Source organism: Nostoc sp. DSM 114167, assembly GCF_052692655.1.
Genome location: NZ_CP195116.1, coordinates 461,374 through 692,059, shown reverse-complemented (window position 1 = coordinate 692,059; position 230,686 = coordinate 461,374). Strand labels below are relative to the sequence as shown.

The 230,686-nt window shown below is 42.7% G+C and carries 176 protein-coding genes, 1 tRNA gene and 5 pseudogenes (2 of these 182 running past the window's edge); 101 read left to right on the top strand and 81 right to left on the bottom strand.

The features are described from left to right. Positions 1-4,944 carry the 5' portion of a beta-ketoacyl synthase N-terminal-like domain-containing protein gene (locus NSTC731_RS02875; protein ID WP_445629542.1) on the bottom strand. 1,629 nt of this gene lie to the left of the window's left edge, so the window shows 4,944 of its 6,573 coding nt (coding positions 1-4,944); its start codon is at positions 4,942-4,944; its stop codon lies off the left edge, out of view. A gap of 707 nt (positions 4,945-5,651) precedes the next feature. Between NSTC731_RS02875 and NSTC731_RS02870 the strand changes: the two genes are divergently transcribed. From NSTC731_RS02870 to NSTC731_RS02850, 5 genes are all read left to right on the top strand, one after another. Continuing rightward, entirely contained in the window at positions 5,652-7,112 is a 1,461-nt protein-coding gene (locus NSTC731_RS02870; protein WP_445629541.1) for a PP2C family protein-serine/threonine phosphatase, read from the top strand. A gap of 36 nt (positions 7,113-7,148) precedes the next feature. Further along, complete coding sequence (locus NSTC731_RS02865; RefSeq protein WP_445629540.1) at positions 7,149-7,580, top strand: ATP-binding protein; 432 nt, start codon at positions 7,149-7,151, stop codon at positions 7,578-7,580. A 514-nt stretch (positions 7,581-8,094) separates the two neighbouring features. Next, a complete protein-coding gene (locus NSTC731_RS02860; protein WP_445629539.1) occupies positions 8,095-19,221 on the top strand; it encodes an SDR family NAD(P)-dependent oxidoreductase in 11,127 nt (3,708 codons plus the stop codon). Beyond that, positions 19,218-24,059, top strand: coding sequence for a thioester reductase domain-containing protein (locus NSTC731_RS02855; protein ID WP_445629538.1), 4,842 nt, complete (start codon positions 19,218-19,220; stop codon positions 24,057-24,059). Before NSTC731_RS02860 ends, NSTC731_RS02855 begins: the two co-directional genes overlap by 4 nt. Before the next feature lie 814 nt (positions 24,060-24,873). Continuing rightward, entirely contained in the window at positions 24,874-26,232 is a 1,359-nt protein-coding gene (locus tag NSTC731_RS02850; RefSeq protein WP_445629537.1) for a glycosyltransferase family A protein, read from the top strand. A gap of 187 nt (positions 26,233-26,419) precedes the next feature. On the opposite strand, the gene NSTC731_RS02845 is transcribed toward NSTC731_RS02850, so the two are convergent. The 6 genes from NSTC731_RS02845 to NSTC731_RS02820 form a co-directional block, all read right to left on the bottom strand. Beyond that, the gene (locus tag NSTC731_RS02845; RefSeq protein ID WP_445629536.1) at positions 26,420-27,010 is read right to left on the bottom strand and encodes an SAM-dependent methyltransferase; all 591 of its coding nucleotides are present in this window, start codon (positions 27,008-27,010) and stop codon (positions 26,420-26,422) included. Next, positions 27,007-27,756: a PIG-L deacetylase family protein gene (locus tag NSTC731_RS02840; RefSeq protein ID WP_445629535.1), complete on the bottom strand. Its 750-nt coding sequence runs from the start codon at positions 27,754-27,756 to the stop codon at positions 27,007-27,009. Before NSTC731_RS02840 ends, NSTC731_RS02845 begins: the two co-directional genes overlap by 4 nt. After that, entirely contained in the window at positions 27,746-28,870 is a 1,125-nt protein-coding gene (locus NSTC731_RS02835) for an acyl-CoA dehydrogenase family protein (protein ID WP_445632262.1), read from the bottom strand. The genes NSTC731_RS02840 and NSTC731_RS02835 overlap by 11 nt, the downstream gene beginning before the upstream one ends. Before the next feature lie 601 nt (positions 28,871-29,471). After that, positions 29,472-31,751 carry a CHASE2 domain-containing protein gene (locus NSTC731_RS02830; protein ID WP_445629534.1) on the bottom strand — a complete coding sequence of 760 codons (2,280 nt, stop codon included), beginning with the start codon at positions 31,749-31,751 and terminating at the stop codon, positions 29,472-29,474. 23 nt (positions 31,752-31,774) lie between these two features. Continuing rightward, positions 31,775-32,512, bottom strand: coding sequence for a DUF928 domain-containing protein (locus NSTC731_RS02825; RefSeq protein WP_445629533.1), 738 nt, complete (start codon positions 32,510-32,512; stop codon positions 31,775-31,777). Between the two features lie 452 nt (positions 32,513-32,964). After that, positions 32,965-37,950: a CHAT domain-containing protein gene (locus NSTC731_RS02820; RefSeq protein ID WP_445629532.1), complete on the bottom strand. Its 4,986-nt coding sequence runs from the start codon at positions 37,948-37,950 to the stop codon at positions 32,965-32,967. Between the two features lie 566 nt (positions 37,951-38,516). Here NSTC731_RS02820 and NSTC731_RS02815 point away from each other — a divergent pair. Beyond that, positions 38,517-38,690 (top strand): hypothetical protein, encoded by a 174-nt coding sequence (locus NSTC731_RS02815; protein ID WP_445629531.1) that lies wholly within the window; start codon positions 38,517-38,519, stop codon positions 38,688-38,690. A gap of 295 nt (positions 38,691-38,985) precedes the next feature. Here the strand turns inward: NSTC731_RS02815 and NSTC731_RS02810 are convergent, their stop codons facing one another. Further along, the gene (locus NSTC731_RS02810) at positions 38,986-39,327 is read right to left on the bottom strand and encodes an anti-sigma factor antagonist (RefSeq protein WP_445629530.1); all 342 of its coding nucleotides are present in this window, start codon (positions 39,325-39,327) and stop codon (positions 38,986-38,988) included. 235 nt (positions 39,328-39,562) lie between these two features. Further along, on the bottom strand, positions 39,563-41,785 hold the full coding sequence (locus tag NSTC731_RS02805; protein ID WP_445629529.1) for a sensor histidine kinase: 2,223 nt from the start codon (positions 41,783-41,785) through the stop codon (positions 39,563-39,565). 662 nt (positions 41,786-42,447) lie between these two features. Here NSTC731_RS02805 and NSTC731_RS02800 point away from each other — a divergent pair. The 4 genes and pseudogenes from NSTC731_RS02800 to NSTC731_RS02785 all read left to right on the top strand — a co-directional run. Next, positions 42,448-43,188: a DUF3865 domain-containing protein gene (locus tag NSTC731_RS02800; RefSeq protein ID WP_445629528.1), complete on the top strand. Its 741-nt coding sequence runs from the start codon at positions 42,448-42,450 to the stop codon at positions 43,186-43,188. Between the two features lie 25 nt (positions 43,189-43,213). Continuing rightward, positions 43,214-43,831 carry an aromatic ring-hydroxylating oxygenase subunit alpha gene (locus NSTC731_RS02795; protein WP_445629527.1) on the top strand — a complete coding sequence of 206 codons (618 nt, stop codon included), beginning with the start codon at positions 43,214-43,216 and terminating at the stop codon, positions 43,829-43,831. A 200-nt stretch (positions 43,832-44,031) separates the two neighbouring features. Beyond that, positions 44,032-45,102, top strand: a pseudogene (locus tag NSTC731_RS02790) (transposase); the annotation flags it as partial. Positions 45,103-45,162: 60 nt separating this feature from the next. Next, a pseudogene (locus NSTC731_RS02785) lies at positions 45,163-45,675 on the top strand (RHO alpha subunit C-terminal catalytic domain-containing protein); the annotation flags it as partial. A gap of 379 nt (positions 45,676-46,054) precedes the next feature. On the opposite strand, the gene NSTC731_RS02780 reads toward NSTC731_RS02785, so the two are convergent. The 4 genes from NSTC731_RS02780 to NSTC731_RS02765 all read right to left on the bottom strand — a co-directional run bounded on the left by NSTC731_RS02780 (position 46,055) and on the right by NSTC731_RS02765 (position 50,095). Next, positions 46,055-46,693: a histidine phosphatase family protein gene (locus tag NSTC731_RS02780; protein WP_445629526.1), complete on the bottom strand. Its 639-nt coding sequence runs from the start codon at positions 46,691-46,693 to the stop codon at positions 46,055-46,057. A 331-nt stretch (positions 46,694-47,024) separates the two neighbouring features. Then, a complete protein-coding gene (locus NSTC731_RS02775) occupies positions 47,025-47,888 on the bottom strand; it encodes a fructosamine kinase family protein (protein ID WP_445629525.1) in 864 nt (287 codons plus the stop codon). Between the two features lie 159 nt (positions 47,889-48,047). Beyond that, a complete protein-coding gene (locus tag NSTC731_RS02770; RefSeq protein WP_445629524.1) occupies positions 48,048-49,346 on the bottom strand; it encodes a M16 family metallopeptidase in 1,299 nt (432 codons plus the stop codon). Between the two features lie 359 nt (positions 49,347-49,705). Beyond that, on the bottom strand, positions 49,706-50,095 hold the full coding sequence (locus NSTC731_RS02765) for a DUF3011 domain-containing protein (RefSeq protein WP_445629523.1): 390 nt from the start codon (positions 50,093-50,095) through the stop codon (positions 49,706-49,708). Positions 50,096-50,308: 213 nt separating this feature from the next. Here NSTC731_RS02765 and NSTC731_RS02760 point away from each other — a divergent pair, with 213 nt between their 5' ends. Then, entirely contained in the window at positions 50,309-50,548 is a 240-nt protein-coding gene (locus NSTC731_RS02760) for a hypothetical protein (protein WP_445629522.1), read from the top strand. A 733-nt stretch (positions 50,549-51,281) separates the two neighbouring features. On the opposite strand, the gene aspS is transcribed toward NSTC731_RS02760, so the two are convergent. From aspS to NSTC731_RS02745, 3 genes are all read right to left on the bottom strand, one after another. Beyond that, on the bottom strand, positions 51,282-53,069 hold the full coding sequence (gene aspS, locus NSTC731_RS02755) for an aspartate--tRNA ligase (protein WP_445629521.1): 1,788 nt from the start codon (positions 53,067-53,069) through the stop codon (positions 51,282-51,284). A 253-nt stretch (positions 53,070-53,322) separates the two neighbouring features. Next, positions 53,323-53,973 (bottom strand): hypothetical protein, encoded by a 651-nt coding sequence (locus tag NSTC731_RS02750; protein ID WP_445629520.1) that lies wholly within the window; start codon positions 53,971-53,973, stop codon positions 53,323-53,325. Positions 53,974-54,119: 146 nt separating this feature from the next. After that, positions 54,120-54,389 carry a hypothetical protein gene (locus tag NSTC731_RS02745; protein WP_445629519.1) on the bottom strand — a complete coding sequence of 90 codons (270 nt, stop codon included), beginning with the start codon at positions 54,387-54,389 and terminating at the stop codon, positions 54,120-54,122. A gap of 148 nt (positions 54,390-54,537) precedes the next feature. On the opposite strand from NSTC731_RS02745, the gene NSTC731_RS02740 reads away from it, so the two are divergent. Further along, positions 54,538-55,242 (top strand): response regulator transcription factor, encoded by a 705-nt coding sequence (locus tag NSTC731_RS02740; RefSeq protein ID WP_445629518.1) that lies wholly within the window; start codon positions 54,538-54,540, stop codon positions 55,240-55,242. Further along, a complete protein-coding gene (locus NSTC731_RS02735) occupies positions 55,239-56,756 on the top strand; it encodes an ATP-binding protein (protein ID WP_445629517.1) in 1,518 nt (505 codons plus the stop codon). The genes NSTC731_RS02740 and NSTC731_RS02735 overlap by 4 nt, the downstream gene beginning before the upstream one ends. A gap of 190 nt (positions 56,757-56,946) precedes the next feature. Here NSTC731_RS02735 and NSTC731_RS02730 read toward each other — a convergent pair whose 3' ends face one another. Both NSTC731_RS02730 and pyrE read right to left on the bottom strand, forming a co-directional pair. Continuing rightward, positions 56,947-57,276 (bottom strand): hypothetical protein, encoded by a 330-nt coding sequence (locus NSTC731_RS02730; protein ID WP_445629516.1) that lies wholly within the window; start codon positions 57,274-57,276, stop codon positions 56,947-56,949. Positions 57,277-57,292: 16 nt separating this feature from the next. After that, entirely contained in the window at positions 57,293-57,916 is a 624-nt protein-coding gene (gene pyrE / locus NSTC731_RS02725) for an orotate phosphoribosyltransferase (protein ID WP_094347288.1), read from the bottom strand. A gap of 106 nt (positions 57,917-58,022) precedes the next feature. On the opposite strand from pyrE, the gene NSTC731_RS02720 reads away from it, so the two are divergent. Then, positions 58,023-58,457: a hypothetical protein gene (locus tag NSTC731_RS02720; protein WP_445629515.1), complete on the top strand. Its 435-nt coding sequence runs from the start codon at positions 58,023-58,025 to the stop codon at positions 58,455-58,457. A gap of 168 nt (positions 58,458-58,625) precedes the next feature. On the opposite strand, the gene NSTC731_RS02715 is transcribed toward NSTC731_RS02720, so the two are convergent. Then, positions 58,626-58,698 (bottom strand) — tRNA-Ile (locus tag NSTC731_RS02715). A 295-nt stretch (positions 58,699-58,993) separates the two neighbouring features. Here NSTC731_RS02715 and NSTC731_RS02710 point away from each other — a divergent pair. Both NSTC731_RS02710 and NSTC731_RS02705 read left to right on the top strand, forming a co-directional pair. Then, positions 58,994-59,695: a hypothetical protein gene (locus NSTC731_RS02710; protein WP_322692395.1), complete on the top strand. Its 702-nt coding sequence runs from the start codon at positions 58,994-58,996 to the stop codon at positions 59,693-59,695. A gap of 124 nt (positions 59,696-59,819) precedes the next feature. After that, on the top strand, positions 59,820-61,238 hold the full coding sequence (locus tag NSTC731_RS02705) for a hemolysin family protein (RefSeq protein WP_445629514.1): 1,419 nt from the start codon (positions 59,820-59,822) through the stop codon (positions 61,236-61,238). 54 nt (positions 61,239-61,292) lie between these two features. Here NSTC731_RS02705 and queC read toward each other — a convergent pair whose 3' ends face one another. Then, complete coding sequence (gene queC, locus NSTC731_RS02700) at positions 61,293-61,970, bottom strand: 7-cyano-7-deazaguanine synthase QueC (RefSeq protein ID WP_445629513.1); 678 nt, start codon at positions 61,968-61,970, stop codon at positions 61,293-61,295. A 338-nt stretch (positions 61,971-62,308) separates the two neighbouring features. On the opposite strand from queC, the gene NSTC731_RS02695 reads away from it, so the two are divergent. The 10 genes from NSTC731_RS02695 (at position 62,309) to rdgB (ending at position 74,124) form a co-directional block, all read left to right on the top strand. Continuing rightward, positions 62,309-63,391 carry a Gfo/Idh/MocA family oxidoreductase gene (locus NSTC731_RS02695; protein WP_445629512.1) on the top strand — a complete coding sequence of 361 codons (1,083 nt, stop codon included), beginning with the start codon at positions 62,309-62,311 and terminating at the stop codon, positions 63,389-63,391. Between the two features lie 713 nt (positions 63,392-64,104). Then, complete coding sequence (locus NSTC731_RS02690) at positions 64,105-64,737, top strand: DedA family protein (protein WP_322673702.1); 633 nt, start codon at positions 64,105-64,107, stop codon at positions 64,735-64,737. Positions 64,738-64,976: 239 nt separating this feature from the next. Further along, positions 64,977-66,143 (top strand): ParM/StbA family protein, encoded by a 1,167-nt coding sequence (locus NSTC731_RS02685; protein ID WP_445629511.1) that lies wholly within the window; start codon positions 64,977-64,979, stop codon positions 66,141-66,143. A gap of 5 nt (positions 66,144-66,148) precedes the next feature. Further along, on the top strand, positions 66,149-66,628 hold the full coding sequence (locus NSTC731_RS02680) for a plasmid segregation centromere-binding protein ParR (RefSeq protein WP_445629510.1): 480 nt from the start codon (positions 66,149-66,151) through the stop codon (positions 66,626-66,628). A 372-nt stretch (positions 66,629-67,000) separates the two neighbouring features. Beyond that, positions 67,001-67,348, top strand: coding sequence for a hypothetical protein (locus NSTC731_RS02675; RefSeq protein ID WP_445629509.1), 348 nt, complete (start codon positions 67,001-67,003; stop codon positions 67,346-67,348). A 25-nt stretch (positions 67,349-67,373) separates the two neighbouring features. Continuing rightward, positions 67,374-69,680: a hypothetical protein gene (locus NSTC731_RS02670; protein WP_445629508.1), complete on the top strand. Its 2,307-nt coding sequence runs from the start codon at positions 67,374-67,376 to the stop codon at positions 69,678-69,680. Beyond that, positions 69,658-70,311 (top strand): OmpA/MotB family protein, encoded by a 654-nt coding sequence (locus tag NSTC731_RS02665; protein ID WP_445629507.1) that lies wholly within the window; start codon positions 69,658-69,660, stop codon positions 70,309-70,311. Before NSTC731_RS02670 ends, NSTC731_RS02665 begins: the two co-directional genes overlap by 23 nt. A 26-nt stretch (positions 70,312-70,337) precedes the next feature. Beyond that, positions 70,338-71,723, top strand: coding sequence for an EH signature domain-containing protein (locus tag NSTC731_RS02660; RefSeq protein WP_445629506.1), 1,386 nt, complete (start codon positions 70,338-70,340; stop codon positions 71,721-71,723). Between the two features lie 300 nt (positions 71,724-72,023). Further along, entirely contained in the window at positions 72,024-73,460 is a 1,437-nt protein-coding gene (locus NSTC731_RS02655) for a phosphoglucomutase/phosphomannomutase family protein (protein ID WP_445629505.1), read from the top strand. Between the two features lie 82 nt (positions 73,461-73,542). Further along, positions 73,543-74,124, top strand: a complete 582-nt coding sequence (rdgB, locus tag NSTC731_RS02650; RefSeq protein WP_445629504.1) for an RdgB/HAM1 family non-canonical purine NTP pyrophosphatase — start codon at positions 73,543-73,545, stop codon at positions 74,122-74,124. Here rdgB and NSTC731_RS02645 read toward each other — a convergent pair. The 4 genes from NSTC731_RS02645 to thiD all read right to left on the bottom strand — a co-directional run bounded on the left by NSTC731_RS02645 (position 74,108) and on the right by thiD (position 76,601). Beyond that, positions 74,108-74,236, bottom strand: coding sequence for a hypothetical protein (locus NSTC731_RS02645; protein WP_445629503.1), 129 nt, complete (start codon positions 74,234-74,236; stop codon positions 74,108-74,110). The two genes, rdgB and NSTC731_RS02645, sit on opposite strands and share 17 nt — an antisense overlap. Positions 74,237-74,263: 27 nt before the next feature. Further along, positions 74,264-74,602 (bottom strand): P-II family nitrogen regulator, encoded by a 339-nt coding sequence (locus NSTC731_RS02640; RefSeq protein WP_012410794.1) that lies wholly within the window; start codon positions 74,600-74,602, stop codon positions 74,264-74,266. Between the two features lie 363 nt (positions 74,603-74,965). Continuing rightward, the gene (locus tag NSTC731_RS02635) at positions 74,966-75,568 is read right to left on the bottom strand and encodes a hypothetical protein (RefSeq protein WP_445629502.1); all 603 of its coding nucleotides are present in this window, start codon (positions 75,566-75,568) and stop codon (positions 74,966-74,968) included. Positions 75,569-75,767: 199 nt separating this feature from the next. Then, a complete protein-coding gene (gene thiD / locus NSTC731_RS02630; RefSeq protein WP_445629501.1) occupies positions 75,768-76,601 on the bottom strand; it encodes a bifunctional hydroxymethylpyrimidine kinase/phosphomethylpyrimidine kinase in 834 nt (277 codons plus the stop codon). A 511-nt stretch (positions 76,602-77,112) separates the two neighbouring features. Between thiD and NSTC731_RS02625 the strand changes: the two genes are divergently transcribed. Continuing rightward, positions 77,113-77,274, top strand: coding sequence for a hypothetical protein (locus NSTC731_RS02625; protein ID WP_445629500.1), 162 nt, complete (start codon positions 77,113-77,115; stop codon positions 77,272-77,274). A gap of 231 nt (positions 77,275-77,505) precedes the next feature. Next, positions 77,506-80,391 (top strand): choice-of-anchor D domain-containing protein, encoded by a 2,886-nt coding sequence (locus NSTC731_RS02620; RefSeq protein ID WP_445629499.1) that lies wholly within the window; start codon positions 77,506-77,508, stop codon positions 80,389-80,391. 336 nt (positions 80,392-80,727) lie between these two features. Here the strand turns inward: NSTC731_RS02620 and NSTC731_RS02615 are convergent, their stop codons facing one another. After that, positions 80,728-81,156, bottom strand: a complete 429-nt coding sequence (locus NSTC731_RS02615) for a hypothetical protein (RefSeq protein WP_445629498.1) — start codon at positions 81,154-81,156, stop codon at positions 80,728-80,730. A 118-nt stretch (positions 81,157-81,274) separates the two neighbouring features. On the opposite strand from NSTC731_RS02615, the gene NSTC731_RS02610 reads away from it, so the two are divergent. Both NSTC731_RS02610 and NSTC731_RS02605 read left to right on the top strand, forming a co-directional pair. Beyond that, the gene (locus NSTC731_RS02610; protein ID WP_445629497.1) at positions 81,275-83,125 is read left to right on the top strand and encodes a S8 family peptidase; all 1,851 of its coding nucleotides are present in this window, start codon (positions 81,275-81,277) and stop codon (positions 83,123-83,125) included. 108 nt (positions 83,126-83,233) lie between these two features. Next, positions 83,234-83,467 carry a hypothetical protein gene (locus tag NSTC731_RS02605; protein WP_445629496.1) on the top strand — a complete coding sequence of 78 codons (234 nt, stop codon included), beginning with the start codon at positions 83,234-83,236 and terminating at the stop codon, positions 83,465-83,467. On the opposite strand, the gene NSTC731_RS02600 is transcribed toward NSTC731_RS02605, so the two are convergent. Further along, on the bottom strand, positions 83,454-83,777 hold the full coding sequence (locus NSTC731_RS02600; protein WP_185580382.1) for a thioredoxin family protein: 324 nt from the start codon (positions 83,775-83,777) through the stop codon (positions 83,454-83,456). The genes NSTC731_RS02605 and NSTC731_RS02600 overlap by 14 nt on opposite strands. Positions 83,778-83,983: 206 nt before the next feature. After that, positions 83,984-85,063, bottom strand: coding sequence for a recombinase RecA (gene recA, locus NSTC731_RS02595; RefSeq protein ID WP_292865143.1), 1,080 nt, complete (start codon positions 85,061-85,063; stop codon positions 83,984-83,986). 613 nt (positions 85,064-85,676) lie between these two features. Here recA and NSTC731_RS02590 point away from each other — a divergent pair. After that, entirely contained in the window at positions 85,677-86,270 is a 594-nt protein-coding gene (locus NSTC731_RS02590; protein WP_445629495.1) for a restriction endonuclease, read from the top strand. 17 nt (positions 86,271-86,287) lie between these two features. On the opposite strand, the gene NSTC731_RS02585 is transcribed toward NSTC731_RS02590, so the two are convergent. Continuing rightward, a complete protein-coding gene (locus tag NSTC731_RS02585; protein ID WP_445629494.1) occupies positions 86,288-87,274 on the bottom strand; it encodes a DNA-methyltransferase in 987 nt (328 codons plus the stop codon). 50 nt (positions 87,275-87,324) lie between these two features. Then, positions 87,325-87,567 (bottom strand): helix-turn-helix domain-containing protein, encoded by a 243-nt coding sequence (locus tag NSTC731_RS02580; protein WP_445629493.1) that lies wholly within the window; start codon positions 87,565-87,567, stop codon positions 87,325-87,327. A gap of 292 nt (positions 87,568-87,859) precedes the next feature. Between NSTC731_RS02580 and xseA the strand changes: the two genes are divergently transcribed. The 5 genes from xseA (at position 87,860) to NSTC731_RS02555 (ending at position 97,375) form a co-directional block, all read left to right on the top strand. Further along, a complete protein-coding gene (xseA, locus tag NSTC731_RS02575; protein ID WP_445632261.1) occupies positions 87,860-89,128 on the top strand; it encodes an exodeoxyribonuclease VII large subunit in 1,269 nt (422 codons plus the stop codon). Further along, positions 89,121-89,348: an exodeoxyribonuclease VII small subunit gene (gene xseB, locus NSTC731_RS02570; RefSeq protein ID WP_099102361.1), complete on the top strand. Its 228-nt coding sequence runs from the start codon at positions 89,121-89,123 to the stop codon at positions 89,346-89,348. The genes xseA and xseB overlap by 8 nt, the downstream gene beginning before the upstream one ends. A 319-nt stretch (positions 89,349-89,667) precedes the next feature. Then, entirely contained in the window at positions 89,668-91,926 is a 2,259-nt protein-coding gene (locus tag NSTC731_RS02565; protein WP_445629492.1) for an ATP-binding protein, read from the top strand. Continuing rightward, positions 91,923-92,396 (top strand): response regulator, encoded by a 474-nt coding sequence (locus NSTC731_RS02560; protein WP_445629491.1) that lies wholly within the window; start codon positions 91,923-91,925, stop codon positions 92,394-92,396. Before NSTC731_RS02565 ends, NSTC731_RS02560 begins: the two co-directional genes overlap by 4 nt. Before the next feature lie 833 nt (positions 92,397-93,229). Beyond that, positions 93,230-97,375: a PAS domain-containing protein gene (locus tag NSTC731_RS02555; RefSeq protein ID WP_445629490.1), complete on the top strand. Its 4,146-nt coding sequence runs from the start codon at positions 93,230-93,232 to the stop codon at positions 97,373-97,375. Between the two features lie 3 nt (positions 97,376-97,378). Here the strand turns inward: NSTC731_RS02555 and NSTC731_RS02550 are convergent, their stop codons facing one another. After that, positions 97,379-98,386, bottom strand: a complete 1,008-nt coding sequence (locus NSTC731_RS02550; protein ID WP_445629489.1) for a chemotaxis protein CheB — start codon at positions 98,384-98,386, stop codon at positions 97,379-97,381. A gap of 804 nt (positions 98,387-99,190) precedes the next feature. Between NSTC731_RS02550 and NSTC731_RS02545 the strand changes: the two genes are divergently transcribed. The 5 genes from NSTC731_RS02545 (at position 99,191) to NSTC731_RS02525 (ending at position 102,957) form a co-directional block, all read left to right on the top strand. Then, positions 99,191-99,700 carry a YfbM family protein gene (locus NSTC731_RS02545; protein ID WP_445629488.1) on the top strand — a complete coding sequence of 170 codons (510 nt, stop codon included), beginning with the start codon at positions 99,191-99,193 and terminating at the stop codon, positions 99,698-99,700. Positions 99,701-99,840: 140 nt separating this feature from the next. Further along, positions 99,841-100,599 carry a sucrose-phosphate phosphatase gene (locus tag NSTC731_RS02540; RefSeq protein ID WP_445629487.1) on the top strand — a complete coding sequence of 253 codons (759 nt, stop codon included), beginning with the start codon at positions 99,841-99,843 and terminating at the stop codon, positions 100,597-100,599. Then, positions 100,599-101,231: a Holliday junction branch migration protein RuvA gene (gene ruvA, locus NSTC731_RS02535; RefSeq protein WP_099101282.1), complete on the top strand. Its 633-nt coding sequence runs from the start codon at positions 100,599-100,601 to the stop codon at positions 101,229-101,231. Before NSTC731_RS02540 ends, ruvA begins: the two co-directional genes overlap by 1 nt. Before the next feature lie 176 nt (positions 101,232-101,407). After that, positions 101,408-102,583 (top strand): 8-amino-7-oxononanoate synthase, encoded by a 1,176-nt coding sequence (gene bioF / locus NSTC731_RS02530; RefSeq protein ID WP_445629486.1) that lies wholly within the window; start codon positions 101,408-101,410, stop codon positions 102,581-102,583. A gap of 245 nt (positions 102,584-102,828) precedes the next feature. After that, complete coding sequence (locus tag NSTC731_RS02525) at positions 102,829-102,957, top strand: hypothetical protein (RefSeq protein ID WP_445629485.1); 129 nt, start codon at positions 102,829-102,831, stop codon at positions 102,955-102,957. A gap of 132 nt (positions 102,958-103,089) precedes the next feature. On the opposite strand, the gene NSTC731_RS02520 is transcribed toward NSTC731_RS02525, so the two are convergent. After that, positions 103,090-104,082 carry an NAD-dependent epimerase/dehydratase family protein gene (locus tag NSTC731_RS02520; RefSeq protein WP_445629484.1) on the bottom strand — a complete coding sequence of 331 codons (993 nt, stop codon included), beginning with the start codon at positions 104,080-104,082 and terminating at the stop codon, positions 103,090-103,092. A 314-nt stretch (positions 104,083-104,396) separates the two neighbouring features. Between NSTC731_RS02520 and NSTC731_RS02515 the strand changes: the two genes are divergently transcribed. After that, on the top strand, positions 104,397-105,113 hold the full coding sequence (locus tag NSTC731_RS02515; RefSeq protein WP_445629483.1) for a molybdopterin-dependent oxidoreductase: 717 nt from the start codon (positions 104,397-104,399) through the stop codon (positions 105,111-105,113). Between the two features lie 13 nt (positions 105,114-105,126). Here the strand turns inward: NSTC731_RS02515 and NSTC731_RS02510 are convergent, their stop codons facing one another. From NSTC731_RS02510 to fusA, 4 genes are all read right to left on the bottom strand, one after another. Next, positions 105,127-105,894, bottom strand: a complete 768-nt coding sequence (locus tag NSTC731_RS02510; protein WP_445632260.1) for a Uma2 family endonuclease — start codon at positions 105,892-105,894, stop codon at positions 105,127-105,129. 62 nt (positions 105,895-105,956) lie between these two features. Continuing rightward, a complete protein-coding gene (locus NSTC731_RS02505; RefSeq protein ID WP_445629482.1) occupies positions 105,957-106,838 on the bottom strand; it encodes a GNAT family N-acetyltransferase in 882 nt (293 codons plus the stop codon). A gap of 349 nt (positions 106,839-107,187) precedes the next feature. After that, positions 107,188-108,270, bottom strand: coding sequence for an acyltransferase family protein (locus tag NSTC731_RS02500; protein ID WP_445629481.1), 1,083 nt, complete (start codon positions 108,268-108,270; stop codon positions 107,188-107,190). A 535-nt stretch (positions 108,271-108,805) separates the two neighbouring features. Next, entirely contained in the window at positions 108,806-110,833 is a 2,028-nt protein-coding gene (gene fusA, locus NSTC731_RS02495) for an elongation factor G (RefSeq protein WP_445629480.1), read from the bottom strand. Positions 110,834-110,998: 165 nt separating this feature from the next. Here fusA and NSTC731_RS02490 point away from each other — a divergent pair, with 165 nt between their 5' ends. The 6 genes from NSTC731_RS02490 (at position 110,999) to NSTC731_RS02465 (ending at position 117,268) form a co-directional block, all read left to right on the top strand. Then, entirely contained in the window at positions 110,999-111,598 is a 600-nt protein-coding gene (locus NSTC731_RS02490; protein ID WP_445629479.1) for a macro domain-containing protein, read from the top strand. 325 nt (positions 111,599-111,923) lie between these two features. Continuing rightward, on the top strand, positions 111,924-112,697 hold the full coding sequence (locus NSTC731_RS02485; protein WP_445629478.1) for a nucleoside phosphorylase: 774 nt from the start codon (positions 111,924-111,926) through the stop codon (positions 112,695-112,697). A gap of 452 nt (positions 112,698-113,149) precedes the next feature. Further along, entirely contained in the window at positions 113,150-113,713 is a 564-nt protein-coding gene (locus NSTC731_RS02480) for a retropepsin-like aspartic protease family protein (protein ID WP_445629477.1), read from the top strand. 125 nt (positions 113,714-113,838) lie between these two features. Beyond that, positions 113,839-114,696: a GH25 family lysozyme gene (locus NSTC731_RS02475; protein ID WP_445629476.1), complete on the top strand. Its 858-nt coding sequence runs from the start codon at positions 113,839-113,841 to the stop codon at positions 114,694-114,696. A 557-nt stretch (positions 114,697-115,253) separates the two neighbouring features. Further along, on the top strand, positions 115,254-116,618 hold the full coding sequence (miaB, locus tag NSTC731_RS02470) for a tRNA (N6-isopentenyl adenosine(37)-C2)-methylthiotransferase MiaB (protein WP_445629475.1): 1,365 nt from the start codon (positions 115,254-115,256) through the stop codon (positions 116,616-116,618). 29 nt (positions 116,619-116,647) lie between these two features. After that, the gene (locus NSTC731_RS02465) at positions 116,648-117,268 is read left to right on the top strand and encodes a hypothetical protein (RefSeq protein WP_445629474.1); all 621 of its coding nucleotides are present in this window, start codon (positions 116,648-116,650) and stop codon (positions 117,266-117,268) included. Between the two features lie 96 nt (positions 117,269-117,364). Here the strand turns inward: NSTC731_RS02465 and NSTC731_RS02460 are convergent, their stop codons facing one another. Continuing rightward, positions 117,365-118,342 (bottom strand): bestrophin family protein, encoded by a 978-nt coding sequence (locus tag NSTC731_RS02460; protein ID WP_445629473.1) that lies wholly within the window; start codon positions 118,340-118,342, stop codon positions 117,365-117,367. A 516-nt stretch (positions 118,343-118,858) separates the two neighbouring features. On the opposite strand from NSTC731_RS02460, the gene NSTC731_RS02455 reads away from it, so the two are divergent. Then, a complete protein-coding gene (locus NSTC731_RS02455; protein WP_445629472.1) occupies positions 118,859-119,002 on the top strand; it encodes a hypothetical protein in 144 nt (47 codons plus the stop codon). 232 nt (positions 119,003-119,234) lie between these two features. Here NSTC731_RS02455 and NSTC731_RS02450 read toward each other — a convergent pair whose 3' ends face one another. The 4 genes from NSTC731_RS02450 to mnmG all read right to left on the bottom strand — a co-directional run bounded on the left by NSTC731_RS02450 (position 119,235) and on the right by mnmG (position 123,077). Then, entirely contained in the window at positions 119,235-120,584 is a 1,350-nt protein-coding gene (locus NSTC731_RS02450) for a hypothetical protein (RefSeq protein ID WP_445629471.1), read from the bottom strand. Beyond that, positions 120,554-120,736, bottom strand: coding sequence for a hypothetical protein (locus NSTC731_RS02445; RefSeq protein WP_445629470.1), 183 nt, complete (start codon positions 120,734-120,736; stop codon positions 120,554-120,556). The genes NSTC731_RS02450 and NSTC731_RS02445 overlap by 31 nt, the downstream gene beginning before the upstream one ends. A 113-nt stretch (positions 120,737-120,849) precedes the next feature. Beyond that, positions 120,850-121,107, bottom strand: a complete 258-nt coding sequence (locus tag NSTC731_RS02440; protein ID WP_445629469.1) for a hypothetical protein — start codon at positions 121,105-121,107, stop codon at positions 120,850-120,852. A gap of 47 nt (positions 121,108-121,154) precedes the next feature. Beyond that, positions 121,155-123,077 (bottom strand): tRNA uridine-5-carboxymethylaminomethyl(34) synthesis enzyme MnmG, encoded by a 1,923-nt coding sequence (mnmG, locus tag NSTC731_RS02435; protein WP_445632259.1) that lies wholly within the window; start codon positions 123,075-123,077, stop codon positions 121,155-121,157. 381 nt (positions 123,078-123,458) lie between these two features. On the opposite strand from mnmG, the gene NSTC731_RS02430 reads away from it, so the two are divergent. From NSTC731_RS02430 to NSTC731_RS02395, 8 genes are all read left to right on the top strand, one after another. Beyond that, positions 123,459-124,331 carry a D-alanyl-D-alanine carboxypeptidase family protein gene (locus tag NSTC731_RS02430; protein WP_445629468.1) on the top strand — a complete coding sequence of 291 codons (873 nt, stop codon included), beginning with the start codon at positions 123,459-123,461 and terminating at the stop codon, positions 124,329-124,331. Between the two features lie 63 nt (positions 124,332-124,394). After that, positions 124,395-125,906, top strand: a complete 1,512-nt coding sequence (locus tag NSTC731_RS02425) for an NYN domain-containing protein (RefSeq protein ID WP_445629467.1) — start codon at positions 124,395-124,397, stop codon at positions 125,904-125,906. 494 nt (positions 125,907-126,400) lie between these two features. Next, positions 126,401-126,532, top strand: a complete 132-nt coding sequence (locus NSTC731_RS02420; RefSeq protein ID WP_445629466.1) for a hypothetical protein — start codon at positions 126,401-126,403, stop codon at positions 126,530-126,532. 338 nt (positions 126,533-126,870) lie between these two features. Continuing rightward, the gene (locus tag NSTC731_RS02415; protein ID WP_445629465.1) at positions 126,871-127,029 is read left to right on the top strand and encodes a hypothetical protein; all 159 of its coding nucleotides are present in this window, start codon (positions 126,871-126,873) and stop codon (positions 127,027-127,029) included. 96 nt (positions 127,030-127,125) lie between these two features. Continuing rightward, positions 127,126-129,153, top strand: a complete 2,028-nt coding sequence (locus NSTC731_RS02410) for a GAF domain-containing sensor histidine kinase (RefSeq protein WP_445629464.1) — start codon at positions 127,126-127,128, stop codon at positions 129,151-129,153. Between the two features lie 97 nt (positions 129,154-129,250). Further along, positions 129,251-129,634, top strand: coding sequence for a response regulator (locus NSTC731_RS02405; RefSeq protein WP_445629463.1), 384 nt, complete (start codon positions 129,251-129,253; stop codon positions 129,632-129,634). Positions 129,635-129,749: 115 nt separating this feature from the next. Then, entirely contained in the window at positions 129,750-129,911 is a 162-nt protein-coding gene (locus NSTC731_RS02400) for a hypothetical protein (protein ID WP_445629462.1), read from the top strand. Then, a complete protein-coding gene (locus NSTC731_RS02395) occupies positions 129,889-130,443 on the top strand; it encodes a Uma2 family endonuclease (protein ID WP_445629461.1) in 555 nt (184 codons plus the stop codon). The genes NSTC731_RS02400 and NSTC731_RS02395 overlap by 23 nt, the downstream gene beginning before the upstream one ends. Before the next feature lie 236 nt (positions 130,444-130,679). Here the strand turns inward: NSTC731_RS02395 and cheB are convergent, their stop codons facing one another. From cheB to NSTC731_RS02355, 8 genes are all read right to left on the bottom strand, one after another. After that, the gene (gene cheB / locus NSTC731_RS02390) at positions 130,680-131,828 is read right to left on the bottom strand and encodes a chemotaxis-specific protein-glutamate methyltransferase CheB (RefSeq protein ID WP_445629460.1); all 1,149 of its coding nucleotides are present in this window, start codon (positions 131,826-131,828) and stop codon (positions 130,680-130,682) included. Between the two features lie 184 nt (positions 131,829-132,012). After that, positions 132,013-134,370 carry a hybrid sensor histidine kinase/response regulator gene (locus NSTC731_RS02385; RefSeq protein WP_445629459.1) on the bottom strand — a complete coding sequence of 786 codons (2,358 nt, stop codon included), beginning with the start codon at positions 134,368-134,370 and terminating at the stop codon, positions 132,013-132,015. Positions 134,371-134,563: 193 nt separating this feature from the next. Beyond that, positions 134,564-136,144, bottom strand: coding sequence for a methyl-accepting chemotaxis protein (locus tag NSTC731_RS02380; RefSeq protein ID WP_445629458.1), 1,581 nt, complete (start codon positions 136,142-136,144; stop codon positions 134,564-134,566). A gap of 21 nt (positions 136,145-136,165) precedes the next feature. Continuing rightward, a complete protein-coding gene (locus NSTC731_RS02375) occupies positions 136,166-137,572 on the bottom strand; it encodes a HAMP domain-containing methyl-accepting chemotaxis protein (RefSeq protein WP_445629457.1) in 1,407 nt (468 codons plus the stop codon). A 165-nt stretch (positions 137,573-137,737) separates the two neighbouring features. After that, the gene (locus NSTC731_RS02370; RefSeq protein ID WP_445629456.1) at positions 137,738-137,983 is read right to left on the bottom strand and encodes a hypothetical protein; all 246 of its coding nucleotides are present in this window, start codon (positions 137,981-137,983) and stop codon (positions 137,738-137,740) included. Positions 137,984-138,245: 262 nt separating this feature from the next. Next, the gene (locus tag NSTC731_RS02365; RefSeq protein ID WP_445629455.1) at positions 138,246-139,703 is read right to left on the bottom strand and encodes a methyl-accepting chemotaxis protein; all 1,458 of its coding nucleotides are present in this window, start codon (positions 139,701-139,703) and stop codon (positions 138,246-138,248) included. 391 nt (positions 139,704-140,094) lie between these two features. Continuing rightward, a complete protein-coding gene (locus tag NSTC731_RS02360) occupies positions 140,095-141,138 on the bottom strand; it encodes a chemotaxis protein CheW (RefSeq protein ID WP_445629454.1) in 1,044 nt (347 codons plus the stop codon). Next, positions 141,128-142,687: a CheR family methyltransferase gene (locus NSTC731_RS02355; protein WP_445629453.1), complete on the bottom strand. Its 1,560-nt coding sequence runs from the start codon at positions 142,685-142,687 to the stop codon at positions 141,128-141,130. Before NSTC731_RS02355 ends, NSTC731_RS02360 begins: the two co-directional genes overlap by 11 nt. Before the next feature lie 682 nt (positions 142,688-143,369). Between NSTC731_RS02355 and NSTC731_RS02350 the strand changes: the two genes are divergently transcribed. The 4 genes and pseudogenes from NSTC731_RS02350 to NSTC731_RS02335 all read left to right on the top strand — a co-directional run bounded on the left by NSTC731_RS02350 (position 143,370) and on the right by NSTC731_RS02335 (position 145,649). Beyond that, positions 143,370-143,642 (top strand): hypothetical protein, encoded by a 273-nt coding sequence (locus tag NSTC731_RS02350; protein WP_445632258.1) that lies wholly within the window; start codon positions 143,370-143,372, stop codon positions 143,640-143,642. A 557-nt stretch (positions 143,643-144,199) separates the two neighbouring features. Next, positions 144,200-144,433 (top strand): hypothetical protein, encoded by a 234-nt coding sequence (locus tag NSTC731_RS02345; RefSeq protein WP_445629452.1) that lies wholly within the window; start codon positions 144,200-144,202, stop codon positions 144,431-144,433. Between the two features lie 285 nt (positions 144,434-144,718). Continuing rightward, entirely contained in the window at positions 144,719-144,874 is a 156-nt protein-coding gene (locus NSTC731_RS02340; protein WP_445629451.1) for a hypothetical protein, read from the top strand. Positions 144,875-144,954: 80 nt separating this feature from the next. Then, positions 144,955-145,649: pseudogene (locus NSTC731_RS02335) on the top strand (DUF2996 domain-containing protein). A gap of 80 nt (positions 145,650-145,729) precedes the next feature. On the opposite strand, the gene NSTC731_RS02330 reads toward NSTC731_RS02335, so the two are convergent. Next, positions 145,730-146,227 (bottom strand): TM2 domain-containing protein, encoded by a 498-nt coding sequence (locus tag NSTC731_RS02330; protein WP_445629450.1) that lies wholly within the window; start codon positions 146,225-146,227, stop codon positions 145,730-145,732. Positions 146,228-146,971: 744 nt separating this feature from the next. On the opposite strand from NSTC731_RS02330, the gene acsF reads away from it, so the two are divergent. Then, complete coding sequence (acsF, locus tag NSTC731_RS02325) at positions 146,972-148,048, top strand: magnesium-protoporphyrin IX monomethyl ester (oxidative) cyclase (protein ID WP_445629449.1); 1,077 nt, start codon at positions 146,972-146,974, stop codon at positions 148,046-148,048. 78 nt (positions 148,049-148,126) lie between these two features. Here acsF and NSTC731_RS02320 read toward each other — a convergent pair whose 3' ends face one another. Next, complete coding sequence (locus NSTC731_RS02320; protein ID WP_445629448.1) at positions 148,127-148,573, bottom strand: hypothetical protein; 447 nt, start codon at positions 148,571-148,573, stop codon at positions 148,127-148,129. A gap of 181 nt (positions 148,574-148,754) precedes the next feature. Here NSTC731_RS02320 and NSTC731_RS02315 point away from each other — a divergent pair, with 181 nt between their 5' ends. Together NSTC731_RS02315 and NSTC731_RS02310 are read left to right on the top strand one after the other, a co-directional pair. Further along, positions 148,755-149,099, top strand: coding sequence for a hypothetical protein (locus NSTC731_RS02315; protein WP_445629447.1), 345 nt, complete (start codon positions 148,755-148,757; stop codon positions 149,097-149,099). Positions 149,100-149,663: 564 nt separating this feature from the next. After that, entirely contained in the window at positions 149,664-150,176 is a 513-nt protein-coding gene (locus NSTC731_RS02310; RefSeq protein WP_094348271.1) for a hypothetical protein, read from the top strand. A 115-nt stretch (positions 150,177-150,291) separates the two neighbouring features. On the opposite strand, the gene NSTC731_RS02305 is transcribed toward NSTC731_RS02310, so the two are convergent. Then, a complete protein-coding gene (locus NSTC731_RS02305) occupies positions 150,292-150,867 on the bottom strand; it encodes a thioredoxin family protein (protein WP_445629446.1) in 576 nt (191 codons plus the stop codon). Between the two features lie 145 nt (positions 150,868-151,012). Further along, complete coding sequence (locus NSTC731_RS02300; protein ID WP_114083012.1) at positions 151,013-151,228, bottom strand: chlorophyll a/b-binding protein; 216 nt, start codon at positions 151,226-151,228, stop codon at positions 151,013-151,015. A gap of 186 nt (positions 151,229-151,414) precedes the next feature. On the opposite strand from NSTC731_RS02300, the gene thyX reads away from it, so the two are divergent. From thyX to NSTC731_RS02275, 5 genes and pseudogenes are all read left to right on the top strand, one after another. Next, the gene (gene thyX, locus NSTC731_RS02295; protein ID WP_445629445.1) at positions 151,415-152,137 is read left to right on the top strand and encodes an FAD-dependent thymidylate synthase; all 723 of its coding nucleotides are present in this window, start codon (positions 151,415-151,417) and stop codon (positions 152,135-152,137) included. Between the two features lie 100 nt (positions 152,138-152,237). Next, positions 152,238-153,131 carry an Rpn family recombination-promoting nuclease/putative transposase gene (locus NSTC731_RS02290; protein WP_445629444.1) on the top strand — a complete coding sequence of 298 codons (894 nt, stop codon included), beginning with the start codon at positions 152,238-152,240 and terminating at the stop codon, positions 153,129-153,131. Positions 153,132-153,227: 96 nt separating this feature from the next. After that, positions 153,228-153,644 (top strand): annotated as a pseudogene (locus NSTC731_RS02285) (XisH family protein). Then, a complete protein-coding gene (locus NSTC731_RS02280; protein WP_445629443.1) occupies positions 153,632-153,967 on the top strand; it encodes a XisI protein in 336 nt (111 codons plus the stop codon). Before NSTC731_RS02285 ends, NSTC731_RS02280 begins: the two are co-directional and overlap by 13 nt. Before the next feature lie 347 nt (positions 153,968-154,314). Next, positions 154,315-154,971, top strand: coding sequence for a dCTP deaminase domain-containing protein (locus NSTC731_RS02275; RefSeq protein ID WP_445629442.1), 657 nt, complete (start codon positions 154,315-154,317; stop codon positions 154,969-154,971). A 126-nt stretch (positions 154,972-155,097) separates the two neighbouring features. On the opposite strand, the gene dcd is transcribed toward NSTC731_RS02275, so the two are convergent. Together dcd and NSTC731_RS02265 are read right to left on the bottom strand one after the other, a co-directional pair. Beyond that, positions 155,098-155,679: a dCTP deaminase gene (gene dcd / locus NSTC731_RS02270; protein ID WP_445629441.1), complete on the bottom strand. Its 582-nt coding sequence runs from the start codon at positions 155,677-155,679 to the stop codon at positions 155,098-155,100. Between the two features lie 57 nt (positions 155,680-155,736). Then, positions 155,737-156,273 carry a P-loop NTPase family protein gene (locus NSTC731_RS02265; RefSeq protein WP_445629440.1) on the bottom strand — a complete coding sequence of 179 codons (537 nt, stop codon included), beginning with the start codon at positions 156,271-156,273 and terminating at the stop codon, positions 155,737-155,739. Positions 156,274-156,722: 449 nt separating this feature from the next. Here NSTC731_RS02265 and NSTC731_RS02260 point away from each other — a divergent pair, with 449 nt between their 5' ends. The 8 genes from NSTC731_RS02260 (at position 156,723) to rnhA (ending at position 163,405) form a co-directional block, all read left to right on the top strand. Beyond that, positions 156,723-157,346, top strand: coding sequence for an adenylate kinase family protein (locus NSTC731_RS02260; protein WP_445629439.1), 624 nt, complete (start codon positions 156,723-156,725; stop codon positions 157,344-157,346). A gap of 241 nt (positions 157,347-157,587) precedes the next feature. After that, positions 157,588-158,331 carry a ribonuclease PH gene (gene rph / locus NSTC731_RS02255; protein WP_445629438.1) on the top strand — a complete coding sequence of 248 codons (744 nt, stop codon included), beginning with the start codon at positions 157,588-157,590 and terminating at the stop codon, positions 158,329-158,331. 272 nt (positions 158,332-158,603) lie between these two features. Then, a complete protein-coding gene (pgl, locus tag NSTC731_RS02250; protein WP_445629437.1) occupies positions 158,604-159,326 on the top strand; it encodes a 6-phosphogluconolactonase in 723 nt (240 codons plus the stop codon). A gap of 503 nt (positions 159,327-159,829) precedes the next feature. Beyond that, the gene (locus tag NSTC731_RS02245; RefSeq protein WP_445629436.1) at positions 159,830-160,705 is read left to right on the top strand and encodes an FHA domain-containing protein; all 876 of its coding nucleotides are present in this window, start codon (positions 159,830-159,832) and stop codon (positions 160,703-160,705) included. A gap of 77 nt (positions 160,706-160,782) precedes the next feature. Beyond that, positions 160,783-160,914: a hypothetical protein gene (locus NSTC731_RS02240; RefSeq protein ID WP_445629435.1), complete on the top strand. Its 132-nt coding sequence runs from the start codon at positions 160,783-160,785 to the stop codon at positions 160,912-160,914. A 135-nt stretch (positions 160,915-161,049) separates the two neighbouring features. Beyond that, positions 161,050-161,793, top strand: a complete 744-nt coding sequence (locus tag NSTC731_RS02235) for a M50 family metallopeptidase (RefSeq protein ID WP_445629434.1) — start codon at positions 161,050-161,052, stop codon at positions 161,791-161,793. Between the two features lie 452 nt (positions 161,794-162,245). Continuing rightward, positions 162,246-162,380, top strand: a complete 135-nt coding sequence (locus NSTC731_RS02230) for a hypothetical protein (protein ID WP_445629433.1) — start codon at positions 162,246-162,248, stop codon at positions 162,378-162,380. A gap of 116 nt (positions 162,381-162,496) precedes the next feature. Next, positions 162,497-163,405 carry a ribonuclease HI gene (gene rnhA, locus NSTC731_RS02225; protein WP_445629432.1) on the top strand — a complete coding sequence of 303 codons (909 nt, stop codon included), beginning with the start codon at positions 162,497-162,499 and terminating at the stop codon, positions 163,403-163,405. 98 nt (positions 163,406-163,503) lie between these two features. Here the strand turns inward: rnhA and cruG are convergent, their stop codons facing one another. Together cruG and cruF are read right to left on the bottom strand one after the other, a co-directional pair. Beyond that, positions 163,504-164,700 (bottom strand): 2'-O-glycosyltransferase CruG, encoded by a 1,197-nt coding sequence (gene cruG / locus NSTC731_RS02220; protein ID WP_445629431.1) that lies wholly within the window; start codon positions 164,698-164,700, stop codon positions 163,504-163,506. Positions 164,701-164,886: 186 nt separating this feature from the next. Then, complete coding sequence (gene cruF / locus NSTC731_RS02215) at positions 164,887-165,795, bottom strand: gamma-carotene 1'-hydroxylase CruF (protein ID WP_445629430.1); 909 nt, start codon at positions 165,793-165,795, stop codon at positions 164,887-164,889. 384 nt (positions 165,796-166,179) lie between these two features. Here cruF and NSTC731_RS02210 point away from each other — a divergent pair, with 384 nt between their 5' ends. Further along, complete coding sequence (locus tag NSTC731_RS02210; protein ID WP_445629429.1) at positions 166,180-166,626, top strand: hypothetical protein; 447 nt, start codon at positions 166,180-166,182, stop codon at positions 166,624-166,626. Positions 166,627-166,771: 145 nt separating this feature from the next. Here NSTC731_RS02210 and NSTC731_RS02205 read toward each other — a convergent pair whose 3' ends face one another. Continuing rightward, a complete protein-coding gene (locus NSTC731_RS02205) occupies positions 166,772-167,545 on the bottom strand; it encodes an MlaE family ABC transporter permease (protein WP_445629428.1) in 774 nt (257 codons plus the stop codon). 552 nt (positions 167,546-168,097) lie between these two features. On the opposite strand from NSTC731_RS02205, the gene NSTC731_RS02200 reads away from it, so the two are divergent. Beyond that, on the top strand, positions 168,098-168,421 hold the full coding sequence (locus NSTC731_RS02200) for a hypothetical protein (protein WP_445629427.1): 324 nt from the start codon (positions 168,098-168,100) through the stop codon (positions 168,419-168,421). Positions 168,422-168,580: 159 nt separating this feature from the next. On the opposite strand, the gene NSTC731_RS02195 is transcribed toward NSTC731_RS02200, so the two are convergent. The 5 genes from NSTC731_RS02195 to NSTC731_RS02175 all read right to left on the bottom strand — a co-directional run bounded on the left by NSTC731_RS02195 (position 168,581) and on the right by NSTC731_RS02175 (position 174,852). Then, positions 168,581-170,083 (bottom strand): HlyD family efflux transporter periplasmic adaptor subunit, encoded by a 1,503-nt coding sequence (locus NSTC731_RS02195; RefSeq protein WP_445629426.1) that lies wholly within the window; start codon positions 170,081-170,083, stop codon positions 168,581-168,583. A 25-nt stretch (positions 170,084-170,108) separates the two neighbouring features. Then, a complete protein-coding gene (locus NSTC731_RS02190; protein WP_445629425.1) occupies positions 170,109-172,328 on the bottom strand; it encodes a peptidase domain-containing ABC transporter in 2,220 nt (739 codons plus the stop codon). Between the two features lie 358 nt (positions 172,329-172,686). Further along, a complete protein-coding gene (locus NSTC731_RS02185; RefSeq protein WP_445629424.1) occupies positions 172,687-173,103 on the bottom strand; it encodes a hypothetical protein in 417 nt (138 codons plus the stop codon). 279 nt (positions 173,104-173,382) lie between these two features. Next, the gene (locus tag NSTC731_RS02180) at positions 173,383-173,937 is read right to left on the bottom strand and encodes a hypothetical protein (protein ID WP_445629423.1); all 555 of its coding nucleotides are present in this window, start codon (positions 173,935-173,937) and stop codon (positions 173,383-173,385) included. 567 nt (positions 173,938-174,504) lie between these two features. After that, a complete protein-coding gene (locus NSTC731_RS02175) occupies positions 174,505-174,852 on the bottom strand; it encodes a hypothetical protein (protein WP_445629422.1) in 348 nt (115 codons plus the stop codon). Between the two features lie 333 nt (positions 174,853-175,185). Here NSTC731_RS02175 and NSTC731_RS02170 point away from each other — a divergent pair, with 333 nt between their 5' ends. The 4 genes from NSTC731_RS02170 (at position 175,186) to NSTC731_RS02155 (ending at position 182,000) form a co-directional block, all read left to right on the top strand. After that, positions 175,186-176,373 carry a sigma-70 family RNA polymerase sigma factor gene (locus NSTC731_RS02170; RefSeq protein WP_445629421.1) on the top strand — a complete coding sequence of 396 codons (1,188 nt, stop codon included), beginning with the start codon at positions 175,186-175,188 and terminating at the stop codon, positions 176,371-176,373. A gap of 349 nt (positions 176,374-176,722) precedes the next feature. Further along, a complete protein-coding gene (locus tag NSTC731_RS02165) occupies positions 176,723-177,874 on the top strand; it encodes a DUF1822 family protein (protein WP_445629420.1) in 1,152 nt (383 codons plus the stop codon). Between the two features lie 557 nt (positions 177,875-178,431). Further along, positions 178,432-180,789: a CHASE2 domain-containing protein gene (locus NSTC731_RS02160; RefSeq protein ID WP_445629419.1), complete on the top strand. Its 2,358-nt coding sequence runs from the start codon at positions 178,432-178,434 to the stop codon at positions 180,787-180,789. A gap of 395 nt (positions 180,790-181,184) precedes the next feature. Beyond that, positions 181,185-182,000, top strand: coding sequence for a DUF928 domain-containing protein (locus NSTC731_RS02155; protein WP_445629418.1), 816 nt, complete (start codon positions 181,185-181,187; stop codon positions 181,998-182,000). Positions 182,001-182,219: 219 nt separating this feature from the next. Here NSTC731_RS02155 and NSTC731_RS02150 read toward each other — a convergent pair whose 3' ends face one another. Continuing rightward, positions 182,220-182,795, bottom strand: coding sequence for a TIGR04376 family protein (locus NSTC731_RS02150; protein WP_445629417.1), 576 nt, complete (start codon positions 182,793-182,795; stop codon positions 182,220-182,222). 149 nt (positions 182,796-182,944) lie between these two features. On the opposite strand from NSTC731_RS02150, the gene NSTC731_RS02145 reads away from it, so the two are divergent. Next, positions 182,945-184,450, top strand: coding sequence for a DUF3131 domain-containing protein (locus tag NSTC731_RS02145; RefSeq protein WP_445629416.1), 1,506 nt, complete (start codon positions 182,945-182,947; stop codon positions 184,448-184,450). 673 nt (positions 184,451-185,123) lie between these two features. Here the strand turns inward: NSTC731_RS02145 and NSTC731_RS02140 are convergent. Beyond that, complete coding sequence (locus NSTC731_RS02140) at positions 185,124-187,577, bottom strand: ATP-dependent Clp protease ATP-binding subunit (RefSeq protein ID WP_445632257.1); 2,454 nt, start codon at positions 187,575-187,577, stop codon at positions 185,124-185,126. Between the two features lie 362 nt (positions 187,578-187,939). Between NSTC731_RS02140 and NSTC731_RS02135 the strand changes: the two genes are divergently transcribed. Beyond that, positions 187,940-188,236, top strand: a complete 297-nt coding sequence (locus tag NSTC731_RS02135) for a DUF3288 family protein (RefSeq protein WP_445629415.1) — start codon at positions 187,940-187,942, stop codon at positions 188,234-188,236. Between the two features lie 235 nt (positions 188,237-188,471). Here the strand turns inward: NSTC731_RS02135 and ypfJ are convergent, their stop codons facing one another. Then, positions 188,472-189,329: a KPN_02809 family neutral zinc metallopeptidase gene (gene ypfJ, locus NSTC731_RS02130; protein ID WP_445629414.1), complete on the bottom strand. Its 858-nt coding sequence runs from the start codon at positions 189,327-189,329 to the stop codon at positions 188,472-188,474. Positions 189,330-190,048: 719 nt separating this feature from the next. Here ypfJ and NSTC731_RS02125 point away from each other — a divergent pair. Continuing rightward, complete coding sequence (locus NSTC731_RS02125; RefSeq protein WP_445629413.1) at positions 190,049-191,011, top strand: hypothetical protein; 963 nt, start codon at positions 190,049-190,051, stop codon at positions 191,009-191,011. Between the two features lie 405 nt (positions 191,012-191,416). On the opposite strand, the gene NSTC731_RS02120 is transcribed toward NSTC731_RS02125, so the two are convergent. Further along, positions 191,417-192,928 carry an MlaD family protein gene (locus tag NSTC731_RS02120; RefSeq protein ID WP_445629412.1) on the bottom strand — a complete coding sequence of 504 codons (1,512 nt, stop codon included), beginning with the start codon at positions 192,926-192,928 and terminating at the stop codon, positions 191,417-191,419. A 115-nt stretch (positions 192,929-193,043) separates the two neighbouring features. Then, positions 193,044-193,826, bottom strand: a complete 783-nt coding sequence (locus NSTC731_RS02115) for an ABC transporter ATP-binding protein (protein WP_445629411.1) — start codon at positions 193,824-193,826, stop codon at positions 193,044-193,046. A gap of 918 nt (positions 193,827-194,744) precedes the next feature. Between NSTC731_RS02115 and NSTC731_RS02110 the strand changes: the two genes are divergently transcribed. After that, entirely contained in the window at positions 194,745-195,785 is a 1,041-nt protein-coding gene (locus NSTC731_RS02110; protein ID WP_445629410.1) for a threonine aldolase family protein, read from the top strand. A gap of 167 nt (positions 195,786-195,952) precedes the next feature. Here the strand turns inward: NSTC731_RS02110 and NSTC731_RS02105 are convergent, their stop codons facing one another. Further along, positions 195,953-196,393, bottom strand: coding sequence for a thermonuclease family protein (locus NSTC731_RS02105; protein WP_445629409.1), 441 nt, complete (start codon positions 196,391-196,393; stop codon positions 195,953-195,955). A gap of 630 nt (positions 196,394-197,023) precedes the next feature. Here NSTC731_RS02105 and NSTC731_RS02100 point away from each other — a divergent pair. Beyond that, entirely contained in the window at positions 197,024-199,510 is a 2,487-nt protein-coding gene (locus NSTC731_RS02100; RefSeq protein ID WP_445629408.1) for a single-stranded-DNA-specific exonuclease RecJ, read from the top strand. Between the two features lie 48 nt (positions 199,511-199,558). On the opposite strand, the gene NSTC731_RS02095 is transcribed toward NSTC731_RS02100, so the two are convergent. From NSTC731_RS02095 to NSTC731_RS02055, 9 genes are all read right to left on the bottom strand, one after another. Continuing rightward, positions 199,559-200,436 (bottom strand): IS630 family transposase gene (locus tag NSTC731_RS02095; RefSeq protein WP_445626187.1). Its coding sequence is split into 2 segments (ribosomal slippage): positions 199,559-200,104 and positions 200,107-200,436, totalling 876 coding nucleotides; the frame shifts between segments, so codons are not numbered across the junction. Between the two features lie 326 nt (positions 200,437-200,762). Then, positions 200,763-202,109, bottom strand: coding sequence for an NAD(P)/FAD-dependent oxidoreductase (locus NSTC731_RS02090; protein WP_445629407.1), 1,347 nt, complete (start codon positions 202,107-202,109; stop codon positions 200,763-200,765). A gap of 339 nt (positions 202,110-202,448) precedes the next feature. After that, entirely contained in the window at positions 202,449-203,237 is a 789-nt protein-coding gene (locus tag NSTC731_RS02085) for an SDR family oxidoreductase (protein ID WP_445629406.1), read from the bottom strand. 18 nt (positions 203,238-203,255) lie between these two features. After that, positions 203,256-204,077 carry an NADPH-dependent oxidoreductase gene (locus NSTC731_RS02080; protein ID WP_445629405.1) on the bottom strand — a complete coding sequence of 274 codons (822 nt, stop codon included), beginning with the start codon at positions 204,075-204,077 and terminating at the stop codon, positions 203,256-203,258. A 101-nt stretch (positions 204,078-204,178) separates the two neighbouring features. Next, on the bottom strand, positions 204,179-205,291 hold the full coding sequence (locus tag NSTC731_RS02075) for a sulfonate ABC transporter substrate-binding protein (protein WP_445629404.1): 1,113 nt from the start codon (positions 205,289-205,291) through the stop codon (positions 204,179-204,181). A gap of 148 nt (positions 205,292-205,439) precedes the next feature. Further along, positions 205,440-206,201 (bottom strand): class II aldolase/adducin family protein, encoded by a 762-nt coding sequence (locus NSTC731_RS02070; RefSeq protein ID WP_322695135.1) that lies wholly within the window; start codon positions 206,199-206,201, stop codon positions 205,440-205,442. Then, complete coding sequence (locus NSTC731_RS02065) at positions 206,185-206,859, bottom strand: cysteine dioxygenase family protein (protein WP_445629403.1); 675 nt, start codon at positions 206,857-206,859, stop codon at positions 206,185-206,187. The genes NSTC731_RS02070 and NSTC731_RS02065 overlap by 17 nt, the downstream gene beginning before the upstream one ends. A gap of 68 nt (positions 206,860-206,927) precedes the next feature. Beyond that, positions 206,928-207,134 carry an RRXRR domain-containing protein gene (locus NSTC731_RS02060; RefSeq protein WP_445629402.1) on the bottom strand — a complete coding sequence of 69 codons (207 nt, stop codon included), beginning with the start codon at positions 207,132-207,134 and terminating at the stop codon, positions 206,928-206,930. Between the two features lie 118 nt (positions 207,135-207,252). Continuing rightward, positions 207,253-207,516, bottom strand: a complete 264-nt coding sequence (locus tag NSTC731_RS02055) for a hypothetical protein (RefSeq protein ID WP_445629401.1) — start codon at positions 207,514-207,516, stop codon at positions 207,253-207,255. A 395-nt stretch (positions 207,517-207,911) separates the two neighbouring features. Between NSTC731_RS02055 and NSTC731_RS02050 the strand changes: the two genes are divergently transcribed. Continuing rightward, positions 207,912-208,289 (top strand): hypothetical protein, encoded by a 378-nt coding sequence (locus tag NSTC731_RS02050; RefSeq protein ID WP_445629400.1) that lies wholly within the window; start codon positions 207,912-207,914, stop codon positions 208,287-208,289. Positions 208,290-208,349: 60 nt separating this feature from the next. Here the strand turns inward: NSTC731_RS02050 and NSTC731_RS02045 are convergent, their stop codons facing one another. After that, positions 208,350-210,242, bottom strand: a complete 1,893-nt coding sequence (locus NSTC731_RS02045) for a pseudouridine synthase (RefSeq protein WP_445629399.1) — start codon at positions 210,240-210,242, stop codon at positions 208,350-208,352. An 869-nt stretch (positions 210,243-211,111) separates the two neighbouring features. On the opposite strand from NSTC731_RS02045, the gene NSTC731_RS02040 reads away from it, so the two are divergent. The 8 genes and pseudogenes from NSTC731_RS02040 to NSTC731_RS02005 all read left to right on the top strand — a co-directional run bounded on the left by NSTC731_RS02040 (position 211,112) and on the right by NSTC731_RS02005 (position 224,101). After that, positions 211,112-212,965 carry a response regulator gene (locus NSTC731_RS02040; RefSeq protein ID WP_445629398.1) on the top strand — a complete coding sequence of 618 codons (1,854 nt, stop codon included), beginning with the start codon at positions 211,112-211,114 and terminating at the stop codon, positions 212,963-212,965. Continuing rightward, positions 212,962-215,517 carry an ATP-binding protein gene (locus NSTC731_RS02035; protein ID WP_445629397.1) on the top strand — a complete coding sequence of 852 codons (2,556 nt, stop codon included), beginning with the start codon at positions 212,962-212,964 and terminating at the stop codon, positions 215,515-215,517. The genes NSTC731_RS02040 and NSTC731_RS02035 overlap by 4 nt, the downstream gene beginning before the upstream one ends. 163 nt (positions 215,518-215,680) lie before the next feature. After that, positions 215,681-216,060, top strand: a pseudogene (locus NSTC731_RS02030) (response regulator). A gap of 116 nt (positions 216,061-216,176) precedes the next feature. Then, positions 216,177-216,584, top strand: a complete 408-nt coding sequence (locus NSTC731_RS02025; RefSeq protein ID WP_445629396.1) for a response regulator — start codon at positions 216,177-216,179, stop codon at positions 216,582-216,584. A 179-nt stretch (positions 216,585-216,763) separates the two neighbouring features. Next, the gene (locus NSTC731_RS02020) at positions 216,764-220,480 is read left to right on the top strand and encodes a diguanylate cyclase domain-containing protein (protein WP_445629395.1); all 3,717 of its coding nucleotides are present in this window, start codon (positions 216,764-216,766) and stop codon (positions 220,478-220,480) included. A 1,007-nt stretch (positions 220,481-221,487) separates the two neighbouring features. Beyond that, positions 221,488-222,210: a carbonic anhydrase gene (locus NSTC731_RS02015; protein WP_445629394.1), complete on the top strand. Its 723-nt coding sequence runs from the start codon at positions 221,488-221,490 to the stop codon at positions 222,208-222,210. 312 nt (positions 222,211-222,522) lie between these two features. After that, on the top strand, positions 222,523-223,407 hold the full coding sequence (locus NSTC731_RS02010) for a DUF1932 domain-containing protein (RefSeq protein WP_445629393.1): 885 nt from the start codon (positions 222,523-222,525) through the stop codon (positions 223,405-223,407). Between the two features lie 19 nt (positions 223,408-223,426). Then, the gene (locus NSTC731_RS02005; RefSeq protein WP_445629392.1) at positions 223,427-224,101 is read left to right on the top strand and encodes an O-methyltransferase; all 675 of its coding nucleotides are present in this window, start codon (positions 223,427-223,429) and stop codon (positions 224,099-224,101) included. 651 nt (positions 224,102-224,752) lie between these two features. Here the strand turns inward: NSTC731_RS02005 and NSTC731_RS02000 are convergent. Both NSTC731_RS02000 and NSTC731_RS01995 read right to left on the bottom strand, forming a co-directional pair. After that, entirely contained in the window at positions 224,753-225,526 is a 774-nt protein-coding gene (locus NSTC731_RS02000) for an SDR family oxidoreductase (RefSeq protein ID WP_445629391.1), read from the bottom strand. 160 nt (positions 225,527-225,686) lie between these two features. Continuing rightward, positions 225,687-226,526 (bottom strand): nuclear transport factor 2 family protein, encoded by an 840-nt coding sequence (locus NSTC731_RS01995; RefSeq protein ID WP_445629390.1) that lies wholly within the window; start codon positions 226,524-226,526, stop codon positions 225,687-225,689. A gap of 84 nt (positions 226,527-226,610) precedes the next feature. Between NSTC731_RS01995 and murG the strand changes: the two genes are divergently transcribed. The 3 genes from murG (at position 226,611) to NSTC731_RS01980 (ending at position 229,863) form a co-directional block, all read left to right on the top strand. Further along, the gene (gene murG, locus NSTC731_RS01990; RefSeq protein WP_445629389.1) at positions 226,611-227,684 is read left to right on the top strand and encodes an undecaprenyldiphospho-muramoylpentapeptide beta-N-acetylglucosaminyltransferase; all 1,074 of its coding nucleotides are present in this window, start codon (positions 226,611-226,613) and stop codon (positions 227,682-227,684) included. A gap of 56 nt (positions 227,685-227,740) precedes the next feature. Further along, on the top strand, positions 227,741-228,400 hold the full coding sequence (locus NSTC731_RS01985; protein ID WP_445629388.1) for a glutathione S-transferase family protein: 660 nt from the start codon (positions 227,741-227,743) through the stop codon (positions 228,398-228,400). Positions 228,401-228,519: 119 nt separating this feature from the next. Further along, positions 228,520-229,863 (top strand): hypothetical protein, encoded by a 1,344-nt coding sequence (locus tag NSTC731_RS01980; RefSeq protein WP_445629387.1) that lies wholly within the window; start codon positions 228,520-228,522, stop codon positions 229,861-229,863. 23 nt (positions 229,864-229,886) lie between these two features. Here the strand turns inward: NSTC731_RS01980 and NSTC731_RS01975 are convergent, their stop codons facing one another. Continuing rightward, entirely contained in the window at positions 229,887-230,252 is a 366-nt protein-coding gene (locus tag NSTC731_RS01975) for a VOC family protein (protein ID WP_445629386.1), read from the bottom strand. A 312-nt stretch (positions 230,253-230,564) separates the two neighbouring features. Here NSTC731_RS01975 and psbA point away from each other — a divergent pair, with 312 nt between their 5' ends. Further along, positions 230,565-230,686 carry the beginning of a photosystem II q(b) protein gene (psbA, locus tag NSTC731_RS01970; RefSeq protein WP_445629385.1) on the top strand. Its footprint extends 961 nt past the window's final position, so the window shows 122 of its 1,083 coding nt (coding positions 1-122); it begins with the start codon at positions 230,565-230,567; the stop codon falls past the right edge of the window.

The window sequence follows — 230,686 nt, the reverse complement described above, 5'->3', positions numbered from 1 at the left end:
TTCTGCTGGCGAACAGAGCGATTCTTTAGCAGTCACGTCATTAGATGCAGTTTCCATCCAGAAACGCGATCGCTCAAAGGGATAATTGGGCAACACTACCCGACGATTTTGAGAGCCATGATGGAAGCCTACCCAATCAACTGATATTCCAGACTCGTACAAAGTTGCCAAACTACACAACATCTGCTGAGAATTCGCTTCCTTTTTGAGGCTGGGAAGCCACACATACTCGTTACTCGGTAAGCACTGGCGACCCATTCCCAATAAAATCGGTTGCGGCCCAACTTCCAAATACGCTAAGGTTCCTAGTTCTGCGAGAGTTACCATTCCATCAGCAAACCGGACTGGCTGCATCACATGTTGCACCCAATATTCAGGCGTGGCGATCTCTGATGCAGCCAGTTGACCAGTGAGATTAGAAATAAAGCGAATATCGGGATTTGGCAGACAGTAGTTTACTTGCCGGACAATTTGCTCAAACTCCGCCAGCATGGGTTGCATCAACGGCGAATGAAAAGCATGGGAAACCTCAAGTGCTTTTGTCTTCACTCCCTTTGCTTCTAACCTAGCCACAGCCGATGTCATAGATTCAGATCCACCTGAGACGATCAGATGTGCGCCGTTCATTGCGGCGATCGCCAAATCTGAATACTCATCAATGATGCTCGATACTTCTTGCAACTGGGCAAATACCGCTACCATTGCTCCCACAGACGGTAACGCTTGCATCAGTCTCCCCCGTGCGGCAATCAACTTTAGTCCATCTTCCAGACTGAACACTCCTGCAACAGTTGCGGCAACATACTCGCCGATACTGTGTCCCATCACCACACTCGGTTTGATTCCCCAGGATTGCCATAGCTGGGACAATGCATATTCCAGAGCAAATAAAGCAGGTTGGGTATAAGCGGTTTCGTTAATAGAGGCTTGAGTTGGGTTTTCTAACTCACTACTTGGATATAGAACCTCTAACAGAGGTTGATTTAAGTATGGCTGTAAGATTTCAGCGCAGCGTTCTATGGCTTGCCGGAAAACAAGTTGCGTGTTGTAAAGTTCCTGCCCCATACCGATATATTGCGAACCTTGGCCAGTGAACAGGAAAGCAACTCCTTGACAACGATCGCCTGTTCTAGAAGGTGGTGAATTATAAATGAACGCTGCGAGTTCCTCGCAAAATTCCTCAGAGGATTCTGCAACCAGAGCTAGTCGATGGTGAAAATGCGATCGCCCCACATTGCTTGTATAACAAATATCCCTCAAAGATACTTCTGAATGAAACTCCAAAAACGCCACATACCGCCGAGCTAATTCCCGTAACGCTATTTCACTTTTTGCCGAAAGCGTCAACAACGATTTGACATGCTCCCCTACTCCCCCGGTTACTGAGCGTTGGTCATTGAGCGTAGCCGAAATGAGTCGAAGTATGCTCCCCTGCTCCTCGGTCACTGAGCGTAGTCGTTCGTGCAGCGTCTCGTAGAGAAGGGCTGCTCCTCTGCTCCCTGCTCCCTGCCCCCTGCCCCCTGCTCCCCTGCCCCCTGTTGGTGCTTCCTCTAGAACAACATGGGCATTCGTACCGCCGAAGCCAAAGGAACTTACTCCTGCAAAACGTTGCTCGCCAAAACCAGACCATTTCTGAGTCTCGCAGGGAATTGAAAAAGGCGTGTCTTGGATGGTAATCTTCGGATTTAACTGCTGGAGATGAAGTGTACCGGGAATTTCTTGATGTTGCAAAGCTAGTACAACTTTAATTAACCCTGCAATTCCGGCTGCTGATTCTAAATGACCGATATTAGTCTTCACCGAACCGATCGCACAAGGTTGGTTTGGAGAACGACCTGACATCAGCACTGATTGCAAGGAATTAACTTCAATCGGGTCGCCCAAGGCTGTACCCGTCCCGTGAGCTTCCACATAGCTAATGGCTGCGGGTGCGACTCCAGCATTCACAAGTGCTTGATGGATAACGCTTTGTTGGGCAATTCCTCTAGGAGCAGTCAGCCCATTGCTGCGACCATCCTGATTGACTGCCGAGCCGCGAATCAGCGCCAGGATATTATCCCCATCTTCGATCGCATCAGTCAAACGTTTCAGCATTACAATCCCACAACCTTCTCCCCGGACATAACCATCTGCATCCGCATCAAAGGTTTTACAGCGACCATCCCCCGACATGAATCTTGCTTGGGAGAGGGCGATTGTCATTTGGGGGGTGAGAATTAAATTAACACCACCTGCCAAAGCCAAGTCACATTCCCCTAACCGCAAACTCTGACAAGCTTGGTGAACTGCAACCAAAGATGAAGAACAGGCAGTATCGACTGCCCAACTGGGCCCGTGCCAATCGAACTGATAGGATAGGCGGTTAGCAGCAATGCTCAGAGCGTTGCCCGTGCTGGCATAGACATCAATATCAGACAAGCTATCGAACTGGAAGCGAGCATAGTCATTGGTACTGATGCCGATAAATACACCACTGTTGCTGCCTGTCAAGCGATCGCTTGCTAATCCAGCATTTTCTAAAGCCTGCCAACTCACTTCTAGTAACAGCCTTTGCTGCGGGTCCATCCGCTCGGCTTCACGAGGAGAAATGCCAAAAAACTGGGGGTCGAATTGGTCAACTTGCTCGATAAATCCACCCCAACGAGTACTCATTTTCCCTGGTTGGGCGGGGATGGGGTTATAGAAAAGATGAGAATCCCAACGATTAGCAGGAATTTGGTCAATGGCACTTTCACCATTTCGTAGTAATTGCCAAAAGGCTTCTGGGTTATTAGCTCCGGGAAAGCGACAATCAAGACCAATAATCGCGATCGCCTCGACGGATTTGAGGTTTTGTCTGGGTTGTGGAGATTCTCGCCGTTGGGATAAATTTTCTGTGAGATAGGCTGATAGAGTTGCGATCGTTGGGTAATCGTAAGCCAAAGTAGGCAACAACTGACAACCTAACCAATCTTCTAAATCTGCCGACAGGCTGACTGCGGCAATAGAATCTAACCCGTAGTAAGCAAACGATTCATGCGGATCTATAGATTGGGGTGCAACGTTTTGTCGTTGAGCAATCTTATTTACCAACCAGTGTTGAATTTCCGCCGCTCCCTTGTCCTTTGACTTGCGGCTTCTCAATTCTCCCCGCTCCCCTACTCCTCGGTCACTGAGCGTAGTCGAAGTGCTGCTCCCACTTCGGCTACGCTCAGTGACCACCTGCTCCCCTGCCTTCCTCCACTGTCCCACCACTTCCAAAGTCCCCGCCAAAAATCTGGCGCGGGTGGCATAGCGTTGAATCTTCCCACTAGAAGTTTTGGGGATACTGACTGGCTTCAACAGCAAGACGGCATAAACTTCTAACTCGTGCTGTGTTGTAACTGCTTGTCGGATGCAGCCAATTACCTCACTTGCATCAAGCTTCCGCATAGCAGTTCGCTCGACTTCACAGGCCACAACGAGTTGTTCTTCACCGTCTACCTCGATAGTAAATGCGGCTACTCCCTGCAATCCCAAAGCCGAATGACTATTTGTAACTGTGAGTTCAATGTCTTGAGGATAATGATTGTGTCCTCGAATAATAATTAAATCCTTGAGTCGTCCGGTGATAAATAGCTCGCCGTCTTGTAAAAAGCCTAAATCTCCTGTACGCAGAAACGGGCCTTCCCCTGTATCTGCTAAATAAGCTGCAAATGTATGTTTTGTTTCTTCATATCGCTGCCAATAGCCTTGGGTGATACTCGCTCCCGCTACCCAAATCTCGCCCACTTCATCTGGTAAACATCGTCTCAATAATTCCGGATGAGCGATCGCAATTTGGGTATCGCCCTGCTGGCTATTGCCACATCCAACTAAAAGCCGCGTCTTGGAATCCTCTGCTGTTGCCAGCATTACCCGATTTTCTGCCAGTGCGGTTGCCTCTACCTTGATAATTATTGGCTGAGTTTGTGCCTCTACGGTAGTCACTTTCAGCGTCGCCTCAGCTAGCCCGTATGCTGGACAAAAAGCTGTTTCTTGAAATCCACAGGAGGCAAATGCTTTGGCAAACCGTTGGAGTGTTTCTGCTTTGACTGGCTCGGCACCATTGGAAGCAACTTGCCAAGAACTGAGATTTAGGCTAGCACGTTGTTCTGCGGTAATTTTCCGAAGGCATAGTTCATAGGCAAAGTTGGGTGCGCTGCTATGGGTTGCCTGATAGCGGGAAATAGCTTGCAACCAGCGAATCGGACGCCCAATAAAGGACACCGGCGCCATGATATAGCTAGGAAAGTTGTAGTACAAAGGTTGGAGTACTCCATAAATTAGCCCCATGTCGTGAAAGAACGGAATCCACGTCACCATCACACTATTAGCTGTGTGATTCCAACCTTGGTCAATGTAGGCTAAATTGTGCAGCAGATTGCTGTGGCTAACCATCACCCCTTTAGGCATTCCCGTAGAACCGGAGGTGTATTGCAGGAATGCTAAAGTATTTCCATTGATATTAGGTGCTTGCCATTCCTGTGCGATTGCCTCAGAAATCCCATCGCTGGCCAACACTTTTAGAGATGCTAGTCCTGGATTGTCTGCAAAGTAGTTCTTAACGATTGGCAATAGTGCTGTTGTTGTCAGGATGGCAGTTGCTTGGGCGTCGGAAACGATCGCACCCAACCTAGCAATCGACTGATTTTGCCGAGGGGGATAGGCAGGAATCGCGATCGTACCAGCATATAAGCAGCCGAAAAAAGCAGTAATAAATTCTAAACCAGGTGGGTAGAGCAGGAGTACGCGATCGCCTGGCTTTGCAAATGTTTGCAAGTAGGTAGCGATCGCTCTTGCCTGTTTATCCAATGCTCTATACGTGAGTCTACTTCCCTCAGATTCACCATCTACCAAAAAGGTATAGCCTAGCGTCTGAGGTTGCTCAATAGCTCTGTAGCGCAATACGTCTACTAGCGTCTGACTAGTATGTTGTTTTTCCATGCACGGCTACTCCTAAAACCTGGAAATTGTTCAGACCGCTAATCTCTAGCACATTGACAAGCAAAGCCAACATCTGCGAGTAAATGAAGGTATTGAAGATTTATCGGACTGATGAAGCCATCAGTTTGATCGATCTTGGTGTTCTCCGAGAAAATCTTGGTTTGGTGTTATCCAAAAAATCTTAGTGTTCTCCGAGAAAATCTTGGTATTGTTTAGAATACCAATATTTCACTCTTCATGCATAAATTTTATAAATTCTCAACTATTTAAGGGATGACTTTTATATCAAAATAACTTAATAGTTATCGCAGGAGACTTGTAGAATTTCTATTTAAATTAGCAGATGCATTCAATTTAGTGAAGCGATTGCCGTCCTGAATCTTACCCCCATATAAGGAGGTCGGCGTAAATAATTATTGTTGGGCTAAGGCAGGGAGCAGGGGGCAGGGGGGCAGGGGAGCAGGGGGCAGGGGAGCAGGGGGGCAGGGGAGCAGGGAGCAGGGAGCAGGGGAGCAGGGAGCAGGGGGGCAGGGGAGCAGGGAGCAGGGAGCAGGGGAGCAGGGAGCAGGGGAGCAGGGAGCAGGGGAGCAGGGAGCAGGGGAGCAGGGAGCAGGGGAGCAGGGAGCAGGGGGAGAGAAAGTCGTTTTGATGAACGTGAAATGGGATAATTTATTTTCTGGAAGTACCTAAAGCGACAGGTATATTGTATGGTCCAACGATCTTATGAAGAGAATGGCATAGCAGAGAATCAACAGCTAATTGAGGAACTGAAAGCCCTGCGGCGAGAGGTAGCTGAATTAAAAACAGAAAAAGCTGCTTTCCAGGCTCAAAAAAAGCTGCTGGAGCATTCAGTAGCAACAATCATCCGCGCTTCACCCGAAGAAGAGATGTTGAAAGCTACTTTACAAGACACGTTAGATGTTTGTAGTCAGCTTACTGGTGCCCAAAAAGGCAGTCTGTTTTTACTCGATCGCCAGGGTGCTGTCACCGATAGTATCCTCACGCAAAGGGAAACAACAGCACTGAAGGAACGCGATCGCCTGATTGGTTGTGTTTTAGCACAGGGGCTTGCTGGTTGGGTATACAGACAGCGCCAGATCGGGTTGATTGTAGACACTGAAACCGACGATCGTTGGTTGCAGTTGCCCAATCAGCCTTACACTGTACGTTCAGCATTAGCTGTTCCCATTCTCAGGAATGAAGAGGTCTTAGGCATTCTTACCTTGCTACACCAAGAACCGGGGCACTTTAGCCCAGAAATTGCCCATCTGATGCAGCTCACTGCTGACCAAATCGCTATAGTGTTAGAAAATGCCCAGCTATATGGGAAAATTGAAACTTATTCCAAAGCACTCAACTACGAATTAGAAAAAGGTCGGCAAATCCAAAGAGATTTTCTACCCAACGAAATCCCACAGCTACCTAATTTAGAGATCGCCACGTTTTTCTCTCCTGCGCGTCAAGTTGCTGGCGACTTCTACGACGTTTTCATGCTACCTGGCGATTACTTGGGGCTAGTTATTGCTGATGTCGCCGACAAAGGTGTAGGCGCTGCGTTATTTATGGCTTTGTTCCGAAGCTTAATCCGTATTTTCTCTGGACAAATTAGTTTGGGCGGACTCTCTATTATTGCCAATGAGGCGGAATTATCGATTTTGCTTGAGTCAGAGATGGCAACTAATTTATACCAAATTAACCCCCTGAAAGCAGTAGCGCTCACGAATAATTACATCGCCCAGCAGCACGCCCAGATGAGTATGTTTGCGACGCTGTTTTTTGGCGTGCTAGATCCGGCAACTGGCATTCTCACCTACATCAATGGTGGACACGAAACTCTGTTTGTTGTTGGTGAGACTGGTATCAAAGCCAGTCTCAACTCAACCGGGCCAGCAGTAGGGATGATGCCTAATATGAAATTTAAAATTCAACAAGTACAGTTGGAACCAGGCGATATCTTAATTGGCTATACCGATGGGGTAACTGAGGCACGCAGTCCCAGCGGTCAATTTTTTACTGAAAAGCGACTGCGATCGCTCCTAGATCGATCTGCGCTTTTGCCGTCTCCTCTGCTAGAGCGGATTACAACTGATTTGTTCGCTCACATCAGCAACGCACCTCAGTTTGATGACATCACAATGCTGATTGTGCAGAGAAAGGCATCAGACTAAAGTTTCATCCTTTCACTCACCCCCAATCTGTAAAATATGGAACCTTTAACTGTGCCTGGAACACTGGACTCTTTAAAGGCGATCGCAGAATATGTGATGGCAGCAACAATGGTAGCAGGTTTGAATAAAAAAACCTCCTATAGACTGCGTTTGGCGGTCGATGAAATCGTTACAAACATCATTAATTACGGCTATAAGGCAGCAAATCGCGAAGGCATATTGATTTTAAAAGCCGATTTTGACGATCGCTCCTTGAACATTACGATTAAAGATACTGGTGTTCCCTTCAATCCTACCCAGAAGTTAACCCCAAATGATTTGAACAAGTCGCTACAGCAACGACAGATTGGCGGTTTGGGAGTTTATCTAGCTCTTAACAGCGTAGATCGGTTTATTTACCAACAAGACGGAAACCAAAATTGTAATATTTTAATTGTAAATCGTGACGACGGATTGGGAATCAGTTAAGTAAGTTTGCAGGAATATTAATTATAAAAAAATAACAATGACTTTAACAAGATACAACAAGAGTTACAAGTTAATTTATTTTTATTTACATAGTTTTGTTTTTCGACACCGTTGCACTTACAACTGAGTGATTGTTGGACAAAAATCTTCCTAAAACTTACTAGCAAATATTTACAAAGTTTTAAGTCCAATCCTTCCAGATTATCTTTTCACGTCACTTGTTACAAATGGTCACGAAGTTAGTAACTACAAAAAAATTTCATGTATTCTCAATATTCACAAGGTAGCGACCTGAAACAGCAAATATGTTAAAAACGGCCAAAAAAAGCATATATAGCAGTTACCAGATAGGTTAGGACATGAACCAATTGTCAAACCCCGACACCAAGGATTTTTAAGCCTGTTGCCTATTAGCTGTTGCCTGTTATATCAAACCACCAACTAATAGGGTTGCTTGTAGAAGCAAAGACATCCCGCAACAGCAAACGTGTCTAAGTTAGTTTGGAGCTTATGAATGTTAGAGAAAATTAATACCCTCAATGGTTTTCAGGCAAACTTAGCAGACCAAGAAGCACTCGAAACTACGCTCCTGACCCATCCAGAAATTGAAGAGTGTCGGGTATTAATCCGAGAAACAGAAACCGCAGATATGTGGTTCGTTGCCTACGTAGTTGCATCAGGAAAATCTTCGTTGGCACAACTAAATGCATATTTGCAGGGTCATTTGCCAAATACTATCCCGCCTCAAGCCTACGTTTGGTTATCCAGATTGCCGCTCACCAGCGAAGGACTGATTGACGATCGCCGTCTAACTGATTTAGCCGTGATTGACATAGATTTGGTCGAGCGATGGGAATCGTCTTTGCGATCGCTCCCCTCGATTAACCAAGTCGCAGTTATTGTGGAAAACCAGACGAAACAACTACCACCATTACACGTTTCGGATTTGCTAGGGAATCCTCAAGCAACAAAGCTTAATTTTCAATTAGAGGATTCTGGAGAAAAACTAAAATCCGATGGCGTAAATCAACAATTTGAGCTTTCACAATCTCAGATAAAAGCCAAAGCAATTAGTCATGGCGAAGCTTTACAACTGGAAATAGACGCGATCGCTAACTTAACGGAACTACTCCAAAGGGCAGCGTTACAAAGCTCAAAAGGAATTACTTACATCCAACCGGATGATACTTACCAAAACCAATCCTACAAAGATTTATTAGACGCAGCTCAACGGATTTTGGCAGGTTTGAGAAAGTTAGGGCTTGTGCCTCAAGATAGAATTCTCTTTCAATTTAACCAACCTGAAAATTTCATTCCTGCCTTCTGGGGCTGTATTTTGGGCGGATTCATCCCAATTCCTTTATCCGTTCCTCAGAGTTACGATCGCTCTGATGGTTTCGTTAATAAATTAGCTCAAATCTGGCAAAGACTAGAACCAAGCTTAATACTGACTAGCGATCGATTAGCACCTGAACTGAGACGTTCCCTGACAGATTTGCCACTTGACAATTTGGCGATCGCTACCCTCAATGAGTTGCAATCTCATCATCCCGATCCTAACTGGTATGTTGCTGGTTTAGATGATTTGGCGGTACTGTTTCTCACTTCTGGTAGTACAGGTACGCCGAAAGCAGTTATGCAAAGCCATCGCAGTCTCATCTGTCGGTCGGCTGCGAGTGTCCAGATGAACGGGTTTACCCAAGAAGATGTTTCCTTAAACTGGATGCCACTCGATCACGTTGCTGGATTAGTATATTTTCATATTCGGGATGTGTATGTGGGTTGTCAACAAATTCATGCCGTCACCGATTGGGTGTTGCAACAACCCCTGAAATGGCTTGATTGGATGTCTGATTATCGCGTGAGTGTAACCTTTGCACCGAATTTTGCCTATGGGCTAATCAATGCCGCCGAAGCAGAACTTTCTCAAGGGCATTGGGATTTATCATCAGTGCGATACATTTTCAACGGAGCAGAAGCCATTGTCGGCAAAACTGCCAGAAAATTTCTTGAATTGCTGACAGCGCACGGACTCCCGACTACGGCAATACATCCCGTTTGGGGAATGGCTGAAACTTGTTCGGGAGTGACTTACTCTGACAACTTTTGTTGGGAATCAACCACGGATGAAGATGCATTCGTAGAAGTTGGCGCGCCGATTCCCGGATTTTCTCTGCGGATAGTTGATGCTCAAGACCAGCTCGTTGAAGAAGAAGCCATCGGAAGGCTGGAAGTCAAAGGACTGACAGTAACATCAGGTTATTTTGGTCAACCAGAACTGAATTCGGAGGTGTTTACAGAAGATGGCTGGTTGAAGACGGGAGATTTAGCTTTCTTACGACAAGGACGTTTAACAATTACAGGCAGAGAGAAAGACGTTATTATTGTCAATGGACTGAATTACTATAGTCATGAAATCGAAGCAGTTGTTGAAGAAATTGCAGGCGTAGTTGTTTCCTACACTGCTGCGGTGGCTGTGCGTGATGGAGAAACTTCAGAACAGCTAGCTATCTTTTTCCATGCAGGTGGCGCGAATGAAATGCAAATTTCAACCTTGATGCAAACCATTCGCCAAAAAATTGTCCAACGTTGTGGCATCAATCCCAGCTATGTGATTCCAGTTGAAAAAGCTGCGATTCCAAAAACGGCCATTGGCAAGATCCAGCGATCGCAATTGGTTAAACGCTTTGAATCAGGTGAATTTAAACCTATCCTCCGTCAGTTTGATATCTTGACTGGCAATGCTAACACAATCCCTGACTGGTTTTATCGCCGAATTTGGTGTGTTAAGCAGTTAAATCACAATCGGCAGCCAGTTAAACTTCCGACTCAGAAATTCCTCGTGTTTCTCGATAATTTAGGTTTAGGAAATTACCTGTGTACAGAACTCAAACGCAATAATCAATCTTATATCTGCGTTGAAGCAGGTACGGATTTTATCAAATCTGAGCAAGGCGATCGCTTTACCATCAATCCCGAAAATCCCGATCACTATCGGCGGTTGCTAGAGTCTTTGGCATCGGATATTCCCACTCAAATTTTGCATTTATGGACTTATAACGAGTCTGCGGGTCAAGTGTCTAGTAGTTCGCCAAGTGAACTTGGCGGGGGAAAGGGTAAAGGGGAAGGGGGAAAGGTTTTAAATCCCTTAGCCTTTACCCCTTCCCCTTTCCCCAGCCCTCACCCGACTTCTAGCCTAGAGGAACTAGAACGCGCCCAATACTTAGGACTATATAGCATTCTATTTTTAGTGCAAGCCTTAGCAAATGCCAAGGAAAAACACCAACTACTAGATATAGGCATTCAGTTACAAGTCATTTCTAACAACGTCCAGTTAACTAGCAGCGATGATGCGATCGCTTATGAAAAATCCACACTTATCGGATTGCTAAAAACAATTCCTTTAGAATTATCTTGGCTGCACTGTCGCCACCTTGACTTAGAAATTGGGTCACTGGAAACAAATGCTAATTATGTTTTCAAAGAACTAAATGTTACCAAAGGTGATAGTGAAATTGCTTATCGTCAAGGTCAACGGCTAGTTTCATCACTCGCCAAAGTAGATATGCTTGCTAGTCCAAGCCAAGAAATACCAATTAAACCAGGCCAGACTTATCTGGTAACAGGCGGATTGGGTGGAATTGGGACTTCAGTTTGCCAATATTTACTTAAGCAATTTGGTGTGCGATTGCTGATTATTGGCAGAACAAATTTGCCACCAGCAACAGAATGGTCGCAGCATCTCGAACAGAATACAGCGATCGCCAAGCGATTGAAAAATTATCAATCTCTCTTGGCGATAAGTGGCGATTTATTATACAAGTCAATTGATATCTGCGATCTAACTTGCTTACAACAGGCTGTCACTGAGGCAGAGTCGAGATGGAATCAACCTCTGGCAGGAATTATTCATCTCGCAGGTGAAGGCGACCTCAAACACCACTGGACGGTGATGGAAAATCACTGGATAGCTGTAGCTACATTAGAAAGCTTTCGTACCATGCTACGTCCGAAAGTTCAGGGCACTTGGACGCTTTTTCAACTGATTCAGAATCGGCCAGATGCCCTTTTCATCGGCTTTTCTTCCGTAAATAGTGTGTTTGGGGGAGCAACCTTTAGTGCCTATGCTGCTGCCAACAGTTTTTTAGATGGTTGTTGTCAGTATCAGCAATACCATTACCATCCTCATGCTTACTGCTTTAACTGGAGCCAGTGGGATGATGTTGGTATGAGCGAGGGAAACCCCATCCACAGCCGGGAAGCAGCTCATCGCTTGGGGTATCAGAGTATTACTCAGGAACAAGGTTGGCGTTCCTTAGTGGCAGGTTTATCGCGTCATCAACCGCAGCTGATTGTCGGTTTAGATGGCAGTAATCCTCATATTCGCCGATATCTGAAGACAGAAGCCGATAACATCCAGAAATTAACTGCTTATGTCACCACTGTGGATGGTGCAGGGTTGTATGGTTGGGAGCAAATGAGAGTTAGCGATCGCTTTGGAACTCCGAGCCATTGTGAAATTGTACAGCTTCCAGAAATGCCCGTAACACAAACGGGTACGATAGACATTGCCAAAATTATTGGCAGCAATCAAAAGCACAACCAACCTTGGCAAGTCGTTTTGCCCCAAACTGACATTCAACGCCAGATAGCTCAAATATGGCAAGACGTGCTGGGCATTTCTTCAGTGAGTATCGATCGCAACTTTTTTGAACTAGGTGGCAATTCGCTCACCTTGGTTCGGGTTCACGATCGCTTACAAAAACAATTTGGGCAACATCTGTCACTGATTGACTTGTTCCAATATCCAACGATTCAGACGCTAGCAGAATTCCTGAATCAAGCTCAAATGCCATTGCCGGAGCGATCGCAATTATCGCCATCCGAGCGCGTGGGTAAAATGAAAGATACCCAGCAATTAGAAATTGCCATCATCGGTATGTCCGGGCGTTTTCCAGGAGCCAAAACACTCGATGAATTCTGGGAAAACTGCTGTAATGGCGTGGAATCGATTTCATTTTTCAGTGATGAAGAACTGGAGTTAGCCGGAATCGATTCCTCATCCTTTAATGATGCCAATTATGTGAAAGCTAGTGGTATCTTATCTGACATTGATTTATTTGATGCCGCGTTTTTCGATATCTCTCCCAAAGAAGCCCAAATCATGGACCCGCAGCATCGCCTGTTTTTAGAGTGTGCTTGGGAAACACTGGAAAATGCTGGTTACGACCCTGCAACTTATACAGGATTAATCGGGGTTTATGCAGGCATGGGGATGAATCTTTATGCAGGTCGAACCTACTGGAATCACAATCTTTACCCAAATCGGGAGCGATTAGAATACGTTGATGACTCGCAACTAGCGATCGCCAATGGTACAGATTTTCTCCCCACACGGGTTTCATACAAATTCAACTTGCAAGGGCCCAGTGTCAACGTGCAAACCGCTTGCTCGACTTCCTTAGTTGCCGTCCATCAAGCGTGTCGGAGTTTGATTCAAGGAGAATGCGATATGGCTCTGGCTGGTGCTGCGGCGATCGCCGTACCCCAAAAATCTGGTTATCGCTATCAGCCAGGGATGATTCTTTCACCCGACGGTCACTGTCGAGCATTTGATGCCAATTCACAAGGAACCGTTGGCGGCAATGGCGTAGGCATTGTGATGTTGAAACGACTAGCAGATGCGATCGCCGATGGAGATAATATTTACGCCGTCATTAAGGGTTCTGCGATTAATAACGATGGCTCCCAAAAAATTAGCTATACGGCTCCCAGCGTTCAGAGACAGGCAGCAATGATTGCCCAAGCCCAAGCGATCGCAGATATCAATCCAGAAACTATTACTTACATCGAAACCCACGGAACCGGAACGACTCTCGGCGATCCGATTGAAATTGCAGCATTAACCCAAACATTTCGTGCCAAAACACAGAAGCAACAATTTTGCGCCATCGGTTCTGTAAAGACTAACATCGGACATTTAGATACAGCTTCAGGCATAGCAGGATTGATTAAAACAGTTTTGGCACTCAAGCACCGATTGCTACCGCCTAGCCTAAATTTTAAACATCCCAATCCCAAGATTGATTTTGCTAACAGTCCATTTTATGTAAATACAACTTTATCAGACTGGCAAACAGACCAAACACCTCGGCGGGCTGGCGTAACTTCTTTGGGTGTTGGCGGTACGAATGTTCATGTGATTTTGGAGGAAGCACCAACAGGGGGCAGGGGAGCAGGGGGCAGGGGGCAGGGAGCAGGGGAGCATACTTCGACTGCGCTCAGTAACCGGGGGAGCAGGTGGTCACTGAGCGTAGCCGAAGTGGGAGTAGGGGAGCATGTCAAATCGTTGTTGACGCTTTCGGCAAAAACTGAGACAGCGTTACGGGAATTAGCTCGGCGGTATGTGGGGTTTCTGGAGTCTCATTCAGAAGTATCTTTGAGAGATATTTGTTATACGAGTAATGTGGGGCGATCGCATTTTGATTATCGGCTGGCCTTGGTTGCCGATTCACCCGCACAATTGAGAAATCAACTCACAACATTTATTGCCGAAAATTCGCGCACTCGCTTTCAGGCTTCAGGGGTAGCTTTCCTGTTCACTGGACAAGGTTCGCAGTATATCGGCATGGGACGAGAACTTTACGAAACCCAACCTGTTTTTCGGCAAGCCATAGAACGCTGTGCCCAAATCCTGGACTCATTATTAGAGCAACCATTGCTAGAAGTCCTGTATCCATTAGAGGAGAGGGGAAAGGGGAAAGGGGAAAGGGGAAAGGGGAAAGAAGGGGAAAGGGAAAAGGGGAAAGGGGAAAGGGAAAAGAACTTAGGGGGTCATATTCTGGATGAGACGGGCTATACCCAACCTGTCTTATTTGTCTTGGAATATGCATTGTCTGAGCTATGGCAATCTTGGGGTATCAAGCCTAGTGTTGTGATGGGTCATAGTGTGGGCGAATATGTTGCTGCAACTGTTGCAGGTGTATTCAGTCTGGAAGATGGATTGAAACTCATCGCCGCACGGGGTAAATTGATGCAAGCATTACCGCAGACAGGGGCAATGGTAGCAGTATTTACTGATTTGGCACAAGTATCTGCGGTTATTGATTCATTGCCGGAGGTGGCGATTGCAGCAATCAACGCACCAAGACAAATCACGATCTCTGGTGCAGCTGGGGCGATCGCATCGGCTGTGGCTATCTTAGAAGCCAGAGGAGTGCAAACAAAGTCACTGAAAGTTTCCCATGCCTTTCATTCGCCGTTGATGCAACCAATGGTGGCAGAGTTTGGGGAGATTGCCCAGCAAGTGAGCTACCGTACACCAAACCCGAATATTCGCTTCATTTCCAACATCACAGGGCAATTGGCAGGAGTGGAGATTAGCACGCCTGAATATTGGGTGCAGCATATTTTGCAGCCAGTGCAATTTGCTAACAGTATCGTCAGCCTGTCAGCGTTAGGAAATTTGGCTTGTTTGGAAGTGGGGCCGCACCCAATTTTAGTAAGCATGGGTCGTCAATGTATCCCAGAATCAAGACATCTGTGGCTAGGGAGCCTCAAATCGCAAGAATCAGATTGGCAGCAGATGTTGAGCAGTTTAGCGGCGTTGTATGAGCAAGGAATATCGGTGAATTGGTCGGAGTTTCATCGGGGATCTGAGCATCGGCGCGTGGTGTTGCCGAATTATCCCTTTGAGCGATCGCGTTTTTGGATTGAACCAAATAAAGACAGCAGCTACAAAAATTTTCAACTCTCCTCTGCAAATCTCAAATCTTCTCATCCTCTGCTTGGTTCTAGATTGCACTTGGCATCGAAAGAGATTTGTTTCCAGACGCAAATCAGTTCTAATTTCCCCGCTTTTTTAGCTGACCATCGCGTTTACGGCAAAGTAATTATGCCGGGAACCGCCTATCTAGAGATGGTTTTGGGGGCAGCAGCTAAGGTTTTGAAATCCAAAAATTTAATTTTAGAAAATGTCTTATATAAACGGGCGTTAATTTTATCAAAAAATGAAGTTAAGACGCTCCAGCTAATTCTTCAACCAACGGAACAACAAGGATATTCCTTTGAAATTTTTAGTTGTGAATTAGATGAAGAAGATTCACCATCTTGGATGCTGCATGTTTCTGGAAATGTCACCGCATCCAATCTCAAACCATCGCTGGAACTTTCTGCAACGCACTGTTTCCCCAAGGAAGTAGCCTCCCACAACCAAGCCGAACATTACCAACAGTTTCTTCAACGAGGAGTTGATTATGGTGCGAGTTTTCGGGGAGTTAAACAGTTGTGGTTGAATTCAGAAGTAGTCACAGGAGAGATTGAGTTACCCCAAACATGCGTAGAAACAGATACCTATCAGTTTCATCCAGCATTCTTGGATGCTTGTTTTCAGGTTTTACAAGCTAAATTCCCAGAAGATAATAGCAAAGAGGCTTATGTGCCGATCGCCATCCAGCGATTGCAAGTTTGCGATCGCCCCAGCAACCGACTATGGAGTTTTGCCAAAGTACATCCTAGCCAGAACAGTAACAAAACACTGATTAGCGATTTACAATTAGTTGCAGATGATGGTGAGATTCTAGCGGTTGTTGAAGGTCTGCAACTTCAAAGGGTCGCTGCGGCTACATTGACAGTCTCTCCTCAAGTGCCGCCAGATTGGTTGTATCAAATCGAATGGCGACCTCAAGCTCGAATGGGGCGATCGCTCTCACCGGATTACCTGCTCAATCCCAAGGACATCAGCCAAAACCTGATTCCTCAATTAGCCGAACTCCTAACAACAACCTCATCAAACGAGGAATTTTTACCCCAACTTGAAGCCCTCAGTGTGTCTTATGTAATCAGTGCCTTACAACAACTAGGATGGGACTTTCAACTCGGATTGCAGTTTTCTTTTACAGAAATAGCTGAACAGTTGGGGGTGATTAGCCAGTATCATCAACTGCTACATCGGTTTCTAGATATTTTGACTGAAGCAGGGTGGCTCAGACCTCTTGATTGTGCCAACGGCAGACATCACTGGGAAGTAATTAGCGCCCTAGATCGCCAAACGCCGCAACCAGACCGACTGTTAGTCCAATTCCCTACCGGAGATACCGAGATCGCCCTAGTAGAACGCTGTGGTGCCAGCTTACCAGAGGTACTTCAGGGAAAACTTGACCCGTTACAATTACTATTTCCCAATGGTGATTTCACCCTGCTGACGCAACTGTATCAAGATGCTCCAGCTGCTAGAGTGATGAATACATTGGTGCAAAAGGCAGTTTCCGCAGCACTGCTGCGAGTACCACAGGGAAGCAAGATCCGCTTGCTAGAAATTGGGGCGGGAACTGGCAGCACAACCGCTTACATTCTGCCGCAATTGAATAATTATCAAGCTGAATACACCTTCACAGACATTTCACCGCTGTTTGCAGCCAAAGCACGGGAGAAGTTTCGGGATTACCCATTTGTCCGCTATCAGTCTTTAGATATCAGCCGAGATCCAGCGATTCAAGGCTTGGAAGGGCAACAATACGATCTGATTCTGGCAGCCAATGTGTTACACGCGACACCAGATTTACAACAAACATTGGCCCACGTCCACAGCTTATTAGCACCAGGCGGAATTCTGGTGATGTTAGAAGTCACCGATCGCCATTGTTGGCTGGATCTGAGCTTCGGTTTGACCCCAGGTTGGTGGTTGTTTGCCGATCGCTGGTTGCGACCGAATTACCCGCTCTTAAGTAGTGCCGAGTGGCAAGATGTGTTGCAAGCGAATGGATTTACATCGGCGGTGGCGATCGCACCTAAAAACAAAATCATCGGTTCCCTGGCTCAGGCTGCGATCGTTGCCCAAAAAGGAACCGAGAGCCATATACCACAAAACTGGCTAATTTTAGCAGATAGTCAAGGTATCAGTCAGAAACTTGCTCGACGGTTTCAAGAACGAGGAGATACCTGTACTCTAGTTTTTCCCGGACAGGAATACGAATCGTTGAGCGAGTTCGAGTTCAGGATTAATCCTCAGAAACCGGAAGATTTTCAGCAGTTGGTTTCGCACATACTTAGCAAGCGATCGCGTCTCTCAGGAGTGGTACATTTGTGGAGCCTGGAGAGTCAAGAAACTGCACCAACCTTAACCGTCGAAGATTTGCAAGCAGCAACCCGTATTGGCTGTGGCAGTACTCTGTATTTGGTGCAAGCCCTAGTTAAAAAGATGGGTACAAAACCTCCCCAGTTATGGGTAATAACTAGAGGAGCAGTTGCCGATAAAGCTGGATTAGTTCAATCGCCCCTATGGGGAATGGGGAAAGCGATCGTCAAAGAACACCCAGAATTACAGCTTCGGTTGATAGATTTAGACCTCCAAGAAAATTATCGGCTAAGTCAAAACCCCCTTGATGCACTATTTGCAGAGTTGACATCACCAGATCGAGAGAACCAAATTGCATTCCGTAATGGGATACGTCAAGTGGCAAGACTGGTTCCTTACCGGGGAAAACAAAATCCCAATCAAGCAGATATCCCCATCCACCCAGATAGTACCTACTTAATTACTGGTGGATTAGGGGGACTGGGACTGCTAATTGCCCATTGGTTAGTAGAACGTGGGGCAAAGCACTTAGTTCTCATGGGACGCAGGGGGACAAGCGAACAGAGCGATCGCCAGATTCAGCAGCTTCAGGCACAAGGTGTATCGGTGATGGTAATGCAAGCTGACGTGTCTGTGCAGTCACAAGTGGCAAAGGTATTGGCAGAAATTAGCCGCAGCCACCCGCCTCTACACGGCATTATCCATGCAGCCGGAGTTTTGGATGACGGGGTTTTACTCCAACAAACTTGGGAGCGCTTTCATCGAGTCATGGCAGCGAAAGTACAAGGTGCTTGGAATCTGCACGCATTAACCCAAACCTTACCGCTCGATTTCTTCATCTTGTTTTCTTCGGCTGCTTCTGTTTTAGGTTCTGCCGGTCAAGCTAATCACTGCGCTGCCAATGCCTTTTTAGATGCTCTAGCACATTATCGTCATCAATTGGGGTTATCGGGATTGAGTATTAACTGGGGAGCTTGGGCTGAAATTGGTGCAGCCGCCGAGCGTCAGTTCGGTAAGCAACTCCAACATCAGGGAATGGAAATGATATCGCCATCCCAAGGTTTACAGGCTTTAGAGCAGAGCTTTTTTTGGGAGGTTGCTCAAGTAGGTGTGATGCCGCTCAATTGGCTGACATTTATGCAGCAATTCTCACCAGGGACTTGTCCGACATATTTGACAGAATTTTCTCAGGTGGGGATTACTCAATCAACATCACCACCGCCGATGGAAATTCAGCAGCAATTGCAAACTCATGACTTCGGCGATCGCTTGCAAATTTTAACCATTTACCTGAAAGAAAAGATTGCCAAAGTGTTGGGTTGTTCTGTGGATCGAGTCGATGCCAGTCAAGCACTGAGCAAAGCAGGACTTGATTCTTTGATGGCGATCGAAATCCGCAATCGGATCATCACAGAACTGGGAATTGACCTTTCTTTAGAAAAGTTTGTTGAAGGTTCCAGCATCAACCAACTAGCAGACCTGTTATTAAAACAGCTAGCTTTACAGGGACTCAACGAAAATTCGGCAACTGAAATCACTGAGGATGTGGAAGAAATAATACTATGAACCTAAATGCCCTTTTAGCCGAGCTTTCAGACCGGGGAGTGAAATTATTAGTTGATGGAGAACAACTCCGCATTCAAGCACCTAAAGGAGTTATCACTCCCGATTTACGGAATGCTTTAGCGAACAATAAAGTAGAGCTAATCCGGTTATTACATCAGAACAAAATCGGGGCTGCTTCTATTCCTTTGGTTCCGGTTTCACAAACGCAAAACGTGCCTGTATCCTTCCAGCAAGAACGCCTGTGGATTTTGGCCCAGTTAGCTGCTGTAGAATCTGCTCATAATATTGCTCAAGCCTTGCGGTTAAATGGCGATTTAGATTTAAACTGCCTCCAAAAAAGTCTTAATGAAATTTTCCGTCGCCACGATGTCTTTGGGACAACATTTGGGGTATGGGAAGGTAATCCCGTGCAAAATATTGCTGCACCAGAACCGTTTAAATTATCTGTTTTAAATCTCGAACATTTAGATGCAACCGAACAATTAAAAACTTTCTGGCAAATTGCTGATGAAGCAGCCGAAGCTCCCTTTGATTTGGCGATCGCTCCTTTATGGCGAATCAAACTCATTCGCTTAAATGCAGGCGAGCATATTCTCTTGCTCGTCATTCACCACATTATCAGCGATATGATCTCGATGGGTTTATGGATTCGAGAACTGGCGACAGTCTACAGTCATTTCTACAAGGGACAGCCTTCTCCACTGCCAGAACCTTCCATCCAATATCGAGATTTTGCCGTATGGCAGCGCCAGTGGCTCAACAATGATGCCCTCAAAAGCGAACTAGCTTACTGGAAACAGCAACTAGAGGGGGCATCATTTGAATTAAAATTGCCCATCGACCATCCCCGACCGCCACTCCAGAATTTCCAGGGTCGGCGAAAGTTTTTTAAACTCGATCCTGTGATGTGGGCTGCAATCAAACAACGAAGTCACGAACAAATGGGAATTACTTCCTTTATGACTTTCGTAGCGGCGTTTAAGGCTTTGATTTATTTGTGTTCTCAGCAAGAAGACATTTTAATTGGCTTTACCGCTTCTGGTCGAGTTCATCCGCAAGTGGAATCGCTGATTGGTTTTTTTGGCTATCCTTTGTTGTTGCGTACAGATTTGTCTGGCAATCCGACTTTTACCGAAGTACTTAGCCGAGTGCGATCAGTGTTGTTATCTGCTTATGCTCACCAAAATGTCCCCTTTGGTAAAGTCGTTGAAGTCATGGGGTCGAGTCGGGTTGCACAAGATACTCCCTTTTTTCAAACATTCCGCACCGGATTAAGCTATGTCAACAGCCAACTACCGAGCGACCTAACAAATTTACCAAATCTGACGTTTTCATTAGTTGATGAGGGAATTTGGGGGCCGACTGATTTAGATTTGTATACTTATATTTACGAAGTCGGAGCAGATTTACAAATAGGAATTGCATATAACACCGATATATTTGAAAGTGAAACAATCGATGCTTTTGGTAATGCTTTATTTCAAATTTTAGCACAATGGGTTGAGTCAAAAGATATTCGCCTGAATGAATTTAGATTACCAACAGACCTTGAGAGAAAAGCAAGATTAGCCAGAAGTCGATATCAAAAACAAAAATTGGCGATCGCAGCTACTTTTACCGCCGATTCGGTGGCAGATTCTCTAAAATTCTGGATGCAGCAACTCAATTTACCCTCAGAAATTACCTTTGCTCCCTATAATCAGGTTTTCCAACAACTGCTGACTCCTAATAGTCTGTTATCGCAAAATGAAACGGGAGTCAATATTGTTCTAGTGCGGTTAGAAGATTGGGTTAGGTTACAGGATTCACAAGAGTTATCTAGTAACGAAAAAAAGAATGCCATTGAGCGCAATACTAAGGATTTAGTTATAGCATTACGTCAATCCGGCGAACGGAATAAAATTCCCCATTTGGTTTGTTTGTTGCCAAGTAATTCAATAATTGCTGATGCAGAAATGGCAATTTTTTTGCAACAAATAGAAGCAAATTTATTAACGGAACTTGCCGATATTAGTGGGCTGCATATTATTAATTATCAGGAGTTAGCAACAAGCTACCCAGTAACTAACTTCTATGATGCTTATAGCGATGAAATCGGGCATATTCCATTTACGCCAGCATTTTTTACAGCGTTAGGAACAATGTTGGCGAGAAAAATTCACTGCATACATAGACCGCCTTATAAAGTAATTGTCTTAGACTGCGATCGAACCTTATGGCAAGGTGTTTGTGGTGAGGATGGAGTTGAGGGTATTGTCATAGATTCATCCTATCAAGCATTACAAGAATTTATGATTCAGCAGTGCGATCGCGGGATGTTACTATGTTTGTGCAGCAAAAATAATCAAGCAGATGTCTTTGCTGTATTAGACCAACGCGCCGATATGCGGCTGAAGCGTCACCATTTGGCGGCTTGGCAAATTAATTGGCAGACTAAATCAGAAAATTTAAAATTGCTGTCTCAAGAACTAGGGCTGAGTTTAGATAGCTTCATCTTTATTGATGACAATCCCATCGAATGCGCTGAAGTCCGCTATCACTGTCCAGAAGTTTTAACCCTGCAATTGCCCACAAATGCCACTGAAATTCCCCAATTCCTGGCTCATATTTGGGCATTCGATCGTCTCAAGATCACTGTAGAGGATCGACAGCGAACGATTGTTTACCAGCAAAATCGCCAACGTCAGCAAGCGGCAAACGAATCTCTCACGTTGCGAGATTTCCTCAATAGCCTCAATCTGCAAGTGGATATTATGGAAATGCAGCCCTCCCAGGTAGATCGTGTTGCTCAACTAACGCAGCGAACAAATCAATTTAATACCACCACCTTACGCAGAACGTCGGCTGAAATCAAAACCTTTTGCCTGTTAGATACTCATACTTGCTATGTTGTGGATGTAAAAGACCGCTTTGGTAATTATGGTTTGGTGGGCATGATGATGGTACAGGCCACAGCGTCAGCCCTGGTGGTAGATACCCTATTACTCAGTTGTCGAGTGTTAGGCAGAGGAGTTGAATATCAAATGCTCAACTTCCTGGGTAAAATTGCCTTGGCACGCGGACTAAAGCAAATCGATATTATTTACAAACCCAGTTCTAAAAACCAGCCTGTTGGCGATTTTCTCGAACAGTTGACAGCCATTGCCAAGGAACCTTTAGCAGAAAGCTATTGCTATAAGTTATCAGCAGATGATTGTCGATCGCTCGCTATTGCTTCTGAACGACTAGACAATGAAGCAAAACATTCGGCATCTGAAGGGAATTTAACGCCAAGCAATCGGGCAATACCCCAGCAATCTGCCTACACCGCCTTATTCCAAAAAATTGCTTCAGATTGGCATACACCAGAGCAGATTCTCCAGCACATGGAAGATTCTCAAGTTCAATACCAACAACAGCATCAGACATTTGTTGCACCCCGCACCGAAACTGAGAAACACTTAGCTGAACTGTGGCAAAACTTACTTCATAGATCCCCACTCAGCATCTACGATAACTTCTTCGATTTGGGAGGCAATTCTTTGTTGGCAGTGCAACTGCTGTCTCGGTTGCGAGAAACCTTGCAAGTGACTATACCCATCCATCAATTATTAGAAGTCCCAACAATTGCGGGAGTGGCTCAAGTAATTGAAGCGATCGCTCAGACAGGAATGGCTGCCAATTTAGCGATCGATTTGGCAGCAGAAGCTGTCTTAGATCCGGCAATTCGTCCAACTACACCATTTAAGTTTATCGCCCAACCCCAGGCGATTTTCTTAACTGGAGCAACCGGTTTTCTCGGTGCGTATTTAGTAGAAGAACTCCTGCAACAGACCACAGCTAATATTTATTGCTTAGTGCGAGCGCAGGATGTAGAACAGGGCATCCAACGTATCCAAAGCCATTTACAAGCATACGGACTTTGGCAAGAACAGTTTCGCTCTCGCATCATTCCAGTCATTGGCGATTTGGCGTTACCCAACTTAGGTCTGAACGAGTCACAATTCCATCAACTTAGCCATGAAATTGATGTCATCTATCACAATGGTGCTGTCGTCAATTTTCTTTATCCCTACGCCAAACTCAAAGCAGCCAATGTCCTGGGAACTCAGGCGATTTTGCGTCTAGGCGCTCAAACGAAAGTCAAACCCGTGCATTTTGTTTCGACGCTGGGCATCTTTTCGGCTCCTGCTTATGCAAACGCTAACTCCATTCCAGAATCCGATGGATTAGCAGAATTTCAAGGGTTGCAAGGAGGTTATTTACAAAGTAAATGGGTAGCAGAAAAGCTAGTTATGCAAGCACGCGATCGCGGACTTCCTGTATGTATCTACAGACCAGGTGCAATCTCAGGACACAGCCAAACGGGAATCGCCAATGTGGATGACTTCTTTTGCAGTCTGACTAAAGGCTGTATCGAACTAGGTATGGTGCCGGATTTGGAATTCCCCCTCGATTTGACTCCAGTTGATTATGGTAGCAGAGCGATCGTCCACCTCTCTCAAAACCCTGACTCCTTCGGCAAGGCATTTCACCTTGTTTCTCCTGATTGTCTGTCTTGGCATAATTGGTGTGAGTTAGTTCGGTCTTTAGGTTATTCGCTAGAGCAAGTTTCTTACCATGAATGGTACGCTAAATTGCTACACAATGCGAAACACAATATTCCAAATGCTTTACATGCTTTTCTGCCATTGTTAGACGAACAATTATTAAAAAACGTACAGCTACCTGCATTTGATTGCCAAAATACATTGACTGGACTTGCTGACACCAATATTATTTATCCAACAATAAACACCGAATTACTCAATATCTACTTTGCCTACTTCAAGGAAAGTGGATTTTTCAGCGGAGTTTAGCAACTGGAGTTTACCCGCATTTCTCACTCTTCTCAAGGCGTTTGATGGAGCAGAAAAGAAGTAATGAGTAATGAGTAATGAGTAATGAGTAAAAACTTCTTACTTCTTGACGAGTTACTTCTTGACGAGTTACTTCTCCCCGGCACTTGCACAGGCTTTAAGAGGTGTGGTGAGAAATCCGGGTTTAGACTAAGCAGCAAAAAACCACGCAGGAATGCTGAGTTGAAAACAAGCAGGCTTCAGGCATGAAAGTTGGCAATGTTAAGTAGATTCCAATACTACTCGGGTTTTGCATTTTGAACTTAGAATTTGGTTTGGGGAAAAGGTTACTGGGGTTGGGTTAAAGGTTTTTTCTTTCCCTTTTCCCGACAAATGCCAAGAAGTCTATTGAGAACAGATGTGCTTTTAGAATTACCCAAGCAATGTTTATAACGACCAAAAAGCAGGTTATTAATCATGCGTTTAAGTTTTTGCAAAAATCTGCTTCGGTTTGATTTAGTTTATATTAAAATATAAATCGTAATAATATGTTATATTAGTCATCTCATTCTTAAGATGGATTATTAGTAAAACAATTAACTAAAATAGATAGATCGTTTAAGTATGATTTGCTAGTCTGAAATTTGACGTTAGCAAAAAGTATAAAAAATATGCCTTGATTAGCAAAGCTTTTAGTGAGAGCAGACAGACTTTAGTTTTTGATAGCTGATGTTTAGAGAGTTTTAATCAACACTAATCATACTGTAGGTAGAGCCAAAACAAATGAGAGAATATCCAAAATAGAGTTACAAATCTTAATAATTTCCGATCGTGGATGAAATTTTGTGTAGCTGCTCCTGGAGATGGAAAAATGGTTTTTATGGAAAGTAAACGCTTGCTCTTCGTTGCTGACTTTCCATCTGTACAGCAGGGTAAAGACTTTTCTCAAGCTTTAGTCCAAATACCACCGTCACCGCATTGCGAAGTTTGTGTAATTGTTCCAGTTCGCAATGAAGCTCAGATGTTGGCAGCAACCCTTACTGCCCTGATACATCAAGTTGATCTACAAGGACAGCTTTTAGATCCCAGACGCTACGAGATAATTTTGTTTGCAAATAATTGTAGCGATGAGTCAGCAGCTATAGCCCGGAGTTTCGCCCAAGAACATCCAGATATAGCACTGCATGTAGTGGAAAAAACTCTGCCTCCTGCACAAGCCTATATTGGTCGAGTGCGTCAGATTTTAATGGATGAAGCATACCGCCGTTTGTGTAGCTTAGGACGCACAAGGGGGGTAATAGCTTCAACTGATGGAGACTCGCAGGTAAGCCCAACTTGGATTGCTGCCAATCTGTATGAAATTAACTGTGGTGCTGATGCTGTAGGTGGGCGAATTCTTGTTGAACGCACTGGTCGTGCGGATCTACACCCTTACGCCAGAGCTTGCTATCTGCGTGAAGTGGGCTACCGCTATTTAATTACTGAATTAGAAACTTATCTCGATCCCGACCCTGATGATAGATTTCCTAGACATTATCAACACTATGGAGCAAGTTTGGCAGTAACAGCAGAAATGTATGCACTGGCGGGAGGCTTACCACCAGTGCGGACTCCTGAAGATGTAGCTTTTTACCGTGCTTTGGTACGGGTAAATGCCCGTTTTCGCCATAGTTCTTTAGTGCGAGTAGTAACTTCGGCCAGACAAATTGGACGTACCAATGTTGGTTTAGCAAATCAGCTGAATGAATGGATAGAAATGGGACGGCAACAACAACCATTTCTAGTCGAGTCAGCAGGGGCTATCGAAACTCGTTTTGTTGCCCGCCGCCAATTACGAGTGATGTGGTGGTGCGTTCTTAATGGCTATCAGCCAGATCGTAAGAGCGTCGTATGCTTGGCAGAGATGCTGGGAGTTTCAGTCCAATGGCTTCTACAAAAATTGACCCAACCTTATACCTTTGGTCAGTTGTTTGAACAAGTCGAAGAACGCCAGCAGTCAGAACAAATTTGGGCTTCGCGCTGGAAATTTGTGGAAATTGGACAAGCAATTGGAGACTTGCGCTTGCGTCTTGAGAGTTTACGGCTCACTCGGAGCAAATTCCAAAGAAATTCGACCCCGGATAATTTGGAACCACCTAAAGAGCTTTACCCTACGAAAAGCCCAGAAAATGGGGGTCTTAAACCCTCGATCTAAGCGCGTCACAGAACATCCCATCCCACCGATCGTTTTACCTCAGCAGAGGGCAGTTTTCCGTAAGCTCAAACTACTCTCCGCAATAACTGCCTTTTTTGGTAAAACTAAATCTCAAAAAATAAGGCTCATTTTATAGAAAAGAACAAGAAGATTGGGGGATAATTCCCCTTGTCTGTTTCTTCAATTCTCAGACTCGCTCGAATAAATCAAGTCGATATTCTTCATCCCGTTGACCTTTTAAATGCCGCAGTTTATTTGGGGTCAACTCAAAAAACGAGTCATGAACTTCATCCCCACTCAATGGATAATCACGGGCATAAAGTATCCAATGAACTAAAAGTAGATGTCCTCCAGGTTCCAGGTGTTCCAGAATGTACTGTTGGGATTTTTTCAGGTCTTCCCAGCACCAGTAATAGCCGACTTCTGAGACTAGGGTCAAATCAAACATTTCATTAGGATATTGCTCTGGGACACGCATAATCTGGAACTTGACATTGGAGAGATGCTGACAGCGCTCTTTTGCTCTATCCTGCGCCAGTTTTGAGACATCAACTGAGAGCAGTGAGTCACAACGTTCTTGCAGTTTTTCAGTTAAAACGCCAATGGAACCACCGATTTCAAAGGCAGACCGATAGCGGTCTTTGGGTAAAGCTGCAATTGTGGCAGCATATTTGTTAGCTTCGTAAACACTTGTCTCAAACTTCCACGGGTCAGGATTTTCGCTGTAAAGTTTATCAAAGTAGCTAGGTGGTAGGGAATTAGATTGTAACGGGTTCATCGGTTTTCCTCTATATAAACTTCCCAAGGATGACTGAAGTTTGCTAATATTTCGGGAGTTAGGCGAAAGCCTTCTGGATCATCATCAATTAAGTCTGTAGTTTGGGAACGATAAGCAGCGATCGCTTGCTGTTTCAACTCCACCACTGCGCTAATATTCAATCGCCAAGTTGTCACCTCAAGAGGTACTGGCAGACTCTCTCGTTGGTCAAAGTCCCAATCCCAAATCGGATACTCAATCAATCGGGGGGATAAGGGCAGGTCATTCAGCACTGTGTGAATTAACTTCCACGTCGCTCGGTGGTCTGCATGAGGGTCATATCGCCAGGGTAAAAAGATAATTTGTGGGGCGATTTCTGTAATGTAAGCACGACAACTAGCTACTGCACTTTGATACTGTGTTGAAATTGACCCATCCTGTATTCTCCAGAAGGTGACATCATTAACCTCTACACCCAGTAATTTTAATGCTAATAGCGTTTCCGCTTCCCGCAGATTTCGCAGTTTATCTGCGGGATATTTCTGAGAATTAGGGTGTGAAAGAGTACCATCACTGATGACTAAAACTTGCACATGACAATTTAAAGACCGTAACAGAGCGATCGCACCTCCACAACCTAATGTCTCATCATCAGGATGGGGTGCAACAATCAGTACCGGGCTACAAGCGATCTCGTTAACTGAACGCCAGGGCAAAACATTAGGATTGTCTAGTGGTAATGCAATCAAGCCGAATTCATTCATCATTCCAAAGTATTGAAGCCGGATTACTTTCATGCAAGACATATTGCCCAACATTTGCCAAGGCTGCATCAAAAGCAGGTTGACGCAGATATAGAGTCAAATCTCGGATAATTCGTTCCATCGGATTTGGTGGTAGTAAGCCGCGAGTTCCCACAGAACGTTGACACAAATGCATCACATCAATACAAATTTGTTCAATTGCTGTCCTGACCATGTTGGCATAGGCGACGAGTTGGTTTGCTTGCGGGTGAACAACAGTGGGATCGCCACCAAACACTGGTGCATAGGCTGCTACTCGATCCGCAGCCCCCCGCAGCCAGAGATTACCGCTTTCAATGGCGATCGCCATTCTGCCAAGCCGTTCCTGTTGATATGGATCGTTTGTATATTCCAACTTTTGTAGATACTGACGAGTTAGGTTAAACAGTGCTTCTGCCCCACCTAGTTGCACAGCAGCAAACCGAATTACCCCAACAGATAACCAAGGCTGTCGATAGTAATCTCCTGGCTGGCCGATTAAATAGCTTTGATCCAACTCGACATCGCTAAAATCCACTTTGTAACTAGCAGTAGCTCGCATTCCAGAAGGTTGCCACCAGGCGGGATCGCTAACTGTTGTCACTTCGTCCATTGGCACAATGCACATTTGCCAACCGCCTTCTGGCAATACTCCATTCACGAAAGGACGTTCAACATAGCCAGTACCAGAACAAAACGTTTTAGAACCTTCCAGCCGATAACGCCCATTCTCCCAAGGAATGATCTTCACACCATCAGAGGCTTCAGCATTCCAAACGCCAAATATTTTCTGGCGATCGCGGGCATCATGAGCGCAGCTTGCGATCTGTTCTATGGAACCAAAAGTCTGAATCAGTTGTAGGGCGTTGATATGTCCTTCATAAATTCGCCCAACTGCCAGATTGCCATGCCCTATCTGCTTTAATAGCATTAGAAGCTCGTAGGTAACATTAGCATCAATTCCTGCACCCCATCCGCCTAATTCTTTCGCTAATGGTGCAGCCAATAACCCAGCCTTAGCAATTAGCTCAAACTCTTGCTTGGGAAAAGCAGTATTGCAATCGATTGCAGTGGCATTGTTTAAACAATAATCCGCAATTTCTGCGGCACGTTTCAGATCCAGAGCAATGTTGGAACTATGCCATTTTGGGATGACGACATTCTTTAATAATTGGATGCTAATAGCCGACTCCTTTCTGTAATATTTCTTTATATATTGTTAAGAATAATTCAATTAAATCAGTTAACATCTCTATCTTTTGTATGATTATATACCTAACAAAAGAGAGATTATTGTATGCATAAATTATTTTTTACGTAGGACAATGGAGTATACTTTAATTTTAGCAGAATCACCAGAGTTGAACCATCAACTCTCATCTGCCAATATTAAACGTGCCAAATTAGAAGAATTTCGTTAAGCAGCGTATAACTATTTAGGTAGAGCGTATGATGCAGCTTTTGAACTGATGGATGCGATATTGCTGACGCGAAACGCTTACAGTTTGGTAGATTTATCGCTATCACTGAATGTCTGCTCCATTAAGAGTAGTGTTAAGTAGGGCGGCAGACAATACTTGTCGGGTGTTGGGGGAAGCAGAAAAGGTAAAAAACCCTCAACCCTTATCCTTTAGCCCTTTCCCAACAATGAACGAGGCTAAAATCCTTTTTCTTGCTGTCTCCTGCCCGATCCTAACTACTTAAATCTTACTAAGAATTACTTTTATCTCAGAACTTTTAGTAGTAAAGTAGATATAAAATACTCCATCTTCTATTGGTTTTTCTAAAACTTTAGCATAAATATCAGCGCTTAATTCTTTTGGAGAATTTGGTGATAAAACTAATTTAATATTACTGAATAAAGAAGGGATGACATCTTTTTCTATATCCTTGGGACGTACCTCGGCTCCCTTAGTAGAAAGTTTAACTAAATTGCCTTGAAAAAAGTTTTTTTCAATGTGCTTTTCATCTAAAATTGTATATTCTATTGGGATTACTTCAGTTAAAGGTAGTAATTTTTCTTCTTCTTGAGTTAAAAAGAGATTGTATTTTCCAATAATTCCCCTAACTTCGTAAATATTTATCGGTAGTTTAATTCCTTTTACTTGTACTTGCTTTTGCCCAGAGATTTTAACAATTGACTCTACTTCTCTAAATGTCGATTCTGAAATAACAATCTGTCCTCCAATTGTATAGGATTCAATACGATAGGTGAGATTCACCTGGCTACCAACTACACCATATTTGGTTCGGATATAAGAACCAATATTTCCAACAACAACTTCGCCGGTGTTGACAGCTATTCCCATTTCTAATGATGGCAGATTCCACTGCTGCATCTTTTCATTTATACTCATCATTGCTAACTGCATAGCGATCGCACAAGCAATAGCCCTTGTAGTATCGTCTTCTTTGGCAGTAGGCGCACCAAACAACACTAAAATACCATCACCTGTAAACTCATCAATGGTTCCTTGATACTGGGTAATGATATCTGCCATTGATGCTAAATAAAAATTGAGAATTTGAACAACCTTTTCCGGGGGTAATTGTTCTGAAATACTGGTAAATCCTCTTAAATCGGAGACGAGTATGGTGATTTTGCGCCGTTCGCCCCCAAGCTGTAAACCTTTTGGGCTTTCTAATAAGGTAGTGACTACTTCTTTGCTTAAGTAACGCCCAAATGTATAACGAATTTCTCCAGCAGTACGGGCGATATAGACTGTAATAGCGATCGCAGATCCCAACAAAGCTAATAATGGTGGTACTACAGGTATCCACCAACTGGCGATAAAGGCTGTATATGTACTAACCAATAGCACACCTGCTGCCAAAATTGGGCTAGTTATTTTCTGGAGGGAGAAAAATTTTATCCCGCCTGCATATCGCCATTGCCAAGTTAGACTTGCACCCACAAAAGACCAGAGAAAAATCCATCCTATTTCTATTGGTTGCGACCAACTCTTAATTAGTGGGCGACCTGCTTTAGCTGCACTGATAATTTGACTAGCCATATTCGCATGAATTTCTACCCCAGGCATAGGTTCTGGGGAAGTCAACAAACCACTACTATAGGGAGTGAAGAATAAATCCTCAAAACTTTCGCTGACGTTACCAATTAAGATAATGCGATCGCGTCCCCATTCTGGTGGTACCTTGTCTTCTAAAATATCTGTCATCGTGACTGTAGAAAAGCGTCTGGCTGGCCCCCTGTAATTAATTAAAATTTGGTAGCCACGGTCATCAGCTCGCACATAGCCACCATCATTAGCGGCAAAAGGAATAAATCTTGTCTTTCCTAACTGCCAATTTTTTGCCTGTCCAGAAGTTTGGGGTGCAATACCTTCGGCATCAAGATAAAGTAAAGCTAAATATAATGCAAAACTGTAAATAGTCTCTCCATTTTTATCTGTTAAGTAGAGCAAACTGCGTCTTACCTTTTTATCTGGATCTAAAACCAAATCATTTGCACCTACTTGCCCTTTATCTTTGAGTGCTGGTGGCGGGTCAATTGGTTCGCGTTGGTTATCTCCTACCACTCTTTGAATCCCGACTAAATTCGGGGTAGATGTAAATACTTTGGTTAATTCTTGATGTCCTGGTTCTACAGGTAAATCGCGGTAGATATCTAAACCAATAGCTCGTGGTTTCCTGGCTTTTAATTTTTGCAACAATTGAGCATACAGACCATCTGGAACGATTGGCTGACGAATTTTTTTCATGTCTGCAAGATTTACTCCCACAATCACAATCCGGTTATCGGGTGCTTCTTGGGGTCGCAGACGCATATATCCATCGAAAGCCTCCAACTCCCAAGGCTGCATTAAACCAGCAAAGCGTAATAAGATGACTACACCAGCCACACTAGGAGTAGTAATCAAAACACCGCGCCATTGCCACAGTAGCTTTTTCCACTTTCTCCAGATCATCTTGTTTGTACCAAAATTAATTTTTCCGGGTAGCAAAGTAGCCGTTTTCACTTTGCCATATAGTTGTACTAAGGTTAGCGATCGCTCGTGCAGCAGTCAAGGAAAGGTTCTTTGGCGATCGCCCCTAGACCGACTGATTGTAAAAGTTCTTCCCATTCAGTTGGCTTCTCGCGGCGCAATTGAGCAACGGTATTCAGTGCTTCCTGCCAAATTTGAGACTCTGCATAAATTTTTGCCTGTTCTAGAAGTCCTGCCCCAGCTAGCTGACTTTTCAGGGATGAACTTACTTCGGTACGCTGGAGTAATCCCTTGACAGATTCATCCTGAGCGCGGTCTTGAAAATCGCAAATCATCGTGAAGTACCATCGATAATACTTGCCAATTTGGAGAGAAACATTTGCTGGTAATTCCAGTTTAATAATGCCAGGAGTACTAGGTAGTTTAAAAGTTGTCAGATAAACCTGATTTCCGGCTTCATCTGTCAAAGCCAATTCTCCAGATTGGGCAGTATTTTGAGGAATGTACCAATATAGTGTTGGATTGGCTGCAACCGTTTTCCCAAAATTCTTTTTTGACGGCATCAAAGGCGTTATCGGTATTTTGCTCCCATCGATACAAGAAGAGCCACGCGTTCCTCCACCCAATGTTTGAGAGGGCGCTCCTCGGTCATCTACAGGTGGGAATTTGAGACTAACTTTCCACTCCAAGTTGGATGCCGATCGCCGTAATGGCAAGCTAGCAAAAGTGACAATGGTGGGAGAAAGTGCGCTAACAAGGATCGCTAAAAACAGAAAAGATTTTGGTAAATTCATGATCCGCGTAAGGACTTCTATTGAACGTAAATCTTTGAAGCAGTAAATCAGTCTTTTCAGAAGTATAGTTGAGTGCTGTTAGCGGATAGCTAAGGTTGAGCCAGTGCTGAGTCAAAACCCAGTTTTTTCAAAACTTTGAGCAATCAATACTGTCTTAATCTGTGTGACTGCGGCTATATCTGAAAAATGCACTCTCTGAGGGACTTCCAATTAAAAAATATTTCGTCGCTGTATAGGCAGAATGACAGGGGGGAAACAGAAAAATAGGATTTCAGTTTAATGGCACGCTTGTTAAGATACAGCCCTTTGCCTCCATAGCTTGACAAGAGGCAGAGCCTCTCGGAACTCGTTAAGAGCCTGGAGGCTGCGAACGAGGATACAATAAGTCTTTGGGCTTTTCTTAGTGCCATTCCGATCCCAGTTAATTGGATAATTTATTTTCTGGAAGTCCCTTACCAAGGATTGCCGACGAGCGTGAAACCGCTCCAATAATAAGGATGAGCAAATTCTTTGTCTCCTATCTGTCTTAACTCCGGCGGTAAAGGAAAACTTTTACTCGGTGTTACCAACCGACCCTTCTCTAGTCGCACCTGACCCTTGAGCATTGCTACTTGTGCTTGCCGCAGAGCCTCGGCTTTGATGGGAGTTTCTTTCAATTTCTCGTAGAAACTTGTCATCAGTCCCATTGTGCTTTCATCGTTGACAGACCATAGACTGCCCATCGCTGATTTCACTCCTGCTAACACCGCCAAGCCTGCAAATCCCAACTCCGCTTCTGGGTTCCCTAATGCTGTACGACAGGCACTCAAAACCAATAGTTCCACTGGCGGCTGACTTAATTTCAACTGCTGCAATTGGCTAATTAGTAATTTGCTATACCAAAACTCAATATAGGATTTATTGATATTACCAGGCTGAAAGTTGGCATGGGTAGAGAAATGGACAATACCAAAAGTTTGTAAAGCGCGGGCTTGTTTGAGCTTTTCCACTGTGAAGTTTTCGTTAAGGAAAGACTTGCCAGGCCACAATTGACTGACGATTAAAGACAATTCTACTGAAGCTGCTGGTAAGGGCTTTTGATCGGGGAAGCGATCGGCTCCCATCGCTAAGACTTGCTGATTTCTTACATTTGCATAGCGAGTGTCAGTAAGTGATAAGCTGGGCATCAGACCAACGCTGTATCTTTCCACAATAAACCCTTGTCCGTCATGCAGGGCGGCGATGGGCAGAGAGCGTAAACCCGCGTCCATCAAAAAGCTAAGATTCGTGATTTTTTGAGCTTGTAAATCTTTTTCCAAAGGCTCAAGCAGCCACTTATAAAGCTTTTGAGCCAAAGCTAAATATGGGGGAGAGCGTTGAATGTTAGTGATAGCTGCTTGGAATTCTTGAGCGTTTTTGAGGACTAGCTCTCGCGTCGCTCCCTTAATCTGCCGTCTGATTGGTGTTCCAGAGGAAGTGACCATCACTAGTTCGAGCTGGTAGTTATCTAGAGCTTGTGTAGTGGGTTGTACTGGCTGTCGGCGCTGCTCCAAACTTTGAGAATTGAACTCCCAGATAGGTTGCGGTTGCTTGGCTGTCTCCTCTGGTTGAGATTTTGAGTCTTCCTCGGTTTTGGGTTGAAATAAGACATAAATCAGGGCAGATTTAATGCCAGTGGCTTGTTCAATTCGGCGCAATATAGCTTGGGCTTCTTTTAAGGTTTTGATGCGGACATTGCTGATGCCCAAATGGTTCTCAAAGGTCTTGGTGAAGGCTTCCTCCAGTTCTGGTAGGTTAATGTCAGTTGCTGGTGTGGAGGCGGCAAAGGTTACTTGTAGTGGCTGGGTAACAGGGAAGGGATTGCTGAGATCGACGGGATTAAAATTAACAAGTGGAGTCTCTGTTGCAGGTGGAGGGGGGATAATAGCAATTTTCCCGCCCACGATCGCACCTGCTGTACCATTTACCGAGGCATTGCCAATCTGAAACGGATTTAAGCTGCCTCCCCCATGCCGGATCGTGATGTCTCCCCCACTGTTACCGCCAAGGCTGGAAATGCTAGCCAGACTGTTGTTGCTGTCGGTGAAGGTGTCTGTGACGCGGAAAAATTGTCTAGCGGTGATATCTATGTCACCACCTCTACCGTTTTTCCCACCTTGGGCGTTAATCTGGGTAGCTTGAATGTCACGGCTGGAGTCAAGAGTGACATTGCCACCGTTGCCGAAACTACTGCTGGAATCAATCGCGCCAGTGGTAATATTGGTGGCAGCTTTGGCGATGATGGCACCACCGTTAACTCCTGAACTGTTCAGATTGCCCGTGGAAATGTCACTGCCGCCCTCTAGAGCGATCGCTCCCCCATTTCCAGTTGTAGAACTAGTATTGAGAGTTCCCGTACTGGTATTGATATTGCCACTGGTACTGGTTATTTTAATATCTCGACCTTGATTTACCACATCGCCAGTGGTAATGTTTTGGTTGGCTTGCAGGTTAAGGGTGGCATTGTCGGCTCCTGTGAGTTGAAATCCACTAGTGTTGATGGAACCTGAGCCAAAGGGCGATCGCAAAGTAACCGGGTCATTGAAAGTCACATCACCTGCCAAGGTAATAGTACCGCTGCTGTTATCTCGCCCGATCGATATTTGAGAAAAGCCATTTTGCCAGGTGTTTAATTTACTGGCATTTAGATTTAAACGGGCATCGTTAATGTTGCCACCCAAGGTAATGCCTAAGCTCGGAGTCCGAGGCTGCAACTGAAGGATACCAGTACCTTTGATTTGGGTGGAGCCAAGGAAGTTCATTTCATCAGCAGTGAGGGCGATCGTACCACTGCCTGTTCCAGTGGGGTTAATGGAACTGTTTTTAATGCTAATTCCTTCTGTAGTGTTACCACTACTAGCGCCATCTAAGCTTATATTTCCTATTGCCGTCGATTCCACCTCTGCGCCGTCTTCCAGTGAAATGCCGAAGTTCCGATTTCCCTCTCCATTACCGCCAGTACCCATAAGGTTGATATTTCCATTGGCTGAACTGACTCTGGAATTGCGACCGATATATATCCCCTCACTAATATCAGTCCCGACTCCGGCAATCCCCTCTAGATTAATTGTCCCCGTTTTAGTCGCGCTGATGATGCTACTGTTTACTTCAATGCCGTCGTTGTCCCTACCTCCTCTAGCGTTACTAGTACCTTGGAGTGTAATCTTCCCAGTGCCAGTGGAACTCACCAGGCTATTGTTAAGCTGAATCCCGTTGTTGTTGTTTCCATTTCCGTAGCCTATGCCAGTTAAGCTGATATCTCCATTTTCAGCTATGATGCTGCTATTATTCAGCCAAACGCCTTTCTGCTCGCTCGCATCAGCGTTGTTTCCCTGACCTTTAATCGAAATATTGCCAGTACCAGAGTTGAGAGTAGCTCCATTAAGGCTGACTCCAATGGGATTTGCTGCTGTTCCTTGTGCCGGTTCGTTTAAGGGGTTACTACTACCGCCCAGAATTATATTACCTCCATTAGAATCGATCGCAGCACCGCTTTTGAGGGCGATCGCTCCTGCTTCGATCCCGTCTCGATTTGCATTGAGGGTGACATCCAACTTCCCCACACCACTGGTTGTTAGCTTGGCATTTGAGTTGAGAAAAATACTGTTATTAGCTTCTAGCGTTAGATTTGCATTGTTAGTACCCGTTGTACCGATGTTGGCATTGATGTTGATATTGCGATCGGCAGCTAATTTCAAGTCAGAACCGCTACTCCATGAGATCGGATTGCTGACTGTAATATCTCCTTTACCTGCCAAACCCGATGTTGTCGAAACGGTAACATTACTCAAAGCTAGTTGATTTTCTAGCGTAGTCGAGTTGAGATTAGAAGAGGTTGTGGTGGTGTCAGCAAATATACCCTTACCTAAGGTCATACTGTCGGTATCCATCGCGCTGCTGATGGTGATATCAGTCGGATCTAGCAGGAGCGTGCCGACTTCCCCCGCAGGCGAGAGCAAATCAACTAAGCCTTGAAATAAGAGCAATCCTTTGCTAGATACTTCGACTAATCCGCCATTCCCAGTATTAAGCCCCCCGATGGCGTCGATCTTACCAAAGAACTGAGTGTTATTATCCGACCAAACGATCGCCCGACCGCCATCACCGTTTCGCAGGGCGTTAGCATTAATTACCGAATCACTGCTAACAAACGTCTGTGAGGCATTGGGCAAAGTACCTTGACCTTTGTAGTCTCCCCCAATCCGAACGATGCCGCCACCAGATGTGCCAGAGGCATTAATGTTAGCACCAATCAATCCGACGCGATCGCCCAAGACGTTTACTGTACCACCTGTCTGCATAACTTTTGTATTGGAAACATCTAGGGTTCCAGAAGCGATCGTAGTTCCTGCGGCAGTTGGGATAGTTGTACCAGCTCGTGTTAACTGCACTGTGCCAGCATCTAAAGAAGCGATCGCACCAAGATTTAGTCCCTTAGCTCCTTGGGTTAACAGCGTTGGCAAATCCAGAGGGTTAATTGCTAGGTGTTGGCCTGTTGTATTTCTTGGCAGTTCTAGCTCTAAACTCAGCAGGTTTCCTGCTTGAGAGATCCGAATCAGGTTTGTCCCCGGCACTGCTGCAAGAGTGATATTGCCGCCGGGTGCGCTCAATGTCGCGGTATTAATAATATTCCCACCGATTAAAGCCAGATTGTGTTTTTCTAAAACTGACAAACTACCAGCATTGATAATAGTCCCAGGATTGGCGAAATCAAAGGCAAACCCAGAGGGATTACCATTTAAACTTGAGTAATCATTTTTACCAACTGCATTAAACCAAAAGCGATTGTCAAAACCAATTGCTGTAGCAGTCGTTACCGTAAAATCAGCCGGAAGGTTAATTTGGGCATTCGGCCCAAAGATGACTCCTGCTGGATTCATAATGAATAAGTTGGAATTTCCTCCAGTTACCTGAATCAATCCATTGATGGTTGAAGGATCTCCACCGATAACTCGTGTGAGAATATTGTGAATATCGGGATTCGAGAGAAAATTGGCAATCTGCTGTTGATTGAGTCCAAATTTCTCCAAGCTGTGAAATAGGTTCGCCCGATCGCCAGAAAGCTTACCCCCTTGGATATCGATGCGATTACCCTCTTGAGTTACAACTGTCCCTGTCCCATCATTAGCTGGAACAATGGATTGTCCAAATACGGGTTTAGCAGCAATGCTCCCTAACCAGAAGCATAGGGTAAGCACGATTGGCAATGCAGCATTCTGACTTCTAAACACCAGTGGCTTTTGCTGACAAAGACGCTGTAAGTAGCTTGCTTCCCCAAAGGGGTACAAATGCGCAATTACCGACGCTCGTTCGCTCTTAGCGTCTCCCCTTGGGAGATGACTCGCTAACGCTGCGCTAACGCTAACGTACTGCCTTACCAACGGACTATTTCCTTTTGACTTTTGATTTTTTCTGTTCACTGCCAATTCCCCAAGCTTAAAGTTGATAATTCACTTGGAATCAAAGCCATCATCTATGAGCATTATTGCTATGTGCGATCGCCATAATTCTAGTGGTGGGCTACACAAACTTTTCCTCGTAGCCAGCAGAGGGGAAAGAACACTTGCGAACTATCTTCTTTTTGTCCAAAGTCCAAACAGTAGATATCTTTAAAATAGTATCATTCTCATATATAAGAACATTAGATAATATTTTTACACAAAACTATGAGCGACATACTGAATTATATTGAAGACAATCCTAAAAAACAAAGTTTTTGATTAGTTTCGAGTATGAACAATTACAACAATTAATTTTAAATACCCAATGATTGTATCATGGAAAACAAACTTTATTAGAATTTAAAAAAGTGAAAATTATTGTTATCCGAGGAGGTCGTAAACCAAAACTATCTATTAAAGAACAAATTATTTTAAAAGGCTCGACCTTAACTTCTCACGAATACATACTGCGTTGTCTTGTAGTCTAAAAATTTACTTTATCAAGTGTCTCTTAATTAACGTAACCAATAATTAGCGATCGGCAGATGGTGTCATTAGCTTCATCCACTGTTGCATTTCATACCTTAAAACCAAGTATGTCCTTTGGGAATTTAGCACGCGATGTGAAACAACAAATCGCTACGAATATCCAGCGCAACGATCTATTTAGTATGATGCTAGCGTCTGGACTGGCAGTGGCAACAAAGGGAATGCTCTGAAATCAAGTACTGGCAAGTGTTGGAGTCACTAAGCTTGGTTTAGTTAACATTTTCCAGCGCTACGGGGTATTTCAACTCGAAGAAATTAATGCTGTAGCTTCAGCATCAGTGTTTCCAGGTGTTTTTGTGGTTGAGGCATTAAGGTTTCAGAAAAATATGTTTTTGAATTTTATATTTTCTGAGCCTTCACTCAGTCAGGAAACGATCGCGGCACTTGCAGGCGATGCTATTGTCTACCTAGTTGATGCTTGTGCAGATTAGAGTTTCTGCCAGCGTAAATTTTTTTTGGTAGTAACTAGTTGAGTTTCTGTAAGGATTCAGTATCATATTCATCAACTACAAGCAAGCTTTGGTCAAGTCCAGTTTTTTTGAGTGTTTCCAAGACCATTTCTTGCGGAGCAACTATGTAAATATTTGCATTAGCATCTATTGTTTGTTTAGCAAAAATGAGTACTCGTAGACCCGCACTGGCCATATATTCTAAGTCTTGCATCAACAACACGAGGTGTTTTGGATGCTCAACTGCTGCTTTCTCTACCTCTGTCTTGAAAATCGGTGCAGTCATTGCATCTAATTCTCCAGACAAAGTGATTTTAGCAACATCATTGCTGATTTCTAGTGTGACACTCAAAGACATAACTTTTTCCTCTATGCTTATTTATTTGAACCTATTCGTAAGATTTTAAGGTCAAAGACAATTTATCAACAAGCAATGAAATTTAAAATATTGCTGAAAATTGGCGTTGGAAACATAATTTTTGAGCAGGTGATGCCTACTTTGGGCTATACCTACGCGTCAGGGACTTCCAACTCAAAAAAGATCCCATCGCTGTGTAGGCAGAGGGGCAGGGAGCAGGGAGATATATAACAGTCTATACTTTGACGACGCTTTCAGGAGCTTGTTGCCGGATAGGCACTTGAATTATGAAATTAGTGCCTTGCCCAAGGCTAGAAAAACATAGCAATTTCCCACCATGCTTTTTCGTAATGATTTGGTAGCTGATTGCCATACCCATACCTGTTCCTTTGCCTACAGGTTTGGTAGTAAAAAATGGATCGAAGATTCGGTTTTGAACCGATTCTGGCATTCCTTGTGCATTATCAGCGATCGCAATTTCTATTGATTGTGAATCAACTACTGAAGTGCGGATAGTAATTTGACTAGGATTTTCCTCTATCTGTTGAGAGGTGCGCTTGATGTCTGCTTCATCTAGGGCATCGATTGCATTTACCAAAATATTCATCAATACTTGGTTGAGTTGACCAGGATAGCATTCCACTTGCGGCAAGTTGCCATAATCTTTAATAACTTCAATTGCTGGATGGTCTGGTTTATCTTTAAGGCGGTGTTGCAGAATCAAGAGCGTACTTTCGATGCCTTCATGAATATCAACTGTCTTAAATTCCGCTTCATCCATACGCGAAAAATTCCGCAGCGATAGCACAATGTTACGAATTCTTTCAGTCCCCATTTTCATTGAAGGCAGTATCTTTTGTAAATCTTCAATGAGAAATTCTAGATCTATTTTCTCTGCTAATGCTTGAATTTCTGGGTCATGACTAGAATGGCGTTCTTGGTAGAGATAAATCATCTGTAACAAGTTTTCAGTATATTCATCTAAGTAAGTAAGATTACCGTGAATAAAGTTGACTGGGTTATTGATTTCATGGGCAATACCTGCTACCAGTTGACCCAGACTAGACATTTTTTCACTTTGAACTACTTGTGCTTGGGTACGTTGCAATTCATTCAAGGCTGTTTTCAGTTCAACAGTCCGTTGTTCGACTCGCGCTTCTAGTTCTGCATTACTATTTTCTAAAGCCACAAAGGATTCGCGCAATTGTCCTGCCATGTGATTAAAAGAGTGAGCAAGAGTGTTGAGTTCATCGATATTCCCCTCTTCGAGTGTCTGTTGTAAATCACCAAATGCTATTGCCTGGGTAGTCTGATTCAAGCGCAAGATAGGATGGGCAATCCAGCGTGAGGTAAATACGCCAATCGTTGTTGCTACTATCAGCGCCCCAAAACACAGCAGGATACTAATTTGGGTGTTGGCATGGATTTGCGCCATGTAAGTTTTTTCCGGAATACCAACTACCACTAACCAGTCCAAACCATGTTGGTCTCGCCAAGGTACAATATGCACGTAGAAATTTTCTCCTTGAACATTAACTTTCAGTTTTTGGGTATTGGTAATCGACTGGAAATTTGGAATGCGCTGCTGAAGCTGCTTGGCAATGTTTTGTACCGCCGGATTGGGGCTGTCGATCGCTTTCAGGCGTTTAATTTCGTTATTGACTACAGTAAAAGGCTTTTCTTGAGCAGAATTGGCAACCAACATACCATCACGCTCCATAATAAAAACTTGTCCAAAGTGGCTGACATTTAATTTTTGTAAAAATTCACTGAGTTTCAACAGGTGAATTTCAGCCCCCACAACACCAATCAGTTTTTTGCTGGCATCATAAATCGGACGACCTGCCGATGCCACAATATAGGGGGGATAAGCAGGATCGTAATAAGTATAAATGCGAACCCAAATAGGTTTTCCGGCTTTCACAGGTTCAGTATAGGCAAGTTCATTGACGGTATCCCAAGTACTGGTCGTCATCACTTTGGTTGGGTTGCCATCATTATCTGTTAAGTAAGTTTTCGTATTTTTCGGCAGACTTGGAGTTTTGATTGCATTATCATCAATGGTCACCGTTTTGCCATCGTAACGACCGGCTCCAGTCCCTTCTCCAGTTGCTAGGTTTAAGCTGATAAAGGTTAAGTCATAGGCTTGCATTTCGTGCCAGAAATACTTGCCAACCTTGAGGCGATCGCGCACATTCAGCAATCCCATACTAATTGCATCCGCATTTAACTGGATAACTTTATGGGGAATCGACAGGTAAGCATCCAAATGTTGATTTACTTCACCACTGGTTCGCTCCATCAACTGATCCGCCAGATTGTTCACCGCTTTCTCGCCATTTTTAAACGACAAATACCCAACCAGTCCCACGATGGCAAAAACTTGCAATACGAAAGGAACGATCAGAACAAGGTGTAATGAAAATGCACGGACTTTGCTAGATGAATGTATCTTCATGAGTGGTAAATCTTGGTTCGCTCAGGTCTTGGCTTAACCTAGATTACCCATCACAAACTTCATACTATCAAATACAAGAAAAATCACTTAGTTGATTTTATACTTTTTTCAGCTAATTTGTGCTTCATCTTCCCGAAGTTTATCCTCAATCAAGCTCGTTCCTTGCTTCTGCGAACAAGATAAATACCTGTGTGTGCCGCTATTTGGGATATTTAATGTGATTTACTAAGTATTAATATTTAGTAATTAAATTTACTTAACTAATGCCAATTGAAAAATGTTTCTTTGTTGAAACATTACTTTAATAATCTTAATGAAATATAAATATTTATAATGATTTAATATCTAAAGAAATAAAATTCAAGCTTCTTGGATTCCAAAAACCAAATTTGGCAATCAAGAATGCCAAAAACTTCATAAATTAACTGTTTGCAAGTTCAGGCCTGATATCGGTATTCAGCAATCTTTGGTAATCAACCAAGCTAACTGAGTATCAAATTTGCCTTGCCTGTATTCAGAAATACTTGGTAATCAGCCCAGTGAAATGCGTATTAATTTTACGTATCAATTTTGCTTGGTTTTGATATTGCCGCTAGTATCACCTTTTCGATATTCACAGCAACTTTTGAGACAAATCGACCGACACTACTTCAACTCTTGAAATGACTAAAATTGTGAACACATTCGATCGCCTAACTCAGCAGCTAAATCAACTGCTCGCTCAGGATTACCTGGCATTTAGTATTACAAAAAATCCGGTTGCACAAATGCTGAACAAAGCAAGCTTTGCTCAGATTGCTTATATCATGCAGCAATATTCGATTTTTCCAAAGGAGTTGGTGGGTTTCACAGAATTAGCAAGACAGAAAGCGCTGGTAGCAAAATGGGACATTGTAGCCCAAGAACTCAAAGAAAACATTGCTGAAGAGATGGGCAAAAGTACACAAGGAATTTCTCATTACACGCTTTTAGCTGAAGGGTTAGAACAAGGACTGAGTGTTCCTGTGAAGAACGCAACGCCATTGATCGCTACATCCAAATTGTTAAGAACTATGCAATCGATATTTGAGCAACAAATACCCTATGTGCTGGGGGCAACCTATGCGATCGAGGCAACCTCAATTCCAGAATTAACTCTAATCGTGCAACTTGTAAATTGGTTGCTGGAAGGAGCAATGCCCAAAGATTTGGAATATTTCTTTAGCAAGCATTTAGATGAGTGGGAAATTGAACATGAAGCGGGTTTGAGAACATCTCTGGCAGCGTACATACAACCCGAACAATTTGGAGAGTTTGCAGCAGGATTTCGGGCAACGATCGATGCGATGGAAGCTTGGTGGCAGGAATTAGCACAAGAGGCAATCTCATCTGGGGTTGTTCTGACTACAGCGATCGCTCAATAGCACTGATTAAATAGAATTTAACAATATGATCTCGATCCATCCTTCATTTCTCGATCGCACTTCTAGTACCAATCAACCAAAATTTGGACTACCCGGTGATTACTACTTTAGCGAGCGAATTTTTGCTTACGAGCAGCAAACTATCTGGCGTAACACCTGGCAATTTGTAGGACGTGAATCCGATCTACCTAATCCTGGGGATTATTTAACTTGCCAAGTTGGCGATCAGCCCATGTTCGTGATTCGCGATCGTAATGGTGAATTGCAAGCAATGCACAATGTTTGTCCGCATCGCGGAGCGCAGATGTTACAAGGGCAGGGTCATTGTCAACGAGTGCGTTGTCCGTATCATGGTTGGAACTTCAATTATGAAGGTAATCTTAAAGGTTTACCTCGCGCTGAGTGTTTTCCCAATTTAGATAAGTCGGCTGTCTATCTAGCGAAGGGACGAGTAGAGACATGGGGCGGCTTTATCTTTGTTTGCTCAGCAGCAGAAGGCGAATCGTTAGTCAGTTATTTAGCCGGATTCTCAACCTATTTAGAGCAATATCAGCACTCCTGGCAGGAACTTCAGCAGGTCGATCGTTGGTTTTACTCACATCTTGCATCAACCGTAGTCACCCGTACAGTTCAAATAACCTAGTGCAAAACTATACAACAAGTAAATATCATCAATCAGGGAGATTAAGTGCTAAATATAACTTAAATAGTGCAATTAATACAGAGAGAAATAGATGCTGGAATGCAGAGACTTTTTGACCTGAGATAGAGAGATGATTGCATCTGAATCTCGAAATATGAGAGAAAAGGCGTGAAATATCGAAATGTTTTAAAGCAAGAAAAATGCTTGCCCACGCCCAAGAATTAGTTTACAACCTCAAAAAGTTGATGCCGACGCAGTACCAAAAAGATAACCTAGAAGCTATGCTGGGGTTATTCTTAGAGGCACAAGGACACCCATTACCTGAACATAGTCAGGCAAAATCCCCCAGCGCAATCAGCCGATTTTTAAATATCAATCCTTGGTCAACAAGGGAAATGATTCGCATAGTTCGCCACCAAGTATTACAAACAGTGGTCAAGTCATTATCGTCATCTGGCAGAGGGCGCAGACCATTTTTACAAGTAATCATTGACCTGACGACTTTAGAAAAACGTGGCAAATTTAAAGATTTTAGTGAGTTAATCAAAGTCTATAACGGTAAGCGTGGTCTCCATTTGGTAGTAGTTTATTTGGTAATCGGAAAATGGCGTATTCCCTGGAATTTCCGTGTTTGGAGAGGTAAGGGTACTCCATCACCAGCTAAACTTGGACTATCTCTAGTGAAACGTTTACCTCAATCTTTAACTCAACACTTTGAAACAATTATTTTAGCGGATACAGCTTTTGGTAGTGTCGAATTCTTGCAGGGTATACGTCAGCTTAAATATCATGCTGTTACAGGTGTAGCGATTAGCCGTAAATTGACCGATGGTAGAGTTTTACGACATTTGCACAAACAGGGTCAACAGGTTCGTTTAGTAGGTTTAAAGTTTCCTGTTACAGTATCTTGGTATTACTTAAAGCGGGATAATGGCAAGTTAGAAAAGCGTTTTGTTCTGTCTACCCGCCCAATTAAAGCTTCTACTCTACGGTGGTGGGGTAAGCGTCGTTGGCAGATTGAAGGTTGGTTTAAAACTGCCAAACATCGCTTTGGTTTACATCGTTTTGGTCAAGGTACTCTTAAGGGTATGTATCGCTGGCTGATTCTTTCTCTGACTGCTTATCTCATCGCTCATTGGAGTTATCTGCATACTCAGCCAGCTTCTTCACCTGATTGGGGACAAGCTGCACAAACTGCTTTAGAATCTATTTTTCCTCAAATAGTTGTGTATTTTCTTTTACTTAATATTAAACGGCTAACTCCTCTTACACGTAGTTGTGGTTTTGACATTCATATTTCTCGGTGCAAGATGTGAGTTTATGAAGAGCCAGCCAATTGGAAATTTCCGATTGAAAATTATCTAGAGTGTTATCACTTGTCAGTTGTTCATGCCCAAAGTTTAAAGTGTTTCGATCCGAAGAATATTATTTACACTCCAACTGGGCGACACTATCAGATATTTGTTCCTTTTACAGATGATGAATTTGTCAAAGATCACCCTGCTTTTGCAGGAGAACCAAGGGGACAATCGTATCAGGGTTTCATCTTTCCTAATATGATGGTGAATACTGCAAGAGACAAAGTTTCAGTTTTTCGGCTGACTCCTTTATCTCCCATAAGAACTAAGTTTGAGGTTTTTATTTATCAAACCAAAGCCCAAATTGAAGCATTTCCTTATAAGCAGGATGAATTTCGACCTGAATTTGAGCGGGTGTTAAATGAAGACTTTGGGGCGGTGCGATCGCTACAAGCAAGCGTTCATTCCAAAGCATATGGTGTACTTCAGTTTGCAGATATTGAATATGGAATTTCTCACTTCCATCAAGTTTTGTCGAAGTACTAATTGCACTATTACGCAACTTTTTTATTACGAACGCCCGCAAACAGAGTTTCCGAACTATTCCTCAAGCACAACGTGCCCTCTTGAACCAACTGCACAAAGTTTTTTCTTTTTGTTGTATGAAACCACTCTGCCATTTCCTCGTGAGCCTTAGGGGGCTAGGGGGGTTAGGTTTTTGAGGCTTTGATGTGATGAAAAATACTTGTTCATTCATCCTCTGAGGGCTTTGTCAACCCACGCGGGCGGTTACGCCATCGCTTTTAAGGCGGGCGAAGCAGTGCCTTGCAGTTAAAAAATAATTGTAGGGGTGCAAGGCCTTGTGCCCCTACAAATCTAGAAATAATTTAGGATAATTTATTTTTTGCAAGTCCCTAAGAGACTATTATGTTCCCGGACGAGAGCGAATACGATCGGGTATATGATGGCGATCGCCTAATATTTCTAATAAGGGGCCATTAACATCAAATTTAACCATACTTACCGAGGCGACCAAAATATTCACCCGATAGCGATAGCGTCCCAAATCAATTCCTAGTAAACTGCAAAGCATAATCCGAATCGTGGCTTTATGGGAAACTACTAAAACATTACCTTGGGGATGTTTTTCTTGAATTTCAGCAATTACAGGCATAGAACGGTTAGCAATATCTACCGCAGTTTCTCCACCTAGTGGTGCATTCCAAGCTGGTTCTGTCACCCATTTTAGATAGTTCTCTGCGTAATTCTCTTGGGCAAACGATTTACTCTTAGTTTCCCATTCGCCGTAACTACCTTCTCTAAGTCCGTCACGCAACTGCATATCCATACCGATAGCATCACAAAATGGCTTGGCAGTTGCAATTGTACGTTTCATTGGGCTAACATAAACCCCTTCCCACTTCAATTGTTGATAAACATCGGCAAAAGCGGATGCCATCTCCATCCCCTCTGTTGTCAACTCCGCATCAGTTTCACCGCAGAAATTACCACTTTGACTAAAGGTAGTTTCTCCATGTCGCAGTAAATATAAATTGAGTGTCATAACTTGTATCGCGATTGAGATAAAGGAGTTTGTGCAAAGATAAACTACCATCATCTCGCAATCGAGTCTGTGACACCAGGACAAATTCAGAAGGCAGAAGGCAGGATAGCGCCGGCGGCAAGCGAGTCCGCGTACCCAATACTGCTCGCTTTGTGCATTTTTAAATCGGAATTGGGTTTGGGGAAAAGGTTAAAGGGTAAAGGTTAAAAGTTTTTTCTTTCCCTTTTCCCCCGCCCCTTATCCCCTTCTTGGGGCCCCACCTTCCCCTTTTCTCCAAAACCCGACAAGTATTGGTCTGCGTACCCTTACACGTTTATTTAATCCCCATCCTTTATCGTAAAATCTGGTCAATGATCCTATTGGCTTGGGAATCGTAACTACCCCCAAATAAATTGAAGTGATTCAAAATGTGATATAGGTTATAGAGTGTTTTTCTTTGCTCATAGCCTGCATCTAACGGAAACACCTCGTTGTAACCCTTATAAAACGCTGCGGGGAAACCACCAAATAATTCGGTCATGGCGATATCAACTTCTCTATCCGCAAAATAAGTTGCTGGATCGAATATCACTGGTTCCCCTGATGCAGTACACCCTGCATTTCCGCCCCATAAATCGCCATGTACTAAAGAAGGTTGCACCTGACGATCCGCCAATAGTTCCGGGATAGCTGCTAGTAACTTGTCTTGTTGGGGAAAATTACCTCCACGTCGCCTTGCCAACTGAAATTGATAACCCAAGCGATGTTTAATATAAAATTCCGTCCAGTCTGCTGTCCAAGTATTAATTTGGGGTGTGGAACCAATGGTATTGTTAATTTTCCAACCAAAAACTTGACTACTGCTAGCTTTATGCATCGCTGCTAACTTGCGCCCCATTTCCTGCCATGAATTGCTGTTACCGCTACCAAGTTCCAACCATTCCAGGATGATGTAGCTAGAATTATCAGCAGTACCCCAGCAAATTGGTTTGGGAACGCGAATACTAGCTGTTGCTAGCATTTGCTCTAAACCTAACGCCTCAGCTTCAAACATCGCAATTTGGGATGCAAGGTTTTGTTTGACGAAGTAAGTTATCTCACCATTAGAGACAGCATAACCTTGGTTGATGCACCCGCCACCAACCGATCGCCTTTGCTGACTTTGAAATTTTTCGCCAGTCACCTGGCTAATATGGGTGTCGATTTGAGTCCACATGATTAAATTGGGGAGTGGGGAATGGGGAGCAGAGGAGCAGCACTTCTCTGCGAGACGCTCCGCGAACGGCTACGCTCAGTGACCGAGGGGCAGGGGGGCAGGGGGCAGGGGGCAGGGAGAGAATAACTAATGACAAATGACAGATGACCAATGACAAATTTACGGCTTGACAAAAACTACACCATAAGCATATGGAGATAGATACTCTTTGGCTGCTTGCATCAAGTCTGTTGCATCTTGGCTCTGAACGATCGCTGGGTAGTTAAAGGCGGGTTCCAAATCTCCCACCAAAGATTGATAATAACCATACAACCCAGAGCGATCGCTTGGTGTTTCGTTGCCAAATATAAATCTGTTAGCTACTCGCTGCCGTATACGAACAATTTCTGATTCTGTTATTAATTCTGTCTGTAGTTTGCCAATGTGTTGAGCGATCGCATTCTCTACAACTGCTAAATTTTCTACTGCGCATTTAGCGGAAATATAAAATACCCCTTGTAGCTCGTTGCTCATGTTGCTCACAGAAATTGAAGTAACCAATCCCCGTTCCTCCCGTAAATCCCTCACCAGTCTTGATGTCCGTCCGTGTCCCAAAATTCCGGCTAAAACATCCAATCCATAGGTGCGATCTAACTGCGTCATTCCTGGAACTCGCCAAACCATTACTAGCCTTGCTTGTTGGAGACTTTCATCGATAAATTCTCGACGAACAATTTCTGTAAATGGTGATTCAGGATTTAGTGAGGAGTGGGCAGACACGTCATTCATCGCGTCTGTATTGGGAAGTGGAGAGTTGCGAGTAACTTTTGTAAATCCTTCAGCGACAGTTGCAATTAATTCTTCCACGGGCAAATTGCCCACAGCCACAGCCGTAATTGACTGGGGTTGATACCAATTAGCATGAAAATCTCGCATCTGCTGGGGTTTAAGTCCGGCAATCACCGATTCTGGCCCCAATACCGCACGGCGATAGGGTAGATAATCAAAGGCTGTCTCCATCGCCCGGCGATATGTACGCCGTTGGGGATTATCTTCTGAACGCCTAATTTCTTCTAAAACTACCAATCGCTCGCGTTCAAAGGCATCATCAGGAATACTCGCATTCGATACTACATCTATTTGTAGTGGCGCAAGCTCGGCAAAATCTTTGGGGGCAGTAGTTATATAGTAATGAGTATAGTCTTGGCTAGTAGCGGCATTAGTGACAGCACCCCGTTCTTCAATTCGACGTTCAAACTCGCCGCTAGCCAGTCGTTCTGTTCCTTTAAAAATCATGTGTTCTAAAAAGTGAGCCATGCCGTTAATAGCATCAGGTTCGACAGCAGAGCCAACTTTTATCCATAAGTTGAGATTTACGGCTTCAACTGGCATTTGCTCGGCAATGATTGTCAAACCATTGGGCAACTGGTGCAGCGTCGGAGCATTGAGACTAGTAAATTTCCGCAGGGTTGAGGTCATTGCTACTTGTGTGTGAGGAGCATATTACTCTCTTATCTTATCTGCGACTATAAAATAAACACTGCGATCGCTTCTCTACAAAAAAAGAAGCGATCGCATTAGCAAGATACGCAAAGAAGACTTGACAGCTTGTGTACTTCATTAACTTGAAATTAGCTGTATATACCCGAAACATCTATCCAAAGTTTTAAAACGCTGAATAAATGCCAACTAGACACGCTATCGAAAGCAATGTTTGATTCACATACATAGAAATCAATACCCTCTTAGAGTTAATCGGGGCTTTACTTATAAAAGTTAGCAGAAGTAAGTTTCTTAATTTCTGCTTAACTATTTATATTGATGCAATACCCAGTCTCCTATCTGTCATATCTGTCATATCGATCGTTTCGATCGTATCTGTCATATCTGTCGTTTCGATCGTATCTGTCATATCGATCGTTTCGATCGTATCTGTCATATCTGTCGTTTCTGCGATCGCCTACTGAAAACTCAGCTCGGCAACCATTTTTCACCCAAATACGATTTCTCCGATAGCCCCAATTTCCTCTACAACTGGTGTTAGACAATTGCCTAACAAGCCTGACTCTGCCTCTTGTATCTACCGAACAAGTATTTCTTCGATTATTTTGGCTTGCACAAGTTATTATCTCTTGAGCTGAAGCTGGGGTAGCAATACTCAAAAGTGTACCGATACCAAGACTAGCAACCAGAAAGGTTGCAGCAATTGTGGGAAGGCGCATAATCATAATAAAATGCTAGATTTCTTCCAAATCTTAGAAACAAAAACTATACTAATTCTAGCAAATTGCATTCAGAGCTAATGAATAAATCAGATTAAATGCAAAAAATATTAGCACTCTGAAGTTCATCAAAGATAACGGGTTTTATCAAGCACCTAAGCATTGCAAGGAGTGTAACTATTCTTATGCTACAATATCTATTTCAATCGTTATACAAAAATGGATACTATTAATTTTTATAAAGCTTTAAGAGGTGAAAAACTATCTAGTTTAATTGGAGATATTACATTTACAACCCATTATGTTGGGGAATTAATTTTAACTTCAGGAAGATTAGTAGCTTGCGATCTACTTGCTTTTCCTGATAGTGAAGCTTTTCAAAAGTCTTTACCAATTGCTAAATATTCTGTTTTCTTAATTGTTGCTCTGTTAACTTTGTCACTGAGTTTTGAATATTAAAATAACGTGAGTTCGACGAGTGCTATTTTGACCTCTCCCCCAGTCCCTTTCCTACCAGGAGCTACGGTGTACACACAAGTGTTGGTGCAGTGTATCTATCCCGCCTCGGAATAAATTCCGAGTCTCATAAGCAAAGTCCTCTAAAAGAGGACTAAACTAAATTTCTTGTTTAGTCCTCTAAAAGAGGACTTTCGCTATCAGCCCGGAACTTTAGTTCTGGGCGGGATATTTGCTCAGTGTGGTACTTTCACTTGAACAGAAATATTGGGTGGGTAGGATTTTTAGAGATGTGTGTACACCGTAGCCTACCAGGAGAGGGGAGCAAAAAGCTTCTAATCTTGTTACTCCTCCCTTTCCTAAAAGGCGAGGGAGGCTGTCCGGGAGAGGTCTGTCGAACTCACGTTAAAATAATCAAAATTACAGTTGAATTATACAAGTAGTACTCCTACCCAAAGTAGTTTTGTAGGTTGGGTGCAGCGATAGCGTAACCCAACATAAAATTTGGTGGTAATGTTGGGTTGCGTTTCACTCCACCCAACCTACAAAAATATATTTTTTTAAAACTCTAGGTTTCAACATAGATGAGGTTTAGTACTCCAACCCAAAGAGCGCAAAGGGTTTGTTTTGTTTCCAAAACAACGGTTGATAGAGCGCACCTTGGGTTGGCTTGTTTGGTATCGGCAACGAAACAAACGATATTGCTGTTTATGCCGCCTAATTGGATAAAGTCGAGTTAAGACTTTGGTTTATAAGTCGAAGCAACGTGTAATTCTTTCAACTGTTTAGCATCTACACTCGAAGGCGCATCTGTTAACAAACAACGTGCTTGTTGTGTCTTTGGAAAAGCAATGACATCCCGAATGGATTCTTCTCCAGCTAGCAACATTACCAAACGATCTAAACCGTAGGCGATGCCACCATGCGGCGGTGTACCATATTCAAATGCTTCTAAGAGAAAGCCAAATTTACTTTGTGCTTCTTCAGGAGATAAACCAATCGCTTCAAACACTTGCTGTTGAATTTCTCGCTGATAAATCCGTAGACTTCCACCACCAATTTCTACGCCGTTGAGTATCATGTCGTAAGCTTGGGCGCGTGCAGTCTTTAAGTCGCTCAAATCATCAGGATGTGGTGCTGTGAACGGGTGGTGTAGTGCTTCTAAACGTTTTTCGTCAGCATTCCACTCGAACATCGGGAAATCTGTGATCCACAACAAGTTGATTTTTTCGGGATCGATTAAGTTAAATTCTCTAGCGATCGCTTGTCGTAATCTATCTAAAGTTTTATTAACTGTAGCAGCTTCCCCTGCCCCAAACAATAGCAAATGTCCAGCCTTAGCACCTGTACGGCGCAAAATTTCTTGTTTTTGTTCTTCGCTTAAGTTGTCTTTAATCGCCCCAATGGTGTCAATTTCGCCATCATCCCTGACGCGGATATAAGCTAAACCTTTAGCGCCGGCTTCGCTGGCTTCTTTAAATAAATCGCCACCTGGTTTAATGCGGACATTAGAAATTACATCGTTACCGTTGGGAATGGGCAGGATTTTGACGATACCACCATTAGTAACAGTGTCCCGAAAGACTTTGAAACTAGAGTCTTTCACAATATCTGAGACATCAACTAATTCCAAACCATAGCGTGTATCTGGTTTATCACTACCATAGCGTTCCATCCCCTCAGCATAAGTGAGACGCGGGAAAGGACGCTGTAACTCAATGCCTTTAACTGTTTTGTAGATATGGCAAACTAAATTTTCATTCAGTTCGATAATTTCTTCTTGGGACATGAAGCTCATTTCCATATCCAACTGGGTGAATTCTGGTTGTCTATCGGCGCGTAAGTCTTCGTCACGAAAGCAACGCGCAATCTGATAATATCTATCTAAACCGGATACCATCAGCAATTGTTTAAATAGCTGGGGTGATTGCGGCAAAGCATACCATTCACCAGGATTGACGCGACTGGGTAGAATGTAATCTCGCGCTCCTTCTGGGGTAGAACGGGTAAGGATTGGGGTTTCGACTTCGATAAAACCTTCCAAATCTTCTAAATAACGACGCATGGCTTTGACAATTTGATGACGCAGTTGCAAATTTTGCGCCATACGTTCGCGTCGCAAATCTAAATAACGGTATTTCAGCCGTAAGTCTTCTCGTACTGTTTCAGTGTCAGCTACAGAAACTTGGAAAGGTAACTGTTTGCGAACAGCATTGAGTAGTTCAATTTTATCGGCGTAGATTTCTACCTCGCCTGTGGGGATGCGGGTATTCAACGATTCTTCGGGACGTTGTGTTACCCTACCAGTGATTTCGACAACATATTCATTTCGCAGGGCGTTCGCATATTCATAAGAATCTGGGGTGCGTTGCGGATCGCTGACGATTTGGACAGTTCCAGAGCGATCGCGTAAATCTAAAAATATCACACCACCATGATCGCGGCGACGGTCTACCCATCCGTAAAAGGTAACAGTTTCTCCAATATGTTCTTTTCGGAGTTCGCCGCAATAGTGAGTTCGCATAAGTCTTAGTTATTGTTTCCGGGCTAGATTGGCAAGAAAATGTCAAAGCCTTCCCATTATCTAGCATCAATAGTAATTGTAGTAGTTCTGGTGAAAGAAAAAATCAAATAATCTCACACTATATATACAGCATCTTTCATGTATTTGAACCACACCCAATACTTGTCCGGTTTTGGGGGAAAGGGAAAAGGGTAAAGGGGAAAAAACCTTACCTGTCGTAGGGGTGCAAGGTCTTGCGCCCCTACTGCGTGGTCTATGGTTGATTAGGACGATTTTCTTGGGGAGAGGCTCCGCCATCGCCAGGAGGATGAGGTGGAACTCCCAATGCCGCCTTTAACTGGGCTTCTGTAACTCCTAATTTGGTTGCTGCGGCTTGAAAATCAGGTCTGGGTGGGCGTTGATTGCGATCGCCTGGATTTGGTGGATTGGCTGGAACTCCCAATGCTGCCTTTAACTGGGCTTCTGTAACTCCTAATTTGGTTGCTGCGGCTGCAAAATCAGGTCTGGGTGGGCGTTGATTGCGATCGCCTGGATTTGGTGGATTGGCTGGAACTCCTAACGCTGCCTTTAACTGGGCTTCTGTAACTCCTAATTTGGTCGCTGCGGCTGCAAAATCAGGTCTGGGTGGGCGTTGATTGCGATCGCCTGGATTTGGCGGATTGGCTGGAACTCCCAATGCTGCCTTTAACTGGGCTTCTGTAACTCCTAATTTTGTCGCTGCGGCTGCAAAATCTGGTCGAGGTGGACGCGGCTGTTCGTTTGATGGTTGGTTGGGCGGTTGTTGCGCCTGTGCAATTCGATCGAATTGATTAGCAGCATTTGCTTGATTGAGTGAAAGAAAACCAAATGTGCCAACCAGAACAGGAATCGCTGTTACTACTAGTACTCTACGAATATTCATCATTAAATCTCCAAAGGTTTATATTTCTAATTAAGTCTTCTCAAAATAACAGTTTGCCCTGTTTCTAAATTACAAAACTGTAATTTAGAAACAACAATACTCTGACGAGATCGCCGCTGAGGGCAAAGCGAAATGCAAAGGTGAATCAATTAACGGTTATTGCGTTCTACCCGGTTTTGAACTGCTTCTTGATTATGAGCTTGGGGACGTTGGGGAGTAAGCTTTTTCTGATGTGGACGGGGTTTAGAATGTCTGATTTGTGGTTTTTTATCAGATATTTGCCGTTTGTTGGGCTGTTCTGAAATCTCAGCGTTCCGATGAGGTGGATTAGCGGCATTTGCCTGATTGGGTGCAACAAGACCGAATGTACCAATCAAAAAAGGAATCGCTGCTACGGCTAAGACTCGACGAATATTCATAAAAATCAACTTTCAAAAGCTGCGGTGTTCATATTTCTAATTGAGCCACCTCAAAATTACAGCTTTCCTATTTTCTAAATTACAGTTTTGTAATTTGAATAAAAAATAATGAATTTAGAATAGAAGAATATATGAATTAATAAATGCTGTGAACGTTCTGTTTGTTGAAGATGAAGCGAAAATTGCTAACTTTGTCCGGGCTGGATTAAAGGAGCAGGGATTTGTTGTAGACTACTGCGATAACGGTGATGACGGATATCTGCGGGCATTAGACAACGAATACGATGTGATTATACTCGATATTATGATGCCGGGAAAAGATGGACTATCGATTCTAAAACAATTACGGCGGCAAGGTCGGAATGCTCCGGTGATTTTGTTGACGGCTCGGAATGAACTAGACGATCGCTTGCAAGGGCTAAATTTAGGAGCAGATGACTATATCGCTAAACCGTTTTTTGTGGAAGAGTTAGCGGCTAGAATTCATGCAGTTGTGCGCCGGAGTGTAAGCGATGTCTCCGACGGGCTACGCCTACGCCAAAATCTACTTTGCGTTGGGCCGATCAAACTCGATCGCATTACTAGAGAAATCACTTGTAATCAACAGGCCATAGAACTCACCAGCCGCGAATTTAATCTTCTGGAATATCTCATGCGCTCTCCCGGACGGGTTTTCACTCGTACCCAAATTTTGGAACACGTTTGGGGCTACGACTTTAACCCCAACACCAATGTTGTGGATGTTTGTATCCAGCGAATTCGTAAAAAAATTGATCCCCTTGATGAAGCAGTCTGGATTGAAAGCATTCGAGGGGTTGGATATCGATTTCGCAAGCCGGATTCTCGATCGTGAAACTTCCTTCGTTTCGACTCCGCATTGCTCTGTTGTCTGCGGCTCTAGCTGGCAGCACATTAGTCGGATTTGGCGCGGTTTCCTGGTTTCAGATTTACAATGCTAAGATTAGCCGCCTGGATGCAGAACTATTAAATCACTTGATGCGGGCAACTCCGAACTTCCCTCCACCAGAGGAACCTCCCGCTGGCGCAGCCTTTCCTAAAAGAGAAAACTCACGCGATCGTCCCTCCCGATGGCAGTTTTACGAAGATTCCTTATCTTATGCTTTCGGAACCAATACAAAAACCCCTGTCGCCCTGGTGGTGCTGGACGCAAACAATAATATACTTTATCAATCCAACTCCCTATCTGCCGACCTTGAGGTAAATCGTCTGTTGCTGAAGCGTCTTGAGTTGACACCTCTACCACCGCCCCCGAACAGAGAACCACCACCTTTACCCTCTAATACAAATCCATCCTTCGAGCGGCCACCACTGATTCGTCCACGCCCGCCTCAATTTGTCACAGAGCGGACAACAACAACAGTCTGGCGGATTGGAGCAACTAAATTACCCAATGCTCAGATTGCCATTGCCGTTAGCTTGCAAGCCGTAGATCGAGATATGGCTACCATTCGCAATATCTTCCTGGTTTCAATTCCGGGAGCGCTGCTGTTAGTTGCGGTGGGAGCATGGTTAGTTTCTGGTGGTGCTTTACGTCCCATCCAGCAATTAACGAGCGTAATTCAACAGGTAACTGTCAAAGGACTAGATCAACGAATTCCCATTGGGACAACTGATGTTGAATTTGTCGAGCTGATTCAAGTGTTCAACCTGATGTTGTCACGCTTAGAACGTAGTTTTACCCAAGCTTCCCGCTTTAGTGGTGACGCGGCTCACGAACTAAAAACCCCACTAACTATTTTGCAAGGCGAACTAGAACGAACACTCCAACAGGTCGATCCTGGTAGTGAAGTACAACAGCGCTTAAGTAATTTGTTAGATGAGGTGCGCCGCCTGAGTGGAATTATGCGAAAACTCTTGTTGCTATCTCTGGCAGATGCCGGAAAAATGAGCTTGTATCTAGTTGAAGTGGATATGTCTGAGTTGCTGATGGAGATGCTAGAAGATGTGGAAATGCTAGCTCCCCAGTTGACAGTGCAAACTGACTTTATTAATGGGTTGCGGGTAAAAGGCGATCGCGATCTTTTAATTCAAATTTTGCAAAACCTATTTAGCAATGCAATTAAATATAATCTCGCCAACGGCTGGATACAGATTCGCGCTCATCAAACTCCAACAACTCTTCACGTCACCATTGTCAATGCATCAAAAGATATTCCCCTAAGCGATCGCGATCGCATTTTTGATCGATTTTATCGCGGCGATCCCTCACGTAACCGCAAGGTAGAAGGAATCGGACTAGGACTGAGCCTAGCCCGAGAAATTGCCAGGGCACATCGTGGCGACCTTACCCTTGACTTAACATCTTCTGGTCAAACAGCCTTCACCCTCACCTTACCAATGAAGTAATCCCTCCTGAAAAACTTTTCAAGAGGGTTTTTTTAATTTATTTAGAGCGATCGCGATCGCTCATTGCATTAGACTTCTTGCATAAGTCGGGAAAAGGGGAAGGGGAAAAGGTTCTCTATTGTCCCCTTCCCCTTTAACCTTTTCCCTTTCCCCCCTCTTGCAAAAAGCACTTTTGCAAGAGGTCTATTGCTTAATTCAAAGCATCAGCGATCTTAATTCCAAGGTGCTGCAATGCTTTTTCTTTGACAAATTCAGCTGCACTACGAGCCGATTCCGCCAAAATAGTATCGGTGTTTGGAGTCAGCTTCAGCGCTCCTCCCAGATATCCCAAAGCTTTGCAATAATAATCATTCAAGTTGGTAGATGCCAGTCTCTTTACAGTTTGATGATCGCCACTCTGAAAAGCTGTTAACGCTTTGTGGTGTAAATCATTTTCTGGCTTTCCTAGTACTTCAAGAATTGCGCTCACAGCTTTATCGACTTTTTCTTGTGTAAGTTCTGTGGATACTGTTGCTTGCATATTTATCTCCTTTTGTTCATGAATTTGCAAGTTGTCGGTAGCGTTCTTGAACTTCCTGAATCGAAAACAAAGTTTCAAACTTCAACCCCGCTGACTGGTACAACTCACCTCCCCCTTGTTGTCGATCTACCAGTGAAATTACTTGATTTACGGTATAACCTGCATCCTTAAGACGCTCAACCGCTTTGAGAGCAGATTGCCCAGTTGTGACTACATCTTCCAAAACTACTACTTTTGCCCCTTCTGGTAAACTGGGGCCTTCTATATAAGCTCTTGTTCCATAACCCTTGGCTTCCTTGCGAATAATCAGCGCTGGTATTGGGCGGTTTTCATAAACAGAAACTATACTCACTGCTGTCACAATTGGATCGGCTCCCATTGTTAAACCACCTACAGCCTGTGTATCTACAGGTAATAAAGGAAATAGTAACCGTCCGACTGCTAAAGCGCCTTGAGGATGGAGTGTTACCTGTGTCTTATTGACGTAATAAGAACTACGTAGCCCAGAAGATAGGAGAAAATCACCCTCTTGATAAGCAAGTTGGCAAAATAAATCTAGTAGCTTGTGGCGTAAAGTGGTCAAATCAGAAGTGGTTGCCCAAATATCTGAGTGGGTAAGAGTTTCAGTAGGATACGTCATTACAAAACATTAAAAGTTGTGCTACACCAAAGGTTGAACTCATCAGAGTTCTGAACTTCAGCATAAATTAAGATTCGCTTAAAGCAAAAGTTGAGGAGTCAAAAACGTGCGTATAAAATTTAAAACCTTTAGTGGTTTATTGATGCTGCTTGCTGCTGGTATTGCTTTTCCCTCTATTGCATCTGCCCAAACGGCAACACCCAATTCTGAAACAATGAATGATGTATTTGAAAGAGCTTATTTTCGTCACGATCGCAATTTCTACGAAAATAGTAGCAGCCTCAAGCGTCAGCTAGACTCATTTTTCGGATCTGGTTCTAGTTTCGGTGGTTCCTTCCCAGAAAATGAAATTGCCCGCGATGCTAATTTGGTTAATACTTTATATCATGATGCCCTGACTCAGCAAGTAGGCAACGATCCTTATATTCGTACTCCTGATTTACCAAATCCTTATGACACATCACTGCTCGTGTCTCCTCGCTATAGCAACAAACTCAAAGTAGGAACTGAATTCAGGTTTGAAACATTACCATCTCGGTAAAATTGGGGATTGGGGAGTAGGGGGCAGGGGAGCAGGGTGCAGGGGGGCAGGGAGATGAGGGAGACAAGGAGACAAGGGAGACAAGGAGATAAATAAAACTCCTAACTCCTAACTCCTAACTCAGCACTCCTAATGCCCTTCTATTACTAGTAGTTTTTGATGATTCAGTGCGCCCTGCTGGAATCGAACCAGCCTGAAGACGAATTATGAGTTCGTTGCCTCCCCAATCGGCCAAAGGCGCTTGTTTTTGGGTTGTGGGTTGCTACGAGAAAATTACTTCAACTCTTAGGTCAACCTTATTTGCTAATTTTAGAGCGAGCAAAATACCTCACGCACTGAGTTTAGCCAATTCTATGAATATAGCACAAATTTACCACGTGTGAATACTGGACAATAGTTTATTAGATTTTTATACTACATAATTTGATCATAGATATAGTGCAAACTAATATTGATTAAGTTCCTTTAAGGATTGAGGTCAAAAGCTTCACTATTCTTAAATAGACCAGCATTCTTATTGTGATAGCTTGTCAGCGATGAAAATAAATTCTACTGTACTTCTTACTTTGATTTTGTTAATTCTGATGATGGGAGCAGGTTCTGTGAGCGCGTTTTTGGGCTTTGAACTGGGGAGTTCAGCACTTAAAGGCGTGACTACACCAGATGGGCGTCCTACAACCAAATTTGCCAGCAATAAGGCAAATAGCTCTCAACAGGGAGGGCTAGTGCTATTAAAAGAGGAAGAAATTCTGAAAATAGTCAAAGCGCGAATTGAGGGTAAGACCAAAGCTGCTAAATCGGAAAAGCCCGAAGAAGATGATGAAGAAACCAATAGCAGCAAGCAGAAGCCAGAGGAAAAACCCCCAGAAGTAGTTGAAGAAAAGCCCCTACCAGGTTTTCCGGTTACTGCCCAAAGTCAGGGTGTAACAATGACTGTACAATCTGCTCGCTACTCTGGTGGTGATTTACTACTGAAAGTGAAAATGCAGAACAAAGGTAAGGATTCTGTGCGCTTCTTGTATAGTTTTTTAGATGTTACCGATGACAAAGGACGAACTTTGAGTGCAAGTACAGAGGGTTTACCAACAGAATTGCCTGTAAATGGGCCAGCATTTTCAGGTACAGTGAGCATTCCTACAGCTTTACTTGATGATGTCAAGAAAATATCACTTGCTCTGACTGATTATCCCGCTCAACAATTGAAGCTAGAGGCATCGAATATTCCTGTAGAAAGGTAGAAGAGGCAATTTTAGATTTTAGATTTTAGATTTTAGATTGGAGATTTGGTACTAAGTAATTTAGCTAATCCCTAATACCCAAAACTTAATCCAAAATCCAAAATCCAAAATCCAAAATCCCTAAATGGAGGGCGTGAGTTTTACACGAGCTTTGGTGGTGAGTGGTTTTCCTAATTTAAGTTTGATAGAAGTGGCGCTGCGGTTGTTGTCAGTGTTACTACTGATTGCCATAAATGCCTTTTTTGTAACGGCGGAGTTTTCGATGGTGAGCGTGCGGCGATCGCGTATTCACCAGCTAGTTAAAGCTGGGGATATTCCCGCGATCGCTGTAGAAATGTTACAACGCAGTATTGACCGACTGCTATCTACCACCCAGTTAGGCATTACCCTCTCTAGTTTGGCACTGGGATGGATTGGCGAAAGTACGATTGTTGTGCTGGTGAATGCCTGGTTAAGATCCTGGCCTTTACCCAGTGGGATGACTAACTTCCTCGCCCATTCCCTATCAATTCCGATCGCCTTTTTCTTAATTGCCTATTTGCAAATTGTGATCGGAGAATTATGTCCCAAATCTTTAGCCATGCTGTACTCAGAACAGCTAGCGAGATTTTTGGGGCCATTGGTAAAAGCGATCGTGCGTTTTTTTGGCCCCTTCATCTGGATTCTTAACCAATCAACTCGTTTTTTATTACGGATTTTTGGCATCCAATACACAGGTCAAGGCTGGCGACCGCCTGTAACTCCCGAAGAATTGCAACTGATCATCTCTACAGAATGGGGGTCTACTGGTTTACAGCGTGCAGAGCGAGAATTGCTCAATAATGTCTTCGAGTTTGGGGATGTCATGGCACAAGATGTGATGATCCCGCGCACCAGTATTATCACGCTGCCAAAAGATGCTAGCTTCCAGACATTACTCAGGGAAATGGCTTCTACTGGTTACTCTCGCTATCCGGTGATTGGTGAATCTTTAGACGATGTTCGCGGTATTGTTTATTTTAAAGATTTGGCACAACCTTTGGCAGTCGGAAACCTCAGTTTAGAGACACAGATCCAACCTTGGATGCGTCCCGCTCGGTTTGTTCCAGAACACACGCCCTTGAGTGAACTTTTGCCCATGATGCAGCAAGAGAAACCCGCTATGGTGATGGTAGTGAATGAATTTGGCTCTACTGTGGGACTAGTGACAATCAAAGATGTGATTGCCGAAATTATTGGCGATCCCAGCGAACCTGAGAGCAATGACGACTTGCTGATTCAGATGTTAGATGAGCATAAATTTTTAGTGCAAGCACAAATCAACCTTGAAGACCTCAATGAAGTTTTACATCTCAATTTGCCCCTGACCAGAGAATACCAAACACTAGGGGGCTTTTTGCTGTATGAGTTACAGAAAATTCCGGCCAAAGGCGAAATCTTTTCTTATCAAAATCTCGAATTCACTGTGATATCAATTGTTGGCCCACGCCTGCATCAAATTCAACTACGACGGTTAGAAGAAGAGGGGAGCAGGGGAGCAGAGGGGCAGGGGAGCAGGGGATAATAACTAATGACAAATGACAAATGATAAATGACAAATGATAAATGACAAATGCCTCTACTGTGCATACGTTACTGGATCGACAAGTCCCAATTCGGCAAAAGCTGCTAGCCGTAAGCGACAAGAATCACACACACCACAGGCGACATTTCCACCTGTATAGCAAGACCAAGTTAGTTCCCAAGGAACTCCCAATTGATTCCCCAGTTGGATGATTTCGGTTTTTTTCAGGTTGATTAGGGGTGCAACAATCTTAATTGGTTGTCCCTCACGCCCTTGTTTGGTTCCCAGGCGAAAAACTTCTTGCATTGCTTGGATATAGTCGGGGCGACAATCAGGATATCCTGAGTAATCTAGGGCATTAACGCCGATATAGACGCGCTCTGCGGCGATCGCTTCGGCGTAACTAAGAGCAAAGCTTAAAAAGATGGTATTACGAGCTGGAACATAAGTGACAGGAATATTTTGAGACATTTCATGCAGCGATCGCTCCTGGGGTAAATCAATGGCATTATCGGTAAGGGCCGAACCGCCCCATTGTCGTAAGTCAAAGTTAACTACCTGATGTTTTGCGATCGCAGCTTTTTGAGCCACACTGAACGCTGACTGTAACTCTCGTCGATGTCGCTGCTGGTAATCAAAGGAAATAGCATGACATTCACAGCCATCAGCTTGAGCTTTGTACAGAATTGTGGAAGAGTCCAATCCCCCAGATAACAAAATTACAGCTTTCATCTCGGTTGTAAATTTTGGATTTCAAATCACTCCATCAAACCTTAACAAGACGCCAGAAAGCGATGCTAAGGAGAATTTATACTTAAGTCTTACTGAAACGTTTAAAGTTAATAAAAATACATATATTTTTGGAGAAAGTGCAAAATCCAAAGCAAACTCGAAATATCTATACAAAAGATATTTAGATTACGGGAACCGATCGCAAACTTTGAAATTCTTCATAAACATAGGCTCTATGTTACCATCTGGATGGTTTTAGACGGATCGTAACCGGCTTTCGAGTATAAACGCCAACGGCCGTAGCGTCTCTAAATTTGGTGGTTGAGGAGAGAATAATAGTGCAAAATAGCATGTCAGTGGCAGAACCGAATCCATATACACAGCGCAACCAGCCACGACCAATCCGCATAGGCGTGATTGGAGTGGGTAACATGGGACAACACCACGCTCGCGTGCTGAGTTCAATGAAAGATGTTGAACTAGTCGGAGTGGCAGATATTAACGTCGAGCGAGGATTAGAAACTGCCAGCAAGTACAAGGTGCGTTTTTTTGAAGATTACTGCGATCTGCTACCCCTTGTGGAAGCAGTTTGTGTAGCTGTTCCCACCCGTCTGCACTATGCCGTGGGCATTAACTGTCTGTTAGCGGGAATTCATGTTTTGATTGAAAAACCGATTGCAGCCAGCATTTCTGAGGCAGAGTCTTTAGTAAATGCCGCAGCTGAGTCTGGGTGTATCCTGCAAGTAGGTCATATTGAGCGTTTTAACCCAGCTTTTAAAGAACTGAGCCAAGTTCTAAAAACAGAGGAATTACTGGCGCTAGAAGCCCACAGAATGAGTCCTTACTCAGATCGAGCAAACGATGTTTCAGTTGTGCTGGATTTAATGATCCATGACATCGACCTACTTTTGGAATTAGCTGCTTCTCCAGTCACAAAATTGACTGCTAGTGGTACTCGCTCCCTAGACTCTGGTTATTTAGATTACGTAACCGCCACCTTGGGGTTTGCCAATGGTATTGTTGCTACTCTGACTGCTAGTAAAGTTACTCACCGCAAAATTCGCCGAATTGTCGCCCATTGCAAAAACTCATTTACTGAGGCAGATTTTCTCAAGAATGAAATTTTGATTCACCGACAAACGGCTACCAATTCTCTCACCGACCACCGACAAGTACTTTACAGGCAAGATGGTGTAATTGAAAAAGTCTACACCAGCAATATTCAACCCCTAAGTGCAGAATTAGAACATTTTGTCAACTGCGTACACGGTGGCAATCAACCTTCAGTAGGTGGCGAACAAGCTCTCAAAGCCTTGAGACTTGCAAGTTTAATTGAGCAGATGGCGCTGGAAGATCGAGTTTGGAATCCCTTAGACTGGCAATCGGAACCAAGGGTACAATCTTTGACCCCCACAGTCTAGAAGAACAGGGGATGAGGGGGATGAGGGGGACAAGGTGAAATTTTCTCCCTTCTCTCTTTGTGCTACCCCACAGCCCCAACTTCAGCAGAAAACCTAGAATATGTTTTTAAATTTGCCATCAAATCTTTAGATCCTTCCTAGTCCCTTTAAAAAAGCAGGCTAAGGGGGATCTAAAAAATTAGAAAACAAAATCTAGTGGTTCGTTTGATTAATTTTGTGAGCTTTGTAGTGAGCGATAAATCGTTCAATTTCAAAGGCTAGAGCTACTTACGAACTTTTATAACTCTCAACATTAATGAAACAGACACCTAGCTTCCACTTGTCTGACTCTGTTTTTCAGTTATGATGCCAATTTTTAGTGCAGCCAAATTCCCTTGACCCTGCGAATTTTAGATTTTAAATTTTGGATTTTGGATTGTTTTTGGTTCAAGCCCCGCCCCGCTTCAATTTTAGATTGAAGATTGAGGATTTTTTAATCCAAAATCGCTTGACTGAGCGACTTGTGCCGACTTGTGCCGAGCGAAGTCGAGGTAGCAAAGCCGAGGTAAGCGAAGTCCAAAATTTCTTGTCCCTTGTGGGCGGAATCAATCTAAAATCTAAAATCCAAAATCCAAAATCGGATTGACTCTAGTAAGCGGGAATAATTACCCTTTAAAAAAGCTAAAGCTGAATTTAGCAACAAGACTAGTCCAGCAATTTTAGGAATTGACTCAATGCTTGAATGGATAACTAATACTATCAACTATTTTGGCTATTGGGGAATCGCCTTACTAATGTTTTTAGAGAACCTTTTTCCCCCCATTCCTTCAGAATTGATTATGCCACTGGCTGGATTTACAGCAAGTCCATATCAACCAGGAGAGGCAAAGCTGAATATTATTGGTGTATTTTTCGCAGGACTTTTGGGTTCTGTATTAGGCGCACTTATTTGGTACTATCCAGGTAAGTTTTTGGGTGAAATCCGTTTGAAAGCTTGGGCTGACAAGTATGGGAAATGGCTAGCTATATCCAGTAAAGATATTACCAAGGCCAAAGAGTGGTTTGACCGACAAGGTAGAACAGCAGTATTAATTGGTCGTCTTGTGCCAGGAATCCGCACCTTGATTTCTGTTCCCGCAGGTATTAGCAATATGCCTTTGCTACCATTTTTGGTTTATACAACCTTGGGTAGCGCTGCTTGGGTGGGTTTGTTAACATACTCAGGATACATATTGGGTAGTCAGTATGAACTTGTGGACAAGTACCTTGCTCCTGTATCTAAAATCGTACTTGGCGGTTTGGTTCTAGCATTTGTTTTCTGGATATTCAAGCGCCAGTTAAGACGCACTAGACGCACTAGAAGATGAAACACGGACGCTTTTGGTTTGAAAGCAGTGAAAGCAGGGGTTACATCTGGCCAAAATTCGCCTACACTATGCCAAATAATACTAGATGTGCGTTGGCAGAGCTTACCAGAGGTATCGCCGGAATTAATTTTTGGCGTATTTCTAGCTACACTTGACGCAACCTAGAATTTCTGGTTGCTCGCATTTTTGTAAGATGAGCATGACAACTTTTTACAGTTAAGTTTGAACTAGGAGCTTTCATGACAGACCAACCTTCCGCCGCTACCCCGATCAATGCTGCTGCTATACCTATGAATAGGCAGCCGTTAGCATCGACTCCTCTCAACGCTGTTAATAATAATCCTCCTTCCACTAGCAAACCAGTCGGTGGTTCTGGGAAAACCATTCTCAGTGTTGATTTAGGTAGAACTTCCACAAAAACTTGTGTGAGTCGCGAACCTGGCAGTGTGGTGTTCGTACCTGCCAACGTCAAGCAGATGTCAATCGAACAAGTACGCGGTGGTGTTTTTGAAGCCAGGGCTACTGACCCCTTAATGGATTTGTGGCTGGAGTATCAAGGAAATGGATATGCTGTTGGTCAACTAGCAGCCGATTTTGGGGCAAATCTAGGAGTTGGACAATCTAAGGTAGAAGCTGCACTGGTAAAAGTTTTAGCAAGTGCTGGCTACTTCAAACTCAGAGACGATATCTCTGTTGTACTAGGTCTGCCTTTTCTTTCCTTAGAGCAATTTGAAAAAGAAAAAGCACAGTTGATTAGCCAAGTCGGTGGGCCTCACGTGTTGAACTTCCGAGGCGAATCTGTGTCGCTGAACGTCAGTAAGGTATGGGTCATGCCAGAAGGCTACGGTAGCCTGTTATGGTCTGAAGCTCAACCCAAGAAAAACCCTGGTAGTCCCGATTTTACAAAAATATCGGTGGCGATCGTCGATATTGGTCATCAAACGGTCGATCTTTTGATGGTAGATAACTTCCGTTTTGCCAGAGGTGCTTCTAAGAGCGAAGACTTCGGAATGAATAAGTTTTATGAATTGGTGTCTGCCGAAATCGAGGGAGCAGATAGTCAATCTCTAGCACTGATTTCCGCTGTCAACAAACCCAGAGGTGAACGCTTTTACCGTCCTAAAGGCGCTAGCAAGCCCACCAACCTAGATGATTTTCTTCCCAACCTCACAGAGATGTTTTCGCGCGAAATCTGTAGCCGTGTGCTAGCCTGGTTGCCAGAACGCGTCACCGATGTGATTCTTACTGGTGGGGGTGGTGAGTTTTTCTGGGACGACGTTCAACGTCTGCTCAAAGAAGCAAAGATTAATGCTCATTTAGCAGCACCTTCCCGTCAGGCGAATGCTTTGGGGCAGTATATTTATGGAGAGGCACAATTATCCTCCAATCGCGCTGCTAGGGCATAAAGCTGATGTTCCAATGGTCAAAAAAGGTAGTTAAATCCGTCACGTTCAACCCAGAGCTTGCTGATGAAAGCTTGTTAGCGCAAGTAGAAAGTTATTTGGAAAAACAACCAGACAAGACTTTCAGCGATCTCTGTAAAGAAGCCTTGTGGCAATCTTTATGTGTACCGGAAACTGTACAACCTGCTCCACAAACGGCAGTAACTACACCGATAGATCAACAAATCGGTGAACTGCAACGTCAAGTGGCTGGACTTGAGGAACGTTTTTTTGCCAAGGGATCTAATCGTTTGGAGGCGATGGAACATCATCTACTGCAACTTTCTCAACAAGTTGCACAACTGGCGCTCATCGTCAACGATCGATCGTTCATTCCGTCTCCAAGTCAATTAGAAGTAGTAAATAATACTTCTTATACTGTTGCTACCCCTCCTCAAGAGGTTGACCCCGTAATCAGTCGCCTTAGTCAGTTTCTCGATGATTTTTAAGGAAAAATCAAGTTTGTGAGCAGTTTTTGCTCATGTTAACAATCCTTAATAGTATTAACTATTAAGGATTATTAATATTTATATATAAATATTAATAATATTGAGATTTGTGTATGTTGGCGTTGGTAATGAAACTCCAGTGCCTAATCTCCCAAGAGTTACGCACTCAGATACCCGAATCCCGTTTTTAAAGATTGCTTGGGGAAATTTAAATTTCAGGCTTCGTGCGTAAGTCTTAATTTGTCAATGCTCAGAAAACGGTTTTTCATCATAAATTTATTTTATTACCATAGCTTTAGTAAAAAAGTTAAATAAGTTTTCATACTTGGGAACAATAAACTCACTAAAGCGCAGGTAAGTAGGATAAAAGCATTGACTGATGAAACTACGGAACTGTTGTATCCCTCTGTTGAAAAGTTAGTTCAAGAGATTGTGGTCGTTAATCACGCTTGGAAAGTAGCTTGTGAATTGTTTGGACAAGATTCGCACTTATCTATTTCTTCGCGGGATTTAAAAACTTGTTTGCAAGTACGTTTGTTGCGAAGCTATGCACCAAAACAAGTTTATTTAATTGAGGACAAAGAAGCAGAGGGTGAGCCGCTTTACAGCTTACGTCTCCGAAAACCTATAGGAAATCGCCTTTATGCAGAACATCTTCCAATGCGGATAGCTCTAGAAGTTCTTACAGTTCAAGAATTAGAGGAATTCAAAAAGACATAACTCAGATAAACAACAGGGGTGCAGCGTGGAAATAGCAAAAGTTTGGGGCATTATTTGGCATAATGAGCCTTTTCATTGGGCAATTGCTTTTGTGTTAGTATTCGCAATTCTTGTCGAGCTTTACACATTATGGTTGTATTGGCTATTAGAATGTGGCACAACTGAAGCCACAATTAAATTTTTGAATAATTTGAAAAAGGATAAAAATGTAAAGCTTTCAAACAAAGTCCGCAAATGGTTAGCAGAGCATTTAGGAACCGATGATATAAGCAGAATAAGAATTAGTCAACAAGCGCAAAAAGATGGTAATTTTGTACTTGTAAAGTATCCATCTGTCTTAACCCACCCAATACCTCGTAGTTCGCTACGTTTCGTGACAACCTTATGTACTGCCATTGGTCTTTTAGGAACCTTTTATGGTATCCAGCAGGGACTTCAAGGAATCAATTTATCTACAGAAAATACCCAAGAACTGATGACTGCCAGTAAAGAGCTACTGGTTGGAATGAAAACAGCTTTCTCCACTTCCATGATTGGGCTTGGTTCTGGTAGCTTGTTTACTCTAGTTTTGTTTGGATGTGATTCGCTACGGCAGAAACGGCGCGATAGTTTGCGTCGGAAATTGAAGGCGATCGCAACTTTAAAAACGGCAGATAATAGCAATCATGAAATAGCTGAAGCACTTGGTCTTGTAGCAAAAAACTTGACGGGGTTCAAGCAGCTAAATGCGGAAGGCATTGGCCAAGCTGTAGGTAAAAGTATTGCAGAACAGTTCGCTGGGTTAAATGAATTATCAGCCCAAGCTATTGGTCAATCTGTAGGAGACCAAGTGCAAACCGGGATCTTACCAGCGTTGCGAGCAATTTTCAAAGAGCAGCAACAACTTCGACAACTTCAAGAAAATCAGGGACAGAGAGTTTTAGAAGAACTCATCAAGGATATGCGAGTTCAGGTACTCGAACCTATTGCAGATCGACTAGATAAAAGTGCAAAATTAACCGAGCAAGCTTCCACAGCAGTGCTAATACTGCATAAAGAACTCGGTGGTATCTCTCAAAGTTTGGCAAGTTCCATCCACACAATTCAAAACTTTCAAGAAGAGACTTTAATAGAACTCCAGAGATTTGCTAACAATTTGGGACAAATTCTCAATCAATTTCAAACAGATACAAAAGGTGTTTTAGAACAAACAGCGCAGGAAATTAATCAAGCTATAGACCAGAGTATTCAGGGAATGACAACCCAGCGAAGTGCTTTTGAAGCAAGTGCAGTACAAGCTGCTGCTACGTTCCGAGGTATTCGAGAAGAACTGCAAAAAGCCTTACAAGAACGCGCAATAGTAGAACAGCAAATGCTTCAAGGATTTGCTAACAATATGGGACAAACTTTGAGTCAATTCCAAACTGAAACTACAGGAGTTATACAACAAACAGCCCATGAAGTTAATCGAGCGGTAGTTCAGAGTATCGAAGGAATGACAGCTCAACGAAGTGCTTTTGAAGCAAGTGCAGTGCAAGCTGCTGCTACCTTCCGAGGAATTCGAGAGGAACTGCAAACAGCCCTACAAGAACGCGCAGCGGTAGAACAGGAGATACTTCAAGCTACTCGGACTGGAATTATCCATATTCTCACCCAAGCAAATAGAACCTTTCATGAGCAAACTAATACTCTAACAATAGTGGGGAATCAAGCTTCTGATTTGATGAATGGTGCGAAGGATAATCTTCTGGCTACTTTAGTAAATATTGATGGAACACTCACAGCAACTCGCCATACAGTAGAAGATGATTTGACAAGATTTAGGGAAGAATATCAAACAAATTTGCAGACATTCTTTCAACAACAAAACAACTTACTTGAGGGCACGTTAGGTAAACAACGGGATGGATTATCTGAAGTTGTAAAAACTCTCGAAAGAGTCTTCCGAGAGGAATCTCAAAGGCGTAGTCAATTGACTCAAGAAGTAGACGAAAGTATGACTAAAATTCAGGTTTCTGTCGAACAAATTAACAGATTAGTTAGTGCGGCTGGATTAAACGATACACAACGACTAATGCAGCTACAAAATCTTGCTCGTGGTATTGGACAGGAAGTACAAAAAGTAGACAATTTATACAGGGATTTGACTCAAAAATTTGACTATAGCCTTCAATCTTGGCAGGGTCATCTTGAAGTTTCCATGCAAAGGGCTGTTGATTCACAGGTAAACTTTTTTCAACAAGCAGATACTTCTATGTCTAGAGTTTGCGGACGTTTACTACAGACAGCAGAAGTGCTGGCTGCTGCACATGATAACCGCAAATTTAATAATGGTGGAAGCAATCATGGATGATTTTGTTAGAGGTGAAATTGATGCAGAGATTATAGAGGATGATGAATCTAGTATCTATCTGTCTATTGCCGATATGATGTCTAGTTTATTAATGTTTTTTGCTTTGCTATTTATCACTACACTGCTCCAGCTTGCACAAAAAGATGTACCAAAACGAGTAGTAATTGGTAATGTTGTGGGACAAATGAAAAGCAATAATATCAATGTCAAAGTCAACCCTGAAACTGGAGATGTTAGTATCCAAGAATCAATTTTATTTGCTCAAGGAAGTAGAGAACTGAAACCAGAAGGTAAAGCCTTCCTACGCAGGTTTATTCCTGTTTACAGTGGTGTAATTTTTTCCAAACCAGAATTTGAGAAGGAAATTAGCCGCGTAGTTATAGAAGGCCATACAAGCTCGGAAGGGGACGACAAAACTAACCTAGAACTAAGCTTGTTACGGTCAGCATCAGTTTATCGATACATTTTTTATGACATGAATTTCCCTACCCAAACACCTTTAAGTCAAAAAATATTAGCAGCTGGTCGGGGAGAAATAGAAGCTGACAAAAAACGTGATAATCCAGGCGATCGCAAAGTAGTTTTCCGCTTTCAGTTTCGCAGTGATGAGTTAAAAAAAAGATATCACTAAAACCTCTCTTTAAAGGTCAATAAATCTTGAATTTTGAGTTTTCTATTCCTTCCCTACCTGAAACTCCCCAGTGTAGCCCTAATCAACTGATTCAGCTTGCAAAAAACTTACCAGATGCAACAATATCAATACCAAGTGTTGATAAAGTATTGCAAGCTATTGAACAGGGTAAAGCCGATCTAGTAAGTAACTTGGACTGGATTTACTGTATCCATGCTAAACCACAATGGGATCGGCAAAATATTGACCAATTTTACAAAACATCAGCAGCAATTTGGAAAGTAGCAATTTCTAATTCATGGTTGCAACATCAGCTATTGTGGCGTTTAGCTCTTTATTATGGCGATCGGCAAGAACATATCTTAGCACAGTCTCTAGTTGAATCTTTTGATGTCTTTGCTAATTCTGACTTAACTAGTCAGTTCTTACCAGTTAAAATTATTAGGGCGCTTCGCACTACACAAGCAGGTAGAGAACTGGCGAAAATTTCTTGTGAAAAGCGTGTTAATAGAACTGGATTGCTAAACAACATCCGAGAGTATTTACCTGTTTGGATTCCATTATTCACTGATTTTATAGAAGAGATAACGCCATATTTTACTACCATTAGTTCTCCAAATTATCAGCAGGTTAATTGGCTGTTAGTTTGTTTAGATGAAATGTCAGATATTCAGCAAATCAAGGCTGTTAATTATTTGCTAACTAATGTTTCCAATAATATAGCAACCAATCATTCGTTACTGGTTGATTGGTTGCGAAAAAATTATAGAAATGGTGAAAATTGGTATAAACTTTCAGATCCAGCAAGGCAAAAACTTCGAGACTGGATTGGAGGTATCAATTATGGTGATTTCCAAAAGTTAGTAAATCTCATATTGAACAGGCTCGATTTACAAAACTTTGAGTCAAATCGGCTATGTAGTCGCAGGGACTTTTGGGCTAATTACAGTAACCGCTTTGAACGCCTTCGCATCTTATTACCCAAGACATCACAAATTGCTATCGGGTATCAAGTACAAGATGATGTCGATCTATTAGAGGATGATGGTAGCGATTCCACAGAGATTTGTATATTTGATTTCGGTGAGTGGTTTGTAGTCGAATTCTTTCGTGGAAGGGGTAGTGAGACGCGCTTGTTTCCGAAAAATTCTAGAAATGAGCAAATCCTTTTTGGCGAATCCACACTTTCAGTGAAACGGATTCGCTGCTTGGGTGGCGATAAACACGATCATGTATTTATTTGGCAGTTTTTTTGCCGCCAATGGCTTGCAAATAAAGGAGTTAATCCAAACCCAGGTACTGAACCATACACAAATCCGACAGCAAATAAATTGCAACAGCGAGAAAACAGGCTTGAGGGGTGGAAAAGAGAAATTGAATATCTAGAACGGGAAGCTAGAGCCTACGTGTGATGTTAGAAATAGTATTTGAACGCGATGTACAACTTCATACTCTCGCCTCTCTCGTTACACCATTTTAGTCTTGCCACACCACTACTTAAGATTTACCATTTCGCTTTGAAATAGCACAGTTACTTATGCTGTTGACTGTTGATATTAAATGTCAACCGTCAACAGTCAACAACCAATACGAAAAGATGTGCTGCGTATGTGCCATAGCTTATCACTAGTACATGTTAATACTATATTCTTTTTTTACTTTATACACTGTATAAATGCTAAAATCCTCAAGTAGACAGTTAGGATACCTAGATGCCAGTTGTAGCTAACTCAATCAAGTTTGGTACAGACGGCTGGCGGGGCGTTATTGGTGACGAGTTCACCTTTGAACGTCTAGCCCTGGTCGCGCCAGTTGCCGCAAAAGTATTATATGATACATATTTTTCTACAGTGGGTAGCCGGACAATAATTGTCGGTTACGATCGCCGATTCATGGCTGAAGACTTTGCTCGTGCTGTCGCCGATACTGTCACTGCTGTCGGCTTTGATGTGCTGTTGAGCGAAACTTATGCCCCAACCCCAGCTTATAGTTGGGCAGCAAAAGAACTCAATGCTTTAGGGGCGCTGGTAATTACAGCCAGCCATAACCCTGGTTCATATTTGGGTTTAAAAGTCAAGGGCTATTTTGGTGGATCGGTACCGCCAGAAGTCACAAAAGAGATAGAAGCACAGTTATCGGTTGGAGTACCACTAGCAGCAACTCCAGGGAAGCAAGAGAAATTCGATGCTTGGCCTAGTTATACCCAAGCACTAGAAGGTAAAGTTGATATCGCCAAAATTCGAGAAGCGATCGCATCTGGCAAACTGACATTATTTGCCGATGTCATGCATGGTGCTGCGGCTGGCGGATTGGCGAGACTACTAGGCAATCAAGTCAAAGAAATCAATAGCGATCGCGATCCCCTATTTGGTGGCGGTGCGCCGGAACCCTTGCCTAAATACCTTTCAAAGTTATTTGAAGTCATCAAGACTCACCGAGAAACCGATAAATCGGGTTTAACAGTGGGGTTGGTATTTGATGGAGACTGCGATCGCATTGCAGCAGTAGATGGAGAAGCTAACTTCCTAAGTTCCCAAGTATTAATCCCGATATTAATCGACCATTTAACCCTGCGGCGCGACTTTAAGGGTGAAATAGTTAAAACTGTTAGTGGTTCAGACTTGATGCCGCTTGTAGCAGCACTACATAATCTGTCAGTCTTTGAGACAGCAGTTGGTTATAAATATATCGCTGACAGAATGTTAGTAGCAAAAGTGTTACTGGGTGGCGAAGAATCAGGAGGAATTGGCTATGGCAGCCATATTCCCGAACGCGATGCGCTGCTGTCAGCTTTATACGTCCTAGAGGCGATCGTAGAATCTGGTTTGGATTTAGGTGAGTATTATCGCTACTTGCAGAAACAAACAGGGTTTACCTCAGCATACGATCGCATTGATTTACCCTTAGCAAGTATGGAAGTGCGATCGCGTCTTTTGCAACAACTGCAAACCCAACCGTTAACGGAAATTGCAGGGAAAGCAGTGATTGATTGCCAAACAATTGACGGCTACAAGTATCGTTTAGCTGATAAAAGCTGGTTAATGATTCGTTTTAGCGGGACTGAGCCAGTTTTACGCTTATACTGCGAAGCCTCAACAATTGAGCAAGTGCATCAAACTCTTGCTTGGGCGAAACAGTGGGCAGAGTAAAATTAGTGAGGAGTTGAGAGTTAGGAGTTAAGAATTAATAACTCATAACTTATCACTCCTAACTCCTAACTGATAACTTTTTATGACATTACTTGTAGTAGCCACAGGAAATCCTGGTAAGTTGCGGGAAATGCAAGCTTACCTAGAAAATTCCGGTTGGGAATTAACCCTTAAACCTGAAGAGTTGGAAATTGAAGAGACGGGCGAAACTTTTGCCGCTAACGCTTGTCTAAAAGCGTCACAAATTGCTAAAGCTACAGGAAACTGGGCAATTGCTGATGATTCAGGCTTACAAGTAGATGCCTTAAATGGCGCACCAGGGGTGTATTCTGCACGTTACGCCAAAACGGACTCAGAACGGATTGCTAGGTTATTGAAAGAATTAGGCAATGAGGTAAATCGACAAGCTCAATTTGTTTGTGCAGTAGCGATCGCTCGTCCCGATGGTGGGATCGTATTAGAATCTGAAGGTGTTTGTCGCGGCGAAATTCTCCACGCACCTCGTGGTGATAGTGGTTTCGGCTACGATCCAATTTTTTATGTGCAAGAGTTGCAACTAACTTTTGCTGAAATGACACGGGAGTTGAAGAGGTCAATTAGCCATCGAGGCAAGGCTTTTACAGCTTTACTTCCGCAACTGGAGAGAATTAAGAGACGCGATTAATCGCGTCTGTACAAAAGTTAAGAGTAGAGACGCGATTAATCGCGTCTGTACAAGAGTTGGGAGTTATGAATTCTGCTAAATCTTCATTCATTAGTCCAGACTCACAACTCATAACTTTTAACTCTTAACTCATAACTTTTTAAACTGCTTCTGTGTTCTTTTCGCCAGTGCGAATCCGAATCACTTGCTCAACAGGCGAGATGAAAATTTTACCATCGCCGATTTCACCAGTTCGGGCAGCAGCAATAATTTTGTCTACCACCATATCAACCTGATTGTCGTCAACTACGATTTCCACTTTGAGTTTTTGGAGAAACTCAACGGTGTACTCAGAACCACGATACCGTTCAGTTTGACCTTTTTGCCGTCCGAACCCCCGGACTTCAGAAACAGTCATGCCAACAATACCAGCGTTAACTAAAGCAATTTTCACCTCATCTAGCTTAAATGGGCGGATAATAGCTTCTACTTTTTTCATCTTCTTGACTCCTGACTTCTACTAGCTTCGTTTATATATCTAACCAGATCCGCTGTCCGAAGCTGTAACTAGCAGTGCTTTTCCTAAAAAATATGTAATAATTACAACTTTTTTTAAGTGTAAGTGCTTTACTTGAGGGTTTATGACATAACAAGCGGCAAGGATTTATTAATTGGATAATCTTTGAGGTTCTAACATCAAGAAGTTGCTGTCAATTTAGCATTTTATGTAGCTTTTATAACCTAAAAATAGATTGTTTCCACCATTTAGCAGATTTGTTTGGATATTTAGAGAACGATCGCAGCCAAATTATTATACGCTAGCCCGAAAGCCTGCTACTGCTGCTGACTGTGGGAATGTCAACTAACGTTTCTGGTGTTCAAACAAGGGGCGCACAACGAAATATCCAGCACTAAAAGCAGTCAACATGATTAACAAGATGGTAATAATTAACCACCAGCCATTGAGTCCCTTGACATCTGGCTCAGTAGTGGAATAATAACTGACTTGTTGCTCTTCGATAAAAACTGGTTCTGATATCGGAAAATTCATTGCCATTACAGGTGCAGAAAAGTCTTGGCGGCTTTTTTTAGCTGGTTGTTTGGACACAACAGATGGACGCGAACGAGAAACCTGCTGAGGTGAACGCGCTTGTGTTACTGGCTGTTTGGCGGTACTTTTAACGTCACCAGAAGCTTGATTAGCTTGGGGATAATTAGCTGTAGTATGGGCGACAAAATTTTGCAAACGAGAAAATGACTCAACTACTTTGGTAATTTCTTGGCGTAATAGTTGATTTTCTTGTACTAGTTGCTGGTTTTGGGTAGTGAGTGCGTTTAGCCTCGCCTGTGCTGCTTGCAACTCTGTTGACAATTCCCTGTATACAGATAGTGGTACAGAGGGAGAATAGGCTTGAGTTGTCGGTGTTGGCGAATTTCTGTGAACAGAACCTATGGTTGTTCGCATCGGGGGCTTGGTATTAAAAATTAAAGTAATTAGATCGTACAGAGATGCTAACAGAGATAGTCACCCCTGAAACTATGCCCAAGAATAATAGAAAAATACCGAAAGGGCAAAGATTTTTTATTTGGGCATTGGAGATGAGGTACTGAGAAAACTTTTCTCTAGTCCCCATCCCCAATGCCCAGTCTTCAATCCCTAATCCCTAGTCTCTAGTCTCTAGTCCGCACAATGGGAAGAAGTGTCCCACAGGGCCTTGTCCTTCGCCAATATCTAGGGCGTAAGTGAGTGCGGTAGTCACATATTCTTTTGCCTGTTGCACTGCCTGCCACAAATCTTTTCCTTTAGCTAGATTAGCAGCGATCGCAGCCGATAGTGTACAACCAGTACCGTGGGTATTTTTTGTCTCTACTTGCTGGCAAGTCAAAACTTCCAACTTGTCCCCATCAAACCAGATATCAACGCCACGCAAATCCCCCTGCATACCTCCGCCTTTGACTAAAACAACCTTTGTCTTTAAAGTCTTGTAAATAATTTCAGCAGCAGCTTGCATATCCTCTAAAGAATTAATTTGTAAACCGCTCAAAATCTGAGCTTCATAGCGATTGGGCGTAATCATAACCGCTTTGGGAATCAAGGTATGGCATAAAGTCTTTACAGCATCATCATCAATCAATTGTGCTCCCGTGCGTGACACCATTACTGGATCGACTACTAAATTATTGATTTGTAAAGCTTCCACTTGCTGGGCAACAGCAAAGATAATTTCCTGATTGAGCAACATTCCAGTTTTGGCAGCTTGTACGCCAATATCCTCAACTACTGCCTGAATTTGCGCCACAACAGCCTCTGTTGGCATAGCATCAACCCTCTTCACTCCTAGAGTGTTTTGTGCCGTGACGCAGGTTATAGCACTAGTACCGTGGACACAGTGAAAAGCAAAGGTACGTAAATCAGCTTGAATTCCGGCACCGCCACCGCTATCTGAACCAGCAATGGTTAAAGCAACAGGTATTCTGGAGTTTATTTCAGCGTTCATATTATGAAGATTAAGTAAGTTGGTGTCATCACAAACTATCTCAAAGATTGATGAACTAGGCTAAAATCCTCTTTCTTCCTGTGCGATCGCCACCACAACCTGACTTGAGAGTTCTGAATTATTTAGAGAAACTTCATCAAATCCTTGCACAAAGCACTTTTTATGCTCATATCACTCTAGAAATTAATCGAACTCCACCAGACATATCCATAATTTTTTTAATCTTGTTGTAAAAAAATTTACTATATTACGGGCTTTCACTGATATCAAGTGCTATTTGTAAAGGTTAGTTTTAATTAAGTTCACAACGCTCAGTTACACCGCTTAAAACAGGTTCAACTAAGTTGTTACATTAGTCCCCTTAAGTTAAAGGGTCAACCTCACTAAAGTTTCAACCAATTTAACTTCGATCGATTTTTAAGTCCCCAGTTATCAGCTAAGGGTGAATTTTACCATGCAGATTTGGCAACCTTCTGACCTAAAACAACGCATAAAGTTCAGAGGAATTACTATGCCAAATACGATCGTTTTATTAAAAAAAACAGATGCTAAAGCTGGTTTACAAAGAGCAGCAATGTCTACAATGGGCTACGCCTACGCAGCTGCTAAAGATGAAGTCTGGAGTAGAAGTATCTACGCGCTAATCGTCCAATTAATCTCAACAAAACTCTGACGATTGACGGTATTGATATTCCTGATTTAACCATTAACGGTTGACAGGAGAAAAGTTTTTCAGGTTTATAACAGCGTTTCTACAATCGACGCGATTTGAAGTCGCGATCGGATAACTGCGACTGTCCTTAACAGTGCAGATAGATGACTCATTCAAATCACTACTTAACAACTGAAGAAAGTTGCTGAGATTGTACTACCAATTTCCCTTACACATATTCGGAGTAAACAGATGGCTGGCAATACATATTATGTTTCTGCAACAGGCAGTGATAAAAATAATGGCTTAGACAAAGAATCTGCATTTCTTAGCTTGGGTAGAGCTGTGTATGAGATGAAAGCAGGCGACACTCTCTACGTCATGAATGGAAATTATCAAATGAAAGGGATTACGCTTTTTAACTTGAATGGCTCACCAGATAACTGGACAACAATAAAACCTTATCCAGGGGCTAAACCTACCATAACAACAACGGGAAGTGGCATTAATATATTCAGTTCATCCTACGTGCGGATTGAAGGACTTAATATAAAAGGCAATCGGGAAAACGTCACTCTCGAATATGCCTTGCAAGAGAAGGATAACCTGAATAACCCCTTGACCAATAGTAATGGTATTGCTGTTAATGCATGGAAAAACGCTGATGGTGTAGGTGGTACTAATCCCCATCATATTGTCATCACTGGTAACACAATCCGTAACTTTCCAGGTGGAGGCATAGCATTCAGTAATTCAGACTATATAACTGTTGAGAAAAACATTGTGTCTGGAAACGCTTGGTATTCACCTCACGGCAATCAGGGAATAACCTCTCTTAACAGTTTTAATTTTGATAACAATACCACTGACTACAGAATGATTTTTCGAGACAACATTGTCTACGATAACCAAAGTTTAATTCCGTGGAAAAATGGAGGCACTGACAAAATCACTGAGGGACATGGGATCATGCTTGATACTACCGATATCAGCAAAGATAATGTGGCCTATACAGGTAAGGCATTAATTGCAAATAACATCACTTACAACAATGGAGGTGCAGGTATTAATGTTTTCAAAGCTAACAATGTTGATGTAATCAATAACACAGCTTACAAAAATGCCCAAGTCCTTCCAGATTCTGGAGAGATTGGTGTTACTTACTCGGAAAATGTACGTGTCTACAACAACATTTTATATGCAAACGACAATCAATATGCTAACAGAATTAAGTATGACACAAATGTCACCTTTGATCGCAATCTTGTTTATAACTCGAACCTCTTCCAAGCTTCAGATAATTTAAACGCTACAGGGTTACAGAATCTTTTGGGTCAAGATCCTCAATTTGTTGATGCAGACAATGGGAATTTTGCACTCAAACCTGGAAGTGTTGCGATTGATGGTGGTTCTAATGCCTTCAATAGTATCACTAAGAGGACTCCTCAAGATGGTGATGGGAATGGCAGTACAGTCATTGATATTGGTGCATACGAAGCTCCCCGCAGCTCCACCAAAACCCCAGAAATTCAAGTTCTCAATGGCAATGTTGACATTATAGATGGCAACACCGCTATTAACTTTGGCGAGACTCTTGTTGGTGAACCCTTGATTAAAACCTTTACTATCAAGAATACCGGTATAGCTGCACTCAACCTAAGCAATCTTAAACTTCCCGACGGATTTAGTTTGGTTGGAACTCTGCCAACGAGTGTGGCTGTTAATGCTTCCACCACCATATCGGTGGCACTCAATCCCACTGCACCCGGCATCTATAGTGGCAGCCTCAGTTTAAACAACAACGACGTTAATGAAAACCCCTTTGACTTTGCCATTAGTGGCACAGTTTATACCCCGGAAATTCAAGTTCTCAATGGCACTGTTGACATTACAGATGGTGACACCACCGCCATTAACTTTGGTGAAACGACTGTTGGTGACACCTTAACCAAAACCTTTACTATCAAGAACACCGGTACAGGCGCACTCAAGCTGAGTAAACTTGAACTTCCAGATGGATTTAGTTTGGTCGGAACTCTTCCAACAAGCGTGGCAGTTAATGCTTCTACTACCATATCGGTGGCACTCAATCCCACTACATCCGGTAGCTATAGTGGCAACTTCAGTTTAAAAAACAACGATATTGATGAAAGCTCCTTTGACTTTGCCATTAGTGGCACAGTCAGACCCGCTCCTGTCCAGGGAATTCAAGTTCTCAATGGCACTAACTCCAATGACACCTTTACTATCCGACGAGGCGATGGCAATTACAGCATCACCGACTTTGGCGGTGTAGGTACTAGTTCAAACCCTTCGGCTGCGGTAATTGCCAAAGTAGATACCCTGCAATTTATTGGGACTGAATTAACTGCAAGGAATCTGCAATTAACTCAAAATGGCAGCAATTTAGAAGTCAGCTTTGGAAATGTGGCTAATACTAAAGTCACTCTGCAAAACTTTAAGTTAGAAAACTTAGACAACTTAGCCGCATCGACAACAAAACCTGCCATTGGCAATATTATCTTTGACGGAGAAGACAGTGTTACCAAAAGCTTTGATGTAATTAATGCCAACTCCACTCAACCGTATATTTCTACAGCAAACACTGTTACTTTCCTCAATGACTTGGACAATAACATCAGCGGTTTTTACGCTTCCAACGATGTGATTAATGGTCAAGGGGGTAATGATACCATCAATGGCAGCGGTGGTGACGACCTACTGCGGGGTGGTACTGGCAACGATCTTCTCATTGGTGGACAAGGTAACGATACTCTTGTAGGTGGTATCGGTGCTGACTCTTTCCTCTACGATACCAATTCCATTTTTAATAGTGCGGTTGTGGGTATTGATACTATCGCTGACTTCAATCGCTCTCAAGGTGATAAGATTATCCTCGATAAGACTACCTTTACTGCTATTACTTCTGTTGTGGGAACGGGTTTTAGTAACGCCAGTGATTTTCAAATCACCAGTTCAGGGGCACTTAGCAATGCTGTAATTGTTTACGACCCTATGACTGGACAGTTATTTTACAATCAAAATGGTAGCGCTGCTGGTTTCGGCAGTGGTGGTCAATTTGCACAACTTACTGGTGCGCCCAATCTTACTGCCTCTGACTTTATCATTCAAGCATAGCTAGGTCGGGTCAACTGAGTAAAAGTGTAATCCAAATATGAATCGAGTTTTAAGGCGGCTTTCAATTAGATAGACCACAGCCATAGGGGCACAATAAACATAGGAGTGAAAAAGAATGTAGAGATGTAGCACGGCTACGTCTCTATAAGGATTTTGGATTACGTATATTGAATTTATGAAGATGTTTAATAAATGGTAGTCAAGTAAAAGCCATTCCAAAAAACATCTTTCCAATAAAAATGTCGTTGTCCATGAATAATATCACCACTAGCGATCTAACTTTTTGACCATAAATAGCCGTATTATTTGGAACTTATAGTTTTAATATAACTACTGCTATGGTTGCGATCGCAAGTCTTGTAATACTCCCTGCAAAAATTTCCCCCATTCTGCTGCCAAAGGAATTTCTGTAAACGGAACCCGCACTGAGTTAGTAGATTCAGAAAATAGAAATTCTAATTCTATAGAACGACCTTTCTCCGGCGGATTGTTTACATCTACTGGTTTTTCATCTACTAAAACCTGGATTTGTTTGATATCAAGCAAAGAGAATGTTTCTAGTTTAATAGGCCCTTGAGGCGTGGGTTTTCCCCAAGTTATATTGTTGTCTTTTTGACCTAATACAGCATAAATATCATACTTGGCTCGTTCAAATTGCTCTGCCCAAGTGCGATAGGCTTCGACTTTTTGATACTCCTTCGAGCCTTGCCAAGCCAACCAGAAAAACATTACTAACAGCGGCAACCACAAAAGACCACGTTCCATCGTTAAAAAAATCCTCAGTTTTGAGTGAAACTTGTAACTAAAAGTGCAAAATCTACCAACAAGGGGTGCAGATAAGTTATGGTATGAGCAAACTGGCAAAAAGCGGTGATGAGTTAATATGAGAAAACTTATATTATGGTGCTTGTTTGTCATTGGGCTGGGAGCTGCCATATTTGGTTTCCTGAATTTCCAGGGATTGGCAGCTAAAGGAGAGTTTGAGACGATTTTGCTTGATTTCCGCGAAGATATTCCATCACTTGTAGTGGAACAGGATTTGCAAGCGATCGCCAAACAATACAACGTTACACCCCAATTAGACAACAAGTTTTCCAAAAAAGATAATGTGTATATTATCAAAGGCGATCGCCAACGGCTCCAAGAACTGAAAAAATCTCAGTTTGCCCAAGCGACAGAATTCATTGAACCAAACTATATCTACAACAAGATTCCCCAACCAGGTAAAACCGCTTGGCTAGGTGAATTTTTAACACCCCAAGAAGATGAAGAAGCAAGTCCTTCATTAACTGGCCCTAATGACCAATATTACAGCAAGCAGTGGAACTTGCACAAAATCGGTATTGAAGGCGCATGGAGTCAAACCAAAGGCAGTGGCATCACAGTCGCAGTCATTGACACCGGGATTACCAAGGTTCGGGACTTGTATGAGACAAAATTCGTCAAGGGCTATGATTTTGTTAACGACCGAGAAGAAGCCACAGACGATAATGGTCACGGTACTCATGTTGCCGGAACTATTGCTCAAGCCACAAATAACAAATATGGCGTCGCTGGAATTGCCTATGAAGCCAGTCTGATGCCCTTAAAGGTACTCAGTTCTTATGGCGGTGGTACCGTTGCCGATATTGCCGAAGCGATTAAATTTGCTGCTGATAAAGGCGCAGATGTGATTAATATGAGCTTGGGTGGTGGCGGTGAAAGCCAGTTGATGAAACAAGCGATCGAGTATGCTCATAGAAAAGGTGTTGTTATTATTGCCGCAGCCGGTAATGAAAACGCCAATGGAGCAAGCTATCCAGCTCGCTATCCCTACGTCATCGGTGTTTCGGCAATTGGCCCAGATGGCGAAAGAGCGCCCTATTCTAACTTTGGTGCAGGGGTAGATATCTCTGCTCCTGGTGGTAGTGAAGCTGGTAAAATTCTCCAAGAAACCATCGATGAAAAGGGCGAAGGCGTATTTCTCGGTTTTCAGGGTACAAGCATGGCTGCTCCCCACGTTGCTGGTGTTGCGGCATTAATTAAAGCTGCTGGCATCAAAGAACCAGATGAAGTCTTAAAAGTCCTCAAGCAGTCAGCACGAGTGATTCAGGATGATGGTTTGAACTATTATGGCGCTGGACAACTCAATGCAGAAGCAGCAGTCAAACTAGCCTTTAGCGGACAAATTAGTTTCCCTGATTTCTTCCGGTGGTTACGGGATAGCGGCTATCTTAACCCCGGCTTTTGGATTGATGGTGGTGCGGTTGCACTGTTACCCAAGATTTTAATGGTAGTTGGTTCCTATCTGCTGGCTTGGTTTTTACGTGTTTACTTCCCCTTCACTTGGAGCTGGTCTTTATCCAGTGGACTAATTGCCGGTAGTTCTGGGTTATTCTTCCTCAAAGGAATCTATATTTTTGATCTTCCCCAATGGCCTTTCCGGGTTTTGGGCAGTTCAATTCCTGAGTTAGGCAATACTCTCCAGGGAACTGATGCATTAAATCCCTTATTTGCTAGCGTACTAATTCCCATTGCGTTAATGGCATTGCTGCTGGGACATCCTAGTTGGAAATGGTTTGCCATTGGTTCAACTTTAGGTGTAGCAGCGTGCTTAACTACAAGTGCGTTTTTCGAGCCGACAGTTTGGGGATTGGGAAGTGGTAACTTAGCACGTCTCTTCCTCATTGCTAATGCCCTAGTCTGTTATGGACTCGTTCGTTTAGCATTAAAAAACGAAGAGAAAATTGCGTAAACGAAGAGTGGGGAGTGGGAAAGAATTCTTAATAACTCCCTACTCCTAACTCTTGTACAGACGCGATTAATCGCGTCTCTACTCTTAACTCAGCACTCAGAAACTTTTATGAGCATTACAATTACAGGTACAATCGAACGTCGTGATATTGGTACAGGCGCATGGGCGTTAGTTACAGAAGAGGGCGTTACTTACGAAATCCTCAGAGGGGCTGACAAAGACCTACTCAAAGCCGGACAAAAAGCAAAAGTTAAAGGACAGGTGCGTGAAGATATCATGACAACTGCCATGATTGGCCCTGCCTTAGAGGTCAAATCTTTTGAGGTAATTAGTTCTGATTAGCTGTGGAATCTAGAACTTCTTGCAGACGACTTCTAAACTCCCCTTTGGGATGACCTCCTTTCACTTCACCAACAATCTGAAATTCCCCCTCGGGAGAATTGCAGATAATGTAAGTAGGCCATCCCATTTCTGATTTATCGGGATATTGAGTCAACAAAATCTTGCGATACTTGCGGTAAGCAGTCGTATCTTGCATTTTTACATCGATAAATTCTAAACCCAGTTCTTCAGCCACCTTTTTGTCATAAAAAGACATTTTGTGGCAGATGCCGCACTCTTCTGAAGAGAACTTAATTACAGCTAAACTCATGGGTTGGCTACTCTTTGATTATAAACAAAGTTTTTGAGCATAATGCCATGAAATATTACCATATAGCTGGTCATTAATGTCAATCTAAGGCTGAAACCCCGATCTAGTATTTTTTCCTTATCCAAATCTCGATAAAAATAAGGTGCGTTAGCTTTCTTTGTAACGCACCATCTATTAGCAATTGCAGATTAATAAATCCGCATTCTTTATTCTTCTGGCTCTAAATCGACTTCTTCCTCTTCATCTTCGTCACTGGCTTTAGCTACGGAGTTAGCAGAAACAACAGCGCCTTTATCTAGCTTTTCACGCACCAGTTTCTTAATTTCTTCAGCAAATTCAGGCTTTTCTTCTAGATACTTAATGGCGTTGTCTCGTCCTTGAGAGATATTATCGCCGTTGTAACTATACCAAGCTCCTTTGCGAACAATGATGCCAGTTTCTTCTGCTAAGTCAACAAGACAACCCAAGGTAGAAATGCCTTTACCAAAAATAATGTCAAATTCCGCTATTCTAAAAGGCGGCGCTACTTTATTTTTGGCGACTTTGACTTTAACGCGATTACCAAATTCATCAGTACCTTTTTTCAAGGTTTGAATTCGGCGAATATCCAAGCGCACCGAAGCGTAAAATTTCAATGCGTTACCGCCAGTAGTCGTTTCTGGGCTACCGTAAGTAACACCGATTTTTTGCCGTAACTGGTTGATGAAAATTACTGTACAACCAGATTTACCAATATTGCCAGTAATTTTACGTAGGGCTTGGCTCATTAACCGCGCTTGCAGACCAACGTGAGCATCGCCCATATCGCCTTCAATTTCAGCACGGGGAACCAGCGCTGCTACTGAGTCTATGACTACAATATCAACCGCAGCAGAGCGAACAAGTTGATCGACAATTTCTAAAGCTGATTCGCCAGTGTCAGGTTGGGAAATCAACAAATTGTCAATATCTACACCCAATGCAGCAGCATAAGTAGGGTCTAGGGCGTGTTCAGCATCAACAAAGGCAGCAATACCGCCATTTCTTTGCACTTCGGCGAGCGCGTGTAGCGCTACTGTAGTTTTACCAGAACTTTCCGGCCCATAAATTTCAATTACCCGCCCCTTGGGTAAACCACCACCCAATGCTAAATCTAGGGTAAGCGCTCCACTGGAAATTGTTTCCACCCGCATCCGGGTAGCATCGCCCAAGCGCATGATTGCTCCTTTACCAAAGCTGCGCTCAATCTGGTTTAGCACCATAGTCAGTGCTTTTTGCTTGCCAGAAGTATCGGTGTTGATAGCCATTCCTGCCTCTAATGCCTCTTAATATATGGTTTTAAGGAGTGTTGGTGTCGGAGTTTGAGTAGAACAGATATACTATTTTAACCAGAAAATTCTGGAATAGGACTTCTCAAATCAAAAAAGGGGTGTGACAAGATCGTAACTCGATCGCTACCAAATTAGGGTAGCTCTGCACAATGATACCAACTTACATTCAGAGATAGCTTCTTTTTGGCTGGGTAAGCAAGGGTTTTCAAAGAAAAATTATTTAAGCAACACAGGCAATGGTATTCAGCATATCATCGATAGGATATAAGCATCATCGGGTAAGGGACTTCCAACTAAAAAAATACCCATCGCTTTGGTAAGCAGAGGAGGAAAAATCTAAGAGCTAATTTGTAAACTCAAGTAAAGTACTTGTCTTGCAAGGATTTCAGGAATTTGAGTCAAAAAAATACTTATTCGCTGAAACTCAGACCTAGTAACGAGTTGAGTATCCTTCAGATTTTCTTTACGAATCAGCTCTAACGATCGTCTTCGCTCTTAAAAATTGAATAATTTAATTTCTGGAATTCCCTAAAAAGAAGATATAAATGGCTTCTAGGGTGGTGGCAACAAAGTCAAGTGAGAGTTAGTGATGAAGATTGTTCAAGAAGTTTCTTTAATTAGTGTTGGAAGTTTTGAAGAATCAAACGATTGGTGTATCATTCGCACTGAAATTCGTGATGCTATCTCTCTAATTGTCTATCCTCCCGGTACATCCAGCTTTACAATCAATCCAACAAGACATGGGAATGGTGTCAAGCCAATTAAAGAAGCTTGCATGATTGCGTTAAGAGATCGGTTTGGATGGAGTCTTGAAACTCGAATTAAATATGCAACTAAATCACCAGGAAAGGTTGATGCAACAAAGATCATTGACAATTATCTTTTCGCTCTTGAGTGGGAAACTGGTAATATTTCCTCAAGCCATCGAGCAGTCAATAAAATGATTCTCGGATTACTACGTGGTATTTTTCTAGGTGCTGCCTTAGTACTCCCTAGCAGAAAACTTTACCCTTACCTGACGGATCGAATTGGGAACTACGAAGAGTTAGAGCCATACTTTGATGTTTGGCGGGCAGTTCAAATCCAAGAGGGTTTTCTTGTAATCTTTGTAATTGAACACGATCGCTTAGATACCAATGTACCAACACTTACTAAAGGTACTGATGGTCGTGCCTTGGTCTAAAGTTTCCTGCATACATTCTACGTAGAATAAGGAATTGGAAGTTGTAACGCAGTTGTGTTGCTTTGTTTTAATTTCTTGCTTCCTCTTGCCGATTCCCATTGTTCTATGATGCCATTAGCTAGATCGGTTAATCGTTCTAGCGCTGGATGTGTATCCCCTATTTCTGAGCCAATCCAGTAACGTTGTAGTTTTTCTGCTGCGTAAAATGTAGTGCCAGAGCCTCCAAATGGATCAACCACAATTTGACTCGGATTAGATGCCATTGCAATAATTCGTTCTAGCATAATGGGGGCAAGTTCGTTGGGAACTCGTTTTTTGTGCCGACGATGCCGAACTGGTGGAATGTCAGTCCATATTTCCTCTGTCAATGTCCATAAAACCTCATTAAATTCGGTTTCAGAAGCATCTTTCCAAACGTCTTCTGGCGCATCCCAAACATCCATTAAGTTGATACCTTTCTCATTAAGTTTTTTGCGATGCCCACCATAGTCACGAATTTCTCCACCACAATGTCGGCAAACTTGAATGGGTGTGTAGACTTTGTTAAAGACTGCTGGTTCTCCTTTGGTGTAGTAAATTAGTCCGTAGTGAGCAGGAGACATCTTCTTACCTCTTGGAAAAGATTTTGGCATTCTACAAGCAATCCAATGCCGAAAACACATCCCTTGCCTATTGAGGTATGCACCATACTCTATGCACCATTTGGGTAAATTGAATATAAATAGACTTCCACCTGGTTTAAGGACTCGAATGCTCTCACTAAGCCACTGTTGCGACCATATTAAATATTTATCTGCCTCCATTTGATCGCTTACACCTTCACCATATTCTTTACCAAGGTTAAAAGGTGGGTCAGCAAATACCAGATCCACAGACTCATTAGGCAATGCTGAGAGGAGTTTAACACAATCTCCCTGATAAAGAATTCCATACTCACTTTTATAAATCTGTTGCAATCCTTGTTGAGTTGCAACATCAGTCGCAATCAGTTGAAAAGGGAGCATTGATTTTACCTTTAGTATTTTATTGTAGCTTGAGTTTACAAACTATATTGTCAATTGTCAATAGAGTTTTTCTGAGAGGTTGTACTACGGGGTTGATAGGGTTTTCCAGTAGGCTGATTCTTGTATCTCTCTACTTCAGCAACTTCTATGTAATAATAACGCCCTAGTTTGCAGGCTATAATCTGACCATTCTTAATTAAGTCGTGTACTCGTTGACGGGTTATACCAAGTAACTTGGCAGTTTCAGCTACAGAGACTAATTCAGAACTTTTGTTAGAAGCAGAGTCTGTCATACATGTTTTCTTGAGCAAGATTTACATTTTAGTCGGTAAGCGCAATGATGTTGACATCCTCACAGACAAGGGAGGCGCGGTGATTCTGGAGTAATAAGTAATGAGTAAATACCCATTTTTCATCCACTCATTACTTCAAAATCATTACTTGAAAGCATTACGTGAAGCACGGGGTTTCAAGCCCATTTTTCTGATGATGTCTACAAAAGATTGAAGCGTTTACTCGGTTAAACTTCGGGTTTCATTAAAAATGCTAGAATCGCTCCAGCACAAATGCTTTCAGGCATCTTTGATGACTCTCGACCTTCCCGACTCTCTGATTCTCGATACTGCGCTTTCGGTTTCTGGATTAACTGACTATATCCGTTTGCTGTTAGAGCAAGATGAACAATTGCGGCAAGTTTGGGTAACTGGCGAAGTTTCCAGTGCTAACAACCATCGCAGTGGGTTGTTTTTCACGCTGCAAGATCCCGATCGCACCGCCGGAATTAAGTGTGTAGTATGGAATAGCCAATTGCCAAAACTCGCCCAAATGCCTGTTCCTGGCGAACAGATAATCATTTTGGGCAGCATTCGCGTCTATCCGCAACGGGGAGAGTATCAGTTATCAGTTTGGCAAACTCTACCTGCTGGTGTTGGTTTACAGGCGCTACGCTATCAACAACTCAAAAATCGCTTGCTGGCTGAAGGATTATTCGACGCGCAAAGAAAGCGATCGCTCCCCACTCACCCCCAAACGATCGCTGTCGTCACTTCACCAACGGCTGCTGCTTGGGGCGATATTCAAAAAACCCTCAAACAAAGGTATCCAGGTTTACACGTTTTATTTTCTCCCGCGACCGTACAAGGCGACCAAGCTCCAGAATCTATCGTCAAAGCAATTGAGCGGGTGGAAAGAGATGGTCGCGCCGAAGTGCTAATTTTATCGCGTGGTGGTGGCGCGGTTGAGGAGTTGGCTTGTTTTAATGATGAACGAGTAGTGCGATCGCTTGCTAGTTGTTCGATTCCGGTAATTACTGGGATCGGCCATCAACGAGATGAATCTTTAGCAGATTTAGTTGCAGATGTCTGCGTGCACACACCCACTGCGGCAGCAGAAATGGTTGTACCAGCACTTTCAGAGTTATATACTGAACATCGGCAGCGAGTTGTCGCTTTACATGAGGCGGTGCATGACTTTAGGGAAAATGCTGAGAATAAACTGCAAGTATTACGTAATCGTTTGCGACGTTTGCGGTTAGATCGGCAAGTGCAGCAGGAAGTGGAAAAGCTTGCTTGGAAGCGTCAGCATTTGGTGCAAATTACCACGGGTCGATCGCAGCAAGCAACGCAGCATTTAGAATTATTGCGGCAGAAGTTGGCTAGTCTTGATCCGAAAGCGGTGTTACAGCGTGGTTATGCGGTGGTGAGAAGGGAAGATGGGGCGATCGCTCGTTCGGCAGCAGAGTTGGCTGTGGGGCAAGAGTTAATCATTCAATTGGGGCAAGGTGGGGTTAAAGTGAAGGTTATGGAAGTGAACGAACCGCACAGACGCAGAGGACGCAGAGAGATTAATGGTTAAACGTAAAGGTGCTTCTAGTTCTGAGGAAGGTTGGAATTATGAGGCGAAGGTTGCTGAAATCGAGGGAATTATTACTCGCATTGAGGCGGGTGAATTGGAATTGGAAGCTGTGTTTGACCAATTTGCAACTGCTGTAGAGTATTTGCGTCAGTGCGAAGGTTTTTTGCAGCAGCGACAACAGCAGGTAGATTTGTTGATTGAAACATTAAGCCAAGAGTAGATGCCGGAGACTCTAGTTTGAGTCTAGGCTAGTAGTGTGAATATAGGAGTTCGCTTTTAAGTGAGGTACAAAATACAGGACTCAAAATCTCAAATATAACGCAAAACAGTTCAGAATGAGCAACAAAACACTTGTAAAGACGGCGATTTATCGCGTCTTTTAGAAACGGCGATTTATCGCGTCTTTTAGAGACGGCGATTTATCGCGTCTCGAAAACCCAAAATTGTTGCCAGTAGCCCTTAACTCAAGCGTATTGAGATATAAAGAGTTTTTGCCTCCTTGAAACCAGAGTTCTAATTAGGAGTTGCATAAACAGAGAATGACTGATGAGATCATTGATTTGACAAACTGCGATCGCGAACCGATCCACATTCCCAGTTTGATCCAGCCTCACGGGGTTTTATTGGTTTTGCAAGATCCCACGCTGGAAATCGTTCAGGTGAGCAGTAATACTCAGCAAGTTATTGGTCGTCAACCTAATGAATTGCTGGGCAAGTCGCTATCAGATTTACTCAATGTCAAACAAATTAAACTAATTCAACAATGTCTGTCAGAGGATTTTGAGAGCGTTAATCCCCTAAATATAATCATCAAACATCAAAATAAATCAATTCATTTTGATGGCATTGTCCATCGTTTAAATACTATTATTATTCTGGAATTGGAGTCGAAAAAAGCGAAGGAAAAAACAGGTTTTTTTGACTTTTATCAACAGGTAAGAGGAACCATTACCCGCATTCAGAAAGCACCAACATTGCTGGAAATGTGCCAGATTGTGGTGACAGAAGTTCGGCGAATCACTGGCTTCGATCGCGTTATGGTCTATCGATTCGATCGCGAAGGAGCAGGCAGGGTCATCGCTGAAGATACCAATCAGGAAACGCCCTATTTGGATTTACACTATCCGCCCTCTGACATTCCCAAGCAAGCCCGACACCTATACACCTTGAACTGGCTGCGGCTAATTCCAGATGCTAGCTACCAGCCTGTCACCTTAATTCCAGCGAACAATCCTTTGACAAATCAACCGCTCGATTTGAGTTTATCTATGTTGCGGAGTGTTTCTCCAATTCATCTAGAGTACCTGCAAAATATGGGCGTGACTGCCTCTATGTCTATTTCTCTGATGCACGAGCAAAAACTTTGGGGATTGATTGCCTGTCACCATTCGTCACCCAAATATATTTCTTACAATATCCGCACCATCTGCGAATTCATTGGACAAGTGATGTCTGTGGAACTGGCAAATAAAGAAGCAAGTGAAGATATTGATTACAAAAGTCAATTAAAGTTATTACAAACTCAATTTGTCGAAGGCTTGTCTCAGGCTGAGTATTTCCTGGATGGGATGGTGCAAATGAAATCTCAATTACTCAATCTGGTCAGCGCCACAGGAGCGGTGATATGTAATGGCGACCAGTATATTCAAGTGGGTAAAACGCCATCACAGTCAGAGGTTCGCGCCTTACTTGATTGGATTAAACCTCAACTGCATCATAACTTGTTTGAGACGCGATCGCTTACGAAAAATTACCCTGCTGCCGAGTCATATAAAGCGATCGCTAGTAGCGTGTTAGCTCTGGAAATTTCCAAAGTTCACCACAATTATATTCTCTGGTTTCGTCCAGAGGTGATTCAAACGGTGAATTGGGGCGGCAACCCCAATAAGCCTGTGGAAGTTTTCTCAGATGGCAGTTTGAGAATGTCTCCTCGCAAATCCTTTGAATTATGGCAAGAAACGGTGCAAGGAGCTGCCCTACCCTGGAAACCCTGTGAAATTGAGGTGGTTACTGAACTGCGAAGCCTGATTGTGGGCGTTGTGTTACGGCAGGCAGACAAACTGGCATCGATGAATTTTGAATTACAACGGAGTAACGAAGAACTTGATTCTTTTGCCTACGTTGCCTCCCATGACCTCAAAGAACCGCTGCGGGGCATTCACAACTACGCTAACTTCTTAATGGAAGACTATGCAGATGTACTAGATAATGATGGAATTGCTAAACTGCAAACCTTGGTGCGGCTGACGCAGCGAATGGAAGACCTGATTAATTCTCTCCTCCATTTCTCGCGGTTGGGACGCGCCGAACTGATCAGGCAATCAGTGAATCTGAATGAGTTAGTGCCCCAGGTAATCACCATTTTGACCATTTCCCGACCGCAGAGCGAAGTTGAGTTTCGCATTCCTCAACCCCTTAAGAGCGTTCAAGGCGATCGCGCTCAGATCAATGAACTGTTTAGCAACCTGATTAGCAACGCTATTAAGTACAATGATAAACCGGAAAAATGGGTCGAAATAGGTTTTATTGAAGGCAATGGCGAAAGCAAAGTTGCTTCTAATTCTGTAACTTTCTACGTTCGTGATAATGGTATTGGCATCCCCCAAGAACATCTCGACAAAATCTTTCAAATCTTCCGCCGCTTACATGGACGGGATGACTTTGGCGGGGGGACTGGCGTAGGGTTAACCATTGCCCGGAAAATTGTGGAACGTCATGGTGGTAGAATTTGGGTGGAATCTACACCTACTGAAGGTAGTATGTTTTACTTTACCCTGTCGGCGGAGGCAAATACATGACTCAAATTTCAGCCTCCCCGATCCTGGAAAAGCCACTACTTTTAATTGTCGAGGATAGCAATGAAGACTTTGAGGCACTGCAAAGATTTCTAGGGCGCTCTGCCATTGCGATCGCTATTCAGAGGTGTGTGAATGGAGAAGAAGCCTTGGCGTTTCTTTATCGCACTGGTAGCTATGTGGAGCGCAAAAGTGCCCTCCGTCCCGGCTTGATTGTGCTTGACTTGAACCTACCCGGAACCGATGGACGAGAAGTGTTACGCCGGATTAAACAGGATGACAACTTGAAAATGATTCCGGTGGTGGTGTTTACTACTTCTAACAATCCCAAAGATATTGAAGTATGCTATCAATATGGTGTCAACAGCTATATCGTTAAACCAATCAATTTTGCTCAACTGAAACGAGATATTCAGATGCTTGTGGAATATTGGTTTGAAGTGACGACACTGCCTGATTATCCCAAGGATTAGTCATGAGTCAGAGATCGTGCATTGTCTTAATTGTTGATGATTGCCAGAAGATTGAGAACTCTATCTACGGTATTTACTGCGTGACCAGGAGTATTCCCATAGCATTTTAGCTCGACTTTATCCACGATTAAGAACTCGGTTTTCTGTATCCGGCAAAAACCCTAGCTTTTTAGCAAATAGTTTTTCCACATTACAGATTATCGATGAAGTTAAAAAGTCAAACTACTGTCCCATAAAAGTTGCATTCAAAAATAGAGCATTTTGCGATCGCACTTGCAGAATGTGGATTATATCTTATATATAGGAATCATATTTGATTTTTGAACAAGACTCAGTACGGTATCCCTTCTTTCCTATTCCCTGCCCAAGCAAGTAAATTTAAGAATCAAACCGGATTGCTATATATATTACTTATTGAGTATATTTGCAATTGTAATAATGGCGATCGCATTCAGTTTATAACCGAATTTAAACACAAGAATATTAGAAGATTCAAATCCCCTAATTATCAGCTTTACAGCGATTTTATTTCTGCCAAATGATTGAGGATTGCTATTACGATCTTCATAGAAAATTTGTATTATTGAATCAATATTTATAGATGATTCTCTGGCAAAAATGATATAAATTTTATAAGTAAGTTAAGAATTAAATTATACATTAGAGCGAGCGAATAAGTTAACGCAAAGCAGATGTAAAGAGCGAACCAATAAATTTATCAAATATGCTAAAATCCTGGGATAATCAGGGTTTTAGCATTTCTTTAAAAATGTCAATTTTCTATGCCAACCTACAGAATGTGGGTTAACATCTACTCGATCAATTAATTCACAATGTCTCAGCAACAGCGCGCTCTCTTAATTGTCGATGATTCCCCAGAAGATCGAGAACTCTATCGGCGGTATTTACTGCGCGATCGCGAATATTCGTACACTATCCTAGAAGCAACGCTGGGACAACAAGGGTTAGAACTTTGGCAGCAACATCAGCCCGATGTAGTGTTGCTTGATTATCGATTGCCCGACCTAGACGGACTGGAATTTCTGGCACAATTGCAACCCTCGACCCAACAGCCTTGCCTACCCGTGATTGTCGTCACTGGGCAAGGCAATGAGGCGATCGCAGTTAAGGCAATTAAAGCGGGCGCACAAGATTATCTTGTCAAAGAGCAAATTACCCCAGAAGGGCTGCAAATAGCAGTAAATGGGGCAATTGAAACAGTGCAGCTACGCACCCAACTACAACAGCGTATTGAACGAGAGCGCGTAGTCTCACTTATTACCCAAAAAATTCACCAATCGCTAAATCTGGATGAAATTCTTCAGACAACTGTAACCGAAGTGCGAGAATTTCTGCACACCGATCGCGTCTTGGTTTTTCAGTTAAAACCTGATGGGAATGGGACAGTAGTAGCAGAATCGGTTGGGGAAAAGTGGCGATCGCTGCTTGACTCTACTATGTACGATCCCTGCCTCGCCGAGAACTACCTTGCATGGAATCGACCAGGAATAAGCTACGATACCGCCATTGTCGAGAATTATATCCAACGCTATCGTCAGGGTTACGTAACGGCAATATTTGATATTCAGGATAGCAGTATTGATGCCTGCCACGTTGAATTGTTGGCTCAGTTTCAAGTGAAAGCTAATCTGGTCGTGCCGATTATTTACGATGACCACTTTTGGGGATTGCTAATTGCTCATAATTGTGCAACTCCTCGAAGGTGGCAACCCTTAGAGATCGACTTGCTCAAAGAACTGGCGATTCAAGTTGGCATTGCAATTCGGCAGGCGGAACTTTATCAGCAGGCGCAGAATGAACTGACCGATCGCAGACGAGTAGAAGCAGAACTACGGGAGAGCGAAGAATGGCTGCGATTGGCACTGTCAGCTTCTCGGATGGGAACGTGGAACTGGAACATCCAAACCGGAAAAATTTCCTGGTCGGATAACCTAGAAGGCTTATTTGGACTGGAGTCAGGAGAATTTGACGGTTCATTCGAGATGTTTGCCGCGCGAGTCCACCCTCAAGATCGCGATCGCGTGCTGACAGCCGTCGAACTGGCGATCGCCACCGGAGAAGACTATGACATTGAATTTCGGGTAGTATATCCCAACGGTACAATTCGCTGGGCACTAAGCCAGGGTAAGGTATTTTACGACCAACAGGGGCAACCAATTCAGATGGCTGGTATCGATCTAGATATCACCGAACGCAAACAGTCAGCCGAAATTCTGCGCGAGAGTGAGGAACGTTTTCGGCAGCTTGCAGAAAATATTGATGCGGTGTTCTGGATCAAAGAAGTGTCGGAAAATCGAGTCAGCTATGTTAGTCCTGCATATAAACGACTGTGGGGATTGAACCCGCAAGAATTGTATCAAGAACAACAAGCATGGATCGATCGCATCCATCCAGAGGATCGAGAATCTACAGACAGAGCGTTTCATGAAAAAGCTGTCGCAGGTAAATTTGATGAGGAATATCGGATTATTTTACCCAATGGTAATATTCGCTGGGTTCACGATCGCTGCTTTCCCCTGCGAGATGAAACAGGAGAGATTTATCGGTTTGCCGGGATTGCCGAAGACATCAGCGATCGCAAACAGGTAGAGCAAGCCCTGCGAGACAGTGAAGAACGCTTCCGCACCTCAGTTGAAAATATGCTGGACTGCTTTGGAGTATACCGTGCTGTACGGAATGAGCAGGGACAGATTGTCGATTTTGTGACTGAATATGTCAATAGTGCGGCTTGTTTCAACAATCAAATGACTTATGAGCAGCAGATTGGACGGGGATTGTGTGAATTACTACCAGGGCATCATGAAAGTGGATTGTTTAATGAATACTGCCAGGTAGTAGAAACAGGACAGCCGCTCATTAAAGACAGCTTAGTTTATGAGGATGTGTACGGAAAACAACGCTTAGTTAGAGCCTTTGATATCCGCGTGGCTAAATGTGGAGATGGATTTGTTGCCACTTGGCGAGATATCACCACTCGCCAACAAACCGAAGAAGCCCTGCGCCAGAGTGAAGAATTTAAAAACCGCATTTTAGACAGCAGTTCTGATTGCATCAAGGTATTAAGCCTCGACGGGCGGCTGCTGTACATGAATACAGGTGGACTGTGTTTGATGGAAATTGATGACTTAAATTCCTATCTTAATACTCAATGGCTCTGTTTCTGGGAAGGCAGTTATCGGCAACAGGTAGAGTCGGCACTTGCTGCCACTAAAACAGGCGAAGTCAGCATTTTTCGCGGATACTGCCCAACTGCAAAAGGCACTCCGAAATGGTGGGAAGTGGTCGTTAGCCCGATCTTGGATGGCTCTGGGCAACTGGAACGAATCTTGTTGATTTCACGAGACATTACCGATCGCAAAAAGATAGAACTCCTGTTGCAGGAGAGCGAAGCCCGGTTGAAATTGGCGTACAAAGCTACACAATCGGGATTATGGGACTGGGACATTACCCGCAACAGAGCTCATGTATCTGAAGAATATATCAATCTGTTTGGGCTTGACCCAAGCACAAAGGAAATCACCTATGAACTGTGGTTAAGCCTTTTGCACCCAGACGATTGCGCCTCAGCTGATGAAACGGTGACTCGCACCATTCAGCAACAACAAGAGCATTATGAAGATGATTTCCGGATTATACATCCTGATGGCATTCGCTGGTTAGCGGCTAGAGGTCAGGTTTTCTATGATACTGCGGGCAATGCAATCCGGATGGTAGGCAACGTCCAGGATATCACCGATCGCAAACAAGCTGAAATCGAACGCGATCGCCTATTTCAACTAGAACAAGCAGCCAGAGCCGAAGCCGAACGCGCCAATCGGATCAAAGATGAGTTTCTGGCTATTCTCTCCCATGAATTGCGATCGCCTCTCAATCCAATTCTCGGCTGGACAAGACTGCTGCAAACTCGCAAATTTAGTGAAAAGAAAACGGCTGAAGCTTTAGCTACCATCGAACGCAACGCCAAACTACAAACTCAACTGATTGATGACTTGCTTGATGTAGCCAAAATTCTCCGGGGCAAACTCAGCATCGAAGCGGCTCCGGTGAATTTGGCATTTGTGATTGAATCTGCGCTCGACACAGTAAATACAGCAGCCCTTTCCAAATCAATCGTGTTGCATTCAGTACTGCCGAATGTTGGGCAAGTCTCTGGAGATTCCAACCGCCTTCAACAGATCGTTTGGAATTTACTTTCCAACGCGATCAAGTTTACTCCCAAAGGCGGACGGGTAGAAACCAGATTAGAGCGAGTTGACGATTGGGTAAAGATTATTGTCAGTGACACAGGTAAAGGCATTAACCCAGATTTTCTCCCGTATATTTTTGAGTCATTCCGTCAAGAAGATGTCTCAATTACTCGCAAGTATGGCGGGTTGGGATTGGGGTTAGCGATCGTCCGGCAGTTGGTTGAGGCGCACGGTGGCACCATCACGGCTGATAGTCCAGGTGAGGGCTTGGGAGCCACCTTTACAGTCCAGTTGCCACTGCTGAATGTGGAACCGGAAATCAAGCAGACAGATGAGTTGCCACAACCAGCACTCGAACTCACCGGGATTCGAGTCCTCACAGTTGATGATGACCCCGATGCCCGTCAGCTATTAACAGTATTGCTTGCTGAATACGGCGCGCAAGTCCTGACTGTTGCTTCTGGGGCAGAAGTTTTAGCAAACCTAGAATCCTTTCAACCCGATGTCTTAGTCAGTGATATTGGGATGCCGGAAGTCGATGGTTATTCCCTGATTCAACAGATTCGCGCTTTAACTCCCGAAAAAGGGGGAAAGATTCCCGCGATCGCTTTGACTGCTTATGCTAGAGTTGAGGATTCCCAACTAGCGATCGGCAATGGCTACCAACTGCACGTTACCAAGCCCCTCGATCCAGAAGAGTTAGTTGAAGCTGTGGTGGCACTTGCACGCGGTAAACTAAACCATCCCATTCCTGAAAATGATTCGGTTTAACCTTCAATCAACATCTGTGTTTGGATTGACCTTCAAAAGTACTTCTCGAATAATGGCGGAGGACTCCTTGGCAGAGTGTTCCTCCTCTTTGAATCGTGCCGCCAAGGTTTGATTGCGAACCTCCATCCTTGAAGCCATACGATGTGATAAAGAAGCTTTCTCTTCCAATGCCCTCAAAGCGATCCATAGTGCATCCTCTACCTTCTCAGACTGCGTAGCCAGCAAAGTTTCTGCTGAATAAGCATGACCCGTGCGGCAACGGAAGCGCAACAAATTTCCCTCTTCGAGTTCCCAGAGAATACCGCCGCAGTCAGGACAGGCAAAGTTTGATGGTTTACCAGGTCGATCGCTTTCGTTTTCTACTGCTTCCAAATCCAATTGTACTATTTTAGATTCAAACTCCATCTCGCTAGGTATGGGGTTTTCCGGTTGTACTTCCATTGGCGTATTAACTAGAGCTACTAAAGTAGAAGGAATATCTGAAAGTGGCAAAATATGGTCAATATCCTCTACGTTCTTGATCGCATTACGTGGCATATCAGGATACAAAGCATCGTCAGGATTTTGGACAATTGCTACACCACGCCGCATTTTTACAGCCATTAGTCCTGCCGTGCCGTCGTCAAGCAGACCTGTTAATAGCACAGCAATCACTTGCTGCCCATAAGTTCGCGCTGCACTGCGAAATAATGGATCGATAGCAGGACGACAACGGTTTTCTTTTGCACCCCGCGTCAAACGCAAATATCCTTTTTCTACCAGTAAATGGTAGTCAGGCAAAGCAACATAAATCGAACCAGGAACAATAGCTTCGCCGTTCTGAGCGTGAGACACTGGTAACTTGCCAGCACGACTTAATATTTCTGGTAGAAAACTCTTGCTGTAACTTGATACATGAAGGACTATAATTACAGCAGCATTGAGATCGGGCGGCAAATGTTTGACTAGATAAGTCAGCGCCTCAACCCCACCTGCTGATGTTCCAACGACGATAATATTGTGTTTAAGCATTAATGTAACGATCTCACTAACATGGCAGAGTGGGCAGCAAAAGCACATATACCGCCAGTCTTAACATTAACGCAACCAAAGAATTTGCTCACCTAGCTTTGAAAGGATTATATTCCAATACAGTTCAGTTAAGAAAAATTGTAGGTTGGGTTGCGCTTTGCTTAACTCAACAAAGTCCTGCTCAGAGAGTTTTTGCGTAAGTCTTAAGGGTTTTAAAATCACGCAAAATTATTTTCCGCGATTGAAAAAATATAAACTGCGGAAAACCATTTCCACAGAAATATATTCTAAGGGTCGTAGCAATGCTACTTCTATACATTGTTTTTCGGTGCTACGTCTTTGTAGACATCGCTCAAATTTAAACATTAGTTGCCAAAATTCGAGCGTTTGCAGCTAATGTTCTTCCATGTATAAGAAAGGTTTAAGTATTTCCAGCAAATATATAATTAATTGTTGCAAAGGCTTAATACTTTGCAACACATGCTCTTCCATGTATAAGAAAGGTTTAAGTATTTCCAGCAAATATATAATTAATTGTTGCAAAGGCTTAATACTTTGCAACAAATGCTCTTCCATGTATAAGAAAGCTTTAAGCATTTGCAGCAATCATTGTAATGAACTTATGAATCTATTTGTTACTGAAAAAATCGGTTTAAAGCTTGAGACTCAATATCTTGACTGGAGGTGGAGCCTCTAATAAGCCATTCCTATGCAGAGCATGGGAACGAGATAAATCGGAAATCAAAAGGCTATATTTTAGGAGATCAAAAACAGTAGCTTAATCTTGTAATAATTAATATGGGAATGATAGGACACTATAGACGTATCTCACCCAATCGACTTACTGAATTACAAAATAATCCAGAGTCTATTGTTACTTTTTTATTTCCTGGTGACGAGGCGGACGAGATATCTGAATCAGATGGGCGCTATCTCAATATTGACAAGACATGGCATGGTCTTCATTTTTTACTTACTGGATCGGCACTCCCAAACGATCCGCCTTTAACAAATGTTGTCATGGGCGGTACTCCACTAGGCGATCCAGAAAACCCAGATTTTGATTTTGGCCCAGCCCGCTTCCTCTCACCTCAAGAAGTACAAGAAGTAGCGAAAGAATTAAGCAAGATTTCCAAGACCGATCTGGAAGCCCGCTTCGATCCTTCAGCACTTTTGACAGCAGATGTTTATCCATATGTATGGCAAGAAGGGAAGGAAGCACTAGAGTACATAACCTATTACTATATCTACGTGGTAGAGTTCTTTCAAGAAGCAGCTAAGTGTGGTGATGTAGTGTTGTTATACATATCCTGAGCTTTACATAGAATACAGTTCAGTTAAGCATTGATCTTTGAATTTAGTGTCTGATACGATATTTTCTTTTCAACAAAGAAATCTCTTGCAAAAGTCCCTTCACGCGGTAGAATAACGAAATTTTGCAAGAGGTCTTAATCATGAAACCATTTCTTTTTGTAACCGATTTAGATGACACCCTCGTATACCGGACTGTAGGCGATGACACCGCTTTACCAGAACTAAATCAACTGCTGAGTCAACATCGCCAAGAATACGGTACTAAAATCGTTTATTCTACTGGGCGATCGCCTGTACTTTACAAAGAACTCCAAGCTCAAAAAAATCTTTTGCAACCCGATGCCCTCGTCCTATCTGTGGGTACAGAAATTTACCTAGATGGTACTGATACTCCAGACTCAGATTGGTCAGAAATCCTCTCTCCAGGATGGGAACGGGAAACTGTATTATCTATTACGAAAAAATATCCGGAGTTAGTTCGGCAACCAGATTCCGAACAGCGCCCCTTCAAAGTGAGTTGTTTTTTAGAACAAGAAGTATCTGCGAATGTTCTACCACAACTTGAAGCTGAGTTACAAAAATCTAAATTAAATGTAAAGTTAATCTACAGTAGCGGAATAGACCTTGACATTGTACCCCTGACCAGCGATAAAGGTCAAGCAATGCAGTTTTTGCGCCAGAAGTGGAAATTTGCAGCAGAACAAACAGTTGTCTGTGGTGATTCGGGTAATGATATTGCTTTATTTGCTGTAGGCAACGAACGGGGAATCATTGTGGGGAATGCCCGAAAAGAGTTACTCCAATGGCACAATGAGCATCCCGCAGACTATCACTACCTGGCTTCATCTTTTTGTGCAGGTGGAATTATCGAAGGCTTAAATTATTTTGGTCTCTTGTAATGATTAGTTATTTAAAAGGTATAGTCGCTGGTATCCAAACAATTGGCGCGAATCGCGTGATTCTGACTCTGGAAGTGAATGGCTTGGGGTATGATTTGCAAGTTCCCCAACGCCTAGCAAACCAGTTACCAGAGTCGGGAGGAGTAACGCAAATTTTTACCCATTTACAAATTCGTGAAGAAGTGCCCTTTCTTTATGGCTTTGCTTCCCCAGCCGAACGCGATTTATTTCGCCACTTGTTGACTGTCACAGGGATTGGTGCGGCCTTAGCGATCGCCCTCTTGGACACTCTGGAACTACCAGATTTAGTCCAAGCAATTATCGCTGGCAATACACAAATCTTAATTCAGGCTCCCGGTGTCGGTAAAAAAATCGCCGAACGCATCTGTTTGGAACTGAAAAGCAAATTAGTCGAGTGGCGCAAATCAGCCGGATTCTTCGTCGCCACAGGCGGGCCAGCACCAGGAATTCTCGAAGAAGTGCAAATGACCCTCTTCGCCTTGGGATATACTGCCCATGAGGTCAGTCACGCCCTCCACGTGGTCAGCGAAGACATCGGACTACCCAAAGATGCCTATGTCGAAGACTGGATTAAACAAGCGATCGCTCATCTCAGTAGCGAACAAGTTTAATTGTCATTTGTCATTTGTCATTAGTCCTTAGTCATTAAGTCCTTAGTCACTTGTACTGAGCGAAGCCAAAGTATTTGTCCTTAGTCATTAGTCATTAGTTATTTGTCATTAGTTATTCTCCCCCTGCCCCCTGCCCCCTGCCCCCTGCCCCCCTGCTCCCCCTGCCCCCTGTCCCAATGACCGACCCTTATGCCTGGCTAGAACAGTCCTTAGCAACAATTCATCGGGCGGACTGGTATCGTTCGGTACAACCGATCGGTGGCCGTTCGGGTGCAACGGTGGTTTTAGCTGAGCAAGAGGTAATTAATTTTGCCAGTAATGACTATTTGGGATTGGCTGGAGATGAGCGGTTGATGGCGGCGGCGACTGCTGCGATCGCTGAATTTGGGACAGGTAGTACTGGTTCGAGATTACTCAGTGGGCATCGGGAGTTACACAGGGAGTTAGAGTCGGCGATCGCATCTACCAAACAAACAGAAGATGCCTTGGTATTTAGTTCCGGGTATTTAGCAAATTTGGGTGCAATTACCGCCCTTGTGGGCAAACGCGATCTAATATTTTCTGACCAGTACAATCATTCCAGTCTGAAAAATGGGGCGATTCTTAGCGGTGCAGCAGTGGTGGAATACCCACACTGCGATCTGGCAGTATTAAAAACTCAGTTGAGTCAACAGCGGCAAAATTACCGACGCTGTTTGATTCTTACTGATAGCGTTTTCAGCATGGATGGCGATTTGTGTCCGTTGCCTGCACTGTTGGCGATCGCTGATGAATTTAGCTGTATGCTGCTAGTTGATGAAGCTCATGCCACTGGGGTACTAGGAAAAACTGGCGCTGGGTGTGTCGAACATTTTGGATGTACGGGAAAGCCGTTAATTCAAGCTGGCACTTTGAGTAAAGCTTTAGGTAGTTTAGGCGGGTATGTAGCAGGAAGTAACGCCCTAATTGATTTCTTACGGAACCGCGCACCCAGTTGGATTTATACCACTGGGCTTTCACCTGCTGATACAGCCGCAGCCTTAGCAGCAATCAAAATAGTGCAACAAGAACCGCAACGCCGTGCTAAATTGTGGCAAAATATACATCACTTAAAAAATTTACTGCAACAGTTACCTAACCTGAAATTGCTGCCTTCTGAATCACCTATATTATGTTTTCAATTGCCCAGTGCAACAGATGCACTCAAAGCTGGAAAACAGCTAAGAGATGCTGGCATTTTTGCCCCAGCAATTCGCCCTCCCACAGTACCCACAAGTCGAATCAGAATATCTTTAATGGCAACTCATGAAGCAGCACATATTGAAAAATTGGTAGCAGTGCTGAAGGATTGCAATATAATTCGTAATTCGTAATACTCATCAAGGCATGAGAAGCAAGCTACGTAATCAATACTACTCGCTTTGTGCATTTTGAACTCAGAATTTGGTTTGGGGAAAAGGTTACTGGGGTTGGGTTAAAGGTTTTTTCTTTCCCTTTTCCCCTTCCCCTTTTCCCTTTCACCGACAAGTATTGGCTACGTAATTCGTAATTACATACTTATTGATAAAGTCTTAAAACCTCCGATAATGAAAATAGCGCATACCACAGTAGGACACTTATGAATCCAGATACCCATGAAGGCGGTACTCAGAAAACCTTGATTTATCAGCACCTACAAAACTTGCAAGAACAACATCAAGACGAGTTAGAAAATATAGTTCGGTTATTGGCAAGCATCACCATCTAAATCAGTTTTAATTCCCCAGACACTTAGTTAAGGTATCAAGATGTCAATAGAGCAAGCAGCCATTCGTCGGTGACGTTGACGGACGGCTTTAATCAAGCCGATCGAACGATTTACTAGTTCTTTACCCCTGATTTACTCTAAAAAATAAGTTCCTAACTCTTTTATTCTCTCTACCCAACCTTTCATCTCATCAGCCACTTTATACTTCCATTGAAGTTGAAGTACTTCTCTAGTATGAGAATCATCAAATATAACTTTGTCTTTGTTTTCAAAGACTGGGGGAATAAATTCTACCTGAGCAGCCTGGGCAAACATTTTTGACACTTGGCTAATACTAAAATTTTCAGGCGCAGCAAGGTAGTGTCCTCCTTTGGAGCCAAATCGCGCTACTGCAATGTAGCAGTATGCTAAATCTTCAACATGAATCCACGCCGTCATAAAATCTGGTGGAAATGGTTGATAGCCTTGGTGTGGTTTCCCTGTAATGAACTGCTGAATGGCAAAATCCCAGAAACTGCCACGAGTTGGTGCTGAACCATACACTGATGAAGGATAGACAATCGAGGCGTTACCTCCATTACTGATATATTCTTCTACTAGCACATCTTTCAACACATTTACACCCGATAGTAAGTCAAAACATACTAAATATTCGGGCCGTGTATAATCTTTTGGCGGAGGTATTTCTGTTATTCGTCCTCCATTGGCGGTAATCAAAGAGAAATTCCCACTGGTTGTAATTACATGAATATCTGGCGAAACTGCACTAGTACCGTATAAAGCGGCTTCTAATGCTATACGGTCTAAAGCGAATTGAGCTTCTTGGGTTGATTCTGGAGGCATGTGCCACGCTACATTAATTACTGTTGTAATATCATGCTTGCGAATTGCTTGTGCAACATCATTGCTGGAAATTTCTACCTCTTGAGAGCGGATTATTTCCTTGCAAAAAGGCTTTATACCCTCAATATCAGTATTCGGACGTACAAGTGCCAATACTGCAAAATCTTGTGTCTGAGAAAACTTTTGGCACAGCGCTCCGCCAATATACCCGGCTGCACCTATAATCAAGACATTTTTAACGGAAGAGCTTTTTTCGGATGAAAAGTCTTTGTTATTTGACATATAAAGTTGTAGCTAATTAAGGTTTTTTATGTTTTTAAAATAGCGCTTAAGATAAATTAAATATCCGTAGCCTACATAATAAAGTAAAAACTGATATCAGTAGCAAAGAAATGCGTAGAGATTTTTATGTGTGTAACTAACTTACAATCTTTAGGTTGGCGATCGCAAGCCAGATAAATGCGAAATATTAACTTTTACCTTTGCTTTAACCCTTGAAGTTCGTACTGTCATACTGTTTACAATTGCTCATTCCTTACTTGCCCTGAAGGTAGGAAGCATCCGTTTAGTGAAATCTATGTTTCTGTAGAGGTTTTATGAGTCTGATTCTTCCCAAACGTACCCTATCCCGTCGTCGGTTACTGCAAGTATCTGGACTTTCAGGAGTAGGCTTTCTTCTTGGTGGCTGTGGAACAGATTTGTTCTCAGATAATTTGCGGCAAATCTCTGAGCCACTAAACCAAAGTCTTGAAGCACTTCTGCTAACTCAAAAACCTATACCTGAATTTCCTGTCAGTGCTATAGAAGCAGATAAATTGCTGGTTAATACTTTTGATTTTACCCCGCAAATCGATCCGGCGCAGTTTCGCTTAATAATTAATGGTGAGGTGAATAATGCGATGCAATTGAGCATGGCAGATATTCAAAAACTACCCTTGACTTCAATGGTAATTCGCCATGTTTGTGTTGAAGGCTGGGCTGCGATCGTTCAATGGGGAGGTGTGCGATTACGAGATTTAGTAGCGCTGGTACAGCCGAAATCAAACGTCCGTTATGTCTACTTCAAATCTGCTGATGGCTACTATGAAAGCTGGGATCTTGCTTCTGTTGTACATCCCCAAACTCTCATGGCTTATCAAAAGAATGGACAACCCTTATCAGTTGATAATGGTGCGCCTATGCGCCTAGCATCCCCAATTAAACTGGGCTACAAGCAAAGCAAGTGGGTAACTCAAATTACATTCGTCAGTAATTTATTACCTACTAAAGGCTATTGGGAAGATCAAGGCTATGAGTGGTTTGCAGGGTTATGAGGCAGGCAAAAAGCTAATCCAAATCGGGTTCAACGCCTAGCGCTCGCAATTGTGCAATCAACCGTTCAGCTCGTTGTCTTTCCTGTTCAGCCCGTTGACTTTCTTGTTCAGCTCGTTGACTTTCTCGTTCTGTAGAAGTCAATACCCAGCAGCCTGTCCAATCATACCACCGTAACCAGGGCTGTTCTACATCTTGATAGCGTCCCTGCCAAACACCCAAGCCTAATTCTAGTTCTGGTATCCAAAAGCGCGACTCTGACAGTGCGATCTCAGCATAACGACCACCATCTAACTTAAACACCCTGAACTCATATTTGTACCGATCGAATACTACATAATAAGGAACACGTAGAATTTGCTCATACACTTCCCATTTTCCTGGTGGTTGCTTGATATCTCGCAATGTCTGCCCCAAGTCTTCTTTTTCAGTTCCGGGAGACAGTAATTCAACCACAATAAAAGGATGAACTCCCTCTTGCCAAACAACATAACTTAAGCGTAAATCCCGTTGTTCGTAGAGTCGGGAAACGCCTAAAACGGCAAACCAATCTGGTCGCTTATACCACAGTGGATAGCGTGGGTCATAATAAAGATTCAGATCGCTAGCAACAAATATCTCGTCGCTTGGATAATTTGGTGGACGAAAGGTTTCGTCTAACAAACGAGGTTGCAATAAATGAAACTGATCGGGCAAACCAGGCTCCTCTAGGTCTTCGCTAGGAAGATCGTACATGGTTGGCAATACATCTTTAGGCGATCGCGGCGGATCGGTTTGATACATCATAAAGCAATCCTGATGATGAAACTCTCAGTTCTATTATGATTTAATTGTTTTTAAGTAACTCAACACCTTGCAGAACGCGGCAGCATAAATTTCTCGCCTTCTGCTGCAAATTTGCCGCGAACCATCAGCACAGTTTCATCAAAAGTATGGGTGAATGCTTGCACATCTTTGACATCCAGAAGTTCTGGACTAAAGTAAATCACTACTTCTTCAATGGGTTGAGGTATCTTACTAAGAATATTCTTCAAAGAGCATATCTGCGTTGTCACTAAATCGAAAAGATGAAGTCGGGTATCTTCTATCTCCATACAAACGATTAAATCTAAATCTTCTGCATAATATAAGGGACGACTTCCTTCATTGACACAGAACACAGGTTTTTCGTTGACTACGCCAACTATATTAGAGATAGGAATACGTGTTTCCAAAAGTCTGTGTAGCAATGTGTAATCTTTAATATTTGCAAAATCCAGTATTCTGAAGCTATCAGTGCCACCTGTGGAGTTACACTTAACTTTAAAGATGTGTTCTTCGACAACACGAAAGCCAAAAGGTAAGTAAAACTCTGGTTGTGGTGTCGTCAGTATCAGGGTTTCGTAAAGGCGATCGCGATCGCAATACCCTAGCACTTCCTCCATCACTTCACGGTAATACCCTCTCCTGCGAAATTTTAGACGGGTAGCTACTCCATGAATTCCTCCGACAGTCAGCCTTTGTCCCATAATTTGCATGGGAATTTCTAACACTCCCACATGGGTAATAGCGATATCATCATGAAAGCGAATAAAGGGAGTTGAAGCTGTTTCCCAGGATGCACCAAGTTTTCTGGCACATTCTGCTAAACTGCTGATTCCGGGAAATGTGACTTCCATTAAGTCAAAAAGTTTATCACTTATGCTGGGATCGTCAGAGAATGACTGTTTAAAACGATACTTGCTCATAGTCAAGTATTACTATCAATTACACAATTTACTACAAAATAAATTCTAGCAAATCCAGAAGAAGGAAAATATAAATAGATAGTAGGGTGTAAGTGTTGCGCCTCCAACGTTTACCCCAATATTTCTCAAGCCTGAGTCTCTTCAAATAGCACTAAGCCATACTTCTCGTCAGTAGGCAAAAAGCCAATTTGTTGATAAACGGCTTGTGCTGCTTGGTTATTATCATTTGTAAATAGGATGGCACATTTTACTAAGAGCGATCGCGTTGCGAAAAAAATGGATAAAGTCGAGCTAACAACGAGCCTGCTATCACACTTTAATCCTTAACTGAAAAATATTGGGTGCAAACTTATACTTTGGAGTTTTTCAGAGTTTCCACTACTGCATAAATTGAAAAATCACCCAAGAACAGCTGACGCATAATTGAATAATTGATGATAATTTTGTAAATAATATATGAAATCAATAATGCACCTATCACTCTAATTCCTTCAGATGCCAATATTGGGTAATTTTTCATAGTTATTTGTATTGGCTGATGCAAATACATAATGAGCATAGAAGCACTACCAAGTTCACGTAGGGCATTTCCTATATGAGATTTATTATGAAGTAGTACCGCCAATTGCTGTGTAATAATAATACCAGACAAAGCTATGACTACATTAAAAATTAATACACCATAGGTGGTATTTTTCATATTAAAATTGAAATATATGATAGACCCAGTATCTAGTAAAAAGGCAGCCAAAAATATTATTATTCCTAATATCAATATCCTCCAATTAATTAATAATGATTTAGCTGCCATGTGTCCTAACCAGTAAAATGGAAGTGCCATTGCCACTACATTAATATTCCAAGGAAAAATAATATTTTTAAAGAAGTAATAATTAATCATTGCTAAACAATAACAGCCAAGAATAATTTTTATCATCAGCCAATTATTAGATCCAAACTTTATATAGAGCAGGTTATATAACTGCTGCGTAAAAAATAAACAAGTTACAAACCAAAATACACCAAACCAAAGCACCAGATTCGCTCCACCATACAATTGTTTCCAAATTATTATCAATATAGGTATTATAAGTTTATCTATCGCCAATAATTTTTTTTGCTGCAAACTGTCCATTATCAATGGTAAATACTGAAGCAAAGTAAATAAACAAAGAAATGAGAAATAGGGTACTAAAAGATGAAATGTTTTTTTCTTCAAAAAAGCATAGTAGTCAGTTTTTTCTCTATAAAGATATCCACTGATAAAGAAAAAAAGCGGCATATGGAACCAGTAAATATATTTCGATACTGGATTGACTATATGTCCTACAACAACTGTAATTATGGCAAGACCTTTCCAACAATCAATCCATTCAATTCTTGGTATTATTCTTTCTTTTGCTATACGATCGACTATTTCTGATTTTACCATTTTAATTATTTCTGATGACAAAATTAAGGCGATCGCCAGAGATTTTTTAAGATAAAAATCAATTTTGTCTCACAGATATTATTTTCTAATTAATCTGGACAAAATTGTTATAAGTTGTAAATCATAAGGCTAACAGTATTATGATAAAAATTAATTACTAAAAACATACACTAAGATTATTTCTTCCCTTAGATATACTTATTTAGATTATGATAAACTACTGACGACTTAGCGAGTAAAAATTTCTATACAATTGCAAAAATCGCTTTGATTGCAAGGAGACTTAATAAATAAGTATTTAGTATTAAAAAAACATCTCTCTATTGGCAGAAATTTAAGTCTCTTCACAACTTTTCAAACACCCTCTTAGAGGTTGAATGAACAAGTATTTAGCTGTGACTTTAGGCACTTTTAGATCCCCCCTAGCCTTAAAAAGGGGGGAACCAAAATCAAAATCTCCCTTTTTAAGGGAGATTTTGAGGGATCTAAAACTTTTGATACGGATAAGCTGGAGATATTAATTGCTAATGTGGCTTCATGACTGCCGATAGCAGGCAAACTCCATTGAAAAAGTAGCCATCCCAGAAGTAAGCGATCGCAATTCTGTAGAATACCCAAACATTCGCGCCAGCGCTACTTCTGCCCGAATCACCGTGTATCCCTGCATTGTCTCAGAACCCAATAACAAACCGCGACGCGAGGATAAGTCACCTTGAACCCTTCCCATAAACTCGTTGGGTGTTTCCACCTCTACCAGCATGATGGGTTCGAGGACGTAGGGTTTGGCTTTAGCGATCGCACCTTCAATTGCTTGATGGGACGCTGACCGAAAAGCCAGTTCTGAAGAGTCAATTGGGTGATAAGAACCACCATCCAAAACGACTTTCACCCCAGTTACCGGATAGCCTTCCAGCTGTCCTGATTGCATCGCCTCACGGAAACCTTTCTCGCACGCAGGGATATATTCTTTAGGAATCGCACCCCCAACCACCCGATTCTCGAAGACAAACGGCTGATCTGTGGGTTCAATCCACCCAGTAATATGGGCGTACTGACCAGGGCCGCCTGACTGTTTCTTGAATCGGTAGTCAAAAGTAGCTTGTTGCCTAATGGTTTCTCGGTACGCCACGGCAGGATTACCAACGTAAACCTCGGCATTATATTCCCGTTGAATGCGTTCGAGATAGATTTCTAAGTGGAGTTCGCCCATCCCAGAAATCAGAGTTGCGCCTGATTCAGGATCTATACTTAAGCGGAAAGTGGGATCTTCCCTTTGAAAGCGATTGAGTGCCTTGGAAAGGCGTTCGCCCTTGGCGTTGGCGGAGCCATCGCTATCTTCCTGTTTCTTGGGCGTAATCGCCAGCGTAATTACTGGTTCCGGCACAAACATCTTCTCTAGAGATAGCAGTGGTTCCTCAGAACAGAATGTATCACCAGAAGCACAATCCACACCCAACAGAGCCACAATATCCCCTGCTACCGCAACTTTTACCTCTTCTCGCTTATTGGCGTGCATTCTCACCAAGCGACCGATTTGCACTCGTTGTTCAGTCCGCGAATTGTAGACGGTATCGCCTGGTTTGAGCGTCCCAGAGTAAATCCGCGTATAGGTCAACTGCCCAAAGGACTCAACGGTAAGTTTAAATGCCAATGCCACCAAGGAAGCATCAGGGTTAGGGTAGACACTCACCGAATTTGTGGTTTTGACCACTTCTCTATCTATGGGAGATGGTAGATAGAGTACAACTGCATCCAATAAGTTTTGCACTCCTTTATTTTTGAATGCCGAACCCAGCAATACAGGTGTGAATTCTAGACTCAAGGTTGCTTGTCGAATGGTTTCCCAAATTAATGTTTTGGGAATCTCCTCACCCGCCAGTAACATCTCTGTCATCGGTTCTGAGAACAACGACAAAGCATCTAGTAGTTTCTCCCGTGCCTGTTGTGCCTCATCTTTAAGAGCTTCGGGAATTGACTTTTTGATGTGGTTTTCGCCGTTTTCACCTTCAAAGTAGTCAGCAGTCATTTCTACCAGGTCAATCGCTCCCTGGAATTGGTCTTCACTGCCGATCGGATACTGGAGCAACATTGCATTGAGTTGCAAGCGATCGCGTATTCCCTGTACTACACGGAATGGATCTGCCCCCGTCCGATCCATTTTGTTGATGAATGCTAAACGCGGCACACGGTAGCGCTTCATTTGCCGATCTACTGTAATGGACTGGGACTGTACACCCGCCACAGCACACAGCACCATCACCGCCCCATCCAACACCCGCAGGGCGCGTTCTACTTCTATTGTAAAATCTACGTGTCCAGGTGTATCAATCAGGTTAATTTGAGTATCGTGCCACTGGCAGGTTGTAGCAGCGGAAGTGATGGTTATACCATGCAGCTTTTCTTCTGGCATAAAATCCATCGTTGCACCCTTACCGCCTCCCCGCACTTCCTCAATAGCGTGGATTCTGCCCGTGTAGAAGAGAATTCGCTCTGACAGCGTAGTTTTACCAGAGTCGATGTGGGCAGAGATACCAATATTTCGGATGCGTGTTCGGGGAATCATAAAATTTCCTTTTGTTCAAGCGACAAACAGTCACCAACTGAGTGGTGATATATTTTGTATTATATATGTATTACAAAAAAAGACAAGGCTGATAATACAGAAAAACCGTTGATATTTGCCCTAGCTGACGTTTAAAATAGGTATTCAAGCGGAGGAAATGAAAGCTTGAAATTGATATTGGTAGCTCCCGACTCTTTGTTGTGTGCAGCCTTTCAACAGAATTTTAATTACTTACCCAATGTAGAAATAGTGAATGACTATTTCGAGTGGTTGCCAGATTTTGATTGTATGGTCAGCCCTGCTAACTCTTTCGGCATGATGGATGGTGGAATAGATGCGGCAATTATCCGTTTTTTCGGCCCTTCCTTAATGGCAAGAGTCCAGCAGCGCATTCTTGAGGATTACTTGGGCGAACAGCCTGTGGGAACATCAATGATTGTGGAAACAGATCATCAGAAACATCCTTTTTTGGCTCATACCCCTACGATGCGAGTTCCCATGATTATTGCTGGGACAGATATTCCTTATATTGCAATGTGGGCGATGCTGCTGACAGTTCGCCAGCATAACCAACACGCTAGCCAAAAAATCAACACCATTGCCTGTCCTGGATTGGGTACAGGAATAGGACGAGTGCCATATACTGAAGCTGCTAGACAAATGGCATTAGCTTACGATCATTTTCTCTATCCACCCAAGCATCTCAATTGCATAGTTGCGGCTGAAAGACAACTTCAGATATGGAAAGGAGGAGATTTTAGGTAAAGCAGGACTTACGCATTTAAAATCTGAAACCTAGTGTGCTTCGCACATTCCCTCTTAATTTACGCCAACTGCTCCACTTGCAGTATCCCCAAATGGAGCAAGTGGCTTCCTTTTGGCTTTCAACCTGCTTATAAATATGAGGAAGTTCATGAACTTATCTTTGAAAGTGGTTATCTGATGCAAAGTATTAACCGCTCCGAAGAAATGGCAGAAATTCGCCAAAAAATTATTCCAGAGTCTAAGTTTTATGACCAATGGCATCTTACATGGAGAGGTAAAGACGGTTCGTAAGTAAAATAATCTAAAATTTAAAATCCAAAATTGAATGCCAAATAAACGTTTCTATCACATTGGCTTTGGACAAGACGATTTAGGTTCATCGCCTCCCAACATTGCCTTATTATCTGGCGATCCAGAGCGATCGCGCTTAATTGCCCAAACTTATTTACAAGATGTACGCGTGTTGTCCGAAAATCGCGGACTCAATAGCTATGTAGGATACTTACCGAATGGTCGTACCATTTTATCAGCTACAAGTGGTATGGGTGCGCCTTCATTAAGTATTGTTGTCAACGAGTTGATACAAGTAGGAATCCGGCAAATTATTCGCATTGGAACTTGCGGATCGATCCAACCTTATATACCAGCCGGTAGTGTTGTTATTAGCAGTGCAGCATTATGTCGCCAAGGTGCAGCGAATGACATTGCACCTGTGGAGTATCCAGCCGCAGCCGATCCTTTTCTGACGGTCGCTTTAGTTAAAGCTGCACGAGAATTAAAAGTTGAACATTACATCGGAATTACGGCATCAGTTGATACTTTTTACGAAGGACAAGAACGCACTGATTCAGCGAATCCAAATTTAATGCGATCGCTGTATGGCATTACAGAAGAATATCAGCGCTTGAATATCTTGAATTATGAGATGGAATGCGGCACGCTATTTAAAATGGCAGGTGTGTATAATTTTGCGGCTGCTGCTGTTTGCGGTGTAGTTGCTTCGCGTACTGATAGTGAAAATATCATCTTAGAACAAAAAGATATTGCTGTGAAAAATGCGATCGCAACTGCTGTAAATGCAGTAGCAACCTTTGAGTAAGTTAACAAATTTATCTTATCCAACTTCTTAGTATGTCAGATTTAATCTGCTCTAAATATTTTTATCATGTCTTTACCTAATCTTTAATTTACCAATCAGTAATTATATGTAAGATGTATTGAGTAAGATGCAATTTCATCTTTTTGATATATAGGACTAGTATTTTATTTTTGAAATTACTCGTAGAGGCAGGGAACAGGCAATAGGCAATAGGCAATAGTGAAGAAGAGGATTATAAGTGTACGGATTTTTTTCAGAAATCAAACCGGATTCCTATACATATATAAAAAATTAACTAATTTAAAACTAAAAAAGTCGTTATAAATGTCTATTTTAAATAGATATAATTTGAATCTTTATCTGAAAAACTTGTTATTTAACACCATGTTTTACAGGCGCCATGATGAGTTTAGCTATTAAGAGTAATCACAAAAATTGGAGCGCAGTATAACATGAAGAATGCTTGGAGGCGTTGGATTACAACCGTTAATCTAGCTGCAATTGCACTAATGCCGACGCTGATATTTTTAGCATTCTCTCATCGGGCAACAGCAGACGATCCAGGAGCGTGTTACATGATAACTTCTTCTGGTAAAACCGTTGGATTAGAAAGGATTTGTGGCAATATCATAGCCGCACCTTCAGATAACAAAGTTTTTCGAGTCTCAATCAAACGCCGTTTTGGTGGAACTCCTGTGATTGATGTCACCTTCAACGACAAAAAAACCTTTGAAATGATTGTAGATACAGGTGCTAGTGGAACCATTATCACTCAAGATATGGCAAATACACTTAAACTACAGGCTACAGGTACTATGCAAGCCCAAATTGCCGATGGAAGTGAAGTAGAATTCTCAACGAGTAAGGTAAAATCTATTGCAGTAGGTGGAGTTAAAGCCAATAATCTTCAAGTAGCGATCGCACCAAAAGCAAGCATCGGCTTACTAGGTCACGATTTCTTTGGCAACTATGATATTAGGATTCTGGAAACAGAAGTTGAATTTCATCACCGCTAAGTTATAACACCATCCAGATATTTGCGACTTGTAAAGATTTTACTTGTTGCATAGAAGATTTGCGAAAACAGCCGATATGACATTGTAGCTAGCCAAGTATTTTTACATACAAGGACAGACAACATATGTCAGTTGAAGGTATTGACGTTTCTGATTACAGCGAGAATATCGATTGGGAAAAAGTGAAAAGTCAGGGTATTCACTTTGCTTATGCCAAAGTGAACTACGGAACCTATAAGCAAGATACTCAGTTTGCTTCTTACTGGCCTGCCATAAAGAAAGCTGGTATTATTCGTGGGGCATATCTCTTCTTTCGTCCTTCCGAGGAGGTTGACCCGCAGGTAAAAATGTTTGCTCAAGCCCTAGAGATAGAACCAGGCGATCTCCCCCCAGTCGTAGATATTGAACAAGACTATTACAATCATGGACAGAACGATCATTGGGATGACTTGAGTTCCACAGAAAAGCTTAACAAAATTACCAACGTCTTAACTGCGGTGGAAGTTGCTACAGGTTATAAACCGATCATCTATACTGGGCCTAGCTTTTGGGACGATAAGATCAAAACCTCACGTTTTGCTGACTATGACCTATGGATTGCACATTTTGATACAAACACTCCTACTATTCCAGGTGGGTGGGAATTTCAAACTTTCCACCAATACAAAGGCGACCAGACAGGTTTTCCTGGGATAGCAGGTGATGTAGATCGGAATAGATTCAATGGTGCTTTGGATCGTCTTCAGGCTTTAACCGTTCCTGCTGTTTCACTTCAGGAAGGTCGCATCGGCCCGAAAGTCAAGAAGTTGCAGCAGGCTTTAAAAAAAGTTGCCCAAGACTCAACTCACCCAGAATTCGATCCAGGAGCGCCAGATGGTATTTTTGGCCCAACTACTAAAAAGGCTGTTATCGCTTATCAGCAAGCTAACAGTCTCACAGCTAATGGCATTGTTGCCCCTGGAGACAAATTAGCGATCGCCTAAGTTAAGCTTGATTGTGAAAAAAATCTTGATGGCTTGCACAAACGCGATTAATCATGTATCTAAGTTACGTTTAATGTAAATTAAGCTTTGAAACCCTTGTAATTTCATAGGTAATCCCAAAAGCGAGAAACCCCTACGGAATCAGCAGCGTTTCTAATTCACATCAAACGTAAGTCATACAAACCCAAAAAAAGCATTTTTGACAACTAAATACTACTATTAAGTAACCGTCAATTAAATTATGGGAATGGTTTGTGGTTGCATTTCTACAAACCCTCCCCCAAATCAATCTTGACAGTCTACTTTTCTCGGTTCGCATACCCTAATTATCAGCAAGAGATTTCTTTGGCAACGATGACATCAAGATTCTGGAGAAAGAGGGCAAATTTAATCGCCGCTAATGCTTGTAGTTTGTCAATTTTTTAGATTTGTATATTGAAATTATTTCAACCTGCCCGTTTCTTTCAAGAGTTACTCAGCCCTCCTGAAGCCGGTTAAGAGCGTTATAGAATAGAAATAAACCTGACATACATTACGCTGATTCAGCAGAATTGCCCATGACCACTTCTAAACGCCAATATCACATTACTACTTTCGGTTGTCAGATGAATAAAGCTGACTCAGAGCGCATGGCTGGCGTTTTGGAAGACATGGGCTTTGAGTGGTGTGAAGATCCGAATCATGCAGATGTGATTCTCTACAATACCTGCACCATTCGGGATAATGCTGAACAAAAGGTATATTCCTATCTTGGCAGACAAGCAAAGCGTAAACATGAGCAGCCTGATTTAACTCTTATCGTTGCTGGTTGTGTTGCCCAGCAAGAAGGAGAAGCGCTGTTGCGGCGAGTGCCAGAATTAGACTTGGTAATGGGGCCACAACACGCCAACCGTCTGAAAGATTTATTGGAGTCAGTATTTGAGGGCAACCAAGTTGTCGCAACCGAAGCAGTTCACATTATTGAAGATATCACCCAGCCGCGACGAGATAGTACAGTGACCGCTTGGGTAAACGTAATTTACGGCTGTAACGAACGCTGCACCTATTGCGTAGTTCCCAATGTGCGCGGTGTCGAACAATCTCGCACGCCGTCAGCTATCCGGGCTGAAATGTCAGAATTAGGACGGCAAGGTTACAAAGAAATTACTCTACTCGGTCAAAATATTGATGCTTACGGCAGAGATTTACCTGGAGTCACACCAGAAGGTCGGCATCTGCACAACTTTACAGATTTGCTTTATTACGTGCATGATGTACCGGGGATTGAAAGGCTAAGATTTGCTACTAGCCATCCCCGTTATTTTACTGAGAGATTAATTCAGGCTTGTGCTGAGTTACCCAAGGTGTGCGAACACTTCCACATTCCTTTTCAATCTGGAGATAATGAACTTTTAAAGGCGATGGCGCGGGGTTATACCCATGAGAAATATCGCCGGATTATCGATACCATTCGGCGGTATATGCCAGATGCCTCGATTAGTGCTGATGTAATTGTCGGTTTTCCTGGAGAAACAGAAGCACAGTTTGAAAATACCCTGAAACTGGTGGAAGATATTGGCTTTGATATGTTGAATACAGCAGCATATTCGCCACGTCCGGGGACACCAGCCGCTTTGTGGGACAATCAACTAAGTGAAGAAATTAAAAGCGATCGCCTGCAACGGCTCAATCATCTGGGAAACTTGAAAGTAGCAGAGCGATCGCAACGTTACTTTGGACGCATTGAAGAAGTTTTAGTAGAAGACCAAAATCCTAAAGATCCAACCCAGGTAATGGGACGTACTGGCGGTAATCGTTTGACCTTTTTTAGCGGTGACATCAAAGAACTCAAAGGGCAGTTGGTGAAGGTAAAAATTACCGAAGTTCGTCCTTTTAGTTTGACGGGTGAACCAATTGAAGTGAGGCAAACTGTTTTTCACTAAGAAGCATTTAAAGATTATACCCCTGACTTATGATGAAGTTACCGCAAACGATTCCAGTTCTTCTTTTTGGGGCTAGCTTGGCTGTAATTTCCCCTCAACATTGTGCTGCTTTCACTGTTCAAGAAATAGCTATTCTTGCTAAAGCATCAAGCGATTTGCCAACGGTCAAATCGGCTGGACTGTCCCCCGATATGGATGTGCCTTGGTCGAAAGCCGTAAAAATTGTTGACCCTTTTGAAGGGGAGTTTCTTGGGGTTTTCGACCGCAATTCTTTAGGTGGCTATTTGTACCGTGAAGGTTCAAAGCAAGTTATTAGTTTGTGGACTCCTTCAAGCATTCGAGTACTCGTAACAGTAAATTCGGGTCAAGCAATGTCTTCTTTTTACACCGCCGGTCGTGTGTATCCCAGACCTGACTATCTTAGATTTGTCACGACTAAAAAAGTCGATAAATTTTTGCTTAAGGTTAGAGAAAAAATTTTTCAATTAGACGGTTCAACCGGCACATTTGCTGTCAGTAAAGAATTAGCCGCTGCTTTGAAAAATGCTCCAGATGAGAACTTAGATATCAGACTAGTTTTGGAAGGAGGTCAAACTGTTGATAGCGAAATTGGTAAAGGGACGGTAAAAGCTTGGCGAATTATTTATTAAGCGATCGCATTTTTCAGCCAAGTATTTTCTATGTTTAATAAAGGAAAAACCTCTCCGTTATCATCAAAAGTTGATTGATAAAACTTATTTACAGATTTAATAAGAACGAACATTGTTAGAAGTAAGCCTGATTAATTCTTCAACATTGTTGGAGATTGTATTGCAAATAGTATTTAAAGGCAAGTCATTAGGATCGAACCCAAAAGGTTCTTCGATTTCTGAGCCAATTTGTTCAATACTTAATAATGTAAAACTTACAAAAGCCATTACTATACCAGTCCACCAATTTAAAAAGCTCACAATTTCCAAAGGCAATATAAGACAAAAAATTAATAACAGTTGTCTGAGTTTAATAGTATATATCAAAGGCAGCGGCGTTTTTAAAATGCGTTCGCAACCACCTAAAATATCGACTAAATCATCTACACAATTATGTAGAGTCGTTAATTGATAGACATTTAGACAATTCCGGTCATGCTGGTACTGCAAGTAATCTCCTATCCAATAAGCAATTTGTAGTGGAGGATGATCGCTATGTTGGAGGTGTAAATATTGTTTTTCAGACATTAATGATGCCAACTGAGTATCTAAAGGCACCGATCTTAGATGTAACTTCATTGCAACTGCAAAAGCAGCTACTAACCGAAGCATTGCTTCTTTTTCTAATTTATCCTGTGGTGTCTTCTCTTTAACTATTATCGCAATTCCCCGAGTTAAGTTACGCGATGTATTAACTAAAGCTCCCCATAGTTGACGACCTTCCCAAAATCTATCATGGGCTGTATTCGTCCGAAAGACTAATAGTAATGTAAAGCCAATATTAAAGCTTAAAACAGCATTAGTAAGAATATTGCTAGAATCTGAAAATGCTATTGGTAATCCTAAATGAGCTAAAAATGAGATGAAAGTACCATATATAGTACAAAAAATTACCCAAGGAAGAATGATAGAAATAATTGACCTTTCAAGCCGAATAGTTACTTGAAGCCAGTTCAGCTTTTCGCCTTTGTAAAGATGATACTTTTCTTTTAAAGAGTTTTTAGAATTATTTTCAAAATAGTTAGGTTGTTTCATGTTGTTAAGGTTTCAGAATTACATCAATTAGCAAACTAACTTTTTTAGCTCAATATATCTTGTTTAAGCAAGATGTAGGTTTCCATATAGTCACCGTAATGGAACTATAATAAACATAAATTATAGTTGTAACATTGAAATTTATTTCTGTGAACCATCTTTAGATAGGGAAATTCAATATTGTCTTCCAATTCTTCACCACAAACCTGATTTTCTGCTTATATTGATTAAAAGTTGTGGTATTTCACTGATTTATGAGATAATTAGACGAAATTTCCAGCTATTTACAGTAAGTATTTACTTTTTCTCATCAGCAAACCGATGCCTACAACAGACTACGCCTAAAAATTTGGGTTAATAACAGTGTAGTGAATGCGTAACTATCAAGCAACAAAAGGAGATAAACCCAATTAAATTTGATATTAAGCCAGGAGTTACCCAATTTTAGATGTCCGTTTTGAGAAAAAGCATTATTGAGATAAGGGTTATGCAAATACTTTTTAAAAGGACAGAACTATGTCATTACTAGATGATTTAGTCGAAACTTATTTTAATAAAGATTTAGCAACAGTATTTACACAAGTTGGCATTGAAAGTATCAAAATTACCGAAATCAATCGGCAAATTCTCAAAAAAGTATCGTTGCTCAATAGTTACTAGAGTCTGCTGAAGGTAAAAGCGATCTTGCTATCAATAAGGTTAATAATATTAAAACTATTAAGGCGCGATCGCATGAGCTAGGCTAGGCAATCTTAACAGTGCCGACAGAAATAGAGAACTATTTGACGCAATCGAGTTATTTCAATCAATTATTTCTGGTAACAGTATTGTTAATGGCGATCGATGAGTTTAATCTTTAAACTCTCCTCAACCAGATAGTGAGTTAAAAAATTTATAGTTTCTGTCCTGCATAAATCGATCGCACTTCGCCATTACGTCGGACGACTGCTTCGCCATTACTGACATCTACTAGTGTCCAACCGCTTGAGCCGATACTTTCACCCATATTGATGCGGCGAGTCACGCCATCAATTTTAAACAAAGCGGCAGATTTGTTGCCCAACTCTAGCAATCCCTCTAAGGTATTACTCGGAGCAACTGCGATCGCAGTTGCCGGATATACTTGTTCTTGAGTAATAGTTGGTTCTGACTCTGGTGCGAGTGCAGCACGCAATGGAACTACTGGTAATGCAGGCAGAGGTTTGGGTGTTTGGCGCACGGTAATGGGTGCAGTTTTGGCTGCCACCGGCTTGAGTTCGGCTCGTACAGCCGCAGCTAACATATTGACAGTTACAGGCTTGGCAGCTTGTCGCACTGTATTCAGGGCAGTTTTCACAACATTAGGTTGAGATACCCGTAACGCACTGGCAACTTGTGGTAAAAGTGTGGGAGTCCCCGGAATGGCTGGAAGGGCATAGCGCATTGGTGACGGCGCTTGATAAACGGGGACATAGATACGCTCAACAACGCTTCCAGAACGATTGGGGGCTGGTGGTGTATTATTAGCTAGAAGTGGAAGTGCTGGTAGATTACCAGTTGCTTGCTCACGACCAAGGGCTATTTGGTTAGTATTTGCCTGACTGGAAAATCCTGGATTGAAAGATTTTTGATTGCTTTTTGCTCCTTGCTTATCTATAACAGCCAGCGATTGGAGCATATAGTCAACTAACTCTGCCTCAATTTCTGTTTTTACGGGCAACCGTGACTGCGATTGCGGCAATAGAAGCGCCGACTCAGGCAATTTATTATTTAAAAGATATACGACTCCAGACTGCACCAAGTAAATCGTGCTAGCGATCGCCACGCCTAAAGTTGTTCCGATAATCAGCAGTTTGCCCAAAACCGAACTAGTTTTTTGACGCTTTCTACTAACTGGTTTAACAGTAGAGGTGTCAAATACAACGGTACTCAATTGCTTGTGCCGATCTTGAGCAACTGACTGTACTCCTTGATTCCAAGTAATCTGTGGTATCATAACTGTTTGCAGAGGCACATATTCTGGAGGCGATTGGCGTTGAGCTTGGGCGGAAACTCCAGCAACAAAGTGGCTCGATCTGTTCTGACTACTGTGCCTAACAGTTTGAGAAGGCAGATTACCACTAGCATCCAGAATGTAGTCGATATCGGCAAAGAGTTCATCCATTAGGCCATCAGCATAGTTTTCTATCGACCAAGGCTCGTTGGTGATTAAGTCTTCTGATGGTTCTGGTACTATGAGACGGGTGCTGGCTTCTTGTAACATAGACGTTCTGGGTTGTTGCTTGGACGAGGAAACGCCACCCCTACTGACTTGAAAGTGCTGAGTGCTGAGTGCTGAGTGCTGAGTAAAAATACCAGTTCCCAGTTTCCAGTCCCCAGTTCCTCTTTCATACTTGGTGGTGATACTTGTTTCATTGAGACTGCCTGGAAATTAGGATTATCAGAGGAGGCAGGTAGAGGGCAGTTATTACTGAAGTAAATAAGTATGAATAAAAACTTCAGCTTTGGGTAATTACCCGGTCTAAAAATCAGAATTGTATTAAGACGTGTTGAGCGAGATACAAAGCTTGGAGCCGCTTTGCCTCCGATCTTGCGCCTATCCTATGCAGTTGTGCGTGGGTTACTCCTGCCTGGTTGTTGAGCGTAGTCGAAACACTGCCTCCTGAATAATGAAACATCCAATCCCCCATCTGATTCAGATAAGTTGATTGAGTGTTGGTATTAAACTCAACTTTCATCTGGGGATTGTTGATGATGCCACTACTAATCTTGATGTCATCTATCATACCAATCTCTCTCCCTACTACTATACTCAGTCTTTATCAAGCTTGTGTTAAGCTAACGCTGGAAACTCTGACTGGCTCTTGGTTCTACGCAATTCTAGATATAATAATAAGGCGTTAATATCCGCTGGGTTTACACCACCTATACGTGCAGCTTGACCAAGGGTGAGTGGTTTTATGTGAGTCAGCTTTTCCCGTGCCTCTTTAGAAAGAGTATCAATTGTTGTGTAGTCTAAATCTCTAGGTAACTGGCGGTGAGCTTGGCGGGCAATTTGGTCAATTTGATTTTGTTGCCTAGCGAGATAACCAGAATATTTGATGTCAATTTCTGCGCCTTCTTTCTCGGCCCGGTTGAGGTTAGGGTTTCCCAGTCCGAACCTGTCGAGGTCAACGTAATGTAATCCTGGACGCCGCAACAAGTCATTGAGGGTAATCGAACCTTTAATTGCTTGTTGCGTATCAGATGCGATCGCTATTCCAATTTCATCATGTTCTTTAACTCGTATGGCTTGCAATCTTTGTTTTTCTGTGGTGATATTACCCTGTTTTTGAGTAAATATATCCCAGCGGCGATCGTCAATTAAACCAATCTCCCTTCCCAAGGGTGTCAGACGTTGGTCGGCATTGTCAGAACGCAATAGCAATCGGTACTCTGACCTACTTGTAAGCATCCGGTAAGGTTCCCGTAGGTCTTTTGTACACAGGTCATCAACTAGCGTCCCAATGTAACTTTGCTCGCGGGCAAAGACAACCATTTCTTGAGAGCGAACAAATCGAGCGGCATTAATTCCCGCCACCAGCCCTTGAGCAGCAGCTTCTTCATAACCTGTGGTGCCGTTAATCTGCCCAGCACAAAACAGTCCGGCAATCTTTTTAGTCATCAGTGTGGGGTAACACTGAGTTGCTGGTAAATAGTCATATTCCACTGCATAGGCGGGACGCAGCATCACACATTTTTCCAAACCAGGGAGAGTCCGCAACATTTGCAGTTGCAAATTTTCTGGCAACCCTGTAGAAAACCCTTGAATATAAAGTTCGGGTATATCCCTTCCTTCTGGTTCAATAAAGATTTGGTGGCTTTCTTTGTCGGCAAAGCGGACAATCTTATCTTCGATACTGGGACAATAGCGCGGCCCTTTGGCTTCCACCCAACCGCCATAAACTGGCGACAGGTGCAAATTTTCTTGAATCAGGCGATGGGTTTCGGGGGTTGTGCGGGTGATGTAACAAGGCATCTGTTCCCGTTCTACCCACACATCTGGGTCAAAGCTAAACCAGCGCACATCTTCATCTCCTGGCTGGATCAGCATTTTACTGTAATCTACCGATCGCTTATCTACCCGCGCTGGAGTTCCAGTTTTAAGTCTGCCGGTTTCAAATCCCAGGCGATTTAGGGTTTGTGTCAATCCTTCAGCCGCAAATTCCCCAGCGCGTCCGGCTGGCATTGATTTGTTTCCAACCCAAATTTTGCCTCCCAGGAAGGTGCCGGTTGTCAAGATGACTGCTTTACATTGGAACCCGACACCAAAATATGTTTCAACCCCAATGACTTCATCATTAGCGCCCAGCACCAAATCTGTTGCCATACTTTCGCGGATTGTCAAGTTTTCTTGATTCTCAACAACATTTTTCATCACGGCTGCATATTCGCGCTTGTCCGTCTGGGCGCGTAATGCCCAAACAGCAGGCCCCCGTGAAGAGTTGAGGATACGTTTTTGCAAGTAGGTGCGGTCTGCTAGTTTACCAATTTCTCCGCCGAGTGCATCTACCTCATGAGTCAACTGAGATTTAGCTGGGCCACCTACTGCTGGGTTACAAGGTTGCCAAGCGATTTTATCCAAGTTGAGCGTCAATAGCAGGGTACGACAACCGAGGCGTGCAGAGGCAAGAGCTGCTTCGCAACCGGAGTGACCTGCACCGACGACTATGACATCAAAAGCGTCTTGGAATTCAACGGAATTGTGCATGGTCATACTTACAGGATCGGCAAGCTTAGAGTTCTTTTCAATTTTAACTGTTCCAGTGGTTTCATGGATGTAACTTTCTAATAAAAAAGTTATCAAACTTACTAGTACTCACTTAAAGGCAGGATTTCATTTTTTAACTTTAGAGAAAGTAAAAAATATCATTTTTTAAAATTTGTGACAACATTCCGGTTTGGCGATCGCAGTTATTGTTCAGAGCGTTAACCCAGCACCAATTAATTTATCACTGGTATATATTAGATATTTTCTCGAATTTGGATTATACGATAGTTCAATGCCGATAAACTATCTGTGATTTTAAGTTATCAATAATCAATGCCGCCTAAAAAATATCAATTCTATTCTTGAATCACTAAGTAATTATTTAGAATGAAACTTACCCTCAGAAATCAAAGAAATATTAATAGGTTTATTAGAAAGACAAGTTTCATCAGTATCGTTATATTGATGATTTTTGTATTAGTAGCTAGCAATGAGATTACCCACCACAAAGTTGCTATAACTGCTCAACCATTACAAGAATGCTTGATTAATAATTCATTACCTTGTATAGATACCTCTAAAAATACAAGATCGGAACCATTTATTCCCGATCCCAAATTAGATGCTAAACAGCGTTTTTTATCTGCGATCGCTAGAAAATTAGCCACAATTCCCCAGCTCGGTACTTATGAATATACTTTGCTGCGAAGCTATGGTGCAGTATTCGTAAATCCCGATGTTGGGATTAAACTACCGCCAAAAGATATTTTTGCTAATGAACAAGAAACCCAAGAGTTTCAAGCTACTTTAACAATGGGTCATGTTGATGGCACTAACGACTGTTATTTACAAAAATCGGCGGCTGATGCTTTAAATAAAGCGCGAGTCCAACAACAAATTCCGCTAAAATCTGGTTATGGCTCTGGTGATTGTACTCGCACTTTCAACACGAATTTAAGATTTTGGCACAAGTATGCTAACGATCGAGTTTTAGCAAAAGTTCAACAAGGTAAAGAAACAACAATTCTCGGTTTAGTTGCCCCCCCTGGAACTTCACAACATCTCTGGGGATTAGCAATTGATTTACGCGTAGGTAGTAAAGAACAGAGAAAAGCTCTTAATCAAAATGGTTGGTTTCAAACTGTAGAAAATGATACTCCCCATTGGACTTATGTGGGTTTATCTGAAGATAATTTACCTTTGTTTGGGTTTAAAAAACAAGCTATTAGAGGCATTACTTATTGGATTACGCCGCTTTGATTGTTCAAGAGCATGAAAACTTGGGAATACTAAACTTAAATGTGTATTGTCAGGGATTTAGCTATGCCAAATGAAGCTGCTAACCAGGAGCAAGACTTCCTAATTGATTTATTAAGAGCGACTTATCAAAATCAGGAACTATATCCAATTCTGCAACATAACTTAAGTAAACTCAACGATAATTTAGCTTTAAAGCTGCGAAAATGGGTAAGCGATCGCTTTGCTAAAGAACCTGCCATTGCTATTAATTTAGCTAGAGTTATTATCAAACTGAGTACCATTATTCAAGAGTTTGAACAAGGGAACATTGCTAGTAATTTAGAAATAGCGATTGCAGGTTATGAAACCGTTTTACAAGTGTGTACCCGTGAAGCTTTTCCCAAAGAATGGGATATCGTTCAGCAAGCTTTAATAACAGCTTATCAACAACGCCAGTATATTCTCTCCAGAACCATTGGTGAACTGCGAGAGCAGACTGTCCAAACTCAAAGTCAGATTAATACATTAACTGAGCAGTTACAAGAAGAATTACAACAAGCAAAATTACAAGTTAATGACTTAACAACAACAATTACGGAGTTAAAACAGGAAACGAATAGTTCAGAGTCAGCGCCAGAAATAACGTCTTTAATCGCTGAGTTAAAAGAGTTAAAGCAGCGTCAGATTCGTGTAGAGCAGTTTACTTCCAAGGTTCATGCTTCACCTAATATTGGGCAGTTCAATACAGCTATTTTTTATGATATTGAAAATCTCACAATGGGTAGAAGCAACCCTAACCTAAATTTTTCTCTGAAACAAATTCAAACAAATCTAGAAAATACTAACCTAGTTAATAAAATTGCTATCCAATGTGCTTATGCTGACTGGAGTGATTCTCGATTAAGGCTACTCAAGAATGAAATTCAAGAACTTGGCATCGAAGCAATTCAAATTTTTGATTACAGCCATAAACGGAATGCAGCAGATATGCAACTAGCCATTGATGTTATGGAATTAGCCCAGAGTCGTCCTACGTTGCAAGTTTTCGTTATTGTATCAGGCGATGGTGCATTTGCCGCTTTAGCTAAAAAGCTCCATGAGTATGGAAAAACTGTAATTGGATGTGCTTACGAAGGACAAATTAATCGTATTCTCAAGTCTGTTTGCGATTGCTTTATACCTATACCTGCTCCCCAGGTAAAAATAGAGGATATTCCAACTAATGAAGTAACTAGCGAAAGTTTATTAAATGATAATATTTTAATAGTAACTAATAAAGTTTTGCAAGATTTAAAGCAGAATATCGAGCAATTAAATCAGCTTCAAGAAGGTGGTATTTATCTGAATCAGATTTACCACATCTTGAAAGATAATATTCCCAATTTTGACCAAAAAAGAAAACAGCATGGTTACAAATTGGCAAAATTTTTAAAAAAAGTCATTGAAGGAACAGATATTTGTCTATCGAGTGATAATAATAAATTAATTTTGAGAGAAACGTTAACTTTAGGCTCTAATGGCTCATCAAATAGAACTTTAAATGGTGGTACCCCTTATTTAAGGACTAGAGTGCTTACTACAAACTCCGTCACCTAATTCTGAATTTTGGCGACTGACGTATGTATTCTGTTTTGATAAATTTCAAAATAAAAATCCAGTTAATCTTTACAACAAGTACAGGTAATTTAGCAAATAAAACTTTTTTATCTTTAGCTTTGTTCTTCAACTCTTGTAAAAGTACTTTTTACAAAAGTTGAAAAAAGAGTATGCTATTGACGACTGTTATTCATTAACAATCGTAAAGCCTTCATAATCAACGACTCCACTTACAGCATTTGGTAAATTAACGTTACCAAGTAAGGTGGCAGTTGCAAAGCCAGCGCCATTAGTATTTGTGGCACTACCTATACCTAGACCCGATCCAATACTGCACGCTTTGTGGATTTTTAACTCGGAATTGGATTTAGGGAAAAGGTTACTGGGTTTAGGTTAAAGGTTTTTCCTTTCCGCTTCCCCTTTTCCCCAAAACCCGACAAGTATTGAGACCCGATCTGTAGCAGCAAAGATCAATATCACAAAAAAGCAAGCCGATGAAGTCATTCATCGGGTGCAATCAACAAGGCTGGTATGCAAGACCAAGACAGTACGGACTTAATCGTGTGGCTTTGAGTGCCGAACAAGTGATTGCGTTGTTGGGAGTTAGAGCGACAGTAGCGGCTTAGTTGCTAAAGGTAGAAAGGGCGATTACTTCCCAAGACAAAAGCAATCGCCTCCAAAATCTAATCGCTTAAGAAGTACCAATCATGACACAAAGTACAGCAAGTAACCTCTTACTTCAAGTAGATGAGTGTCAAGAGAAAATTTTCCTACTTGCTACAGATGTGAATGCAGAGGTGTAAGAAATCCCTAGTACTGCAAGTGAGAAAGGCGTAGGCGTAGCCCGCCTTCGGCATCGCAGTCCAAGAGAAAAGCAATCGCCGCTCAACCGAAATTTAGACAATCGAAATCATCATGTCAAAAAAGCGGGGGCATTATTGATATCATGTCCGGGTAATCACTTATGATTACCGGATCTGTGCAAAAATCCCAAAAGTCTCTTTCCCCCAGCAAGAACTGCCCTCTAAATAATAAGTCTTCAACCGGACATGATATGACTGCGGGTTATGCCGCGATCGCTAACAGAAGAAATTCTGTCCAGCTTGGAATTGTTATGTTTTGAAGCTTAAAGCTATAGAATTTTTACGTTTTTTTCTATTCTCCATGACCTCAATTAAGACTTAAATGATAGCGATCGCACCTCAATTAAAATAAAACTATGAAAATCCCTGAATTATTACTTGATTCCATGCTCCCCTGCACCAACGAACTGACACGACTCAAAGCAGTGTATCAATTTCAGGGTTTGGATGCTCTACCCAATCGGGCATTAGATGACTTAACAGCACTGGCAGCCGATCTGTGCGAAACTCCAATGGCACTGGTGAGTTTTATCGGAGCCGATCGCCAGTTGGTTAAATCTAAAATAGGAATCACATTAACAGAAATTCGCCGAGACCTCGCGTTTTGTAACTACACCATTCGCCAGTCAGATATATTTGTGATTCCAGATACCCTGGCCGATCCCCGCTTTGCCACCAATCCCTTCGTTATAAATGCTCCTAATATCCGGTTTTATGCCGGAGTCCCCCTGGTAATCACTGGCGGTTGTGTCTTGGGTACACTCTGCGTCATGGACATTGAACCGCGCGATCTGAATCAGAAACAACGGAAAGGATTGCAGACACTCAGCCACCAAGTAATAGCGCAATTGGAGCTAAAGCGCAACACCACGAAACTGCGTCAAACGATCCCGGAAATCAAACAACTAAAACAGCAATTGATTACCCAGGAATTGGTTGGTCAACAAGATTCAATTCTGTTTAACCTGGCAAATCAAATTCGTAATTCTCTGGATCTGGACACGATTTTACAAACGGCAGTGAATGAGATTCATGCTCTGTTGCAAGTCGATCGCTGTGACTTTGTGTGGTGTCTGCCTAACAAAGATCGGTTCAAGTTTATGGTGACTCACGAAGCGACGAACCCAGAGATTCAGATGGCGTTGGGTGAACTTTCCTTAGGGCCAGGCTCCGTTCTGGCAGAAACTATCTTAAATCTAAATATGCTAAGGATTGAGGATGTTTCTACTACCTCAGAAGCACTCACTCCAGAGGATCGCGCCCTGCTGCATCAACTGGCAGTAACCTCGGTGCTGTTGCTGCCACTGAGAACCCATTCTGGTCAATTGGGTGCTATTGTTTGCCATCACTGTCGCGGTTCGCGCCAATGGACTGATAGTGAAGTCCGGTTACTCAAAGCTGTTACCGATCAAGTAGCGATCGCTCTCGATCAAGCAGAACTGCTTGCCCAAACACGAGCAACCGCCTTGGCAGCTCAAACTCAAGCCACCTATCTGGGGAACGCCCTGAGCCAGTTACAGCAAACCCAAATGCAACTGGTACAGCAAGAGAAGATGTCGAGCCTGGGACAATTGGTGGCCGGAGTTGCCCACGAAATCAACAACCCGGTCAACTTTATTAACGGTAATATTGCTTATGCAAGCGACTATGTTCGGAATTTGCTGGAACTATTGCATCTTTATCAGGCAACCTATCCCAATGGAACTGATGCTATTCAGGAAAAGATAGAGTTCATCGATCTTGATTTCTTGATGCAAGATTTGCCTAATCTATTGTCGTCGATGCAAATGGGTGGAGAACGAATTCGGCAAATTGTCCTATCTCTGCGCAACTTCTCGCGCTTGGATGAAGCCGAGATGAAACCTGTGGATATCCATGAAGGGATTGACAACACGTTGTTAATTTTGAAGAGTCGGTTGAAATTAACTAGTGCCAAGTTTGAGATTCAGGTGATTAAAGCATACGACAATTTACCGCCTGTTGATTGTTATGCGGGGCAATTGAATCAAGTATTTATGAATCTTTTGGGTAACGCGATCGATGCCTTAGATGAAACACCTAATCCGATTATTACCATTCAAACAGAACTTATTAGTAAAGAAAAATCGGGTAGTTCCGATTTCTCCCAACCCTCCCACGCAGATAGTGTAGTGATTCGGATTCGAGATAACGGTTCTGGGATGACAGAAGCAACCCAGCAAAAACTGTTCAATCCATTCTTCACCACCAAACCCATCGGTAAAGGAACCGGGCTAGGGCTGTCCATCAGCTATCAAATTGTGGTTGAAAAACATGGCGGCATTTTGAAATGTTCATCAGAACTTGGGAAAGGCAGCGAGTTCTTGATTCAAATTCCGGTTGAGCCTCTGGTTAAAAGTACTTGAAGTATGTATAAAATTATCAAAATATCAATTGTTCAAGTCTGACTTTGGGAATGCTAGGCTAAACGCCAACGATGATTGACTCATCGACTTGTAAAGTATGTCAAATGGTACGACAAGCTCACCGATTGTTCTCGCGCTTGATGATAGCCCTGTGATTCATCAATTGATTAAACGAGCGCTAGAACCGGGCTATCAAGTAATAACAGTCGCTAACGCGGTTGATGCCCTGTCGATCATTTATCATCAACGGATTTCAGTCTTGCTATTGGATGTGCAAATGCCGGATGTAAACGGGTTGGAGTTTTGCCGCACGGTGCGGAGTCTGCCCCAGTTTCAGCATTTGCCCGTGATTATGGTGACTTCTCAAGATTCCCCCTTCGATCGAGTGAAGGGTCATTTGGCGGGTGCAACAGAATATCTGATCAAACCTTTTGATGCTGAACAATTGCGAGAAGCTGTACAAAAATTTATTGGCTCCTGATGTGCTTGTTAATCAAACTTGGGCGTGAGCGCTCAGTTGAACGCTGCCCACCCCACAATAGTTATATAAATACTTAGATATGCAAATTAGATGTGGTTTAGCTTAACAGTATGCGATGGGTAAAACATTAGCGCAGAATGAGGATTTGCTAAGATTGGCACAGCCAGTTTTCTATCCTGACAGCCTTGCGGCGGCGATCGCAAAGATTTCTACCCATGACTCAAACTGCACCCAACGTCCCCAAGTTGATGACAATGGAGCAATACCTTGCCTATGACGATGGTACTGACACGCGCTATGAGCTTGTAGATGGAGAGTTAGTAGAAGTGCCGACTGAATCCCCAGAAAACTGCAAGCTTGCCAAACTCCTCATGTTGGAATTAGCAAAATACATTTCGATTGTGCTGATCAACCTCAAAGATATGGAAATTGTGGTGAGTGGCAAACGAGCAAAGGTGCGCTTACCCGATTTGACCATACTGAGTGAAGAAGGATACGCAACGCTGGTAGGACAACGCCGCAACACGATTACCCAAGATATGCCACCGCCAATCTTGGTGGTTGAGGTGGTTTCACCTGGACAAGACAACCGCGACCGAGACTATCGTTACAAACGCACAGAATATGCAGCGCGAGGGATTGCGGAATACTGGATTATTGACCCGGAAAAGCAACAAATAACGCTGTGCTTATGGGTGAATGGGCAATATGAAGACACGATTTATACGGGTAACACCCCCTTAGCATCGACGATCGTTCCTGGTTTTAAGTTGAGTGCTGCTCAGATTCTGGCATTTGGACAAAATTAGCTCCTTGGATTAAGATGCGTTGCACGTTATAGCTACGCCTAACCCAATACGGTTCGGATAAGCATTTTGAACTCAAAATAGGGTTTGGGGAAAAGGGAAATGGGTTTGCGGTTAAAGGTTTTTTATTCCCCTTTCCCCTTTAACCGAACCGTATTGACACCTAACCCCGCCGATATAGCGGTCGCCAGGTAGGTTAGGACATAAACTGAATATAGAACCAAGACACCAAGAGACTTTCAACCCTGTCCTCTGTCACCTGTTCCCTGTCCCCTGCTATAACTGGAAATTCGATTCAATAGCATGGGAGCAATTTCGCCGATCGCCAAAATATGTTGGGCGGCTCCCAAAGCGATCGCTTCTTTGGGCATCCCGAAGACAACGCAGGTTTGTTCATCCTGGGCAATGGTAGTACCTCCGGCTTGAGCGATCGCTTGTAATCCATCTGCACCATCCCGCCCCATACCAGTCAGCAAAATACCAACCGCCGATCGCGGGTAGCAGATGGCAACGGCTTGAAACAAAGCTGTCACCGAGGGACGATGCCCGGAAACAGGAGGGGTGCTGACGGTGGTTAATCGCCCTTGAGTATCGAGTTGCAGGTGTTGTCGTTCGGGAGCGAAGTAGACAGTACCCGGTTTGGGAAATTCTCCCGGTTGGGCGATCGTCACGCGCAGGAAACATTCTGCTGCTAGCCAATCTACCAGTCCTTGCAGAAATCCTTCGCTGATATGTTGGACGCACAGAATGGGTACGGGAAAGTTGGCAGGCAGTTGTTTGAGAATCGCGTACAATGCCTGGGGGCCGCCTGTAGAAGCTCCGATCGCCACGACTTTGGGCAGGGATGGCAAATTACGAATGGGGAACTGCAAGTTACTGACAGGTTTTAGGCTGAATGGTTCTGGCTTTTTGGGGCTAACAGGATGCGTTCTGGGTTCTACCGTCGCACGGGAAGTGTGGCGAGTAAAGACTGTAACCCCTGCCAGAACTTTGATCCGGTTGATTAATTCGTGCTTGACTTGTTCGTAGTCTGAAAGTGAGTCAATGTTGGGTTTGGGAAAAACATCCAAAGCACCCGCTTGCAGCAGTTTAAAAACATTGCGGGAATCTTCTTGAGTGTTGACGGAGGTGCTGATTACCAGAATGGGACGGGGATAGTCTGTCATAATTCGGCGGGTGAGTTCCAGTCCATCCATTTTGGGCATGTGTAAATCGGTGCAGATTACCTGGGGCTGTGCGGCTGGAATTCGCTCCAATGCTTCCACGCCATTGCGAGCAGTTCCCACTACATCCACTTCCAGGGAACTCGCCAGAATTCGCTTGAGGATGGTTAAGGCGACGAGCGAATCCTCCACCAGAAAGACGCGAATCGGGGCAGAGTTTTTCATGAATTGACAGTAAGTTGAGATTTTATAGCAGGAGGCAGGAGGCAGTGTTTCGACTACGCTCAACAACCAGGCAGAAGGCAAGAGGTAAAACTATTACTATTCCTAGCATTCACGTTTTCAAAATGTCCTAACCTATGTGACTACAGCTATACGAGAAAATTCTTCTTCATTCATCCAAAAACCTCTACACTAAGCGTTTGAGGGCTGACAGCAAGGCTTCTTGATTAAAGCTGCCTTTGATAATGTAAGCATTGGCTCCGGCTTCCGCACCCCGACGTTTATCTTCATCGCTGGCAAGGGAAGTAACCAGGATAATTGGAAGTTCGCTATATTCTTGATATTGGCGGATTTTGGCAGTTAACCCCAAACCATCGAGATTTGGCATTTGCACATCGCTAACAACGGCATCAACGGTGTGCGATCGCAGCTTGTTCAATCCATCCAAACCATCCACAGCAGTAATTACTTGATAACCTGCGGTTTCTAAAATCCGCTTTTCTTGCGTGCGTGTGGCAATAGAATCTTCCACTAATAAGACGGTTGGTTTTGTGGGTGCAACTTGACGTGTTTGGGTAGAAGAAATGGACTGCGATCGCGATCGGGCTGACTTCACCAAATCCTGGGGATTCAGCACCATACACACATCTCCAGTGCCTAAAATTGTTGCTCCCGAAACATTGCGGACTCGTTTAAGTAACTGACTTTGGGGTTTAATCACTACATCTTGCTCATCTACTAAGGCATCTACCACTACACCCAGTTGTGCTTGCCCAACCTGAAGAATAATACAGGAAAGTGCTGTTTCTTGAGTTAACCCAGATGACATCGGCGGCAGTTCTAATAGATCGGCCAACTGCACAATCGAAATCGGTTGGCTATCCCGAATTATTGTGTCCCGTCCCTCCAAGGGAAAAATCTCTTCTGATTTGATTAAGCAAGCGGTTTGCACAAACTCCACTGGGATGGCATAAGGCATTTGGTTCACTTGTACAATCAAGACATGGGCGGTTGCCAAGGTGATACCGAGATTGACGCGCAGCGTACATCCCTGTCCGGGAAACGATTCTACCTGAATCGTACCTTTCAATTTCTCAACATTAGTTTGCACTACATCCAGCCCCACACCCCGTCCTGATACTTCTGTAAGCAAGGGAGCTGTTGAAAATCCCGGTGCGAAGATCAACGCTTGGATCTGGCTGGGAGTCATTGCTGCCGATTCTTCCTCCCCGCAAATGCCCCGTTTCACCGCTATTTGTTTGATTCTATCCAGGTCAAGCCCCCGGCCATCATCACTGATTTCCAGCACAATGTTAGTGGGAGTCTGGTAAGCCCTGAGCCGAATCGTTGCCGTTGTTGGTTTTCCTAGCCGTTCCCGTTCCTGTGGTGGCTCAATCCCATGATCGATCGCATTCCGCAGAATGTGCATTAGCGGATCTTTCATTTCTTCCAACAGGCGTTTATCGGCAAGGGTGTCTTTGCCTTCTGCGATCAACTCCACCAATTTTCCCTGCTGCTGCGCCAGATCGCGCACCATCCGAGGAAAGAGGTTGAAAATCGTTGCAAAGGGCAGCAATCGCAGGGTACGAATACCTTCTTCTAGATCGCTACTTAGTTGTTCCAGTCGGGTTGTGTCTTCCGAAAGGGAACTCTGCAAGGTTTTCACCAAATGACCCAATTGCTCTAATCGTTTTTCCGAGTGATGATGAAAAGTTTCTAGACGTTGCAGGGCGACATCACCTTGTTGCTCTCGGCTGAACGCAAACCGATTAGTGAATAAATCTCGATTCCATTCTTCCCACAAATTGGCGATCGCCTCAATTTCTCCCAGCCGATGAGCAATCCGAATTTTGGTTACAGTTAACTCCCCTGCTTGCGTCATTAATGTATCCAGGTGGCGAGTACCAACGCGAATGGTTTCGATGCGGTAGCTATTGGTGGGGGATTTTGGATTTTCGACTTCGGCTTCGTTCTGTCGAACGATTTTGGATACTTCGACTTCGCTCAGTACAAGTTTTGGATTTTGGATTGCTCCGTTTTCCTTTAGCTCTCGATCCTTATCGAAAGTATTGTTTTGTACTGTATTTATGAATTCAATACTGTTGACTTCTGGTTCCTGACTTGGATTATTTTCCCTTTTCCCTGGTTGCGCTCCCATCAATTCGGCCAGAACAGAAAAGGTATCAACCTTGGCAGGTTCTCCGGTGACGGCTTCATGAACGAGTTTGCGGATAGCAGCGATCGCATGAGCGAGGCGTTCATAAGGTGAATCTGTTGTACCCTTGCCCAATGAGGATGCAGGATTTTCTTGTTGCTTGAGTTGAGTCAAAACATGCTCAATTTGATGTGCCAGAGTGCCTATATCTTTGATTCCCAGCATATTGGCATCGCCTTTGAGAGAATGCGCCTCTCGCATCAAGGCTTCCAGGACAGCCAGATCGTCAGGATGGTTTTCCAAATGCAGCAATCCATCATCCAGGTTTTGCAGGTGTTCTTCGCTAGCTACTTTGAAAACGTCTCTCAGTTCTTCATCATCGATCATCATGGTGTTATCTCAGGGGTTAGGGGACAGGGGGCAGGGGGCAGGGAGCAGGGGGCAGGGGAGCAGGGGGATGGAAAAGAGGACTTAGGGCAGGGTGAGCTTTGCAGGGGAAAAGTTTCCCCTTTTCCCCCTGCTCCCTTCTCCCTTGCTTCTTCATTCCCCCCTGCCCCCTGCTCCCTGCCCCTTTTCCTCTTCATTAAATGGTTGCCTTGAGTGCTTGCGCTGACTCGTTTAGTTGTTGAGTAGCAGAGCGGATTTGGCTAATGCCACTGGCAGTTTCACGCGCAGCAATATTTAGGTCATTCATGGCAGAGACAATTTGCTGAATGGCGATCGCTTGCTGGTTGATATTGAGTGAAATCTGTTGACTGTTGATGACAATGTTATTCACTGCACCTTCTACACCTGCAAAGGATTCTGATGTTTCCTGGGCAATTCGCGTCCCTTCTTCCACAGTTTTAGTGCCTTCATGGGTGACAACGACAGTGATGCTGATGGCAGATTGAATGTCCCCTACCAAGGTGCTAATCTTTTCGGTTGATTTTTTGCTCTGGTCTGCTAGTTTGCGAATTTCAGCAGCGACAACGGCAAAACCTTTACCATGCTCTCCTGCCCGGACTGCTTCTACAGCCGCATTTAACGCCAGCATATTAGTCTGGCTTGCCAATTCGCCCACCAAACCAGAGATACTGCCAATCTGCTTGGTTTGTTCATTTAAGCGTGTGATATGCTCTGCAATGGCCGCGACTTTCTGCTGTAGGGTTTCCATGCCCTTGAGGGTGCGTTTTACAGCATCAGCACCGTTACCTGCAAGGGCCAACGCTTGCCGTGCGCCTGCTACCGCCGATTCTGCCTGTTCGGCTGACTGCTGCGATGAGGCTCCCAATTCATCGATGGTGATAGTGGTTTGATTGACAGAAGTTGCCTGCCGAGTCGCAGTCCGTTCTTGCTGCTCAACCGCAGCGGCGATTTCATTGGTGGAGGCAGCCATTGTTTGAACAATTTGAGCAATTTTGCCTGTCAACGGTTTAGCAATTTTGTTGCTCAGAAAAAATCCTAGTAAGATTGCCCCCAGAGGCCCAGCAATAATACCAGTAAGCACCCAACTTGTGGTCAAGCGGGTATCGTCACTGGCGGCTTTGTTTGCATCTTCAGCAGTATCCTGATTAATTTTGATCAGTTGCAATAATGAGTTAGTTGCAGCCGCAAAGGAAACATCATTTTTGACAACAGCGTTTTGTCTGAGTTTTGTTAGTCGTTCGGCAGCAGCGATCGCCACGTTCATTTCTGGAGAATTTTCTCGCTTCTGGCTGGTCAATTCCAGCTGTCTGGCAGTGGGATTTACAACACCTAACTGGGTAAAAGCCTGGTAAGCCTGAAGATAAGCAGCATGATCCTGCTTCCACGCCTGCCACTGTTGCTTAAACGTCTGATAGAGTTTGTCCTCGTCGGGGCCGCGGGGCGTGGTTTCATATTCCTCAAGACCTGCGTCAATCTGCTTCCAGGCTGCCTGCATTCGATTTAACTCAGCTTGTTTGGCTGCGGTGGGTAGTTCGGGGTTGATAATCGCTCGCTCTGCCGACTGGATCTGGGTCTGCCCTTCATTAACTCTCCACAATCCGTCGATGCTGGGGAGGCTGTTATTACTGAGAGTGTCGATATGGCTGCTTAATTGATGAGTACCCCGCCAGCCGAAAAACCCAACCACCAAAACAACACCGCCCATCAGCAAAAACGATCCCATCAATCGTCCATGCAGAGACATATTTTTTAACATAGCTGTAACTCCAATACATTTTTAGACAACGGCTTTTAGTTCTTGAGCGGCATCATTCAGTCGTTGGGTACCAGCTTTAATTTGACTAATACCAGAGGCGGTTTCCCTAGCAGTAATATTAAGCGAGTTCATAGTTTCTACCACTTGTTGCACTGCGATCGCCTGTTGATTGGAAGTAAGAGAAATTTGTTGACCATTTAGCGCGATCGTTTTGATGGCATCCACAATTTTTTCTACGGTTTTCGTGCCTTCATCTGTCACCATAACGGTGGAATTGGTCGATTTTTGAATGTCTAAAACCAGTACATTAATTTTTTCAGCCGATCGCTTACTCTGGTCTGCCAGTTTGCGAATTTCGGCAGCAACAACCGCAAAGCCTTTGCCATGTTCCCCGGCTCGCACGGCTTCTACTGCCGCGTTGAGCGCCAGCATATTAGTTTGACTTGCTAAGTCACTAACCAGGGTGGAGATCGTGCCGATTTGATTGGTTTGTTCGCTTAGATGGAGAATTTGGCTGGCAATATCGCCTACTTTCTCGCGTAGACTCGATTGGCTCAACTGTCCCTCTTGAGTGCGACCGTCTACCAGCAACAACACCTGCCGCGCCCCTGCGGCTGAGGCTTCTGCTTGTTCGGCAGACTGGCGCGAGGAAGCCGCCAATTCATCCATTGTCGTGGTGGTTTGGTTGACAGAAGTGGCTTGTTGGATAGTGGCGCGTTCTTGCTGCTCGATCGTCGTGGCAATTTCGGTTGTAGAAGTTGCGATCGCGCTGGCAGAGGCGTTCATCTGGCGGGAAGTGCGGCTAATGACCCAGATGCCAATCAAAACAGATACCACCAGAGAGAATCCACTAGCTAACATCACCGTGAACTTAAGGGCATTGAGTGCTTCTTGTTGCTCTTTGGCGGCAATTGCAAAAGTCTGATCTTCTTGCTGCTGCATTTCTTCAATCATGTCTACGACATCCTGCCCTTGATTGCGGGAATTTCCTTGACTCCAGCTTTCCACGGCTTCTTTGACTTTGCCCCGATCCACCTTTTCAATCAGGTTATCGTCAAAAGCAATCTGTTTATTCAGCAGTTCCTCTAGTTTGCTTAAAGACTGTCGTTCCTCTTGCGATCGGGCAAGTGTTATCAGTTTTGCTAGAAATTCCTTGGAATCCTTTTGAGTCTTTTGGTAACTCTCAAGCGATTGCTGATTTTTTTCTAACAAATAGCTTCGATTTGCCTTAGAATTACCTTGCACGCTAACAGAAAGATCGTCGAGTATTGAGTTAATGTCATAAGAAGACAATAAATTTTCTGACCGTTGGTTCACCGTGTTGATATTGACGATCGTCATTCCGGCAGAAATTAACAATGCCAGCACGGGAACTGCATACCCGCCAATAATCCAGTATCTTAGTCTCCAGTTTCGTTTGCTTTCCATCTTGCGATCTCCTGTAAGTCTATAAGTTCGAGAATTTCCAGATATTGCTAAGGGGAAGGAGGCAGGGGGCAGGGGGAAAGGGGAAAGGGAAAAGGGGAAAGGGGAAAGGGGAAAGAAAAGCTTTTAACCCAAACCTAGTAACTTTTCCCAAAGCCCAATTTCAAGTTAAAAATGCTTAACTGAACAGTATTGCGGTATACACACAAATTTCTTAATCTGCACCTTTGTTGCATTGACCTGCACCTTTGTTGCATTGACCTGCATCTTTGTTACATCGACCTGCACCTTTGTTACATCGACCTGCATCTTTGTTACATCGACCTGCACTTTTGTTGCATTGACTTGCACCTTTGTTGCATTGACCTGCACTTTTGTTGCATTGACCTGCACCTTTGTTACATCGACCTGCACCTTTGTTGCATTGCCCCCTTCCCCTTTCCCCCTGCCCCCTGCCCCCTGCCCCCTGCCCCCTGCCCCCTGCCTTTCAAGGGCAGGCTTTTAGGCTTTCGATAAATAGTTGAGAATGTTCTCAATTATTGAACGTAGTTTTAAGTTCTCAGACAATGGTTTTGGTTTTAAAATCCCAAAAATTTGTCTAATCAAAAAAACCTGCCCCAGAAAGCTGCCCCCTTCCCCCTGCCCCCTGCCCCCTGCCCCCTGCCCTTTCCCCTGATTACACAACACTCTGTAGCTTATAAGCTGCATCATTGAGTTGGTGAGTGCTAAGGCGAGTTTGACTGATGCCGATGGCTGTCTCTCTAGCAGAGCTATTGAGTGCATTCATTGCTTGTAAAATTTGCTGAACCGCAATGGATTGCTGGCTAGCGTTTAGCGAGATTTGCTGAATATTCAACACCATCCGGTTGACGGCATCGGTGACATTGATAAAGACCTCCACCGTCTGCTTAGTTATTGCCGCGCCCTGTTGAGCGGTTTTTGTACTTTCATCTGTCATCACAACGGTTGAGTTGATGGCGGATTGAATGTCATTCACCAGCACATTAATTTTTTCAGCCGATCGCTTACTCCGATCTGCCAGTTTGCGAATTTCGGCGGCGACGATTGCAAAGCCCTTGCCCTGTTCCCCCGCCCGGACTGCTTCTACTGCCGCATTTAGCGCTAGCATATTGGTTTGATTTGCTAGGTCGCTCACCAACCCGGAAATATTGCCAATTTGCTTAGTTTGTTCGTTCAGGCGTAGCATTTGGTCTGCTACTGCACTAACTCTGTGGCTCAAAGCTGCCATTCCTTCCAAAGTCCGGTTCAGTGATTGATTGCCTTGATCTGCCAAATTTAAGACTTGTTGAGCGCTGGTTGAGGCAGTAGATGCTTGCTGGGCAGACTGTTGAGCAGAGGCGCTGAGTTCGTCCATTGTAGTGGTAGTTTCGCTGACCGAGGCTGCCTGTTGGTTAGCAGTGCGTTCTTGTTGCTCGATTGTGGCGGCAATTTCAGCTGTTGAGGTGGCGATCGCACTGGCTGATTCATTTATCTGTCGAGCAGTGCGGCTAATTATCCAGATGCCAGTCAAAACCGACAACAGCAAGGAAAGTCCAGTCGCGGACAGAATTGTGAGCTTGAGCGTATCGAGCGCTGCTTGTTGTTCCTTGGCAGCCAAAATTACATTCTGGTCTTCTCGGCGCTGAACTTCATCGATCGCACTTGTCAGGCGATCGACCATACTGCGGGCATTTTCATGACTCCAGGTTTCAACAGCTTCCTGAAGCTTACCTTGATTCACTTTGCCAATCAAATCATCCTCAACAACCATTAAATTATTCAGCAGTCCCTCTAGCCTGGTTAATGACTGTTGCTCTTGCTCTGTTCTGGCAAGCGACATGAGCTTGGACAAAAGCTCGTTGAAGCTTCTTTGAGATTTTTGATATTCGTCAAAAGATGTCTGATTTTTTTCTAGCAAATAGCCCCGAACTGACTTAGAACCACTCTGCACATTCGTGGCAAGGGCATTAATCGCTGAATTAACTTTATAGGAAGAAACTAAATCTTGCGATCGCTGACTCACCAGGTTGATATTAATAAATATCAGTCCCGCAGAAATTACCAACGCCAGAATGGGAACTCCATAGCTGCCCATAATCCAGTATCTCAGTTTCCAATTTCGCTTACTTTGCATCTTGTTATTTCTTGTGAATGAATGAGTTCAAGGATTTGCCAATGAATGGCACTAAGTTAAAATACAGCCCTTGCTCTGACTGGTTCCCAGCCTGGAGGCTGGGAACCCATTCTGGGAGGCTCTGCCTCCTGTTTCTTGACCAGAGGCAGAGCCTCTCTGAATACATTCCCAGTCTTAAGACTGGGAACGAGACTAGACAAGCTTTTGGGCTTTTCTTAGTGCCATTCGATTTGCCAATATTTCTATCATTTGTAATCTTTGCGATCGGATTTTTGAATCAAGGGAAGATTGCACAACATTCCGTAGTTTATCGGCTGCGTTATCTCTGCGAGTTTGCTGCGAATCTCATTGATGATCTGTGGAACGAAACCTAACCCTAGATTTATAAGCGTTAGACTTCTTCATTGACAACCAACACCTCTGAAGTAAGCAATTTAGACAAATTGATAATGCTCATCATCCGATCGCGATAAGGTGCGACACCTTGGAGATAGTCGTCTTTGGCAGAATTCAAGGCAATTGGAGGTGCGGTCATTTGGGAGGGATGAATATACGTCACATCAAAAATGTCATCGACGGCAATGCCCGCCACTCGTCGATCCAGACGCACGACAACGGCTTGCTGATGCAATCGCACCCCATTCATGGGCAGATCGACTACATTATTGATGTTAATTAAGGTGACAATTTCGCCCCGCAAGTTGATGTTGCCAACAATGTGCGGCGGACAGCAGGGAATTGGGGTAATCTTGTGAATCTCGGTAAACTCATGCACCGTTTCTAAGCCAAACCCAAAGTACTCACCCGCCAACCCCACAACTGCTAGAGGCAAAAGCGATGCCGAATCCTCGTCATCAATCGAACACCGCAGAGTTTCAGTTCGCTCTTGCAAAATCTGTCGCTCCTGGGAATCGAAATGAGCGTATAAGCCTTGATTTAGGGCTGAATCAGAGGGGTGTTTTAGTGCGTCATTGACTGAGCCGTTGTTAAAATCAGACTCTATAAAAGCGTGCTGCATCAACAGTTCGGGATTGAGCAATGTAACGATGCCGTCCTCAAGGTTGGCAATACCAGTCACCAATCTATCCGGCAAACTCTCTTTTGCTCGATCGCAAACATCGGCAGCGATCCGATCGAGTGCGATCGCTTGCACGCTATCCACTTGATTGACGATGATTCCGAGTCGTTGAGTTTGCCACTCCACGACAATCATGCTGTCAGTCAATTGAAAAGGGGGACGTGCTTGTTCTACAAGGCGATATAAATCCATCACGGGGAGAAACTTTCCTCGCAGATTAATCACGCCTAAAATTGTGCTGGAAGTTTTGGCGATCGCAGTCACTTCTGGCAGAAAGAAGAGTTCTTGCACGGCTGTAGCCGAAATGCCATAGCGTGAATGATTGAGTTTAAACATTAAATAAGATTCATGGCTCATAACTAGTTGAATTTAAGTGCTTAAGAACGTGTGCTTTTAGTTGAGCAGTGGTTTGCTGATTATGGGAATCGACCGCTTCTTGAGGTAGATTTTGCAAAATTTCTAGAAGCGATCGCCAGGTTTTTTGAGCCTGTTTTTCATTTCCCTCTCGTTCGTATATAGAACCCAATTCCAGGTGAGCAGTAACAGAATTAGGAGCGAGATAAATAATACGTTTTAAGAATAATTTGGCACTGTCGCGATCTCCCTGCTCTTCGGCGATTTGAGCCAACAAATGATAAGGTTCGCTCGCCAATGGGCTGATCTGGAGTGCCTGCTGACACGCCTGATTCGCCTGGGAGTAATCGCCAAAATTCGCGTAAGCTTCTGCCATCAAACAATATGCTTGAAAGTGTTGGGGGGCAACAGCAATCAGTTGTTGGGCTATTTGAATGACATCGGCATAAGCTTCTTGAATTAGCGATTCCTGGGCTGCATCTAAAAGAGTTTGAGTGTTGGCGCTCGCGTCCAAGTCCGTCTCCAAGCTGGGGAGAGAGGGGTAAAAAATTTCGGTTTCCCTGCTTTCAATGGCAGCAGGTGTTATGGTATTCAAGACTTTGCTCTGCTCCTTGAGTAAGCTATGCCTTTGATAAACCGCAGATTGTGGAAAATTTTTGATTTGAAACGGTTCAGTTTTTTGCCCGTGTAATTCCGTGTGTCCTGTGAGCAGAAACCCTCCCGGTGCCAGAGAGCAGTAAAACTTGTCTATAACTTGGGCGATCGCCCTGAAGTCAAAATAAATAAACACATTGCGGCAAACAATCAAATCGAAATCGTGAATGCTAGACGCGTAAGCAAGAAAGTTATCCTGCATCAGGTTTCCAGGTTGAAATGTAACCATTGCTTGAATAGCAGGATCGATTTTCCAACCTTTTTTGTGGGATTGAAAGTAGCGATTTTTGATTTCTTCAGTGGTTGTCCGAAAAGACCAATCGCTGTAAATTCCTTGTTGAGCCAGGGCGATCGCGGGTTGATTAATATCTGTGCCTAAAATCAGAATGTCCCATGTCTGATTGTCAGGGATTAGTTCCTTCACCAGAATGGCAAGTGAGTAAGCTTCTTCACCAGTCGAACACCCGGCACTCCAAAGGCGTAATGTCGGCCGATAAAATTCTCCATTAGCAGCGTTGTACTGAGTTAAACTAAGCTTTCGTTTGCGCTCGATTAACTCTGGGAGCAGCTGATTTTTGAGCAGCGACATCTGCCCCTCATCCCGAAAAAAATAAGTTTCAGTGACAGTGAGTAAAGAGATTAGTTCTTGCCACTCTGTCGCACCAGGAACTAATTGATTTCTTGCCACCAAGAACTGATAATAATCATTGAGCGAGCATAATCCCAGCGCCCGGATGCGAGTTAAAAGATTTTTCTTTAATCTATCTTGATAGTGTGGCTTGATATGAATGCCGAATATATCAGCAATCAGATCGACCATCTGTGACAAACTAAAGTCATCACTGTGTTGAGAATTGGATTCAAGTAAAATGGGGCGATCGCCGAGCGTTTGATTCATCACTACATGATTTTCGAGCCGATACGCTTAGGTTTCCCATTTCAATCTCTTTATTCGGATTTGTATGATATTTGGTAGCGAAGCTTAACGAAGTTATCGCTACTTGAAGAAATAGGCAATACGATTATTCCTTTGGGCAACGGTGGTGATGAAAGTGCTTCTCGCTGGATGAAGGCGGCTGGTATTGCCATCGATGAAGAACACGATCGCAAGGTGGCGAATGCCATCAGTTAGTAGTGGAACGGGTTGAATACGGGGTTAATGCGGTTAAAGAATTACTCTGTACCCTGACGATTGATGAGCGGTGAAGCGTGATACTGGAGTTTGAGGATGTTGACACGGACAAATTTGCTCAATGGTGACAGATGCCCCACAGTGGACTGAGTGGATGGCGTGATTTTTTGGGCACAGATCGCGATCGCTAGTTTGTTGCTACATCACTAAGTAAGTCGGCGAGAAAAAACTAACTAGGTTATGAAATGTAAATACAGATAAAACCCTTACAAATGACCAATACTTCTCTACGAGAGGCTGCGCCAACGGCTTCGCGGTAGTTGAGCGCAGTCGAAACTCAGTACAAGTGACAAATGACAAAGGACAACCCTCTCCTGAAGGAGACGCTGCGCGAACACTAGTTAACTTTATTTGCGCCGACTTACTTAATTCAAAATTATTTATGATGATGAACATTGGAATAATCGAGCCAAAAAATAGCGGGTTTTTAGAAGTGATGCCAGAGGGAGAAGGCAGCGACTACTGGCAGATTGCAGCTGTACACATCAATGGCCAAGTCTTCTGCCCTAGCCCTCGCCTTTATCGCAATGAGCAGGTGGCATTAGCGCAAGCTGCACAAATTTATGATTGGCTAGCTGACCACGAGCCACAAATTAGTGCTGGGGGTTGCTACTGCTCCGAGTTGAAGCTAGCGCTGTGGCATCAACCGAAAGTTTCTTAGTTGCCCAATTCATCCAACTTTGGCTAGAAAAGAATTTTAAAAGCGCCAACGGTATCAGAATGTTGACAGTATGTACCTACGATCGGACATAACAAAAACCTCACGAGTTAGGTGAGCTTGATTGTGATATTAAAGTTTGATGAGATCAGCCCAGACAGATTTGAGCAGACGATCGCGATTGCGCCTGATTGGGTGGGCTGGATGGGGTATTTTGTGGAGACATATAGGAATCCGCTTTGATTCGGAGAAATTATTTGCGTGGTGCGCGTTCGCAAAGCGTCTTGCAGAGAAGCGCAGCGCAAGCGCGATAGTGAGGGAATAGGGAACAAGGAACAAATGTGTACTGAGTTTTTTTCATGCAATCAAATACGAGTTGTATATGTTATTGCCAGTATTTTTCTCAAATTCTTAAGCTAGAGTTAAAAAACTTTAATATTTGTAATATTTAAAATCAAAAATTATTTTGCTCTGGTTGTTGAATCACTCCGGCGAGAGAACAACAGAGATTGTAGAAGAGGTTAGATGTAATTTGACAACAACCTTTTAAACCTAAGTTTATGCAGCAAAATTCTTTGATATCAGTCGAGGAAAAAGAAAAAATATTTCATACGGAACTAGTCAAATACGGTGTGGAATACGAACAAGCTCGAAAAGCAGCACAAATCTTAGCTTACAGTCAACCAGATGAACTCTTATCACAACAAGACAGACAAATAGTTACACAAGCATGTCACAAGTGGTCAACAGAGCGTAAACGCTACAAACGCATCATTTCTGTTGTAGATTCTTGAAGGCATTAAGCAGATACTGTATAGAAATTTAAATTAATCACGCTCTATCAATGAAGCAGTAAAAACCCTGTACCAAAAGATTGCTCGGTTAGACGTTTTGATCGATAGACTTCTTGGCATTTGTGGGGAATTGGGTTTGGGGAAAAGGGGAAAGCGGCTCATAAAAACCCTTTTCCCAATAAAGATGAGTCCCTTTCCCCCAAGAGTGCAAAAGTTACTTTTGCAAGAGGTCTAATAATGCTGGCGTCTATCCAGACAATCATGTAAATATTCTTACCATTGACCGTGAGTTACTTGATTCCACAATTAATGCCAACGCCTTTGACTGCGATCGAGGATCGCAAAGACGCGATGAATCGCTGTCAAGACGAAAGACTGATTATTGTAGAGACGGTGATTTTTTATCGCGTCTCTTACCTTAACCATTCTGCACAGCGGTAGTAGTATGTCAAAATAAGAGTACCCGATACATCAAGGTGAGCGATCGCTCCCAAAGCTAGATTAAAGGATTGACCTGAGCAATGGCAGACCCAACCAATCACAATCAAGCGGGAGAAGTAGCTCCCAGCACTGTTGACCAGCAAGCTCCCAGTGTAGCTGAAGAACACGCTCCTAGTACAGACTCACCCGAAGCCACAGATATTCCTACTGCCAACGCGCCAGATCCTAAAGCCGCAAACCCCGAAGATAATCCCAATGCTGCCAAACCAGCTGCTGCATCACCCAAGCGAGAAAAACCCGCCGCCGCAGCTAAAGCCGCAAAAGCAGAAAAACCCGCCGAGGACGACGCAGAAGAAAAACCCGCCGCCGCTAAAGCCCCTAAAAAGGAAAAAGCCCCAGCTGTTGAAAATAAGCCATTTGTAGAGTTCATTGAGCAAGACTACTTGCCAGCTTTACAAAAAGCGATATCGCTCAAAAAGGTGTGAAAGATTTACAGGTGTCTTTTGCCAAGCAGAAGATGCCAATCACTGGCTTTGAATCCGCCGAAGAATGCTGGCAAATTATTGGCAGTTGGTCAGAAATTGGTAAGCGTCAGTTTAACCTGTACTTCCCCGATGAAGATATTCAAGGAAAAAAGGGATTTTCTTGTAATGAAGGCAAAAAACCTAGCACTCTTGAGTCATTCTTAATCGATGAGCGCAAAATTACCCTCGATTTGTTGGTATATGGCTTAGTTCAGCGCTTGGACGGTCAAAAGTGGTTAGGTAGAAATTAGTTATTAGTTATTAGTCATTAGTCATTGGTCATTGGTCATTGGTTTTTAACAAAGGACAAAGGACAAATGACTAATAACAATTAAAGCTCGTGGAAATGGTAGGTAACGGCTCCAGTATCGGGGTCGTTATCAATTTTTACATAACCTGATTTGTACATCTCTTTGAGACTAGCTTCCACTTCAGCAAAGCTGGCTCCCGTGAATTTTACGCCTTGAGTGACAGTTAAAATACCACCCTTGTTTTCCGCCGCTTCAATCAGTTTCACCATCAGTTGGTTGCCTGTTGGTTGGTGGACTTGAGAAGCAACTACTGCTTGATTCAACGGTACACCAAAGGGAGATACACCCGCTTTTAATCTCAAGTTATGTTCGTATTCGTCTACCATGTTGGGGATAAAGAATAAATCCACGAACTGCCCTACACCAAATACACCACCAGTCAACAGCCATAACAAACCAGTTCCGATCTTGCCATTGTAGAAACGCTGCAATCCTCCTACCCCGACAAATCCGACTGCACATAAGATATAAGAGACAAGAAGGCGGTCTTTATGCTGCTGATTGTTTTCAAGATTCATCTTGTTTTCAACCTTTTGGATTTACTCTTATTGTTTAAAATTGTTTTTTGGACGGTTTTTTATACTAAGTGCTAATATCTAGACTGACATCTTGCACCAGTTGCTTTCTAACAATTTTCGGAATAAACACTGCTGTTCTGATTTGAAGTTGTCGGCATTGTCTAATCTAGAATGATTGAGAAAGGTGCAAAAAATAACTAAAGTACTTAGATTTTTCCAGTAATTATGCTACTCATGGATTGTTAATTTTTAGCTGCCCAACGTATTAATAAAACCCCATGAATTTATTGTAGTAATAACCACAGAAAATTACTGAGATAGTAGTGCTTTGACAATCAAGAGGTAAGTGCTACTCCACTTAAACGAGATAATGCTGCTTGCTGAACTATATTTATTTGACTACCAATCCGCGATTTTTGATTCCGCAAATATGGAATGATTGTTGCAACTCTTAATGTTTTGCTTAGAAATTTCTCACCCGCACCTTGGTAGACTGAACTTTATACAATTCGATTATTGTGGGCTGTTACGGTTTGCCAGAGAATTTCTGGTGAGGCAGTCCAGTCTTATCCCAAAGGAAGAGACTAGCGCCAACGGGGTTTCCACGCCAGTTGCTTCAAGTCGGCACAACCGCCCAACGCACTGGCTCCCCATGAGGAACTGCCGTTACCGTGGCGGTAGAGACGTAGGAACGTCACCCGAAAGGTCTACTTAAGATAATAAAGACGAAAGAGAAATCAAGACATGGTAGATTCCCTCAAAAAACCAGGCTTTGAAGAAATCCGGCCAGGGATTAAAGTCCCAGCAAAAGAAACCCTGTTAACACCTCGGTTTTATACTACCGATTTTGATGAAATGGCACGGATGGATATCTCCGTCAACGAAGACGAGTTACAAGCCATTCTGGAAGAGTTCCGCACTGACTACAACCGCCACCACTTTGTTCGGGATGCCGAGTTTGAACAATCCTGGGATCATATTGACGGGGAAACTCGCCGATTGTTCGTTGAATTTCTAGAACGTTCTTGTACAGCAGAGTTCTCCGGCTTTTTGCTGTATAAGGAACTTGGCCGTCGCTTGAAAGGAAAAAGCCCTGTTTTGGCAGAGTGTTTTAACCTGATGTCACGGGATGAAGCGCGTCACGCTGGCTTTTTGAACAAAGCTTTGTCGGATTTTAATCTGTCCCTAGATTTAGGGTTTTTGACTAAGAGTCGCAGTTATACCTTCTTTAAACCGAAATTCATCTTCTACGCTACTTATCTTTCTGAGAAGATCGGTTATTGGCGCTACATCACCATTTATCGCCATTTAGAAGCACATCCCGAAGACCGGGTTTATCCAATCTTCCGGTTCTTTGAGAACTGGTGTCAGGATGAAAACCGTCACGGTGATTTCTTTGATGCGGTGATGAAATCTCAGCCACAAATGTTGAATGATTGGAAAGCACGGCTGTGGAGTCGGTTCTTCCTGTTGTCGGTGTTTGCGACAATGTATCTCAATGACATCCAACGCAAGGACTTTTATGCCACCCTTGGATTAGATGCACGAGAATACGATATCCATGTAATTAAGAAGACCAACGAAAACGCAGGTCGGGTATTCCCACTGATGCTGGATGTAGAGAATCCAGAGTTTTATGAGCGGTTGGATGTTTGTATAAGCAATAATCAGAAGTTGGGTGCGATCGCTAACTCCAACACTCCCAAATTCCTGCAATTCTTCCAAAAACTGCCGCTTTACATCTCCAACGGCTGGCAGTTATTGCGGCTGTACCTGATGAAACCGATTGATACTGTTTCTGCTCAAGGGGCAGTTCGTTAACTCATAACAGATTTGCGAAAGCTTTGGTGGTTCTGCTATTGCAGAGCCACTTTTTTTGTCCTTGCTAGCGAATACAAGTTAACTTGCCGTTGCTGCTTTGTTTCCATTGTGGTTGCCATTTTTGCTGCCGTTGCCGTTCACACTGGCAATAAATGACGGTTGCTCTAAATTAGAAACTGGTGACTCCCCTCGCAGTCCCTTGCGGCGCTGATTTTTCGGAACACCTCCCGCCATACCGTACTCCACACTACTTTTCCCATACTGAGTAGCAACTCCTAAGAGCATATGCTCTGCCATATCTGCCAACTCGCGCTCTGTTTGGAGCATTTCATGGTACAACTTATCCAGGTTGGAAAGAGCAGTATTATATAAATTCTCTCTAGTTCGCATCGTCTCAATTAGGGATGAGAAGGTCGGTAGAGTAAGTCCATTGCCTAAATTTAAATTCGGATCGATTGAGTTGATGCTAGCAGCACGACGCACTGCTTTTTCTAACACCTGAGAGGTTCTTTTTCTCCGAGCCATGATATGAACCTTGTAATACAGTACGGTTAATATTCTTTACTTTAAAAAACTTCCGTATCGATCGGCTTGAGAAAACTCCAGCAATTCTCTAATGCTTTTTGTTACATAGCAATGTCGTAATTAATGCGCGATATACCGAAATGAGAAAGCAATCAAGCTTTTGAGAAAGCAATATGTCTTTTTGCTTGCTAAATCTACCGAAATGAGAAAGCAATCAAGCATTTTGAGAAAGCAATATGCCTTTTTGCTTGCTGAATCTACTGAAATGAATGCGCGATATACCGAAATGAGAAAGCAATCAAGCATTTTGAGAAAGCAATATGCCTTTTTGCTTGCTGAATCTACCGAAATGAGAAAGCAATATGCCTTTTTGCTTATTAAAATCGACTCAATCGGGTATCAATACTTTTTGGATAAACCCAACAATCTCTCTTTTGGTCTGGGGGATGGGTTCCTCTTGCTTCCTAAACTGAAACCGTACATGAAACTTTCGCTTCACACAGTTACTCATATTTTGCTGCTTTGAAATGGAAATCTTTGCTCTTTCTTCTTTGCAAGACGCGCAATGGGCAGACCAAAATATTGCTGAGTCAATAAATTTTACTTTTTACTCAGCAATATTTTGGTGAGAAAGGTTTTCGTGAGTTTTTACGGATATAACAGAAGCCGACATTAGGATACACTGGCATTTGAATACACCGGAAGTTCATCAGCGACTTAGTTTGTCGCTTCTGGTGACTTCCTTCCTAGTATCTTATTGCTTTTGGCTGTATGAAACTTACTCCAATCTACGGTAAGTCTCCCTGAAGAAGGTTTTTAGCATCTAAAACGACTACCACTGTTTTGAGGCTATAGCCTTAGAATATTTACAAGCTTTACTTACGAATTAGCTCTGTCTAGATAAAAGTACCATTTTTACTGTGTAAGCTGACATTCTACCTGTTTCATCCAGATTTGTGTAGCTTATTAACAAATCAACGGATTCATTAATATTAAGCCTGCTTTACTATTTAGTTTCTTAGCCCGACCTATTAGACAGCTAGAGTGTTCATTTCACTTTGTTCAATAGCTTTTAGCCCTTATCGCTCCCATGCTGACCCATCACCGCAAGCCCGTGTGCTTATCACTTATTTCCACTGACCTACCGATCTGGTCTGTTGTCGAAACTGCCGCGACATTGTATCAAAAAGATACCGATCGATTTCATTTACTGATGACCGCACCGCCTTTAATTAGCTGCGAAGTAGAGAGTGTCATCAGTCCAGAAGACACGCTTCCTCAAAGCAAGAGCAAAGCTTACGCCCCTAACAGTCCCAGAATATTGTGGCTGGAGATTTCACCTTACCGAGTCATCATGACTATGCAAGGTAACGCTCAAGTGAGTTATCGTCACTTTTGGGAACAGGGTGTTTATGGCATTAGTCGCTATTGGTTGCCAACTGAGTCATTGCAACCTAACGATCCGATTCGTTTACGAAATTTTACTCGTAGCCTAACTCTCAACGGACATCCTTTACCAGAGAATTTGCGGCTGGAATATGAATTGTGGGCAGAAAAAGTCCAATTAGGATGCTACATACTGAATTTGGAAATTAAACATTAATAATCGTGGGCAGTAGGGAGTAGGGAGTAGGGAAAAGTTTTTACAATGCCCAATGCCCAATGCCCAATGCCCAATACTTCGACTTCGCTCAGTACAAGTGCCCAATGCCCAATCCCTAATAACTGGGTTGGTTTCCTGGTTTCCATTTAATATTGCAACCAACACTCGGTTTTTGCTCGCTCGTAACAGGTTTACCCGCTAGCACTGCTTCAATGGCTGCGCGTAAATCTGCACCTGTTACAGGTTTACCGTTACTGGGGCGGCTATCATCTAATTGTCCCCGATAAACAAGTTGGCGTTGGTCATCAAATACAAAAAAATCTGGTGTGCAAGCTGCTGTGTAAGCCTTCGCCGTTTCTTGGCTCTCGTCGTAGCATAAAGTAAAATTAAACCCTTGTTCTGTTGCAAATGCTTGTAACGACTCTGGCGCATCATCTGGGTAATTTTTTGCATCGTTAGCACTAATAGCAACGATCGCTAAATCACTTGTAAAATAATCTCTTCCTAACTGCACTAATTCTTGTTGGACGTGTTTTACAAACGGGCAATGCCGACAAATAAACATTACCAATAGTGCTTTTTTATCTGCAAAGGTAGAAAGTGAAGTTGCCTTTCCAGATACTACTTCCGGTAGATTAAAATCTGGCGCTTTAGTGCCTAGCGGCAACATAGTTGAAGTAACTAAAGCCATAGTTCACCCAATATTTTTACGCTGATAACTAACGGTTTTTGTTATCAGTATATTTTCACTCTAGCACTAAGTTTTCCATAAAATAAGAGACGGTAAATTTACCGTCTCTTGCATTTTTTGAGAGTTATGTTAAATAAATTAGTTTTTACAGATTTGCCAAAACACCAACAATACCGTGTCCTGTGAATACTTCTAATGCTATCAGAGAGACAAAACCAATCATTGCTAAACGACCGTTGAGCATTTCTGCATAAGGAGTGAAACCAGTGCGATCGCCTTGTTCATCTATATATACTTTTGGCTCGATCGCAAAGTTGTTCAGTTTTCCTTGGTCATCAATAATAGCAGTGCTTGTACGCATGGGTTTTTACCTGTCTTCTGTTTATGTAAATAACTGTAACAAATTTATTAACATTTGTAAAGTATCTTCATCTAATCGAGTAGAAGTCCAAGCCAGAGAAGAGATATGATGATGAATCGAGTTCAAAGCCATGTCTAAGTACTCTGTCTAAGCAATCCCAGTCACCAATCCATTCACCAACAGCTAATGCATCGATTTCGAGTAGAGGTTATTGCCAAAACACCAAACCCGCAGCAGGTGATTTATGCCGCGATGCACCAGGATTATACTGATGGGTTTGTGTTTGATGAGCGCGACTCCTGGCCTTCTGAGTCACAAAGCGGCGAAGTTATTGTTAAGCGGCTTTTAGCAGGTGAGAGGGGACACTATGGGCCTTTAGAGCATCCCCAAATTGTTTTCAACTGTGGCTACTTTCCCCACAGTGTGATGCAGCAGGCGCGGACTCATCGCGTTTCTGTATCATTTGATGTACAATCTTTTAGGTACACAGGCAACCAATTTATTGATGTAGTAGAAGGAAAGAAAGACATAGAAGATGTTTTTTATCTACGTCCCGTAGGTTATTACACTGATAGACAAGGCAAAAAGTATTACTATTCACCAGAACAACGAACAGCAGATTTAGAGTGGTGTCTAGAAGCAGCTAAACGATATAAAGCTGATTTTGAGGGTGGAATGTCTGAAGAACACGCCAGAGGTAAAGTACCTTTTGACTATCGCCAGCATTTTGTAGTTAGTTTCAATTTAAGGTCTTTCTTGCATTTTTGTGACCTGAGAAATAAGAAAGATGCTCAATTGGAAATTCAAAAGTTGTGTGAACTGATGTGGCCTCATTTTGAAGATTGGGCACCTGCGATCGCACAATGGTATGAAAAGCAGCGTCTAGGTAAAGCCAGGTTAGCACCTTAGATAATGCCTAAAAGTTGACACAATTTACGGTAGGATAAGGCGAAGCGATTATCCTCAGATTTACTGGGTTTGATTTAGGGCGATCGCATCTATTTTTTTGATGAACAAAGCTGTCGATATTAGTACTAAAAAATTAATCAGCCTTGCACCAAATAATTGGGCAAAATGGGTGACAGGAATTCCCGACATTGTTACAGGCGAAATCTTAAATACAGAATTCCAATGGATTAGCCGACAAAGCGATGTTGTAATTCCGGCTGAAAGTCCCCAATACGGAAAATTCCTCATCCTCAATGAGTTACAATTACGCTACACATCAGAAATGCCGCGTCGGATGCGTGCTTATGCGGCTCTTGCGGAAGAGAAATATAAACTACAAACCTACCCTGTATTGATTAACATTCTCAAAATCAGCAACAGCGAAATATCTACAAGCTTTGCATCCAATTTTATCGGCTTAAGAGCAATTCAAGATTACCGTGTAATCAATCTCTGGGAAGTTGACGTAAATATTGCTTTTGAGACACCGTTACCTTCACTGCTTCCCTTTGTACCAATTCTCAAAGGCGGAGAAAACGAGTCTACAATTAGGGAAGCATTGCGAATGTTGCGTGCTGACGAGCAATTAAATCAACTTGAGACAGTTCTGGCATTTTTTGCAACCTTTGTATTAGAAAGTACTTTAGTTCAGGAAATCATGAGGTGGGATATGACAGTCTTAAGAGAGTCACCTTGGTATCAAGAAATTTTACGTGAGGGACTAGCACAAGGACAAGCAGAAGGAGAAGCAAGAGGAGAAGCAAGAGGAGAAGCAAGAGGAGAAGTACGTGGAATAATCTCTAGCATCGAAACAAGTTTAGAGGCGAAATTTGGTAGCGATAGTTTGGAGTTGATGTCACAAATTTCGCAAATTTCTGACTTAGGGCAATTGAAAGAGATTTTACGCAGAATTGTTGTAGCAAATACAATTCAAGAGTTACGGAATGTTTTGTAGGATAAAGCGATCGCTCCAACTCCTGCCTGAAAGTTAGAATATGAAAAAAGTTTAGACTATAAAATTTTTGAGTTATTACACTTAAAATTTTAATGAATGTCTGCAAGAGATATTTTCCATAATTTAGTTAGATTGACTTTGCAAAAAGATGGCTGGACAATTACACACGATCCACTGTCTATTGATTTAGCAGATGGACAATTGCAAATTGATCTGGGTGCAGAACGGTTAATTGCTGCCCAAAAATAAGACGAAAAAATTGCTGTAGAAATCAAGAGTTTTGTTGCTCCTTCTGCGATTTCTGAGTTTCATACAGCTTTAGGACAATGTTTAAATTATCGAGTAGCACTAAAACTAAAAGAACCAGAGCGAGTTCTCTATTTAGCAGTTCCGCTAGCAACTTATGAAGATTTTTTCTCACGGCAGTTGCCACAACTGAGTATTCATGAATATCAATTGAAACTGCTAGTATTTGACCCGGAAAATGAGGTAATTGTACAATGGATAAACTAGCAAAGTATAAACAAATCATCCAGCAAGTTTTGACAAGTCATGCTCAGATTAAACCTGCCTATGGTGAAATCGAACGACAAACTATTTTTGATGTGCAACAGGATCATTATCAAGTTGTGAATACGGGGTGGGAAAATCGTCGTCGAGTTTATGGTTGTTTAATTCATCTAGATATTCGAGATGGTAAGATTTGGATTCAGTATGATGGGACTGAGATTGGCGTGGCTAATGAATTAATAGAATATGGTATTCCTAAGCAAGATATAGTGCTGGCTTATCAGCCTCCTTATATGCGAAAGCTGACAGAATTTGCAGTGGGATAAAGCAAGCGATCGCACTTTGATTTTGGGTATGATTTAGAGCGATCGCACAATGATATCAAAAGCAGTGTCTAGGTAGAGCGAGATTAGATTCTTACTAGCTACATTACAATTCAAAACTCAAACTTTTATTTTGAATCGCTTAAACTTTAGCCAGCGTAACAATTTATAGGCGACTCTAGTATTTGTGCTGTTATATTACGTAGGTTATAGCACAATTTTTCCTGCCTTAATTTTGTTTGATAGAGTAAGGTTACTAAATATAACGGTATAATAGATGACAGGTTTTTAAACTTAACCAAAAGATGAGTGTTATCCCGTTTATATTGGATGGTAGTAACAGAACTGTAGTGGAAACTGCGGAAGAGTATGAAAAAGCTGGTGGTCTTGAAGGAAATGTAATATTTATACAGAATCTTGATGCCAAACAAATTCGTAATACAGACTCTAGTAATGTAACTTACGATTTAAAAGTTGGTGATGAATACAGAGATCATAGAGAATCAGGTAAAACTGATTTATTAGATAATGGCAGAATATCTCTACAACCAGGGTCTGCTGTAATTATTGAGACAGCCGAAACGTTTAAATTGCCTAAATCTAGATTTGGTCATATAGTTCCAAAAGTATCTCTTTTACAAGATGGTTTATCTAATACCTCATCAAAAATAGATCCTGGATACGACGGAAAACTTTCGATCACAGTTTTCAATTTAGGCAAAAGAACCGTTCAACTTAAAAAAGGACAAGTATTTTGTACACTCTATATACTTGATGTCCAACAGGGAGCTATTCCATATAAGAAACCTTCTAAAAGAATTGCTGGAAACACTAGAAAGGGTTTATTCAGCGAACTTAGAGATTTTATTGAGGCAAATCAGACATATTTTACTATTATTTTAACTATTGCAACTATATTTTTAACACTAGTTCAAATTTTACAGCCTATTTTACATCAACAAGCAGTACAAACATCTCCCACAGAAAACAAAGATAGAACTAAGTGATTCTTTCTCACCTAGATATATCTATTGCTATTAATTTAGTGTAACCCATAGCTTTTAAACGAGCTTGTTCAAAAGTCTAGATTAACCATTTGAAAATTTTAAAACTCAAATGTCTAGTTTTGAAATTCAAACCCGAGCGATAGTGACTACATCTGGTTGATCTTGATACTTTCCTTGACGTTCTTCATAATTTACATTACAAGGTGCTCCTTCTAAAAAGAGCAGCTGAACTATTCCTTCATTAGCGTAAATGCGGCAATCAGCACTAGAAGCATTGGATAACTCTAGTGTCAAGTAACCACGCCAAGCCGCTTCGGCTGGAGTTACATTTGCAATAATTCCACAACGAGCATAAGTACTCTTACCTATACAAATTACTGTAATATTATTTGGTATTTCTAGCCTTTCAAGGGCAACTCCAAGCCCATAGGAGTGGGCTGGAAGAATAAAGTAGCTACCGTTTACATCTGTGTGAAGTTTAGTAGGTAGCAAGTTTTCAGGGTTAAAGTTCTTGGGATCAACTACAGTTCCTGGAATATGCCTAAATATACGGAAATCTACTGGTGATAGGCGTATGTCATAGCCAAAGCTACCAAGACCAAATGAAATGACAGGTAGTTCCTCACTATGACGGATTAAATTTGGCTCAAAGGGTAATATCATACCCTTTCCAGCTTTTTCTTTAATCCAAGCATCGTTTTTAATCACAGGTTCACAGACTATTTGACACAGAATTGTAATGTTAGCACAAATTGAGTATTTTGTTTAAGGTCGATAACTCCGACGGATTTCGGTAATTTGATCTGCTACATCTAAGAGGGATTTTGGCATCTCTGGCCCTGTGAGAATAATATCGACGTGGGGAGGGCGTTTTGCCAAAAACGCTAAAACTTCCGTTTCCGGAATTAAACCAAAGTTAATCGCTAAACTTAACTCATCTAAGACCACGAGAGAATACTTACTCTGACACACAACTTGTTGTGTATACTGCCACAGCTTTTGTAAGGCTTGATTTTCTGTATCGTCTAAATGTGGTGTATCGATACAACGAGGCAAATCACAGCGAATCCAATCTAAATTTTGTCCTAATTGTATGGGTCGATCTTGTCCTTGGCGGATACCTCCTTTCAGAAACTGTACTATTAATACTGGCGTTCCTTGTCCAGCTATTCTCAGTGATTGAGCCATCACACTCGTAAAAAAGTTACGATGTGAGCTAGTGAAAACTTGCACTAGACCTTCAACTGGATATGGTAGAGTTAGGGTTGAATTGATACTTTGAGTTTCTAGCTGGGCAACCATAAAGTTAAGTTCAAAAAAATACAATAAGTAAAGGGTTATTACTGGCGATAAAACTGACAAATTTGCCTGTATAATCAATCTGTTTTTCACAGGTGTGGTGGATTTGGCAAATTGCATTCTTAGTCAACACTAGGTTTGTATTGAAGTCAAGAGTTCTGCTTGATTTACAGCAGATTTCAGGTAAATGAAGTACATAGACAAAACCCGAAAGCCTGTAGAGACTTTACATCTAACGTCTCTAGATGTAGTTTGTAAAACCGCTAACTGCTGTAAGTTTTCGTCTTTTCTCTGTAATGAGTTGTAAAAATGAAAACATAAAATCTCTAGTTCCAATTATTTAAAAAAGCTAGGCACAACGCCTAAAAATCGCTAAATGTTAAATTTGTCGGTTGTTTGGGCAAAACAGACTTAGCTAGTAGTGAATTTGACAGGATGAGGAGTAAATCGTTGTGAGATTGGTGATTCTGGGAGGTTCAGGATCGGGAAAAAGCACTCAAGCACAAAGGCTTTGCAGATACTTTGATATTCCTCTGATTTCCACAGGTGAGATTTTACGAGAAGCAATATCTGGCAATCAGCCCCTGCCGGAATTTCGATGGTTGGAAACCGATCCCCGGACTTCTCTTTCGGTTTACGCTAGCTTGAGTGAACTTGGCTACCACGCACGGCCCTACATGCAAAAAGGGGAGTTAGTTCCAGACGAAACGATCGTTGAATTGATCCGAATTCGCCTCAGACAACCAGATATTAATTGCGATTGGGTGTTAGAAGGCTATCCTCGTACTGCCTTCCAAGCTGAAGAATTAGATTTTTTATTGGATGATTTAGGGCAAAAGCTAGATTGGGCAATTTATCTCCAAGTCCCGGAAGCAGTTATGGTTAGTCGATCCTTGGGGCGATCGCTACCAGATGACCAACCAGAAATCGTCCAGCGCCGTGTAGAATTATTCTACGATCGCACCATTCCCATCCTAGAATATTACGATCGTCGTCGCTGTTTATTGACTATCAACGGCGATCAATCACCAGAGATGGTGCAGCAAAATATTTTGACTCTGCTTTCAGTTCCTTAGAAAAGAAGTAGGGAGCAGGGAGCAGGGAGCCGGGGAGCAGGGGAGCAGGGAGATGAGGGAGGCAAGGGGGACAAGGGAGACAAGGAGATAAATAAAACTCCTAACTCTTAACTCAGCACTCAGCACGGGCTAAACCTTAGCTTTCCGCTAACAGCACTCCTAACGCCCAATGCCGCAAAAAAGATGATTTACAACACTAAGGTAATCTTAAGGCAGTATTGTAAAACTTGAGGCAATTCCAATGGCTTGGCAGCGTCCTGATGGTCGGATTCCCTACGAACTACGTCCGATTAGCTTTCACCCCAGTTTCACCCGCTTTGCCCCCGGTTCTGTTCTCGCAAGATGCGGTGATACTCAGGTACTTTGTACTGTTAGCGTTAATAAGGGAGTTCCGAAGTTTCTCGAAGGAACTGGTAAAGGCTGGTTAACTGCTGAGTACCGAATGCTACCATCTGCTACCCAAAAACGCCAAGAAAGGGAATTATTAAAATTATCTGGACGGACGCAAGAAATTCAACGTCTAATTGGACGTAGCTTACGCGCCGCAGTGGATTTTGAGGCACTGGGAGAACGCACGCTGACTGTAGATGCTGATGTGTTGCAAGCAGATGCCGGAACTCGGACAACAGCTATTACAGGCTCGTTTGTGGCGTTGGCTCATGCAATTTCCAAATTGTTGCAAGAAGGCGTGTTGGAGCGATCGCCTTTGTGTGGACAGGTAGCGGCAGTTTCCGTAGGATTACTGGATAAAGAGCCATTTTTGGATCTAAATTATATCGAAGATGTGGCTGCAACAGTAGATTTTAATGTGGTGATGAATCAACATCTGGGAATCATTGAAGTCCAAGGAACAGCCGAAGAAGGCAGCTTTAGCCGCACTCAGTTGGATCAACTGCTAGATGTCGCCCAAAAAGGAATTCAGGAATTGTTAATCGCCCAACGTGAAGCCATCCCTGGCTGGGAAAAGTTGTTTGCGATCGATTAGTTTTATTAATTTTTAATAAGAATTAATAAATGTATGCTTTGTGGCGTGAATCAACAAAGTATCAAGTAACTGGATGTAAATAAAAATAATCATCACAGTGGTTAGTAGTTGGTACGACTCACTACTGACAACTTACGGTAAAAGGTGATAAGGAGGGTCTATATTTTCCAGTCTACTTAATCCACGATGTTAAATGTTTCAAAAGTTAAAAAGGGGGATTGTAATAAGTTCGGTATTGTATTGCCAGAAGCCAGCAATATGATGATGAAGCCATGAACAAAACTGTTGAAGTTCTACCGGATCAGCCGGCGCTGGTTGCACGAGCGCTAGAATTAATTCTGTCCAAGTTAGAAACTGCCATTGAGCAGCGGGGGCAGTTTACTATCGCCTTATCTGGCGGCAGTACACCTAAACCGTTATACGAAGCGATCGCTACTCAAAAACTGCCTTGGGATAAAATTCATATATTCTGGGGAGATGAGCGTTACGTACCACCAGATAGCCCCGATAGCAATGAACTGATGGCACGTCGTGCGTGGCTAGATCGTGTTGACATCCCAGCGGCTAACATTCACCCCGTACCAACTTTAGAAGCCAATCCAGAACTGGCTGCTGCCAAATATGAACAACATCTCAAAGAATTTTTCCATTCTTCTGGGGTCGAGTTTCCCCCCTTGGATGTAGTATTACTAGGAATGGGTGATGATGCACATACTGCATCTTTGTTTCCCCATACAGAGGCTTTGAAAGTACGCGATCGCCTTGTGACTGTGGGTAATAAAGACGGAAACCCCAGGATAAGTTTCACATACCCCTTCATCAACTCTGCTCGTAGCGTGATTTTTCTGGTTGCTGGTGCTAATAAACGACCAGCTTTAGCGCAAGTTTTTGCACCTGTAGCCGATGACTTCACTTACCCATCCCGTTTAATTCAGCCCCAAGGAGAACTTTGGTGGCTGCTGGATGCGGCAGCAGGTTTGGAACTTCAACATTGAACAATGGGGCATTGGGTATGGGGCATTGGGCAAAAGAGGCTGAGGGGCACAGGGGAAAGACTTACTGCTACTTCTCCCCTGCTCCCTGCCCCTCTGCCCCTCGGTCACTGAGCGTAGCCGAAGTGCTGCTCCCCTGCTCCCTTGCCCTGAGCGAAGTCGTTCGCGCAGCGTCTCGTAGAGAAGGGCTGCTCCCCTGCTCCCTGCTCCCTTGCCCTGAGCGAAGTCGTTCGCGCAGCGTCTCGTAAAGAAGGGCTGCTCCCCTGCTCCCTGCTCCCTTGCCCTGAGCGAAGTCGTTCGCGCAGCGTCTCGTAGAGAAGGGCTGCTCCCCTGCTCCCTGCTCCTCTGCCCCTCTGCTCCCCTGCCCCTCTGCTTCCCTTCCCCGTGTAAGAGTGTCCAATTTATTGTTCCATTAGCAGTAATTGCTAGAATCTAAAGCTAGGGCCGCCCTCTGCTTGCCAGTCCTAACTATATTTATGATGATCTTGAACAAAGGCTAAATATCGATGATCGTCTGCCCTAATTGCAATCATCCCAACCCTGATGGCGCTGTCCAATGTGAAGCTTGTTATACACCATTACCTGCGACTACTAATTGTCCCAGTTGTGGGGCAACTGTGCAGGCAGATGCTGCATTCTGTGGTCAATGTGGTTATAACCTTCACTCCGCAGGTGTTCCACACGTTCATCCCGCAGTAGCTACAACAGTTACTCCCGATATTCCCGTGGAAGTGCCAGCGTTAGTTCCACCCGATCCACTGTTAGAACTTTTACAACCAGATGCCTTGGGAGTGAGTAAATATACTAACTCTCATCCTCCGGAATCATCTTTACCACCAACAGAGATGGCAGTTCCCCCAGAACCAGCGCCACAGATACCTGTTGCAGAAAGCAGTCCTCCAGAACCTGTGTCAACCGTTGTAGCTCAACCTGTAGTCTCTGGACAAAGTAGTATTCCGACTCCACCACCTGTGGAGCCAGCACCAGCCTCCCAAGCCGAAGTATCCCCGCCAGCAGCACCAGCACCAACTGCTGCCAGAACGCAATTGCAGCAGGTTACAGCGCGGTTACTCCACGTTCAAAGCGATCGCTTAATTGAATTGCCGCAAAATTTCTCTGTGATTCATATCGGCAAGCCTAATGACCGGATTCCTCCAGATATAGATGTTTCAGGGTTTCCCAATTCCGAAATTGTCTCGCGGATTCATGCAGATATTCGTGTCGAGGGAGATGCTCATTATGTAGAGGATGTAGGAAGTTCTAATGGCACTTACATTAACAATTTGCCACTTTTACCAGGGAACCGTCATCGCTTGCGACCAGGCGATCGCATCAGCTTGGGTAAAGGAGACTTAATGACATTCCTGTTTCAACTTGCTTAACTGATTATCACTCAATTGTGACATTGGTCTAAGTATTTTCTGCCCATCCTCCGGCATCCATTTTGGAGGATAAACACTTGAACCGTATCATACAAGCGACGGATGGCTATGTTGTTTTTGATAGCGCCATAGTTTACAGCCGTCGCTTTGAAGTGCGAATTGTTGCATTCCTCAGCAACCCTAATACCTCAATAATTACATTAGGATAGATGAAAATATACTGTCAAGATTAAATTGAAGGAATAATCTATAATCTAAAATCCAAAATTGAATGCCCCACGAATTAATCGGGGGATAATCTTAATTCCAAAATCTAAAATCTAAAATCTAAAATTGAGTAACTTATGAGGAAATCAAACAAAAATTTTGAACCCTTGCTGACTAAAGAAGCCCCGTTAGTTGTTGAGCGTATGGGGCTAACCTGGCTAGTTGGAGCAGCGATCGCAACTGCTTTGTTGTGGCAAGTACCAGGAGGAGATTATATCTTATACCCATTTACAATTCTGGCAACTTGGTTTCATGAAATGGGTCACGGTTTAATGGCACTGCTATTAGGGGGACAATTTCAGAAGTTGGAGATTTTTAGCAATGGTTCTGGTGTCGCAACTTATGGTATCCGGTCGTCATTGGGGCCAATTGGCCCAGCAATAATCGCCGCAGCCGGGCCAATGGGGCCGCCTCTTGCCGGTGCAGCTTTAATTCTGGCTTCCCGCAGTTTTACAGCTGCTACCCTCTGTTTGAAAATTTTAGGAAGTTTTTTGCTGTTGTCGGCATTAATTTGGGTGCGTTCCTGGTTTGGATTAGTAGCAATTCCTTTACTGGGTTTAATAATCTTAGGTATCGCCCTAAAAGCCCCTCGCTGGGCACAAGGTTTTGTCATTCAATTTCTGGGCGTACAAGCTTGTGTAAGTACGTACCATCAACTTGATTATCTATTTAGTAGTTCTGCTGGCCCCCTTGGTGCTTCTGATACAGCGCAAATGCAGCGATATTTGCTTTTACCTTACTGGTTTTGGGGCGGGTTAATGGCGATCGCATCTCTGGTGATTTTAATCCAAAGTCTCCGCGTTGCCTATCGTTCGGAGTAACGAGTAAGAAGCACCATCAAAAGGCGATTGAATCTTTAACTCAAAGAATTACCGAACATCAAGAAAAGATTAGACCGGAATCAGAAAAGAGTTTTGCTGACGAAGGTCTAATTAAGCATTGGAAAAAAGAGATTCGTGCTTTTGACAAGGCAATCCAACAAGCGCGTAAAAGATTGGGACAATAACTAAAATATGCAGATTAGCGATCGCCCTCTTGCAATAACCAATTCAACCCTTAGTACCTTGATTGCTGAATTAGGTATAGAATGCCTGAAAGTACAAGCCTTAAGAGCTAATTTGTAAACTCAAGTAAAGTACTTGTCTTGCAAGGATTTCAGGAATTTGAGTCAAAAAAATACTTATTCGCTGAAACTCAGACCTAGTAACGAGTTGAGTATCATTCAGATTTTCTTTACGAATCAGCTCTAATTAACCAGCTACAGTTAACTAGTTTGACTGCGAACCAACAAGCTGAAATTCTAGCAGAACTCCTAGCTGCTGCGGTTCATCTGTATAATCATTGTGACGAAGATTTTCAGACGCTAATTACTGAAGAAATGGAAAATTTGCCTGATGATGAGGATTAAAGAAGAATTCCGAAGTCAGGAGTCAGAATTAAGAGTTTTTATCAGTATAATAGCCTGGATATTGTTAAAAAATTCGCCGCTAATAACTCTTGCCTCCGCGGTTTGATACTCTAAACATGTCCACCCAACCCATAATTCAAAGCATATACACCGATGGTGCTTGCACCGGTAATCCTGGCCCTGGCGGTTGGGGTGTTGTTGTCTACTTCAGCGACGGCTCAATCCACGAAATGGGCGATGCATCCCCTCATACCACTAATAATAAAATGGAGATGCAAGCTGCGATCGCCGCCCTTCAATTTCTGCAAACATCTCAACAAACCCAATCCATCACCCTTCATACCGATAGCGAATACCTGATTAACTGTGTTACCAAGTGGGTGAAAAGCTGGAAAAACAAAGGCTGGAAAAAGTCAGATGGTAAACCCGTCCAAAACCAAGACCTTTTAGAAACCTTAGATGAACTCAATACCCAACAAGTAAAATGGCAATACGTTCGGGGACATTCTGGTAACATAGGTAACGAACGTTGTGATGCGATCGCTCGCACTTATGCCAGTGGCAAAATCCCTTCGCTACAACAATTATCTTTCACAGATTTTCATAAATCTTTACCTACCAAAAATGACCTAAATGTAGCAAAAGTAGCTGATTATGAAAAAAACTCTCGAATAACTAACCAAAGTCCCCAACAAATCAGTACTTTTGCACCAGAAATAACCTTTATGGAACCATCAACTGGGCCAACTGCGGCCGTGACCGATGAAAAACCGCTAGAAATGAGGGTTTCGCAACTCCGCAGCTTGGTCGAAACTCTGCGTATAGCTGACGAAATTTCTGAAAAAGGCTACTTAATCACCAGTTCTGAGTTAGCAGACTTGATGGATGTCCACGCCAGTGCTGTCACCAGTCGTGGAGATCAATGGCGCTGGCGAAATTGGATAGTGTCACGGGTACGCCGTGAAGGAAATCAAATTCTTTGGGAATTGGAACGCGGGGATCGAGTAGGAGGTGAAGAGGAGTAGGGAGCAGGGGAGCAGGGGAGCAGGGGAGAAGTAGCAGTAAGTCTTTCGCCTCTGCCCCTCAGCCCCTCAGCCTCTTGTGCCCAATGCCCAATGCCCCACTATATATACTTGCGTCCTCGCCACTCGCGCGGGGTGCGGAATGCAGATAAAAAGATTCGTAGCACAGCTAAGGGATCGGCTAAAGGGGAAAGCCAAAATAACCAGCTACCTTTAGCGTTTGTGCGATCGTAAGAAGGTGCGATCGCTATTAGCATCGCAAAACGAATCACCAGCAAAAATAAATTCAGTCCCAGCAGCAGGAGTGCGGGAGTGGGCGCAGATGAGAGAGTGGGAGAAATCAACAAAAAAGTCAGGACAATTAAAAAGGGTAGACCTTGAACAGATGCGAGTAGCCATAAATCTCCCCACAACTGAAAGCGAGAAGTTGCATCTTTAAGATCGAGACTCCGCCCCCATTCTTTCCACGTCTCCATCGCCCCTTCATACATCCTTACCTTTAATACCTTTGCGCCATCTAAAAAGCCGACCTTATAACCTTGAATAGCAATGTTGCGTGCCAACGTGACATCATCACAAAAAGAATTACTCGCACTGCTATAACCACCCACAGCAGCTAAAACAGAGCGACGACACAAAAAACACTGCCCATTTGCCATTACCCGTTCTGGTTGCTCTGTATTGATCCCCGCTGGGTCAAATCGGTAAAGCAAAGTCATCAACAAAGCCGGTTGTAGCCAGCACTCCCCAGGATATTTGAGGATGAATTGAGGTGATAGAGAAACCAAATCATAGCCTTGTGCTTCGGCCGTCTTTAACAACCCAGCAACTAAACCAGGATGCGGTTGGATATCAGCATCCAGCCCCAAGAACCACTGACTAGCCTCGGAACTATATAGAAAACCATTATGCAACGCCCAAGGACGCCCCACCCAACCAGAGGGTAAGGGATCATCTGTCATCAGGCGAAAGCGCGGATCTTTCTGCTGTGAGGCTTTGACTAAATCGGGAGTGCCATCACTCGATTTACTGTCTACAACCATAATTTCCCGAACTTCGTAGCTTTGCTGACTTAAACCAGCCAACAGAGGGCTAATACGAAGCGCCTCGTTCAGTGTGGGAACAACGATGCTAACCCTACCCAAAAGCTCAGGTGTCGGTTGTTGGGGTTCTATTGGAGGATGGCGTCTTGGCCCTTTTAACAGGCGCGAAAACAGAATCGCCGTTGCTGGTACTTGGATAAGTAGCAATAAAAGAGAGATGGCGTTTTCTACTATCAAAGCGTTGTCATTAGTCATTAGTCATTAGTCATTAGTCATTGGGCATTGGGCATTGGGCATTGAGAAGAGACAAGGTAGACAAGGAAGAGGGGGGAGATAAGGGAGAGACTTGTTTAATAATTCCCCCTTGTCCCCTTGTCCCCCTTGTCCCCTTGTCCCCTGCTCCTCTGCTCCCTCTGCCTCCCCACTCCCTAATTTCTAGACTTATTTCAAGGCAACTTCAACCTTTGCTACTGATACTTCTTTGGTTACTGGTTCAACAGTAACTTGAGCCGATGTGGTTGAACTCCTTGACCACAGCACCATAGCCGGAATTACACCTAGCAACAAGCCAAGTAACACAGGGATAAAGAATCCAGCGGCCAAACTGAGTCCAGCGGCGAATGCAAAGTTAGTTAAATAAACGACTAAAGGCAGATTTAGTTGCGATCGCTCTAATTGAATCGAGGTATTTCTCCACAATAATCCTGTCACACTCATAAACAGAGCGCTAGTACCAAACCAACCTATATAGTTCTGGTAAGGTGTTCCAAAGAAAGCTCCTGGTTGTTTCCAATACCAAAAGGGCAGAGAAGTTTGACTCATAGCCGGTTCAAGGGCAAAGTCCCAGCAAGTGAAGAGCAAAGCACCAACGGCGATCGCAGCAATATGGCGACCCCAACTGGGTTTTTGAGCCACTTTCAAACCAGTTCTCGCAATTAAGTAAGACGACAGCCCAACATAAAACCAAGATAAAGGAATTGTGAAAGGAACTAGCCCCCCAATCTTATAACCCAAGCCACTCAAGTAGCTATAATCACCAAATGGAAAACCTGTACTGGTTCCCAGTAGTTCACTCCCCAATGAAATAAACATAGCCGGCAGCATAAATGCTAGCCAAGTTCCGAATCCCAGCGTCCGGTAGGCATAAATAGAGACAGCTACTGTCCCTAAGATGATATCAACTACACCGCCGCCAGCCATACTTAACTGTACGGCAGTTTCTCCTACCTGCGATAAGTTGAAAATTATTTCGGCATTAGGTACTACCAGTAGCATCCCTACCAGTCCAAAAGCTTTTGACGCGATATGACCAATGAGGCATACGCGTTCAGCAATAATAAGTTGTTTCATGATAATTCCTTAACAAGATGTGACACGCGGCGACTCGGCTGCTAACAGTTTACAAATCTTTAACTACTTTGTACCGCAATTCTCGACAAACTTGTTTGGCTTTCTGGTAAATAGCATAAAAGTCTATTGATTGAAGTTATAAAATATAATGCTAAACTTCCTAGTTTAAGCCATAAATTCAAAATCTCCATAATTTTATCTATAAGAACTTCTGGTTTCCGATCTCACTAATACCCGTATCGCAAACAACTCCTTTGATACTGGGATATGCTTAAGGAAGGACAACGATCGTAAACTAAGCAAATCCTCAAGCAAAATAAAGTCTTGAGTTAGTAAACTTATTTATGCGATAAGACCTTAACCCTGTACTAGAAATATAAACCCATGTCAATTTTGAAAAGAGTTCCTTGGGTGTCCCTAGCACTAGTACTGCTGAGTTACAGTACTTTGGGCTGGGTAATATCAGAAACACGTGCTCCTATATTTGTGTGGGTGGCAACTGTAATTGCTATCTTGCTTTTAATCATAACGTTGACCGCTCCTTGGCCAAAGATGACATATTACTACAGTATTTTTCTGCAATCAAATACCAGGGCTTTTGCTGTTGCCGTCTTAGCAGCTTTCTTATTCTTTATTATGGTTGCCTGGTTTCGGGTATTTCTTGATACTTTACTCATAATTTCAGCGACTATATTAGTCAGGATAGACTTTCAAAGAGCGGGTCTTAGAAAAGGATTAGCTTTTTCGACTGCCTCTATCTTTTCATTGGGAGGTTTAGCTTTGGGTGCGCTAATCTACAAGTTTATATATTCCCATATTCTGTTAACGTGATAAAGTATACCCAAAAAAACAAGCCATGCCTGGATTGGGTTGCACCAATCCTTTACAAGCAGCATTATTTACCTACTATTTCCTGTGTAGCTCAAATTCCCAATTTCTTAAAAAGTCGAGAATTTTGTTCTATACTTACTTGGGTTCAAAATGCAGGCTGTTCAAATAGCAGTAGAGATAGGAAAAAATCCATAATAAAAATGGATACCCAACTCGTAACAACTGCTTTTGTTGCCGATTCTCCTACTTCCTTTGCTCCCCCTCTCGTAGTTAAACCCCAACTACAGCCAATGACAGCAACCAGCACTCCAAAAATAAACCCTTTTAGCAAAATAATAAACAAATCTGACGGTTCTAACAAATTTCTGACTGATTCTAAAAATGTTTCGGGAATAATTTGGTAGAACTTTGATGCGGCAAAAACTCCGCCAATGATGCCTGTAACTAAAGCCAAAATCGTCATCAAAGGCACCATCAAACAACAAGCAATTACTCTAGGAAGTACTAGATAATCAATTGGATCGGTTTTGAGCATATAAAGTGCATCAATTTGTTCGGTGACTCGCATTGCACCTATTTCCGCTGCAAAAGCAGAACCTACTTGTCCTGCCATAATACTAGCGGTCAAAATTGGAGCTAATTCTCTACAAAAAGCTAAGGCAAAAGCACCTCCCACTGCATCAACAGCGCCAAATCGTACTAATTCTCTCGCTGTTTGAATAGTAAAAATCATTCCTGCAAAACCGCTGACAAGGAGAACTGGAGAGATAGAACCTGGCCCAGCGGTAACAAGATGTTGCAAAATCTTGCGATAGTAGGTTTTCCCTTGGAGTAAATGTAACCACACTTGACCAAAGAGCAGTATTGCTGCAAAACAGCGTGTAATCCCAGATTGCTCAAATTTTGTTTTTGGTTGCAATTTTATCGTCCTTACGACTGACTTTTTTTGCACATTTGTTGTGATATCAATTTTCCAAAATTAGACTACAGATACAAATGGTGGGAACCCAGCCAGATGTAATCTGACTTTCTCAATTGAATAGACGCACTAAGCGCGGCTTACCGCAGCATATTACGAATTGGTATTAGGGTATGGTACATGAACAGACGCACTACTACCGCAAGGCGGAATTCAAAATTTAAAACTCAAAACTTGTACTGAGCTTGTCGAAGTATTCAAACAGGTATACAGTATAACTGTTTCATTTATTTGGAATGTGTGGTTGATGTAAGCCGTGTTGTACTAGATGTTGACCCTCAAAGTAAAGGAGGCGTTTGGGCATGGTTCAATTGAGCTTAGTAAACTTTAACGGAAAATAGCACATAAAGCATTATGAGCTTTTTAGCTGCTCTCATGCTTTGTGTGCGATGGAGTTGCAATCTCTGGTTTGTCAAACTAGGAAAAGTAATTGAATCAACTCAAAGGGTTGAAAAATTTAATAATATTTCTAAATAATGTTAAACAATTTTTATGAGCCGGATTAAATACATCATATTTATGTTGCTATTAATACTACCTTTCTCTGTGGTATATCCGGCTTTTGCATCTGTATGCCGTAATTACTCTGTCTACGACGGTCTACACCACCAGATTTGCATTCTCAGTATCAGCCGAAGTGCCAAAAATTATTGGGAATACAAGGCAATTGTTAGCGTAGATGGCATAAAAAGACCTACAGAGGTTTACAATTGTCGCGAACGAGTCAAGGTTCAACAAACTGGGACTGTTTTGCCTTTTGAGCAAAAAGATCCAGGTGAGATGATATGCAGCTTTTTTAATTCTTCTCGGCGGTAAACACGCGCCAGATAATGAAGACGGTAAAACCTAAATAGATGAATACTGTTAGCCATTCTTGCCAGCTACCAAATGCATTGTTCATTAGCAAAAGCCGGAAAATTAATATTTATCAATCCTACACGCTGATGCTACCAGTAGGTTGCTGTATTTTAAAAGTTACAAATCACTAATCAACCTCGCCTTACGGAGAAAGAATTGCAGCACAGTTTCTTCACGGGAAATAATATCAACCCTACCCTCCATACCCAATTGAATATGACACTGGTTTTTCCCTTTACCTAAAACCAGAGTTTCTGGTTCAATTGTGACTTCATAAAAAGCACCAGGCGCAGTAGCTTTTGGGCTAGTAGTCCCATTCATTGATGTATTTGTGCCATTCTTTTGAGGAGTCATTGCATCTGGAGAAATCGTTTGCACTTGACCATTCAGAGTACCATAATCTGGGTAGGGACAAGCGCTGACCCGCATTTGGACTTTTTGACCAATTTTTAACTTACTTTGATCTTCAGATCCTACTGCTGCTTTCAAAATTTGAGGCGCATCAGTGGGGACAATTTGCAATATTTCCTCGCCAGCACGCACAGTTTGACCTGGGTTTCGCAGATTGAGTTGGGAAATGATACCATCAGCGGTAGCTGCGATCGCAGTTTGAGCTAAATCTATTTCGGCTTGTTTGAGTTCGCTAGTATCATGCTCTAACTGCTTTTCAATTTCAATTCGTTGGTTAACTAGGGTTTGGCGTTCTTTTTCTAATGTTGCTTTATTGCTTTCCCCTCCGGCTTTTTCTTGAGCGATTCGCTCAGTAGCAACAGTTACAGCTGCATTACTTGGATTTACGGCAACTTGGGCGCGTTGTCTTCTGGCAATGGCAGCAGATACCGCTTGTTGTAACCGTTCAATTGTCTGTTTTTGTGCTTCCACTGCTGCTGCTTGGGCCTTTACCGCTTGCTCTTGCTGTCTGGCAGATAATTGTGCTTCTTCAAATTGATCCTGAGATAGCGCCCCTTGGTTAGCTACAGTCTCATATCGTTTCTGTTTTGACTGAGCTGCACCTAATGCAGCTTCAGTCGCATGGAGATTTGCTTGTGTTGTTTTTAACTGTGCTTCCCCAGCTAGTAATTCTTTCTCAGCAATTTTGACGTTAGCATCAGCTTCTTGAAGTTCGGAAACAGTGGTCAGATTTTTATCTTGATATTCCCGACGGCGACCGCTCAATTCGGCTTGAGCGCCAGTAATAATCCGGTTAAGGCGGTCAGTTTCGGCTCGAATCTGGCTGTTGAGGGAACTAATCTGGGCATTAATTTGCACTAGTTGTAGCTTAGATTGTTGAATACTAGTTTGCAATTGGCTTTTTTTGGTTTGTAGGCGGGAGTCATCAATAGTTGCGATCGCATCTCCTTTTTTGATTAGTTGATTTTCTTTGACATAAATGTGCATTATCTGACCTTCAGTTGCAGCTTGCACAATTCGCAATTCACCCGCCGGACGCACAACCCCCTGTGCTTGGACTGTAACCTTATACTTACAAATTGCAGCAAGTGGTACAGCTAATCCGAGAACGCAGAGAATAAACATACCGCCCCATGTTGTCCAACGGGTAATTGGTGGGAGAAATTCGTTTGTTTGAATTGGGGGGAGAAAATTTGTGTTGCTAACCATGACGTTTTACAAATTACGAATTATCTTAATTAATGGTGGCAGTTTTACCGTTATGATGAGCCGGGGAAGATATCAGCGCCAACCCATTATGGTAAGTAAAAATATCATCTAAGAAATCTAAATGTTCGCCAGGTAAAGAGCGCAATTCTTCTGGTGTACCTTGGATTTTTAAGCGTCCTTGTTCTAAAAATACAATTAAATCTGCTCTCTGTATCACCTTGGGACGGTGACTAATTAAAATAGTCGTTTGATTTTGACGATGGGATAAAAGTCTATCTAATACTTGTCTTTCGCTTACTGGGTCGAGTGCGCCTGTGGATTCATCTAAAATTAAGACTGGTGGCTGAGTAACTATGGCTCTGGCTATGGCTAATCTTTGGCGTTGTCCACCAGAAAGATTTGCCCCAAATTCTCCTAAAACAGTTTGATATTTATCAGGGAGTTTGCTAATAAATTCATCTGCACCTGCAATTTGACAAGCTTTGACAATTTCTTCAAAACTAATATGCGGATAGCTAAACTGGAAGTTATCAATAATCGAACGACTCCAAAAGTGGGGTTCTTGAGGAACTAATACCACTTGTTGACGCAAACATTCTAAAGATAAATCTTGCTGATTATAAAAACCATAACGAATATTGCCAGACTCGACTTTATATAAGCCTGTAAGTAATTTTGCCAGGGTACTTTTACCACAGCCAGATTTGCCAATTAAAGCAATAACTTTACCGCCAGGAATAGTTAAGGAAAAATCTTGGAGGAGGTCAACTCTACCTGCGTGATGAAAGTTAAGTTCACTGCAAGTTATATCTGCATTGCCAGGAATTTGTGCCCAAGGCTTTTTAAAATCATTCTCGGATTCTGGGGTAGCGTCAATCACTTCTGTCATCCGTTGCAGGACTATCTGGGCTGTGATAAACTCATCTACTAAGCCGATCGCAGCACCTAAGAAGCCAAGAAAGTTGCCACTCATGCCGTTATATGCCATTAATTGACCAATTGTTAAGGTGTGATTAATGACTAAATAGCTACCTATCCAAAGGACGCCGATACTAATGAAGGTAGAAAGAATGCCAGTAACCGTACTGCTATACAGTCCCAATTTCATCATACTCCAGCCCAAATTGGCAAGGCGACCATAATTTCCTTGGTATTCTGACCAAGCTTGGGGAGTGGCTTGGGTAGTTTTTAATACTTGGATGCCGCGAAATGTTTCTACTAAAAAGCCTTGGTTTTCTGTACCAGAAACAATTAGATTTCGGGTTTTCTGGCGCATCGCGGGTAAGAAAAGTAGGTTAACACCCGTGACAACTATAAATGCAACTATGGAGGCGAGAGTTAGTTCCCAACTGTAAAAGAGCATAAAACCCAAGGAAATTACCGCAATAAAGAATTGACTGGGTAATCCGAGGACAATTTGGGAAACTAAATTATTAATGGCTTTGACATCGGCAATGCGGCTGACAACTTCCCCACTGCGTCGTCCTTCAAAGTAGGAAAGGGGTAAATGTAAGAGTTTGCGTCCGTATTCTAGAATTAATCCTAATTGCAATCTTTGACCGAAGTGACCGATCAGGTGAGATTGGACTAAACTAATGGCGCTTCTAATTAAGTTCATGGCGATAACGCCAATGGCGACAGTAGTTAGTAGTTGGGTATCACCTCGTACTAAGACATCATCGGTGAGGAGTTGCATCATGAAGGGAGACGCCAAAGAAAGCAATCCAATAGCGATGTTAATGGCGATCGCTTGAGCGAGAATAGAACGATAAGGCCAAACTCGTTGCAGATATCTTCCCAAACCGCCAATTTTATCTGATTCTTGTTGATAAAAACGACTGTCGTCTGGAGTCAGCAGCAGCATTACGCCATTATTCCAACCCGCCATTAACTCTTTACGGGTAAGATGACGAATACCAACACCAGGGTCGGCAATGACGTATTTTTTGGCTTTTTGCCCGTATAATACGACCCAGTGGTAGCCTTTCCAGTGGATAATTGCTGGTAAGGGAGCTCGATCTAATTGGTCGATTAGTTGGGGACTAGCTTTAACTTGGCGGGCGTTGAATCCTAGTACTTCTGCACCCCGCTTCAATCCTAGCAAGGATGTTCCTCTAGAACCTGTGCCTACGGCTTCTCGGACGCGGTTGAGGGTAAATGTGCGTCCGTAGTGTTTGGCAATTGTGGCAAGACTTGCTGCGCCACAGTCTTCTTCACTGTGTTGAAGGACTATTTGGTATTTCATTGTCAAAACAAATGGTAATGGAAAAAGAGAAGTCGGGGAGAAAACCCCGACTAAAGATGATATTTAGTTTGTGAAACCTAAATATCTAAGTACTAAGCTATTTCTGGAAAGTTCTACCAATTTGAAAAATGATTGCGATATATGGATTGTCCAAAAGTTTAGGGACTTCCAAATAAAAAATATTCAATTATTTATTGTGGGGTGGGCGTCTCGCCCGCCTTTGTTTATTGGGCGCTCATATTGCCCACGCCACAATATTGGATAATTTATTTCTTGGAGTTCCCTTATTCACTAACTCTTTTACAATCCAAAATCTAATAATCCAAAATGGTACTACTCAGGTCGGTTTGTAATCTCCTCAACTGACTGAGTAAGATACTCTGTACCTAGAACCGCCCCCACTTATAGTAGTTCTTTGTATGCCGTTTGTTGGACCGGAGACGGAAAAACCGCCTAGAGCGTCGTCAGAGTCCGGCCAATCACTATCGAAAAAGCTGATTTCTGCATTTTCAAAGAAGGTAAATTCCCAACCGAGATTTTTACCATCTCCTGCACTCATACCACCTACATTGAGTTTACTGGTTATCTCGTCAACAGTGACGTTAGCATAAACGTCATCTTGGCTAAAAGTATCTGCACCATCTTTCAGACAAACTATACTACTTACATAGAGGTTATATCCTCCTTCAATGACAGACGCTTCTTCTGGTGTTAGGTTAGTGAAAAGTTGTTCTTGAGCAACAATAGCAGCGTTAGTAGAAATGATTTTTGACATGGTTTTTATCCTTGATTGTAATTTACTAGATACACTTAAGAATTGCAGATTAGCCTACCTTGTTAATTAGATCGTATAGAGATAATTAAGTAGCTTTTAAAAAGTTGCATATTTGTGGGATCAAATTGCGGCTGTAATCATCGAAATTTTGTTCTGTTTTTGACAAACTTATTCAATGATTCCGCTAGTCTCCAAAGAAAGCATCTTTTTAAATGAACTTCTCTGCATATCACTCTCTACGATTACTTTTAGTCTTTATGCACTGCGATCGAAAATTGGCTAAATAGGGTTGAGGATTACGTCATTGCAAGATTGGAACCACTTAGAGCCGCCAAAACCCCCAGTAACATAGTTTCTGCTAAATTCTGGGACACTTCCGTTCCAGCCTGGTGGAACACTCAAATTAAGAATTCCTCCAGAGCGGATTCCACCTCTAGGGACATCAGCCCATTGCCCGATAACCGTATCGCCAATTCTTGTTCCTTTGTATACATTAGTCCAGGTTCTTCCGTCATCAGCGCTCATTCCCAGCCACCAAATTTCATTGCCAATTTGCCTAACGTAATAAGTGCCTCCGTCATCCGAATGCCAAATTCCATTGAAGTCTGGAGAGGCAATACATAGAGCTTGCGCTGGCTGGTTTAGCACTAACGGCATGGTTACAACTGAAATCGGAATCACTGACAGAGCTACAAGTGTTGATAATCCAAAACCGAGTTTTTTAACTTTCTCTTTTTTTGGCGAAGGTATTTTTGTTCCATCACTGTTGGTATCTATATTGTTAGAGATTACATCGCCATTGGCATCGTAAGTATAAGTTGTAGTTGAGGTCATAAATTTGTGTTCCTTGATAAATAACTAACCTCAGAAATTCAAATCAGTATGTGTTTGACGAAATTATCCAATGATTTAGCAATTAACCAAAAAAAAGCATTTTTTTGTGGTATTTATTAGCTCAATCTCTTTGCATATTACTCTTTACGAATACTTTGAGTTTTTATGCACTTGCAGCAGAACTATTTTGAAAAATCTGGCAAATCCTTATACATGGAAAAATCGGGGCACTTGCCCCGACGTTATATTGTATTCAGCTTTTTAGCCCAGATTTTTGAGTTGTGCGTCCGCCCACGTTAAAACGGCGGTCTAATAACCCAAATCCATTAAAATGGACTGTAATCTTCAGTCCTCTGAGTGAGGACTTTTGCTATCAGACAGGGATTTTAATCCCTGGCGGACGTTCGGTTTGATGTTAAGTTGACACCAATGGCAACATGAGCGCCCAGTTCGCAGGACGGGCGAGACGCCCATCCTACAAGAAATATTGGGATATTTTATTATTTGTCAGTCCCTTAACTCTAACCTCGAAAATTCAAATCAGTAAATCTACTTGAGAATTGCAGATTAGTCTACCCGATAGAGTTCGATATCATATGGATTGCCAGGAGTACTTAGGTTGTCTTGAAATTCATACACTCCTCCATCGGCCAAATTGTATTTTTTGTATTGCTCGTAGCCACTTCGACCGTCAGAGTCAAATTCAATGATTCCTCCACTGTAAGCAGTCCATATACGATCGGAGCCAGGTGATGGATCGCCTGTTGTTGTACCATCGACGGTGTAGGGAATATTGTATCCCGTTTTGTTTTTAACTTCAAAAACTTCGTAACCGCCACTAATTGTTTCAGCAGCTTGTTCGTCAAGTTCTTCAATTAAACCAAAAGATTCTAGGCAGCTTTGATTAGTTAACATGGTTTTTCTCTCTTTGTTAATTAGATGATGCAGAGATAATTAGGTAACTTTTAAGAAGTTGCATATTTGGGGAATAAATTTGCGGCTGTAACTATCGAAATTTTGTTCTGTCTTTAACGAACTTATTCAATGATTCCGCTAGTCCCCAAAGAAAGCATCTTTTTAAATGAATTTCTCTGCATATCACTCTCTACGATGACTTTTAGTTTTTATGCACTTGGATGAAAAATTTTTTGAAAAATCTGTAAAATCCTTACGCAGCAAGGAATTAGCTTTTGTACCTATGGCTGTATAATTGTAATCAGCTATGTTTCAAACAACGGCAAGTATTCCATGCAACCCCGACAGGGCATTATTGAAATCTTTTCTACGTTTGTGCAATTCGATCTAGATCAATTTAGTGGTTGGGCAACAGATGCCAAACTGCGACGTAGTATGAAATTTTGCCTGGAGGAGTCGTCAACTGAGAAATCAGATACCTTTTGGGCGCTTTACTGGTATAGAGTTTGGCAGACTGAATCTAGTGCTGTGGCACTTGCACATATTTCTGCTTATTTACAAGAGGTGTGCTATTGGACTGCTAGAAAATTCGCCCTCAACTTTCCCACGCAATCGTCTGTAGCCGATTGTTTTCAGATGGCGATCGCTCATATTAACAAAATCCTCAAAACTTTCAACCCTCAATACAGTTCGCATTTAAAAGCTTACGCACAATTAACTTTTGAATCGATTATCAAAGATGCAGTGCGCTTACAACGGGAAGCAGACATTTGCTCAGACTGGGCATTATTGCACAAACTCAGCCACAAACGACTAGTGCAGTCATTAGAAAATGCCGGATTTAACGCCGAAAGCATCGAGAGTTATGTTTTAGCCTGGGAATGCTTTAAGGAACTCTACACAGGTGACAATACAAAAATTCGTCAGCTTGCCAAACCAGATGCTCAGACTTGGGAGGCTATTAGTCATCTTTATAATGCAGAACGTTTGGGCCGATTGAGTTCGCCCTCTGCCGTCGTCAATCAACAAACCATAGAAACCTGGGTATTATCTGCTGCTAAAGCTGCCCGTAATTTACTCTATCCTAAATTTGTTTCCGCAGACGCTCCCCTCAAAGAAGATGAAGGTAATTTATTAGATATACTGCCTGTAGATTTGCAAACATCTTTACTAACGGAAATTATTGAGCAGGAAGAAGCTGTGAATATGCGATCGCAGCAAGCTCAGTTAAACCAAGTTTTGCACAAAGCGATCGCTGCACTCGATGCTGAGTCCCAAAAAGTACTACAAGCTTACTACGTTCAACAACTGACTCAACAAGAAATTGCTGCCCAGCTAGAAATGAAGCAATATACTGTTTCTCGTCGCCTGAGCAGCATTAAAAAGTCATTGCTCCTGACTCTCACACAATGGAGTCAAAACACCTTGCATATTTCCCCTAAATCCGACGTAGTAGATGCCATAAACACAAGTTTAGAGGAATGGCTGAAAGTCCAATATAGCCATACCCAGATTCAGTAGACATCTTGCAAAAGTAACAAATGCCAAGATGTTGGGGTGCATGTTAAAGGTTACTGAGTAAGGAAAAATTCTATACCTTTACCCTTTACCCTTTTCCCTTTACCCCACAATGCCTGCCAAGATGTTGGGGTGGATGTTAAAGGTTACTGAGTAAGGGAAAATTCTATACCTTTACCCTTTACCCTTTACCCTTGTCCCCACAATGCCTGCCAAGATGTTGGGGTGGATGTTAAAGGTTACTGAGTAAGGGAAAATTCTATACCTTTACCCTTTACCCTTTTCCCTTTACCCCACAATGCCTCCCCTCTCCCTAACATGGTCTTTATATGAAGCCATTCTAAAATAATTTATGTTGAACCCACCTGCCCCATTCACCATTGACTCACAGCATTTATACTTGGAAATTACCCAATCTCCAGAAGTGCAAGAACAACCATACTCAACAGCTGGTGCTTGTCAACGTGGGTGGATAAATCAAAAATGCTTGCAAGCATTTTTGCCTTGGTTCAAAGAGGAAATTGCTCCCGGCGCCAAGGTTTATCCTAACAGTGCGACATTGCCGAGTTTTTGGGAAGTAGTCAATGGCACAGCTATTACTTTCGATCGCGATCGCCTGGTATTAATTCCCACTTTGGCAATAGATGACGATGAGTTACGCGTACCCCAAGAATGGGTAGATATACCAGAGTGGGTTGCTGATTATTACATAGCAGTACAAGTTAATCCTGATGATGGTTGGATAAAAATTTGTGGTTATACAACCCATCAAATTCTGAAAACAAAAGGAATTTATGATGCTGGCGATCGCACTTACAGCTTGGAAAGTGAAGATTTAATTCCAGATATTAATGTGCTGTGGGTTACACGCCAACTCGATCGCTCAGAAGCCTTACGTGCTGAGATTGCACCAATAGAATCTATTGGCAAAACCCAGGCGGAAAACCTTTTAGAAAGATTGGGCGATCGCGATGTGAAATTCCCACGTTTAGCAGTTCCATTTTCACTCTGGGGTGCGCTCTTGGCACATAGCGGTTGGCGAAAAAAGTTGTATGAACTGCGTCAGGGTTTACTCATACAGCGATCGATTCCGCAATGGTTACAGACAGGAGTAGCCAATTTAGCTCAACAGTGGGGATGGGAAAAAAGAGAATTCCTTGTGGTACCTGCCGGAATGCGGAGTGCAGAACCAGTTCTCGGCTTGTCTCGGCAAATAAAAGTTGCAGAGCAAACATACGAGTTACGCATTTTCCCTAAAAGCGCTTCTGAGGATTATGTTTGGCGTTTTGAATTGCGAAGTACAACTGTTGATAGTCAAATTCCGGCTGGATTTAAACTCCGATTACTAACGGAAGATTTACAAGCTTTTGAAAATAATCAAGATACGGCAACAACTGCTGTAGATATGTTGTATTTGGAAGTAATTTTGGAACTAGGAGAAGGATTGGTTTGGGAAATAGAACCCACTCCTGAAGATTATGACCGAGAGATTTTGCGGTTTTAAGTTTTACCTTCAAAAATATTCATGTTTAGCTTGTATTATTTGCTCTTACACTGAATTTAACTACACACAGTAGGCAATTCATTTAGCAACCAAGATATATAGCAGGGTGTAAGGGCACGATAGTGCCCATAGGTGTCAATTTAACCTGAAACCTTTGTCAAGACGTGATATTGAGTTCATTCGCTTATGGTTACTCACAGCGTCACCCCACCTCGGTTTTGTCTAAAGCCAAAACTGCCCCTCCTCGATGCCTTGGGGCTTCGGTGTACACACAAGTCGAATTACCCCCCTCAATCCCCCCCCTTCGACAAGCTCAGGGCATCGCTTGTAAAGGGGGGAAGCCGGAAATCCAGTTCCCTCCCCTTTACAAGGGGAGGGCTAGGGTGGGGTAAAGCCTATGCCCAATGCCCAATGCCCAATCAAATAAGATATCACTTTACAAGGGGAGGGCTAGGGTGGGGTAAAGCGTATCTGCAACAAGCGTTTAAGCTCAAGTTGACACCAATGGGCACTGCCATATCCCTACGGACATACTCAACATCTAGGGAGAACTAGCTGTGGACAAGTTAATCATCTTAAAGTTAGGGGAGGGAAACTTTGAACAAGGGTTTACCGTAACTCTACAGATTGGCGATGAAAATGTCCGCCCGACTGTGGAAATCACAGGTGAGCTACCCCCCAACCCGGAAATTCTTCGCGATTATCACCGTTGGCAATCTATTTATCGGAATTTAAGGCTGCCATCTCGTCCAATTGGTTTAGCTAAAGAACTTAACCAAGCTGCCAGCCTCGAATACTGTCAGCAGGTGAGTGAGGAATTTAAAGTCAGTTTTAATGCTTGGCTTGCTTCCGATTCCTTTCGTTCCATCCGCGAGAAATTGTTAGAAAAACTCATGCTTGCGGATAATATTCGGATGCTTTTACAAACCAAAGACCTGCGATTACAGAAATTTCCCTGGCATCTTTGGGATTTGCTAGAACGCTATCCCCAAGCGGAAATCGCCCTGAGCGCTCCTGCCTACGAACAAGTCAACCTTAACCGCATAGCAACTACATCCGACAAAGTAAAAATCTTAGCGATTTTGGGTAACAGTCAAGGTATTGATACCAAAGCAGACCAAGCGCTGCTTAATTTGTTACCCAATACAGATATAACTTTTTTAGTTGAACCACAATGCCTTGACCTGACCGACCAGCTATGGGAGCAGAATTGGCAGATTCTATTTTTCGCCGGACATAGTTCTACCCAGGAAACGAATCAAACCGGAAAAATCTATATCAATCAAACAGAAAGTCTCACAATTAGCCAGTTAAAGTATGCCTTGAAAAAGGCAGTAGAACGAGGTCTAAAACTAGCGATTTTTAATTCCTGTGATGGCTTGGGGTTGGCCTGGGAGTTTGCAGATTTACATATTCCTCAAATTATCGTGATGCGAGAGCCTGTACCCGATCGCGTGGCGCAACAGTTTTTAAAGTATTTTTTAGAAGCCTTTGCGCGGGGAGGCTCGTTGTATTTAGCCGTCAGGGAAGCACGAGAAAGGTTACAGGGACTAGAAAACCAATTTCCCTGTGCGACATGGTTACCTGTCATCTTTCAAAATCCGGCTGAGACGCCGTTGAATTGGCGGGAATTGTTTAGAAATCCACCCAATCTTCCTGCATCTTTGTCTCAAACCACGCCTGTTAGAAGAACCACAAATCGGCTTGGCTTCTCATTAATATTACTAACGAGCATGGTAGTAACTGGAATATTAATCGGGGTAAGGTATTTGGGCGTGCTGCAAACATTAGAGTTAAGTGCATTTGACCAACTGGTACGCTTGCGCCCTGCTGAAAAACCAGACTCACGCCTACTGGTTATCACTGTAACTGAAGAAGATGTGCAAGCGCAAAAACCGGAAAAACCTCAAGGTTCGCTGTCAGACAAATCACTTGCCCTACTGTTAGAAAAATTAGAGGCATATCAACCTCAAGTTATTGGTTTGGATATATACCGAGATTATCCAGTGGGTAAGGATTATCCAGCATTGGCAAAAAGGATGCGAAAAAGCGATCGCTTTGTCGGGGTGTGTCAACTCAGCGATTATCAAGCCGGAAAACCAGGTGTAAAACCACCCCCAGAAGTTTCTTCACATAATCTCGGTTTTAGCGATATTGCCATCGATTCAGATAATGTTGTGCGTCGCCAGCTGTTAGCGTTAACTCCTGCACCCTCATCTCCTTGTACTGCGCCCTATGCCTTGAATGTTCAACTGGCGCTGCGTTACCTGTATACAAAAGGAATTCGGTTGCAATTTACCCCTGATGGCGCATGGCAATTAGGGAAGGTGACATTTAAACCAATAGAAACTCATACCGGAGGTTATCAAGGAGTTGATGCTTTTGGACACCAAATTTTCTTAAATTATCGTTCTTCTCCTTCACCAGAAGCGATCGCACCAAGTATGACCTTACAACAAGTGTTAAGGGGTAAGCTAAATGCCAATGCAGTCAAAGGCAAAATAGTCATTATTGGCACAACAGCAGAAACTTTTGGTGATTACTGGTTAACTCCCTACATCACTCCTCAAGGAAAATTACACGCAATACCAGGAGTATTTTTACAAGCCCAGATGGTCAGTCAACTGCTCAGGGCTGCTTTGGACGGACAACCTCTGTTGTGGACTTGGCCGCTTTGGGGTGAGGTAATTTGGGTTTGGGGTTGGTCTTTTTTAGGCGGTTTATTTACTGCTTATCTGCACCGATTCATTTACTTAAGCTTGGCAGGAGGAATAGCCATTATTAGTTTATACGTTAGCTGTTTTATATTTTTAATTGTATATAGTTGTTGGGTTCCGCTAATTCCTGCTATGTTGGCTTTAGTAGTAAATAGTTTAATATCTACAACTTACTTAAACATGAAATTTAAAAATTAATAATAACGCCAATTGTAAGAGGATGTTTGGAAAGCTATATTTGTTACCCAAAGTATCTAATACCCCCCCTAACCCCAGGGCTGTTTCATCCGAAATTTTAGGGATTTTGTCAAGAGTATGAGTCAGAAATTTGCTTGAGTGGGAAAAATAAAAACTACCACCTCAACCAGCAAATTTAAGTGCATTCACCATTTTCTTGCCCAATCAGATTCTTTAGTCACCTGGTTTTTTTGCTTGAAACGCTTGTAAATCAGCGCCTTTTAGGGAATGAAACAGCCCTGCTTTATAAGAGGGGTTGGGGGGGTAATATCAGAATTTAATATGTTATACAACCCTTTTCAAACATTCTCTAAGCATGAAAATCGCCGTTTAGCAAGCAAGTGTTAGGAGGTTTTATGAAAAGCTATTGGCAAATGCAATTAATCGCGGCAGTGGGAATGACTTTGTGGGGAATTATCGGCTATTCTCCAATGATTTGGATGACACCAGTTGCGGCGGTCACTCCTCAGAAATTTTCGCCTCCTCCGCCTCCTCCAGACAGGGGTGCAGCAGGCGATCGCGGCGGGGCTGCAAGTCGCGGTTGTGGTGTTGGAAATCAGTCTGTAGTTGCACTTGTACCTATATACAAACAGACATTAAATCAAGGGCAAACAGAAGCTATTTCTGTTACTAAAGTTTGGGGTTTGACGAATGAGGAATATCCAAGTTTTTGGTTTTTTGTCCCCTATCAAAAATCTCTAATTGATTCCATTGAGTTTGTTGTCAAAGATGAGTCAGGTAAATCAAGTCAAACTCTTTACCGAACAATGGTAACAATACCAGAAGTACCAGGAATTGTTAGCATTCCCTTAAATGCAAATGCTTCCCCATTGCAAGTAGACAAGATGTATCACTGGTTTTTTAAGATAAAAATCATTTGCAATCCCCAACAACCTCCAGAACGAGAGTATGTGGAAGGATGGGTGCAACGAGTCAATCCAAATCCTCAATTAGTAGATAGCTTGAAGCAAGCAACTCCTCAGCAACGGGTAAACCTTTATGCCGAGAATGGTATTTGGTACGATGCTTTGACTACTTTGGCTGAATTACGTCTTAGCAAACCTGAAGATCCAACTCTAGCGGTGGAGTGGATGAATTTGCTTAAATCCATAGATTTAGAGAATTTCGCTAAACAACCTCTAGTAAAATGTTGCCAAGCTAATGCAAAGTAGCAGACCAAGGCCTAGCCAATATTTCTGTTCAAGTGAAAGTCCCACACCGAGCAAATATCCCGCCCAGAACTAAAGTTCTGGGCTGATAGCTAAAGTCCTCTAAAAGAGGACTAAACAAGAAATTTAGTTTAGTCCTCGTACTCATTTGCTATTTCGGCGTACTCATTTGTTATTTCGGCGAACGCAAAAGCTATTTCGGCGTATTTTAGCCAATAGGCGCTACTTCTTCATATTCCGCTTCATTTGTTCTAACTCATCCTGAGTTTCCCAGCTACGGAACTTCTCTTCTAAGTCATCAAAACCACTAGAAAAACTGCTAGTTTGATTTGACCAGCCAATGGTTTCCGAACGCTGCTGAGTTTGCGCTTTCGCACGGGCTGTTTGTGCTTCGGTGGCTTTAGCTTGCACTTCCTGTCGCCGTTGCTGAATTTTTTTCAGTAATTCCTGAGATTGGTTAATGCGTTCTTTCAGCCCTTGCATATGTCCCCAGCGCTGATTTCCTTCGCGCAACAGAGCTGCTTCTCGCTCACCTGCTGCTGCCGCCAAATCCTCTCTATTGGCGTTTTTGGCTTTTTGAATACGGATATGCCAACGCTGAATTTCTTGCGCGGTGGAGAGAATTTCTTCTTGCGATCGCTTCTCTTGTAATTTTAAATCTGCGATTAGCCTTAATGTGTCTTCTTCTTGCTCACGCAGCTGTTCTAGCAGCGCCTCTAACTCCAAATGTGGATTGTTACGCAAGAATTCTTCTAAACGGTTTTCTAGAAACCGACTCAAATCATCAAATAAGCCCACTGCTAGAACTCCAGAGATCGGGTGCGTGACTATTTTATTGTAGTAGTCTGGTGGACTTCTGGGTGTTAGTTAGATTTGAAAGTTGGGAAGAATGTATTTGGTGAAACTACGCAAATAACTTTAACTTACAACATAAGGCTTTAATCAGTATGAGTTCTGACTTTCAACCACCACCTAAGAGCTTATCCATACTAGCTACTGTAGGAGGAGTCGTTACCGCTGCGATCGCGATCGCACTTTTAAATGGTTGGTCTAAGCAACTTTCCAATACTTCTATAAAAAAAGCTGAAATATCAACATCCCCAATTGCTTTACAACCAGAGAAACCCCAACCCCCTGTCTTTGGTGTCAAAGATGCTGAAACAGTTGCCAGCCTTGATGCTCAATCCGTAGTTTTGCCAGGTCAACCCATTCCTAAGAATCAATTAACAGTAGCCATAATTCCATACGTTGCTCCTGGAGTTGGAAAACTGACCCCAGAAGAAATGACAACGGCACGTATTGCTTGGTCATACTTCCAACGCAACTGGAACGATGAAACCGGCTTGATCAATTCTGTTGATGGCTTTGCCTCCATAAGTATGTGGGATCAGACAGCAGCGATCGCCGCTTTAGTCAGTGCTAGAGAACTCAACATCGTGCCTGCGGCTGAATTTGAAGCCAAAATGAGCAAAATGTTGAATACACTGGCGTCAATGCCTTTATATAAAGGAGAACTACCCAACAAAGTTTACAATGCGAAAACTCTCGTACCTGTTAATTATGGTCAACTAGATAAACAGGAAGAAATTGGCTGGTCAGCCATCGATTTAGGAAGAATGGCAATCTGGCTGAAGATTGTCGAGGCAAAGTATCCAGAAATGCGACTAGAAACAGCAGCAGTTTGGAAACACTGGCAAGTCAAGCGTCTGACCGCAAACGGTCAAATGTTTGGTACTGCTGTCATCAAAGGCAAAGAACAATACAATCAAGAAGGTCGCTTGGGCTATGAGAATTATGCTGCTTATGGTTTGAAGCTTTGGGGTTTGAATGTTAATAAAGCTTTAGATTATCAGTCCAATACTGCCTTTGTCGATCTTTATGGACAAGGAATTCCTTACGACAAACGGGACTATAAAAACTCTGGAGCCAATAATTACGTTCTTAGCGAACCCTATATCTTAGATGGTATTGAAACTGGGTTTCAAGCTTTGCCTAAAGCTTATGCCGATCGGATTTTAGCTGCCCAAGCCGCGCGTTATGAAGCGACAAAACAATTAACCGCCGTCACCGAAGACAACTTAGATCGCGCGCCATACTTTGTTTACAGCAGCTTATTTGTCAACGGACAACCTTGGGCAACCATCGCGGATACCAGAGAACAGCACAACAATTTGCGATTCCTCAGTGCCAAAGCTGCGCTCGGCTGGCATGTGCTTTATAACACTGCTTATACTAGTCAGTTATTTGATTTCGTTCAAGGCAATCTGAAGTCTCAAGAAGGCTGGTACAACGGCTTTTATGAGTCTATGCGTCAGCCGAATAAAACTCTCACCGCTAACAATAATGGTGTAATTATGGAAAGCTTACTGTATAAGCAAGTTGGGCAGCCACTTACTGTTTGGGCAGGAGTCAGGAGCCATAAGTCAACCGAGAAGACTATAAAAAGACCGTAATACCATTTTGGATTTTAGATTTTAGACTTCGGCTCCTTTCGACTTCGCGGTAGTTGAATCTCGACTTCGCTCGATTACCGCGCAGTCGAAACTCAAGGCAAGTCGCTCAGTCGAACAATTTTGGATTGTGAAACATCCATTGGATAAATGTTTCAGTTTTCCATCTGTCGCAATCATTTTTCACGCTGGTGTCAGAATTCAGAATTGGTGAATACTCTACCCATAAAGGGATAGAGTTTTAAGGCGAGAATATTTTAATTTTTTTCGCCCACAAGGGGCAAGGTTTTAAACCAATATTCATTACCCAGTCGTACAGAATTCAATTCTGTTAGCGGATAGCTAAGGTTTAGCTCATTCTGACTCCTGAGTTCTGAATTCTTCTTAGGGACTTCCAGAAAATAAATTATCTAATTTACTCAGATCGTATTTTTCTTTCTCCCCCTGCCCCCTGCTCCCTGCTCCCTGCCCCCCTGCCTACACCAAGATCGGATATTTTTTTAGTTGGAAGTCCCTTATAAATCGCATAAAAAAACCCCTAGCATTTCTACTAGGGGTGAGAAATAATACCATTTCACTTGATGTTTGTCTGAGATGACCCTGTTTATGCCTCTGCTCTACGCAAGAGGCTGGACTGTTTCTCAAATATTACAGTAAAAAGCGATCGGGTATAAAATTAGCCAACATTTGCCAAGAGCAATTCTCGTTTTTCTGATTTTCGTACTCTCACTTGAGAGTCATCATCAACATCAATCAGGGCTGTGTCTCCATCTGTAATTTCACCAGACAGCATTGCTTCGGCGAGAGAATCTTCTAAGAGGCGCATAATTGCCCGACGTAATGGCCTAGCACCGTAGCTGGGGTTATAACCTTCTTGTACCACAAGCTCTTTGAAGCGATCGCTAACTTCTAGGATAATTCCCTTTTCTGTCAAGCGGCTAGCAACATCGCGAAGCATAATTTCGGCGATTTGCTTAACTTCATCTTTGGAAAGCTGGGTGAAGACGATAATCTCATCAAGACGGTTAAGGAACTCAGGACGGAAGTAAGCTTTCAATTCTTCATTGACCAAGGTGCGAATCCGGTTATAACTAGCGTCGGCTTGAGTGTCGAAGTCAAAGCCTAAGCCACTACCGCCTTTTTCAATCACCTTAGAACCGATGTTAGAAGTCAAAATGATCAGCGTATTCTTGAAGTCCACTTTCCGACCTTTGGCATCGGTAAGATGACCGTCATCCAATAGTTGCAGGAGCATATTGAATACATCGGGGTGTGCTTTTTCGATTTCGTCGAATAGCAGCACTGTGTATGGTTTTCGCCGCACGGCTTCTGTAAGTTGTCCGCCTTCGTCGTATCCGACATAACCGGGAGGCGAACCAATGAGCTTGGCGACGGTGTGACTTTCCATGTATTCGGACATATCTAGCCGAATCATCGAGTCTTCCGCACCGAAGAAGTAGGCAGCTAGTGCCTTCGCCAACTCTGTTTTACCAACGCCAGTGGGGCCAGAGAAGATAAAGCTCGCAATCGGACGATTGGGATTTTTCAAACCAACGCGGGCGCGACGGATACCGCGAGCTACAGCCGTGACTGCTTGCTCTTGTCCGATAAGTCGCTGATGCAGAGTGTCTTCTAGATGTAAAAGCAACTCTGACTCAGATTCAGTGAGTTTATTAACTGGTACGCCAGTCCAAGAGGCAACGATTTGGGCGATGTCTTCTTCGTCAACTACAGTTGAGTTGACAGGTTGCTCGTTTTGTGTAAAGGTTGCTTGCAGTTGTTCTGCGAGTTTTAACTCTTGGTCGCGCAGTTGTGTAGCTTTGTCAAAATCTTGGACTCTGACTGCTGCTTCTTTTTCTTTGGTGACACCAGCGAGTTCGCGCTTGAGTTCTTTATTGGGAGAACTTTGGGAGTTCCGCAAACGAACGCGAGAACCAGCTTCATCAATCAAGTCTATTGCCTTATCTGGCAAGAAGCGATCGCTAATATAGCGGTCTGATAATTCTGCGGCGGCTACAAGTGCTGAATCCAAAATTGTGACTTTGTGGTGCTGTTCGTAAGCACCGCGCAAGCCGTAGAGAATTTGTACGGTTTCCTCTACCGATGGTTCTCCAACCTGAATCGGTTGGAAACGACGCTCTAGGGCGGCATCGCGCTCAATATGCTTCCGATACTCATCGAGGGTAGTTGCGCCGATGCACTGGAGTTCACCTCGTGCTAAGGCAGGTTTGAGGATGTTGGCTGCATCCAAGCCACCTTCTGTACCACCAGCGCCAACCAAGGTGTGAATTTCGTCAATCACCAAGATGATATTGCCGACAGTGCGGACTTCTTCCACAACTTTTTTGATGCGTTCTTCAAAATCGCCACGGAAGCGAGTTCCAGCTACCAATGACCCCATATCGAGGCTGATAACTTGCTTGTCTTGCAAACTTTCGGGAACATCTTGGTTGATAATCCGGTGAGCTAGACCTTCGGCGATCGCAGTTTTACCAACTCCTGGTTCTCCAATCAACACCGGGTTATTCTTGGTGCGGCGACCGAGAATTTGGATCGCCCGCTCAATTTCTTTCTGGCGACCAACTACAGGGTCGAGTTTGCCTTCTTGGGCTAATTTGGTCAAATTTCTGCCAAACTCTTCCATTGTTAGCGGTTGGGTGCGCTTTTGACTACCACTACCAGCAAAAGCTGGTGCATTATCACCCAAACGGCGAACTATCGCACTGCGGACACTTTTAAAGTCTACCCCTAGATTTTGCAGTACTTTGGCGGCAACACCTTCACCCGCCTCGGTTAATCCTAAGAGTAAGTGTTCAGTGTTAATGTAATTCTGTCCCAAACTATGAGCTTCTTTAAACGATTGCTCGAAGAGGCTTTTTACTTTAGGAGTAAAAGGAATTTCTGGTGGTACAAAGCCAGAACCCCTACCAATAATTTTTTCTACCTCGCGACGTGCATCTTTGAGGGTAACGCCTAATTCGGCCAGCACTTTAGCAGCAACCCCAGTTCCTTCTCCCATTAAACCCAGGAGAATTTGTTCAGTTCCTACAAAATTGTGTCCCAGGCGACGTGCTTCCTCCTGAGCTAGCATAATTACTCTAATGGCTTCGGAAGTGAAGTGTTCAAACATAATGGGTTCTTGCTTCCTCGCTGCTTGGACTTTGGGTGAGATAAAATTCACCCTCATCTAAAGTTTTTTGTATTTTCTTAAGGACTAATGTAACTTTATTTAAAGTTAAGTGGCAGTGGTGAGAGCCGTAAGACATCAGGTGTACTTGCCGTCTAATGTAAGTTGGGAGTAATGAGTTAAGAGTTAGGAGTGATGATTAAGTAAGGAGTTATCAATTTTACAATTCCCTTTTGCGTGCAGAAGATTATTTTCTTTTGGCTTTTCTGCTCCTCTGCTCTCGGCTAAACTTAAAAACCAAGACTCATCACTCTTGACTTATAACTCTTAACTCCTAACTCCTAACTTGTAACTCAGGACTGACAATGACTGAAGCAACAGCCGGTAAAGACCAACAACATCCACTTTATAACCGCGATCGCCCCCTTATTGATATTTTACTCGCTCAACAGGCAACAGACTATAACTTAGCAGAATTGGCTAGGCTGCGAATGCGCTATCAAGGGTTTCCAGGGGCGAGAGACATTCAAAAAGACCTAGATAAAGTCTTGCAACAGTGGGGTTTGACCGAAGCCGAGCTTTTTGAGAAAACTCGTCAAATTCATGATTTGGGTGGAATTTACAAAAGCCGTGGCAAGAAAGAGGAACAGGATTGGAATTAGTTATGGGGCAGTGGGCGTTAGGAGTGCTGAGTAATGAGTAATGAGTAATGAGTAATGAGTAATGAGTAATGAGTAATGAGTTAGAGTTATTCTCCCCCTGCCCCCTGCCCCCTGCTCCCTGCTCCCTGCTCCCTGCTCCCTGCTCCCTGCTCCCTGCTCCTTGTCCCCTTGTCTCCCTTGCCTCCCCTGCTCCCCTGCCTTCAAAGCGATGGAATATTTTTGTAATTGGAAGTCTCTAAGAATTTGTCCTGGCAAAAGTATTACATTTCTGAGGATCGCCCGTTTGGATACCTTGTTTAAACCAACGAACCCTTTGGGCGGAACTACCATGTGTAAAAGATTCTGGCACAGCATAACCTTTAGCTTGTTTTTGCAAGCGGTCATCCCCAATACTGCTAGCTGCATTCAATGCTTCTTCAATATCACCTGTTTCCAGAATTTGCCGTGAGCGTTGAGCATGATTTGCCCAAACGCCTGCAAAACAGTCTGCTTGTAATTCTAATCGCACAGAAAGCTGATTTGCTTGTGTCTGACTCGCTTGGTTCTGCAATCCTCTAACTTGCTGCGAAATCCCCAGTAAATTTTGGACATGATGCCCAATTTCATGAGCAATCACGTATGCTTGAGCAAAATCTCCAGGTGCTTGATATTTAGTCTTTAAATCGCGGTAAAAACTCAAGTCAATATACACTTTTCGATCGCGCGGACAATAAAACGGCCCAACTGCTGAACGTGCAAATCCACAAGCAGACTCTACCGCTCCTGAGTAAAGAACTAACTTTGGTTCTACATAACTTTTTCCATCTTGCCGAAACAAGTCACTCCATGTATCTTCTGTATCAGCCAGTACAACAGATACAAAATCCGCCATTCGATCTTGAGTTTGAGATCCTGTTGTTTGAGGTGACTCAGCGATCGGGCTATCACTTGGTGGGGAATCTTCTTGCCAAAGGGCACTAGGATCGCCACCCAATAGTAAAACCAGTAGCGATATGAGTGCTACTCCTACGCCCCCACCCACAACAGGAGCGGAAATCTTCATCCCACGCCGATCTTCAACATTTGTACTCCGACGACCTATTTGCCAACGCATAATTACTGCTTACCAAACTCATAAAAAAATACAGCTTGAATTAGGTAGGATGAAATCTACACAAGCCTTTTAGCTATACAAACAAATATTACTTTTTGTATATATCGATCTCTTCTGCCTACGGACAAACTCTAAATAAAGGACACTCAGCCTTTAGGAAGGTTTTGTTAAATAGGTTGCCCATCAAATCATACAAAATTCCCGGACTCCTTATAGAGAACACCACAGTCAGGATGGAAGCGAAATTTCAAAGACGTAAGTTGCATTCCACGACCAAGCTGTGAGAATTTAAAATATCAACACAAGGGAATCTAGTTATGTCTGCGTTGGACATACATATGTAGTTGAGGCTATCCTGTGTCACTCAATACAGTTCGGTTAAAGGTGAAAGGGTAAAGGGGAAAGGTTTTGAATACATCTTTTCCCCAATACCTTCAAACCCATTCCCCAGACCACACTCGATTGTGAAAAATGCTTATCCGAACCGTATGCCGTGTCACTCACTAATAATAATTCCGCATCAGTTAGAGGTTTTCCATCTTGGTGTATTCATTTTTTGACTTGCACCGTTGAGGGTGTTATTGCCTACCTCATAAGCGAGGAATATATTTTATTACTAAGGATAGTTTTGAGTTAAACCAACTCGTATTTAAGATAACAACTACTGAAGAATCAACTTTGTCAGTGATTAATCTTTCCCCTGCGACCAAGGAGTAATTATGGTTTTAAGTCAATATCAACGTGCTGTAGGCATATTTACTCATCGGATAGATGCAGAGCGGGCGATACATGAGTTGAGAGCTTCTGGCTTGGCAATGGAGAAAGTATCTATACTTGTACAAAATTCAGCTCGCAATCATGAGATTGCCGCTAATGAAGTGAAAGAGGACACTGGTGATAAAGCTGACGAAGGTGCAACAGTAGGAGGACTTTCAGGGGGTGCTGTTGGTGGGTTAACTGGTTTATTAGTGGGTCTTGGGACTTTAGCAATCCCTGGAATTGGCCCAATAATGCTGGCTGGGGCGGCAGCAACTGCTTTGGTTACAACCCTTGTTGGTGCAAGTATTGGTGCTGCCACTGGGACTTTTGCTGGTGCATTAGTTGGTTGGGGAATGTCATCAGAGCAAGCTAGAGCATATAACGAGCGAGTAGAAGAGGGACACTATTTAATAATCGTGGATTGTACATCTTTTGAAATTGCTAAAGTACAAGAAATACTACAGCGTTGGGGTATTGAAGAGTTTGGTATTTACGAGCATCTCAACAGTGAATATGAAACTACAAATTCTCTGACCACAACGACTTCTACTACTGCAATTCCTAATAAAAGTGGGATGATGTCTAAGTATAGTGTTAGTTGCTTTAATAGCATAGATAATGCTGAAGCAGCAATTAAGGATATGTGTATCGCAGGTTTTTCAGTAAACCAGATTTCCTTAATTTGCAAAGACTTTTCTCAATTGGTTGTGCCAACAGGCATTAATTTAAGTGAACGCTTTGACGCTATGAGGTTAGGAATAGCAGATGAGTGGGCACGCTTTTATAATGAGCAAATAGAACAAGGCAATTACATACTTATCGTTAGTGGCACAGAGCGCGAGCAAGATATAGCTAGGTCTATTCTGGGCAATTATGGGGTTCAAGAGTCTCAAGTTTATGACCCAATGTTAATTCGCTCTTAGAAGCGGCTGCTGTCATGAAAGAAAGCAAACTTATTTAAGTTTTGGAAGAAGCAGAACTCAGAATTTAGAATTCAGGAGTAAAACACAATACAGTCCAGAATGAGCAACAAAACCCAGATGTAGAGACGCGATTTATCATCCAGATGTAGAGACGCGATTTATCGCGTCTTGAAAGACCAATTATCTACACCAATAACCTTTAACCCAAGCATATTGGAGTAAAATACGCTTTATATCTGGGTAACAAATTTAGCTTGTGTATCTCACTTTCCTTGAAATCTGCTGTATCAATAAGCAATAGGTTTTGCAAGCTGAAAACTCTACTATGAAAATAATCGACACCTTTCAACGTTATAGCAAGTGGTGTCGATTGGCTTCAATACATTCACCTGATAGTAAAATATTTTACTTAAAATTCTCAACATTTCTGCTATGCTCAGGGTCAGCAGTGAGCGTAGCCGAAGGGTCAAGCTGTATTGCCTCTTTCTGTGTCTCCAGTTGCTCCCGTTGCTTGCCGTACTCCCGCAGCTGCTTCAAAAGGTTTTCTTGGGATGAGTTCGGCATAGACGGACTAGGAGTTGGCTGAACGTCGGTGTCGGTACTTGCAAAATTAGCCGCTGAGGGATTATTTTTGTAGATTGGTAGCGACTTGTCATTAATCGCCTGTTGGGTTGGTGCTGGGGTAGGAATTAGATTCTTTGGTTTGCTGACAGCAGCTTTTACCGAATCTAGAGTAGTGGCAACTTGCACTTGTTGCTGCATCTGTTGTGTAGAAGATACTAAACCACTTAAACCATTCACCAATTGCCGCAGATTTTTACGGAAATTAGGATCGCCTGTCAATTCATCTAAATCAGATGTAATTTTTTGGGTATTTTCAAAGGTTACTCGTGCTGAATCTAAAGTTTGTTGCAGCAACACCGCATTTTTTGGATCGTTTAAGCTTTTAGAAGCATCACGTAAATTAGCTGAAGCTTGGGCTGCATTTGCTGAAAGCGCTTCTAAATTGTTGAGTAATTGTCCTTGAGTCAATCGATTGATTGATGGTGATAAGCTACTGACTGTAACACGCAATTGGTTGCTGGTTTCGGTGATATTGTTTAACGCACCAACCAGAGTCGAACGATTTGTTGTCACCAAATTATCCAGGTTGTTCAGCAATCGATTTGCTTGAGTTGCAGTTGCACCAAATTTATTTACTGTTTGATTTGCAGATGCATTAAGTTGGTTTGTTGCCCGTTGTACTGAATTAGCCGTAGCGGAAAAGGTAGCAAGTTGTACTTGTAAGCTTTTGGTTAAACCTTGTAAATCCTGACTTAACTCAGTAAAACTGGATGCTGCGCCTGTGGTAGTTTCTAGAACCCTATTGATATTTCTATAAAATTTTGGATTATTGTATGCAGCAGCTAGGTCAGTGGAACTGCGAATTAAGGCATCAACACTGATGCCAACCTGACCTTGTAAGCGAGAGCCATTACAGACTATCAGAGTACTATCACAACTTTTATCTAGAGGTTTAGCAAGTGCAACCCCAGGAGGTAAGTTTGTTCTTGGTGTGATGTCAATAATACTTTCGCTAATTAATCCGCTTTGATTAGCTTCCACCACTACATTACGGGGGATAATTAGGTCAGTTTGGGCAATTTCAATCACTACATCAATAGCATTTGCCCCTGGTCGAACCTGAGAAATAGTTCCTACCTTAACGCCACGGTAGCGAACTGCTGCTCCCTTTTGCATTCCGCCAGCGTTGGCAAATTCTACAATAATTTTGTATGAACGGCCAGCAGCAGTGAATCTATTTAACCACAGAAAGAGTAAGCCAAATACCCCTAGTCCTAGCAGGAGTAATAACCCCACAGAACCTTCTCTAAATGTTCGCCCAGACGCGAAGCGACTTGTCATAAGACCTCGCATTTTTTTGCCTCCACCAACAACCAATAACCAATTAGGAGTTAGGAGTTAGGAATTAGGAATTAGTAGTTAAATTTAACTCCTCACTCCTCACTCCTCACTCCTCACTTTTAAGTTTCTAGCCGGCGACTTTAATCGGGCCTTGAACACTTCCACTGATAAATTGTCTGATCAAGGGATGTTCGGTGTTGTATATTTCACTAACTGTACCTTGCCACTGCACTTTACCTTCATAGAGAAATATAAGTCTATCAGATGTACGGCGGATAGTGCTGTCTTGGTGGGTAACAACAGCATAAGTACTACAAACTCCATGTAAGCATTGCAAGTGGCGGATTAAATCTTCGATGACTGTCGAGGCAATGGGATCGAGTCCGGCAGTTGGTTCGTCGTATAGTAGAACTTCTGGCCCTTCATTGGGATTATCAGGGTTAGACATAATCGCACGGGCAAAACTTACCCGTTTGCGCATTCCCCCGGAAAGTTCGGCTGGGTAGAGGTCGCCTATTTCTGGCAAACCTACCATCTCCAATTTTTCGTTTACCAAATTTCGGATGCGCGATCGCGGCAGCTTTGAATTTTGATAAAGTAAAAATCCCACATTTTCCTCCACTGTCAGCGAATCAAATAGGGCCGCCTGCTGAAACACCATACCAATGCCAACCTGCTGGCCACCATCCTCAATCAAACCCTCTCGCCGCACTCCTTGCACATAAATTTCTCCTTCATCAGGACTAAGTAACCCCGCTATTACTCGTAAGATAGTTGATTTCCCAGTCCCTGATGGCCCAATAATACCCAGTGCTTCTCCCCGATAAATAGTCAAGTCTACATTATCTAGAACTTTATGGCTACCAAAGGACTTAGAAACACCTTTCAGTTCAATCAATGGTTCAGTCATTAGTTATTTAGTCACTTGTACTGAGCGTAGCCGTTGGCGGAGCCTCTCGTAGAGAAGTATTGGTCATCAATCGCTGGTCATTAGTCAGTAGAAAATAAACAAATGACTACTGAGAACTAACAAAGGACAAATATGCCCAATAGTGATTTGATGGTGATTGGTAGGACATTGTATACTGTATTATAAGTAAATAATTAGCATTCTGATTAGCAAACTTTATTTTTCTAGCATAATATTTAGTTATTGGCGATGTTTATCGTCTCAAAATATCCTCAACCCCAAGCTGACGAAGACACCGTAGTAATTAAACATCTCAGTGATGTGAAAATAAAATTTCAGTTTTCTGTAGACATCAGCAAAGTCATTTATATATTATTAATATCCTACTTAACTTTATAACGATTCAGGTTGATACAAAATAGAAAAATCAAATTTAAGTTTTGAAAACAAAAAGGTTCAGACTCGCTATTTTTTATATCAGTCACAAACCTTGTTTTTCATTAATTATAAACTATGGTTATAAAAAATAGCTTCCTGCTATCCAAAGTTATTGTACTTATAGGACTAGTATTTGATTTTTGAAATTACTCGTAGAGGCAGGGAACAGGCAATAGGCAATAGGCAATAGTGAAGAAGAGGATTATAAGTGTACGGATTTTTTTCAGAAATCAAACCGGATTACTATATACCGTTTCTTTGTAAAGCTGCATATATTTACCCCCCGGCTACGCCGTCTCCCCGATGCCTTAGAGGGACTACAGGGGGATTTTATTATGTGCATCTTCATGCAGAATTGGTATTAGCATAATTCTTAAATAACTGGAAAGATTAATAGCATTACTCCCCAAGGGATTTGGCAAATTCAAAAAATATTTACTAAAATTGTAACAATTACTGTTAAAAATCAAAATAGAAATTATGAGTAGCCAATTAGAACAGTTTGCAAGTGATAATTCTTCTGGTATTTGTCCTGAAGCATTAGAATATATGATTAGGGCAAATCAAGGTAGTGTTCCAGCTTATGGAAATGATGAATGGACTCAAAAAGCAACAGATTATTTTCGGGAACTCTTTGAAATTGATTGTGAAGTATTTTTTACCTTTAACGGGACAGCCGCAAATTCTTTATCTTTAGCTGCTCTTTGCCAGTCATATCACAGCGTCATTTGCCATGAAACATCTCACATAGAAACAGATGAATGTGGCGCACCTGAATTTGCATCTAATGGCTCTAAACTGCTACTTGCTCACGGTAAGAATGGCAAATTAACATCACAGGCTATAGAGTCAATTGTCACCAAACGGACTGACATTCATTATCCCAAACCTAAAGTTATTAGTATTACACAATCAACTGAATTAGGAACTTTATATTCTATTGAAGAACTTTTAAGTATTAAAGAAGTTGCAAACAAATATAACTTAAAACTTCACATGGATGGCGCTCGTTTTGCAAATGCAGTTGCCGCTATGAATAAAAGCCCTGCTGAAATTACTTGGAAAACTGGAGTGGATGTATTGTGTTTTTGTGGTACCAAGAATGGAATGGCATTAGGTGAAGCCATTCTTTTCTTCAATAAAGCCCTAGCAGAAGATTTTGATTATCGATGCAAGCAAGCAGGCCAGCTAGCTTCAAAAATGCGGTTTATTTCGGCTCCTTGGTTGGGTTTATTAGAAACTGGTGCTTGGCTAAAAAATGCCAGACATGCTAATCAATGTGCTGAATACTTAGAAAATCAACTATTAAACATAGAAGGTGTTGACTTGATGTTTCCTAGAGAAGCCAACGCCGTATTTGCGAAATTACCTGAAGAAGTCATTCACAGCTTAAAAGCCAAGAACTGGCAGTTTTATACATTTATTGGTGTGGGAGGAGTACGTTTTATGTGTTCTTGGAACACTACTCAATCAAGGATTGATGAGTTGATTGATGATATTAAAAGCGCAACAATGAAATAAGTGCAGCAATCTGAAAATTTAATCCGATTTAGTTAAGGGTTGTTGGTGTAGATAATTGGTCTTTGAAGACGCGATAAATCGCGTCTCTACATGAGGGTTTTGTTGTTCATTCTCAACTGTATTGTTTTAAAATTCCTTCAGGTTGTTATAACTGATAATGTCAGCACTTACTTGGTATGTAACTTCAACTGTAATTTTGATTGGTGCCACAAACCCAAATGCTTATTTTTAGCATTAGCTTCTGCAATTAAAAATTGGGTTTTGCTCTCGTAGCAATTTTGTAAAGATTCTTGGTCAACGACGGCATTACCTGATTCTACCAAAAGGAGATTTACTGACCGATTATCTACAAACACTTCACCCGCTGGATGACCACTTTTGATTTGTTCTGTGCTTCTAATCACGACAGGAGTTTGAGGTGGTAGTAGCTTTTTTAGTTTTTGTGCTGCTGCTAAACCATAGCGTTTGTCAGTTGCTTCTGGTGCGTTAATACACGCTAACTTGACTATAGTTGTTTGTCCTGCATTATCTTTAACCAAAATTGTGTTCCCATCTGTAACACCAACTACTGTACCTAGCAGCAACATTAGTTGAAGTAATTCCATCATTTTATATGTAATATTTTATGCACAAATAGAATTTTATTTCGGTGCTTAGGTTACTAGTGTGATTTAGCTCACAATTTACAGATAAAAATTATCTAAATATTCTACTAGAGACATCGGCTATTTATATACAACAAAATTATGAGATTTTACTTAACTAAATTTAAATTCATACAACAATTAAATAGATAAAAATAAGTTGTATCATTGTAAGTAAAGTTAAATAATTCTATAAAATTATGCTTGCTTAACTTCAGTCTTTTACGGTTTCGATGATATTGTTGTACTTTAATTTAAGTTTGATGACCAGATTATCTGAGCAATTACTAGGAGCTTTATTCACTCTTTTAAAAGGATGTCTGAAAAGTTTTTTTATATACACTAACCTTTGGAGATACCCCTAAATCCACGCCACATGCTCCACTTGGAGAGACCCCAAGACCGCAGTGGCTCCCCTTAAAAAGGGGGACTTTAAGACTCTTACTTCCCCATCTTTTTTAAGGCATAAGGGGGTTAGGGGGGATCAACAAATATTTGATACTTCTCAGACATCCTCTAAAAGTCAACTCCACAGATTTACAAATTATCATTGTATTTTAAGAGTTTTAACTTCTAAATCCTAACTTTGTTTGTATGCCAGAACAACAGCAGTGGACTATAACAGCAACTGAACAACCACCAGAGTGGTTTATCCAAGCAGTGAAACAGTATACACCTGCATCAAGTGGACTGTATGCAGCGCAGTTGTTGTGGCAACGGGGTATTAAAGATCGTCAACAATTAACAGCTTTTATCAACTATAAAGTTTATCAACCAGCAAGTCCCTTTGAGTTTGGGCAAGAAATGCATTTGGCGATCGCACGCTTGCAACAAGCATATAATACTAAAGAAAAAATCGCCATTTGGGGAGACTTCGATGCCGATGGGATTACCGCTACATCGGTACTTTGGGATGGATTAGGACAGTTTTTTGCTCAAAATACTCAGTTAGTTTACTACATTCCCAATCGTCTGAAAGAATCCCACGGACTTAATAATCAAGGAATTGATAACTTAGCAAAACAAGGTTGCAAATTAATAGTTACTTGCGATACAGGTAGCACAAATGTTGAAGAAATTATCTATGCTAAACAGTTAGGTATAGATGTAATAGTTACAGACCATCACACTTTACCAGCCGAACGCCCACCTGTTGCAGCAATTATCAATCCCCGTTATTTTCCAAAAGAACATCAGTTATTTAATCTTTCTGGGGTGGCGGTAGCTTATAAGTTGGTAGAAGCGCTATATCAAAGCTTGCCTAATGTTGCCAAATATCCCTTAGAAGATTTATTAGATTTAGTTGCAGTTGGATTAATTGCCGATTTAGTGCAGTTAAGTGGAGATTGCCGTTACTTGGCACAGATGGGAATTCAACGACTACAAGAAGATTTTAAACAGCCAGCAGTAGCACGGCGGCGGCCAGGGGTGGGGCGATTATTAGAATTGTGCCAGAAAAGTGGCGATCGCCCCACAGATATTTCTTTTGGTTTGGGGCCAAGAATTAACGCCGTTAGTCGCATCCAAGGCGATGCCAGTTTTTGCGTGGAATTATTAACTAGTCGGGATGTCAAACGTTGTAACGAACTCGCCGAAGTTACAGAACTCGCCAACGCCCGCCGCAAATCTTTACAAAAAGATGTGCAAACACAAGTGGCGCAAAAACTTACTCAATTAGATTTATCAACCACCAGCGTCATTGTCTTAGAAGATGCCCAATGGCCTGCGGGTGTATTGGGTTTAGTTGCGGGACAGATAGCACAAGAAACAGGACGCCCGACAATTTTGTTGAGTACGGAAGGAGCAGGGGAAGCAGGGGAGCAGGGGAGCAGGGGAGCAGGGAGCAGGGAGCAGGGAGCAGGGGGAGCAGGGGAAGCAGGGGGAGAAATTACTTCTTTATCTTCTAACTCAGAACTCAGCACTCAGAACTCAGCACTCGTATTAGCTCGTGGTTCCGCTCGTTCGGTTAATTCTGTCGATTTATACCAGCTGGTGAAAGAGCAAGCACATTTATTACATCGCTTTGGGGGACATCCCTTTGCCGCTGGTTTGAGTTTGTTAGTGGAGAACATTCCTTTATTTACAGCGGCGATTAATCAGCAGTTGCGCCAATCTTTAGGTAGTACAACTTTAACGCCAACTGTACAAGCAGACTTGACGGTAACGGTAGCCGACTTGGGGAAAGAGTTATTTTTGGAACTGAAACTGTTAGAACCTTGTGGAATGGGTAATCCTGTTCCGAAATTGCTAATTCAAAACTGCTGGTTTGAAAATTCTTGGCATCGCAATCAGCAGGATTGGCAAGGGAAAAAGGTACAGTACATTAAAGCTGAGTTTGATATTCGGGATGATTCTAGCAGAAGTGCTTTTCCTGGCTTATGGTGGGGACACTACAAAGATGAATTGCCTATAGGAAGGTGTGATTGCATAGCAGAATTAGACTACAACACCTTCAAAAAACGTTATGAAATCAGATTGATTGCCGTGCGTTCTTCTGCTAACTCAGCACTCAACACTCAGCACTTACCACTCATCTTAGACTTACGGAATCAGGAACACTCAGCAACTCAACATGGGCTAAACGCCCCGCTACCGCTAACAGGGCTAATTATTGAAGATTGTCCCACGAATTGGGATGATTTACGTATGTGGTTGCGGCGATGTTTGGCGATCAGCCGCTCTACGTCTGGGCTTGAGAATCAGCAACAATTAGCGATCGCTTGGTCTAAACCTAACCATCAACCACCCAATCAAATTTGGCTGACTCTTGTCGGAATTGCTAAATATCTCAGTCGCACAAACCAAGTAGTTACCCGCAGACAACTTTTAGAGAAAATTGGCATCAGCGATCAAACCTTACTTGTCGGCATCAAAGCTTTAAAATATTTAGGGTTCACAGTTCAACGACAAGACCGTTCTTTACAAATTAGTTGGAATCCAAACGATAGTGCCGAAAACCTAGCTGACGAAGCAGTTGCACGATTTTTAGCTGCTGTCCGAGAAGAACAATTTCAGCAACAGTATTTTGCGGAAGTTCCTTTATCTACGATTGTGGCGATCGCTAGTTACGACAACAAATAAGTCCTATCGGATTCGATCCCGGAAGTTATATAGCTGTTGCCAGTAGAGTTAGGACACAGCAGATTTGAGAACAGATTCCATAGCTGGTCGTAAATCAGAACAAGAGGATAAGATGTGGCGAATACGACATTTAAGCCAAGCCCAACACTTTTCAATGCGGTTGAGGTCTGGAGAATAAGGCGGCAAATATAATAACTGACAACCTGCCTGCTCAATCAATTGGGCAATACGTCCGCCATGATGAAAGGTGGCATTATCAAGAATAATCACTTGTCCTGGTTGGAGTACAGGAATTAAGCAAGTGGAAACCCAAGTTTCAAAAACTATTCGATTACAAGCTCCTTCCACAGTAAATGGTGCCATCAACTGTTGTTGGCAGTAGGCAGCAATCATATTGACCCGACCCGTTCTGCGTCCTGACTTGAGTGCTTCAAACCTTTGACCTCGTTGACACCAGCCATAACCGTAATCATCCCGTGCATCCATTCCTGATTCATCTATATACACTCGTTGTGACTCTGGAATTAAATCTAATTGCTGGATAAAAATGGCACGTTTAGCCTGATCTCGTTCTCGGTATCCATAAGACTTTTTTTTCGAGACCAACCTATTTTTTTCAACCCTCGTGAAATCGTCCTCGGACTGATCTGACCTGACCATAGCTGTGCCATTTGCACTTGTGTCTTGTCCCCGTGCATTTGAGCAAACTGACTAAACTCCTCCCAATCTATAATTTTGGCGTTTGTTTTCTGGGGACGAGTCGGCTTAGGCTGGTAGTCTCCAGTTTCCGCCTGCCTTTGTAGCCATAGATTTATGGTGTTGCGACTGATTTGGAATACTTGCGCCGCCTCAGTTTTGGTCATGCCATCTAATACGATCGCATTGATTACTTTTTGTCTTAAATCATAACTGTAGGGTTTTGGCATCGACTGTATTTAATTTTCTCTTTTACCTTCTCAGTTTACGTCCTAACAGTCTTGTCCGTTGCTATATCAAGTCCGGCTAATTACTTTTACAGCGATTTTCAGGTAAATGAACCACAAATAGACCTCTCTCTAAACCTCTCTCCTATGAGGAGAGAGGTTTTGATTTTCTCCCCTTCCCTTGTAGGGAAGGGGCTGGGGGTTAGGTCTCATAATTGTGGTCTAAATAATGAAAACTGCTGTAATCACCGAATCTATGCAGAAAGCCCAAAAGCTCCTCTCCTCTGCACCGTTACTGTCTTAATAATAAGTCTTTACTGAACATGATATTACAGAAGTGTCCCAGAAGGCTGTTGCACCCTCTTGTTAAGAGTTTTTCCTTCTACAAAACCATCTCGACCAGTAATCAATCTAGAGCGACGATTACGAGTGATATAATTCCATCCCCACTGAATTGCTACTACTACTTTAGTGTCAAACTCAATTAAGAAGTAGATGTGAACTACTAGCCAAAAGAGCCAAGCAATAAAACCTTTGAGTTTGACTAAGCCTAAATCTACAACAGCTAAATTTTGCCCAATCATCGCTAAAGTACCTACGTCATTGTAACGAAATTGTGGCAAAGTCTCACCTTGCAACCTACGTTTAATGAGTTTAGCTACATACTCTCCTTGTTGTTTAGCTACAGGTGCAACACCAGGTAAGGGTTTACCATTTTGATGGGAAAAGTTGCCTAAATCTCCCACCACAAAAATGTTGTTATAACCCTTGATAGACAAGTCTGGTTCTACAATCACACGTCCGTCGCGATCGCACTCTACACCTGTACTTTTTGCTAGGGCTTTCCCCATAGGCGAACCTTGAACACCTGCTGCCCACAAGATAGTTTTTGAGGTAATTTCTGTCAATTCATCGCCTTGTCTGAAAGTAACGATGTTACCTTGAATATTTGTCACTCTGGTGTTGGTATAGACAGCCACACCCAACTTTTGCAAAGATTCTGCTGCTACTTTCGATAATTCTGGTGAAATGTGTGGGAGGATGCGATCGCCACCTTGCAATAGTAAAATTCTCGCTTCTGAGGTGTTGATGCTGCGGAAATCTTCTGTGAGAGTTTGGTATGCTAATTCTGCGATCGCGCCGGATAATTCTACACCGGTAGGCCCACCGCCGACAATCACAAAAGTCAACAAAGCACGGCGTTTTTCTGGATCGGTTTGTTTTTCTGCTGCTTCAAATGCCGAAAATATCTGGCGGCGCATTTCTATGGCATCTTCAACAGTTTTCAAGCCAGGAGCAAATTCTTTCCAATTATCTTTACCAAAATAGGAATGGTTAACACCTGTGGCGACAATCAAAGTGTCATAAGGTACTACTTCATCACCCAAAATAACTTGTTGCGCTTTTGGATCGATATCATTTACCTCTCCCAACAACACTTTTGTATTCTTGTTTTTGCTGAATACAGATCGTAATGGTGCAGAAATATCAGCAGGTGATAGCGTACCTGTGGCAACTTGATATAAAAGCGGCTGAAATAGATGAAAGTTACGTTTATCAATGAGAGTAACATCTACATTTGCTTTCTTCAAAGCTTTTGCTGTATACAGTCCACCAAAGCCGCCACCAACGATCACAACCCGATGTGGTGCATTCTTTTCAAGTGAGACTTCCATAATCAATATTTCCTTGTGTTAAGAAGTTGTAACTATTCTTAACAAAGATGTAACAGCATTATGAGAGTGGTTGCTGTCTATTTAGAACAATTGAAGAAATGATGAAAGTAGTCAAAGTTAGTTTTTCGAGGAAGGTAGTGTTTCGACTACGCGGCAGTTGAGCGTAGTCGAAACTCAACAACCGGGCAGAGGAAGGCTTGCCGTGAGCGTAGTCGAACGGGGGCAGGAGAAAACTGCGTAAGGGTACGATGACTCGCTAGCCGCCAGTCGTAGAGAATTCATTTTGAATTCTGACTCCTGACTCCTGACTCCTGAATTCTGTTCGATGGATCGAGCCGCTCAAAATGTGCTTTGAATAATTCCGCCATCTACTTGCAGCATGACTCCGTTCACAAATGAGGCTGCTGGTGAACTCAGAAATACCGCAACATTGGCAAACTCTTCAGGTGTCCCCATACGACCCAAAGGGACTGTCTCATTGATTCTAGCAATTTCTGCTTCTTTCGTTTCACCACTTTTAGTGATGCGGGCATCGATTAATTCTTCTACCCGTTCTGTATATGTCCAGCCTGGAAGAATACTGTTGACGCGAATTTTATCGCTACCCAGTTCTTGGCTGAGAGTTTTCGTTAAACCAATCACTGCTAATCGAATGGAATTAGATAAAACCAGATTTTGGACTGGTTGTTTAGTTGAGGTTGAGGTGATGGTCAGAATTGCTGGTGCGCTAGATTGGCGTAAGTGAGGTAAAGCATACTTTACCAGACGTACCGCACTCAGCAAAGTCAAGTCGAGCGAAGTTTCCCAAGTTGCCAAATCAATATCATCAAAAGTGCCAGCAGGTGGGCCTCCGGCGTTGGTAACGAGGATATCCAACCCGCCGAATTTTTCCACTGTGGCATTAATTATCCGTTCAATATCTTCTTGAATGGTAACGTCGGCACGCAGAGGTAGCACTTCTGTACCTGTTTCGCTTGCAATCTCCGCAGCAGTTTTGTCAATTAACTCACTGCGGGCGCAGATGGCAACTTTTGCACCCTCACGGGCAAATTGCCTCGCTGTAGCTTTGCCCAAACCTTTACTAGCAGCTGTCACTAAGGCGACTTTGCCACGGAGTTGCAAATCCATAATCTTGATTATTCTTGTTTACAACAATTGAAAGCCAAGGTTATTGAGAGCTTCACGCAAGCGATCGCGTCCTCTCAATGATTCTACAGTGGCGATGCGTTGGGCTGAGTGTTCTGACCAATCGCCAGGAACATTCATCTTTTGTTCAGTATAGAATTCTTTGATGATGTCGTTGTAGTGAGCGATCGCTTCTTCTTGTTCTGCCAATTTATAGGTTTCACGATGCAGCACAGCTGACTGGGGCAACCTTGGCTTAATCGCCGCTTCTACTTCAGGATTCGGATAGCCCACACACAGCCCAAATACAGCATACACAGAGGAGGGCAAATTCAATATCTGTGCTACCTCTTGCGGGCGGTTGCGAATTCCGCCAATATATACTGTTCCTAAACCGAGTGACTCAGCTGCAACTGCGGCATTTTGCGCCGCCAACGTTGCATCAATTGTTGCCATCACAAACATTTCCAAATATTCCAGCGCATCATGAGATATGCCGCGACTATCAGCAACGTGACTTAGACGCGCCAAATCTGCTAACCAAACCAAGAATAAAGGAACCTGCTTAATATGTGCTTGGTTTCCCGCTAGCTTGGATAACTCCTCTTTGCGCTGTCGATCTTCGACTGCTACCACACTCCAAGTTTGCAAATTCGAGGAAGTAGATGCAGATTGGGCGGCTGCAATTAGCAATTCCAGAGTTCCCGGTGGTAAAGGATCGGCTAGATAAGACCGAATTGAACGGTGAGATAGTAGTGCTGTTAGCGAATCATTCCATGCAATTTCGGGATTGAAGGGAATTTCACCGTAGCGCGATCGCAGTAGTTCTGTAGGATTAGTCATAATCAATTCCAAGATTTACATTTTCAAATTTGCTACTAATATCAATTTCATCTGTAGGTGCATACATTTCTATGCCCCTACAGCCGATTCATTGTACTAGTTTAAGTTTTTGGTGAGAAAGCAGCATATTCTTCTTTTGTCAACATTGCATCCTTCACATTTATCTGTTTGGGAATTAACTTCAATTTATAATATGTATCTGCAACACCTTGTTGTAGATTTATCAAATTATCGTCAATTGGTACAATCCCAAAAGTCCGTCTGTTAGTTGCTTTTTTCATCGTTTCTAAATCAATTCCTAACACAGGTGCGAGAGTTTTTGCTACCTCTTCTCGATTCTGTTTAGACCATTCTTCGAGATTTTTAATTTCCTCCACTATTGCCTTGACAGTTTGGGTATTTTCAGTGACAAATTTGCGAGTCATCAAATAATATCCTCCCTGTTTATTAATTCCTGTGCCATCAATCAGAACTCTGGCTTTAGTTGCCTCTTGAGCCGCAGCATAGAAAGGGTCCCAAATTACCCAAGCATCCACACTCCCTTTCACAAATGCAGCACGAGCATCAGCCGGAGCCAAATATTTAGGTTCAATGTCTGTATATTTCAATCCTGCTTTTTCTAAAGCTTGGACTAACAATAAATGGGCACTAGAACCTTTTTGAAAGGCAACTCTTTTGCCCTTCAAGTCAGTAACTTTTTGAATTTGCGAATTTTGAGGAACAAGAATTGCAGAACTAGCCGGAGTAGCCGCAGTACCAATAACGTAAGTTAGCGATGTTCCCGCTGCTTGGGCAAATATTGGCGGTGATTCTCCCACAGGGCCAATGTCAATACTACCCACATTCATGGCTTCTAGTAGTTGTGGGCCTGCTTGAAATTCAGTCCACTTTACAGTAATACCTTCTGGCGCCAGACGCTTTTCTAAAACACCCTTAGTCCTTAGCAAAATGGTAGATTTTTGATAGCCAAATCTGACTACTTTACTAGAAGCAGAATTAGCAACAGATGTGGCACTGGGATTAGGGACATTAACAGTCGGTGTCGATGAACAAGCAGCAAATAGCAAGCTCAGACAAAGACCTGTAACAAAAGCTCCCACTGTTGGTAAAGGGGAAGAAAAGAATAATTTATGCTGGTTGTTAAACGGGATATTCCTGAATTTTATCAACGATATCCACTTGGGAATTAAGCGGCGAAAGATTTGGTTAATCATCAAAATGATTTCTCTGAGATATATGAATACTATAAACTTATAGGTTTACCGGAGTATATAAATAAATTTTTAATTGACATCAAAATAGCGGGAAGTAAGTTAACTGGAAACTTCCCCGCCGATTATGCCAATGCCAAAAAACACAGCATTAATTTAGTAAATCAGGTTCTTCGCGTACAATGCGATCGTAAAGCGGCTGGAAACTGAACCACCCACTTACATGTGACCCCACTTGAGTTTGTGTTAAACGGGCTGTTTCGTGTTTGATAGTAGTGGGTCTACCCGCAGCTTCAGCCAACAGTTGGCCTTGGCACGATCGCTCTAAGCTAATGTACCAAAAGGCAGCTTCATCGACTGTATGTCCCACAGTTAAAATGCTATGGTTACGTAAAATTATGGCTTTCTTTGGCCCCAAGGCTTGCGCTAATCGCTGACCTTCAGAAGTTTCTAAAACAACACCTGTAAAATCGTCAAACAGGGCATGGTCTTCGTAAAAAGCACAAGAATCTTGAGTCAAGGGGTCAAGGAGACGCCCCAAACTAGACCAGGCTTTACCATAAAGTGAATGAGCGTGAGCCGCGGCGATGACATCAGGTCGAGCTTCATGAATCTGAGAATGGATGGCGAAAGCAGCTTGGTTTACCTCAGCATCGCCTTTAACCACTTCACCTTCTTTGTTAACTAAAATCAGGTCAGAAACTCGGATATGACCAAAGTATGCCCCGAATGGATTGACCCAAAAATGGTCTGTAAACTCAGGATCGCGAGCCGTAATATGGCCTGCGATTCCCTCACTGAAGCCAAACTTACCAAACAGGCGAAAGGCGGCGGCGAGACGTTGCTTGCGGTGGAGGCGTTCGTCTTCAACTCGCTCGAAAACTGGGGGTTTTGGTCTAATATAATTGGCCATGTTCTTTTTCCTCCTCTTCTTTACAGGGAGCGTTGGAATATCCAGAGCGAAAGGATTTGACGCTGTGAGATTCTGGGATGAACTGGTGACGCAAAATACAACCAGTATCATTACCTAAAATATGGATGGATACAGATGCGCTCTGGGATGTGGTTTTAACAGCGTGGATATCACCATCTGGTGGTAAGAGGCGGTAGATATCACCTGGTTGAAGGCTACGCACTTCAGTTACTTGTAATTGTGCGTGTCCTTCTACATCACTGTTATCTACACGGCGATAGACTGTTTCTTCTTGATCGCCCTTGTATAAACCAATCAATCCCCAAGCTAAATGATCGTGGACAGGAGTTGTTGAACCTGGGGGAATTACCAAACTGAATACCGACAGCGAACGATCTTTAGCGCGATAAAGCAGCCATTGACCAATACCGCCACCCATCCGGCTTTCGAGATTAACTTGGGCAAACTTTTGGGGTAGCCATTGCTGTTGGGCAAGGAGTTCTTGAAAATAGGGTTCTAATCTAGCGAGAGTTTGTGTGCGATCGTTAACAGCGCTAGCGCTAATTTCTTGCACTGTTGCTACAAAGGATCGTAGTTTTTGGCTCTCAATAAACCATTGGTCTTCTGGTAACGGTTCTAAAATAGTGTGGTTCGTCATCTATATTCCTCTGTTTAGGAGGCGGTAAAGATTAACTAATTACTAAGTTGTAAATCGTAATTAAGAATTCAATTACGATTTATTTTAATACCAGGATGAATCTTAAAGCCAAGTTGCTCAAGTTTTAGATGAGAAAGGGACTCCTTCAGAATGATAGTAAAAGGATATCGCTGAAATACAGTAGCTTTACCTTGTGACAATAGCAGCCTAGCATGGCTGATGCGTACTGGATATAACGGTTGTTTGTTGGCATCGAGAATCAATACTTTAGTCATACAATTTTGAATTTTGAATTTTAGATTGGGGACTGGGAATTGGAAAAATTCCCTTACTGAGTTAGGGAACAAGAAAATTATTCTTCCCGCTCCCTGCCCCCCGCCCCTGTGCTCCTACTTAGCGGTGGGGCAAATAGTTGCAGCAACATCTACCCTTTTCGGTAGAATCTTTTGCTCTAGCATCCAGTTTGCTGTCTTCTGGTTTTAATAACAGGTACTTACCTGCACCAGCCTGATTTACAGCAACTTTTTTACCTACAAGGTCAGCGGGCTTACGGTTAGGAGAATCACCACGGACTACGATCGCACTCGCCAATGATTCCGGTCTGGGACGCTGGACAGCCCCAATGCAAAGCTCCTGATCGGCAGCAATAGCTGACAATCCAGGAATGTCTCCACACCAGCCTATATCGGTTTTATTACTCCTTTTATTAAAGAAAAGATAAGAATGAGAGTCTATATGTCAACTCCAGCACTCTTGTCTTTACTGCTTATTTAGAAATATTCCAAGGAATAACTTATCCAATTCTGTGGGGTGTCTCGCAATCATTTGTAGTTAGATATTTTTATTGGGAAGTTTCTTAACTATGATGTTAGCTGCCTCAAGTACGGTAAGTCGGTCGAATAACCGTTGAATTAACTACAAGGGAAAATTATCACATACAAATTTAAAAAGCAAGTCGATTGTCATAATTCTGGATGGGAGCAACGTCAAAAGGTGGGATTGTCCATATCATCTAAATATGTATCGTTCGTCCACAATGCCAAAAAGCAAATATGGTCAACCTAGAAGCTGAAGATCGCAAACAATTAATAACTCTCCTCAAAGATTTACCAGAACTAGCTACAGAGCGATCGCGTCAGCAAATTTTGGAGCTAGCAGGTCTGAAACAGTTAATACCCACGATCGATCTTTCGGGTGCTTCATTTGTGGCAGTTAGTGAGATTGTTAGCTATCTATTTAATTACGGGCGTTTAACTTATGACCATGAGGCGCTGGGGCAGTTATTGAATACTTTGAAAAGCCTTATGGGAGTGCAGCAGCAAGAGTTTTTGGATAGGCTGCTGACTAAGTATGACATGATGACTCTGATCGCAAGATTACCTGCTATCAATCGGTGGCGAGGGGGAAAAACAACTTCAGATGTATTTTAGCTTAAAGTATTTTTTTAGACGTTTGGCAAAATAATTAGTCATCGCCGATGAGATATTTTATCAAAAGGGCGTAATTGCTTGTAAATGCAGGGTTTTTTCTAACTGTGGATGCTCGAAGCGAAGCTCTCTGGCGTGCAGATGTAACCGACTAGTAACTGCACGGCATCCATAAAGGCGATCGCCTAAAATAGTTATCCCAAGTCCTCGCGCATCAGCTGCATGAACCCTTAATTGATGAGTGCGTCCTGTTAGTGGCGTAAATTCTACGCGGGTATAGTCTCCTTCTCTCGCCATTATTTGGAAGTGTGTCAAGCTGGGTTTACCGTACTGCCAATCAACTTTTTGATATGGCCGATTTTCAGGATCTCCCCACAATGGCAGTTCAATTTTACCTTGCTCAATTGTCAAAACACCAGAAAGTATGGCTTCATAAACCTTGTGAACCTGGCGTTGCTGAAACTGCTGGCTGAGTTGCCGATGGGTTTGGCGATCGCGTGCTAACAACAAAATCCCGGAAGTTTCTCGATCTAAGCGATGCACAGATATAAGCGCCATCCCATCAGGTAACAAATGACGTAAGCGACTCAAAACACTATCTTGGCGATCGCGATAACGACCGGGTACTGAAAGTAATCCAGCAGGTTTGTTGACAGCAATCAGCCATTCATCTTCATAAATAATGGGTAAAGTGACCTCTGTGTACGCACATCTTGGCAATGTGGGTTTACCCCCCTTAATCCCCCCTTGTAAAGGGGGGAAATATCCGGTTCCTAGTTCTCCCTCTTGTAAAGGGGGGAAATATCCGGTTCCTAGTTCTCCCTCTTGTAAAGGGGGGAAATATTCGGTTCTCAGTTCTCCCCCTTGCCAAGGGGGAGTTAGAGGGGGTGAGAAGGACTTGTATATACACCGTAGCCTATCAGATGGGCTTCTTACTCCCTTTTCCCTAGCAGGGAGGGGAGGTTTCAAGCCTGAGAGCAAAAACCCCATCAATGGCTGACATCGCTCGGCACACGCTTCGTAAAATTCTCCCGGAATTTTATTCTGATTTGCAGAAGACTCACCCCACCAAAATTCTGCCATTGCTAAGGGTTTGAGATTATGTGTTGCCGCATAATGAAGCAGCTTTGGGGCACAACAGTCTCCTGTGCCAGTGGGAGAACCTCCTGGCATCAATTCTTGCAATGATTGCGATCGCCCGGAAAAATTAGTCAGGCTGTAGCTAGCGTGCATTTGAGCTTGCAATTGACAAGAAAGTGCTTTGCGCTGTTGTTTCAGTTCGCTAATTCGCGCATCCGTCGCTGCAATTAATTGCTGGAGGGGCTGTAATACAGCATTTTGTTGGCGTTTAAGTTGTCGTCGCTCAATTCCCTGTTGACGACTCTCTTCATCGAGTTGTTCAAGGGCAATAGTAAGCGCTTCGGCAGTGAGTGTATTGCAGATTTGCTGACGTTTTTCTTGTCGTTGATGTTTGCAATAGCGATGGCGATCGCTCATTGCTTGTAACTGCTGCTCAAAGTCATTAAACAGGATTTCATATTGCTGGCGTTCGGTTAGTTGCTTCAAGGTAATAATTTCTTGCTTAATCGCGTCCAACTGTGCCAAAGTACGGCTTTCCTCGAAAGCAACTTCATCTCGTCCCGGAATTGCCGGCACCCAGCCCTCAACGACACTGCAACTATTCAAAAGACCAGAAAAAGCTTTTAGTACCCGTTGTTCGCCATTAGACAGTTCAACTAATAAGATTCCATACATCTTGCCTTCACGGGAATAACAGTCATTCTTGGCAAGATGTTGCATTAGTCCGTGGGCGATCGCTTCGGACATTGAAGTGCGGGGTAATTTTAGGCAATCGCCAGTTTGCGGACAACACCCTTCGTACCAATAGCTACAAGATGAGTCAGCGATCGCAAAATCGCAGTCGATGAAATCTGAAAGTGGGTGCAGAACTACCATACAAAGTATGATTGCAAATCTAGCCGATCCTCCTAATATATATAGCGTTTATGGCATTGTGGGGAAAAGGGTAAGGGGTATGGTTCGACAAGCTCACCAACCAGGGTAAAGGTATGGAATTTTTCCCCTTTACCTTTTAAGGGACTTCCAGAAAATAAATTATCCCATTTCACCCCTATCAATACGACTTGCTCTCCCCCTGCTCCCTGCCCCACTTCGACTCATTTCGGCTACGCGGTAGTTGAGCGCAGTCGAAACTCAATGACCAACGCTCAGTGACCTCCTGCCCCCTGCCTTCTAAGCGACGGAATATTTTTTAATTGGAAATCCCTAACCTTTCCCCAACATCTTGGCATTTGTTACTTTTGTAAGAAGTCTATTGTGTTGAGTGCTTTTGGCAATTTGGCATCCAAAGTTTTTCTGTTGTAGTTTTAATTTATATATCAACAGGGTTACAGGGACATTGAGAAAATTCTACAAGGGATTAATTCCCATCTCAAAATCCCACCCAATGGCCAGTTGTTGACGTTCACGCTCTCCCAACCACCTTAAGGTGGATGCAGCACAAGCGTCACCGCTTCATCACCACAACTGGCTAGAAATCAAACAGAAAATATACAGTACGAATGCACTGACACAGATTTAAGTCGGGGGTGACAGTGTTTAAGTCTGTAGTTGTCTTAGTTTATAAAGGAGAAACACTACTTTACTTATTAATTTTTGTCAACAAATATCTCACACTGCAAAATTTAAATTAACTTGTTGTATTGTTTGTAACAATATATTAAAATTACACAAAAGTTTGACCGCGCAGAGGGTGCGTCCTGCGATCGCGAAGGTGTCATCAGCATCTTCTTTTGATACAACTTATGAAAATTTTGTTGGTAGAGGATGACGTATTACTGAGTACAGCACTCTTCGAGTTGTTGAGTGCAAATCATTATACTATCGACATTGCAAGCAATGGACAAGTTGGATTAGAACTAGCATTATCGACTGAATATGAGTTGATTTTGCTAGACTGGCTAATTCCAAAACTGGATGGGATTACCTTGTGTCGGCAACTGCGAAAGCAAGGCTACCGTAAATCTATTCTGTTGTTAACCGGGAAAAATTCTAATGCAGATATTGTGGCGGGGTTAGATGCCGGAGCAGATGATTACGTCATCAAACCCTTCGACCCAGAAGCATTACTAGCCAGAATTCGCTCTTTATTACGACGCAATGGGGCGATCTCATCATCTATTTTAACCTGGGGAAATCTCTCTTTAGATCCAAGTGCCGGCAGAGTAACTTGTAATGAGCAGGAAATTCTCCTCACAGCCACAGAATACAAACTGCTGGAGTTGTTTTTGCAAAACCCAGACCGGATCTTTAGTCGTGCAGTGATTCTAGATCGGCTTTGGGGATTTGGGGATGCACCGACTGAAAATGCAGTTACGACTCATATTAAAGACTTGCGCAAGAAACTGAAAACAGCAGGTATAGCAGAAGAATTTCTCGAAACGGTATATGGCATGGGCTATCGGATCAAGCCTGCACCTAATCGCCCCATGTCTGTTGGAGAAAAGAATCAATATGGAAAGAAAAAACCCAGCCCCAAAGATATGACTTCTGTAAATCGGGTGCTGGAGCGATTTCGTAATTCCTTTGTTGGACAGGTTGCAGTGCTAGAGCAAGCAAAAACCGCACTCTTGGCAGGAAATTTAAATGAAGATTTACAGCAGAATGCATTGCGTGAAGCTCATAAGCTAGCAGGTTCAATGGGGTCGTTCGGTTATCCAGAGGGTTCTCGCCTTGCACGGAAAATAGAGCATTTGCTGCTTGAAGATTCCTTGCTATCTCCAGAGCAAATCTCTAATTTCTCGCAACTGGTAACAGCATTACAGCAAGAGTTAACCAAGCCTGCTGTCACTTCCACTGCTCCAAGCGTCCCGATGAAGCAAACTCATCGGCTGTTAGTAATCGATAATGATACTATGCTGACAAAGCAGTTGCAAGCACAAGCCGATTCATGGGGAATCAGGATGAAGGTTGCACCAAACTTAGCAACCGCCCGATCGCTTTTTTCCTTAAAAACTCCTGATGCTGTTTTACTGGATTTGAGTTTTACAACAGCAGAGGAAGACGGATTAATATTATTGAGCGAGATAGTAGAGCGATCGCCAAATATCCCAGTTATTGTTTTTACCGGACGAGATAGCCTAGCAGAACGACTGAAAGTATCGCGTTTAGGAGCTAGACAATTTTTGCATAAACCGGCGACAACCGAGGAGATTTTTCAAGCGATCGCTCGTGTCTTACCTCAACCTCAAACTTCCGAAGCCAAAGTTTTGATTGTAGACGACGATCCTGTAATGCTGGCTGGATTATCGGCGTTGTTAACTCCTTGGGGACTGGAAGTAATCACCCTTTCCCAATCACAACAATTTTGGAAAGTGCTGATTGCAACATCCCCAGACTTGGTGGTGCTAGATTTAGAAATGCCGATAGTGAACGGATTAGAGTTGTGCAAAGTCGTGCGCCAGGATGCCCAGTGGGGAGATTTACCGATTTTAGTAGTTACAGCCCATACGGAAGCAGAATTTCTTCAACAAGCTTTTGCTGCCGGAGCCGATGATTTTATCAGCAAGCCAGTGCTAGGGCCAGAACTTGTGACACGCGTACTGAGCCGCATTCAAAGAACTCGTTGGCGCTCTCAGGCAGGGAGAAGTAAAGCGTGATCGGAAATTATCAGCAATTATTAGCTTACGGTGTGGCTATTGGTTCAGCTGCGATCGCCCTGCTGCTGTCACTCTGGCTAGAACTGCTGCTTTCTCGAACCATTGGTGCTTTTTTCTATATAGCTATTATTGTAAGTACTTGGTATGGTGGCTTTCGACCAGGGATCGTTACAGTTGTCCTTTCCACACTGGCAATTGATTATTACTTAATTCCCCCTCAATATCAACTGAGGATTAATCAACCAGGAGATATATTACGGCTAGGTCTTTTCCTCCTAGTTGCCTTGATAATTAACCTGGTGACAGGCAATCTTCAGTACAGCAGACGGAAGATTCAACAACTCAACCAACAATTGTCTCAAGAAAATGCCGAGCAACTGCGGATAGCTCTTGACGAGCGCAAACAAGCACAAGAAACGCTGCAACAGCAATTTGAGCAACAGCGCTTAGTGATGGAGATCAGCCAGCGTATCCGGCGATCGCTCAATTTACAAGATATCTTGCAAACTACTGTTGATGAAGTGCGGCAATTTCTGGAGTGCGATCGCGTCACTATCTTCCAATTTTATCCAGGTTGGGGAGGAACGATTGTGATTGAGTCTGTTGCACCGGACTGCATGGCTCTTTTACCACTCCAGATTTATGACCCTTGCATTGGTGAAGAAAACGTCGAACCCTTTAAACAAGGCTTAGTCACTGCGAAAACTGATATTTATACTGCTGGAATTAGTCCCTGTCACGTTGAATTTTTGGAAAGTCTCCAAGTGAGGGCAAATCTGGTGGTTCCTGTTTCCGTAGGAGATGAATTGTGGGGATTATTAGCAGCTCATCAATGTAAGGCTCCTCGTGAGTGGCAATCTTCAGAAATTTCTCTGTTGCGGCAGTTGGGAGCGCAGGTAAGCATTGCTATCCAGCAAGCAGCTTTGTTCAAACAGTTACAGGCAGAACTAACAGAGCGCAAACAGGCAGAAATTGACCTACAACAACTGAATACCGAACTTGAGCAACGGGTGCAAGAACGCACTGCCCAACTGACAGAGACGAACGATCGCCTGCGAAAAACAGTTATAGAGCAGCAACAAACCCAACTCACACTTTTAGAACAAGCGCAAATGCTGGAGCTTCAGGCTGTAATCACCCGAAATATGGGGGAAGGCATTTGCTTAGTAAGAATTGATAATGCAATCATTGTCTATGCCAATCCGAAATTTGAGCAGATGTTTGGCTATGACTCTGGTGAACTCAACGGTCAACACGTTTCGATTGCGAACTGTGTCACCAAATCAGTAACTACTCAAAATGTAAATCAAGCCACTTTGTCTGCCGTTTTACAAAATACTGAAGCCACCTACGAAGTCCAGAATCTTAAAAAAGATGGTACACCATTTTGGTGTAGTGTGACCGCTTCGGTATTCAGACATCCCGACTACGGCGACGTTCTGGTTGCGGTTCACCAAGATATCACTGAGCGCAAACGCATCGAAGATGCTTTACGCCACAGCGAAGAAAAATTTCGTCAGCTGGCAGAAAACATCCAAGCAGTATTTTGGATGACCGATATTCAAAATCAGCAAGTTCTATATGTGAGCAATGCATACCAAACCATCTGGCAAAAAAATTGTGAGGACTTGTATCGCGACTATTCAAATTGGTTAGATGCAATTCACCCAGAAGATCGCCAGCGCGTCGAAATTGAACTCATTGAACAGATGAAAGCAGGGCAATACGATAAAAAATATCGCATTATCCGCCCTGATGGTTCAATCCGTTGGATTCGCGATCGCGCATTTCCGATCAAAAATGAATTCGGCGAGGTAGTTCGGATTGCTGGGATTGCCGAAGATATCACTGAACTAGAGCAGATTAATTCGATCAAGAGTGAGTTTATTGGCATCGTTAGTCACGAACTCCGCACTCCCTTAACTGCAATTCGCGCCGCATTGGGTTTACTACAAACTGGTATCTACGATAAAAAACCAGATAAATTCAAGCGGATGATTGAGATTGCAGCCATCGACAGCGATCGCTTAGTGCGTCTTGTCAACGATATTCTCGATTTGGAACGCTTAGAATCGGATCGAGCTGTCTTAGAAAAAACCATCTGCAATGCGGCTGATTTAATTCAACAAGCAGTAGCAGGACTGCAAGCGATCGCCAATCAGCAAAATATCACCTTTAATATCCACCCGACTAATGCTCAAGTTTGGGCGGCTCCTGATGCTATTGTGCAAACACTTACTAATTTGTTAGGTAATGCGATTAAATTCTCGCCTGTCGATTCTACTATTACCCTCAGTGTCCAACAGCAAACAGACCGCGTACTATTCCAAATAACGGATCGAGGTCGAGGTATTCCAGCAGACAAGTTAGAAGCAATCTTTGGAAGATTTCAGCAAGTAGATGCCTCTGATTCTCGCACCAAAGGCGGCACAGGCTTGGGATTGGCAATCTGTCGTAGTATTATTGATCGGCACGGTGGGCAAATCTGGGCTGAAAGTACTCTTGGTGTTGGCAGCACGTTTTTCTTCACTCTACCATTGCCGGGGAATTAGGCAGGGGGCAGGGGGCAGGGGGCAGGGGGGCAGGGAGCAGGGGGGCAGGGAGCAGGGAGCAGGGGGCAGGGAGCAGAGAGCAGGAGGTCACTGAGCGTAGTCGAAGTGGGGCAGGGAGCAGGGGGAGAATAATAAATAACTAATGACAAATGACAAATGACAAATGACAAAAAAATTGTTAATTGTGGATGATGAAGAACGAATCCGCGAATTAGTGCAAGCTTGTTTAGAAGACTTGGGAGGATGGGACACCCTGACAGCTGCATCTGGGTCAGAAGGATTAAAAATTGCCCAGATGGAACCTATTGATGCCATTCTACTTGATGTCTCTATGCCTGACATGGACGGCTTTGCAGTCTACGAAAAACTTCAGGCAAATTCAGGAACCGAAGCTATACCAGTGATTTTGTTAACAGCGAAAGTCCAAGGGAGCGATATCGCGCCCGTTTCGCCCAGATGGGAATTGCTGGAATCATCACCAAACCTTTTGAACCCACCTCTATTTGCAACGAAGTTAGTGAGATTCTGGGGTGGAACGATTAATAATTAAGTTTGGTAACGAAATCTATATCTTTATTAGTTTTTTATTTTTGTAATGTATTTTTTTGGTTACAGATAAAAACCTTTTATCTGTAATCAAAAAAGGTATATGAAATCAAATGAATATGCTAAAGGAGGTAAATATAATCGGCAAAACGATATTGCTCATTGATGATGAACTGCATGTCCGTGAGATAGTAAAATTTTGCCTCCAAGATTTAGCTGGTTGGAATGTGGTGACAGCAGATTCTCCATTAGAAGGATTGCAGAATGCAGTACACCATACTCCTGATGCGATTGTATTAGATATCTCAATTCACGATCTGGCTAGTTTTGAGTTTATGAATAAACTAAGAAATCATCCAGAAACTCAAGCTATTCCTGTACTGTTGCTCAGTGCGAAAGCGCGATGGTTGGATTCGCAAATTTTGCGACAGTATCAAGTTGCAGGTGTAATTCTCAAACCCTTTAATCCAGTTACCCTCCCGTCTCAAGTTGCTCAATTGCTGGGTTGGGATTTTACCTGACTAAAAGATTAAACAAGAATGAGTAAAATATCCAATCTATAACAGGATTTGCAATTACTTGGAGTACAAAAAATTCCTAGAGCTTAAATTTAACTTAACGTTTTAGGTAATTTGGAATAGAATTAAATACTAAAGATAATTTTTACATCTATCTAAGTGCATATACATAGATTATTCCTATGCTGTTCAATCGTCTATCGGGTTCTGAAATTGATTTAAAGCAAATCCTCGATCGAATTAGGATGCTGGCCGATCAAATTCATCAGTCACTTGAAATGAGTGAAATTCTCAAGATTATTGTCAGCGAAGTTAGAACAACATTAGAAAGCGATCGCGCCATTATCTATCGTTTTTTGCCGGATGGAGATGGAGTCATCGTAGAAGAGTCTGTAAGTAATGGATGGAAACCGATTCTAGGGCAACTAATTTACGATCGTTGCTTCAATGCGATATGGGTAGAGCGATATCGAGATGGAAGCGTTAGTGTCATTGAAGACATTCATACTACAAACTTTGACCCTTGTTACAAAAAACTATTAACAGACTTGCAAATTCGAGCTAATTTAGTAGTACCAATTTTAGTAAACAATCAAGAACTTGATGGAGTTTCTAGTACATATCCTCATTTATGGGGCTTAGTAATTGCTCACCAGTGCAGTGGCTCGCGTCAATGGAGTTCTTTAGAAATTGAGTATTTCCAACTGATAGCCGCAGAACTAGGAATCGCTCTTGGGGAAGCAGAACGCCATCGGCAAAAGGCTACATCCTGCCAAAAACTAACGCTGCAACTGAATCAAAACCTGAAAAATTTGACAGTTCAGCCAAGGTTGAAATCAATCAAAAGAACTCTGGATCGGAATTTTAGAGGTTCCATTATCACAAGAACAGCATTGCCAAAGAATATATCAGTTGCAGACTTGATTACATTTGATCGATTACAAACTCCAGTTTGGATTTATGATATTCAAAACTTGCAGATGTGGTGGGCGAATCAATCCGCTCTGCATATTTGGAATGCTCAAAGTCGAGAAGAATTGCTCAGTCGCAACTTCAGTGATGTTTCCCAGTCTACTCACACTCGAATGCAAAGCTATTTGCAAGAATTTCAGCAAGGGAAAACCATCACTGAAAACTGGACATTTTACCCAGAAGGAAAACCTGTTTCTCTGCGCTGCATCTTTTCTGGAATTCAAATTGAGGAAGGGCGAATGGCGATGCTGGTTGAAGGATCGACAGAAATTATCAATCAGATCGATCGAGAAACACTCAGAGCGATTGAAGCCCTACGTCACACCACAGTCATGATCTCGCTTTACACGATGGATGGTGTACCTTTGATGCAAAATCCGGCAGCCCTGCGCTGTTATCGGGATACCCTATACCCTAACTCGTCAGCTGAAAATATTTTCCTGAGTCACTTTGTTGACAAGAGTGTTGGACAACAAGCTATGAAAGCGATTAATTTCGGTGAGGCGTTCAGCATAGAGGCTCAGGTGTTTACTACTGAGGGAATTCAATGGCATGGGATCGATATACGATGCACCCGCGATCCAGTAACAGGTAACTCCATCATCCTCGTCAACGAAAACAATATTACCAAGCAACAAGCTGCACTACAAGAACACCAGCGTACAGAATCAGAATTGCGCTGGCGGGAAGCTTTGCTACGTTCTATGACTGAAAGTTCTTTGCTAGGATTTTTTGTTGTTGACAATCGTACCGATGAAATTCTCTATTTCAATCACCACTTCTGTAAAATTTGGGGCATCGAACATCTAGAAGACAAAATGCGTTTGGGTGCTTTAAAAAATAATGACATCATTTCTGATTGTATATCTTCAATTGTCGATGCATCGGCATTTGTCGAATCCTATAAACCGTTGCAGTCTGAAGAAAATCGTTGCACGATTGAGGATGAAATTTTATTTGTCGATGGGCGAACGATTCGCCGCTTTTCCAGTCAAATTCGGGATACTCAGGATCGATACTTTGGGCGGTTATACATTTTTGAAGACATCACCCCTCGTAAACAAATCGAAGCCGCACTCAAAATCAGTGAAGAAAGATGGCAGTATGCTTTGGAAGGAAATGGCGACGGAGTTTGGGATTTGAATGCTGAAACTAACGAAGTCTTTTTTTCCCGACGATGGAAAGAAATGTTAGGGTTTGCAGAGCATGAAATTGGAAATACCCTCAGTGAATGGGAACAGCGGGTTCACTCCGATGATAAAGCGAGGGTTTACGAGGAGGTTAGCAAGCATTTATCCAGTGAAACCCAACAATATGTCAGTGAATATCGGATTAAGTGCAAGGATGGAACCTACAAGTGGATTTTAGATCGGGGTCAAGTTTCGAGTCGCGCCAAGAATGGTTTTCCCCTACGGATGCTAGGAACTCATACTGATATTACTGAACGCAAGCGTATGGAAGAAGCGCTGCGAGAAAGCGAACAACGCTATCGTTCGGTAATTACAGCGATGGCAGAAGGTATTGTCCTACAGCAATCCGATGGACGCATTACCACCTGTAATGACAGTGCCGAAAGAATTTTAGGGTTAACAGCCGATCAAATGATGGGGCGAACTTCCATCGCTTTGCAGTGGCGAGCGATTCATGAAGATGGTACTTCTTTTCCAAGCGAAACTCACCCCGCCATTGTCACCTTACGCACTGGAAAGCCTCAATTTAATGTGATTATGGGAGTTCATAAACCTGATGGCAGCTTGACTTGGATTTCAATCAATTCTCAACCACTGTTTGAATCCGATGAATCAAAACCATCGGCGGTGGTGACATCATTTACAGATATCACAGACCGCAAACAGGCACAAATTGCCCTGCAACAGCAAACAGAACGGGAACGCATGGTTTATGCGATTGCTCAACATATCCGTAGGTCTTTGGACTTGGATGAAATCTTAAACACAACTGTTGCTGAAGTCCGACATTTTCTGCAAACCGATCGCGTCATCATCTATCGCTTTAACCGTGATTGGAGTGGTGTGATTGTCACGGAGTCTATAGCAGCAGGTTGGCAATCGATTTTGAATATGGAAATTACAGACAGCTATTTTGTCAAAATACAGGGACAGTCTTATCAAGAAAGTACGCTCAGAGTTACTCCAGACATCTACACCGCCGGATTTACCCCTTGTCATGTAGAGTTATTGGAACAGTTGCAAGTCAGAGCCAAGCTAGTTGTACCAATTTTACAAGGCGATCGCCTTTGGGGTCTTTTGGTTGCTCATCATTGCAGCGCCCCGCGTCAGTGGCAACCTTGGGCAAGCGAACTGCTTCAGCAATTGGCAACACAGGTAGCGATCGCTATTCAGCAATCAGAACTTTATCAACAATTGCAGCGTGCCAACCAGCAGCTTGAAAATATGGTAATGGTGGATGAATTAACTCAAATCGCCAATCGCCGATGTTTTGATATTAAGCTTAATTCTGTCTGGCAATATCTTTTACGAGAACAAGGTTTTGTCTCACTACTTTTATGCGACATTGATTATTTTAAACAATATAACGATACTTATGGTCATGCGACCGGGGATGATTGTTTGCGCTTTATTGCCCAAGCTTTCAAACAAAGTGTTAAACGTTCTAGAGATTTAGCTGCTCGTTATGGTGGAGAAGAATTTGTTGTCATCTTGCCTAATACTCCTAGTAATGGGGCTTTTCACGTTGCCCAAGAAATTCATAAAGCTATCCAACAGCTAAATATTCCCCACGCGGCATCGCCTGTGAAGCACCACGTCACTTTAAGTATCGGAATTGCTACAGTGATTCCGACACCCAATATGGCTCCTTTGGATTTGATTGAGGCAGCAGATCAAGCCCTCTATCAAGCCAAAGCAAACGGGCGTAATCGTTCTTGTATAAATAGACTCTCTTAGAGAGTGAGCGATGCTGCGCTTCTTGCGATCCTACGCTAATCAAGTAATTGTTAATATTTTCTAAAGTTTTTAAACTCCTGTCATTTCTTTATTAGTTCTTTATTTTCTGTTTATAAATTAAAGCTGTTGGTAGTTAAGCCAAGAGCAAACTACTTATTTTTGTTTAACTTTTTTAATAAAACAACAATACTATGACAAACTGCCCTTGCTGTTCTAACCAAATGCTTCGTCACATTCGTTTACAAGAAACTTACTGGTTCTGCCGCCACTGCTGGCAAGAAATGCCTAATCTGAGTTTAGATAAAAGTACTTTAAATTTGACTAGAAAAAACACATTATTAGCCAAAGAACCAATTTCAGTCAACCACAAACTTTTGAAAATGAACGTCATAACAGAGCTTTGTGCCTGAGGTAATCAGGAAGCAAACACCAAAGCAGCTACACTTACGCTTTAAGAGGATGTTTGAAAAGTTTAATTCCAATACTTTTCAAACATCCTCTTAAATAGCTAGAGGTATCGTCTGAATACTAGACCTCTTGCAAAAATATATTTTTGCAAGAGAGGGAAAAGGGAAAAGGGAAAAGGTTAAAGGGAAAGGATTTTGAATCTCTTTACCCTTTTCTGCTGCCCCTTTACCCCGACAAATGCCAAGAAGTCTGCTGACTAATAAGTTAAAAGATAATATCCCTATATTTACAGTCTATTGTAGGTTGGGTTGAACGAAGTAAAACCCAAAAAATACACGAAAATGTTGGGTTTCGTTCCTCAACCCAACCTACGCAAATTTATTTTTCTGGCTTAACCCAAGCGTATTGCGATAAAGCCGCTTTAATGACTCTCTTGTATCGCTTGTTCATTTGCTTTCATCACTAACCCAGATTGGATTCTAACCACTCTAAATCACGCGAATATTAAATGACCCTTAAACCGTGTAATCAAGTACTCTTACATCTTAGTTAAGTCTGATATCTTCTTGAGAACAGCTTTATTGTTGTCAGGTAGATTGATGAGTCGAATTAATGGATTTGTCGGGCGACGTAATTTCTTGAAATTCGCCAGTGTTGTAGGTATTGCAGCTACTACTTTCGGTGATAGTTTTTGGAATATAGAGCAAACTGCTGTTGCTGATATTCACCCAGTTAACCCTAATTCAATCAGTCCAAATGAAGCCATCAAACGATTGCTTGATGGTAATCAAAGATTTATCCATCAAAAACGTCAATATCCCGATCAATCACTAGAACACCTACGATTAGTTGCGAAAGCTCAGTATCCCTTTGCCGCCATATTGGGCTGTGCAGATTCTAGAGTACCGACAGAAATTGTTTTCGATCGAGGACTTGGAGATTTATTTGTCGTGCGAGTTGCTGGTAATGTTGTCAGTGACACAGTTATAGGTAGTCTGGAATATTCTACAGCAGTATTGGGTTCGCAGTTGATTATGGTTTTGGGTCATAGAAGATGTGGTGCAGTCGCAGAAGCAATCAAAAACGAACCACTTCCAGGCAGAATTGGTTTGATTATTGAGGGTATCAAACCATCTGTAGAAAGGGTAAAGCTCAGAACTGGCGATCGTATGCAAGATGCAGTTATAGCTAACATTCAGTATCAAACTGAAAAATTGCAAGAAAGCTCAACTATTTTGGCTAAATTGCTTCGTGAAGGTAAACTAAAAATTGTTGGTGCTTGTTACGATATTGATACTGGTAGAGTCAACATTATTACTTGAATATCTCACACATTTTCAGTGTAGGATTTTTACACTATATTATTGTATTGCAATTCATTTAAATCCCTATTAGGGATTGAAAGAAATCTAGTTTCTTTTGAGAAATTGCCATTTCCTATTGCAATTCATCAAAATCCTTATATATAAAGACTGTTTTGCTCCTACCTCTTACCTATCTCTCAGCAGATAGCTTGCTTGTTAAGCTTATCCGTGGTTTGATAAAGTACGGCATATACATCAATTTATCGTAGTTGATAACTACTCAATTACCTGAATTAACTTGTCAGCCATAAAATAAATATAAAACTTTCCATGCCTATCCAAACTATTGGTATTTTAAGTCCGGGTGATATGGGACAAGCGATCGCAGCTGTTCTTAATCAACATGGATTGAAAACTATTGCAGCCCTAGACGATCGCAGCGAACGAACTCGGCAATTAGCAGCCGCAGCCAACATTCAAGATGTAGGTTCCCTCACACAACTGGTAATTGAATCTGATGTGGTGCTGTCAGTTCTAGTCCCCGCAGCGGCTACCCAAGCGGCGAAGCAAGTAGCTGAGGCGATCGCCAGTGTTGGTAAACCCATTCTCTACGTTGATTGTAATGCGATCGCACCCCAAAAAGTCATAAATATCGGCCACCTCATTGAATCAGTTGGGGGAACATTTGTAGATGCATCAATTATTGGCCCACCACCACGAGTTCCCAATCGCACCCGCATTTACACTTCTGGAAAACAGGCAAATCAACTGCAACAACTGCGGGATCGCGGCTTGGATGTACGGGTAATTGGTGATGAAATTGGTCAGGCTTCCGGGTTGAAAATGTCCTACGCAGCATTGACAAAGGGACTTACAGCAATTGGCACAGAATTACTAATTGCAGCCCATCGTTTAGGTTTAGATAAGGAACTATGGGATGAAGTATCTAATAGTCAACAAGAACTTGCTAGTATTTTGACGCGTTCCATTCCAGCGATGACACCGAAAGCGCATCGTTGGATAGGAGAGATGGAAGAGATTGCAGAAACCTTTAAAGAGTTAGGTTTAACTGAGCGCATTTTTTACGGAGCAGCTGACGTTTACCGTTTGGTGAAAGAAACCTCCTTGGGTAAGGAAACACCAGAAGAGTCTAATCGCGATCGCTCTTTGGATGAAATCATTACAATCCTTTCTAATGAAGCAAGTGACACCTAATCGTAAAAACTGAGAATCTATGACTCAAGAGCAATGGACTGCGGTCGATCGTTACTTTACCGATTTGCTTGTACCGTCAGACCCAGCGCTGGATAAAGCCCTCCAAACTAGTGCCGCCGCCGGACTACCGCCGCATAACGTTTCGCCAACCCAAGGCAAACTATTGCTACTGTTGGCGCAAATCCAAGGAGCGCGAAGCATCTTAGAGATTGGCACACTGGGCGGCTACAGTACGATCTGGCTGGCGCGGGCGTTACCCAGCAATGGCCGCCTAATCACACTAGAAGCTGACCCAAAGCACGCCGAAATTGCCCGCGCCAATATCGATCGCGCTGGTCTGTCTAACGTTGTTGACCTCCGCCTCGGACAAGCGCTCTCTACACTGCCACAGATTGCCGCTGAAGGTCACAGCCCATTTGACTTAATCTTTATCGACGCTGATAAGCCAAGTAATCCCGATTACTTCGCGTGGGCGCTCAAGCTTTCCCGGCGCGGCAGCCTGATTATCGCTGATAATGTTGTGCGTAACGGAGCAGTGATTGATTCCAGTAGCAACGATCCTAGCGTTCAGGGGGTGCGCGGCTTCAACGAACTGCTTGCTTCTGAGCCACGCGTCAACGCCACGGCAATCCAGACTGTGGGTAGCAAAGGATATGACGGCTTTGCGATCGCGATCGTCACGGCTGACCAATAGTTAATATACTTCTTGCAAAAGTCGGGGAAAAGGGGAAGGGGTAAAGGGTAAAGGGTAAAAAAACTCAAAATCCTTTCCCTTTAACCTTTTCCCTAAGAGTGCAAAAATATATTTTTGCGATAGGTCTAATATACTTGCCTTGAAAATAGTGTTGGCGATGTTTGAGTCGATCTACACTAACGCAAACTCATAAAAATTTAGAAAAAACTGAAAGCTTGTAAAAAATAAACCCAGCAGGGACTATATAACAAGTCCCCCTGCCAGGAAGGTATAGTATATTCTGGCCATGTTTGATTAGATTAGCGCTTATTTATAAAAAATAATTGCGTATCCCTAAATACAATAACTAAATACTTCGTAAAACACAGTTAAGAAAAGTTACTAAATAGGTTAATTTCCAATTAAAATCCAATACGCTTGGGTTAAGAGTTCTTCACTCTAACTGAGTTGGTAAAGCCTTAACAAACTCTCTAGACGTAAACTGAAACATAAACTGTAAGACTTTAAATATTTAGTGAAATAAAATATGCGTTATCCAAAACCTTAGTAGAGACGTAGCACTACGTCTCTACATTTTTTCTACCAAATGCCTCTTGAGTAGAGTGAGTGGCAGGGGTAAGCTTTTTTAGAATGGGATGAGATCGGTTACTTTTATGTTCGTCGATTAACTAGGGTAGCGCTAGCTTGGTCAACAGGCATTAGCACAACTTCATTAATATTGACATGGGGCGATCGCGTCACACAGAAAAATATCACATCAGCCACATCATCTGCTGTTAGGGGTGTAACTCCTTGGTAGACTTTGTTAGCACGTTCAGTATTTCCGTGAAAGCGTACCTCGCTAAATTCCGTTTCTACCATACCAGGATCGACAGAAGTTACACGGACTCGCGTACCCAACAGGTCTTGTTTTAAACCTTCAGAAATGGCTCTCACAGCAGCTTTGGTAGCACAGTAGACATTGCCACCGGGATAGGTTTGATGTCCGGCGATGGAACCTAAATTTACCACATGACCGCGATCGCGACTTACCATTCCCGGAACGACATAGCGGGAGACATAAAGTAAACCCTTAACGTTAGTATCAATCATGTCTTCCCAGTCTTGAAAGCTGCCTTCGTGTAACTTGTCTAAACCACGACTCAAGCCAGCATTATTAATGAGAATGTCGATGTCAGACCAAGCAGAGGGTAGAGTCGCAATGGCAGATTCAACAGCATGGCGATCGCGCACATCTAGCTGTAATAAATGAATTTCAGTACTAAAATCTTTACTAAGAGTATCTGCTAGCTGCTGCAAACGTTCTAACCGTCGTGCTGCTAAAATCAGTTTTGCACCTGCACCAGCAAAGATTTTTGCACAAGCAGTACCAATACCACTACTTGCACCAGTGATCAAAATGATTTGATTTTGTAGGGAAGTCATTAGGATAGTTAGGAGTGAGGAGTTAACAAGGATAGTTAGGAGTGAGGAGTTAACAGTTATGAATTATGAATTAGCACAAGTTTCATCGTTCATAATTTATCATCAATCGGTCTATAACTCCTACCTCCTACCTCCTGTACAGACGCGATTAATCGCGTCTCTACTTCTTCACCACTTGCAAGCGCTGAGTTATCATCGTCATCCCATTACCTCGTAGGATGACGGCAGAAACCCATTGGCTACCTGGGGTAGATGGTGCTTGTCCTACTTTAAACAATCCGCCAGATGTCAGTAATTCTAAATCGACGGGTGTAGGATTAAGAAATTTATCTGGTTGGATAGATTCTTCTAAGGCCGTTCCTAGTAAAAAATCATCACCAAGTGGCTGTTGAACGATCGCATCAAAATTATATTTCTGACCGACTTGCACTTGCTGGGGTAATTTAATATCAATTTGGGGCGGATTACTACCAGAAGTAAGCAGGGTGCGTTCTGACAAAATGTCTTGGCGGACTATTTTTCCGCCTTCAATGCGCTGACGCGATCTAATTGTGGCATTGAGAGCTAACTTATTACCGTTACCAGAGGGTAAGCCAGTTATCTTTGTTTCTGTTTCAGCAATAATTCCATTAGCTTCAGGTTTTGAAGAGAGCAGTTTCGTGCTGTATTGCAATTTCGGATATCGTTGCCAAAGTGAAGTCAAAGACTTTTCCAAGGTTTGGAGGTTTAATCCATCGCCATGAGTGAAATTGGGGCTGTAAAATTGCAACACTCCTCTGACATCGCCTCGGCTGGCAGCGCTATCAACTTGTGTCAACAGGTTTGTCAAAGCAGCTGGTGCATTTTGGGCTGTTGTGGCTTGGGATAATTGCTGTGGTGTCGTTGCCTGAGTACGTTGCCAACCAGTTGTTAAACCAATAGTCAGCAGAAACGAAACTAGCCAAATATTTGCTGGAAATTTGAGTTGTCGTCTCACTAAGGCGGTAATAATGTTAGTCATGGGTAAGAGTTTACTGATTTGATTAGAGAAAGTAAGCAAATTGTTTTATCTTAGTTAAGCTAGACGCTAAACGGTAGAGGTTTGATGGCAAACGCACCGATACGATTATTAATAGCTGCCAGTGGGACTGGTGGACATTTGTTTCCAGCGATCGCCCTGGCACAAAAACTTCCAGATTATCAAATAGAATGGCTGGGAGTACCCGATCGGCTAGAAACTCAACTTGTCCCCAAACAGTATCCCTTGAATACTATTGCAGTTGAAGGGTTTCAGCAAGGGTTTGGAGTTTCCTCGATTCGCATTTTGGGTAAACTTGCCCTTTCGATTCTAGAAGTCAGACGAATTCTCAAACAAGGAAATTTTCAAGGAGTGTTTACCACAGGGGGTTACATTGCCGGGCCAGCCATAATTGCGGCGCGTTCCCTTGGTTTACCCGTGGTTTTCCACGAATCTAACGCCTTACCCGGTAAAGTAACTCGCTTTTTTGGCCCTTGGTGTAGTGCGGTAGCCTTGGGATTTGAAGTAGCTGCTAAGTATTTGCCTCGTGCCAAAAATGTCTATGTTGGTACTCCGGTAAGAGAGCAATTTCTTGATGGAGCAATTAATGCGCCACTGGATTTAGCTATTCCTGATGGTGTGCCTTTAATTGTTGTTTTTGGCGGTAGCCAGGGTGCAGTTGCAATCAATAACTTGGTGCGCGAATCTGCAAAAGCTTGGTTTGATGCTGGTTTTTATGTAGTACACTTAACTGGCGATCGCGATCCCGAAGCAGACAGTCTCAAACATCCACAGTACATAGCCTTACCTTTTTACAACAATATGGCGGCATTGTTGCAACGAGCAACTCTTGCGATTAGTCGTTCTGGTGCAGGTAGCTTAACAGAATTAGCAGTGTGTGGAACGCCAGCGATTTTGATTCCTTACCCCTTTGCCGCAGAAGACCATCAATCTTACAATGCAGAGGTATTTACAAAGGCTGGTGCAGCGTTAACGTTGAAGCAATCTGAGTTGACGACTGAAGTATTGCAAAATAATGTGTTGAATTTATTGCAGTCACCGCAAGAATTAGCAAATATGAGGGAAAAAGCAAAGGCGATCGCAGTTCCTGATAGTGCCGAAAAATTGGCGCAGTTAGTCCGTGAGGTAGTGGAGAGATAACACAGCTATTCCCAATGAGCTGATCTGAACTTTAATAAAAATTCTCAAGGTTTCCGATGTTAAAGCTTTATCATCATCCAATTTCACCAAATTCTCGCCGTATTTGGATTACTCTAATCGAAAAAGGAATAGACTTTGAATTAGTAGAAGTCAACATTTTAGATAGCGAACATTTAAAGCCAGAGTTTTTAACTCTTAATCCTTTCCACCATATTCCTGTTTTAGTGGATGATAGTTTTGAGATAGTGGAATCTTTGGCAATATTAGATTACTTAGAGGCAAAATATCCCACACCTACTATGTTGCCTATCGATGCAAAGGATCTAGCAATTGTGCGAATGGTGCAATTAGCAACGGTAAATGAATTAATGCCACCCACAATCATATTGTCCCCCGTAATATTAGGCTTACCTGGAGGAGAGCCAGACAAAATTGAGCAGTCGAAACAGAAAATCTCAATAGTACTGAATTTTTTCGAGAATTTACTCGACAATCGCCCTTTCTTTGGCAGTGATAGTATAACTCTTGCTGAATCTGTAGCTGGCTCTATAGTACCCTGGTTGATGAAGGGCGGTGTTTCTTTGAGTGAGTATCCTAAGCTTTGTGCTTGGTGCGATCGTTTAACAGCACGTCCGGCTTGGCAAAAAACTCAAACTCCAGAAATTTTAGAAGCCATAAAATCTCGTATGGCAGCTAGGATGATTCAAACTCTTTAGTTATAAAAGCTCTACAAAAACATAAAAGTTATATGAGTGCAAGCCTCGTGTTTTAGTAGATTTAGCATTAATAAATAAGTATAATTATTATTAATTAGTAGCAATTTATTTTCCAATTTATGAATATCCAGTTGAGTCCAAAATTTTGTTTGATGATTGGTTGTGCTGGTTCTTTATTTTTAAGTTTAGCAAATAACCATCTATATCCTCAGTCAAAAACTAAAGACCTAGTACCACAAAATCGTGTTTTTACTCAACAAGAAAATTTTGTTCAAATTAAACCACATATTTCTTTTACTTCAAATAAAGTTACCGATCCAATTACCTCAAGGTTTCAAAATACTTTTGCAACTCAACATATATCTGATAGAATTCTAGACAAGCAAAACGCTTTTTCATCTCCGCACAATTTATTAGCAGCATCTACACCCTATCCAGTTGTTGATGAGTTCAAAAAATATAAATTTAATATTAATGGTAGTCAGATTGCTACTCCAGGAAAACTACCAAATAGTAAGGTTAAATTCAATCAAGGAGATTTATTAACCGTTCTCGTTAATACTAGAAAATATTTTCAAGATTATGCTTCAGAAGACCCAGATATTATGCGTCCAGGAGTCCTTACTACTCAAGGAGTTACTGTACCAGATGTTCTCAAAACCTTAGATTTCATGATTGCTGTTTTGAAGGAGGATATTGCTAATAATCGGGCTACTCGTTTACAAGACTCTCAATTTATTAATACTAATTTTCGAGTCATTAAATGGTCTGCATACAACCCCAAAAGTAAACAGCAAAAACAATTACGAATCACCAAATATGCTGTATTTACTCACCCTGGTTCCCGCAAGAAAACCTCTACTTTTAATATACCAATTTATAGCTTAAAAGATAATTCTAATAACGATAAGTTCTACACTCGATACACAAAGCAAGATGTTTTATCTGGTATTTATGAACCAGGTGGTAGAGAATTTGGAAAAGTGAATACTCTTGCTTATCTAACCAGAAATGGCTTAGAAGAAGCAATTATGGAAGGAACAATCCTGATTAATTTTACAGATGGTTATAAGGCATTTTTTAATGTAGATAGAAACAATGGAATGGCTTATATCCGTGGATTAAAGGCAACAGCACAAAAGCGTTATTGGTATTTTAGAGAAGTTGATGCTATTAAAGGTTATGGATACAAAATAGATGCCAAAATTTCTATCAAACCGGGAGTTACTTTTGCTGGAGATGTTTTGAATGTCGGTTTAGGTAAGGTGATTGTGATTGAGCATACTCAAGGTGGTCGCAAACATCTGCAAATGGGAGTCATCGCCGATACAGGCGGAGCATTTTTACCCAATCTTTATCAGCTCGATTTTTTGGCAGGTATTTTTAAGAATAAAACAGAATTTGGGCAGAATATCAGCCAATTACCGGACTATGCCACAGCATATTTTTTAGTCAAAAAGTAATGCATTGACCTGATGTCAAAAATCTATGCACGGGTTAACAATTCTAAGTTGTGACCATCGGAGTCATAGAAATAAAAGCCACGACCTTCCTTTCTGTGGTTAATTTGTCCTTTATTGTGATGCATGGGGTCGCTACTGTATTCAATACCTGCTTCTTTGACGCGTGCAAAAATTGCATCAAATTCTTCATCACTGACATGGAACGCATAATGATGCGGCTCAAACGCTTCAGTGTCGGCGAAGTCGAGTGTCAGCGCATCATTTATATGCACAGCAGCAAAGTGACCAACGGGAAGCTCAACCTTTAAACCAAAAATTTTTGCAAAGAACCTCGCGGATGCTTCTTTGTCATGTGCAGGCACTATGGTGTGATTTAGAGTAATTGTCATGTCACACCTTCCCTCCTAATTTTGGTAATAATCCATATCAACTCTGGATTTCAGAGTCGATAACAACAATGTTCCTTTCTATTTTATCTTTTGGGCGTTAACACCAGAGTAAATATATCTAAATTCTGCGTTCGCTGTATTTGGAACACCCACAAACACTAGAAACGAGCTTAAATAAGCAAACCTGATATGAGTTATCAGGTTTCCTGAAGTAATAAAACTTGATTAAATTTTGTAAAGCAGTGTAAAGTAGTTTCACAGGCAAAGACAAAGTTGCCTGATTCATAAATAACTAACCGCACTTATAAAACAATGACAACAACCTTACAACAGCGCTCAAGCGCCAATGTATGGGATCGATTCTGCGAATGGATCACCAGCACCAACAATCGGATCTACATCGGTTGGTTCGGCGTATTGATGATACCGACCTT

What these genes read in the sequence shown, in the direction of transcription:
- NSTC731_RS02745 (WP_445629519.1), bottom strand. Translation starts at nt 54,389, where the DNA reads ATGAATATTCGTCGAGTCTTAGCCGTAGCAGCGATTCCTTTTTTGATT.
- NSTC731_RS02635 (WP_445629502.1), bottom strand. Translation starts at nt 75,568, where the DNA reads ATGCGAACAACCATAGGTTCTGTTCACAGAAATTCGCCAACACCGACA.
- NSTC731_RS02015 (WP_445629394.1), top strand. Translation starts at nt 221,488, where the DNA reads ATGAGTCGAATTAATGGATTTGTCGGGCGACGTAATTTCTTGAAATTC.
- NSTC731_RS02085 (WP_445629406.1), bottom strand. Translation starts at nt 203,237, where the DNA reads ATGGATTTGCAACTCCGTGGCAAAGTCGCCTTAGTGACAGCTGCTAGT.
- NSTC731_RS02510 (WP_445632260.1), bottom strand. Translation starts at nt 105,894, where the DNA reads ATGTATCAAACCGATCCGCCGCGATCGCCTAAAGATGTATTGCCAACC.
- queC (WP_445629513.1), bottom strand. Translation starts at nt 61,970, where the DNA reads ATGAAAGCTGTAATTTTGTTATCTGGGGGATTGGACTCTTCCACAATT.
- NSTC731_RS02550 (WP_445629489.1), bottom strand. Translation starts at nt 98,386, where the DNA reads ATGCTTAAACACAATATTATCGTCGTTGGAACATCAGCAGGTGGGGTT.
- NSTC731_RS02610 (WP_445629497.1), top strand. Translation starts at nt 81,275, where the DNA reads ATGAGAAAACTTATATTATGGTGCTTGTTTGTCATTGGGCTGGGAGCT.
- NSTC731_RS02455 (WP_445629472.1), top strand. Translation starts at nt 118,859, where the DNA reads ATGTCATTACTAGATGATTTAGTCGAAACTTATTTTAATAAAGATTTA.
- miaB (WP_445629475.1), top strand. Translation starts at nt 115,254, where the DNA reads ATGACCACTTCTAAACGCCAATATCACATTACTACTTTCGGTTGTCAG.
- cruF (WP_445629430.1), bottom strand. Translation starts at nt 165,795, where the DNA reads ATGAAACAACTTATTATTGCTGAACGCGTATGCCTCATTGGTCATATC.
- NSTC731_RS02170 (WP_445629421.1), top strand. Translation starts at nt 175,186, where the DNA reads ATGCAACCCCGACAGGGCATTATTGAAATCTTTTCTACGTTTGTGCAA.
- NSTC731_RS02105 (WP_445629409.1), bottom strand. Translation starts at nt 196,393, where the DNA reads ATGATGGAATTACTTCAACTAATGTTGCTGCTAGGTACAGTAGTTGGT.
- NSTC731_RS02415 (WP_445629465.1), top strand. Translation starts at nt 126,871, where the DNA reads ATGATTACCGGATCTGTGCAAAAATCCCAAAAGTCTCTTTCCCCCAGC.
- NSTC731_RS02180 (WP_445629423.1), bottom strand. Translation starts at nt 173,937, where the DNA reads ATGACCTCAACTACAACTTATACTTACGATGCCAATGGCGATGTAATC.
- murG (WP_445629389.1), top strand. Translation starts at nt 226,611, where the DNA reads ATGGCAAACGCACCGATACGATTATTAATAGCTGCCAGTGGGACTGGT.
- NSTC731_RS02520 (WP_445629484.1), bottom strand. Translation starts at nt 104,082, where the DNA reads ATGTCAAATAACAAAGACTTTTCATCCGAAAAAAGCTCTTCCGTTAAA.
- NSTC731_RS02850 (WP_445629537.1), top strand. Translation starts at nt 24,874, where the DNA reads ATGAAATTTTGTGTAGCTGCTCCTGGAGATGGAAAAATGGTTTTTATG.
- acsF (WP_445629449.1), top strand. Translation starts at nt 146,972, where the DNA reads ATGGTAGATTCCCTCAAAAAACCAGGCTTTGAAGAAATCCGGCCAGGG.
- NSTC731_RS02805 (WP_445629529.1), bottom strand. Translation starts at nt 41,785, where the DNA reads ATGAAGATACATTCATCTAGCAAAGTCCGTGCATTTTCATTACACCTT.
- thyX (WP_445629445.1), top strand. Translation starts at nt 151,415, where the DNA reads ATGCATCGATTTCGAGTAGAGGTTATTGCCAAAACACCAAACCCGCAG.
- NSTC731_RS02855 (WP_445629538.1), top strand. Translation starts at nt 19,218, where the DNA reads ATGAACCTAAATGCCCTTTTAGCCGAGCTTTCAGACCGGGGAGTGAAA.
- NSTC731_RS02845 (WP_445629536.1), bottom strand. Translation starts at nt 27,010, where the DNA reads ATGAACCCGTTACAATCTAATTCCCTACCACCTAGCTACTTTGATAAA.
- NSTC731_RS02110 (WP_445629410.1), top strand. Translation starts at nt 194,745, where the DNA reads ATGAGTAGCCAATTAGAACAGTTTGCAAGTGATAATTCTTCTGGTATT.
- NSTC731_RS02440 (WP_445629469.1), bottom strand. Translation starts at nt 121,107, where the DNA reads ATGATAGATGACATCAAGATTAGTAGTGGCATCATCAACAATCCCCAG.
- NSTC731_RS01995 (WP_445629390.1), bottom strand. Translation starts at nt 226,526, where the DNA reads ATGACTAACATTATTACCGCCTTAGTGAGACGACAACTCAAATTTCCA.
- bioF (WP_445629486.1), top strand. Translation starts at nt 101,408, where the DNA reads ATGACCGACCCTTATGCCTGGCTAGAACAGTCCTTAGCAACAATTCAT.
- NSTC731_RS02445 (WP_445629470.1), bottom strand. Translation starts at nt 120,736, where the DNA reads ATGAAACAAGTATCACCACCAAGTATGAAAGAGGAACTGGGGACTGGA.
- NSTC731_RS02500 (WP_445629481.1), bottom strand. Translation starts at nt 108,270, where the DNA reads ATGGTAAAATCAGAAATAGTCGATCGTATAGCAAAAGAAAGAATAATA.
- xseB (WP_099102361.1), top strand. Translation starts at nt 89,121, where the DNA reads ATGGTTAAACGTAAAGGTGCTTCTAGTTCTGAGGAAGGTTGGAATTAT.
- NSTC731_RS02020 (WP_445629395.1), top strand. Translation starts at nt 216,764, where the DNA reads ATGCTGTTCAATCGTCTATCGGGTTCTGAAATTGATTTAAAGCAAATC.
- NSTC731_RS02190 (WP_445629425.1), bottom strand. Translation starts at nt 172,328, where the DNA reads ATGAAATACCAAATAGTCCTTCAACACAGTGAAGAAGACTGTGGCGCA.
- NSTC731_RS01985 (WP_445629388.1), top strand. Translation starts at nt 227,741, where the DNA reads ATGTTAAAGCTTTATCATCATCCAATTTCACCAAATTCTCGCCGTATT.
- NSTC731_RS02265 (WP_445629440.1), bottom strand. Translation starts at nt 156,273, where the DNA reads ATGGTTGCCCAGCTAGAAACTCAAAGTATCAATTCAACCCTAACTCTA.
- recA (WP_292865143.1), bottom strand. Translation starts at nt 85,063, where the DNA reads ATGGCTATCAACACCGATACTTCTGGCAAGCAAAAAGCACTGACTATG.
- NSTC731_RS02555 (WP_445629490.1), top strand. Translation starts at nt 93,230, where the DNA reads ATGTCTCAGCAACAGCGCGCTCTCTTAATTGTCGATGATTCCCCAGAA.
- NSTC731_RS02200 (WP_445629427.1), top strand. Translation starts at nt 168,098, where the DNA reads ATGAGCCGGATTAAATACATCATATTTATGTTGCTATTAATACTACCT.
- NSTC731_RS02280 (WP_445629443.1), top strand. Translation starts at nt 153,632, where the DNA reads ATGGATAAACTAGCAAAGTATAAACAAATCATCCAGCAAGTTTTGACA.
- rph (WP_445629438.1), top strand. Translation starts at nt 157,588, where the DNA reads ATGGCTTGGCAGCGTCCTGATGGTCGGATTCCCTACGAACTACGTCCG.
- NSTC731_RS02165 (WP_445629420.1), top strand. Translation starts at nt 176,723, where the DNA reads ATGTTGAACCCACCTGCCCCATTCACCATTGACTCACAGCATTTATAC.
- NSTC731_RS02000 (WP_445629391.1), bottom strand. Translation starts at nt 225,526, where the DNA reads ATGACTTCCCTACAAAATCAAATCATTTTGATCACTGGTGCAAGTAGT.
- NSTC731_RS02865 (WP_445629540.1), top strand. Translation starts at nt 7,149, where the DNA reads ATGGAACCTTTAACTGTGCCTGGAACACTGGACTCTTTAAAGGCGATC.
- rnhA (WP_445629432.1), top strand. Translation starts at nt 162,497, where the DNA reads ATGTCCACCCAACCCATAATTCAAAGCATATACACCGATGGTGCTTGC.
- NSTC731_RS02235 (WP_445629434.1), top strand. Translation starts at nt 161,050, where the DNA reads ATGAGGAAATCAAACAAAAATTTTGAACCCTTGCTGACTAAAGAAGCC.
- NSTC731_RS02460 (WP_445629473.1), bottom strand. Translation starts at nt 118,342, where the DNA reads ATGAAACAACCTAACTATTTTGAAAATAATTCTAAAAACTCTTTAAAA.
- NSTC731_RS02010 (WP_445629393.1), top strand. Translation starts at nt 222,523, where the DNA reads ATGCCTATCCAAACTATTGGTATTTTAAGTCCGGGTGATATGGGACAA.
- NSTC731_RS02525 (WP_445629485.1), top strand. Translation starts at nt 102,829, where the DNA reads ATGAATCCAGATACCCATGAAGGCGGTACTCAGAAAACCTTGATTTAT.
- cruG (WP_445629431.1), bottom strand. Translation starts at nt 164,700, where the DNA reads ATGACTAATGACAACGCTTTGATAGTAGAAAACGCCATCTCTCTTTTA.
- NSTC731_RS02480 (WP_445629477.1), top strand. Translation starts at nt 113,150, where the DNA reads ATGAAGAATGCTTGGAGGCGTTGGATTACAACCGTTAATCTAGCTGCA.
- NSTC731_RS02195 (WP_445629426.1), bottom strand. Translation starts at nt 170,083, where the DNA reads ATGGTTAGCAACACAAATTTTCTCCCCCCAATTCAAACAAACGAATTT.
- NSTC731_RS02640 (WP_012410794.1), bottom strand. Translation starts at nt 74,602, where the DNA reads ATGAAAAAAGTAGAAGCTATTATCCGCCCATTTAAGCTAGATGAGGTG.
- NSTC731_RS02600 (WP_185580382.1), bottom strand. Translation starts at nt 83,777, where the DNA reads ATGAGTTTAGCTGTAATTAAGTTCTCTTCAGAAGAGTGCGGCATCTGC.
- NSTC731_RS01980 (WP_445629387.1), top strand. Translation starts at nt 228,520, where the DNA reads ATGAATATCCAGTTGAGTCCAAAATTTTGTTTGATGATTGGTTGTGCT.
- NSTC731_RS02120 (WP_445629412.1), bottom strand. Translation starts at nt 192,928, where the DNA reads ATGCGAGGTCTTATGACAAGTCGCTTCGCGTCTGGGCGAACATTTAGA.
- NSTC731_RS02685 (WP_445629511.1), top strand. Translation starts at nt 64,977, where the DNA reads ATGACAGACCAACCTTCCGCCGCTACCCCGATCAATGCTGCTGCTATA.
- ypfJ (WP_445629414.1), bottom strand. Translation starts at nt 189,329, where the DNA reads ATGCGTTGGCAAATAGGTCGTCGGAGTACAAATGTTGAAGATCGGCGT.
- NSTC731_RS02795 (WP_445629527.1), top strand. Translation starts at nt 43,214, where the DNA reads ATGATCTCGATCCATCCTTCATTTCTCGATCGCACTTCTAGTACCAAT.
- NSTC731_RS02425 (WP_445629467.1), top strand. Translation starts at nt 124,395, where the DNA reads ATGCCAAATGAAGCTGCTAACCAGGAGCAAGACTTCCTAATTGATTTA.
- NSTC731_RS02410 (WP_445629464.1), top strand. Translation starts at nt 127,126, where the DNA reads ATGAAAATCCCTGAATTATTACTTGATTCCATGCTCCCCTGCACCAAC.
- NSTC731_RS02305 (WP_445629446.1), bottom strand. Translation starts at nt 150,867, where the DNA reads ATGGCTTTAGTTACTTCAACTATGTTGCCGCTAGGCACTAAAGCGCCA.
- NSTC731_RS02395 (WP_445629461.1), top strand. Translation starts at nt 129,889, where the DNA reads ATGGAGCAATACCTTGCCTATGACGATGGTACTGACACGCGCTATGAG.
- NSTC731_RS02060 (WP_445629402.1), bottom strand. Translation starts at nt 207,134, where the DNA reads ATGACTAAAGTATTGATTCTCGATGCCAACAAACAACCGTTATATCCA.
- ruvA (WP_099101282.1), top strand. Translation starts at nt 100,599, where the DNA reads ATGATTAGTTATTTAAAAGGTATAGTCGCTGGTATCCAAACAATTGGC.
- NSTC731_RS02365 (WP_445629455.1), bottom strand. Translation starts at nt 139,703, where the DNA reads ATGCAAAGTAAGCGAAATTGGAAACTGAGATACTGGATTATGGGCAGC.
- NSTC731_RS02765 (WP_445629523.1), bottom strand. Translation starts at nt 50,095, where the DNA reads ATGATTATGCGCCTTCCCACAATTGCTGCAACCTTTCTGGTTGCTAGT.
- NSTC731_RS02545 (WP_445629488.1), top strand. Translation starts at nt 99,191, where the DNA reads ATGATAGGACACTATAGACGTATCTCACCCAATCGACTTACTGAATTA.
- NSTC731_RS02310 (WP_094348271.1), top strand. Translation starts at nt 149,664, where the DNA reads ATGCTGACCCATCACCGCAAGCCCGTGTGCTTATCACTTATTTCCACT.
- NSTC731_RS02070 (WP_322695135.1), bottom strand. Translation starts at nt 206,201, where the DNA reads ATGGCCAATTATATTAGACCAAAACCCCCAGTTTTCGAGCGAGTTGAA.
- NSTC731_RS01975 (WP_445629386.1), bottom strand. Translation starts at nt 230,252, where the DNA reads ATGACAATTACTCTAAATCACACCATAGTGCCTGCACATGACAAAGAA.
- thiD (WP_445629501.1), bottom strand. Translation starts at nt 76,601, where the DNA reads ATGAACGCTGAAATAAACTCCAGAATACCTGTTGCTTTAACCATTGCT.
- NSTC731_RS02515 (WP_445629483.1), top strand. Translation starts at nt 104,397, where the DNA reads ATGAGTCTGATTCTTCCCAAACGTACCCTATCCCGTCGTCGGTTACTG.
- rdgB (WP_445629504.1), top strand. Translation starts at nt 73,543, where the DNA reads ATGACATTACTTGTAGTAGCCACAGGAAATCCTGGTAAGTTGCGGGAA.
- pyrE (WP_094347288.1), bottom strand. Translation starts at nt 57,916, where the DNA reads ATGACGTATCCTACTGAAACTCTTACCCACTCAGATATTTGGGCAACC.
- NSTC731_RS02025 (WP_445629396.1), top strand. Translation starts at nt 216,177, where the DNA reads ATGAATATGCTAAAGGAGGTAAATATAATCGGCAAAACGATATTGCTC.
- NSTC731_RS02750 (WP_445629520.1), bottom strand. Translation starts at nt 53,973, where the DNA reads ATGATGAATATTCGTAGAGTACTAGTAGTAACAGCGATTCCTGTTCTG.
- NSTC731_RS02005 (WP_445629392.1), top strand. Translation starts at nt 223,427, where the DNA reads ATGACTCAAGAGCAATGGACTGCGGTCGATCGTTACTTTACCGATTTG.
- NSTC731_RS02810 (WP_445629530.1), bottom strand. Translation starts at nt 39,327, where the DNA reads ATGTCTTTGAGTGTCACACTAGAAATCAGCAATGATGTTGCTAAAATC.
- NSTC731_RS02080 (WP_445629405.1), bottom strand. Translation starts at nt 204,077, where the DNA reads ATGACTAATCCTACAGAACTACTGCGATCGCGCTACGGTGAAATTCCC.
- NSTC731_RS02050 (WP_445629400.1), top strand. Translation starts at nt 207,912, where the DNA reads ATGGTCAACCTAGAAGCTGAAGATCGCAAACAATTAATAACTCTCCTC.
- NSTC731_RS02680 (WP_445629510.1), top strand. Translation starts at nt 66,149, where the DNA reads ATGTTCCAATGGTCAAAAAAGGTAGTTAAATCCGTCACGTTCAACCCA.
- NSTC731_RS02175 (WP_445629422.1), bottom strand. Translation starts at nt 174,852, where the DNA reads ATGTTAACTAATCAAAGCTGCCTAGAATCTTTTGGTTTAATTGAAGAA.
- NSTC731_RS02075 (WP_445629404.1), bottom strand. Translation starts at nt 205,291, where the DNA reads ATGATTAACCAAATCTTTCGCCGCTTAATTCCCAAGTGGATATCGTTG.
- NSTC731_RS02605 (WP_445629496.1), top strand. Translation starts at nt 83,234, where the DNA reads ATGAGCATTACAATTACAGGTACAATCGAACGTCGTGATATTGGTACA.
- NSTC731_RS02780 (WP_445629526.1), bottom strand. Translation starts at nt 46,693, where the DNA reads ATGACACTCAATTTATATTTACTGCGACATGGAGAAACTACCTTTAGT.
- NSTC731_RS02140 (WP_445632257.1), bottom strand. Translation starts at nt 187,577, where the DNA reads ATGTTTGAACACTTCACTTCCGAAGCCATTAGAGTAATTATGCTAGCT.
- NSTC731_RS02590 (WP_445629495.1), top strand. Translation starts at nt 85,677, where the DNA reads ATGAAGATTGTTCAAGAAGTTTCTTTAATTAGTGTTGGAAGTTTTGAA.
- NSTC731_RS02355 (WP_445629453.1), bottom strand. Translation starts at nt 142,687, where the DNA reads ATGAATCAAACGCTCGGCGATCGCCCCATTTTACTTGAATCCAATTCT.
- NSTC731_RS02565 (WP_445629492.1), top strand. Translation starts at nt 89,668, where the DNA reads ATGACTGATGAGATCATTGATTTGACAAACTGCGATCGCGAACCGATC.
- NSTC731_RS02465 (WP_445629474.1), top strand. Translation starts at nt 116,648, where the DNA reads ATGATGAAGTTACCGCAAACGATTCCAGTTCTTCTTTTTGGGGCTAGC.
- NSTC731_RS02400 (WP_445629462.1), top strand. Translation starts at nt 129,750, where the DNA reads ATGGGTAAAACATTAGCGCAGAATGAGGATTTGCTAAGATTGGCACAG.
- NSTC731_RS02870 (WP_445629541.1), top strand. Translation starts at nt 5,652, where the DNA reads ATGGTCCAACGATCTTATGAAGAGAATGGCATAGCAGAGAATCAACAG.
- NSTC731_RS02185 (WP_445629424.1), bottom strand. Translation starts at nt 173,103, where the DNA reads ATGTCAAAAATCATTTCTACTAACGCTGCTATTGTTGCTCAAGAACAA.
- NSTC731_RS02210 (WP_445629429.1), top strand. Translation starts at nt 166,180, where the DNA reads ATGTCAATTTTGAAAAGAGTTCCTTGGGTGTCCCTAGCACTAGTACTG.
- NSTC731_RS02690 (WP_322673702.1), top strand. Translation starts at nt 64,105, where the DNA reads ATGCTTGAATGGATAACTAATACTATCAACTATTTTGGCTATTGGGGA.
- NSTC731_RS02665 (WP_445629507.1), top strand. Translation starts at nt 69,658, where the DNA reads ATGGTGGAAGCAATCATGGATGATTTTGTTAGAGGTGAAATTGATGCA.
- NSTC731_RS02100 (WP_445629408.1), top strand. Translation starts at nt 197,024, where the DNA reads ATGCCAGAACAACAGCAGTGGACTATAACAGCAACTGAACAACCACCA.
- NSTC731_RS02560 (WP_445629491.1), top strand. Translation starts at nt 91,923, where the DNA reads ATGACTCAAATTTCAGCCTCCCCGATCCTGGAAAAGCCACTACTTTTA.
- mnmG (WP_445632259.1), bottom strand. Translation starts at nt 123,077, where the DNA reads ATGACCATGCACAATTCCGTTGAATTCCAAGACGCTTTTGATGTCATA.
- NSTC731_RS02405 (WP_445629463.1), top strand. Translation starts at nt 129,251, where the DNA reads ATGTCAAATGGTACGACAAGCTCACCGATTGTTCTCGCGCTTGATGAT.
- NSTC731_RS02760 (WP_445629522.1), top strand. Translation starts at nt 50,309, where the DNA reads ATGGATACTATTAATTTTTATAAAGCTTTAAGAGGTGAAAAACTATCT.
- NSTC731_RS02360 (WP_445629454.1), bottom strand. Translation starts at nt 141,138, where the DNA reads ATGAGCCATGAATCTTATTTAATGTTTAAACTCAATCATTCACGCTAT.
- cheB (WP_445629460.1), bottom strand. Translation starts at nt 131,828, where the DNA reads ATGAAAAACTCTGCCCCGATTCGCGTCTTTCTGGTGGAGGATTCGCTC.
- NSTC731_RS02860 (WP_445629539.1), top strand. Translation starts at nt 8,095, where the DNA reads ATGTTAGAGAAAATTAATACCCTCAATGGTTTTCAGGCAAACTTAGCA.
- NSTC731_RS02815 (WP_445629531.1), top strand. Translation starts at nt 38,517, where the DNA reads ATGGTGTCATTAGCTTCATCCACTGTTGCATTTCATACCTTAAAACCA.
- NSTC731_RS02040 (WP_445629398.1), top strand. Translation starts at nt 211,112, where the DNA reads ATGAAAATTTTGTTGGTAGAGGATGACGTATTACTGAGTACAGCACTC.
- NSTC731_RS02540 (WP_445629487.1), top strand. Translation starts at nt 99,841, where the DNA reads ATGAAACCATTTCTTTTTGTAACCGATTTAGATGACACCCTCGTATAC.
- xseA (WP_445632261.1), top strand. Translation starts at nt 87,860, where the DNA reads ATGACTCTCGACCTTCCCGACTCTCTGATTCTCGATACTGCGCTTTCG.
- NSTC731_RS02450 (WP_445629471.1), bottom strand. Translation starts at nt 120,584, where the DNA reads ATGTTACAAGAAGCCAGCACCCGTCTCATAGTACCAGAACCATCAGAA.
- NSTC731_RS02385 (WP_445629459.1), bottom strand. Translation starts at nt 134,370, where the DNA reads ATGATGATCGATGATGAAGAACTGAGAGACGTTTTCAAAGTAGCTAGC.
- NSTC731_RS02135 (WP_445629415.1), top strand. Translation starts at nt 187,940, where the DNA reads ATGACTGAAGCAACAGCCGGTAAAGACCAACAACATCCACTTTATAAC.
- fusA (WP_445629480.1), bottom strand. Translation starts at nt 110,833, where the DNA reads ATGATTCCCCGAACACGCATCCGAAATATTGGTATCTCTGCCCACATC.
- aspS (WP_445629521.1), bottom strand. Translation starts at nt 53,069, where the DNA reads ATGCGAACTCACTATTGCGGCGAACTCCGAAAAGAACATATTGGAGAA.
- NSTC731_RS02290 (WP_445629444.1), top strand. Translation starts at nt 152,238, where the DNA reads ATGAACAAAGCTGTCGATATTAGTACTAAAAAATTAATCAGCCTTGCA.
- NSTC731_RS02800 (WP_445629528.1), top strand. Translation starts at nt 42,448, where the DNA reads ATGACTAAAATTGTGAACACATTCGATCGCCTAACTCAGCAGCTAAAT.
- NSTC731_RS02705 (WP_445629514.1), top strand. Translation starts at nt 59,820, where the DNA reads ATGGAGGGCGTGAGTTTTACACGAGCTTTGGTGGTGAGTGGTTTTCCT.
- NSTC731_RS02770 (WP_445629524.1), bottom strand. Translation starts at nt 49,346, where the DNA reads ATGACCTCAACCCTGCGGAAATTTACTAGTCTCAATGCTCCGACGCTG.
- NSTC731_RS02655 (WP_445629505.1), top strand. Translation starts at nt 72,024, where the DNA reads ATGCCAGTTGTAGCTAACTCAATCAAGTTTGGTACAGACGGCTGGCGG.
- NSTC731_RS02730 (WP_445629516.1), bottom strand. Translation starts at nt 57,276, where the DNA reads ATGCAAGCAACAGTATCCACAGAACTTACACAAGAAAAAGTCGATAAA.
- NSTC731_RS02045 (WP_445629399.1), bottom strand. Translation starts at nt 210,242, where the DNA reads ATGGTAGTTCTGCACCCACTTTCAGATTTCATCGACTGCGATTTTGCG.
- NSTC731_RS02065 (WP_445629403.1), bottom strand. Translation starts at nt 206,859, where the DNA reads ATGACGAACCACACTATTTTAGAACCGTTACCAGAAGACCAATGGTTT.
- NSTC731_RS02420 (WP_445629466.1), top strand. Translation starts at nt 126,401, where the DNA reads ATGAAGTCATTCATCGGGTGCAATCAACAAGGCTGGTATGCAAGACCA.
- NSTC731_RS02840 (WP_445629535.1), bottom strand. Translation starts at nt 27,756, where the DNA reads ATGATGAATGAATTCGGCTTGATTGCATTACCACTAGACAATCCTAAT.
- NSTC731_RS02145 (WP_445629416.1), top strand. Translation starts at nt 182,945, where the DNA reads ATGAGTTCTGACTTTCAACCACCACCTAAGAGCTTATCCATACTAGCT.
- NSTC731_RS02430 (WP_445629468.1), top strand. Translation starts at nt 123,459, where the DNA reads ATGAAACTTACCCTCAGAAATCAAAGAAATATTAATAGGTTTATTAGA.
- NSTC731_RS02345 (WP_445629452.1), top strand. Translation starts at nt 144,200, where the DNA reads ATGCAGCAAAATTCTTTGATATCAGTCGAGGAAAAAGAAAAAATATTT.
- NSTC731_RS02485 (WP_445629478.1), top strand. Translation starts at nt 111,924, where the DNA reads ATGCCAAATAAACGTTTCTATCACATTGGCTTTGGACAAGACGATTTA.
- NSTC731_RS02505 (WP_445629482.1), bottom strand. Translation starts at nt 106,838, where the DNA reads ATGAGCAAGTATCGTTTTAAACAGTCATTCTCTGACGATCCCAGCATA.
- NSTC731_RS02615 (WP_445629498.1), bottom strand. Translation starts at nt 81,156, where the DNA reads ATGGAACGTGGTCTTTTGTGGTTGCCGCTGTTAGTAATGTTTTTCTGG.
- pgl (WP_445629437.1), top strand. Translation starts at nt 158,604, where the DNA reads ATGAACAAAACTGTTGAAGTTCTACCGGATCAGCCGGCGCTGGTTGCA.
- NSTC731_RS02300 (WP_114083012.1), bottom strand. Translation starts at nt 151,228, where the DNA reads ATGCGTACAAGCACTGCTATTATTGATGACCAAGGAAAACTGAACAAC.
- NSTC731_RS02580 (WP_445629493.1), bottom strand. Translation starts at nt 87,567, where the DNA reads ATGACAGACTCTGCTTCTAACAAAAGTTCTGAATTAGTCTCTGTAGCT.
- NSTC731_RS02825 (WP_445629533.1), bottom strand. Translation starts at nt 32,512, where the DNA reads ATGAATTTACCAAAATCTTTTCTGTTTTTAGCGATCCTTGTTAGCGCA.
- NSTC731_RS02125 (WP_445629413.1), top strand. Translation starts at nt 190,049, where the DNA reads ATGGTTTTAAGTCAATATCAACGTGCTGTAGGCATATTTACTCATCGG.
- NSTC731_RS02710 (WP_322692395.1), top strand. Translation starts at nt 58,994, where the DNA reads ATGAAAATAAATTCTACTGTACTTCTTACTTTGATTTTGTTAATTCTG.
- NSTC731_RS02320 (WP_445629448.1), bottom strand. Translation starts at nt 148,573, where the DNA reads ATGGCTCGGAGAAAAAGAACCTCTCAGGTGTTAGAAAAAGCAGTGCGT.
- NSTC731_RS02620 (WP_445629499.1), top strand. Translation starts at nt 77,506, where the DNA reads ATGGCTGGCAATACATATTATGTTTCTGCAACAGGCAGTGATAAAAAT.
- NSTC731_RS02375 (WP_445629457.1), bottom strand. Translation starts at nt 137,572, where the DNA reads ATGGAAAGCAAACGAAACTGGAGACTAAGATACTGGATTATTGGCGGG.
- NSTC731_RS02090 (WP_445629407.1), bottom strand. Translation starts at nt 202,109, where the DNA reads ATGGAAGTCTCACTTGAAAAGAATGCACCACATCGGGTTGTGATCGTT.
- NSTC731_RS02380 (WP_445629458.1), bottom strand. Translation starts at nt 136,144, where the DNA reads ATGTTAAAAAATATGTCTCTGCATGGACGATTGATGGGATCGTTTTTG.
- NSTC731_RS02350 (WP_445632258.1), top strand. Translation starts at nt 143,370, where the DNA reads ATGAACATTGGAATAATCGAGCCAAAAAATAGCGGGTTTTTAGAAGTG.
- NSTC731_RS02115 (WP_445629411.1), bottom strand. Translation starts at nt 193,826, where the DNA reads ATGACTGAACCATTGATTGAACTGAAAGGTGTTTCTAAGTCCTTTGGT.
- NSTC731_RS02775 (WP_445629525.1), bottom strand. Translation starts at nt 47,888, where the DNA reads ATGTGGACTCAAATCGACACCCATATTAGCCAGGTGACTGGCGAAAAA.
- NSTC731_RS02330 (WP_445629450.1), bottom strand. Translation starts at nt 146,227, where the DNA reads ATGAATCTTGAAAACAATCAGCAGCATAAAGACCGCCTTCTTGTCTCT.
- NSTC731_RS02585 (WP_445629494.1), bottom strand. Translation starts at nt 87,274, where the DNA reads ATGCTCCCTTTTCAACTGATTGCGACTGATGTTGCAACTCAACAAGGA.
- NSTC731_RS02475 (WP_445629476.1), top strand. Translation starts at nt 113,839, where the DNA reads ATGTCAGTTGAAGGTATTGACGTTTCTGATTACAGCGAGAATATCGAT.
- NSTC731_RS02625 (WP_445629500.1), top strand. Translation starts at nt 77,113, where the DNA reads ATGCCAAATACGATCGTTTTATTAAAAAAAACAGATGCTAAAGCTGGT.
- NSTC731_RS02155 (WP_445629418.1), top strand. Translation starts at nt 181,185, where the DNA reads ATGAAAAGCTATTGGCAAATGCAATTAATCGCGGCAGTGGGAATGACT.
- NSTC731_RS02645 (WP_445629503.1), bottom strand. Translation starts at nt 74,236, where the DNA reads ATGAGTTGTGAGTCTGGACTAATGAATGAAGATTTAGCAGAATTCATA.
- NSTC731_RS02245 (WP_445629436.1), top strand. Translation starts at nt 159,830, where the DNA reads ATGATCGTCTGCCCTAATTGCAATCATCCCAACCCTGATGGCGCTGTC.